Raw genomic sequence first — 173707 nt, 5'->3', positions numbered from 1 at the left:
CTTTTTGCGGCTTCCTTTCCCCCTTCCCGCCCCGGTTTTTCCCGGCCGTGCGGGCGCGCGATCGCGCACACCCCACGCGCTTGTTGGCCCCCGCCCGGCGGCACCGGCGGTCAGGCAGGGCGTCTCCATCGACGGCTGAGTGATCGCGCGATCGCGCGGCCAGACGGCCCGTCTCTGCCGGAGGCTCGACGGCTCAGGCGTCCCGCAGGCTCAGGCGTCCGGTGTGCTCAGGCGTCCGGCGGCACGGTCTCCGTCTCCCGGGACCAGACTCCGGGTGTCCAGGCGCAGGCGCCAGGCGTTACGCCGGTGCACGGCCGCCAGTTCTGACTCCAGCGGGGACGGCGGGATCGCGAGCACCGGGCAGGTGGCGTGCGCCAGGCAGTAACGGCTGATCGAGCGTGAGCACGCCCGGTGCCACTGACTGCGCTGTCCCGCGCCGACGACCAGCACGTCGTTCGCGCCGTCGGCGGTCTCCACCAGGGCGGGCCCGGGGGTGCCGCGCGCGACCAGGGCGCGCATCCCGACGCCGGGCCCGGCGTCGCCGAACACGTCGTCCAGGATGGCGAGCAGCCGCTCCCGGGCCAGGAACTGCCACTGGTCGGCCGTCTCGCTCGGCACCGGGTGCCGCAGCGCGGAGAGTTCCCCGCCGGGCGGCTCCCAGGCCAGCACCGGCCAGAGCTCGGCGTCGCGCCGCCGCGCCTCCTCGACGGCCCGGCGCAGGGCGGTGAGGCTTCCGGGCGAACCGCTCACCCCCACCACGACCCGGGCGGCCGTGGGGCCCTCGAACGCGGTGGGGCCCTCGGAACCAGACATGACTTCACCGTTCTTCGCAGGCGCCCGCGGTGCACTGCCGCGGGCATCCTCGGGGTCGGACGCTTCCATCTCACCCCCGATCCGAGGGTCGCGGCCAGTCCGTCCGGCGCTTCTTGGCGCACTTCTGACGGCCGTCGCGGGGCCCGTCCGCCGCTCGCGTCAGCAACCCGTCAGCGTCGGCCCGCTCGCCGTCAGCATCGCGTCATGAGCCGCCCGCACCCAGGGTGACCCGGGCATAGCGTCGACGACGAGCCCCGGTCCGCCTCCCCGCGTCGGGGCCGAACCACCTGAGTCACCTGAACCACCTCGGATCCTCCAGGAGGCATCCCATGGCAGACATCCAGTGCGACGACGACCCGGAACCTTCCGAACGGTTCCCGGCCGGACCACTGTTCGTTCCGGTCCGGCCGGGACCAGAAGGCTGCGCGACCAGGCTGTTCCGCACCCCCCTCGGTGACCGTACGGCGGTCGGCTTCACCTCCGTGCGCAGGCTGACCGCGACCCTCGGCCCCGGGCAGCCGTGGATCCGGCTCTCCGGTTCCGCCCTGCGGGCGCTGACGGCGCCGCTGGGCGTCACCGCCATCACGGTGGATCCCCCGTTCTCGGCGCCGTCCCCCGCCCCCCGTCCCGGTCGCGTCCGTCGCCCCGGTCTTCGCCCCGCGGATCGGTTGAAGGAGTACGCACGATGACGACCGTCGAAGAACCCGCTGTCTCCGCCGCGGAGGCCCTGTCCGTGTGGCCCGCCTCCACGACCGAGCGCCGCCCCGGCGCCCTCGCGGTCGGCGGAGTACTCCTCGCCGAGATCGCCGAACGCTTCGGCACCCCCGTCTACGTCCTCGACGAGGGCGAGGTGCGTGAGCGCTGCCGCACCTACCGCGACGCGTTCCCCGACGCCGAAGTGCTTTACGCGGCCAAGGCGTTCCTGTGCCGTGCCATGGTCAACTGGACCGCCGAGGAGGGACTCGGTCTCGACGTCTGCTCGGCCGGCGAGCTGGAACTCGCGGTCACCACCGGCTTCCCGCCGGAGCGGATCGTCCTGCACGGCAACGCCAAGAGCCCGCGCGACCTGGAGACCGCCCTGCGTCTCGGTGTCGGCCGCATCGTGATCGACAGCCCGTCGGAGATCGCGCGGCTGGCGGCGGCGGTCGGACCCGGCGGCCGGCAGAAGGTCATGGTCCGGGTGGTGCCCGGGATCAGCGCGGGCGGCCACGAGAAGATCCGCACCGGTACCGACGACCAGAAGTTCGGACTGTCCATCTCCGACGGATACGCCCAGCACGCCATCGCCCGCATCCTCGACCAGCCGCAGCTCGAACTGACCGGCCTGCACTGCCACCTGGGCTCGCAGATCACCAGCGTCAAGCCCTACCTCGCCGCCGTGCGCCGCATGGTCGGCCTGATGGCCCGGCTGCGCGAGCAGCACGGCATCGTCCTGCCCGAACTCGACCTGGGCGGCGGTCACGGCATCGCCTACCTTCCCGGCGAACAGGCACTGGACATCACCGCGCTGGCCCGCAAGGTCCGCGGCGAACTGGCCGGAGCGTGCGCGTCGGCCGGGCTGCCCGTCCCGCGCCTGATCATCGAGCCGGGCCGCGCCATCGCGGGTCCGGCGGGCGTCGCGATCTACCACGTCCTGTCCGTCAAGCGCACCGGTGAGCACACCTTCGTGGCCGTGGACGGCGGCATGAGCGACAACCCGCGCCCCGCGCTGTACGGCGTGCGGTACGCCCCTCGTCTCATCGGCCGCCACAGCACCGAGGCGCCGGCCCCGGTGACGGTCGTGGGCCGGCACTGCGAGGCGGGCGACGTCCTGGCCGCGGACGTCGAACTCCCCGGTGACCTACGCCCCGGAGACCTGCTGGCCGTGCCCGTGGCCGGCGCGTATCACCTGTCCATGGCCTCCGGCTACAACATGGTCGGCCGTCCGCCGGTGGCCGCCGTGCACGCCGGACACGCGCGGCTCCTCGTACGCCGCGAGTCCCTGGACGACCTCCGCAGCCGCGACGTGGGCCTGTAGCCCACGCCTTCGCCGGGGCGGCGGGAGGCTTCGCCCGCCTTCCGCCGCCCCCCTGCGGTCCGCTCCGTAATGTTCGTCCGTACAGCCGAAAGTTTCGCTCGGTCGCCCCGAAAGAACGTGCCTGCCTGGCGACTTGGGGGACCGGTACCCGATGATCTCCGGTGCTGGTCCGACGCCACCCCGACTCCACCCCGACCCGTGAACCCGCCGGGTCGGGGTGGACTGCTGTCCGGCGCGTCCCGGCGCCGCGAGCCTCCCCGGTGGCCCGGGGTGCGCCCTGGAAAGCCAACCGTCGCGAATTCCGGTGGAGTTGGCGACGGATTCGCCACGTACAAGGGGTTGCCACCCGTCGGAGGCTGTCTCTAGGGTGCGGCAGCAGCGAAGGTTTCCGAGTTGGCGTCGAAACTTTCGGACCCGGACGGTCAGGGCGTGCCGTCCCGTACCCAAGGAGCGCATCATGGGCGACCCGGCACTGTCCCGCCGCGGCTTCCTGGCGGTCTCCGCCGCTGCCGGTCTGGGCATGACGGCACTGAGCGGCTGCGGCGGAGACTCGGACAAGGGGTCGTCGGGGACGACCACGATCGAGTGGTGGAACATCTCCACCACCCAGCCCACCAAGGGCGTCTGGGCGGCCCTCGCCAAGCAGTTCGAGGCGCAGAACCCCAAGGTGAAGGTGAAGATCGTCCAGCTGGAGAACGACGCCTACAAGTCGAAGATGACGGCGCTGACCGCCTCCGGGAAGCTGCCGGACATCTTCCACACCTGGGGCGGGGGTGTCCTCAAGCAGCAGGTCGACGCCGGACTCGTCGAGGACGTCACCGACAGCACCAAGGCGTGGGCCGACGGGCTGCTGCCCGTGGCCAAGCAGCCGTACCTGCTCGACGACAGGACGTACGGCATCCCGTTCGACATCGGCATGATCGGCTTCTGGTACAACAAGGCACTGTTCCAGCAGGCAGGCCTCACCGCGCCGCCGACCACCTGGAGCGGCTTCCTCGACGCCGTGCGCAAGCTGAAGTCCGCCGGCATCACCCCCCTCGCCCTCGCGGGCAAGGAGAAGTGGCCCGGCATGTACTACTGGGCCTACCTGGCGATGCGCACCGCCGGGATCGACGCCCTGCGAAAGGCCGACGAGGACAAGGACTTCACCGGGGCCGGATTCGTCACGGCCGGCGGCCACCTGAAGGAACTCGTCGACCTCCAGCCGTTCCAGAAGGGCTTCCTCGGCGCCGCCTACTCCACCCCCACCGGCCAGGCCGCCACGGTCGGCAACGGCAAGGCGGCGATGGAGCTCATGGGCCAGTGGGCTCCGGTCGTCGAGGCCGACGCGGGCAAGGGCCTCGGCGCGGACCTCGGCTTCTTCCCGTTCCCGGCGGTCGAGGGCGGCCGGGGCACGATCACCGAGGTGTTCGGCGGAGGGGGCGGCCACGCTCTGCGCAAGGGCGCCCCGCAGGCGGCCGTCGACTTCCTGAAGTTCTTCGCCTCCCGGGCGACGGACCAGGAACTGGTCAAGAAGACCGGGGTGCTGCCGGTGGTGCCGGCCGCCGAGAGCGTCCTCACCGACCCCAACCTCAAGGCCGTACAGGCGCAGTTGAAGAGTGCCACCGGCTTCCAGCTCTATCTCGACCAGGCGTACGCGCCCGCCGTCGGCCAGGAGGTCAACGACAGCGTGGCCGCGCTCATCGCCGGTTCCAAGTCCCCCGAGCAGGTCGCGCAGGCGATCACGAAGACCGCGAAGGAAGAGCAGTAGTCCGCGATGACCTCCACCTTCCTCCCGGACAAGCGGTCGGGACCGGACCTCGTCCCCCCGCCCCCGACCGCCGCCTCGGCCCGGGGGCGGGCCCGGCGGCGGCTGGTGAACTGGCTCACCGCGGTCGGCTTCCAGGTGCCCGCGCTGGTCCTGTTCATCGGTCTCGTCCTGCTGCCGATGCTGTTCGCGCTGTACGCCGCCTTCTTCCGCTGGGGCGGCTTCGGCATGCCGTCCGACTACACCGGCGCGGACAACTTCACCCGGCTCTTCGAGGACCCGGTGTTCCTGGGGGACCTCTGGCGCTGCCTGGTCCTGGTCGGCCTCTCGGTCGCCCTGCAACTGCCGTTCGCGCTCGCCATGGCGGTGCTGCTCAACCAGCGGCTGCGCGGCCGGGCCGTCTACCGGATGCTGTTCTTCGCACCGTACGTCCTGTCCGAGGCCATCACCGGCGTGCTGTTCAGCATGATCTTCGCCCCGGACGACGGACTCGCCGACCACGTGCTGGGCGCCGTCGGCCTCGACCGGCTGGGCGGTGAGTGGTTCGCCGACCCCTCCTGGGTCATGGCGACCCTCTTCCTCGTCATGACGTGGAAGTACTTCGGCTTCCACATGATGCTCTACCTGGCCGGACTCCAGTCCATCCCGGCCGAGTTGACGGAAGCGGCGCTGATCGACGGCGCCGGACCCTGGCAGCGCTTCCGCAACGTCACCCTGCCTCTGCTCGCGCCCACCCTGCGCATCAGCGTCTTCCTGTCCGTCATCGGCGCCATCCAGCTGTTCGACCTGGTGTGGGTGGTCACCCAGGGCGGCCCCGACCACCACTCCGAGACGATGGCCGTCACCATGTTCCAGTTCGGCTTCAAGCGCTACCAGGTGGGCTACGCCAGCGCGATCAGCGTGGTCATGTTCGGCATCTGCCTCGTCTTCGCCCTCACCTACCAGCGGTTCGTGCTCCGCCGCGACCTCGAAGGGGCCACCACGACGATGAGGGGGGACGGCAAGTGACCCGCAAGACCCTGCGCACCCTGCCCCTGCACCTGACCCTGGTCGCCGTCGGCGCGGTGATGGTCGTCCCCCTGCTGTACGCGGTCCTGTCCGGCTTCAAGTCCACCGACGAGCTCTCCCGCAACCCGTTCGGACTGCCCGACCGGTGGCTGACCGGGAACTACACCGACATCCTGCGCGCGGGCGACTTCTGGCGGCTGCTCGGCAACAGCACGCTGATCGCGGTGCTGACGACCGTGCTGGTGGTCGCCGTGTCCGCGCTCGCGGCCTTCTCCTTCGCCCGGTTCGCCTTCCGGGGGCGCGAGGCGCTGTTCACCCTGTTCACGATGGGGCTGATGTTCCCCTTCGCGGTGGCGGCGCTGCCGCTGTTCCTGCTGCTGCGCTCGCTGGACCTGCTGGACAACCCGCTGGGCGTGATCCTCCCGCAGGCCGCCTACGGGCTGCCGATGACGATCATCATCCTGCGCGGATTCTTCCGGCAGATACCCGGCGAGCTGGAGGAGGCGGCGACCCTCGACGGGTGCAGCCCGTTCGGCTTCTTCTGGCGGGTGCTGCTGCCCATGGCGCGGCCCGCGCTCGGCACCGTCTCGGTGCTCGCCGTGGTCACCAGCTGGAACAACTTCTTCCTGCCGCTGCTGGTGTTCACCGACAGCACCTGGTGGACCCTGCCCATCGGTGTGCAGCAGTTCCAGGGCCAGTACTCCGCGGAGTACGCCCGCGTCTTCGCCTATCTCGTCCTGGCCATGGTCCCGGCCCTGGCCTTCTACTCCGTCGCCGAGCGTCAGCTCGTCGGCGGCCTCACCGCGGGGGCGACGAAGGGCTGACCCGCGCCCACGGACGTACGACCGCTCGCCCACAGCCCCGACCGTGGGGGCCCTCCTGTCACAGCACGTCCGGAGGGCTACGGTGTGTGATCGCCGCCGGACATGCGTCGGGGCCGGTTCGCAGGGAGTCTGCGGTCCGGCCCCTCATGTCGTCGGGCGGCGCGCCGTGCCGCCCGATGGCGGCCCCGGAGGGCCTCGGGAACTGTTCTAGGCGGCCGTCACGACCCTGGCGCTCTCCAGCGGGCGGTGCGGAGCGATGATCTGGCCGTCCGGCAGGAGCTCACCGGTGTCCTCGAAGAGCAGGACGCCGTTGCACAGCAGGCTCCAGCCCTGCTCCGGGTGGTGCGCCGTGAGGCGGGCGGATTCCCGGTCGGCGGAGTCGGCTGTCGGGCACGCTGGCTGGTGCTGGCACATGGGTGGGATCTCAGTCTCTGTTGTGGTCATGTCCGTCCCCCGTGGCGATAAGTCGGTCGGAACCCAGTGTTGCCCCACGGGCGTCAATCCGCAGGGATTTCCGTGCACCGCTTCTTACAGGTTGATGACGCATCACTCCGGCGGACGGTTCATTCCAACTGCACGGTCCCTTCGGGTGGTTCGAAGTGGCCGTACAGGGCTAGTCCCTGTGGGTCGAAGGGCGATTTCCGGCTCGTACGAGCGCATTGCGGCTCTTAGGAGCGCAAGGTTCCGGTCCGCCCTGCCCAGAGTAGTCAAGGGCGCCCGCGCCGCGGCCTATTGACACCGGAAACACACTTGTACCCCGCCGGTCCCGAATTCCGGGGGCCGACGGGGTACGGAAGCGGAGGCGGACCCGGTGGTCAGGCCGGCTGGCTCAGCAGCGGCGCCGATGTGGCCCGATGGGTCAGCACCGGGAGCAGTTCGGCGACCCGGTGCGGCCGGTGGGCCGCGATGCCGGGCGGGGCCGGCGCCAGCGGGACCAGCAGGTCCGTGGCGGCGGGATGTCCTTCGGCGCCGTCCGCGGCGCAGTCGCCGTGCAGCCACAGCGTGAGCATGTACAGGCCCGGCACGGACAGCAGGCGCGCCTGGTAGGGCTGCTGCACCGTCTCGGCCTGGCGCAGCGCCCGCTCGGTGGAGGCGATGTACGGCCCCTCGAAGAAGTGCGAGAAGGCCCAGCCGTCGGGGGTGAGCCTGGTCTCGGCCGCGGCCACCGCGCGGTCGCCGCAGCGGATCAGGAACCGCCAGCCCGCCAGCCGGGTGGCGGACACGCCTTCGGGGGTGATCCGGTCCAGTACGTGGACGGGGAGCGGGAGTTCGGGCGTCGCGGGTCCCTGGGCGGTGCGCAGGGAGGGGGTTCGGGCTTCGCGGACCGCGGTGGGGGAACCGAGTGCCGTGAGGACGGAGCGGAGGGCTGGCGCGGGAGCCGGGGGAACTTGCAGCGGCATGGTGGGTCGCCTCTCATTCGACAGGCACGGTGGCGCGACGGCGGGGCTGTGCGGCGTGGGGCGGCGCGGACGGCGTTGTCAGCTCGCGGGTCGGAGAGGCAGGGGCCGGGGTCTGTGAAACCAGGGGTGCGGGTGTGCCTGCCGTTCGTCACCTCGACGACAGATTCCTTCGACCGTGGGCGCCAACCTTCTCCGCCTTGTTTCGCGGAGTTTATACGACGAGCGTTCACCCTGTGTTTCGTCTAGCCGTTTCCCGCGGTTTCGGCAAGGGTTCATTCGGCCGACAATACGCGGGAATCATCCCGATTCCCGGCCCGCTGCGCGGCGGTGACCTCGGCTTATGCGTGTGCAGCGGTCGGCCAATTCTCGTCGGCGTTTTTCACGAGGGGAACGGGGTACTCGGCGATCCGCACTGTTTCATGCCTCGTGAATGTGCCGCCGGTCACTTCCGACCAATGTAGCGGCTGCCCGGCCCGGAGGAGGCGTTATCGATCGCTTCCGCTGGGCATCATTCCCACCGGACCCAGGACACCGGCGGTCGGATTCACCGGGCCGCCCCGCCTAGGAGGGACGCTTCCATGGGGGAAAAGGTCGCGGCAGGTCGGTTCGACCTGTCCGATCGCCAGCAGTACCGCGACAAGCTCCGGCGGTGCCTGGCGGGGCTGGAGCGGCTTCTGGAGGAGAAGCGGTTCGATCGCCCGAAGAACCTCATGGGGCTGGAGATCGAACTGAATCTTCTCGGAGCCGACGGCATGCCAAGAATGCTCAATGCGCAGGTGCTCGAACGGATCGCGAGCCGCGATTTCCAAACAGAACTCGCCATGTTCAATCTGGAAGTGAACATAGCTCCCCATCGGCTGGGCGGGCGGGTATTCGACCGGCTCGCCGAGGAACTCCGTACGTCCCTGGCATATGCCGACCGTAAAGCGGGCGAACTCGACGCCGGAATCGTGATGATCGGCATTCTGCCGACGCTCGACCGGGACGACCTGGTGTCCTCGAACCTCTCCGACGTCGACCGCTACACCCTGCTCAACGACCAGATCGTGGCCGCCCGCGGGGAGGACTTCGCGCTCGACATCGACGGCGTCGAGCACCTCACCTGCACGTCCAAGTCCATCGCCCCCGAGGCCGCCTGCACCTCCGTCCAACTGCATCTCCAGGTCACCCCGGGCCGTTTCGCCGACGTGTGGAACGCCGCGCAGGCCGTCGCCGCCGCACAGATCGCCGTCGGCGCCAACTCGCCCTTCCTGTTCGGCCGCGAACTGTGGCGCGAGTCCAGGCCCCCGCTGTTCCAGCAGTCCACCGACACCCGCCCGCCCGAACTCCAGACCCAGGGCGTGCGACCGCGGACCTGGTTCGGCGAGCGGTGGATCTCCTCGGCGTTCGACCTTTTCGAGGAGAACCTGCGCTACTACCCGGCCCTGCTGCCCATCTGCGACGACGAGGACCCGCTCGACGTCCTGGACGCGGGCGGTATCCCGAACCTGGGCGAACTGGTCCTGCACAACGGCACGGTGTACCGCTGGAACCGCCCCGTCTACGGCATCGCCGACGGACTGCCGCACCTGCGGGTGGAGAATCGGGTCCTGCCCGCCGGACCCACCGTCACCGACGTCCTGGCCAACGCCGCCTTCTACTACGGCGTGGTGCGCGCCCTGGCCGAGGAGCCGCGGCCGGTGTGGACCCGGCTGCCGTTCGAGGCGGCCGCCGCCAACTTCGACGCCGCGTGCCGCTATGGCATCGACGCCCGCCTCGAGTGGCCCCGGCGCGGCAGGCTGGGCGGCACGACCGAGGTCGACGCCGTCGGTCTCGTACGCGACGAACTGCTGCCGCTCGCCGAGGCGGGACTCGACGCCTGGGGTGTCGAACCCGCCGACCGCGACCTGTATCTGGGCGTGATCGAAGAGCGCTGCCGGCGGCGGACCAACGGCGCGTCCTGGCAGGCGGCCACCTTCCACCGGGCCCTGGAGAAGGGCCTGTCCCGGGAGGCCGCGCTCGCCGCCACCACCCGGCGGTACCGCGAGCTGACGCTGCTCGGGGAGCCCGTGCACACCTGGCCGGTGGGACTGCCGGAGCCGGTGCCGCTGGGCTGAGAGCGGCGACGGCCCGGCCCGCCTCGGCCTCGTCGCGGGCCCCGGTGCGCGCCGCGGGCGGGACTCCGGGTTCCGCCGGCGCGCGCCGCCCGCGACCGGGCGGGCCGCGAGGGCCGTCCCCCGGCGGTGAGCGCGGGGACGGGGGGCGGCCGCGTCCGCTCCGCGACGATCGGGCAAGCTGTGACCTCCCATGACAGTGGTGCCGCTGCCTGGAGAGCCTCGTGCCGGACGACGGCGCACGGCGGACGAAGGGCAGGCACGCCCCGTACGGAGTCCGTCCCCCGACGGCCTGTCGCGCACGATCCTCGCGACCTCTTTGGAGACCCTGGCGATGACGGGCGGGGAGCGGGATCACCCAACGGAGGCAGGTGTGCAGGTGGAGACGGGCTCGGTGGCCGATTCCTTTCCGCAGGAGCGGCCCACGCGGCGCATTCTCCGGGACGAGACGCTGCTCGTACTGGCGCTCTCGCTCGGTGCGAGTGGTGTGTCCGCCTTGATCAGTTTTGTCGGATCGGTCACCAAGCCAGGGGGGCTCAAGGACCAGGCGGCCACGCTCAACGCCTCGGCCGCACCCGGCCGTCCCTGGCTGGATCTCGCCTGGCAGCTCTTCGGCATCGCCTCGGCGCTGGTGCCGGTCGCGCTCGTCGCCCACTTCCTGCTGCGCGAGGGCCAGGGCCTGCGCACCCTCGGCTTCGACCGCACCCGGCCCTGGCCCGACCTGGGCCGCGGGGCGGGCGTCGCGGCCGTGATCGGCAGCACCGGGATCGCGTTCTACCTCGCCGCCCGCGGCCTGGGCTTCAACCTCACGGTGGTGCCGGAGGCGCTGCCCGACGTGTGGTGGAAGTACCCGGTGCTGATCCTCTCGGCGATGCAGAACGCGATCCTCGAGGAAGTCATCGTCGTCGGCTATCTGCTCCGCCGGCTGGGCCAGTTGGGCTGGACCCCGGGTACCGCGCTGGTCGCCAGTTCCGTACTGCGCGGCTCCTACCACCTCTACCAGGGCATCGGCGGCTTCGTCGGCAACATGGTGATGGGCGTCGTGTTCGTCTACCTCTACCGGCGCTGGGGCCGGGTGGGGCCCCTGGTGGTGGCGCACTCGCTGCTCGACATCGGGGCGTTCGTCGGGTACGCGCTTCTCGCGGGCAAGGTGGGCTGGCTGCCGACGGCGTGAGCCGCCGAGCGGGGGCCCGCGCCAGGGTCGGTCAGGCGAACAGTTCGCCGTCGATGACGGTGACCGCGCGGCCGCTCAGCAGCGTGCGGTCACCCCGCAGCTCGGTGCGGACGCGGCCGGACCGGGGCGAGGCCTGGAGACCGGTGAGGTCGGCGCGGCCGAGGCGTTCGGACCAGAAGGGGGCCAGGGCGGTGTGGGCGCTGCCGGTCACCGGGTCCTCGTCGATGCCGACGTTCGGGAAGAAGCACCGGGAGACGAAGTCGTAGCCCCGGGCGGGGTCCTCGGCGCGGGCGGTGGCGATGACACCGCGCGACGAGTAGGCGGCGAGGGCACGGTGGTCGGGCTTCAGGGCGTGAATGGTCTTCTCGTCCGGGAGTTCGAGGAGCAGGTCGCCGACGTTCGGGCCGGTGTCGAAGGCCGCGAGCGGCGTGGCGCCGAGGGCCTCGGCGACCCCGTCCGGGAGTTCGACGGGCGTCACCGGGGAGGTGGGGAAGTCCAGCGTGATCGAGCCGTCCTCGCAGGGCGTGGCGATCAGGACGCCACTGCGCGTGGCGAACCGGACGGGGCTGCGGTGGCCGCCCGCGGTGTGCAGTACATGGGCGGTGGCGAGCGTGGCGTGGCCGCACATCGCGACCTCGGTGGCGGGCGTGAACCAGCGCAGCGCCCAGTCGGCCTCGCCGCCCGGGGGCAGCGGGTGGGCGAACGCCGTCTCGGCGTGGTTGACCTCCAGGGCCACCTTCTGGAGCCACTCGTCGTCCGGGAAGGCGTCCAGGAGCAGCACTCCGGCCGGGTTGCCGGCGAAGGGGCGGTCGGTGAAGGCGTCGACGATGAGGATGCGCATACCTCGACGCTAGGGCCCCGGCCCCCGGCGGACCAAGGCCAATCGCCCGCGACTGGATCGTGTTCGACACCGGGACCGGGACGGGCCGGGCGACCGGCCGGTCGACGGGTGGGCTGACAGGGTCCGGGGTTCGGGGTGCGTCGGGCGGGTGACGGGTTCGCGTCGGGATGGCCGAGGCGCTTGCTCCGGGGCGGCGACGGGTTCGCGTGGGGCCGGGGTGGGTCGGTTGACGGTTCGTCCCGGGTGGGTCGACGGTTCGCCCTCGGGTCCGGGGTGGCTCGGCTGCTGGGTTAACCCCGGGGCGGTCGACGGTTCGCGTCGGGATGGCCGACGGGCTTGCTCCGGGGCGGCGACGGGTTCGCCTCGGGTGGGCTGACGAGTTCGCGGCGGGTCGGCTGACGAGTTCGCTCCGGGACGGTTGGCTGTTCGTGTCGGGCGGCCGACGGGCTTGCTCCAGGACGGTTGAGTGGTCGCGTCGGGACGGTCGACGGGCTCGCTCCGGGCCGGCCGACGGGTTGGGGCCGGGGCGGGATGGACACCCGGCTCGCGCAGGGTCGGCGCTCGGCGGACAGCGGCCCGGCGCGCGACGGGCAGCACGGTCTCCTGCCCGACCGGCAGCGGGTCAGCGCTCGACGGGCAGCACGGCCCGGTGCCCGCTGGACAGAACCGCTCGGCGGCCGACGGCAGCGGCTCAGCACCCGACGGGCGTAAGCGGTGGGCCGCGCCCGACCGGCGACGGGCGGGCGGCGCCCCGCCGGCTTCCACCCCAGGCTCCGATCGACCCGACGCGGCCGACGACCGGACCCGGTCATACGGCGCTGAACTCGGCTCCCGGGCAACATGGTTGATCACGCGGAGCCGTACAGCCGCGCCGCCGTGACCGGCGACGAGGGCGATCGAGCGGCGCGGACGTCGAACGATGCCGGAAACCGCTCCGACGCCACGCGAACGGCAGGGACCGGCGGTGGTGCCCACGCGCGTGCCGCCGGTCGCCCCGAGGCAGGCCCGGGACACCGACAGGGCCCACGCGTCGCGGTGCCGTCAGGGCCCCGCGTCAGGACCGGGCGAGGACGCAGAACTCATGCCCCTCCGGGTCGGTCAGGCACGTCCACGGGACGTCGCCCTGGCCGACGTCGAGGTCGGTGGCGCCGAGGGCCCGCAGCCGGGTCACCTCCGCCTCCTTGTCGTCACCGGGGCACGGCACCAGGTCGAGGTGAACGCGGTCCGGCACGGTCTTCACGCCAGGCGTGCGGAGGAATTCGAGATACGGGCCGACACCCGTGGCGGAACGCAACACCGCGTGATCGTCGGTCACCTGGTGCGTGTTCCAGTCCGTCGCCTCGCCCCAGAACCGGGCCATGGCCCGCGGATCGGCGCAGTCGACCACCACCGCGGCGATCGGCCCGGTGTCCCGGTAGACCTCCCGGGGTTCCAGCACGCAGAACTCGTTGCCCTCGGGGTCGGCGAGGACCGTCCACGGCACGTCGCCCTGGCCCACGTGGGCGGGCTTGGCGCCGAGAGCCTGGAGGCGTGCGACCAACTCCGCCTGATGGGCCGCCGAGGTGGTGGCGAGATCGAGGTGCACACGGTTCTTCGTCGTCGTCCTGGCTTCCGGGACGGCGATGACGTCGACGCAGACGGTGACCGGGTCCAGCCAGTCGAAGCCTGCGGGTTGAACGGCGGTCGCGCCCGGGCCCGAACTGGAGGCGCCCCAGCCGAGCGCCTCCGCCCAGAACCGGCCGACCGCCGGGTCATCAAGGGCCTTGATGTTCACCTGAACAGGTCGCAGTGCCATGCCCGCGATCGTATGCGCCCGCTCCGCGACGACCTCCGCAGCCGGCGTCGCCGAAATCCGGCCACCCGTTCGGAAGAGGCTTGTCGCGACGACTGTTCCGATATATCGTTGAAGCATCGCGACTGATCGACGACTGGATGGAGTGATGGCGATGCGTTCCCACGGATTCGAGCGTGGACATGGACACGACGGCCCCTCCCGGCGTGGCCGGGGTGGCTTCGAGGGGCGGCGTGCGGCTTTCGGGCCCTTCGGTCCCGGTGGTCCCGGGTTCGGTCCCGGCGGCCCCGGCTTCGGTCCCGGCGGCCCCGGGCCCTGGGGAGGCCGGGGGCGTGGCGGGGCCCGGGGGAGGGCGCGGCGAGGTGACGTGCGTGCCTCGATCCTGGCCCTGCTCAAGGACCGGCCCATGCACGGCTACGAGATGATCCAGGAGATCGCCGAGCGCAGCGGCGGGGCGTGGAAGCCCAGCCCCGGTTCGGTGTACCCGACCCTCCAACTGCTGGAGGACGAGGGCCTGATCGTCAGTGAGAGCGAGGGCGGCAAGAAGTTGTTCTCGCTCACCGAGGCGGGCCGCGCGGCCGCCGACGAAGGCGCCGACGCGCCGTGGGAGGAGGCCTCGCGCGGAGTCGACTGGGAGGCCCTCACCGAGATCCGCCAGGCCGGCTTCGGTCTGATGGAGGCCTTTGGCCAGGTCTGGAAGACCGGCAGCAAAGAGCAGCGCGAGAAGGCGCTGACGGTCATCAACGACGCCCGTAAGAAGCTGTACCTGATCCTCGCCGAAGAGGACTAGGGCAGGCCTTGAGGCCGACGGCCGAGCGGACGTCATGGACGTCATGCGGGACGACGACATGGGCGCCCGGTGGTATCGCTCCGCCGGGCGCCTCTCCGTGCGCCCTCAGGTCACCAGACCGACGAGCTTGCGCAGCGACTCGTCGAGTGCCGCTGTGGCCGAGTCCTTGAGCTTGCCCGCCATCAGGGAGACGGCGGCACCGGTGAACTCGCCGTCGATGCGGACCGTGGTGCCGTCGCCCTCGGGAGTGAGCGTGTAGCGGGTGGCCACGGTCACCGCCATCGGGCCCTTGCCGCGGATGGCGAGAACGCGGGCCGGCTCCACTTCCTCGACGGTCCACTCGACCTCCGCCGGGAAACCCATCAGCTTCATGTTCTCCTGGAACGTGGCGCCGACCTCGAGGGTCTCCGGGCCGCCCTTGGGGAAACTGGTGTGGGTCGCGTTCCACTCGCCGTAGGCGGACCAGTCCGTGAGCCGCGCCCACACCTCCTCGGCGGGGGCCTGGATGCGTGCCTCCGCGCTGACTTCGGCCATGCGACCACCTCTTCGTGTCGGGCTACGATGTCGCGGAACGTAGCCGTAGGGGCCCGAACATTCAATACTGATGAACAGTCAGGGTGTGGGTGACGGTGCCGGGGGATCCGGTCCGTCCGTCCGCCCGCCGGGGCGTACGCCCGGTGTACATGGTGCCTGCCGTCGACCGCGGGCGGTGCGACCGGCCGGCATCCGCTCTCCCTGTCGGCCGCTCGCGCGAGGGGTGTGGGGCAAGGCGGCGCGCGCCGCGCGGGGAGGAACGGCGTGATGTCATCCGTAGGGAGGAGATTTCGGCCCGCGGTGTCCACTCTGCGTGGGACGTGAAGATGCTTCGCGCCGGGGATGCCCGGATCCGCCGGGGCTGATGAGCTAGGAGATGTGCAACCCCGTATTCCCCGGCAGTCGATCAGTGAGCAGAGCGTCCGGCACGCCGACGGCGCGGCCGTGCTGAGCGCCGAGCTGGCGGCGGTGGTCGCAGGTGCCCGGCGCAGAGCGCAGCGGGACGGGGACCGCCAGATCGACACCGCCCATCTGCTGCACTCCCTGCTGGAGTCCGATCCCGAGGCGCGCGCCGTTTTCGACGAGGGACCGCAGATGGCCCGGCTGCTCGGCTATCTCGTCCAGCGCAGCATCGGCTACGGCCTGCGCTGGCAGGGTGCGGTCGAGGCGTCGGACGCGCTGCCGACGCCGCCCGCGCTGTCCCCGGTGACGGAGTCCGCGACCGAGGGGTTCTCGCCGCTGGCCGCCGGCGCCATGGGTCACGCCTGCGAGCGCGCGGCGCTGCGCGGCGGCGAACCGGCCCGCTGCGTCGACCTGCTCGCGGCGATCGTCCTCGACCCGCAGGCCCGCGCGGTGGAGGTGCTGGCCCGCGCCGGGGTCGACCCGCGTGAGGTGGCCGCCCGTATCGACAGCGGCCTGGGGGAGTACGCCGGAGGTGCCGAGACGGCGTGGTGAGCCCGGTCCCGCCGGGGTGTGTCCGCCCGCGGGGACTTGCCGCTGAGTCTGCTGAGGGGGCGTCGACAGGGGTTCTGGCGGCCGGTCCGCCGGGTTCGCGCCGTGTCCGGGTGGGCGTCGCGTGCGGGTCCAGCCGGTGAGACAGGTGTCATCCGAGGTGACGCTCCTGTCGTCGCCTGCCATCATGTGCCGGTGCATATGTCGGAGAGCGGCCCGAGCGGCCAGGGAAAGGGCGCGGGGCTGAGTCTCGCGCTCGCGTCGGCGCTGGCCTTCGGGGGATCCGGAGTCGCGGCCAAGCCGCTGATCGAAGCGGGCCTCGACCCGCTGCACGTGGTGTGGCTACGGGTCGCCGGCGCCGCCCTGCTGATGCTGCCCCTCGCCGTACGCCATCGCGCGCTGGTGCGCCGCCGGCCCGCGCTGCTCGCCGGGTTCGGCCTGCTCGCCGTGGCCGGTGTCCAGGCCTGCTACTTCGCCGCGATCTCACGGATACCCGTCGGGGTGGCGCTGCTCGTCGAGTACCTCGCGCCCGCCCTGGTCCTCGGGTGGGTGCGCTTCGTGCAGCACCGGCCCGTGACGCGTGCCGCCGCGCTCGGTGTGGCCCTGGCGGCCGGGGGGCTCGCCTGCGTCGTCGAGGTGTGGGCGGGCCTCGGCTTCGACGCGCTCGGACTGTTCCTCGCGCTGTGCGCCGCCTGCTGCCAGGTCGGCTACTTCGTCCTGGCCGACCAGGGCGGTGACTCCGGTGACGCCGCGCCCGACCCGCTGGGTGTCATCGCCTACGGCCTCCTCGTGGGCGCCGTGGTGCTGACCGCCGTGGCCCGCCCCTGGACCATGGACTGGTCCGTGCTGACGCGCACCGCGCAGATGGACGGCACCCCGGTGGCCGCCTGGCTGCTGCTGGTCTGGATCGTGCTCGTCGCCACGGTCGTCGCGTACGTCACCGGAGTGGTCTCCGTGCGGCGGCTCTCTCCGCAGGTCGCCGGGGTGGTGGCCTGTCTGGAGGCCGTCATCGCGACCGTGCTGGCCTGGGTATTGCTCGGCGAACACCTCTCCGCGCCGCAGATCGCGGGCGGTGCCGTGGTGCTGGTCGGCGCCTTCATCGCCCAGTCGGCCACGCCCGTGAAGGTGGCGGCCCAGCCGTTGACGGCCGAGCCGTTGGCGGCCGGCGGTCCCGAACGGCAGTTGTCCGCTCCGGAACCGGCGGCCTAGGGTGGGGTCATGCCTTCGGACGCACTCGTTCTTCCGCCTCCGGCCGCCTGAGGCGGGCCTCGCGGTGACCGGGCCCGGTGTACAGCCGGGCGGCACGGTGCTGCCCGCAGCCGAAGTCCGCGGACCTCGCTGAGCCGAGATCGCCTCGCCGAGCCGAGATCCTTGTCCCGAACTTCCGCGCACTGTCGTTGCGCGTCTGCGGAGAGAACGTATGTCCACCGCTGTTTCCGGCCTGCCCGTCGGGCGAGGCCTGCTGTATCTGATCATCGCCGGTTTCGCGTGGGGCACCGCGGGCGCGGCCGCCTCACTCGTCTACCGGACCAGTGACCTCGGTGCCGTCACCTTGTCCTTCTGGCGCTGCGCGGCCGGGCTGGTCCTGCTGCTCGCGGCCCGACTGCTGCGCCCACGCGCCCGGAGCGCCGCGGCACCACTGCCCCGGCGCGGCAAGGCACTGCGCGCGGGGGTCACGGGGGTGGGGCTCGCGGTGTTCCAGACGGCCTACTTCGCAGCCGTCGACGCCACCGGTCTGGCCGTGGCCACCGTCGTCACCCTCGGGGCCGGACCGGTCCTCATCGCGCTCGGCGCGCGCTTGACCATGGGGGAGCGGCTCGGCGGGAGCGGACTCGCCGCCGTCGCCGGGGCGCTCGCCGGGCTCGGCGTGCTCGTGGCGGGTGGCGGTGACGCGACCGTGAGCCCGTGGGGGGTGCTGCTCGCGCTGGTGTCGGCCGCGGGCTACAGCGCGATGACCCTGTTCACGCGGTGGTGGGGGCGTGACGGCGGGGCGGACGCGGCCGGCACGTCGATCGGCGCGTTCGCGGTCACCAGCCTGTGCCTGCTGCCGTTCGCGCTGGCCGAGGGCCTGCTGCCGCACACCGCCGACCTCGGCCGGACGCTGTGGCTGGTGGCGTACATCGCGGCCGTCCCGACGGCCCTCGCCTACGCCCTCTACTTCGCTGGAGCGGCCGTCGTGCGGTCGGCCACGGTGTCCGTGATCATGCTCCTGGAGCCGGTCGCCGCGGCGGTCCTCGCCGTCGCCCTGCTCGGCGAACGGCTCACCCCCGCCACCCTCACCGGCACCCTCCTGATGCTCGCCTCGGTCGGGGGCCTGGCTCTGTCGGAGACACGCGCACGACAGCCGAGGGCGGCCTGACCGCCCGATGTGGTGGTGTCCTACCGGAGTTGGTACGACCCTGCCGGATACGACGCCGGTGGGGCCGACTGCCCCGGGTATCACGGGCGCGCGCGGGTGCGTCGCGAGCTGGTGCCGCCCAGGTCAGGGTCTGCGCAGCAGATGTTCGCGTGCGGCCGTGTCGCCCGGGCCGCCGCGGGTCGTCAGGCCGGTCGCGATCCGTGCCCGGATCCCGTCCGGGTGCCTGCCCGCGTACTTGAACTTCGCCCGCACGCCCTTCACTTCGAGCCGCACTCCGCGGATGCCGGACAGTTGACGACCGTAGGGTGCCTCGCCGACCGCCACCGTCGCCGAGCCGCCCTCCGGCTGGAAGTGGCCCATCTGGCGGTTCAGCAGTTCGGCCTTGGCCGCCGGGTCGTCCACGACGTGGGCCGTGCAGCGCAGTTGGACCGCCGCGTAGAAGCTGGTCGGAGTGCCGTGCTCGGACGGGCCGTCCGGCGGCGCCTGCCAGGGGCCGGGCACGAAGACGTAGTCGTCGACGACGCTCAGCACCACCTCCGGATTCGCCTCCAGGGCGGGCCAGAGCGGGTTGGGACGGGCGAGGTGGGTGAGGACCTCACCTCGCCCGGGGTCGTAGGCGAAGTGCAGGGGCTGGACGTGCGGCGGCTCGCCGGGGGAGCCGTTGACCGCGAGCTGCCCGAAGTCGTGCGTCGCCAGCCAGCCCTGCCACTCGGCGTCGTCACGCGGCGCGTCCCAGGGGTGGATCAGCATCACAGGCCGGCCAGATAGCCGGGCAGTTCGGTGCCGGGGGTCAGGTCGGGGGCGGGGAGCGGGGTGTCGTAGCCCCTGCGCAGGGGGACGACGCCGGCCCAGTGGGGGAGGGCGAGGTCCTCGGGCTCGTCGCTCACGCCCCCCGTGCGCAGCTTCGCGGAGACCTCGTCCAGGTCGAGGCGGATCACGGAGGTGGCGGCCAGTTCCTTCTTGTTCGCGGGCCGGGAGTCGGCGGCGCGGCCCGGTACGACGTGGTCCACGAGGGCGTCCAGTGCCCGCCGCTTCTCCTCGGGGTCCGTCACGTCGTGGGCGACGCCGTGCACCACCACCGAGCGGTAGTTGATCGAGTGGTGGAAGGCCGAGCGTGCCAGGACCAGTCCGTCGACGTGGGTGACCGTCAGGCACACCGGCAGCCCCGGGTCGGCCTGACCCGTCATCCGCAGCGGACGCGAGCCCGTCGAGCCGTGCACGTAGAGCCGCTCGCCGACCCGGCCGTAGAGCGTGGGCAGCACCACCGGCACGCCGTCGCGCACGAAGCCGAGGTGGCAGACGTAACCCTCGTCGAGTATCGCGTGCACCAGTTCCTTGTCGTAGGAGGCCCGGTCCGCGGCACGGGTGGGGACCGTGCGGTCGGTCGGACGGTAGGCGGCCTGCGGCGTCTGGGCGGTCCCCTGCATCGCGCTCTCCATTGCACTAGTGCATAATTGACTTTGTGCTAGGAGAATATCCGATCCAGGGTCGGCGCGCAGCGGACATTTCGGCGAGCGTCGAGCGCGCGGTGGGCGACGGTGGGCTGCGCCCCGGCCAACTGTTGCCACCCATGCGGGAGTTGGCCGAGAGGCTCGGGGTGAACCCGAACACCGTCGCGGCCGCCTACCGCACCCTGCGCGAGCGCGGGGTCATCGAGACCTCCGGCCGGCGGGGCAGCCGGGTGCGGGCCAGGCCGGCCACGACAGGACGCGAACACTTCCGGGTGGAGGTGCCCGAGGGCGTACGGGACATGGCCGACGGCAACCCGGACCCGGCGCTGCTGCCGTCGCTCGGCCCCGCGTTCGCCTGGGCCGCCGAGCGGGCCGACCGGGAGCCGGTCCTGTACGGCGACGATCCGGTGGACCCCGAGCTGGCGCGCGTCGCGCGGGCCGACCTGGACGCCGACGGGGTGCCGGACGGCGCGCTGGCCGTCACCTCGGGGTCGCTGGACGCCGTGGAACGGGTCCTCACGGCGCACCTCAAGCCCGGGGACACGGTCGCCGTCGAGGATCCCGGCTGGGGCAGTCTGCTGGACCTGGTACCGGCGCTCGGGCTGCGTGTCGTGGCCGTCGGCGTCGACGACGACGGCCCGGTCCCGGACGCCGTGCGCCGGGCGCTGGACTCCGGGGCGCGCGCCCTGATCGTCACGGACCGGGCGCAGAATCCCACCGGCGCCGCGGTGAGCACCCCGCGCGCGCGGGCCCTGCGGGCGGTGCTCCGCGCCCACCCCGACACCCTCCTGATCGAGGACGACCACGGGCACCGGATCGTCGACCTCCCCCTGCATCCGCTCGCGGGCACCACCCGGAGCTGGGCCTTCATCCGCTCGGTCGCCAAGGCCTACGGCCCCGACCTGCGGCTCGCGGTGCTCACGGGGGACACCGTCACCCTCGACCGGGTCCGCGGCCGGCAGCGGCTCGGGCCCGGCTGGGTCAGCCGGATCACCCAGCGGGCGGTGCTGCGGCTGTGGACCGACGCGGCGGTGGACACGGCGGTGGTCGCGGCGGCGTACGGGCGGCGGCGGGACGCGCTGATCGGCGCGCTCGCCGACCGGGGGATCGAAGCCCGCGGGCGCAGCGGTATGAACGTCTGGATCCCGGTCCCCGACGAGACCGGCGCCGTCGCCCGACTGCTGCACGCCGGCTGGGCGGTCGCGCCCGGCGCGCGCTTCCGGATGAGCGCGCCCCCCGGCGTCCGGATCACCGTCTCGACCCTGACGGACGAGGAGACCGGACCCCTGGCGGACGCGGTGGCGGCCGCGATGGGCCCTGCCCCGGCCCGACGCTACGTCTGAGGGCCGTGCCCATTCCCCTAGGTCTGAGGGCCGTGCCGATTCCCCTAGGTCTGAGGGCCGTGCCGATTCCCCTAGGTCTGAGGGCCGTGCCCATTCCCCTAGGTCTGAGGGCCGTGCCCATTCCCCTCGTAGCATCCCCTGCATGTTGAACCTTGAGCGGCTGCGCACCCTCGACGCCCTCGCCCGGCACGGCTCCGTCAGCGCGGCGGCCGAGGGACTGCACGTCACCACGTCGGCCGTCTCGCAGCAACTGGCCAAGCTGGAGCGGGAGGTCGGGCAGCGACTCCTCGCCAGACACGGCCGGGGTGTACGGCTGACGGACGCGGGCCGGCTGCTCGCCGACCACGCGGCGCGCATCCTCTCGCAGGTACGGCTCGCCCAGTCCGATCTGGAGGCGCAGCGCGGACAGGTCGTGGGCGAGCTCAGGCTGTCGGCGTTCCCGACCGCCGCCCGCGGCCTGTTCCCCACCGCGCTGGCCGCACTGCGCGCCGAGCACCCGGCGCTGCGCGTGCGCTCCCGCGAGCTGGAACCCGAGGACGGGATCGCCGCCGTGGTGCGCGGCGACCTGGACCTCGCGGTGGTACTCGACTGGTACAACAAGCCGATCCCGCTGCCGGAGGGTCTGGCGAAGGCGCCGATCCTCGACGACCCCGCCGACGTGGCCCTGCCGGCGGACCATCCGCTCGCCGGGCGGGACGAGGTGGACCTCGGAGAGTTCGCCGAGGACGAGTGGATCACCTGGGGCGAGGGCGAGTTCTGCCACGAGTGGCTGATGTACACGCTGCGCTCGCGCGGCATCGAGCCGATCGTCGGCCACCGCGCCGGTGAGACGCACACCCAGCTGGGACTGGTCGCGGCCGGCCTGGGAGTGTGCGTCGCGCCCCTGCTGGGCCGCGACCCGATGCCGCCGGGGGTCGTCACCGTCCCGCTCCGGCAGCGGGTGCGACGGCACGTCTACGTCGTCTGGCGCGCCGACGCCGACCGCCGCCCGTCGATCCGCGCGGCGGTCGAGGCACTGCGGGCGGCGGCGCGGCGGGTGGGCTGAACGCCCCTACGCGGTACCGAGTTTGCGGAAGTCCCAGGACACGATCTTCTCGGGCGTCAGCCGCACCCACGCGTGCCGCCCGTCGTGCGGCATCTCCTCCAGGCGGAAGTTCTTGCGGGCGAACAGGGTCTCCGGGACGTCGAGTTCCGCGCGCAGTTCGCCGGTGCGCGGGCTCTCGCCCACGAAGTCCACGGTCCCGGACAGCTCGGCGCCCCGCAGTTCGTCGTACTCCTCGCCCGTGTCGACCACGATCGCCACCCGGGGATCGCGGCGCAGATCGGTCCAGCGCTTGCTGCGCACCACCGAGTACAGCCACATCGAGGTGCCGTCCCACGCGAACCACAACGTGCTGACGTGCGGCGCGCCGTCGACCGACACGGTGGCGACCCGGCAGGTGCGCTGGGTGGTGAGGAACTCGTCCAGTTCCCCGGCTGTCATCATGATCTTGCGGCCCCGGCGCTGCGTGACGGTCATGCTGCCCCCTCTTCTTTCCTCACGTCGTGTCAGAGGAGGCCGTCCCCGAGTGGGGCGGATCCCCTGAGATCCTCTGACGTCACGTCAGAAAAGAATGGTTCGTCTTCCGTCCCCGCGCAATGGTGGCTAGTCTCGCCCGCCCGACACCGTCGGCGACAAGGAAGAGCCATGCCGTCGTCAGAACAGCTGTCCCGCCTCCTCGAACCCGTGAGCACGGTGCTGCTGACCGTCGAATGCCAGCAAGGCGTCGTCGGTCCCGACAGCGCACTGCCCGAACTCGCCCGCGAGGCGAAGTCGTCGGGCGCCCTGGCCCATGTCGCCCGGCTGGTCGCCGCCGCGCACGAGAGCGGGATCCAGGTGATCCACGCCGTCGCCGAGCGCCGTCCGGACGGCCTGGGCGCCAGTCGCAACGCCCGTCTCTTCCGCGCCGCCGAGCGGCTGCCCGTCCAGCAGTTGGCCGGGACCACCGCGGTGCGCGTCGCGCCCCCGATCGAGGTCGCCGAGCGCGACTTCGTGGTACGGCGTCTGCACGGCCTGTCCCCCCTTCAGGGCACCGACGTCGACGCGCTGCTGCGCAACCTCGGCTGTCGCACACTGATCGTCACCGGCGTCTCCGCCAACGTGGCCATCCCCAACGCCGTCTTCGACGCGGTCAACCGCGGCTACACCGCCGTCGTGCCGACGGACGCCATCGCGGGGGTGCCCTCCGACTACACCTCGGCGATGATCCGTCACACGCTCGCCCTCGTGGCGACCCTCACGACCACCGGCGAACTGCTCGGCTGCCTGCGGCGGCCACGGCGGGCCGGGCCCGGCTGACCGCGCTCAGGCCAGCTTGATCTCCTCCCCGGACACGGTGATCTCGACGGCGGACAGCGGGCTCGTCGCCGGGAGGTGCTTCACGCTGCCGTCCTCGATGGAGAACTCGCTGTGGTGACAAGGACAGACGATCACGCCGTTCGCGATGCTCGTCACCGGGCAGCCCTTGTGCGTGCACTTCGAGGAGAACGCCTTGAACGTGCCCGCGGTCGGCTGCGTGACCACCACCGCCGGATCCGTGAAGATCTTGCCACCGCCCTCCGGAATCTCCGAGGTCTTCGCGAGCACGGTGCCGGCGGCCCCCTCGGAGCCGGCGGCGGCCTCCTTGTCCCCGTCCCCCGACCCGCACGCGGTCAGCGCGACGGCGATCCCGGCCGCCCCGACCGTCGCCACGACGGTACGGCGGCTGGGGCCGGTGACGGGCTGAAGCGATTCGCTGGTCATCCTGACGTTCCCTTTCCTCGACACCCTCGATCCCTGGTGATCTGCACACCAGTACGGCCTGCGCGGACCGGCCGTTCAGATGGGCGCGTATCCACCGCGCCATCGGGAGCGGCCGACGTCCGCCGACGGCGATCGCCCCAGTAACCTGGGGCGATGCTCAAGGAAGTCACCGCGACCCGCTACATCACGCCCCTGCGTGAGGGCGGCTCGCTGCCGGGGCTCGTCGAGGCCGACGACTTCGGGACGTACGTCACGAAGTTCACCGGCGCCGGACAGGGCCGCAAGACGCTCGTCGCCGAGGTCGTGTGCGGGGAACTCGCCCGCCGGCTGGGCTTTCGGGTGCCCGCTCTGGTGACGGTCGAGCTCGACCCGGTCCTCGGACTCGGCGAACCCGACCAGGAGGTGCAGGAGCTGCTCAAGTCCAGCGGCGGCACCAACCTCGGCATGGACTTCCTCTCCGGCGCCCTCGGCTTCGACCCGCTCGCCTTCCGGGTGAGCCCCGAGGAGGCCGGCCGGATCGTCTGGTTCGACGCGCTCGTCAACAACGTCGACCGCTCCTGGCGCAACCCCAACCTGCTGATGTGGCGGGGCGAGCTGTGGCTCATCGACCACGGCGCCACCATGATCTGGCACCACAATTGGCGCGGCGCCGAAGCCTCCGCGGCCCGCCCGTACGACATCTCCGACCACGCGCTCAGGCCGTTCGCGCCGGATGTCGCCGCGGCCGCCGCCGACCTCGCGCCGCTGGTCACCGAGGAACTCCTCACCGAGGTCACCGCCGGGATCCCGGACGTGTGGCTGACGGACGAGCCGGGCTTCGCCACACCGGACGACCTCCGGCAGGCCTACGCGCGTACGCTGCTCGCGCGCGCGGGTCACGTCCACGAGCGCATCGAGGGGGTCCGGTGAGCGGGCGCAACGTCTTCGAGTACGCGGTGCTGAGGGTGGTGCCCCGGGTCGAGCGCGGCGAGTGCATCAACGCCGGTGTGCTCGTCTACTGCCGGGCCGAGTCCTTCGTCGGCGTGCGCACGCACCTCGACGAGACCAGGCTGCTGGCCCTGGACCCGGACGTGGACCTGGCCGGGGTACAGGCCGCGCTGCGCGCGGTGGAGGGCGTGTGCGCCGGTGGCGAGGCGGCCGGGCAGGCCGCGGGCGACGACGCCGGCCGACGCTTCCGCTGGCTGATCGCACCGCGTTCCACGGTCGTCCAGCCGGGACCCGTGCACACCGGTCTGACCACCGACGCGGCGGCCGAGGCGGAGCGGTTGCTCGACCTGCTGGTCAGGTAATGGGCCACGCGCGCGCGGTGTGCCGTTGACACCGGGTGCCATCGCTTCTAGCGTCACGTCTGCTGAAGGTACTAAGCGGTCGCTCACCGGAGGGGCGTACCGTGGGAGCCGCATCTCAAGCGCGAGGAGAACCAGCAATGTCCACCACTGAGCAGCGGGTCGCCGTCGTCACCGGCGCAGCGCGCGGCATCGGCGCCGCCACCGCCGTACGACTGGCCGCCGAAGGCCGCGCGGTCGCCGTGATCGACCTCGACGAGGCCGCCTGCAAGGACACCGTCGAGAAGATCACCGCCGCCGGCGGCAAGGCCGTCGCCATCGGCGCGGACGTCTCGGACGAGGCCCAGGTCGAGGCGGCGGTCGCGCGCGTGGCCGAGGAGCTCGGCGCCCCGACCATCCTGGTCAACAACGCCGGTGTGCTCCGCGACAACCTGCTGTTCAAGATGACCGCCACGGACTGGGACACGGTCCTGAACGTGCACCTGCGCGGCTCGTTCCTGATGACCAAGGCCGTCCAGAAGCACATGGTGGAGGCGGGCTTCGGCCGGATCGTCAACCTCTCCTCGTCCTCCGCCCTCGGCAACCGCGGCCAGGCCAACTACTCCGCCGCCAAGGCCGGTCTCCAGGGCTTCACCAAGACCCTGGCCATCGAGCTCGGCAGGTTCGGCGTCACGGCCAACGCCGTCGCCCCCGGCTTCATCGCCACCGAGATGACCAAGGCCACCGCCGACCGGGTCAAGATGGGCTTCGAGGAGTTCAAGGCCGCGGCCGCCACCCAGATCCCCGTGCAGCGCGTCGGCGAGCCCGAGGACATCGCCAACGCCATCGCCTTCTTCACCGGTGAGGACGCCGGATTCGTCTCCGGCCAGGTGCTGTACGTCGCCGGCGGACCGCTCGACTAAGGATCACGGACATGACTGAACTCTCCGGCAAGGTCGCCCTAGTCACGGGTGCCAGCCGCGGCATCGGCTACGGCGTCGCCGAGGCGCTCGTCGCCCGCGGCGACCGGGTCTGCATCACCGGCCGCAACGAGGACGCCCTCAAGGAGGCCGTCGAGAAGCTCGGCGCCGACCGGGTGATCGGCGTCGCCGGCAAGGCCCACGACCTGGACCATCAGGCCGTCGTCGTCGAACGCACCATGGAGGCCTTCGGGCGCGTCGACTTCCTGGTTAACAACGCCGGTACGAACCCGGTGTTCGGGCCGATCGCCGACCTCGACCTGGATGTCGCGCGCAAGGTCTTCGAGACCAACGTGATCTCGGCGCTCGGCTTCGCCCAGCGCACCTGGCACGCCTGGCAGAAGGACAACGGCGGCGCGATCGTCAACATCGCCTCCGTCGCGGGTATCTCGGCCTCGCCCTTCATCGGCGCCTACGGCGTCAGCAAGGCCGCGATGATCAACCTGACGCAGCAACTGGCCCATGAGTACGCGCCGAAGGTCCGGGTCAACGCGATCGCCCCGGCCGTCGTGAAGACCAAGTTCGCGCAGGCCCTGTACGAGGGCCGGGAGGCCGAGGCGGCCGCGTCGTACCCGCTGGGCCGGCTCGGTGTGCCCTCGGACATCGGCGGCGCCGCCGCGTTCCTGACATCGACGCAGTCCGACTGGATCACCGGTCAGACCCTCGTCGTCGACGGTGGCATCTTCCTCAACGCCGGCGTCGGCTGAGCCGCGCGGCCCCGGTACGGGCGCCGTTTCCCCCTGACGGATCCTCACGGATCCCCACGAATTCCGGGGAGAACGGCGCCCGTTCGCGTCGTACCGGCGACGCCTGGACACATGACAACGTCGTCATCCGCGAGTCGATCTCGCACCCCGAGCGAAGCAGGTTGAACTCCCGTCACACTGCGGTATGGTCTGCCGACCCTTGGTATGGCAGATCGAGGAGCGTGCGCGTGTTCAACCGGAAGCGAAGCCTACGGAGAGCGGCGGCACTCGCGTCCATATCCCTGGTGGCTGGATGCGGCTACTTCACGGACGGCGACGCGGACAGTCAGGGACCGATCGTCGTGGGGACGACCAGCGCCCCGAGCACGCTGGACCCCGCCGCCTCGTGGGACGGTTCCTGGGAGCTGTTCCGCAACATCTACCAGACGCTGCTGGCCTATCCGAACGGCGCGACGACGCCGCAGCCCGACGCGGCCCAGAGCTGTGGGTTCACCGACGGCTCCAACCGCACGTACCGCTGCAAGCTGCGGGCGGGCATGAAATTCTCCGACGGTGACGCGCTCGACGCGAAGGCGGTCAAGCACTCGATCGACCGGATCAAGAAGATCAACGCGGCCACCGGTCCGGCCGGTCTGCTGGGCAGCCTGGACAAGGTGGAGACGGTCGGCGACCGCGAGATCGTGTTCCGTCTCAACCAGCCGGACGCGACCTTCCCGTTCGTTCTCGCCACCCCGGCCATGTCCATCGTCGACCCCGGCGAATACCCGGCCAACTCCCTCCGCAAGGACGGCAAGGTCTACGGATCCGGGCCCTACCGCCTCCGGTCGTACGACGAGGGCAAGCGGGCCGAACTCGTCTCGAACGGCAACTACAACGGCTTCGCCGAGCGCAGGAACGGCGCGGTGACGATCCGTTACTTCCAGGACTCGTCCGCCATGGTGAAGGCCCTGCGTGACAACCAGATCAACGTCACCTACCGCGGTCTCGCCGCCGGTGACATCGTCGCCCTCGAGAAGAACGGCACCGAGAAGGACCTCCAGCTGATCGAGGGCACGGGCACCGACATCAGCTACCTGGTGTTCAACCCGAAGGACCCCTGGGCGGGCAAGAGCGCCGTCCGCAAGGCCATCGCGCAGCTCATCGACCGGTCGGCGATCACCCACAAGATTTACAGGGACACCGTCGACCCGTTGTACTCGATGGTCCCCAAAGGCCTGACCGGACACACCACGGGCTTCTTCGACGACTTCGGCTCCCCGGACACCACCAAGGCCCGCGCGATGCTCACCGACGCGGGCATCACCGAGCCCGTCCCGCTCACCCTCTGGTACACCAGCGACCGCTACGGCTCCGAGACGGCCCTGCAGTTCAAGGAGATCGAGCGCCAGCTGGAGGCCTCGGGCCTGTTCACGGTCACCCTCAAGACCCGGCCCTGGAAGAGCTATGTCGACGGCTACCAGAAGGGCGAGTACCCGGTGTTCGGGCGCGGCTGGTTCCCCGACTTCCCGGACCCGGACAACTTCATCGCACCGTTCGTGGGTGAGCGCAACGCCCTCGGCACGCCCTACGAGGCGAAGAAGATCACCCAGGAACTGCTGCCCCGCTCCCGCCGGGAGAGCGACCGCGCCAACGTGGTGCGCGACTTCGAGGACGCCCAGCAGATCCTCGTCGACGACGCGCGGCTGCTCCCGCTGTGGCAGGGCAGGCAGTACGTGGCGGCCAACGTGGACATCTCGGGCGGAGAACGGGCGCTGGACCCGTCGACGATCATGATGATGTGGGAGCTGTCCCGCAAGACCAGCTGGTAGTTCCGTCCGCGGGGCCGGGTGTCAGTGGTCGCCTGTAGGTTCTGAGGCCTGGAAGCGACCGCACGACATAAGGACGTTGACGTGACCGACACCGCCATGCTGCCCGAGTCCTGGCGCGGGGTGCTGGGCGACGAACTTCAGCAGCCCTACTTCAAGGAGCTGACGGAGTTCGTCGAGGAGGAGCGAGCGAAGGGGCCCGTCTACCCTCCGCGCGAGGAGGTCTTCGCCGCCCTCGACGCCACGCCGTACGACCAGGTCAAGGTGCTGGTCCTCGGACAGGACCCCTACCACGGCGAGGGCCAGGGTCATGGTCTGTGCTTCTCCGTCCGCCCCGGTGTGAAGATCCCGCCGTCCCTGCGCAACATCTACAAGGAGATGCACGAGGAACTCGGCGCGCCGATCCCGGACAACGGCTACCTCATGCCGTGGGCCCGGCAGGGCGTGCTGCTGCTCAACGCGGTGCTCACCGTCCGCTCCGGCGAGGCGAACTCGCACAAGGGCCGGGGCTGGGAGAAGTTCACTGACGCGGTGATCCGCGCGGTCGCCGACCGGCCCGACCCGGCGGTCTTCGTCCTGTGGGGGAACTACGCGCAGAAGAAGCTCCCGCTGATCGACGAGACCCGGCACGTGGTGGTCAAGGGCGCGCACCCCTCGCCCCTGTCGGCCAAGAAGTTCTTCGGGTCCCGTCCGTTCACGCAGATCGACGAGGCGGTGGCACGCCAGGGCCACGAGCCGATCGACTGGACCGTCCCGAACCTGGGCTGACCGGCCGAGCGCCTGGGCCGGCCGCCGCCGGGCCGGTCCCTTCACCGGCCGGCCCGGTGCCGCCTGCCCCGGATCGCCGGTGCCTGCCGTTAGCGTCGGTCGGGACGGACCGGCGAGGACGGCCGACGAGCACGCGGAGGACGCGGTGGCGGAGCGACAGGAACAGACGGCGTCCGAGGCCGTACTGACGCGGATCGGACAGGTCGTGATGCTGCATCACGGGGGAGACCGCGAGGAGGCCCGCCGTCGCCTCCTGGACCTGTGGACGGAGATCGGTGCGCACGGCGACCCGCTGCACCGCTGCACCCTGGCCCACTACCTCGCCGACACCCAGGACGAACCCGACGACGAACTCGCCTGGGATCTCAGGGCGTTGACGGCCGCCGAGGAACTCACGGAGGAGCGGTTCACCGGGCGCCGGGACGACGCCGACGGGGAGGGAGCGGTCGCCGTACGGGCGCTGTATCCGTCGCTGCACCTGAACCTCGCGGCGGACTACGTGAAGCTCGGCCGCCGTGACGCCGCCCGCAGCCATGTCCGCCGGGCCCGGGGGGCCGCGGGTGTCCTGGGCGACGACACCTATGGGGACGGGGTCCGGGCGGAGATCAGCCGGATGGAACTGCGGCTGGGCGAAGGGGACGACACCGACGAGGGGAACTGGGCGCCCCCACGGCAGCGGCCCTGAGAGGCCGGAGCGTGTGGGCCGGCGCGGTGACGGCCCTGGAGGCGTCCGGGCAGGTCAGTGCGGAGGCCCGGCGCTGAGGAGTCCGCGAGGGCGCCGGGCCGGCGCCCTCGCGGGACCCGGTGCCGTCCCGTCACGGCTCAACGTCCGTAGGCCTGCTCGCAGATCGTGGTCTCGGGGCTGTCCCCCCGCCAGCCGCCGTACTTCCTGCCGAGCGCACACACGTCGGTGTTCCCGCGCACCGCCTCGGACACGTCCGGGATCGCGGCGCGCGGCCGGGCGGAGCGCCGGGCCTCCGGACGGGGCGACCCGGGGTGGTCGTGCGGTGCCGTGCGCGGGGCCGGCGCCTGCGCGGCCGGTGCCGCGTGCCGCCGCGCCGGGGCCGTCGTCCCGGCGGGCCGGGACGGCCCCACGAGTTCCAGTGCCTCCCGTGCCGGGGCCTGCACCACCTGCGGCTCGGCCTCGCCGTCCGGCCGGGGCACCGGCACCGGCGCGGGCGCCGTCGGAGCGGACGTGGGCCGGGCCGCGGGCGGGCGCTGGACCGTCACACAGCCGGTGAGGGCCGAGACGGCCACGGAGACCAGGAGCGTTGCGGTGGTCGTCGTTCGATGCACCCGCGCCACTTTGGTGGCTCGGACCCCGCAGGGCACGGTCGACGAGCGAAGGTTGCCTCATACGGGTGATCTCGCACCCCGTAAGGGGGGTTCGCCCTTGCCGAGGTTGACGTCAGTCGCCCGTGACACCGTCGATGCGTTCGCGGATCAGGTCGGCGTGGCCGTTGTGGCGCGCGTACTCCTCGATCATGTGCGTGTAGATCCAGCGGAGGCTGAACGGCTCCTCGGTGGACCTGCTCCGCCCCTTGGAGAGGTCGTCGAGGCCGAAGCCGGACGCGTTGCGCCGGGCGACCGCGATCTCCGCCTGCCAGCTGTCGTACGCCTCCTGCCAGGTGTCCGCCGTGGTGAGGTGGAACTCGCCGTCCCGGTCCTCGTCGCTGTAGTACAGCGGGCTGAGGTCGTCGCCCGTCAACACCTTGCGGAACCAGCCACGTTCCACCTCGGCCATGTGCCGTACGAGACCCATCAAGGACAGCTCCGACGGCTGCACGGACGCGGTCCTGAGCTGTTCGTCGGTCAGGCCCTGGCACTTGTGGGCGAGCGTCTGCCGGTGGTAGTCCAGCCAGCCTTCGAGCATGGTGCGTTCATCGGCGTTCTGGGCGGGTTCGCTGCGCTCGGTCGTCATGCTCGCATCCTGGCCCACCGCGGCCTGTCCCACCAGGGTATTTCCGTCGCCGGCCGGTCCCTGGCACGGCTCACCCCGGCGGCGGGACCTCGCGCGAGGCTCCGGTGGCACCGCCGACCGGCGGCCGCCGCGGCGCCCGTATGCTGCCGTGGAGGCAGGCGTGGACAAGCAGTGAGGGAGCACCCGTGAAGGTCGGCTGCATCGGACTCGGCGACATCGCGCAGAAGGCGTATCTGCCGGTGCTCGGGGTCCAGCCGGGGGTCGAACCGCACCTGCACACCCGGACCCCCGCCACCCTCGACCGGGTCGCCGACACCCTGCGTCTGCCCGACGCGCAGCGCCACGGGGACCTCGACTCCCTGCTGGCCCAGGGCCTCGACGCCGCGTTCGTGCACGCGCCCACCGGCGTGCACCCCGAGATCGTCACCCGGCTGCTGGAGGCCGGCGTACCGACCTACGTCGACAAGCCGCTCGCCTACGAACTCGCCGACTCCGAACGGCTCGTGGCGCTCGCCGAGGAGCGTGGCGTGTCACTCGCCGTCGGCTTCAACCGGCGCTACGCACCCGGCTACGCGCAGTGCCTGGAGCACCCGCGCGAACTCATCCTGATGCAGAAGAACCGCATCGGGCTGCCGGAGGAGCCGCGCACGATGATCCTCGACGACTTCATCCACGTCGTGGACACCCTGCGCTTCCTGGTGCCGGGCGCGGTGGACGACGTGAGCGTGCGCGCCCGGGTCCGCGACGGCCTGCTGCACCACGTCGTGCTCCAGCTCGCCGGGGACGGTTTCACCGCGCTGGGCGTGATGAACCGGCTCAGCGGCTCCGCCGAGGAGATCCTGGAGGTGTCCGGCCAGGACACCAAGCGCCAGGTGATCAACCTCGCCGAGACGGTCGACCACAAGGGCCAGCCCACGGTACGCCGACGCGGCGACTGGGTTCCGGTGGCCCGGCAGCGCGGTATCGAGCAGGCCGTCCTCGCCTTCCTCGACGCCGTGCGCGCGGGCACGGTGCTCAGCGCCCGGGACGCACTGGCGACTCATGAGCTGTGCGAGCGCGTGGTACACGCGGTACGGGAGAGCTCCGGCGCAGCCTGACCGCCCGCGCGCCCTCGGTCAGACACAGCGCCGCGAGCACCAGCAGCGCCACGTGCGCCGGCCAGTCCCCGAACCGGACGTACGGGGTGACGCCCGTGGCCAGCGGCACGTCGTACACCCGCGAGGCGCTCGCGCCCGTCCCCAGCCACGGCCCGGTCCGTTCCCCGCTCGGGCCGTACACGGCGGAGACCCCGGTCAGCGTGGCGTGCACCATCGGGCGGCCGGTCTCCGCGGCCCGCAGCGCGGCCAGCGAGGCGTGCTGCTCCGGGGCCCAGCTCTGCTGGAACGACGACGTCGACGACTGGCCGACCAGCACGTCGGCGCCGTCCTCGGCGAGATGGCGGGTCATGTCGGGGAACGCGGTCTCGAAGCACACCATCGGGCCGACGCGCAGCCCGTGCCCGGCGTCCATCACCACCTGCCCGGTGCCGCGCCTGCGGTCCTCGCCCGCCGCCTCGCCGACCGAGGTCGCCCAGCCGAGCAGCGCGCGGGCCGGGACGTACTCACCGAAGGGGACCAGCCGCATCTTGTCGTAGCGGTCGCCGGTCGGGCCGTCCGGACCCAGCAGGATCGAGCTCTTGTAGATGCCGGGCCGGTCGGACCGGCGGGCGTCCACGTTGACCAGGATGTCGGCGCCCGTGTCCCGGGACAGCACGGCGATCCGCCGCGCCAGATCGGGCCGTTCGCCCAGATCGAGGCCGACGCTGCTCTCGCCCCAGACGATCAGGTCGACGTCCCGCCCGACGAGTGCGCGCGTCAGCCGCTCCTCCCGGGCGAAGCGGCGCTCGACGCTGTCCGTGCCCGCGACCACCCCGGGCTGGACGACGGCGATCCGCGCCCGGCCGTCGACATCGGGGCGCGGCGACCACACCCAGGCGGCCGAGGTGGCCGCGGCGGTCACGACGAGACCGGCCACCGCCGGCATCCGCGACTCCCGGACCGAGGCGAGCACGGCGAACGCGACGTTCACGGCCACCACCAGGAAGCTGAGCAGCCACACCCCGCCGACCGACGCGAGGCGCAGCGCCGCCTCCACCTGCCACTGGGTGGCGCCGAGCATGCCCCAGGGCCCGCCCAGGCCCTGCCAGGAGCGCACCAGTTCTATCGCCAGCCACCCTGAGGGCAGGACGGCGAGCGCGGCCACGACCCGGCTCCGGGACGGCACCCCGGCCAGGTAGCGGCGCACCAGCCAGGCCCACGGCGCCCACAGCGCACCCAGCAGCGCCGCTATCACGAGCGTGAACACATGCAGGTTCGGCAGCAGCCAGTGGTGCATGCCCAGCATGAACCCGAAGCCGCCCGCCCAGCCGTCGTAGGCCGCGCGCCGTCCGCTCGGCGCGGAGCGCGCCAGCAGGATCCACGGCACCAGGGCGGCGTACGCGAACCACCACAGGGAGGGCGCGGGGAACGCCGGCACGGGCAGGGCACCCGCCAGTGCCGCGAGCGTCGTACGACGCCACGGGGAGGCGAGCCAGTGTTCGAGCGTCCTCATACCGAGCCTCCCTACCCCGGCCGGGTGCTCCCAGTCTGCGCGCCGGGTGAGGAGGTACGACAGAGGGCCTCGGCTCAGTCGGCCACCGGGTCGGCCACGGGACCGGTGACGGCGTCAGCCCCGAGGTCGGGCAGACGGTGGGGCAGGCGGCGCCACTTCTCCTCGACCACCACCTCGCGCAGCCGCCAGCCGTCGCGCGTGCGCAGCAGGGCGAAGGCGTAACGGCCGCCGCACACGAAGTCCGGTGCCGTGTCCTCCGGTTCACCGTCGGTGACCGCGAAGCGCATGGGATTGAGGTAGTCGGCCTGGATACGGGCCGTGTCCCCGGTGTCCTGGTCCAGGACCCCGAAACGCACCCGGCGGTTGACGATCAGATGCTGTCGCATGGAGAACAGCCGCATGCTGTCCGCGAGCCAGGCGGTGACCTGCCCGACGTCCCCCTCGATGCCGCCGGCCGAGCGGTAGTCCGCGCGCCCGTCCGGGGTGAACAGTCCCCGGTACGCCGCCCAGTCACCGTCGTCCACCGCGACCGCGTAGTCGGTGACCAGTCCGTCCACGGCCAGCCGGTCCATCACCGTCGCGAGCTCCACACGCTGCGTCATCGGCTCAGTGTTGGGCATGGGACGGGCCGCGCCAAGGGGCGTGCGGTGATATTCGCTGTTCCTGACGGGCTGTTCATGGTTCGGTGACCTCGAACGGCCGCGTTCCGGACGCCCGGCCGGTGACGCGGAGCGGGACTGAGGTGGGCGCGAGATGACGGCGGCCGAGGGGGAAGCCCCGCTCGCGGCCGGTTCGGGTCGGGTGGGGGAGCGTCTGTACGGCTACCGGATACGTGGCCGCGGGCGTTCCGGAGCCGTCCTGTGGATCGCCGGCCGCGACGACGAACCCGACCGGGTGCTCGCCCTGACGGCCGGGGACGGCCGTCGGCGCGTTCCCTTGTTCGCGACGGCCCGGCAGATCCGGGCGTACGCGCGCCGGCACGGGCGCACGCTCGCCGACGTGGAGGTCGACACGCTCGAACTGGTGCGTGTCCAGCGCTGGCTGGACGACCCGGTCCACCGGAAGGTCCCGCCGGGCGCCGTGCTGGATGCGTGGAACTTCTTCGAGGACCTGGCCCGGGGCGTGGACGACGCCGACCGACTGCCCCGGCAGGGACCGGTGCACCACAGCGCCTACGAAAAGATCTTCGGTGGCGAGACCGCCATCTGGACGTCCGACGAGCGACGCGCGGTGGTGGAACTGCTCACGGCGGGGGTGGAGTTGTGGGATTCGTGCCCGGTGACGGCCAACCCAAGGTGACGGTCAACCCGGGGTGACGACTCACCCGAGGTGACGGTACGCACCTGGGTCGCCGGGTCGCCGGGTCGCCGGGTCGCCGGGTCGCCGAGTGTCGGCCGGTGGTCCCCGGTGGTCCGTCGTGGCCTTCGTACGTTCGCTACGTCCCTTTCGGGCGCTTGGAGCGGCGGTGGGGGACGTGTGCCCGTGCGGTGCGCCAACGGGAGCGGGTCTGTTCGACCACGGAGTCCCACTGACGGCGCACCTCGTTGTCCGAGGGGCGGTGACCGTGCCGGATCCGGGTGAGTTCCTCGCGTACCTCCCGGCCCAGCGCCGCCGACGCGACGATGACCAACATCGCGCCGAAGAGGGCCGAGATCATCGCGAAGACGGCGCCGACCGCTCCGTAGCGTTCGGCGTAGGTGTTGAAGAGGCGCGGCAGATAGACGGTGGCGCCGACCGAGTAGGCCGCCGTCAGGACGGCCGCGGTGACCCCGAAGGGCAACAGATCCGCCCAGCCGATCCGCTGCGCGGACAGGAGCCGGCCGCTCCAGACGAGGAAGGCGCCGGTCAGCGGTAGGTCGAACACCCCGGCCGCCGGGGCCAGCGGGCCCGCGCCCAGGATCGCGTGGATCCACCCGGTGACCGTCGAGTAGACGGCCAGGGCGACGATCCACCACAGGCCGTTGCGGGTGTTGCGCACACTGAGCGGCTTCAGCTGCCAGGTCTGTTCGAACAGCCGCTGCGCGGCGCGCGCGAAGCTCAGCACGGAGATCGTCAGGAACAGGAACCCGAAGACACCGACGCCCGCGCTGTTCTCCTCGGCGGAGGAGAACAGCGCGGTGACCGCGTCGGCGCCCGCGCCGGTGAGACCGTAGCGGCTGATGATGCGCTCGCCGGGGTCGTAGGCCGTGACGTTGTGCAGTACGGCACTGGTGAGGATCGCGAGCGGGATGAGCGCGGTGAGCGCGGTGGAGGCCAGGGCCATCGAACGGTCGAAGCCCACGATCTTCTGGAACCGGTTGATGACACGCAAGGCGAAGGAGGGACGCAGCCAGAACGTCAGGGTCCTGACGGCGCGCTCGCGATTGATCTCCGCTGTCCTGCCCTCCGGGAAGATCGGGACCTTTATGGCGATGCGACCCTAACGGACGGCCGCGCGGGCGATGCGGGACGACACGACACGGGCTGCCGGGGAGGGACTCGACCCGGAGCGGGGCGGGCAGGAGCGGCACGGGGAGGACGGGGACGGGCAGGACGGGGTCGGGCGGGAGGGGACGGGAGGGGATCCGCCGTCACCCCCACGACGGACGGACCGTGATCAGTCGGACGGCTGCCGGGGAGGGTCGCCCGCGTGCGCCCGGGGGTGGCCGTCGAGGTGGACGCCCAGGTGCGGCCGGTGGAGGTGGCGGGCGGCGGTCCGCTCGATCACCAGGATGACCGCGTCGTCGGCGGGGCTGCTTCCGACGTGGTCGAGCAGGTCGCGGTGGATGTGCCGCAGCAGCGCCTCGGGACCGGCCGCGGGCAGGAAGGTCGCGACCCGTTCGACGAGCGGATAGAAGGCCCCGGCCGGTGAGCGGGCTTCGACTACGCCGTCGGTGTAGAGCACCAGCATGTCGCCGGCCTCGACGGTGAAGGAGTCGGCCGGGCGGCCCCGGTCCGGTGCGGGCAGTTCGCCCAGGCCCAGCGGCGGTGCCGGGTGCCGGGCGGGCAGCGCGACGACCTCGTGGCCGCGCACCAGCAGGGGCGGGGGATGGCCGCAGTTGATCATCTCGGCCTGTGGTTCGTGGTCGGGGATGTCGAGCAGGAGCGCGGTGATGAAGTGCTCGCCGAGGTCGTGGTCGCTGTCCACCACGTCCGCCAGATTCCGGTGCACGCTCTCCTCCACGGCCCCGACCAGCTCGGGCAGGGTGGCGTACCGGTGCGCGCCCTCACGGAACGCGCCCAGCACGAGGGAGGCCTCGGCGATGGCCGCCAGGCCCTTGCCCCGGACGTCGCCGATGACCACGCGGGTGGCGGAACAGCCGGAGCGCGCGACCGCGAACAGATCGCCCCCGATCTGGGTCTCGTCCTCGGCGGACAGGTACAGCCAGGCCACGCGCAACGGTCCGACCCGGCGTGGCGGGGGCCGCAGCAGTACGTGCTGTGCCGTCTCGGCCACGGACCGGGCCAGGCTCAGCGCGCGTTCGCGCCGCTCCTGGATATGGCGCAGGAAGACCGTCAGGGCGGAGAGCAGGATCAGCGCGGCGATCTGCGCCATGTGGTTGGCCGTGTTCAGTCCGCCGTGGAACACGGCGATGAGCACCTGGGCCGCCACCGCCAGGAACCCCGCCACGGCGGTCGTGCGCGTCCCGGCCAGGGAGGCGGCGAGAGCGGGCGCGATGACCAGCAGGGGGCCCAGATGGACGTTGGTCGGGACCTGGAGGTCGACCACGCTGATCGCCACGATCAGCACGAAGGGGACCGCCACCAGTCCGCGGCTCAGGGGCTGCTCCAGGAGGCGGTCGACCGATACGCGCCGTACACCCATATGTTCATATTGCGCCATGGGCGGGGGACCCGCCGATCTTGATGCCGGACGCCGCGCCGCTGGTACGGCCGTCCTCGGGTCGGCCCGGTCGAGGCGTCGGGTCGCCTCGGCTTGGTAGGACGGCGCCTCAGGCCGCTCTGGCGACGCGGCTGCGGATCGCCGCGGCCCACTCGACCACCAGCAACTCGTACTCCGCGCGCTCCTGGGCCGACAGGGAGCCGCCCGCGCGCAGCCAGAGCGCCCGGATCTGCTCGTTCACCTCGGCAGCGGACCGCACGGAACCAGGGGTCATGGATTGCGGGGACATGGAGGCAAGCCTAGGGGCAAGCACTGACACTGCGCTACCGGGCCGCTACTCAGACCGTATGTGGTTGGTCACGGTTCCATGATCGTCCGATCACGGAGGGTGGCCCGGCCCGGGAGGGGGCCCACCGTGCGTCCGCGCGGCGGGCGTTGGGGAGAGGCCGGCCCGACCGCCCTGCCCGAGCGGTCGGTTCGCCTCTCCCGGCAGGTCAGCCCGCGGACTCCGCCGCGTGCGGGCTCAGCGCACCCGTCGCCACCAGGACGATGATGACGATGCCCAGCGCGACGCGGTAGTAGACGAACGGCATGAAGCTCTTCGTGGAGATGAACTTCATGAACCAGGCGATGACGGCGTAGCCGGACGCGAACGCGATCACCGTCGCGAACATCGTCGGGCCCCAGGCCACGTGGTCGTTCTCCAGCGCGTCCTTGGTCTCGAAGATCCCGGACGCGAGGACCGCGGGGATGGCGAGGAGGAAGGAGTACCGGGCCGCCGACTCGCGCTTGTAGCCCATGAACAGGCCGCCGCTGATGGTGGCGCCGGAACGGGAGACGCCGGGGATGAGGGCGCAGGCCTGGCAGAGGCCGTAGATCAGGCCGTCCCGGACGCTGAGGTTCTCGAGCGCCTTGCGCTGCTTGGGCGCCCGGTGCCGGCCGCCCTTCTCGTCGCGGGCCGCGAGCCGGTCGGCGATGCCGATGACGACGCCGACGACGACCAGCATGGTCGCCGTGACCCGCAGATCGCGGAACGGTCCCTCGATCTGGTCCTTGAGCGTCAGGCCGAGCACGCCGATCGGGATCGAGCCGACGATCACGAGCCAGCCCATCTTGGCGTCGTGGTCACCGCGCATCGCCTTGTCGAACAGCGAGCGGAACCACGCGGAGATGATCCGCCCGATGTCCTTGCGGAAGTAGATCAGTACGGCGGTCTCCGTGCCGATCTGCGTGATGGCCGTGAACGCGGCCCCCGGGTCCTTCCAGCCCGAGAAGGCCGCCGTCAGCCGCAGGTGCGCGCTGGACGACACGGGAAGGAACTCGGTCAGCCCCTGGACGAGTCCGAGGATGAGTGATTCAAACCAAGACATGAAGTGAGGGAGTCCAAGTGCCGATGGGGAAGGGGCGAGGGGCCGCCGGGTCCGCCGTGCGGTGACACGGACACGCGTTCCGTCGCGCGCGTTGATCACGTGCGCCGTGAGGCAGCGTAGCGTCCCCCGATGACAGGTCCGCCACAGGGGTTTCGAACGCGGTCGGCGCGCGGAGGTCCCGGGGTGTTGACCGGCCGCGGTGGCGCCGCATACGTTGCCCTGCGGGGAAAGCGCTTGCTGCGCACTGTGGCCGTTGTGTTCGCCGTATACGTCGTGTCCGCCGGGCAGGTGGTGGCCGCCGGGTACGCCGTGCTCGCCGTCCTGTTCGCCGCTCCGGAGGAGTGCTGATCACGTCCATGTCCACACCCGCCGCCCGCACCGGGACTTCCCTGCCCCGCTCCGCTCCGCTCACCGGCCGCCGCGTCCGCGCCGCCGTCATCGGCACCGGAGCCATCGCGCGCGGCTCCCATCTGCCCGCGCTGGCCCGCCTCGCCGAGGAGGGGGAGACGGAGGTGGTCGCCGCGGTCGACATCGACGCGGGTGCCGTGCGGGAGTTCTGCGCGGCCGGCGGGATCCCGCACGCCTATGCCGACCTGGACCTGATGCTGCGGGAGCAGCGGCCCGACCTGGTCACCGTCTGCACCCCGCCCGCCCTGCACCGGGAGCACACGGTGGCGGCGCTGCGGGCCGGGGCCTGGGTGTGGTGCGAGAAGCCACCGGTGCCGACGCTCGCCGACTTCGACGCCGTGACGGCTCAGGAGGGCGCCGAGGGCGGCCCGTTCGCCGCCATCGTCTTCCAGCACCGCTTCGGCTCCGGCTCCCGCCATGTCCGTGCGCTGCTCGCCGGGCGGGCCATGGGCCGGCCGCTCGTGGCGCACTGTCAGACCACCTGGTACCGCGACCGCGCCTACTACGCCGTGCCCTGGCGGGGCCGCTGGCTGACCGAGGGCGGCGGCCCCGCGATGGGGCACGGGATCCACCAGATGGATCTGCTGCTCGATCTGCTCGGCCCCTGGGCCGAGGTGCGGGCCATGGCCGGTCGCCTGGTGCACGACGTGGAGACGGAGGACGTCTCGACCGCCCTGGTCCGGTTCGAGAACGGGGCCATGGCGACGATCGTCAACAGCGTCCTCAGCCCGGACGAGGTGAGCCGCGTCCGCATCGACTGCGAGCGCGCCACCGTCGAACTGACCCACCTCTACGGACACCGCAACGCCGACTGGCGCGTCACCCCGGCCCCGCACGTGCCGGCCGAAGAGGCGGCGGTCTGGCGGGACTTCGGCGCGGACGTGCCCAGTTCGCACCTGGAGCAGCTGCGCGAACTGGTGGCGAGCATGCGCGCCGGGCGACGGCCGCGCGGCAGCGGTGCGGAGGGGCGCGCGGCCCTGGAACTGATCAGCGCGCTGTACAAGTCGGCGTTCACGGATGTCACGGTGCGGCGCGGCGAGATCGGACCCGGCGACCCCTTCTACCCGGCCCTGCACGGCGGTGTGCCCGGCTGGGCACCCGGGACCGCCGCCACCGGACCCCACACGAACGAGGAGGTTCCCGCATGAACGAGGAGGTTCCCGCATGACGGACGGACTGCGCGTCGTCCACGCGCACGGCGACCGCGTCACCGTGACCGAACCCACCACCGGTGTCGAGCTGATGGCCTACGTCTACCGGCCGGAGGCGGCCTGGGAGGCGCCCAAACCGTACATCCACCCCCTGCGCACCCTGGCCGGCGACGTCGTCACCGACTACCGGCCCAACGACCACCGCTGGCACAAGGGCCTGTCGCTCACCGCCTCCCATCTGTCCGGGGCGAACCTGTGGGGCGGGAACACCTACGTGCACGGCCAGGGATACCTCCGACTCCCCGAGCGTGTCGGCTCGATGGCCCATGTCGCCTTCGACGAGGTCACCTCCGACGGCGACCGCGTCGTGATCGCGGAGCGGCTCACCTGGCACCCGTACAGCGGAGAGCTGTGGGCCGAGGAACGACGTCGGGTCGAGATCCACGACGTCGACCCGGCCGCCGGTTCCTGGGCGCTGACCTGGACGACCGCCGTGACCAACCGGCGCGACGAGCCGCTGCGGTTCGGCAGTCCGACCACCGCCGGGCGCGAACTGGCCGGCTACACAGGTCTGTTCTGGCGCGGCCCGCGCTCCTTCCGCGGCGGCCACGTCGTCGGACCCGACGGCGAGGGCCAGGAACTCATGGGCACCCAGGCGCCCTGGCTCGCGCTCCGCGGCGAACACGACGGCGCGGACGGCCATGCCACGGTCGTCTTCGCGCACGCCCCGGAGAACGACCACGCCGGCTCGCGCGGCACCCACCCCGCGCACTGGTTCGTGCGCAACGAGCCCTTCGCCGCCGTCGCCCCATCCTGGTCCTTCCACGACGAGCTCGAACTCGCCCCCGGCGACACGCTCACCCGCCGCTACCGCGTCGTGGTCGCCGACGGGGTGTGGGCGCGGAAGGAGATCGCCAACTACCTGGAGACGCACCCGTGGTGAGCCCGGCGCGGTTCGCCGGGCTGCCGGGCGGGATCGGACTGTCGCGGCTGTCGGTGTACGACTGGCCGGCGGCCGACGGCCACTGTGGGGGAACTCCCCATATGCACCTGGCCTGTTCGGAGGCGTACGTCGTCACCGGTGGGAGCGGCGCCGTGCAGACACTCACCGCGTCCGGCTACGCGGTCACGCCGCTGACGCCGGGCACGGTCGCCTGGTTCACGCCCGGCACGATCCACCGGCTGGTCAACGAGGGCGGCCTGCGCATCACCGTCCTGATGCAGAACGGCGGGCTGCCGGAGGCGGGCGACGCGGTGCTCACGCTGCCGCCGTCGCACCTCACCGACCGGCGGACGTACGCCGCCGCGACGACGATCCCGGCCGACGCGCCCGAGGCCGAACGGGAGCGGATCGCCCGGGCCCGGCGCGACCTCGCGCTGGAGGGCTACCGGGCGCTGCGCGCCGCCGAGGGCCCCGAGGCGCTGGCCGCCTTCCACCGGGCCGCCGGCGCGCTGGTGCGTCCCCGGATCGCCGAGTGGCGTGAGCGCTGGCGGCGCGGTGCCGAGGCGGCCGCGGCGGCGACCGGGGAGCAGCTCGACCGCCTCGAACGGGGCGACCTCTCCCACCTCGGCGGGGCCGTCGTACGATCCGAACAGGCCTCGGAACGGGGGAGGTTCGGGATGTGCGGACGGCTCGACGTGTACGAGAGCGGGCAGGGGGACGTGTGAACGGTCCGACGGCCGGTGCGGTGCGCGACCGGACGGACGGCGACCTGGCCCCGTGCGTGCGGATCCTGGCCGAGGTCCATCGGCGGGACGGCTATCCCGTGGACTGGCCCGAGCGGCCCGAGGCGTGGCTGTCCCCGTCGGCTTCCCTCGGGGCCTGGGTGGCCGAACTCGACGGCCGTATCGCCGGCCATGTCGGCCTGGCGCGTGGCGGCATGGGCGATCTCGCCCCCGGACTGTGGGGCGAACGCGCCGGTGCGGACTCGGAGTCGGCCGCCGTCGTCGGGCGGCTGTTCGTCGCGCCGTGGGCGCGGGGGTGCGGCATCGGCGCGCTGCTGATCGACCGTGCCGTAGGGGAGGCCCGCGGACACGGCCTGCACCCGGTGCTGGACGTCGTGGCCTCCGACACCGCCGCGGCCGCGCTCTACGAGCGGCTGGGCTGGGAGCGCATGGCGACGGTGGCGCAACTGTGGGGCCCGACCCGCACGGTGACCGTCCACTGCTACGCGGGCCCCTGAGCACACCTTGAGCGCCGTGCTCCGGCGTGGTCGGGCCCCTGAGCACACCTTGAGCGCCGTGCTCCGGCGTGGTCGGAACCCCTGAACACCGCCCGAGCGCCGCGCGTCGGCCTCCCGGCTTTAGATCCGGTCCGCCTGCCCTGCGGGTCCTGGACGTCGGCCGGGCGGCTCCGGCGTGGTCCGTCTGTCACACCGGGTCTTGCGCGCCGACCGTCTGGCGCGGTCGGTGCGCCCGTTACGCCGGGCCCTGGGCGCGGGGCGCCCGGTTTCGGTGTAGTGCGTCGCCGTACGCGCCCCCGGCAGCCGGGGCGGCTCGGTGCGGTCGGCTCGCCGGTGGGAGCATGCCGCGCCCGTGGTGGAGGGCTCAGGTCGCTGTCGGTCCCGGGACCGTCCGGCCCGGTCCTCGGCGCCCTGGATGGCGCAGGTCACGAGCGCGACGAGAGTTCGCCGCCTCAGTTGTGCTCGATCACTAAGGGGTGATCGTCGTTCGCGCCATGAGGGCCGGGCCTTCCGGCCCCCTTCCGGGTCCGGCGCGCGTGGGCCGGTACTCGCGGCGCCGTGGCTGTTCGCCGTAGGCCCGCTTCGTCTGGGTTCCCGCGCGTCGCGCGGGGCGTCGGCGTCGCGTACCGGCTGGTCAGAGCGGTCGCCGGCCAGGAGCAACACCTCCCGCAGGGTGAGCAGGGAGGTCTCAGCCGGAGGGGAGGGGTTTGATTTTCAAAGCTACGGAGTTATGGTGGGTTCGGATTTCCTACTCACCAGTAATCGCCCTGGTGGCGCCCGGCGGCCAAGGAGGCCCGCACCATGCGTGACGCAGTCATCGTCGAAGCAGTACGCACCCCGATCGGCAAGGGCAAGCCGAACGGCTCCCTCGCGCAGATCCACCCCGTCGAGCTTCTCGCTCACACGCTGCGCACCCTCGTCGAGCGCTCCGGAGTCGACCCGGCGCTCATCGACGACGTCATCGGCGGCACCGTCGACCAGGTCGGCGAACAGGCCATGAACACCACCCGCTACGCGGTCCTGTCGGCCGGCTTCCCGGAGACGGTCCCGGCGACCACCGTCGACCGGCAGTGCGGCTCGTCCCAGCAGGCCGTGCACTTCGCGGCGCAGGGAGTGATGTCGGGCGCGTACGACCTCGTCGTCGCCTGCGGCGTGGAGTCGATGAGCCGGGTGCCGATGTGGTCGAACGTGCCGCCCGGCAAGGACCCCTTCGGCCCCGGCGTCGCCGAGCGCTACCCCGAGGGACTCGTCCCGCAGGGCGTCAGCGCCGAACTCATCGCCGCCAAGTGGTCCCTCACCCGCGACCGTATGGACGACTTCGCCGTCTCCTCGCACCACAAGGCGGCCGCCGCCTGGGACGCGGGCCTCTTCGACGCCGAGGTCGCGCCCCTGCACGGCGTCTCGCGCGACGAGTGCGTACGCCCCGGCAGCACGCCCGAGGTCCTCGCCGGCCTCAAGTCCGCCTACTACGACCCGGGTTTCGCCGAACGCTTCCCGCAGATCGAGTGGAACGTCACCGCGGGCAACGCCAGCCCCGTCAACGACGGCGCCTCGGCCGTGCTCATCACCTCCAGCGAGACCGCGGCCCGCCTGGGTCTGCGCCCGCTGGCCCGGCTGCACAGCTTCGCCGTCACCGGCTCCGACCCGCTGCTGATGCTCACCGGCGTCATCCCGGCGACCGAGAAGGTGCTGCGCAAGGCGTCCCTCACCGTCGACGACATCGACCTGTTCGAGGTCAACGAGGCGTTCTCCAGCGTGGTCCTGGCCTGGCGGCAGGAGACCGGCGCCGACCTCGCCAAGGTCAACGTGCACGGCGGCGCGATCGCGCTCGGCCATCCGCTCGGCGCGAGCGGCACGCGCCTGACCACAACCCTGGTCCACGCGATGCGCGAGCGCGGAGCCCGCTACGCGCTCCAGACCATGTGCGAGGCGGGCGGACTCGCCAACGCCATGATCCTGGAATCGGTGTGACGCTCCGTCAACTCGGACGCAACGTCAGTTCGGGCGCAGGTGGTGGCGCTTGCGCCATGCCACCACCGCGCCCGCCAGCGCCGGTACGGCGATGGCGGCCATCGCGATGAGGAACGCCGGCGAGGTCGGCGACGAGGCTCGCGCACCCGCCACGACGTAGGCGGCGGTGTTCGGGACCGACCCGAGCGCCGTCGCGAGCAGGAACGGCAGCCAGCCCATGCGGGAGACGGCGGCACAGTAGTTCGCCGCCCAGAACGGCACCCCAGGGAACAGCCGGGCCGCCATCATCGAGCGGAAGCCGTGCCGGCTGAGCTGCCCGTCCGCCGCCCTCAGCCAGCGGCCCCGCAGCAGCGGCCGCAGCGCGTCCTGCCCGAGCAGACGGCCCATACCGAAGGCCAGCGCGGCGCCGAGCACGGTACCCGCCAGCGCCGAAGCGGTCCCGAGCCCCGAGCCGAACAGCGCGCCCGCCGCCAGGTTCAGCAGCGGCCGCGGTACGAACGCCACCGTGCACAGGCCGTACGCCACGACGAACACGACGGTCGCCGTGGCGCCGCCCGCCCGCGGCGGCCAGCCGTGCGCGAGCAGCTTCTGCGGTTCGAACAGCAGCACGCAGCAGGCCGCCGCCGCGAGCAGGGCGACGAGCAGCGCGAACCGGGACCAGGGCGAGAGCAGCGCTCTCGTGCAGCGCGCGGCGAAACCGACGGGCGGGGGCGGGGGCACGGCTGCGGCGAGCTCCGTGGCGGCGGCCAGGGGACAGGCCGTTGCGGTGCCCCCAGAGCGGGTGGTGGCATCGAGCATGCCCGTGACAGTAACCGACTTGGGTGTCTGATCGCCGTATGGTTCGTCCCATGACCGTCACAGGTGAGGGCCCGGCGCACGTGCCGGACAGCGTGCTCGCCGACCGCGTGCTCGAACGGCTGACCGTCGTCTACCCGGCCGCCGCGGACGCGGAGCGGGCCGCCGTCATGCGCGCGTACATGAAGGACGTCGCCCCCTTCCTCGGCCTGCCCTCGCCCGAGCGGCGCGTGCTGTCCCGCGCGGTCCTGGAGGGCATGCCCCGTCCCGACGAGGACGACTGCGCGGCGATCGCGCTGCGCTGCTGGCGACTGCCGGAGCGCGAATACCAGTACTTCGCAGTCGACTACCTGCGCCGCCACGCCGGTCGCTGCTCGGCCGGCTTCCTGCCGGTGGCCCGCCACCTGATCACCACGGTCCCCTGGTGGGACACCGTCGACGCGCTCGCCGCGCACGTGGTCGGCGCCCTGGTCGAGGCCGACCCCCGGCTCACGGCGGACATGGACGCCTGGATCACGGACGACGACCTGTGGGTCGCCCGTACCGCCCTCCTGCACCAACTGCGCTACAAGGAGCGCACCGACACCGACCGCCTCTTCGCCTACTGCCTGCGCCAGTCCGGACACCCGGACTTCTTCATCCGCAAGGCCATCGGCTGGTGCCTGCGCGAGTACGCCAAGACCGATCCCGAGGCCGTCCGCGGCTTCCTCGCCCGCGAACGCGGCCGGTTCGCGCCGCTCTCGGTCCGCGAGGCACTGAAGAACATCGCGGCCTGAGGGGCTGCCCGGGCCCGGACCCGGCGGCCGGGAAAACCATTCGACGGCACGTCACGCGTCGGCGATGATCGGCCTCATGTTCCGGTACGCCTTCCTCCTCGCAGCATCCGCGGTCGCGGATGTGCCGAAGGCTGCCGTGCCCGTGGTCCTCGCGACAGCCGACGGCGCCCGAAGCTGACCCTCTCCGGAAATTCCGGCGGACCCCGCAGGGGGAGGGTCGGCCAGTTCCTCGGGGTCCCCGTCCCGCCGCGCTCCGAGCGCCGGGACCGTCACTCGGCTCACTGAGAGACTTCGAGGTTCCGCCATGTCCAAAACGGCGTACGTACGCACCAAACCGCATCTGAACATCGGCACCATGGGGCACGTCGACCACGGCAAGACCACCCTGACCGCCGCCATCACCAAGGTCCTCGCCGACCGCGGGGCGGACGGCTCCACCCGGTACGTACCGTTCGAGCGCATCGACCGGGCGCCGGAGGAGGCCGCGCGCGGCATCACCATCAACATCGCGCACGTCGAGTACGAGACCGACACCCGGCACTACGCCCACGTGGACATGCCGGGCCATGCCGACTACGTCAAGAACATGGTCACCGGGGCCGCGCAGCTCGACGGGGCGATCCTCGTCGTCTCCGCGCTCGACGGGATCATGCCGCAGACCGCCGAGCACGTGCTGCTCGCCCGCCAGGTGGGCGTCGACCACGTGGTCGTCGCGCTGAACAAGGCCGACGTGGCCGACGAGGAACTCGCGGACCTCGTCGAACTGGAGGTCCGCGAACTGCTCACCACGCACGGCTACGGCGGCGAGGCCGCCCCCGTCGTACGCGTCTCCGGGCTGAGGGCGCTGGCCGGCGACCCGCGCTGGACGGCGTCGATCGACGCGCTGCTCGACGCGGTGGACACCTATGTGCCCATGCCGGAGCGGTACGTGGACGCGCCGTTCCTGCTGCCGGTGGAGAACGTGCTCACCATCACCGGCCGGGGCACCGTCGTCACGGGTGCCGTCGAGCGCGGCACGGTCCGCGTCGGCGACCGCGTCGAGGTGCTCGGCGCCGGGGTCGACACCGTCGTCACCGGCGTGGAGACCTTCGGCAGGCCCATGGCGGAGGCCCAGGCCGGCGACAACGTCGCGCTGCTGCTGCGCGGGGTGGCCCGGGACGCGGTCCGCCGGGGGCACGTCGTCGCGGCGCCCGGCAGTGTGGCGCCCCGACGGCGCTTCACGGCGCGGGTGTACGTCCTGTCGGGACGCGAGGGCGGGCGCACCACCCCGGTGTCGACCGGCTACCGCCCGCAGTTCTACATCCGCACCGCGGACGTGGTCGGCGACGTCGACCTCGGCGACACGGCCCTCGCCCGGCCCGGCGACACCGTCACCATGACGGTCGAACTGGGCCGCGAGGTACCGCTGGAGCCGGGGCTCGGCTTCGCGATCCGGGAGGGCGGCCGGACCGTAGGCGCGGGGACGGTGACCGCCGTCGAGTGAGGCGGCGCGCCATCCGGGCGTGGGGACCGCGGGAACGGCTACGGTCGCTCTCGTGGCCCCCGCGCTCCCCGCGCTCCGTCCGGGCACCGCACGCAGGCACAATGGGACGGTGAACGAGCCCATACCCGTCAGCCGAGTCGTCGATCACGGGTTCGCCAAGCTGATGCCCGACGTCGACCGGGAGCGGGCCTGGCTGCTGACCGTCGACGGCGCCCCGCAGTCGTACGTCGACCTGGACGAGCCGACGCACCTGGAGTTCGAGTACGCCCGCAGGCTCGGACACGTCCTGGACACCGTCGCCGAGCCGGGACGCGCGCTGGACGCGCTGCACCTCGGCGGGGGCGCGTTCACCCTGCCCCGGTACCTGGCCGCGACCCGGCCCGGCTCCCGGCAGGACGTCGTCGAGGCCGACCAGGGCCTGCTGAAACTGGTCGTGGAGCAGCTGCCGCTCCCGGCCGACGCCGACATCGCACTGCACGCGGCCGACGCCCGCGGCTGGCTGGAGGGCGCTCCCGACGACTCGGCGGACGTCCTCGTCGCCGACGTCTTCGGCGGCTCGCGCGTCCCCGCGCACCTGACGTCGGTCGGCTACGCGCGCGAGACCGGGCGGGTCCTGCGCGAGGACGGCGTGTATCTGGCCAACCTCGCCGACGCCGCGCCCTTCGCTTTTCTCCGTTCCCAACTGGCCACCTTCGCCACGGTGTTCCCGCAGCTCGCGCTGATCGCCGAACCGGGCGTGCTGCGCGGCCGCCGGTTCGGCAACGCGGTCCTGGTCGCCGCCCGCCGCCCGCTGGACACCGCCGCGCTGACCCGCCTCGTGGCTGCGGACGCCTTCCCGGCGCGGGTCGAACACGGCGCCGCGCTGCGGGACTTCACGGGCGACGCGCGCCCGGTGCGGGACGAGGACGCCGTACCGTCACCCGAGCCCCCCGACGGGGCGTTCGGCATCGGCTGAGCCGTTCTCGGTCTGCGGCTCGCCCGCCGACACCCGCAGGGTCCGCCGCCGCAGATTACGGACGTCCGGTACGAACAGCACCGCTGTGGTGACCACCAGGACCAGCACGGAACAGCCCCACAGCGAGGCGGTCCGCCCGAACGTCTCCTCCGTCGGTCCCGCCAGCGCCGTCGCGAGCGGCAGCAGGGCGACCGAGCCGAACCAGTCGTAGGCCGAGACCCGCGACAGCTTGTGCTCCGGGATCTCCTGGTGGAGCGCGGTCATCCAGGAGACGCCGAACACCTCCAGTGTCACGCCGGTCACGAGCATCACGGCGCACAGGGCCCAGACCGGCACCGGCACGGCCAGCGCGGCGGACGGCAGGGCCAGCGGGAACACGCACAGGGTGCCCGCCAGCAGCAGACGGTGCGGCTTCCAGCGGGTCATGAGCAGCGCGCCCACGACCGTGCCCGCGCCGAAGAAGCCCAGGGCCAGGCCCCAGGGGCCCGGGCCGCCCAGATGGTCCCGGGCGACGAGGGGGCCGTAGACCGCGTCGGCGGCGCCGACGACCGCGTTGGCGATGGAGAACTGCACGACGACGCCCCAGAGCCACGGCCGGCCGATGAACTCCCGCCAGCCCTCGCGGAGATCGGCCAGCAGCCCGCCGCCGGGAGCGCGCGGCGGGATGTGGCTGACGTCGAGGAAGGCACGCATCGCTCCGGCGACCGCGAAGGCGGCCGCGTCGGCGGCGAGCACCCAGCCCGGTCCGGCCACGGCGACCAGCGCGCCGCCCAGGGCGGCGCCGCCCAGCGCCGCGCCCTGCATCGCCATGCGGAACATCGCGAACGCGCGGCCCGCCTGCTCGCCCTCGACGGAGGACAGCAGCATGCCCTCGGCGGCCGGGCTGAAGAACGCCTGGCCGGTGCCGCCGAGCGCGGTCAGCAGCATCATCTGCCACAGCTTCGGCTCGCCGGCCAGGACGAGGACGGCGAAGGCCGCCTGCGAGCAGCAGTTGAGGGCGTTGGCCGCCACCATCACCCGGTGCCGGGGGAGCCGGTCCGCCACCGCGCCGCCGACCAGCAGGAACAGCACCAGCGGCAGGGTGCGGGCGGCGGCCACCAGACCCACGTCGCCGCCGTCGCCGCCGGCTTCCAGCACGGCGAACGCGGCGGCGATCAGCGCGCCCTGGCTGCCGAGGCTCGTGACGAACGCGGAGGCGGTCAGCAGGCTGTAGTTGCGGTCCGCCCAGGCGGGTCTGCGCGGGCGGCGGCGGGAAGCGGCGGTGGGAGTCACCGACCGACTATCCCCGTAGCTACCCCGGGCCGCCAAACCGAGGCCCGTTATCCTCGCTTTCGGACCGGTTCAGGCGTGATGCGGCGTTCGCCCCCCTGTCGCCCGCCCCCCGTCGCCCGCACCCGTCGTCCGCCCCCAGTCGCCCATCACCCGCTGCCCGGCCCGATCAGCCCGCCGTCGGCTCACCCTGCAGCCGTACCGTGCTGAGGATCTTCATGACGGTCGCCTTCGGGACCTCCTTGTCGACGCCCTTGGCGCCGTAGAGGTTCCAGGAGACGAAGTCGTCGGCGGAGTTCTTGAAGCCGAACGTGATCGCCTTTCCGTCGCTCGCGCACTTACCCTTGCGGGGCGTTTTCGTGGACTGCGCCCAGGCGTAACTGCCCTGGATGCCCGAGGCAGTCGTGTAGGGCGTGGCCTTCTTGTCGAAGGTGATCGACTTCTTGTCCGGCTGGGTGTAGCCGCCGTAGACCCACCAGGCGGGGGTGTTCACCGCGACCTCGTCGGAGCTCTTGGCGCCGCCGGCGCCCTTGGTGCCCACCACGGCCAGCGGGGTGTCGTCGGTCCGGCCGTCCTTGTCGTCGTCGGACGTGCACCACTTCGACTGGTACTCGGCCGCGCCGGACATCGTGATGATCGGCTTGCCGTCGTCAGACTTGGTCTCCTCGAAACCGAGGCTCAGGCCGGGGGACTGGACCTCCCAGTCCGCCGGTACGTCGAAGGCGATGCCCCACTTGGGGTTCACGACGACCTTCCAGCCGGCGACCGTCGGCTTCTGGGTCTCGTTGCCGCGCGGGTCGTCGTCCGTGCCGGACGGGCTGGCGGCCGTGTCGCTCGGCTGCGCGGACGCGGACCGGCTCGGCTTCTTGTCCTTGCCGTACACCTCGACGTCGTCCTTGTCCTTGCCCAGGACCAGGTATCCGGTGACGCCCGCCGCCACCACCACGGCCATCGCGGCCAGGATGGCGACCAGCTTGGTCCGGTTGCCACCGCCGCCACCGCCGGGCTGCGGACCGGGGGCCCCGACGGGTGCGGGCGTGCCCCACTGCGGCTGCTGGGCATAGGGGTTGGGCTGCTGGTAGCCGGGATCCTGATACGGATTCGGCTGCTGGTATCCCGGTTGCTGGTACGGGTTGTTCTGCCCCTGCGGGTTCTGCTCGCCCCCGGGCGGCTGCTGTTGTCCTGGCCACATGCCGAGCAACCCTAGTGCCGCCAGGGACACGAATGGGTCACCGCTGTTTGTCAGGGACGTACCGAAGACCGAAGACCGGGCGCGGGATCTGGTCAGCGAAGACTACTCGTGGGTAACATGCTGGACATGAGCGCAGACCAGATGTCGATCGGCGAACTGCTCGCCGCCACGGTGCCCATGGTGCGAACCCTGAACCTGGAGTACCTGGAGACCACCCCGGAGAAGGCCGTCCTGGCCCTCCCGGACCAGAGCGAGTACCGCAACCACGTGGGCGGTCCGCACGCCGGAGCGATGTTCACCCTCGGTGAGTCCGCCAGCGGTGCGATCGTCCTGGCCGCCTTCGGCGACCAGCTCTCCCGCGCCGTGCCGCTGCCGGTCACCGCCGAGATCGCGTTCAAGAAGATCGCGCTCGGCCCGGTGACGGCCACCGCCACGCTCGGCCGCCCGATCGCCGAGGTCGTCGCCGAACTCGACGCGGGCCGGCGCCCGGAGTTCCCCGTCTCGGTCGCCATCCGGCGCGAGGACGGCGCCGTGACCACGGAGATGACGGTCGTCTGGACCCTGCGTCCCAACAACTGAACGGAACGGCCGACGGTACGGAAGAGGGTCCCGCGCGCGGTGTCGTCCGCGCCGGGACCCTCGTCGTGCCGGGAGGGTGGCCGCGGTCGAGGTCGGCGGCCGCACATGAACCCGGATCACCCGGGCGGCCCGAACCTCACGAGGCCGTCGCTCGCGCCGCGGACCGGATGACCGGGTACGGCCTCGCAGGGCTTCGCAAGGCTCTGCGAGGCGAACGTCGGTGCGATCGGCGCCACGCCGACACGTCCGGGTGACCCGGTACGCTTCCTGGCGTGCGCCCTGTGCGGCGCGCGCCGGGAACACAGGGGCTCAGAACGGGAGGAAGCCGCGGTGCACGTCCAGGAATGGCTCGACACGGTGCCCGCGGGTGCCGTCTACGCCGTGGTGGCTCTGGTCATCGGACTGGAGAGCCTGGGCATTCCGCTGCCGGGGGAGATCGTCCTGGTGTCGGCGGCCCTGCTGTCCTCGCAGCACACGGGGGTCAACCCCGTCGTGCTCGGCGCGTGCGCCAGCGCCGGAGCCGTGATCGGCGACTCCATCGGCTACGCCATCGGCCGCAAGGGTGGCCGGCCCCTGCTGGCGTGGCTCGGCAGGAAGTTCCCCAGGCACTTCGGTGAGGGGCACATCGCCACCGCCGAGCGCTCCTTCGAGAAGTGGGGCATGTGGGCCGTGTTCTTCGGCCGCTTCGTCGCCCTGCTGCGTATCTTCGCCGGCCCGCTCGCGGGTGTACTGCGGATGCCGTACTGGAAGTTCCTCATCGCCAACGTGCTCGGCGGCATCGCCTGGGCGGGCGGCACGACCGCGGTCATCTACTACGTCGGTCTGGTCGCCGAGGACTGGCTGAAGCGGTTCTCGTACCTGGGGCTGGTGCTGGCCGCGCTCATCGGGGTCACCTCGATGCTGGTGCTCAAGCGCAGGGCGAAGAAGGCGATGGCGGAGAAGGAGGCGGCCGAACGGGAAACCGTCCCGGCCACCGACTAGGGCCAAGGCAGGCCAGGGCCAGGGCCGAGGGCAGGACCCGTCCGGCCGAGCGATGCGCGGGAACATCGACGCGCGGGAACATCCGATGTGCGGGAACATCGATGCGCGGGAACGCCGCGCCGGCTGGCCGCGCACGCAGACTTCGCGGGAAAGCGCGGTGGCCGACCGCCCGGTCCCCACATAGCGCCCGGCCCTCGCGCACCGGACCGGCCCCGGGCAACCGGTCCGGTCCCGGTGCCGCCGGGGCTCAGCCCTCCCGGATCTCGTCCGCCCGCGTCTCGTCCTCGTGCACCCCGCGGTGCGCCTTGGCCAGTTCCGCGTACATCGTGCCGTTCAGGGTGACGCCCTGGCGTTCCTCCTCGGTCAGCTCCCGCCGGATCTTCGCGGGTACGCCCGCGACCAGGGAACCCGGCGGTACCCGCATGCCCTGCGGCACCAGGGCCTGGGCGGCGACCAGGGAACCCGCGCCGATCACCGCCCCGTTGAGCACCGTGGCGCCCATGCCGACCAGGCAGTCGTCGCCGACCGTCGCCCCGTGCACGACGGCGTTGTGCCCGATGGACACGCGCTCGCCCACGGTCACGGGGAAGCCGGGGTCGGCGTGCAGGGTGCAGTTGTCCTGGACGTTGCTGCTCGCTCCCACCGAGATCCGCTCGACGTCACCGCGCAGCACCGCCCCGTACCAGACGCTCGCCCCCGCCCCCAGCGTCACCTCGCCGATCACCGTCGCGGTGGGAGCCACGAAGGCCTCCGGGTCCACCTTCGGTTCTCTGCCGCCGATGCCCGTGATCAGCGCGCTGTGCGTCATCACCGTCTCCTCGTGTCCGGGGTACACCGGCACCGTACGTCACCCGGTGGGGTGAAGATCACAGGGCTCCGGTCGTATGGGCGGACCATGTGCCGACTACGGTGAGCGGGTGCCGAAGCGCAAGAACACGTTCTCATCCTGGCGCCGCCGTCTCGCGCAGCAGGCCGTCCACGCGGGCTGGGCGTGGGCGCAGCGCACGGGTTCCGTCAGCGCGGAGCACCCCGGGCGTTTCCGCTTCGGCTCGATCGGGCCGGCGACCAGACTCGCCTTCCCGCTCGGCACCGTATTCGGCGAGGCCTGGATCCATCTCGGCTCGCACTGCATCGTCGGCGAGCAGGTCACGCTCACCGCGGGCCTGATGCCCGACCTCGACCTGGGCCCGGACCCGATCCTGCGTATCGGTGACGGGGTCGTGCTCGGCCGCGGCAGCCATGTCATCGCGGACACGACGGTCACCATCGGCAGCGACTGCTACTTCGGTCCGTACGTCTACGTCACCTCCACCAACCACTCCTACGACGACCCGCACGAGCCCATCGGCAAGCAGTGGCCGCGGATGGAGCCGGTGGAGATCGGTTCCGGCTGCTGGATCGGCACCGGGGCGGTGATCCTGCCGGGCGCCCGGATCGGCCGGAACGTCGTGGTGGCCGCGGGCGCGGTCGTGCGGGGTGTCGTGCCCGACCACGCCGTGGTGGCCGGGGCGCCCGCCCGGGTCGTACGGCGCTGGACGCCCGCCGAGGGCTGGCAGCCGCCCCTGCGCACCCCGGCGCCGGTGCCGATCCCGGACGGCGTCACCTCCGAGCAGTTGGTCGCGCTGTCGGGCCTCGACGAGGAGACGGTGGCACAGCTGGCCCGGCTGGAGCAGTGAGGCCGGCCGCGCCGGACCGGGGTCAGCCGGTCGCCAGCAGCAGGGTGCCGACCAGGGCCAGACCGGCGCCCGCCGCCTGGATCGTCCGCAGCCGTTCGCTGAGGAACCCGCGCGCGGCCAACGCGGTCACCACGGGGTAGAGCGAGGCGAGCACGGCGGCCACCGTGACCGGGCCGTGCTGGGCGGCGACCGAGTACGTGCCGTTGGCCGCCACATCGGCGAGGCCCACGAAGGCGAGCGCCGGGAGCGAGGACCAGGGCAGGCCGCCCGTCGGCAGGGCGGGGGAGCCCCGGCGCACGGCGGCGTACAGCGCGGCGCCGCCCACCGTCACGTTCGTCAGGCGCTGCACGAAGAGGGCCAGGAAGAGCCCGGTGACCGTGGTCGACGCCTCGGCGATCAGCGTGACGACCGTGCCGAAGCCGAGCGCGGCGACCAGCGCGAGCAGGAGCGCCCGACGCTGCACGACCGCGCCCCGCACCCGTGGGCCGCAGGCGAGCACGACCCCCGTGACGGCGACCGCGATGCCCGCGACCTGGACCAGCCCGGGGCGTTCGCCGAGGAAGAGGCCCACGCCGACGGGGACGGCGACGCTCAGGGTGGCCAGTGGGGAGACGACCCCCATCGGGCCCAGGGCGAGCGCCTGGTAGAAGGAGAACAGCGCGAGCGGGCCAACGAGTCCGGCGGCGCACGCGAACCACAGCCGCGGTCCGGCCTCGCTCCAGCCGCCGGTGGCGACCACGATCGCGCCGAGCACGACCGCGGCGATGCCCTGGGAGACCACGACCACCGTCAGCGCCGGGACGCGCCGCGTCAGCACCCCGCCGCCGAAGTCGGCCAGGCCCCACAGCAGGCTGGTGGCCAGGGCGAAGAATGCGGTCACGGGGACGCCTCGCAGTACAGTTCGATGAACACTCCGGTGCACCCCACGGTAGTTCAACGTAATGCACTCTGTCATCTAGAATATTGAACTCCGGATGTTTCAGGCATCCGGACATCCCGGATATTGGACGGAAAGTGTCGGACCTCGACCTGCTGACCCAGTCCCTGGCGCGCAACGTCAAGCGCTGGCGCACCGAGCGTGGCTTCACCCTGGACGCGCTCGCCGCCCGCGCCGGCGTCAGCCGCGGCATGCTCATCCAGATCGAGCAGGCCCGAACCAACCCCAGCATCGGCACGATCGTGAAGATCGGCGACGCCCTCGGCATCAGCATCACCACCCTGCTCGACTACGAACAGGGCCCGACGGTCCGTATCGTCCCCGCCGAGCAGGCCGTTCGGCTGTGGCACACGGACGCGGGCAGCTACAACCGTCTCCTCGCGGGCACCGAGGCCCCCGGCCCGCTGGAGATCTGGGACTGGCTGCTGATGCCCGGCGACGACAGCGCCTCCGACCCGCATCCCACCGGCACCGTCGAACTCGTCCACGTCACGGCGGGCGAACTGACCCTCACCGTGGACGGCGTGGAGTACCGCGTCCCGGCGGGCGCGAGCGCGTCCTTCGAGGCCAACACCGCGCACATGTACGGCAACCAGGGCGAGGTCCCGATGGAGATGGTGATGGCGGTCTCCGTGCCGCCCATGCGCTGAGACGCCCCGGGGGCGGCCGCCGCACTGCTGTTACCGTGCGGCCATGCGCGCACCCATCGGAGACTTCGACCACGCCACCCCCGTCCCGGACTGCCTCGACGAGCTCACGCGCCCGGTCGCCGACGCCCTGCGCCAGTGGACCGGCGGCGTCCCCGCCAGGGAGATCCTCTACGTCGAGACCGACCCGCGCTGGGCCGACACCGCCGTCTTCGTGGAGCACTACGGCCGGGACCTGCTGGAGCGGTCCGCGAACTGCGTGGTCGTGGCCGGCAAGCGCGGCGGCGAGTCCACCCTGGCCGCCTGCGTGGCCCTGTCCACCACCCGCGTCGACGTCAACGGCGCCGTACGCCGTCAACTCGGCTCTCGCAAGGCCTCGTTCGCGCCGATGGACCTGGCGACGGGGGAGACCGGCATGGAGTACGGCGGGATCACCCCCATCGGGCTGCCCCACGCCTGGCCGGTGCTGGTGGACTCGGCCGTGGTCGACCTGCCGTACGTCCTGGTCGGCAGCGGACGGCGGCGCGGCAAACTGCTGCTGCCCGGGAAGGCGTTCGCGCAACTGCCGGGCGCCGTCGTGCTGGAGGGACTGGGCGTGGCCTGAGGTCACCCGGGCGTATGGTGGGCCAGCGCCAGGTGCGGGTCGGCCTCGCCCGCGACCACCGCCGGATCCGCGTGCACGAGGGCCGCGGTGAGCCGTGGGACGGCGTGCAGCAGGGCGTGTTCGGCGTCGACGGCGATCGCGTGGGCCTGCCGTACCGTCGCCTCGCCGTTCACCACGACCGCCACCTCGGCGCGCAGCCGGTGCCCGATCCAGCGCAGTCGCAGCTCGCCGACCTCGCGCACCCCCTCGACGTCCGCCAATGCCCGTTCCGCGCGGTCCACCAGCTCCGGGTCCACCGCGTCCAGCACCCGCCGGAACACCTCGCGCGCCGCGTCCCGCAGGACCAGCGCGATCGCCGCGGTGATCGCCAACCCGACGACCGGGTCCGCCAGTTGCCAGCCGAGGGCCGAGCCGCCGGCGCCCACGAGCACCGCCAGCGAGGTGAATCCGTCGGTGCGGGCGTGGAGTCCGTCCGCGACCAGCGCGGCCGAGCCGATCGACCGGCCGACGCGGATCCGGTGGCGGGCCACCCACTCGTTGCCGGCGAAGCCGGCGAGAGCGGCCACCGCGACGGCCGGGACGTGATCGACGGGCCGAGGGGACAGCAGCCGCTCGATGGCCGTCCACCCGGCGAAGGCCGCGGACGCGGCGATCGTCAGCACGATCACGAGTCCGGCCAGATCCTCGGCGCGGCCGTAGCCGTAGGTGAAGCGCCGCGTCGCCGCGCGCCGGCCGAGCACGAAGGCGATGCCCAGCGGTACGGCGGTCAGCGCGTCCGCCGCGTTGTGCACCGTGTCGCCGAGCAACGCCACCGACCCGGACACGGCCACGACGGCCGCCTGCCCCAGCGCCGTCGCCCCGAGCACCGCCAGCGAGACCCACAGTGCGCGCATGCCGCGGGCCGAGGACTCCAGTGCCGCATCGACCTTGGCGGCGCTCTCGTGGGAGTGCGGGGTGAGGAGATGGCCGAGGCGGTGGCGGAGGCCCGGAGCGGGACGGGGGTGCGGGTGTCCGGGCTCATGGCTGTGGTGGTGCCCGTGTCCGTGCCCTGACTCGCGTCCGTGATCGTGTACGCGGCCCTGCTCGTGGCGGTGGCGGTGGCCGTGGTCGGGTGTGTGCCCGTGATCGTGCTCGGGCTCGCGGTCCTGCTCGTGTCCGTGATCGTGACGGTGCCGGTGGCTCACGGGGATCCCCTTCCGGTGCGCGGGAGCGGAGGCGCGTCGGTGCGCAGGCGCGGGAGTGGTCGCGCGGGAGTGGACGCGCACCGCCCACAGCGCCATTATGTGCGTATGAGCGCACGCATGCACCTATCACCTGCGCATCATGCGCACCCGCGCACCCCGGGCGAGGAGCAGTTCGCGCTCGCCGCCGAACTGCTCGCCCTGCTCGGCGACCGCACCCGCCTCACGCTGCTGCACGCACTGTCGGCGGGAGAGGCCGACGTCTCCACCCTCACGGAGGCGTGCGGGGCGGCCCGGCCGGCCGTGAGCCAGCATCTGGCGCGGCTGCGCCTGGCCGGCCTGGTGAGCACCCGCAAGGAGGGCCGCCGGGTGATCTACGCACTGCGCGACGGCCATCTGCGCCGCCTGGTGGACGAAGCGCTGAGCGTGGCCGACCACCGGCTCGGCGACCGGCCCGTGCACGACTGACCGGCGCCCGGCCACCGATCAGCCGACTGTCACCCGGGCCAGGTCCGAGTACACCTAGTGCCGCAACAGGCAACGTTCGCCCCGTCGCGACGCCCTGCACGCACTCCCGCCGCACCGGCCGAAAGCCCGAGTACGCCCAGTACGAGGACTTCCGGCCGGCACGCCGGGAGCACGCACCGGACGCCGCTCCTTCACGGGCAAACGTTGCCTGCCGCGGCACTAGCGCAGCGCCGGGATCTCGATCGCCGGGCAGCGGTCCATCACCATGTCCAGGCCCGCCGCGCGGGCGCGGTCGTACGCCTCCTCGTCGACGACGCCGAGCTGGAACCAGACCGCCCGCGCGCCCTTGGCCACCGCGTCGTCGACGACGGCCCCGGCGAGGTCGCTGTTGACGAAGACATCGACGACGTCCACCGCGAAAGGGATGTCCGCGAGGGACGCGTAGCCCCGCTCGCCGTGCACGGTCTCCGCCTTGGGGTGGACCGGGACGACCCGCTTGCCGAAGCGCTGGAGCACCTCGGCGACGCCGTACGCGGCGCGGCTCCGGTTCGACGACAGGCCGACCACGGCCCAGGTGTCACCGAGCTCGGTGAGGATCTTGCGGATCGTTGCCTCGTCGCCGTACACCGATGGCCTCCACGGAAGAGAGCGGGGAAGAACTGTCGTGCGGGACAACAGCGCGGGGCGCGGCGGGATTCCGGGCCGGCCCGCCCTACTCCCGTTCCCGGCGCCGTGTCCTGATTCCACGCGGCCTGCCTGCGCTTCGGCGTCCGCGCGCCTACGCTCAGCCCGTGCTCCGCATCATCGACGCCCGTACCGGCGAATCCGTCGACGCCGCTCCCGCCCGCCGAGGCCTGACCCGTGTCGAGGCGCACGTGCCGGGGTTCGACCCCACGGCCCTGCGCGTGCTGCTCGTCACCGACCTGCTCGTGCGCGCCCTGGAACTCGGCGGTACGCCGGTCTGGGCGCTGCTGAGCACGCCGCGCGACCTGTCCGAACTGCGCGCGAGCGCCGCCGTCCTCGGCGTCCGGCCCTTCGAGGACGGGCAGGACACCGGGCCGGGACTGGGTGAGGCCCAGGTCCTGCACGTGACCGGCGAGGGCGGCGCCGTGCCCGACGGGGTCCGGGTCGAGGTCGCGGCCGTCCACCACGCGCAGCCGGTGCTGCCGGAGGGCAGGGACCCCGCCGTTCTGCGGCTGGCCCTCCTCGGCCCGCCGCGGAGCGCGCCCGTGGACCTCGGCCCGGCCGTCCTGGCGGACGCCGAGCGCACCCTCGGGCGCTGGCGCCGCGCGGTCGCCACCTGGGCCCACCGGCCGTCCCGTCCGGTCCCGGACGAGGTGCGCGCACGGCTCCGCGGCGCCTGGGAGGACGACCTGGACGTGCCCGAGGTGCTGCGCGTGCTGCACGAGGTGGAGGAGGCCGGACCGGACCTGCCGGACGGCGCCCGCTTCGAGACGTACGCCTACGCCGACCGCCTCCTCGGCCTCGAACTCACCCGCGACCTGGGAGCCCTCGCGTGAACGGTGTGATTCCGCGGGCCGGAGGGGGACCACTGCGCCGCCTCATCGTGCTGCGGCACGCCAAGTCCGCCTGGCCGGAGGGCGTTCCCGACCACCGGCGGCCTCTCGCGCCACGTGGCCGCCGGGACGCCCCGGCGGCGGGCCGCGCGCTCGCCGAGGCCGACTCCCTGCCCGACCTCGCCCTGTGCTCGCCCGCGCTGCGCGCCCGCCAGACCTGGGACCTGGCCGCCGCCGAGTGGGGCACGCCGCCGCCGGTGCGCTACGAGCCGCGGCTGTACGAGGCCGACGCGGCGGAGTTGCTGGACGTGGTGCGCGAGACGCCTCCCGAGGTGGAGACGCTGCTGCTGGTCGGTCACAACCCCGGCCTGGAGGACCTGGTCCTCGAACTGGCCGACGACGGCCTCGACGGCGCGCTGGACGAGGTCCGGGTGAAGTTCCCGACCGCGGCGATCGCGGTCCTCGCCTGGCACGGCCACACCTGGCACGCGCTCGCCCCGGCCACGGCCCTGCTGACCTCCATGACCGTGCCGCGGGGGAGCAAGGGGGAGCAGGGCGGAGGAACGGGGTGGGGGGAGGCGTGAGGAGGGGGCAGGTGTGAGGAAGAGGGGAGGAGCGAGTCAGCCCACGTGGATGTACGGCCGCCGCTCCGGGTCCGGTTCCGCGCGGCGCAGCACCTCCTCGGTGACCGGTGCCACCTCACCGTGGCCGAAGACCAGGAAGCGGATCAGATTGCTCACCGGGTTGCCCTCCGTCCAGTTGAAGTAGGCGTGCGGGATCCGGCCGGTCCGGTCGCGCAGGGCCAGCAGCACCGCGGCGACGGTGTTGGGCACCGTCGGCCCCTGCGCCCGCAGCCGCCGCACGCCGAGCGTGTCGTCGCCGTGCACGCTGACGTCGGTGCTGAAGTCCGAGGAGTCCCGTACGAGCACCTCCAGGAACAGCACCGGGCCGCCTCTCGGGATGGGGGTGTGCCCGCGCTGATCGTGCTCCTTGACCCGGTACTCCCGTCGGGTGCGCTCCTTGGGGTCGTTCGCGATCAGCCGCAGCGGTCCGCCGCGGGCCGCCTCGTCGACGATCCGGGCCGCCCTCGCGTCGAGGACGACCTCGCCGGCGCGCAGTTCGAAGGCCCGGTGCACCCGGGAACCGAACGACGTGATCAGGATGGCGACGATGAAGATCCCGGCAATCTTGATGCCGTCCGGCCGCTCGATGACGTTCGCCACCAGGGTGTAGGCGAAGACGGCGGTGATCGTGCCGAAGCCGAACGCGGCCCGGCGATGGCCGCGCCGGTGCACGGCGACCGTGGAGGCGAACGCCGCGGACAGCATCAGGACCAGCACACCGGTCGCGTACGCGCCGCTCTGCCGGTCGACGTTCGCGTCGAACCACAGCGTGATCAGGACCGCGGCCGCCAGGAAGACCAGGACCAGCGGACGCACCGCCCGCGTCCACTCGGGGGCCATGCCGTAGCGGGGCAGGTAGCGCGGGACGAGGTTGAGCAGGCCGGCGAGCGCGGAGGCGCCCGCGAACCAGAGGATCGCGATCGTGGACAGGTCGTAGACCGTGCCGAACACCTGGCCGAGGTGCTCGTGCGCGAGATAGGCGAGCGCCCGGCCGTTGGCCTGGCCGCCGCTCTTGAACTCCGCCTGCGGGATGAGGATCGTCGTGGCCAGGCTGGACAGCAGCAGGAAGCAGCTCATGGTCAACGCGGCCGTGGTGAGCAGCTTGCGGGTGCCGCGGATGCGGCCCGCCGGGTTCGCGTACGTGTCCGTGGGGGCACCCCTGACCTGCGGCATCACGGCCACGCCGGTCTCGAAGCCGGACATGCCGAGGGCCAGCTTGGGGAAGACCAGCAGCGCCACGCCGATCATCATCAAAGGTGAGGAGTGTTCGGCGCTCAGCGCGTCGGTCCAGTTCCCGATCCGCACCGGGCCGGTGAACACCTCCCAGGCGGCATCGGCGAGCACGACCAGATTGAGGGTCAGATACGTCACCACCAGCACCACCGCGATACCGATGGCCTCCCGGAAGCCCTTCAGGAAGACGCCGCCCAGCAGCCCCAGCAGCACGAGGGTGATCCACAGGTTCTCGCCGTCCAGCCAGTGCGGGGCGAACGGGTTCTCCACCACGTGCGCGGCGGCGTCCGCGGCCGACAGGGTGATGGTGATGATGAAGTCCGTCGCCGCGAAGCCGAGCAGCACCAGCACCAGGATCTTCCCCGACCACCAGGACAGCAGCCGCTCCAGCATGGCGATCGACCCCTCGCCGTGCGGGCTCTCGTGGGCGACGCGCCGGTAGACCGGCAGCGCGCCGAACAGGGTCAGCGCGATCAGCACCAGGGTCGCGAGCGGGGACAGCAGACCGGCGGCGAGCGCGGCGATGCCCGGCTGGTACCCGAGCGTGGAGAAGTAGTCGACACCGGTGAGGCACATCACCCGCCACCACCGGTGGCCCTGGTGATCGGCGGGGGGAGCCGCGTGCGGTCCGGGGTGCCGGGCCGTCTGCTCGCTGAGCCCGTCCAGCAGCCAGGCCCGCCAGCGGGACGGGCGCGCGGCGTGCTCCGAACGGGCGGGACCGGAGCCGCCGGTGCTCCCCACGTGCGTACGGGTCATGCCCGTGTCTCCCTGTCTCCCTGCGGTCGGCGGGTCCGGCCGGCTCCGGACCGACGACGGGCACGTCCCCACCACATCGTCGCCCGCCCCCGCCCGGCGGGCGACCGCACGGGCTGCGCATAGGCTGGCCGGATGCAGGACGAGTACCGCACCGTCGCCCACCCGGGCGTGCACGAGACCGAGGTCAACCGCTCGCGCTTCCTGTGCGCGCTCGCCCCGGCCGCCACCGAGCGGGAGGCGCAGGACTTCCTCGCCGCCGTCCGCAAGGAGCACGCCGACGCCACGCACAACTGCTGGGCCTACGTCATCGGAGCCGACGCCTCGGTCCAGAAGGCCGGCGACGACGGCGAACCCGGCGGCACGGCGGGGGTGCCCATGCTCCAGATGCTGCTGCGCCGCGACATGCGGTACGTCGTCGCCGTCGTCACCCGCTACTACGGCGGCGTCAAGCTCGGCGCGGGCGGACTCATCCGGGCGTACGGCGGCGCGGTCGGCGAGGCGCTGGACACCCTCGGCACCCTCACCCGGCGGCGCTTCCGGCTGGCCACGGTGACCGTCGACCACCAGCGGGCGGGCAAGGTGCAGAACGACCTGCGCGCCACCGGGCGCGAGGTCCGTGACGTGCGCTACGGCGAGGCGGTCACCATCGAGATCGGTCTGCCGGACGCCGAGGTGGAGTCCTTCCGCGGCTGGCTCGCGGACGTCACGGCCGGGACGGCGGGCTTCGAACTGGGCGGCGAGGCTTACGGGGATGCCTAGCGCCTGATGAAACGCCTCGTGAAGTGCCTCATGAAACGCCTGATGCAGCACCCGATAAATGGGGCATTGTGGCCATAGTGGCTGTAACGACCGTGTGGGCGACCGGTCGTGGCGGCCTGAAACGGGGGTAACCGCCCGTGATGTCAGATCCGGCCGTTAACCTCGGGGATCATGCGACTGCTGCACACCTCCGACTGGCATCTCGGCCGGGCGTTCCACCGGGTCAACATGTTGGAGGCCCAGGCCGAGTTCATCGGTCACCTCGTCACGACCGTGCGTGAGCACGCCGTGGACGCCGTGCTCGTCTCGGGGGACGTGTACGACCGGGCGGTGCCGCCGCTCGCGGCGGTCGAGCTGTTCGACGACGCACTGCACCGCCTCGCCGACCTCGGCGTGCCGACCGTGATGATCTCCGGCAACCACGACTCCGCCCGCCGGCTGGGCGTGGGCGCCGGGCTGATCGACCGCGCAGGCATCCACCTGCGGACCGAGCCGTCGGCCTGCGGGACCCCCGTGGTGCTCTCCGACGCGCACGCGGACGTGGCCTTCTACGGTCTGCCCTATCTCGAACCCGCCCTGGTCAAGGACGAGTTCGGGGTGCCGAAGCCGGGCCACGAGGCCGTGCTCGCCGCCGCCATGGACCGCGTCCGCGCCGACCTCGCCACCCGCGCGCCCGGCACCCGGTCCGTGGTCCTGGCGCACGCCTTCGTCACCGGCGGCCAGGCCAGCGACAGCGAGCGGGACATCACGATCGGCGGGGTGGCCGCCGTGCCCGCGGGCGTCTTCGAGGGCGTCGACTACACGGCACTGGGCCACCTGCACGGCTGCCAGACCATCACCGAGCGCGTGCGCTACTCCGGCTCCCCGTTGCCGTACTCCTTCTCGGAGGCCGGTCACCGCAAGAGCATGTGGCTCGTCGACCTCGGCGCCGACGGCACGGTCACCGCCGAACGGATCGACTGCCCGGTGCCCCGCGCCCTGGCCCGCATCAGAGGCCCGCTGGAGGACCTGCTCGCGGACCCGGGGCTCGCCCGGCACGCGCAGGCGTGGGTCGAGGCGACCCTCACCGACGCCGTCCGCCCGGCCGACCCCATGGCCCGGCTGACCGCGCGCTTCCCGCACACGCTCTCCCTCGTCTTCGACCCCGAACGGGACCCGGACGACCCCGCCGTCTCCTACGCGGCGCGCCTCGCCGACCGCAGCGACCAGCAGATCGCGGAGGACTTCGTGGCGCATGTGCGCGGTGCCGGCCCCGACGAACGGGAGCGGACCGTGCTGCGCGACGCCTTCGACGCGGTGCGCGCGGACGCCACCGTGCGGGAGGTGGCCCGGTGAGGCTGCACCGCCTGGACATCACCGCCTTCGGACCCTTCGGCGGGGCGCAGAGCGTCGACTTCGACGACCTGTCCGGCGCCGGACTCTTCCTCCTGCACGGCCCGACCGGCGCGGGCAAGACCTCCGTCCTCGACGCGGTCTGCTACGCGCTGTACGGCTCGGTCCCGGGCGCCCGGCAGAGCGCGCAGGGCCTGACGCTGCGCAGCGACCATGCCGAGGCGGCCACCCGCACCGAGGTCCGCCTCGAACTGACCGCCGCCGGGCGAAGGCTGGAGATCACCCGGCAGCCGCCCTGGCAGCGGCCCAAACGACGCGGCTCCGGTACGACGCTCGACAAGGCCCAGACCTGGCTGCGCGAGTACGACGCGGTCGCCGGTGCCTGGAAGGACCTCAGCCGCTCGCACCAGGAGATCGGCGAGGAGATCACCCAGCTGCTCGGGATGAGCCGCGAGCAGTTCTGCCAGGTCGTGCTGCTGCCGCAGGGCGACTTCGCGCGGTTCCTGCGCGCCGACGCCGAGGCCCGCGGCAAACTGCTCGGCCGGCTGTTCGACACGCATCGCTTCGCCGAGGTCGAGAAGCGCCTCGCCGAACGCCGCAAGGCCACCGAGACGCAGGTGCGCGAGGGCGATGCCGCACTGCTGGCGGACGCCCACCGCATGCAGCAGGAGGCGGGCGGCGCCATGGAGCTGCCCGAACTGGCCGCCGGCGAACCGGGCCTGGCCGACGCCGTGCTCGGTGCCGCCGCCGTCGCCCGCAGCACCGCCCGCGAAGAGCTCGCCGTCGCTCGCTGCGGCCTCGCCGCCGCCGAGTCCGCGCAGGCCGCCGCCGAGCACGACCTGTCCGACGTACGTGAAGTGTCACGGTTGCAGCAGCGGTTCGCGCAGGCACGGCAGCGGGCCGCAGTGCTCGCGGAGCGGGCCGAGGAGCACCGGGCGGCCCTGGCGCGGATGGAACGGTCGCGCAAGGCGGAGGCGGTCGCGCCGGCCCTGGAGCTGCGGGACGAGGCCGACGCCGAGCACCGCCGGTCCGCCCACGCCGAGACGCACGCGCGGGCGCAGCTGCCGGACACCTTCGCGGAAGCCGGAGCGGCCGGACTCGCGGTGGCCGCGCGCCGGGCCGCCGAGGAGCTGGGCGGACTGGAGTCGGCCCGGCGGGCCGAACACCGCCTCACCGAACTCACCGCCGAGCGTGCCGGCCTGGAACGCCAGGAACGCGCCGACGACGACGTACTGGCGGAGGTGGAGAGCTGGCTCGGCGCGTGGGAGACGACCCGGGCGGGGCTCCAGTCCCGGATCGACTCCGCGCAGTCCGCCGCCACCCGGGCCGAACAGCTCGCCGTGCTGCGCGAACCCGCGCAGCGGCGGCTCACGGCCGCCCGCACCCGCGACCGGCTCGCCGAGGACACCGAACAGACCCGGCAGCGGGCGCTCGACGCTCAGGAGCGGGCGACGCGGGCCCGCGCCGACTGGCTGGACCTGAAGGAACAGCGGCTGAACGGCATCGCCGCCGAACTCGCCGCGAACCTCCTGGACGGCGAGGCCTGCGCCGTCTGCGGCGCCACCGAACACCCCGCCCCCGCCCGCAAGGTCGCCGGACACGTCGACCGCGAGGCGGAGGAACGCGCCCTGGCGCACTACCAGAGCGCGCAGGAACAGGCCGCGCGGGACGAGCGACGCCTGAGCGCCGTACGGGAGGAGCTCGCCGCCGCCACCGCCGAGGCGAGCGACACCCCCACCGAGCAACTGGCCCGCCAAGCGACTGAGTTGGAACAGCAGTACAGCGAGTCGCGCCGGGAGGCCTCCGGACTGCACGCCGCGAACGAGGAGTCGCGGCACGCCGAGCAGGAGCGCGAACGGCGCATCGCGGTACGTCAGGAGGCAGCAGTGCGAGCCGCCGCCCGGGTCGGCCACCGGGAGCGGCTGGACCGCGAGAAGGCAACCCTGGAAGGGGAGTTGGCACAGGCCAGGGGCGGCGCCGACAGTGTCGCCGCACGGGCCGCCCAGCTGGAGCGGCGGGTCGCCCGCCTCACCGACGCGGCCGACGCCGCCCGCGCCGCCGAGGACAGCGCGCAGCGGCTCAAGGACGCCGACGCGCGCCTCGCCGACGCCGCCTTCCGCGCCGGGTTCGACACCCCGCAGGACGCGGCCGACGCGCTCCTCGACGACGCGGCCCACCGTGAGCTCCAACGGCGCCTGGACGTATGGCAGAACGAGGACAGCGCCGTACGCGCCGTCCTCGCCGAGGCCGACACCGCGGCCGCCGCCGATCAGCCGCCCGCCGACGTCACGACCGCCGAGCGGACCGCCGCCGAGGAGGGCCGGCGGCTGCGCGACGCGGCCTCCGCACGCGACGCGGCCGCCCGGCGCTGCGCCGAACTCGACCGGCTCTCGGCCCGCGCGGCCACCGGGGTACGACGACTCGCACCGCTGCGCGAGGAGTACGACCGGGTCGCCCGCATGGCCGGCCTCGCCGCCGGGACCTCGGCCGACAACGAACGCCGCATGCGCCTGGAGTCGTACGTGCTGGCGGCCCGCCTGGAACAGGTCGCGGCCGCCGCGACCGCACGGTTGCAGCGCATGTCGTCCGGCCGCTACACCCTCGTCCACTCCGACGACCGGGCCGGCCGCGGCCGCAGCGGGCTCGGGCTGCATGTCGTCGACGCCTGGACCGGGCGCGAGCGGGACACGGCGACGCTGTCCGGCGGCGAGACGTTCTTCGCCTCGCTCGCGCTGGCGCTCGGCCTCGCCGACGTCGTCACCGACGAGGCCGGCGGGGTCCGGCTGGACACGCTCTTCATCGACGAGGGCTTCGGCAGCCTCGACGACCAGACCCTCGACGAGGTCCTCGACGTGCTCGACTCCCTGCGCGAACGCGACCGCAGCGTCGGCATCGTCAGCCACGTGGCCGACCTGCGGCGCCGCGTCCACGCCCAACTGGAGGTCGTGAAGGGCCGGTCGGGGTCGGCGCTACGGCAACGGGGCGTGCGCTGAGCTCACCCCTGCCCCTGCCCGGGCGCCCACCGGCCCGGCGCTCACCGGCCCACTGGGCGCCGGGGCAGGGGTGACGAGTAGACGACGCTGGTGGTGACCGAGCCCAGCCCGCCGATCCGGCCCGAGACCTCCTCCAGATGACGCATCGAGCGGGCCGCGACCTTGATGACGAAACAGTCGTCCCCGGTCACAGGGTGCGCTTCGAGGATCTCGGGCGTCACGGCGACGAGGTCGTGGAATGGTTTGTAGTTGCCGTTCGGGTAGCGCAGGCGGACGAACGCGAGGATCGACAGGCCGAGCCGCTCGGGTTCGACGACCGCCGCGTAGCCCTTGATGACGCCCGCCTCCTCCAGCCGCCGTACCCGTTCGGTGACGGCGCTCGGGGACATCGACACGGCACGGGCCAGCTCGGCGAAGCTGGCACGGCCGTCGCGCTGGAGGACGTCGAGGATGCGCCAGTCGGTGGCGTCCGGGGAATACACGGTCATGACGTACAGATAGCAGGGAAATCCCCGGCCGGACAACGGCCGGCCCGTGGATCGCCACTTCAGCGAGCCGATCACCGGCCGTAGATTTCTGGCCAGGAAGAGCCGCCGCACCGCCGACGCGGCGGCCCGAGGGAAGGGCCAGGCCATGACCGCCACCACGACCGACACCGTCCACCCCGTGAACCCCGTGCTGCGCGTCGCCCCGGCGGCCCCTGCCGAGGCCGCCGCGCACTTCCGCGCGAGCCTGGCCTTCCACGCCGACGTCTCCGACGTCGCCGCCGCGCTCGCGGCAGGCGGCGACCCCGGCTTCGTCGTGGTGGACTCCCGCTCCACCGAGTCCTGGGACCAGGGCCACCTCCCCGGCGCGCTCCACCTGCCGACCGCGCTCGTCCCCGAGCAGGCCGGACGACTCCTCGACAGGTCCGTCCCGGTCGTCACCTACTGCTGGGGCCCCGGCTGCAACGGCGCCACCCGCGCGGCCCTCGCCCTCGCCGAACTCGGTTACCAGGTCAAGGAGATGCTCGGCGGCTTCGAGTACTGGGCACGCGAGGGCTTCCCGTACGAGACCTGGGAGGGGCCCGCCCGACGCACCGCCGACCCGCTGACGGCGCCGGTGGACGCGGCGGACTGCGGCTGCTGACGCGACACCGGGCACGCACCGGCGGCACGGGTGCGTGCCCGGTTCCCCTCCGGCGGCCGGCGGCTCAGTTCCCTACCACCTCCGGCGCCGGACGCGGGAAGCGGCGGTCCGCCGCCGCGAACTGGCCCACCGTGTCCGGCCGCTCGGCGAAGGCCGGCGCCACGTCGCGTGCGCCGCCCGTCGCGTCCCGGCTGCCGGTGCGTACCTCAACGTCCAGGAGGAAGGGCCGGTACTCCAGGGCGAAGGTCACGAAATGCCATGGGGGACAGTGGATTTGCCGGAAGCCGGAGCGTGTAGGTTCTGCGGCATGGTGCGATACGCGGATCCGGACGCGGTGGACTGGGTGGAGTCGGGCGGCGGGCCCCTCATAGCGGTGCCCGAGACGGTGTTGCCGTTCTGGGCCGGGGCCGACGGGGACGAGACGGCCTCGGACTACGACCGGGCCTGTGACATCGACGCGGCCGTCGGCCTGCTGCCCGTGGGCGACAGCACGGCCCTGGTCCTCGGCGACGAGCCCGCCGCCACCGCCTACCTCCCCGAACACGGCACGTTCGTACGCTGGTACGCGGCGGACTCGGCTCGCGAACTCCTCGCGGCGCTGCCCACGGCGATCGAGACGGCGGCCTGGGAGACCGAGCTGCGCTGGGACGTACCCGGCACGGTCCTGCTGTTCGACGCGGCCTGGCCCGGCAACGACTGCGGTCGCACCGACCACGTGAAGCTGTCGCTGCACCCCGGCCGGTACGTTGTGCGCGCGGCCCAGGTACAGCCAGGCCCCGAGACCTGGCTGGGACTCGTACAGCTGCGACGGCTCCCGGACTGACGCGCCGACGGGGGCGGCCCGCGGCGGCCCCGCGAGGCCGACACGCGCGTGCGCCGGGACGGCAGTGCGCCGACGTACTCGTGCCGAGAGACCGTACGCCGAAACGCACGTGCGGAGATCCGGCACGGTCGCCATCATGGTCGTCCATGTCCCGACTCCAGCACCCCGCCCCCGAGGATCTGCTCCGTGACCCCCTGCCGCTGCGCGGCCGGACCGCCCTGGTCACCGGGGCGAGCCGACGCGACGGCATCGGGCACGCGGTGGCCCGGCGGCTCGCCGCGTACGGCGCGAGCGTCTGCCTGCACCACCACGTCCCGCACGACGCCGCCATGCCCTGGGGCGCCGACCGGCCCGAGGAGGTGGCCGCCTCCGTGCGCGCCGCGCTCGGCGACCCAGCGGCCCGGGTGGTCGCGCGGCCGGGCGACCTCACGGACCCGGCCGCGCCCGCCGAACTGATCACCGCCGCCGCCTCGGCGCTCGGCGGCCGACTCGACATCCTCGTCGCCAACCACGCCCTCAGCGGCTCCGACGGCACGCTCGACGCGATCGACGCCGCGATGCTCGACGCGCACTGGGCGGTCGACGCCCGCTCCGTGCTGCTCCTGGTCCAGGCGTACGCCCGGCTGCGCGCCGCACTGCCGACGCGCACCCCGGGCGGACGCGTCGTGATGATGACGTCCGGCCAGGACCTCGGGGACGGCATGCCCGGCGAGCTCGCCTACGCCCTCCAGAAGGGCGCGCTCGCCTCCGTCACCCGTTCCCTGTCGACCACGCTCGCCGAGCACGCCGTCACGGTCAACACCGTCAACCCGGGCCCCGTGGACACCGGTTACCTGAGCGGCGACGATCACGCGGCCGTCGCCGCGCGCTTCCCGGCCGGCCGGTGGGGTAGGCCCGACGACCCGGCCCGCCTCATCGCGTGGCTCGCCACGGACGAGGCGGAGTGGGTCACGGGTCAGGTCGTCGACTCGGAGGGCGGCTTCCGACGGTGAGCCGCCCGGGCGGTGGCGTCGGGCCGCCGGCCCGGCACCACCGCCGGGGCCGTCACAGGCGCGACAGCTCCTCCACCAGGTCGTCCAGGCCCAGGGACCCCTGGGACAGGGCCGCCATGTGCCAGGCCTTGAGGTCGAAGGCGTCCCCGTGCCGCTCCCGGGCGTTCTCGCGGCCCAGCAGCCAGGCCCGCTCACCGAGCTTGTAGCCGATCGCCTGACCGGGCATGGTCAGATAGCGGGTCAGCTCGCTCTCCACGAAGTCCGCCGGACGGCTGCTGTGCGCGCCGAAGAACTCCTGGGCCAGGTCAGGAGTCCAGCGCTCACCCGGGTGGAACGGGGAGTCCGCCGGGATCTCCAGCTCGAGGTGCATGCCGATGTCGACGATGACACGGGCGGCCCGCATCATCTGCGCGTCCAGGTAGCCGAGCCGCTGCTCGGCGTCGGTGAGGAAGCCCAGCTCGTCCATCAGGCGCTCCGCGTACAGCGCCCAGCCCTCGGCGTTGGCGCTCACCCCGCCGACGGTCGCCTGGTAGCGGGAGAGGTCCGCGGCGACGTGCGTCCACTGCGCGAGCTGGAGGTGATGGCCGGGGACGCCCTCGTGGTACCAGGTGGAGACCAGGTCGTAGACCGGGAAACGGGTCTGGCCCATGGTCGGCAGCCAGGTGCGGCCCGGACGCGAGAAGTCCTCCGACGGAGGCGTGTAGTACGGCGCCGCCGCACCGCCCGGAGGCGCGATGCGGGACTCCACCTTCCGCACCCGCTCGGCGAGTTCGAAGTGGGTGCCGTCCAGGGCGTCGATCGCCTGGTCCATCAGGCCCTGGAGCCAGTCGCGGACCTCGTCGACACCCTCGATGTGCTTGCCGTGCTCGTCGAGGTGCGCGAGGGCCACCCACGGCGTCGCCGCACCGGGCAGGACCTTCTCGGCCTCCTGCCGCATCTCGCCGAGCAGCCGGTGGTACTCGGCCCAGCCGTACGCGTACGCCTCGTCCAGGTCGAGGTCCGTGCCGTTGAAGTAGCGCGACCAGCGCGCGTAGCGCTCCCGGCCCACGGTGTTCGGCGCGCCCTCGATCGTCGGCGCGTACACGTCCCGCATCCAGTCCCGCAGCTCCACCACGGCCGCGGTCGCCCCGCGCGCGGCCTCGTCCAGCTCCGCGCGCAGCGCCTGCGGGCCCGCCGCCGCGAAGTCCTCGAACCAGCCTCGGCCGCTGCCGTCGGTGTCCGACCACTCGGTCAGCTGCCCGATGAACGTCGCCGTCGGACGCGGCGCCGCGTACAGCTTGCGGTCCAGGCCGAGGGCGAGCGACGCGCGGTAGCCCGCCAGCGCCGCCGGAACCGCGCGCAGCCGCTCGGCGATCGCGGCCCAGTCCTCCTCGGTCTGCGCAGGCGTGACGGTGAAGATCTCGCGCACCGAGTGCGCCACCGTGTGCAGGTTGCCCACCGAACGCAGGTGCTCGTCGGCCTCGTGCATGGCGAGCTCCGCGGTGAGCCGCTCGCGCAGCAGGCGCCCGCAGCGGCGCTCGATGTCACGGTCCGCGCCCGGCAGACGCTCGGCCTCGTCGAGCCGGGCGAGCGTCGTACGGGCCAGCTCGGCGAGCGCGTCCTGTCCCGCCGGTGAGGTGTCGGGCAGGCGGCTCGAACTCTCCTTCACTCCCAGGTAGGTTCCGGTGATCGGGTCGAGGGCGATCAGCTCGTCGACGTAGGCGTCGGCGACCTCGCGGGGCAGCTGGCTCTTGGTCTCTGACATGCGGACATCCTCATACGAACAACGGTGCCGCGTCAGCCCGGTTTGCCGCCGGATGTGCCGCGTCAGGCCGATTTCTCTGTGGGCGTGCCCGCCGGGCCGGGCGGGAGCAGGGGGCCGCAGTCCCACTGCTGGAAGATCAACCGCGTCTCCACGCGGGCCACTTCCCGCTGGGACGTGAACTCGTCCAGCACCAGCCGCTGCAGATCGGTCATGTCCGCGACCGCGACATGGACCAGATAGTCGTCGGGCCCGGTGAGGTGGAACACGGTCAGCGCCTCGGGCAACGCCCTGATCCGCTCCACGAACGGCCCCACCAGCTCCCGTCGATGCGGCCTGACCTGCACCGACAGCAGCGCCTGCAAGCCGCGCCCCAGCTTCGCCGGATCCACCCGCAGCTGATGGCCGAGGATCACGCCCGCCCGGCGCAGCCGCGTCACGCGGTCCAGACAGGTCGACGGCGCGACCCCGACCTGCGCGGCGAGATCGCGGAACGTCGTCCGGGCGTCGTTCTGCAACAGCCGCAGCAGATGAAGGTCGACCGGATCCAGTACGACAGATTCAGCCATCGGCCGAACGTAGCACGGTGTTCGAATCCGATGCACCGGTCGGTGTTCACCCTTCCGTCCATGGACTCAGGGAGCACGTTCGCGCCGAACGACGACGTACGCATTCCGCCGAGGGCACTGGCCACCGAGGCCGTGCACGCCGGACGGGACGATCTCGCCCGCCAGGGCCTGCACGCCCCGCCGATCGACCTGTCCACCACCTACCCCTCCTACGACAGCCGAGGGGAGGCCGCCCGGATCGACGCCTTCGCCACGACGGGCGCCGAACCGGACGGCCCACCGGTCTACGCCCGCCTCGGCAACCCCACCGTCGCCCGCTTCGAGACGGCCCTGGCCCGGCTGGAGGGCACCGAGAGCGCCGTCGCGTTCGCCAGCGGCATGGCCGCGCTGAGCGCCGTGCTCCTGGTACGGGGCTCGATGGGCCTGCGCCATGTGGTGGCCGTGCGTCCCTTGTACGGCTGTAGCGACCACCTGCTGACCGCCGGCCTGCTCGGCTCGGAGGTCACCTGGACCGACCCGGCCGGCATCGCGGACGCCCTGCGCCCCGACACCGGACTGGTGCTGGTGGAGACCCCGGCGAACCCCACCCTCGCCGAGGTGGACCTGCGGGCCGTCGCCCATTCCTGCGGCTCCGTGCCGCTGCTCGCGGACAACACCTTCGCCACGCCCGTCCTCCAGCGTCCCGCCGAGCAGGGCGCCCGGCTGGTGCTGCACAGCGCCACCAAGTACCTCGGCGGGCACGGTGACGTGATGGCGGGCGTCGTCGCCTGCGACGAGGAGTTCGCCGGACGGTTGCGCCAGGTCCGGTTCGCCACCGGCGGGGTGCTGCATCCCCTGGCGGGCTATCTGCTGCTGCGCGGACTGTCGACCCTTCCGGTCCGGGTGCGGGCCGCCTCCGAGAACGCCGCCGAACTCGTCCGCCGCCTCGCCGCCGACCCGCGCGTCGCCCGCGTCCACTATCCGCGCATCGGCGGCGCGATGATCTCCTTCGAGGTGCACGGCGACCCGCACGAGGTGATCGCCGGCGTGCGTCTGATCACCCCGGCCGTGAGCCTGGGCAGTGTCGACACGCTCATCCAGCACCCCGCGTCCATCAGTCACCGCATCGTGGACCCGACGGACCGGCACGCGGCGGGCGTGGGCGACCGGCTGCTCAGGCTCTCGGTGGGTCTGGAGGACGTCGAGGACCTGTGGGCCGACCTGGAGCGGGCGTTGGACGGGGCGACGACGGCGGACCGGGCCGGCGTGGCGGAACCGGGGACGGCCTCGGTCTCCTGACCCGCTTCGGGGGCACCGGCCGCCCGGTCGTTCCGGTCGCCTTGGTCGTCCTGGCCGGCTTGGTTGCTCTGGGGCACGAGGGTGTCCTGGCCGCCACTGTCGCCCTGGCCGGTGGACCTGGCTCTTCCGGTCGCTCCGGCCGGTGGTCCCGGTCTCGTTCGTTCCGCCGGTCGGTCGGTCGGCCGGCCGTTCCGGTCGGTCGTCCCGGCCGTCCGCACGACGAACGGCCCGGCGGAGTCCGTGTCCGCCGGGCCGTTCGGTCGCGTCGGCGCGGGTGCCCACGAGGTGTGTACGCGGGTGCCCGCAGGGCGCCGGTGACGCGTCTCGCGATCCGTCGCGGCAGGCCCGCGGTACGCCTGGTACCTGGTCGAGCGCGGATCCGCCGGCCGGGTACGGATCCCTAGTCGCGCACGATCCGCTCGCCGTAGAGCTCCTGCCGCTGTTCCCGCTGCCGCTCGTGGGACGGCCGTGCCCCGGCGTGCGCCGCGTTCACCCGGGCCGTGATCACCAGGGTGCCCTCCTCGATCTGGTAGTCGAGGGGCAGTCCGAGGCCGCGCATCGCGGCGACCATGCCGGTGTTGGACGCCTGCGTCACCGCGTACACGCTCTCGCAGCGTGCCTCGGCGGCCATCGCGACCAGGCGGCCGAGGAGCTCGGCGCCGATACCCCGTCGCTGCCACTCGTCCTCGACGAGCAACGCGACCTCGGTCTCGTCGCCGTCCCACAGCAGATGGCCGAGTCCGACGATGCGCCCCGACGCGGTCTGCACCGCGAGGGTCCGGCCGAAACGGGGGCTGAGCAGGTGGTTCAGATAGCGGTCCGCGTCGCCGACGGGCCCGTGATAGCGCATCGAGAGGGTGCGCGGCGAGCATCGCTCGTGCATGTCCTTCGCCGCCGCCACATCACCGACGTCGGCCCTGCGTACGGTGATGTCGTTGCCCTCGGGCAGGGTCAGCACGTCCTCGCTGAGCGGAACGCGCGGTCCGAGCCGGGCGTCCAGCTCCACCAGCGCCCGCGCCCGCGCGAACTCGGTCGGCGTGAACGGCAGATACGGCCGCTCCACGGTGATCACTCCGCCTTCCGGCGCCCGCAGCCGCATCACGGTGTCCTCAAGGACGCCCTCCACCGGTACGGACTCCGCCCCACGCGCCTTGCCCGGTCCCGTGGCGGGCAGTGACCGGATGGTGCACCGGCCCAGCAACTGGCGCAGCGCGAGCGGGAGTTCCGCCGCGTCCAGCGCGGTGCGGGTGGCGAGGCCGAGCACCCGGGTCGGCGCGTCCACCAGGTCGTGCGCGTCGGCGCGCTCGATCCAGGTGTCGGTGCCGCCCGCCTGGGCCACCACGCGGGAGATCTCGGCGGCGGCCAGTGCGCCGGGGGCCCGCAGCAGGAACTCGTCCACGGTGCCGTCGCCCAGCGGATGCGTCTGGAGGCTCAGTATGTCCACCCGCTGACCGGCCAGCACCGTGCACAGCGCCGCCAGCGAACCCGGTTCGTCCTTCACCGTCGTCCGCATCCGCCACAGGGAGCTCTCGCCGCCCGCGTTCGGGACGGCGACGGGCGACGGCCCGGCCTGCCGCTCACCGGAGCGCGGCCGGGCGCCGGTATCGGTCTCGGGAGGCGCGTGACCGTGGCGGCGTGCCCACCATGTGTGGAATCCCGCCGTCGCCGCGAGCGCTCCCGCCGAGATCACCAGCAGGGCCGGACCGTCGGGGCCGTGACCGATCAGGTTCGCCACGGCGTCGGCCACCGCCACGGCAGTGAAGAGAGCGGCGAGTTCGACCAGATCCCTCCGCCAGTGGTGCACGGGTCGACCATGTTTCGCGCGCGTCACATCAGACAGGTCTCGATTCATGTAGCCACTGTGAAGGATCCGTGTTGCGTGATCACGAACGGTTTGTGACTGAGCGGTAAAGACTGGATCTGCACCTTTTGCAGCTATTTTGATCGTTCCGGTGCGGCGCATGACAGCCCACCTGCCGTTCGAGGTCAGCGATGGTGTCCGGGCGCGGCAGGCGCCACGCCCGACCACGTCAGGCGGCCACCCCCTCGGCCAGCGCACTGCGCAGCCGCCGGGCCTGCGTCACCAGACGGGAGGAGCCGCGCCGCTCCGCCGCCTGCGCCAGATGAGGCAGATCGCCCCGCGCCCCGGACCGCTCGGCACACTCCGCGGCCACCGTCAGCAGCTCTCCGAACCCCCGGGCCGGCCCGGTCGCACTGTCGACGGTCAGATCGGCGAGCAGGGGCGGCAGCGCGTGGCCGAGCAGTCCCCAGACGGTGGCGTCGGCACCCGTGGCCGCGGCCGTCCGCAGGGAGTCGGCCAGCCGCTGCGGCTTCACGGCTCCGCACCGTGTCAGCTCGCCGAGGTCCGCGCCCAGCCGGGCCCCGTCCAGCTCGCCGCGCGCCGCCAGCACCAGCAGGGCGTCCACGGCGGCGAGCCGGTCCTGCGCGTGCCGTGCGCCGAGTCCGTACGCCAGGCACAGATGCACGGCGTCCCCCGCCTCCCCGCCCGACTCCGCGAGCAGCGGCAGGACGTCGGCGCCCCGGGCGTCGTCCACCGCGACCTCGGACATGTCCCGCAGGATCCGCACCGCCACCAGCTCGCGCCGTTCCGGGAGCACGGCCAGCCAGTGCCGGCGCAGTTCGTCGTTCCAGTGCGCGCAGTAGCGGTGGCCGTCGAACACACCCACCGGGCGGCCCAGATGCGCGAAATCCGGAGGGAACCCCGCCTGAAGCTCCAGCAGTTCGGCGGTCTCCACCAGGACGCGGCGGCCCGAGGTGCGCCGGCGTCGCGACGGCGTCGAGGGTGCCTCGGAGGTGAGCCACGCGGCGAGGCGCGTCCCTTCAGGCGTGCCGAGTGCCGCCGCACGTATGGCGGCCGCCGTGGCCGCCGTACGGTCCGTGCGGCGTACCCGCAGCAGCGCCTGCGCGAAGTCGGCGGCCCCGACCTCGGCACCCAGACGCCGGTAGGAGTCGAGGCGCTCCACCAGCGCGTCCGGCTCCAGCAGCCCGGTGCTCCAGGTCGGCGTCGACAGCAGGAACGGCAGCGGGTCCGTGCCGATCCGGTACGCCACCTCCCACAGGCGGGCTTCGAAGGCGCGGGCGAGCGCGCCGTGCGCACAGGACCGGGCCGTCGAGCCGCGCGAGTCGCCCGGGCGGAGCCTGGCGGCCGGCCCCTCACCGGCCAGCGTCGCCAGGACGAGATCCAGGCCGTCCTCGGAGTCGTGGAACCCCTCGAAGGACGCGCCGTAGTGCGTGTCGGCCCGGTACGCGTACTCGACGTCGGTCCCGGCACGGTGCCACCAGCGCCGCGCCGTCACCGGGACGAGCGCCTCCATCAGGCCCTCGCGGTCGCTGTACGCGAGCCGGACCAGGCCGTCGAGCGCGCGCTCGAAAGAGGCCACGTCCCCGTCGGACGCCAGCACCGCGCCCAGCTCCGCCGCGAGTTCGGTCGCCGAATCGGGCGCGGGCGCCAGCCGCTGCGGCTCCGGCACGGGCGGCAGCACCTCCACGTGCGCCACCGGTGCCTCGGGCCGGGGCGCGGCGCCCAGCGTCCGCACCGCCCGGGTGTGCAGGACCGGGATCAACTGCTCTGCCGCCAAGGCCAGTCCGGCCCGCACCGGCGCGGAATCGACCTTCGCGAGATGTCGCTCCACGAGTTTCAACGCTCGCTCCTGCATCTCCGGATCGTCGTGCCCGAAGGCCTGCGCGACGACCGGGAGCAGCTCCCCGGCCGCGGACGGGTCACGCGGCAGCACCTTCCCCAGCAGTACGAGCTGCGCCCTGATGAGCTTCTTCTCGCTGCGGAACAGCACGGCCGCCGACATCTCGCCGAGCCGGCGCGGTGCCAGCTCGCCGTCCAGGGCCAGGCTGCCCAGCACCGACTGGGCGTGCGAGGCCACCACGGAGACCGAGTCCGAGGCCAGCGCCAGCCAGTCCGCGGTGCGCTCCCGCTCCTCGTCCCGGGTGAGCGCCAAGGCCTTGAGCAGCCGCAGGAACATCCGGTGGTCCGCGGCGGTGCCGCCGCGCAGCAGCCGGGCCACGCACGCGTCGACCATCGCCGTCCGGTCGAGGGCGCCTTCGGCGGTGAGCCGGGTGAGCGCGTCGGCCCAGTTGTTCGCTCTCTCGGCGGAGCCCCACTCCAGCGGACCGCCGATGTCGTCCGTCTCGAAGAGCGCTGCCGTGAGCCTGGCCAGGTGCGGATCCTTGCGCAACTGGTCGAGCACGGTGGCCCCGTGATGCCAGGTGGCCGAGATGTGCTCCACCCAGCCCCGTACATAGGCGTCCGTGGTCGGCACGGGACGGCCGGACAGCCGGACCAGTCCCGCCAACAGTGCGTAGGGCACCCCCGACGACACCGGGCGCTCCGCCAGCCGGCGGGTCACGTCGGCGAGCCAGGCGGAGTCGCGGTCGCCCAGCACGTGCAGCAGCAGCGCCAGCCGCGACGACGACCAGCTCACATCGGTGCTCGCGATCCAGCTCGTCACGCCCGCCGCGCCGGTCTGGCAGGCGGCCCCGGCCAGATGCAGGGCGGGGTGGGCGTGCATCGCCTCCCGCTCCCAGCGCACCGGCCTGAGCTCCTTGCGCAGTGCCTGCAACTCCGGGAAGACCGCGCGCCGTTCGGCGTCCGTCATCCCGTCGAGCAGTCTCACCACGTCGGCCGTCCGGCCCGCCCGCACCGCGTCCATCAGCGAACTCATCGCACACCACCGTCGACTCGCGTCCCGATCTCCCGCGCGACGGCACCCCGTCGCACCATCCGTACCGCCAGCGCGTGCTTGCACGGCCCGCGTCCGCCCCGGTACCGGGCCCACCACAGACAGGTGCAGGTGAGCACCCCGGCCTCGTCCCGCACCCGGTGCGCGTGCCCGTCCTCGGCCGTCACCGTCCCGATGGCGCCGTCCAGGACCACCGCACCGGCGGACACCAGGGCCCGGGCCGAACGCAGCCGCGGGTTGTGGCGCTCCACGCGCCCGGCGTCGTAGGGAAGTTCGCGATGGAAGTAGGCCGCCTCCGCCGTGTCGTAACCGACCCGGCCCGAGGTGCCCAGGCGGACCAGCGCCGCCCGGACCCGCTCCGCCGTGAGCCCCGAGGCGGCCGCGAGGTCGACGACGTCGACACGGGGCTCCCAGGCCAGGAGCACCGAGAGGAGTTCGGCGTCCTCGGCCGCCTCGTCGGTGGCCAGGGCGTCCAGGACTCCGCCCTCGCCGGAGAACCCGCGCGAGGCGTCCGGCGACAGCGTCAGGGTGAGCCGCATGCCGGGCAGGACGGCCTCCCAGGCGCTCGCCGTCGCCGTCGCGGCCGTCGTACCGGCCGCGCCGAGCACGGGGCCGTAGACCCGCAGGGCCGTCGCGTGCCGCAGCACCCGCTGCAACGCGGCCAGCCGCTCCGGCCCTGGCAGGCACACCGCGCCGGGCACCGCCCGGGTGGTCGGCCGCAGTCCGCGGCCCGCGGGCACCACCCAGCGCGAGGTCCCCGAACCGCTCCTGCCCGTGCCGCGCGGCAGCGTGCGCAGGAAGCGCACCGCCTCGGCGGCGGGCAGTTCGGCCCGCAGATCGAATCCGGCCGCGACGACCTGGGCCTCGGCGAAGCCGCGCAGCCACCGGTCGGGAAGCGGCACCTTCTTCTCCACGACCGGGCCATCCAGCGTGGTCACGGCCATTTCCTCGGGTCCGACGCGCAGATGCAGCGGATCGTCCCCGCCGATCCGGGCCAGGGCCTCCCGCAGGGGGCTGTTGACGTCGACGTTCGTCGTGCCGTGTCCTATCTCGCCGCCGTCGAGGCCGGCGTCCAGCACGTCCAGTCGCGCGTACACCCCGCCGCAGCCGGAGAAGGACTCGAAGCGCAACCGGTCGCCGTTGCCTGTGACCACCGGGTCCAGCGAGGCGGGCAGCTGCCGCTGGTAGTAGCGTGTCGCCGCCACGTCGGCCACCGCCAGCAGCCCGGCCGCAGCCACCTGAGGAGACGTCAGGAAGCCCGTGAAGAAGCGCGGATGGGCCTCGGCGCCGGCGGGCGTCACACCCGCCGACGTCTCCAGTCCCAGCCGTCGTCCGCCCGCGGCGGATTCCAGCACGGAGGGTTGGCGATAGGCCACGGCCTGCAAGGATCGCGTCATGGAAAAACCGTAGGGGCGACCACTGACAATGGCTCTGACCTGTGAAAACGCCGACGCGACGGCCGAATTGGCGGCCGCCGCGATGTGACGCGCACCGGGGGATGACGCCGGTGCGCGTCCTGCGTCCGAGGGTACGGGACCGCCGAACTACTGCCCGACGCGTCCCGGCTGGAGGACCTTGGTGAACAGCACGCTGCCGTCCTGCTCGCGCAGCCGTACCGTCAGCTCCCCGCTGCCGCCGTCGATGTCGACCTCGCCGAAGAACTGGTAGCCGCCGGCCGGTGAGACGTTCGACGCGGTCGGCGCCTTCACGAACACCCGCTCGGGGCCGAAGGTGCCGTCCAGCGCGCTGGACGGGAAGGCACCGGCGTTGAGCGGGCCCGAGACGAACTCCCAGAACGGCTCGAAGTCGGCGAACGCCGCCCGGGCCGGCTGGTAGTGCTGGGCCGACGTGTGGTGCACGTCCGCCGTCAGCCACACGGTGCCGGTGATCCGCCGGTGCTTGATGTACCGCAGCAGTTCGGCGATCTGCAGCTCACGGCCCAGCGGGGCGCCCGGGTCGCCCTGCGCCACCGCTTCGATGTTCGGCCTGCCCTCGGTGGTGTCGGGCACGACCAGGCCCAGGGGCATGTCGGCGGCGATGACCTTCCACACCGCGCGGGAGCGCGACAGCTCGCGCTTGAGCCATTCGAGCTGTTCACGGCCGAGGATGCCCTGCGGGTCCGTGGTCTGGTCGTCGGGGGAGTTGGCGTTGCGGTACGTCCGCATGTCCAGCACGAACACGTCGAGCAGGGGGCCGTGCCGCACGACCCGGTGGACGCGGCCCTCCCGCGCGCCCGGCCGCAGCGTCGAGATGGGGAAGTACTCGCTGAACGCCCGCCGGGCGCGCACCGCCAGCGCGTCCACGCTCTTCTCGGTGTACCGGGTGTCCGTGTCCGCGATCACCTCGCCCGGGTACCAGTTGTTGCGCACCTCGTGGTCGTCCCACTGGATGACCGACGGCACCTGGGCGTTGAACCGCCGCAGGTTCTCGTCGAGCAGGTTGTAGCGGAAGTTGCCGCGGAACTCGGCCAGGGTCTCGGCGACCTTGGCCTTCTCCTCGGTGGTGATGTTGCGCCAGGTGCCGCCGTCGGGCAGCGCCTGGGTCGCCGAGAGGGGACCATCGGCGTAGATGTTGTCGCCGCTGCACAGGAAGAAGTCCGGATCGAGCTCGGCCATCGCGTCGTAGATGCGGTAGCCGCCGATGTCGGGGTTGATGCCCCAGCCCTGTCCCGCCAGGTCACCGGACCACAGGAAGCGCACTCCGTGCCGTCGGCCGGCCGGCACCGTGCGGAAGGTGCCGGTCACCGGCTCGCCGGTGCGGCGCGGGTCGTCGGGGTCGGCGAGCAGGACGCGGTAGTGGATCTGCTCGCCCGTCGGCAGCCCATGCAGGCGGGTGGTGCCGGTGAAGTCGGTGTGCGCGCCCAGCAGCGGCCCGTGCCAGGTGTGAGGGTTGCGGAACGACTCGGTCGCGGACGTCTGGACGATCATCCGGGCCGGACGGTCGGAACGGACCCACACCAGCCCGGAGTCGGACGTCACGTCTCCCGTCTGCACGCCCCAGCCCGCCCGAGGGCGTCCCGACAGGGCGAACGCCGGCGCGGCGCCGAGTCCGGCGGGCACGGTCAGGGCGGCCGACGCGGCCAGCGAGCCGCGCAGCACGCTGCGGCGGCCGGGGAACGATCGGTATGACATGACAGTGCCTCCAGGGACGGGAACCGGCTGGTGTGCGATGCCACACCTACTGGTGCGCCGCAGCGCACACGGAAACCACAAGTGAACAACTGGACGCGCGGCCAAGGGATTTGGAGAGGGCAGCGCTCGCTGTCGAGGGCGTGCCGCAGTCGAGGGCACCCTGTTGTCGAGGGCGTGCGGACGTCGGGGCCGTGCCGTCGTCGGGAGGCGTGCCGCGGCCCGACGCCGACGGGCCGCCCCGGACCATGGACCGGCCGAGCGTCGCGCAGGGGGTCAGGCTGTGGACGCCTCAGCCAACTGCCGTATCCCGCCTCGTATCCGCGCGGGTGGGAGGTGCGCGTACCCCAGGGCCAGCCGCACACCCCGGCGGGCCTCACCCTCGTGGGCTCCGGCACGCGCGTGCGCGCAGTCCGTCAGCGGGCGTACGGAGACACCGGCCGGGGCCACGCGCGCGAGGAGCCGCTCCTGGGGTCCGTACCGGTCAGCGACAGGTCCGGGGTGCCGGGCACGAAGTCGGCACCGGTGCCGTGGGCAGTGCGCTGGTCGGCGTCGGAGTCGCGGTGGGTTCGGGCGCGTGGCGCTTTGGCGGGCGTGGGCCGGCGGATCCCGTCCGCGGGTCAGCGGCTCCCGTCGAGGATGACGCGCGCGACCAGTGCCGGGTCGTCGTTCATCGGGCAGTGTCCGCAGCCGGGCAGCCGCACCAGCCGGGCCCGGGGGATGATCTGCTTGGCGCGCACACCCTGCCGGCGCACGAGCAGTCGGTCCCTGGTACCCCAGGCCACGGTGACGGGGACCCCGGGGACATCGTCGGTGAACCGCACGTCGATCCCGGACCGGAGGGTGGCGTCGAAGCCCGGGGCGTTCACCAGCGCGAGCGTCTCGGCCACCACGGCCTCGGGTGAACGGCGGCCCGGGCGGGCGTAGATCGTGCTCGTCAGGGCCGTGCGGCCGGCGGCCGTGCCGGCCAGCCGCTCGACCAGCGGCAGCGGCAGCCGCCGCGCGATCTGCCGCATGGCGAGCAGGACACCGAAGGCGTAGCGCCGCTCGGTCTGCGACCAGAATCCGGCGGGGGAGAGGGCCGTGACGGACCGTACGAGCTTCTCGCGTCCCAGGTCGAGGGCGAGCAGGCCCCCCAGGGAATTGCCCGCGACATGCGGGCGGTTCAGCTCCAGCGCCGCACAGAAGGCACCGAACACCCTGCTCGTCGTGGCGAGGTCGTAGGAGAGGCCGTCCGGCAGCGCCGGGGACGCGCCGAAGCCGGGCAGGTCCACGGCGATCACGTCCCGTTCGGTGGCGAGGATGTCCACCACGGGGTCCCAGGCCTGCCGGTGGTGACCTATGCCGTGCAGCAGGAGCAGCGGTTCGCCGCTGCCCACGCGCGCGTAGGACACGGTCACGCGCTGCGGGCCCCGAGGGGAGGGGACCTCGAAGGAGACGGTGGCGGGCATGGGGGTGCTCCTCGTCTGGGACTCGCCGAAAGACGTCGTAGACAGCTTGTCAGCACTTGCTACCGACGGGTAGCCCCCGGTCGTCGCTCAGGTCGTCGCTCAGGTCGTCGCTCAGGTCGTCGCTCAGGTCGTCGCTGAGGCCGGGCTCTCGGCTCCCGTCGTGCCGTGGAGCTTTGCCGGGATGTCACGAATGTGGCCCCGCGCGAACGCTCCGTGAACGCTCTGCGGCAACGCGCCCGGACGCGCCTGTGAGGCGCCCACAGGTACGAGGATTGGTATTGACCAAGGGTGGGGGCCGCCTTATGGTCGCAGAGAAGTGCAACAACCTTTAATAAACAAGGGCGCTAAAACGCCGCCGGAACACGGCGATTGCGGAGGACAGGGTGGGGACCACGCAGTTGGAACCGGTGTCGGAACCGAAGTATTGGCACCTCAGGACCGTGCTCAGTGAGGCACTGGACTCAGAGTTCTCCGTGGGCGAGATCCTGCCCAACGAGCGCGACCTCGCGGCCCGCTTCGGAGTCGCCCGCGCCACGCTCCGGCAGGCCCTGGAACAGCTCGAACTGGAAGGCCGTCTGCAACGCCGCCGGGGCGTGGGGACGACCGTCGCCCCGCCGCGCGTGGGCGTGGCCGTCGGTGCCCGGCAGCACGCCTGGCCCGGCGCGGCTGACGACGCCTGGCAGCCCGTGGACTCCGCCCTGCTGATCCCGCCCGCGGCCGTGGCCGACGCCTTGGAGACCGGCCGGGACGAGGCCGTGCACACGGTGCGCCGCTCCCGCATGAGCCACGGCCAGCCCGTCGGCGCCGAACTGCTCTACATCCCGCGGTCCTCGGTGCCCGACCTGTCCGCCATCGACGCCCCGTCCGGCACCGCCAGCGCGCGTGCCGTACTGCGGGAACTCCAGCGCCGGGAACTGGACGGCCAGGACAACGCGGTGGAGCTGGGCTCGGCTCGCGCCGAGGACGCCAAGGAGCTCGACCGGCTGCCCGGGGCTCCCGTCCTCGTCGTCACCACCCGCTTCCTCAGCGAGGGCACCACCGCCGCGCTCTCGGTGGCCACCTACCGTGCCGACACCTGCCGGCTCACCTTCGGCGCCTCGGGCGGCGTAGAGATACACCACGGACCGGAGCGGCAGGCCTCCTGACCGACCCGCCGTTCGCGCCCCGGAACTCCACCGGGGCGCGAGTCGTTCCACCGGCAGCACCGAAGACCGCGCCCGCACTCCGGTGACGGCCCGTCAACGGCGCGCGGTCACCGTGCCGTCCACCGCGAACAGCTGCTCCTCCACATGGTCGAGGGCCAGCCGCAGCGCACCCGTCGCCACGGCCGCCTCGCCGAGGAGGGACAGCGTCACCTTCGGCGGCCGCAGACAGTAGCGCGCCAGCTCGCGGCGCAGCGGCTCCAGCACCCCGTCCAGTCCGGCCGCCCAGCCGCCGATGACCACCAGTTCCGGATCGAGCGCCAGCGCGAGCGCCGCGACATCGTGCAGGAGCCGCTGGAGGAAGCGGTCGACGGCCGCCAACGCCCGCTGATCGCCCTCGCGTGCCTGCGCGAAGACCTTGGCGACCGCCCGCTCGTCCAGCGGGTGCAGCGGCTCGTCCGTGGTCGACAACAACGTCTCAGGGGTGACCTCCCGGCCCAGCAGGTGCAGCGCGCCGATCTCACCGGCCGCCCCGCCGTACCCCCGGTGCAGCCGGCCGCCGATCAGCGCACCGGCCCCCGGGCTGAGCCCGGCCAGCACGAACACGACGTCGTCCGACCCGGTGGCGGCACCCTTCCAGTGCTCGGCGACGGCCGCGGCGTTCGCGTCGTTCTCGACCAGCACCGGGCACTTGAAGGAACGGCTCAGCCGTTCGCCGAGGCGCAGCCCGGTCCACTCGGGCAGCGCGGTGCCCAGCCGCACGGTGCCGTCCGCCTCGACGATCCCGGGCGTCGCGACCCCCACCGCGCGCAGCGAATGGCGTGGCACCCCGGCCCGCCGCAGCAGCTCGGCCACCGCCGTGCGCAGCCGCTCCAGGCGCTCGTCCGCGGGGGCCGTCTCCTCGACGTCCTTCGCCTGGGCGCCGATCACCCGGCCGTCGAGACCGGAGAGCAGCGCGGCGACCCGGTGCGAGCCGATCTCCAGGCCCAGCAGATGACCGGCCTCCGCACGGAACCGGAACCGGCGCGCGGGCCGTCCCTGACGCCGCGTCGCACCCTCCTCGGCGGCCTTCTCGACGACCAGACCGGCGTCGATGAGATCCTCGACGACACCCTCGACCGTCGGCCGGGACAGCCCGGTCACCCGGGTGATCTCCGTCAGCGTCGCGCAGTCCGTGGCACGCAGCGCGTGCAGCACCACCGCGGAATTGATCCTTCGCAGCAGCGAGGGATCCCCGCCGGTCAGCCGCCCCAACGTCCGTCCTCCCAGCTCGTGCGCGTGTTGGCCGGATCGTACTCGGCGCCGGGGACCCCGGCGAGCTCCGGGCACCCCGGATCTGTGCGTTCAGCTCGGCGCCACGCGTCCCGACCCGTACGCGACGATCACCGCCCGCGTCCGGTCCCGCGCCCCCGGCTCGGCCAGAACACCACTGACGTGCGACTTCACCGTCTCGACGCCGACCGTCCGGCGGGCGATGCCGGGCCGCGCCTCCGGTACGGCCCGCGGCCCCGCGCGTGCGGGAGTTCGTCGAGGAGGAGAACGGTGACCGCCATCCGCCCAGGGTAGATCAACGCGGCGACACCTTTACATGCACCTGCCAGTCACCCCCGGCCTGGCCGAGGTTGTCGCCTACCTGCCGTCACGGCCTGACACACCGCCAATTGTCAGTGGTCGCGGCTTTACTGGAGTCATGGACATCGCACGATTCCTCGCCACGATCGACCTGCTGTGCGTCCGGGACTTCCCCGCGGCCCACGGCAGGACGGACGTCGGCACGGGCGGACCCGGCTATCTGACAGCCGAGTTGCAGACCAGCGACGACTTCTGGGAGGACGACGGCACGCGGCGCGAGGAGACGGGCACCCAGTACGAGTACGACCGGGACGGCCTCACCGAACGGCTCACCGCCCGGTGGGGAGCACCGGACCTCGTCAGCCTGGCGAGCATCCTCGTCCGGGCCGTGGACGACGAGGACATACCCGAGCCGTGGGCCACCCTCAGCGGCCATGTGCCGGACCTGCACCTGTGGCGGCCGCCGGGGGTGGAACGCTGGGTGGCCCTCGGCGTCTCGCAGTGGGACAAGGAGCTCGCGTTCCAACTCCTCGCCGTGGTCACGGAGGTGGACCCGCCATGACCTGGTGACGCCGACGCGGAGGTGCCCGGTCAGCCCCGCGCCGCCTCCCGCAGCCGGGCGAACTCGTCCGCCATGGTCGCCGCCGTCCAGTGGGCGTTGAGCCCGCTCGGATTGGGCAGCACCCACACGCGCGTGTCCCCGATCGTCCGCTCCTGCGGGCCGACCCCGGCCTTGCGGTCGTCGAACGCGGCCCGGTAGGCGGTGACGCCCACCACCGCCAGCGTGCGCGGCCGCAGCCGCGTCACCTTCGCGGCCAGCAGCCGGCCGCCCTCGCGGTACTCCTCGGCGCTCAGCTCGTCGGCCCGCGCCGTCGCCCGCGCCACCACGTTCGTGATGCCGAGCCCGTACGACGGCAGCTCGTCCTGCTCGCTCGGCAGCAGCAGCCTCGGCGTGAACCCGGACAGGTGAAGCACCGGCCAGAAGCGGTTGCCGGGACGGGCGAAGTGGTGGCCCGTCGCCGCGGTCATCAGCCCGGGGTTGATCCCGCAGAACAGCACCTGGAGGCCGTCCGCGACCACGTCGGGTACGAGGCGGTCGCGAGCGGCCTCCAGTTCCGCCCGGGTGAAGCGGGTCAGAGGATCGCTCCGGGGGTGTACCCCGCGGCCTCCGGACGCTGCTTCACGATCTCCTCGACACGGGCCACGACGGTGCTCACCTGGGCGGCCGCCGCGCCGGTGAAGGACAGCTTGTCCGCCATCAGCGCGTCGAGCCGCGCGCGGTCGAGCGGGATGCGCTCGTCGGCGGCGAGCTTGTCGAGGAGTTCGTTGCGCTCGGCGCCCCGCTCCCGCATCGCCAGCGCCGAGGCCACCGCGTTCTCCTTGATGGCCTCGTGCGCGACCTCCCGGCCGACACCGGCGCGCACGGCGCCCATCAGCACCTTGGTGGTGGCGAGGAACGGCAGGTAGCGGTCCAGTTCACGCGCGACGACCGCCGGGAACGCGCCGAACTCGTCGAGCACCGTCAGGAACGTCTCCAGCAGGCCGTCCAGCGCGAAGAACGCGTCCGGCAGCGCGACCCGGCGCACCACCGAGCAGGACACGTCGCCCTCGTTCCACTGGTCGCCCGCCAGCTCGCCGGTCATCGACGCGTAGCCGCGCAGGATCACCATCAGGCCGTTGACGCGCTCGCAGGAGCGGGTGTTCATCTTGTGCGGCATCGCGGACGAGCCGACCTGGCCCGGCTTGAAGCCCTCGGTCACCAGCTCGTGCCCGGCCATCAGCCGGATCGTCTTCGCCAGCGACGACGGCGCCGCCGCCAGCTGCACCAGCGCGGTGACGACCTCGTAGTCCAGCGAGCGCGGGTAGACCTGGCCGACCGAGGTGAAGGCCTGCGCGAAGCCGAGGTGCCCGGCGATCCGGTCCTCCAGCTCGGCGAGCTTCGCCGAGTCGCCGCCGAGCAGGTCCAGCATGTCCTGGGCGGTGCCGACCGGACCCTTGATGCCGCGCAGCGGATAGCGGCCGAGCAGCTCCTCGACCCGGCCGTACGCGACGAGGAGCTCGTCGGCGGCCGTCGCGAAGCGCTTGCCGAGGGTGGTGGCCTGGGCGGCCACGTTGTGCGAGCGACCGGCCATGACCAGCTCGCCGTACTCGCCCGCCAGCTTGCCCAGCCGGGCCAGGACGGCCACCGTGCGGTCGCGCACCAGCTCCAGCGAGAGCCGGATCTGGAGCTGCTCCACGTTCTCCGTGAGGTCGCGGGACGTCATGCCCTTGTGCACGTGCTCGTGCCCGGCGAGGTCGTTGAACTCCTCGATCCGGGCCTTCACGTCGTGCCGCGTGACCTTCTCACGCTCGGCGACGGAGGCCAGGTCGACGGTGTCGAGCACACGCTCGTAGTCGGCGATCGCCTCGTCCGGCACCTCGATCCCGAGGTCCTTCTGCGCCCGCAGCACGGCGAGCCAGAGCTGACGCTCCAGCTTCACCTTCTGCTCGGGCGACCAGAGCGTGGCGAGCTCGGCGGAGGCGTAGCGTCCGGCGAGGACGTTCGGGATGCGGGGCTTGGCGGGCGCTGAAGTCACGTGGACGAATTGTACTGGCGATTCATGCAGGCCAGCGCCACAGGGGTATTCGTCGGAAGCTACGAGAGCGCGTCGGCGAGCTCGGCGAGCACGTCCGCGTGGCAGGGCTGCGGAGCGCACCAGCAGGCCAGTGTCCTGCCGTGCAGCTCCACCACGCGGTCCAGCAGCTCGGGGCGTTCCAGCAGATACGCCCGGTACATCGTCATCACCTCGGTCCGCGATCCGTCCCGCTTCCTCGTCGCGGTGTCGTACGCGAACGGATTGCACAGCGGGTGCCGGGGCAGGTTCCAGCCGCCCAGCGTCCACCGGCGGCCGACGTAGACGACGTCCCCGGGGGCGTCCTCCAGCCGTGGGCCGAAGTCGTGGATACGCCCCCTGAGGTTGATCACCCGGGTGCTCACGGCGTTCTACGCCACCGGGTTCTCGTACGGCAGCAGCTCGGGGCGCTTGGCCGGGAGGCCGTCGCCGGAGGAGCGGCCCGTCAGACGGCGGCCTATCCACGGCAGCAGGTACTGCCGGGTGAACCGCGCGTCCGCCACCCGCCGGTCCACCCACCCGGGAGGGGCGGTGGCCGGGATCGGGGTCCGCCACTCGGCGTCCTCGGCCTCGTGGCCCAGCTGCTGCCACACCGCCTCCGCGACCCGGCGGTGCCCCTCGGCCGTGAGGTGCAGCCGGTCCACGTCCCACAGTCGCGGGTCGCCGAGCGAGGGCGCCCCGTACAGGTCGACCACGACCGCGCCGTGCCGCGCGGCGAGCTCGTCGACACAGTCGAACAGTTCTTCCATACGCGGCCGGAACCGCGCCAGGACCGGACCCTCCCGGCCGGGGCTGCGCATCAGCACGAGCTGCTTGCACGCCGGGGCGAGCTGTTCGACCGCCTCGGTCAGCAGGCCCCGGACCCGCCCCATGTCGCACTTGGGGCGCAGGGTGTCGTTGAGGCCGCCGACCAGGGTGATGACATCGGCGCCCATCGCGGCGGCGACGGGCACCTGCTCGTCCACGATCTGGCCGATCAGCTTGCCGCGCACCGCGAGGTTGGCGTACCGGAATCCGGGGGTCCGGGCGGCCATCCGGGCCGCGAGGAGGTCGGCCCAGCCTCGGTACGAGCCGTCGGACAGCCGGTCCGACATGCCCTCGGTGAAGGAGTCGCCGACCGCGACCAGGCTGGTGTACATGGGTGTGGAATTCGTCTGCATGGCGTCAGAGATGGTATCCCGCACCCATACCCGTCGGTCGGTCGGCCTCTCCTCGATCTCGGCTCCGCCCCTTCGGCGGCCCCTGCGCGGCGCCCCCGCGCCCCCGCGGGCCGCTCCGTGAGCGTCCGCTCAGGTCCGCTGTCCGAACAGCTCCCGCAGCACGTCCTCCATGGTCACCAGGCCCGACAGCCGGCCGTCGTCACCGGTCACGGCGGCCAGATGTGTACGGCTGCCGCGCATCGCGGTGAGGACGTCGTCCAGCGGTGTGTTCTCCCGCACACGCGCGATGGGCCGTATGTCCCGCAGCTGGAACGGCATGTCCCGCGGCGAGGTGTCCAGGGCGTCCTTCACATGCAGGTAGCCGACGATCCGGCGGCCCTCGTCGACGACGGGGAAGCGGGAGAACCCCGACTCGGCCGCCAGTCCCTCCAGCTCCTCCGGAGTGACGCCCACGCGCGCGTAGACGACGCCCTCCAGCGGCAGGACGACGTCACGTACGGGCCGGCGGCCCAGCTCCAGGGCGTCGTTCAGGCGCTCCCGCGCGCGGTCGTCGATGAGGCCCGCCGCACCGGCGTCCCTGACGATCTGCGCGAGTTCGGCGTCCGAGAACGACGCCGCCACCTCGTCCTTGGTCTCGATCCGCAACAACTTCAGCAGGACGTTCGCGAAGGCGTTGATCGTGAAGATCACCGGGCGCAGCGCCCGGGACAGCGTGACCAGCGGCGGACCGAGCAGCAGGGCGCTGCGCACCGGCTCCGCCAGCGCGATGTTCTTGGGCACCATCTCGCCCAGGAGCATGTGCAGGTACGTCGCCAGGGTCAGGGCGATCACGAAGGACACCGCGTGTCCCGCGCCCGTCGGCACGCCCAGCGCGTGGAACACCGGCTCCAGCAGATGCGCGATCGCGGGCTCGGCGACCACACCGAGCACCAGGGTGCACAGGGTGATGCCGAGCTGCGCGGCCGCCATCAGCGCGGACACGTGTTCCAGGCCCCACAGCACACTCTTCGCCCGCCGGTCGCCCTGCTCGGCGTACGGCTCGATCTGGCTGCGGCGTACGGAGATCAGCGCGAACTCGGCCCCGACGAAGAAGGCGTTGACGATCAGGGTCGCGAAACCGATCAGCAGCTGCAACGCGGTCATCGGTCCGCCTCCTTCTCGTCCTTCGTATCCCTCTTCGTATCCCTCGCGCCCTTCGCGCCCTTTTCGTGTTTCCCGCCGTCGTCGGCGTCGCGCGGCGCGTGCAGCAGCACGCGCGCGGCCCGCCGCCCGGACGCGTCCACCACGTCCAGGCGCCAGCCGGCCACCTCGACGCCGTCACCCACCTCCGGTATGCGGCCGAGTTCGGCCGCGACGAGACCGGCCAGCGTCTCGTACGGCCCCTCGGGCACCCGCAGGCCCACGCGCGCGAGCTGGTCGGTGCGGGCGGCGCCGTCCGCCGAGTAGACGGCGCGGCCGTCCGCGTCGGTGCCGGCCGGGGCCAGGTCGGGGGTCTCGTGCGGATCGTGTTCGTCGCGGACCTCGCCGACGACCTCCTCGACGATGTCCTCCAGGGTCACGACACCCGCGGTGCCGCCGTACTCGTCGATCACGACGGCCATGGTGCGCTTGCCGCCCAGCCGGTCGAGGAGCCGGTCGACGGTCAGCGACTCCGGTACGAGCAGCGGCTCGCGCATGATCTCGGAGACGGGCACCCGGGGCCGGCGCTCCGCCGGCACGGTGAGCGCGTCCTTGATGTGCGCGATGCCGACCACCGCGTCCAGGCTGGTCCGGTACACCGGGAACCGGGACAGGCCGGTCGCCCGGGTGGCGTTCGCGATGTCCTCGCAGGTCGCCTGGACGTTGAGGGCGATGACCTGGACGCGGGGCGTCATCACGTTCTCCGCGCTCAGGTCGGCGAGGTTCAGGGTGCGGACGAACAGCTCGGCGGTGTCCGCCTCCAGGGCGCCCTGCCGGGCGGAGTGCCGGGCGAGGGCCGCGAGCTCCTGGGGGCCGCGCGCGGAGGCCAGCTCCTCGGCGGGCTCGATGCCGAAGCGGCGCACGATGCGGTTCGCCGTGTTGTTGAGGTGGGTGATGAAGGGCCGGAAGGCGGCGCTGAACCAGCGCTGCGCGTTGCCCACGTGTCTGGCGACGGCCAGCGGGGAGGAGATCGCCCAGTTCTTGGGGACCAGCTCGCCGACGACCATCAGGACCACCGTGGACATGGCCGTGCCCAGGACCAGCGCGACCGAGCTCGCCGCCGCGGCCGAGACGCCGAGGGACTTCAGCGGGCCCGCGAGCAGTTTGGCGACCGACGGCTCGGCGAGCATGCCGACGACCAGGTTGGTGACCGTGATGCCGAGCTGCGCCCCGGAGAGCTCGAACGTCAGGTTCCGTACCGCCTTCAGGGCACCTGCCGCGCCGCGCTCGCCGCGCTCCACGGCGCGTTCCAGTTCGCTGCGCTCGACCGTGGTGAGCGAGAACTCGGCGGCGACGAAGGCACCACAGGCGACGGCGAGCAGGATCGCCAGCAGCAGGAGGAGCACTTCGGTCATCAGGTCACCTCCGTCCCATGATCCGGCAGGGCAGGGAGGATCGCGCGATGTCGCGTACTGGGAGGCTCGCCCATGGGCGGACGCTCACACCTTTCATCGATGTCGTCGGACGACCGGTTCATCGCAGAACCGGAGTGTTCCCCAATGGTAAAGGACGGGCAAAGAAACCTCTGGGGCCGGGGAGGCGTTCAGTCGGTGAGCGGCTTCACCCAGCGCCGCCATTGTTCCTGGGGCGTGTACCCCGCCGCCCGCCAGGCATGGTGCGCGGTCTCGTTCCCGGTCAGCACCATCGCGTCGGCACGGCGTCCGCCGAGTCGCGCGAACCGCTCGTCGGCGGCGGCCAGCAGTGCCGCGCCGATGCCCTGCCGCCGTCGCCGCGGATGCACCGCGAGCCGGTACAGATGGCAGCGCCAGCCGTCGAAGCCCGCGATCACCGTGCCGACCAGCTCGCCGTTTTGCTCGGCGAGGATCAGCGCCTCGGGGTCGCGGGTCACCAGCCGTTCCACGCCGTCCCGGTCGTCGCTGATGCTCGTGCCCTCGGCGGCCGTCGCCCAGAAGCCCAGCACGGCGTCGACGTCGTCGGGCGCCGCGGCCCGTATCCGCAGGTCGGTCATACGCTGATCGCATCACGGGGGACGGTACGGGGCGCGAGATTCCACCATCCGGACACCTGGACGAGTGCCTCAGAACCGGCCCGCGCCGGCCGGCCACCTCCGGAGGGGGCCCGTCCGGACCGGTGCCGCTGAATCCGGATCGGGTCCGCGGTCGGGGACGGCGGGCTCGGTTCGGACGGGCTCGGTCCGCTACGCGGGGCAGGGGGGCCTCGTAAAGGGGCCTGGTCCGGGGATGCCGGCCGATCCCGGGACCCCGGCCTGGCGATCCCCCGTGCCCGGCGATTCCCGGACCCGGCCCCGGGATCGCCAGGCGCACCGCCCGTCCGTCCGTCTCACTCGTGGGCGATGGCCGTCAGCACGTTCATCCGGGAGGCGCGCAGGGCCGGCAGCAGTGCCGCCACCACGCCGACCACCGCTGAGCCGATCATGACCCCGACGATGGTGCCCCACGGGATCGTGAGCACCTTCATGCCCTGCAACGCCAGCACCTGCTGGGTACACACACCCCACACCAGCCCCAGCGCGAGGCCCAGCACCGCGCCGAACACCGCGATCACCACCGACTCCAGCCGGATCATCCGGCGCAGCTGCCGCCGGCCCAGGCCGATGGCGCGCAGCAGCCCGATCTCGCGGGTGCGCTCGACCACCGACAGGGCGAGGGTGTTGACCACGCCGAGGACCGCGATCACGATCGCGAGCCCGAGGAGCGCGTACACGAGGTAGAGGAGTACGGAGATCTGGTCGTGGACCAGCTTCTTGTAGTCGGCCTGGTCGCGGACCTGCACCTGCGGATACGGGTCGAGCGCCTTCTCCAGCACGGGGCGCAGCCGGTCGGCGTCGGTGCCGGACGCCGCGTTCACGTACAGCGAGGAGTCCTGGCCGCCGGGGACGTACTTCTCGACCGTGCCGATGCCGAGGAACAGCCCGCCCTGGGTGCCGAACCCGCCGGCCGACTCCTGGTCGGTGAGGGCGGCGACCTTCAGTTCGGTCGTACGGCCGCCCGGGAACTCCACCGGGAGCACGCTGCCGACCCGTACGCCGTGATCCTTGGCGAAGCCCGCTTCCATGCCGACGCTGCCGTCCGCGAGCGCGGCCGCCGAGTCGCCCTCGGTGTACGTCACATGGGCGACGTCGTCCACCCGGGCGTCGTAGCCCGCCGCGGTCGTCTCGACCCGCTTGCCGTCCGGCAGCCGTAGCGCGAGCGGCGCGAACCGCTGCCGTACGACGAGCCCGACGCCCTCGGTGCCGCGGACCTTGTCCGTGACCTCCTGCGAGAACGGCACGAAGTTGCTGTTCTGGATCACGAAGTCGGCGCCCAGCGTCCTGTCGATCTGCTGGTCGAAGGAGCTGGACATGGAGGCACTGGCCACCGACATCCCGCCGACCAGCGCGAGGCCCACCATCAGCGCGGACGCCGTGGCGCCCGTACGGCGGGGATTGCGCAGTGCGTTGCGCTGGCTCATCCGGCCGATGGACCCGAACAAAGCGGGGAAGGCGCCGCCGAGCACCCGGATCACCGGACGCACCAGCAGCGGGCCCGCGATCACGGTCGCGAGGAGGGTGAGTACGACGCCGAGGCCCAGCAGGGAGGCCGCCGAGGCCGTCTTGCCGGCCGTCGCGCAGCCCACCAGCGCGGCCACGCCGGCCGCTCCGACGATGGAGCCCACCACCGCGCGCACCTTCAGCGGCCGGCCCACCCCGGCGATGTCGGCGTCCGCGAGGGCCGCCATCGGCGACACCCGCGCCGCGCGCCGGGCGGGGAGGTAGGCGGCCACGAAGGTGACGCCGACGCCGACGACGTACGCCGCCACGGGGGTGGCCCAGCCGACCACCATCTCCGTCGTCTTCAGGTTCATGCCGAACGCGCTCATGAGCTTGATCAGGCCGGCCGCGAGCCCGATCCCGGCCGCCAGCCCCAGCGTCGAGCCCACCAGCCCGAGCAGTACCGCCTCGGTCAGCACGGACCGGCGCACCTGGCGCCGGTCGGCACCGAGCGCGCGCAGCAGGCCCAGCTCGCGGGTGCGCTGGGCGATCAGCATCGAGAAGGTGTTGACGATCAGGAAGACCCCGACCAGCACGGCGATCCCGGCGAAGCCGAGCATGACGTACTTGATGACGTCCAGGAACCCGCCGAGGTCGGCGGCGGCCGACTTGGCCTGCTCGTCGGCGGTGCGCACCTCGTAGGCGCCGGTGCCGACCGCGGAACCGATCCGGCGCTTGAGCTCGGCGTCGCTCACGCCCGGCGCCGCGTCCACCGAGATGCCCGTCGCACGGTCCGCGGAGCCCAGCAGCTGGTCGGCTGCGGTCTCCGGGTCGAGGAAGACCAGCGCCGCGCCCGGGTTGGTGGTGGTGAAGGTGGCGATGCCGACGATCTCGACCTTGAAGCTGCCGGGCTGCGCCATCACGGTCAGCGTGTCGCCGATCTTCACGTGCTTCTTGGCGGCGGTGTCCGCGTCCAGGAGGGCCTCGGCCGCGCCGTGCGGGGCGTGGCCCGAGGTGAGCTTCACCGGACTGCGGTCGGTGAGGTACCAGTCGCTCGCGATGGTGGGCGCGCCCGTGGTCGGTCCCACCGACTTGTTGCCGCTGTCGACGACCGTGATGTTCTCGACGCCCACGTCCGAGTGGGCCGACGCGACGCCGTCGACCCCGGCCACCTGGTCCGCCAGGGACGCGGGCAGCGTCTGGACCGCGCCCGTCGGCACGGCCGACTTGAGGTCCTGCTTCGGCTCGATCGTCACGTCGGCCGAGGTGGACGCGAACAGCCGGTCGAACGTACGGGTGACCGTGTCGGAGAAGATCAGGCTGCCCGCGACGAACGCGACGGACAGCACGATCGCCAGCGCGGACAGCAGCAGCCGCCCCTTGTGCGCGAGGAAGCTGCGCAGTGTCGCCTTGAGCACCGGTCAGTTCTCCTTGCCGGGGTTCTGGGGGACCGCTCCGGTGAACAGGCGCATGCGTTCGAGCACGGCCTCCGCCGACGGCCGTTCCATCTCGTCCACGATCCTGCCGTCCGCGAGGAACAGGACCAGATCGGAGTGGGCGGCGGCGCCGGGGTCGTGGGTGACCATGACGACCGTCTGGCCGAGGTTGTCGACGGCCTCGCGCAGGAAGCCGAGCACTTCGAGCCCCGCGCGGGAGTCGAGGTTGCCGGTCGGCTCGTCGGCGAAGATCAGTTCGGGGCGGGAGGCCAGCGCGCGGGCACAGGCGACACGCTGCTGCTGGCCGCCGGAGAGCTGGGACGGCCGGTGCCCGAGCCGGTCGCGCAGGCCGAGGGTGTCGATGACCTGGTCCAGCCACTTCTGGTCGGGCTTCTGGCCCGCGATGTCCATGGGCAGGGTGATGTTCTCGGCCGCGCTCAGCGTCGGGATGAGGTTGAACGACTGGAACATGAAGCCGATCCGGTCCCGGCGCAGCCGGGTCAGCTCGCGGTCCCTCAACCCCGTTATCTCGGTGTCGCCGAGCCACACTTGTCCGGCCGAGACGGTGTCGAGCCCGGCGAGGCAGTGCATCATCGTGGACTTCCCGGAGCCCGAGGGCCCCATGACCGCGGTGAAACGGCCGCGCGCGATGTCGACGTCGACCGAGTCCAGGGCGAGCACCGCCGTCTCGCCCGAGCCGTACGCCTTGGTCAGACCGCGGGCGCGGGCCGCGATCCCGTCGGCCGATGCCCGGCCGGGGGCGTGCTCCGCAGCAGGTGTGGACAAGGCTCCTCCTCGCTCGCATGGACGTACCGACTCGTCGTCCCGGCCGAGACTAGTGTGACCGGCCGCACACCCGGTATCCCCCCTGGGGTCGAGGCCCTCTCCGCCCCAGGTCGGGCCCCCGATACCGGTGTAAGGGGCACTCTCCACCCGGTGGAGGAGACGGAAACGTTCCTGCGGTGGCCCTTGCCGCTACTAGCGTTCCGGCGCTAGCGTCGAGGTATGGCGAAGACCCAGCTGAACGTACGCGTCGACGAGGGCACCGCCCGCGCGGCCCGTGAACGCGCCCTGGCCCGTGGCATGAGCGTCAACCGCTACATCGAGGAACTCGTCCGGCAGGACGCCGGGGAGGCGGGCCACACCTTCGTGGAGGCCGCCGCCGACTTCATGAAGCAGTACGAGACCGTGTTCGCCGAGGAGTTCGGTGTGGACGGCGGGAAGCCCCGCGAAGGCCGCGGCTGATCCGTTGAACAACGTCCGGATCGACCTGGCCTGGCTCCTCATGCTCGCCGAACAGAAGACACCGGGCGATCCCCAGGTCACCGACTGGGGAGCCCTCGTCGCCGCCGTCGCCCGCCACCAGGCCGACATATTCGACGTCCCCGTGTACGACACCCCGTACGCGCGGGGCGCGGCGCTGCTCCAAGTCCTCATCCACGTGCCGGCGCTGGAGCGCTCCAACGCCCTGTTCGCCTCGGCGGTCGCCTACGGCTACCTCATCGCCAGCGGCCTCAAGGTCGTCACCTCGCCCGAGCAGGTCCGCGACCTGGCCCGGCTGGTGAAGAGCGGCGAGGCCTCGGTCGACGACATCGCGCGCGAACTGCGGCAATGGAGCCTATGAAGCGCCCGGTCCGGCGGCCGCGGCGGGGCGCCACGCGGTGCCCAGCACACAGGACGAGGTGGGCAGCCGGGGCCCCTTCTCCGGCAGCGACAGGCGCCGGTGGGGGCCGAGTTCGAACCCGGCGGCACGCACCGCGGCGACCGGGTCCCGGGACAGGTGGCAGCCGCCGTTCAAGGTCGGCCACACCGTGCGGTCCAGCGCCTGCTGGACGGTGGCCATCGCCCGGTCACCGGCCCGGCCGTGCTCGAAGTACCGCAGTTGGCCACCGGGCCGCAGCACCCGCCGGGCCTCGGCGAGGGCGCGCGGCACCTCGCGCACGCTGCACAGCACCAGACAGAGCACGACCGCGTCGAACGCCTCGCTCTTGACGGGCAGCGCCTCCGCCGCGCCCGGGACGACGTCCACGGGGACCTCGCAGCGCAGGGCCGCCTCCACCGCCGCCCGCCGCAGCAGACGTTCGGGCTCGATCGCGACGACCTCGGCGACCGTACGCGGGTAGCGGGCGAAGTTCAGGCCGTTGCCCGCGCCGATCTCGATCACGCGCCCCGACAACCCGGCCAGCAGTCGGTCGCGTACGCCGCCCACGCCGAACCTGGTCTCGGCGACGACGCTCAACCGGGCGTAGCGGCGGGCGAACAGCGGATGGTGGACGGCATCCCGAGCCACCTTGTCGGAGCGGACGACGGACCGTGCGGGCATGGCGACCTCCCGGACCGGACGGGACCTTACGGTGAGTGTCCCCCGCGAGGCCGCGCCGCACCCGCATCGGCGCCCGGGGCCGCCACCCGCTCGGCCCTACCGGCCCCGGCCCCGGACGGCCTACGCGACGAAGTCCCGCACCAGCGAACCGGCTCCCAGCACCGGGCCCGAACCCGAGCGCGAGCCCGAACTCGGCGCCGGACCCGAACCCGAGCCCGGCGCCGGACCCGGACAAGATCGCGGCCGCAAGCCGTCGTCCCCCCGGGCGGCTACAGCGCCTCCCGCTCCCCGAACGCCGCCGCGTCCCACGTCCCGTCCAGGAGTGGCGCCAGCCAACTCGGCGCGGCGGCGCGGAAGTCGGCCGGTGTGAACGCGCCCGCGCCGGCGGGGAGCGCCCCGAGAAGCGGCGCTCCGGCGACGACCGGCAGATCCGCCACATTGCAACGTGACGCGAGGTCGGGGGAGTTCGGCCAGCTGCCGATCACCACACCCAGCATCTCGATCTCCCGGGCGCGCAGTTCACGTGCCGTGAGCTCGGTGGTGTTGAGCGTGCCCAGGCCCGCCGACGCCACCACCAGCACCGGCGCCCGCAGCAGGCGGGCCGCGTCCGCCAGCGTCCCGCCGTCCGCGTCGAACCGCACGAGCAGTCCGCCCGCGCCCTCGACCAGCACCAGGTCGTGTTCCGTGGCCAGTTTTTGCGCCGCGTCGGCCACGTCGTGCGGACGCACCGGCGTCCGCCCGGCCCGCCGCGCCGCCGTCCCCGGCGCCAACGGCTCCGGATAGCGGGCGAGTTCGGTCGCCGTCACCGCGCCGGCCAGCCGCGCCACCTCGTCGGCGTCGCCCGGCTCGTCCGGCCGTACCCCCGTCTGCGCGGCCTTCAGCACGGCCACCGAGCGGCCGGCCGCGACCGCGGCGGCGGCGACCGCCGCCGTCGTCACGGTCTTGCCGACCTCCGTGCCCGTGCCCGTGATCACCAGTACCGGCATGTCATCCCTCCCGCGCCGCGGCGCACACCGCGCGTGCGATCCGGGCCACGTCCGCGTCTCCCGTGACGTACGGCGGCATCGTGTACACCAGGTCGCGGAACGGCCGCAGCCACACGCCCTCGCGCACCGCGGCCCGGGTGGCCGCCGCCATGTCCACCGGATGGTCGAGCTGGACGACCCCGATGGCACCGAGGACCCGCACGTCCTTCACCCCCGGCAGCGTGGAGACCGGCTCCAGGCCCTCCCGCAGCCCCGTCTCGATCCGCTTGACCTCGGCCCGCCAGTCCTGGCCGAGCAGCAGGTCGATCGAGGCGCAGGCCACGGCCGCCGCCAGCGGGTTGCCCATGAACGTGGGACCGTGCGCGAGCACCGGCACCTCGCCGCGCGAGATGCCCTCGGCCACCCGCGCGGTGCACAGCGTCGCCGCCATGGTCAGATAGCCGCCGGTGAGCGCCTTGCCCACGCACATCACGTCCGGGGACACCGCCGCGTGCTCCGCAGCGAACAGGGCTCCCGTACGGCCGAACCCGGTCGCGATCTCGTCGAACACCAGCAGCACGTCGTGCGCGTCGCACGCCTCGCGCAGCACCCGCAGATACGCGGGGGAGTGGAAGCGCATCCCGCCGGCGCCCTGCACCACCGGCTCGACGACCACCGCGGCCAGTTCTCCCGCGTGGGCCTCGATCGCCGCGCGCAACCGGTCGGCGTACGACTCGTCGTACTCGGCCGGCGGGGCGTCCGTGAACACCTGGCGCGGCAGCACCCCGGTCCACAGCTCGTGCATCCCGCCCTCCGGGTCGCACACGGACATCGGCTGCCAGGTGTCGCCGTGGTAACCGCCGCGCCAGGTCAGCAGCCGGTGTTTCTCGGGACGGCCCAGCGAACGCCAGTACTGGAGGCACATCTTGACCGCGACCTCGACCGACACCGACCCGGAGTCGGCGAGGAACACATGCTCCAGACCGGCCGGGGTGATGTCGACCAGGAGCTTCGCCAGCCGCACGGCGGGCTCGTGGGTGAGCCCGCCGAACATCACATGGCTCATGCGTGACAGCTGCTCGTGCGCGGCCGCGTTGAGCACCGGGTGGTTGTAGCCGTGGATGGCGGACCACCAGGACGCCATGCCGTCGACCAGTTCGCCCGAGCCGTCCGCCAGGGTCAGCCGCACCCCGTTCGCCGAGGCCACGACGAGCGGCTCCGTACGGCCCGGCATCGGGCCGTACGGATGCCACACGTGGCGCCGGTCGAGGTCGAGCAGTTCGGGCACGCTCAGGCCGGGCATGGACAGGGCGGGCTTCGCCAGGCCGGCCATCGGCAGGTCAGGCATTGGGCGCGAGGTCCGTACCGGTGCCCCGGCGGCGTACCGCGACGAGGTCCGGACGCGGCTCGTTGACCGGCGCGGGGACGGTGGCACCGCCACCGCCGTCGGCCTGTCCGGAGCCGGTGGCACCGCAGCCGCCCTCGGCCCGTCCGGAGCCGCAGGCGCCCTCGCCCGGTGCCGAGCCGGCGGAGCCGCAGACGCCGGCTCCCTCGTGCTCGTGGCAGCCGCCCGCCCGGTGCTCGGGCAGCGTCACCTGGTCGGCGCCCTCCACCTCGAAGCCGGCGTCCGCGATCATGTCCAGGTCGGCCTTGCCCGCCTGGCCCTCACTGGTGAGGTAGTCCCCGAGGAAGATCGAGTTGGCCAGGTGCAGGGCGAGCGGCTGCATCGAACGGAGATGGACCTCGCGGCCGCCCGCGATGCGCACCTCGACGTCCGGGCAGACGAACCGCACCATCGCCAGGATCCGCAGACAGCGCTGCGGGGTGAGGTTCCACTCCTTGGCCAGCGGTGTGCCCTCGAACGGGATCAGGAAGTTCACCGGAACGGAGTCGGGGTCGAGCTCGCGGAGCGAGAAGACCACGTCGACCAGGTCCTCGTCGCTCTCGCCCATACCGGCGATCAGCCCCGAGCAGGCCGACAGCCCCGCCGCGTGCGCCTTGTGCACGGTGTCGACCCGGTCGGCGTACGTGTGCGTCGTCGTGATGTCCGCGTACGTGCCCTCGGACGTGTTGAGATTGTGGTTGTACGCGTCCGCGCCGGCCGCGCGCAGCCGCTCCGCCTGACCGTCGGAGAGCAGGCCGAGGCAGGCGCACACCTCGACGCCCTCGTTCTGGTCCTTGATCGCCTTGATGGTGTCGGTGACGCGGTCCACGTCCCGGTCGGTCGGGCCGCGGCCGCTGGCCACCAGGCAGACCCGCTTGGCGCCCCCGGCCAGACCGGCCGCCGCGGCCTGGGACGCCTCGTCCGGCTTGATCCAGGTGTACTTGAGGATCTCGGCCTTGGAGCCGAGCCGCTGGGAGCAGTAGGAACAGTCCTCGGGGCACAGTCCGGACTTCAGGTTGACGAGATAGTTGAGCTTCACCCGTCGGCCGAACCACTGCCGGCGCACCTTGCCGGCCGCGGCCACCACATCGAGCAGATCGTCGTCGGCGGTGGCGAGTACGGCGAGTGCTTCCTCGCGGCTCGGCAGCTCGCGCCGAAGCCCCTTGTCCACCAGCGTGTTCAGCAGGTCCATGAGAGCCGATCCTGTCGTAAGGACGTGCTTCGGGCCAAGGAGAGTTCGTACAACAGAGGCACTTCGTGGTGTGTGGATTGCCACATCCTGGCCCGCTGATCATCCCGCTAGTGTCTGTCCACTGCCTACAAAATCCCCGGAGGACCCATGGCGTTCGGCTGGATCGACGAGCAGGCGGAACTCCGCCGTCGCGCCGGGCTCGTACGGACCCTGCGCCCGCGCCCCGCCGACACGACGCTCCTCGACCTCGCGAGCAACGACTACCTGGGCCTGGCCCACCATCCCGAGGTCGCCGAGGGTGCCGCGCGCGCGGCCCGGACCTGGGGCGGCGGCGCCACCGGGTCCCGGCTCGTCACCGGCACCACCGAACTGCACACCGAGCTCGAACGGGAACTCGCCGCGTTCTGCGGCTTCGAGGCGGCGCTCGTCTTCTCCTCCGGCTACGCGGCCAACCTCGCGGCGGTCACCGCGCTGGCTCCGCACGGTTCACTGATCGTCTCCGACGCGGGCAACCACGCCTCGCTGATCGACGGCTGCCGGCTGGCCCGCGGCACCGCGCAGGTCGTCGCGCACGCCGAACCGGACGCCGTGCGCAAGGCGCTCCAGTCGCACGACGGGCCCGCCGTCGTCGTCTCCGACACGGTCTTCTCGGTCGACGGCGACGCCGCCCCGCTGGCCGCGCTCGCCCTGGCCTGCCGTGCCCACGGCGCCGGGCTGGTCGTCGACGACGCGCACGGGCTCGGGGTGCTGGGCGACGGCGGCCGCGGAGCGCCGTACGCGGGGGGACTCGCGGGCGCGGACGACGTCGTCGCGACGGTCACCCTGTCCAAGTCGCTGGGCAGCCAGGGCGGCGCCGTGCTCGGGCCCGCGCGGGTGATCGACCATCTGGTCAACTCGGCCAGGACGTTCATCTTCGACACGGGCCTGGCCCCCGCGGCGACGGGCGCCGCCCTGGCGGCCCTGCGGCTGCTGCGCCGCGAACCGGAGCGGGCGGCCCGCGCCCGCGCGGTGGCCGGCGAGCTGCACGCCCGCCTGACCGCCATGGGTCTGGAGGCGGTACGGCCGGACGCCGCGGTCGTCTCCGTACGGGCGCCGTCCCCGGAAGCGGCCCTGCGCTGGGCGGCCGACTGCCGGACGGCGGGTGTCGTGGTGGGGTGCTTCCGGCCGCCGTCCGTGCCCGACGGCATCTCGCGGCTGCGGGTGACCGCCCGCGCGGACCTCACCGAGGACCGGATCGCCCACGCGGTACGGGTGATCGGCGAGACACGACCATGAGTCGGCGTGACACGGCCGTGTGTCGCACGATGCGTCACCTCTCCGCCGCCGACCGTCCGGCGAGGGAAGCTGATTGGCGCTGATCAGAGCGGATCAGAATCGATCAGAGTGGACCGGAACTGGGCGGAGTGGACCGGAATCGACGGGCAGGAACCGGAGCCGACGGGCAGGAACCGGTACCGGCGGACGGGGCCGGCGTCAGCGGACAGGGCCGGGCCGGTATCAGTGGAACGCGGCCGTGAATTCCGCCCAGCTCTCGGGGGAGAAGAGCAGCGCGGGTCCGGCCGGATCCTTGGAGTCGCGCACGGCGAGCAGCCCGGCCCACGGCCCTGAGGCCGGCCGGGCCGTCTCGACGCAGTTGTTCGCTCCTGTGCTGTAGCTGCTGCGCAGCCACCGCACGTCGTGCGGATGAGTAGCGGAAGGTACGTTCCGAGGCAGTGCAGTCATGGTGCCTCCTTACGCGCCGTCACCTATCCCGGCGATGAAATCCAACGAGTCCTCGGGTGAAAGGGCGTGCATCTGAAGGGTGTTGAAGGCCTCCGAGTAAGCCTGGAGGTCTTCTTTCCGTTCGAGGTAGAGGCTACTCGTCATGTGGTCGAGAACAACCACATCCAGATCAGAAGTGCTCGGAAATGACAAGATAACGAAAGGCCCGGTGATACCGATGTGTGCGCCCGCGCGGAACGGCAGTACCTGCAGCCGCACTTGGGGCAGGCGCCCCGCCTCCACCAGCCGGCGCAGCTGCCGCGTCATCACGTCCGGGCCACCCACCTCCCGGCGCAGCACCGCCTCGTCCAGGACCGCGGTCAGCTTCAGCGGCGGATCCGCGCGCAGCACGTCCTGCCTGGCCAGCCGCACCTCCACGAGCGCGTCGAGCCGTTCCTCCTCCAGCCCCTCCACGGCCGCCCGTGTCACCGCGTGGGCGTACTCGGGCGTCTGCAGCAGCCCCGGGACCACGGACGTCTCTAGCGTGCGCATCGCGCTCGCCTGTGACTCCAGACTGATGAAATCCCGGTAGGTGGGCGGCAGCACGCCACGGTACGCGTGCCACCAGTGGTCGCGGCTGCCGTCGTGGGAACCCGCCAGTACCAGCAGCAACTCCCGTAGTCCGGCCTCGGCGACACCGTAGGCGTCCAGAAGTAACCGCACGTCGGCCGGTTTCACCCCGCTGGCGCCGGTCTCGATCCGGCTCACCTTCGACTGGTGCCAGCCCACCAGCCGGGCCGCCTCACCACTGGTGAGACCCGTGCGGGCGCGCAGCGCGCGCAGTTCGGCGCCCAGTTTCCGGCGGCGCACCGCGGGACCGTACTGCATGGGAAACTCCTTACTCCTTCCGTGCCGCCCAAATACGGTCTGCCGTCGCAGAGTTCACCGCTTCGAGCGACAGATATATGCATATCTTGGTGGATCGCCACCGTGACCGGCTCGCTGATGGCAGTCTGGCGAAGAAGCACCAGTCCGGGACCGTACTCGAATCCGCTCCTTGTCGGACTGCGGTCCCGTGGGAAAGGGACGACGTCGCCATGGCAGACCATCTGGAAGCATCCATCACTCTGCCGAGCGATCCCGCCTCGGTCTCCACCGCCCGTACCTTCGTGGCGAGCGCGCTCGGGGAGTGGGGCCTGCCGGCGGACGTGGAGATGGCCGACACCATCCGGCTGATCGTCTCCGAACTCGCCACCAACGCCGTCCAGCACACTTTCGGGCAGTCGCCCACCTTCACGGTGGACCTCATCCTCGCCCGCGACGAGCGGTTGCGCATCGGTGTCACCGACAGCCATCCGCGCTTCCCCCAACGACTCCCGGCCGCCGTCCAGCAGGACAACGGCCGGGGCATGGTGATCATCCGCTGGCTCACCGCTGAGTGCGGCGGCAGGCTGCGCGTCCGTCCCACCCGTGAGGGGGGCAAGACGGTTCTCATCGAGCTCCCGTGGACCGTCGCGGCCGAGCCGGTGCCCGCGGTGGGGCAGCAGGAGCCTTGAGGACCCGGCCGCGCCCCCGGCCGGGAACCCGGTGCGGCGGCGGCGCGTCAGGACGCCGCCACCGCACCGGGTGGATCAGCTGACCCTGCCGTACCAGACGCTCTTCGTCCAGATCTTCTGCAACCGCACCACATCGCCCGTCTTCGGGGCGTGCCAGAGCTTTCCCTTCCCGGCGTAGATGCCGACGTGGTAGACGCTGGAGCCGGAGTGGAAGAACACGAGGTCCCCGGCCTTGCGGTTCTTGGCCGCGACGTGGTGGGTCTTGTTGTACTGCTGGGCCGCCGTACGGGGCAGCTTCTTGCCCGCCTTCTTGAACGAGTAGAGCGTGAGCCCGGAGCAGTCGAACCTGCGCGGTCCGGTGGCGCCGTACTTGTACGGGGCGCCCTTCTTCGATGCCGCGATCTGGAGAGCCTTCGTCGCGGGTGTGGCGGCCGCCGCCTCGGAGGCGAGGCCCGGAGCCACGATCGAGCCGCCCATGGCGGCGATGGTGAGCGCCGAGGCCGTACCGGCCCGGGCCATCAGCGACGGGACACGATTGAGCGCAGTCATGCGCAACCCTTCGTCAGCCGCCTGTGAAGGATGACCTGTCGGATTCGGGCTGGCGAAGTTGCCCGGCCGCGTTGCCGCGGCTTCACCCCAAGGGCCGCTCGGTTCGGTCATGGCTTGACCGTGCCGGCGAACCCGTCGTGCCTGGGTCCTCCATTCCTGCCGATGCACTCCTGTCGACCGGTCATCCGGGTGGCGGCAGGACTCGGCGTCCGCCCGGACCGCCCCGCCGTGGTGGCGGGGGCTTGTCGTCAGACAGGGATCTTCACTCACAGGTGTCCGAAAATCCCAACGGAACCGGGGATTTGTGTTGTTACTCACCACTCACCCGTTCGGGTGGACACCCCTTTGTTCGATGCGCCGTCCAGGCGACCGACGAGCCCCCGACCAGCGGCGGAGCGTTTCATCCCGCCCTGGAGCTACGCGCGTTGCGCAACTGCGGGGGCCCCGAAATTGGACGTACAGATACGCCGACAGTGGGTACACCATTTGGTTCGTTTGAGCCCTGTCGCGGACACCCCGGGCACGAGACGGAATGCCCGGACCGACAGTGAATGCGTCAACTGTCGGAGCTCGACGGCACCGTGACGCGCGCCGTGCGCCGCTCCCCGTCCAGGACGCGCAGCGCCCGCGCGAGCGTGGGCGCGTGCAGCTCGGCCTCGCCCCGCTGATGCATCAGGGCCAACGCATCACGCAGCGCGGTCGCCTTCGCCACCAGCGCCTGGGCGGCGCGCAGTCCGCGATAGGTGTCCCCGTGGTGTGCCGGGTTGATGCGGCCGAGCAGCTCGGCCACCTCCAGGTAACGGTCGATCAACTCGCCCTCCGCCCGGGTCAGGGCCGGCAGCGGTGGCAGTTCCTGTGGCGGCATCCGTGGCCCACCTCCCGCCGGGCGTGGTCCGCGCTACGCCACGGCCGTCGACGACGCGGTCCACCAAGCCGTACTCCAGCGCGCCCGGCCCATCCAGGGGCCGGTCACGCTCGATGTCCTCAGCCGCCTGGCACGGACCGACGCGGACCCCGCCCCGTGGACGAGCGAGCGGATCCGCCCGCAGGGCCATGAGGGGCCGGCGTGGGGCGTACCAGGTCCGCCGTCCGGACATCGAGATCGGTCACCTGTCCCTCGGCGGGCGCGGGCAGGCCCGACGGGCGGAGCGCCACGCGCGTGCCCCGGGGCGGGAGCGCGGCGCAGGCTCCGGCCCGGCCCACGCGGAACGTCTCCACGTCACAGCTGCCGCGCCGCGCCGTGGCCGACCTGGATCGCCGACCTGATCGACCAGGTGGTGTACGGCGGTGAGCGCGTCGCCATGGCCCGTCACGGCCGGCCCCTCGTCGCCCGCGTCCCCTTCGCGGGCCTGGAGCGACTCGACGCGCTCGGCCGGCTCGTCGACCGGCGCGCGGAGGAGGAGACTCAGCCCGGTCTCCGCGCTCCGCGAGGGGGCGTCCGCTCCCCGCGGACGTCAGCGCTTCGGGATCGCCGTGGAGCACCGAGGGCAAGGCTCGCCCGACGGGCCGACGGGCCGACGGGCCGGCGGGCGGCCGGTCGGACGGCGAGGGCGAGGTCCCGCCCCGCGACGGGCTCGCCGCTCGTCGCGCGGGCCCTGAGCGGGCCGTCGACGAGCACCTCGGCCTCGGCCCAGCGCCGCCCGCCGGGTCGACGTGAGGGCGGGGCCCGCCGCCGCGACGCCGTCGCAGCAGGACACCGAGCGCGGCAGCGTCGCCCCCCTCGTCCGGCGGCAGCCACCGGTCGATCGTGCCGACCGGCTTCGGCGTGATCCGTGGCGCCGAGGCGGCACCGGAGAACGGGTTGCCGAGCAGGATCTTCACGCGCGCCGCGATGCCGACACCCGCGATGCCGAGGAGAGCGGCGAGCCCCGCGACGGCGCCGCTGACGGCTAGGACGGCCAGGCCCAGGGGTGCGCCCTCCGTCCACCGGTCGTCGGTCAGGACCCCGGGTCGGCTGCGCGCGGTCCAGGTCGCCGCACTACCCACCGGGGCGGCTCCGCCAACCGGGGCCCCGACGGCCCGGACACCATGCAGGCCGAGCAGGTTCACCGCCCCTCCGGCCGCTGTCCTGCCCGGCACCAGGGGCAGCACGGCCGCGCCGCGCGGGTCGCTCGCGGGGGTGGGTACGACGTCCACCGTCCTCGGCGGGGCGCCGCCGGCGGACGGCTGCCGGGCCGCCGCCTGCTGGAGCAGTTGGGCGACCAGTCGGACTCGCCGCCGACGCCGTCAGCGGTTCGGGGCCGTCGGCGGTGACCACGACCGCGCCGTGGACCGACCGGTCCGCCACGGCCCGCCGCGCGGCTGCCTCGTGGACGAGCGTGCGGGCCGCGGGCCCGGAAGCCTGACGGTTCGCCGCTCCTGACCACCGCCCGGTACGCGGCTCCGGACCACCGCCCGGTTCGCCGCTGCGGGCCACGGTCCGGTTCGCGGCTCCTGACCACCGACCGGTGCGCCGCTCCTGACCACCGACCGGTGCGCGGCTGCGGACGACCGTCCGGTTCACCGCTCCTGACCACCGTCCCGTTCGTCGTTCCGGATCCCGCTCGGTCTCCCGGTCCGGTGTGGCCCGGATCGGCGTTCTGGTCACAGCTCGGTTAACTTGCTCGAAACTCGCTCCAACTAGCCTGCCGATCCACGCCACCAGGGATTTTTGCCCAGGGGCAGCGGCAACCGGACCCCGCACGGTCCGGAGCGAGGACTGTGAGGTGGGACGTGCAACTGACCCCGCACGAGCAAGAGAGGCTGCTGATCCATGTGGCGGCCGACGTCGCCGAGAAGCGCCGGGCCCGCGGCCTCAAGCTGAACCACCCCGAGGCCGTCGCCCTCATCACGTCGCACCTCCTCGAAGGCGCGCGTGACGGCCGTACCGTCGCCGAACTCATGTCCTCCGGACGTAAGTTGCTCACCCGCGACGACGTCATGGAGGGCATCCCCGAGATGATCCACGACGTCCAGGTCGAGGCGACCTTCCCGGACGGCACCAAGCTCGTCACCGTCCACGATCCGATCGTCTGACGGGGGAGGCCGCCTTGATTCCCGGAGAGTTCCTGTTCTCGGACGACCCGATCGTCTACAACGAGGGCCGCGAGGTCACCCGGCTGACCGTCCTCAACGCCGCGGACCGGCCCGTCCAGGTCGGCTCCCACTACCACTTCGCCGAGGCCAACCCCGGACTGGACTTCGATCGCGGTGCCGCCCGCGGCAAGCGGCTGAACGTCGCCGCGGGTACCGCCGTGCGCTTCGAACCCGGGATCCCCGTCGAGGTCGAACTCGTCCCGCTCGCCGGCGCCCGCGTCGTGCCCGGTCTGCGCGGGGAGACCGGAGGTGCCCTCGATGCCTGAGATCTCACGCGCCGCGTACGCCGACCTGTTCGGCCCCACGACGGGTGACCGCATCCGGCTCGCCGACACCGACCTGCTGATCGAGATCGAGGAGGACCGCTGCGGCGGCCCCGGACTGGCCGGTGACGAAGCCGTGTTCGGCGGCGGCAAGGTCATCCGCGAATCCATGGGCCAGGCACGCGCCACGCGCGCGGACGGCACCCCGGACACCGTCGTCACGGGTGCGGTGATCGTCGACCACTGGGGGATCGTCAAGGCCGACGTCGGCATCCGGGACGGGCGGATCACCGGTATCGGCAAGGCGGGCAACCCGGACACCATGGACGGTGTGCACCCGGATCTCGTCATCGGTCCGGAGACCGAGGTGATCGCGGGCAACGGGCGGATCCTCACCGCGGGCGCCGTCGACGCGCACGTCCACTTCATCTGTCCGCAGATCGCCGACGAGGCGCTGTCCGCGGGCATCACCACCCTGGTCGGCGGCGGCACCGGACCGGCCGAGGGCTCCAAGGCGACCACCGTGACGCCCGGGCCCTGGCACCTGGCACGGATGCTGGAGGCGATGGAGGGCTACCCGCTCAACATCGGCTTCCTCGGCAAGGGCAACACCGTCTCCCACGAGGCGATGCTGTCCCAGATCCGCGGCGGAGCACTCGGACTGAAGCTGCACGAGGACTGGGGATCCACCCCGGCCGTCATCGACGCCTCGCTGACCGTCGCCGAACGCACCGGCATCCAGGTCGCGATCCACACGGACACCCTGAACGAGGCGGGATTCGTGGGCGACACACTCGCCGCGATCGCCGGACGCGGGATCCACGCGTACCACACCGAGGGGGCGGGCGGCGGGCACGCTCCGGACATCATGACCGTGGTCTCCGAGCCGCACGTGCTGCCGAGCTCGACGAACCCGACCCGGCCGTTCACCGTCAACACCGCCGAGGAACACCTCGACATGCTGATGGTGTGTCACCACCTCAACCCGGCGGTGCCGGAGGACCTGGCGTTCGCCGAGTCCCGGATCCGGCCGTCGACGATCGGCGCGGAGGACATCCTCCACGACCTCGGCGCGATCTCGATCATCTCCTCCGACTCCCAGGCCATGGGACGCGTCGGCGAGGTCGTGCTGCGGACCTGGCAGACGGCCCATGTCATGAAACGGCGGCGGGGCGCGCTCCCCGGGGACGGGCGGGCGGACAACCGCCGGGTACGCCGCTATGTCGCCAAGTACACGATCAACCCGGCGCTCGCCCAGGGGCTCGCCCGCGAGATCGGTTCCGTGGAGAGCGGCAAGCTCGCCGACCTGGTGCTGTGGGAACCGGCGTTCTTCGGCGTCAAGCCGCACCTCGTCATCAAGGGCGGCCAGATCGCGTACGCGCAGATGGGCGACGCGAACGCCTCGATCCCGACCCCGCAGCCGATCCTGCCGCGCCCGATGTACGGGGCGATCGGGCGGGCACCCGCCGCCAACTCGGTCAACTTCGTGGCACCGCTCGCCGTCGAGGACGGGCTGCCGGAGCGGCTCCAGCTGGGGAAGCGGTTCGTGGCGATCGAGTCCACGCGGGGGGTGACCAAGGCCGACATGCGTGAGAACGACGCCCGGCCGCGGGTCCGGGTCGATCCCGACAGCTTCGCCGTGTACATCGACGGCGAACTGGTCGAGGCCACCCCGGCCGCCGAACTGCCCATGGCCCAGCGGTATTTCCTCTTCTGATGGCCACGGGAGCACTGCTCGTCCTGGCCGACGGCCGCTTCCCCGCCGGAGGGCACGCGCATTCCGGCGGGGCCGAGGCGGCCGTCAGGGCCGGGCGGATCACGGGAGCGGCGAGTCTCGAGGACTTCGCCCGGGGACGGCTGCACACCGCAGGACTGGTGGCGGCGGGCCTCGCCGCCGCGGCCGCGCTCGGGGTGGACCCGGTCGAGCTGGACGCGGCGGCGGACGCCCGTACGCCGTCCCCCGCGCTGCGGGTCGCGGCGCGGAAGCTGGGGCGGCAGCTGACACGGGCCGCCCGGGCGACCTGGCCGTCCGCCGAACTCGACGCTCTGGCACGGGAGTTCCCCAAGGGGGCGCATCAGCCGGTGGTACTGGGACTCGTGGCCCGGGCGGCCGGGCTCGCGGCCGTGGACGCCGCCTACTGCGCGGCGTACGAGAGCGTCGGCGGTCCGGCCACGGCGACGGTGCGGCTGCTCGGTCTGGACCCGTTCGACGCCACCGCGGTGCTGGCCCGGCTGGCGCCGGAGCTGGACCGGGTGGCCGACCGGGCCGTCGAGGCGGCCCGGCGGGTGCCCGACGACGGGGTCGAGGCGCTGCCCGCGGCCTCGGCGCCCCTGCTGGAGATCAGCGCCGAGGCGCACGCCGCCTGGCCGGTCCGGCTGTTCGCGTCGTAGGAGGAACCCCGCGCGGGCGTCGTACGAGCCCGCGCGGGGCGTCGTACGAGAAGGTATGTCGGAACGAGGATGAGGAGCGCTCCATGCATCTCGACCACCCCCATGACGGCCCGTCCGCCGTCAGCGCCGACGCGCGTCGTCCGGACGGGCGGCGCCGGGCCCTGCGGATCGGTCTCGGCGGTCCGGTCGGGTCGGGCAAGACCGCCACCGTCGCGGCTCTCTGCCGTGTTTTGCGCGAGGAGCTGTCGCTCGCGGTCGTCACCAACGACATCTACACCCGCGAGGACGCCGAGTTCCTGCTGCGCGAGGCGGTGCTGCCGCCCGAACGGATCACCGCCGTGGAGACGGGGGCGTGCCCGCACACGGCGATCCGTGACGACATCTCCGCGAACCTGGAAGCGGTGGAGGACCTGGAGGACGAGGTGGGGCCGCTGGACCTGATCCTGGTCGAGTCCGGCGGGGACAACCTCACCGCCACCTTCTCCCGGGGGCTCGTCGACGCCCAGATCTTCGTGATCGACGTCGCCGGCGGCGACGACATCCCGCGCAAGGGCGGCCCGGGCGTGACCACCGCCGACCTGCTGGTCGTCAACAAGACCGACCTCGCGCCGTACGTGGGTTCCGATCTCGCGCGGATGGCCGCCGACGCCAAGGCGCAGCGAGGCGAACTGCCGGTCGTGTTCCAGTCGTTGCGCGGCGCGGACGGGGTACGGGACGTCGCCGGCTGGGTGCGGGCGCGGCTCGCCGCGTGGGCGGCGTGACCGGGAGCGGGGTCCGGGCCACCGCCAGGATCGTCGCGCGCGACGACGGCCGCGGCGGCACCTCCCTGCCCGTGCTCGACAGCGACGGACCGCTCGCGCTGCGGCGCACCCGGGGGAGCGGCGGCGAGGCGCGCGTCCTGCTCGTCGGCGCGATGAGCGGGCCGCTGGGAGGCGACCGTCTCGCCGTCCACGCCGAGGTGGAGAGCGGGGCCCGGCTGCGCGTCGGGTCGGCCGCCGCCACCATCGCGCTGCCGGGTCAGGCCAAAGGGCACGCCCGCTACGACGTACGGCTCGACGTGGCCGACGGAGGCGAACTCCACTGGATGCCGGAGCAGTTGATCTCGGCGGGCGGCAGTGAGCTGTATGTCACCACCCGGGTCGGTCTGGCCGGTTCCGCCCGGCTCGTACTGCGTGAGGAGCAGGTGCTCGGACGCGTGGGTGAGGAACCCGGGACGCTCACCAGCCGTCTGACCGTGCGGGTCGACGGGCGGCCCCTGCTCGACCAGGAACTCGCCTGCGGGCCGGGCGCGCCGGGCGGCTGGGACGGTCCCGCCGTGCTGGCCGGGCATCGCGCCGTGGGACAACTGGTCGTCGTGCGTCCGGAGTTCACGAACGAGCCGGTCGCGGCCCGGATGCTGGGCGAAGGGGCGGCCGTGGTCCCGCTCGCCGGGCCGGGCGCGTTGGTGACCGCGGTCGCCGCGGACGCGCTGCGGCTGCGCCGGATCCTGGACGAGGCACTCGCGACCTTTGGCCGATAACCGGTCAGCGGGACACACTTCTCCGGTTATCGGATTGGCAAAGAAGGTCAACAAACCCTGTTCTCAGGGTCCTCACAGCCGCGAGGATCCCCCTACCTTTCGACACCAGGTACGGGGAGGGGCCCACTTGAGGGACAACAGAGCGAGGAAGCGGACCGCCGCGCTCGGATCGGCCGGGGCGCTCGTCGCCGCGACCCTGATAGCCGGCGCCGTCGCGGCGCCCACGGCGAGCGCCGACAACCGCCACCCGCAGAACCGCGAGGCCCGTGGCGCCGCGATCGCCGCGGCCAGGGCCGCGAAGGCGGGCATCGACTGGCAGGACTGCCCCGCGGACTGGGGCCTGGAGAAGCCGATCCAGTGCGGTTACGTGACGGTTCCGCTCGACTACGCCAGGCCCGACGGCAAGAAGATCAAGCTCGCCGTCGACCGCATCGGCAACACCGGCACGAAGAGCGAGCGTCAGGGCGCGCTCATCTACAACCCGGGCGGACCCGGTGGCTCCGGCCTCAGGTTCCCGCGCCGCGTCACCACCAAGAGCGCCCTGTGGGTCAACACGTCCAAGGCGTACGACTTCGTGGGCTTCGACCCGCGTGGCGTCGGGCACTCCACGCCCATCTCCTGTGTCGACCCCCAGGAGTTCGTCAAGGCGCCCAAGGCCGACCCGGTGCCGGACACCGAGGCGGACAAGCGGGCGCAGCGCAAACTCGCCGCCGAGTACGCGGACGGCTGCCACGAGCGCAGCGGCGCGATGCTGCCGCACATGACCACGCCGAACACCGCCCGCGACCTGGACGTCATCCGCGCCGCGCTCGGCGAGCGGAAGCTCAACTTCCTGGGCGTCTCCTACGGCACGTACCTCGGCGCCGTCTACGGCACGCTGTTCCCGGGCCACGTCCGGCGCATGATCGTCGACAGCGTCGTCAACCCGGAGCGCGAGAACATCTGGTACCAGGCCAACCTGGAGCAGGACATCGCCTTCGAGGGCCGCTGGAAGGACTGGCAGGACTGGGTCGCCGCCAACGACTCCACCTTCCACCTCGGCACCACCCGCGCGGCGGTCCAGGCGAAGTGGCTGGCCCTGCGCGCCACCGCGAAGAAGAGCCCCCTCGGCGGGGTCGTGGGCCCGGCCGAGCTGATCTCCTTCTTCCAGAGCGCCCCGTACTACGACTCCTCGTGGGTGCCGGTCGCCACCGTGTTCAGCCAGTACGTCGCCGGTGACACCCAGGCGCTCGTCGACGCGGCCGCCCCCGACCTGTCCGACACCGCGGGCAACATCGCGTCGGAGAACGGCAACGCCGTCTACACGGCCGTCGAGTGCGCCGACGCGCAGTGGCCGACCAGCTGGAAGAAGTGGGACCGCGACAACACGCGGCTGCACAAGGACTACCCGTTCATGACGTGGGCCAACGCGTGGATGAACCTGCCCTGCGCCACCTGGCCCGCCAAGCAGCAGACCCCGCTGAACGTCAAGACCGGCAACGGTCTGCCGCCGGTGCTGATCGTGCAGTCCCAGCGGGACGCGGCCACGCCGTACGTGGGCGCCGTCGAACTGCACAAGCGGTTCAAGGGCTCGCGTCTGATCACCGAGAAGGCCGCCGGATCGCACGGTGTGACCGGCCTGGTCAACCCCTGCGTCAACAGCAGGGTCGACACCTACCTGCTCACCGGCAAGGTGGACACCGCGGACGTGACCTGCGCGCCGCACGCCACACCGAAGCCGTAGGCGAGGGTCGTACGTAGGCGAGGGTCGTACGTAGGCGAGGGGCGGCGGGGACGACACCCGCCGCCCCTCGCCCGTTCGCACCGCCGGCCGGCCCGGTCGGCCCGCGGACCGGGTCAGCTCAGTGGCATCCGCGGGAACCTGCGCTCCCGTTCGACCAGTTCGGCCTTGACCACGGCCGCGTACCGGTCGACGTACTCCTGCTCGGACAGCGCCAGGATCTGGTACATCAGCTCGTCGGTGACGGCGCGCAGGACGGCCTTCTCGTTCTCCATGCCGGCATAGCGGGAGAAGTCGAGCGGCTCGCCGAAGCGGATCGCCACCGGGTGGATGCGCGGCACGACCCGGCCCGGCGGCTGCGCCTCGAAAGTGCCGATCATCGCGCAGGGGATGATCGGCACTCCGGCCTTGAGGGCCATCACCGCGACGCCGACCTTGCCCTTGTAGAGCCGCCCGTCGTGCGAGCGGGTGCCCTCCGGATAGATGCCCAGCAGCTCGCCCTTGCGCAGCACGCCGAGCCCCTCGCGGATCGCGGCCTGCCCCGCGTCCTTGCCCGACCGGTCGACCGGGATCTGCCCGGCGCTGCGGAAGAACGCCGCGATCAACCGGCCCTTGATGCCCGGCCCGGTGAAGTACTCGGCCTTCGCGAGGAAGGTGATGCGCCGCTTGATGATCGCGGGCATCAGGAAGTGGTCCGCGAACGACAGATGGTTGCCCGCGACGATGGCGGCGCCCGACGCCGGTACGTGCTCCAGTCCCTCGATCCGGGGCCGGAAGAGCACTCTCAGCAGCGGTCCCAGCACCACGTACTTGAGCAGGTAGTAGAACAAGGGAGCGCTCCTCCATCCGGCGGATCGTGACGACCGCCGCGTTCCAGCAGGTCAACCGGGACGTCGTGGGGTGCAGTGTAGGTGCAGGCGCCGTCGCGGGGAACCGCTCGCGGCCCGCTCGGCGCGGCCCGCTGACGCCCTGTCACCGGAACGTCGCGGTCCCGCCGTCACTGCCGCCTGCCGTCCCGTCGTCCTGCGTCCCGGGGCCACGCGGTCACAGGCGCACGACGACCAGCGCGGTGTCGTCGGTCGCGCCCCCGGGCGGCAGCAGCTCCAGCAGGACGGAGTCCGCCAGGCGCTCCGGGGCCTGGGCGCGGTGGCGGCGCAGGGACTCCGCCAGACGGGCCAGGCCGACGTCGATGTCCTCGCCTCGACGCTCGACCAGGCCGTCGGTGTACAGGACGAGCGTGGCGCCCTCGGTGTACGTGGTGCCGGCCTGTGGCCGGGGGAGCGGCTGCGGAGCGGCGTCGAGCGGCGGATCGGTCGCCCGGTCCAGGAACTCCGTCCGCCCGTCCGGGTGCGCCAGCACGGGCGGGGGATGTCCGGCGCTGCTGTAGGTGATCGTGCGGTGCTCGAAGTCGATGAACGTCGAGACGGCCGTGGCCGACTCCGCGCCGTCGACGACGTGGGCGTAACGCCCCAGGACGTTCAGCGCCTGGGCGGGCCCCTCGGCGGCCCGGGAGGCCGCGCTCAGCGCGCTGCGCAGCTGGCCCATGACCCCGGCGGCCGCCAGCCCGTGGCCCACCACGTCACCGACCGAGACACCGATGCGGTTGCCGCCCACCAGATCGACCAGGTCGTACCAGTCGCCGCACACGTTCAGCGCGCCGACCGCGGGCCGGTAGCGCACGGCGGCCCGGTGGTCGCCGACCTGTCTGCGGGCCGGCAGCATCGCCTCCTGGAGCGCGATCGCCACCTCGCGCTCCCGCGCGTGGGCCCGGCGCAGCCGCTCGTTGAGGTCCTGGAGTTCACGGGCCCGCGTGTACAGCTCTGCCTCCAGCACCCGGGTCCGGGTGCCACCGGGGCCGCCGCGCGCCCGGATCAGTTCGGTGACCTCCTCCACGCGGTGCACCAGCAGCACGACCTTCCCGTCCGCGTCGAACACGGGCGCGTTGACCGGGCTCCAGTAGCGCTCCTGCCACTGGCCGGGCCGGTCGGGGTCGGCCACGTCGTACCGTTGCAGGGCCATGGCGTCCCGCTCGCCGGTGGCGAGCACCCGGCACAGCGAGGCCCCCAGATTGCGCACGCCCGTCGCGGCGGGGTCGTTCGGGTTGTCGGGGAAGACCTCGAAGAGGTGCCGGCCGACGACCTGTTCGCGGCTGCGCCCGGCCACCCGCAGGAACTCCTCGTTGGCGTCCGCGTACACCAGGTCGGGCGTCAGCAGCGCGACCATGCCGGGCAGGGACTGGAACACGCTCGCGTACTCGATCGCCGTGTCGTTCATGGCGTACGACCCATCTGACGGTATGTGCGCCAGTTTCGCACGAGGTGGGACGCGTGGGGCGCTGTTCGCCGAACAGATGGTCACACCGAGGGGACCGTCAGTGACTGCTCGGCCCAGATGATCTTCCCGTCCGGGACGAAGCGCGTTCCCCACCGCTGGGCGACCTGGGAGACCAGCAGCAGCCCGCGGCCGCCCTCGTCCGTGGTGCGGGGATGGCGCAGATGCGGGGCCGTGGCACCGCCGTCGAAGACCTCGCAGACCAGGGCGCGTTCCCGGATCAGCCGCAGCCGGATCGGCCCGGTCGCGTACCGGATGGCGTTGGTGACCAGTTCGCTGACGACCAGTTCCGTGGTGAACGTCAGTGCGTCGAGCCCCCACCGCGACAGTTGCCCGTTCACCTCCCGGCGGGCGTCGCAGACCACCGCCGGGTCGGCGGGCAGCTCCCAGTCCGCGACCTGATCGGCGTCCAGCCGCCGGGTACGGGCCATGAGCAGGGCGACGTCGTCGTGCGGGCGGCTCGGGGCGAGCGCCTCCACCACGGTGCGGCAGAAGACGTCCAGCGAGTCCGCCGAGGACTCCAGGGCCGCGCGCAGCCGGTCCTGCACCGCGTCCACGGCCCACTCCGGCTCACCGCCCGCCAGCAGACCGTCGGTGTGCAGCGCGAGCGTGCTGCCCTCGGCCAGCTTCAGTTCGACCGACTCGAACGGCGGACCGCCCACGCCCAGCGGCGGCCCCTGGGGAAGGTCCACGAACGTGACGGTCCCGTCCGGCCGGATCACGGCGGGCGCGGGCTGGCCCGCGCCCGCCATCACACACCGGCCGTCGACCGGGTCGTAGACGACGTACAGACAGCCGGCGCCCAGGGTCCGGCCGCGGCCCTCCTCGGCGGCCTCCTCGAAGGGCTCCTCGCGGTCCGTCAGCGCGGCCAGGTCGTCCAGATGCGCGAGCACCTCGTCGGGCGGCAGATCCAGCGCGGCCAGGGTCCGTACGGCGGTCCGCAGCCGGCCCATGGCCGCGGCCGCGTGGATCCCGTGCCCCGGCACCTCGCCCACCACGAGGGCCACGCGCGCGCCGGACAGCGTGATGAGGTCGTACCAGTCGCCGCCGAGCCCCGTCAGCTCGTCGGCGGGCCGGTAACAGGCGGACGCTTCCACCGCGTCCTGCTCGGGCAGGCGGTGCGGCAGCAGATCGCGCTGGAGGACCAGCGCGGCTCCGCGTTCCCGGGTGTAGAGGCGGGCGTTGTCGACGCACACGGCCGCCCGGGAGACGATGTCCTCGGCCAGTACCAGGTCGTCCTGGTCGAAGGGCTCCTGGGGGTGGCGCCGGAAGAACGTGGTCACGCCCAGGGTGACGCCCCGCGCGCGCAGCGGCACGATCAGCACGCTGTGCAGCCCCGGCTCCAGGAAGGTGGCGTCCCGGCCGCCCGGTGTGTTCGCCGCCCACTGCCCGGCCTGCGGGTCGGGGCGCTCCTCGCGCCACGACGTGCCCGTGGACAGACAGCGCACCAGCGGCGAGCCGGGTACGTAGGAGGCCGTCTGCCCGACGGCGACGACGGCCTCGGACGCCTCGTCGAGCACCGACTGCCGGGCGGCCCGGCGCAGCTGGAGCGGATCCACGTCGTTCAGCGGCCCGGGGGTGAGCTCGGCGCCGCGCAGGACCGGCTCCAGCAGGTCGACGGTGACATGGTCGGCGAACCCCGGCACCACCACGTCGGCCAGTTCCTGCGCGGTGCGCATGATGTCCAGGCTGCGGCCGATGCGCTCGCCGGCCCGGTCGAGCAGCGCCAGGCGACGGCGCGCGCGGTGCCGGTCGGTGATGTCCACGACCGTGTAGTACACGCCCACCGGGTGGCCGTGCTCGTCGTCGAGCCGGGTGAACGACAGCATCTGCGCGGTCTCCCGGTGCGGCGAGGACCGCACGTGGCCCACGTGCTCGTAGCCCGTCACCGACTCGCCGGTCGCGAGCACGTGCCGCATCCGGGCCTCCACCGGCCCGGCGTCCAGGCCCGGCTGGACGTCCGCCAGCCTGAGCCCCAGCCGCTGCTGCGGCGACCCGCCGCCGAAGCGCGCCAGGGCCTCGTTCGACCACACGAAGCGCAGATCCCGGTCCACGATCGCGATGCCGATCGGGGACCGCTCGACCAGCTGCTCCAGCGTGGCGCGGCTCATGTCCCAGCCGGGGGAACCGGAGAGGTCCGACAGCAGCACCAGCAGCCGGTCCGGGCCCGCGCTCCCCTCGACCGGGGTGATCCCCGCGCTCCCCTCGACCGGGGTGATCCCCGCGCTCTCCTCGACCGGGGTGATCCGGGCCATGACCCGCACCGGTCGCCCGTCCCGGCGCCGGGCCGTCAGCAGCCCCGCCCAGCCGCCGGCCAGGGACCGCTCGACCAGCTCCGGCACCCGCACCGCGTCCCGAGGCGCCAGCAGGTCCGTCAGGCGCCGGCCCACCGCCTCGGCGGCCGGGTACTCCAGCAGCCGCCGGGCGTCTTCGGTCCAGCTCGTCACCACGCCGCGGCCGTCGAGCAGCAGGGGTGCGGCGTCGGCGACGTCGAAGCGCCGGCGAGCGACGTCGTGGTCCTCGTATGCGCCCACGGCCGACCTCTCTGTCGTTGGCGGTGCTCCACCACCTCGTGACTCAGTCTTCACCCTTCACCCCCGGGGCGGCGCCCGCACCACCTCGGGGTGCGGACGGCGCACCGCCCGCCCGGGCCGCGGCGGACCGAACGGGCGGTGCGCCGTGGGAGGGCGGGCGGTGCGCCGTGGGAGGACCGGCGTCAGGCCGCGCGGGTGAGCACCTGGCCCAGGCTCGCGAGCGCCCCCTCCAGTTCCTCCCTGGTGATCGTCAGCGGGGGCGCCAGCCGGATCGTGGAGCTGTGGGTGTCCTTGACCAGGACGCCCTCACGCATCAGGCGCTCGCTGATCTCGCGGCCGGTGCCGATGGCGGGGTCCACGTCGACGCCCGCCCACAGCCCGCGGGCGCGGAAGCCGACCACACCGCGGCCGACCAGCCCGGTCAGACCGTCCCGCAGGACCGTGCCCAGCTCGGCGGCCCGGCGCTGGAACTCGCCCGACTCCAGCAGCTCGACGACGGCCGTGCCGACCGCCGCGGCGAGCGGGTTGCCGCCGAACGTCGAACCGTGCTCGCCCGGCCGCAGCACGCCCAGCACCTCCCGGTCGGCCACCACCGCCGACACCGGCACGATGCCGCCGCCCAGCGCCTTGCCCAGCAGCAGGACGTCAGGGAGGACCCCCTCGTGCTCGACGGCGAGGGTGCGGCCGGTGCGGCCCAGGCCCGACTGGATCTCGTCCGCGACGAACAGACAGTTCCGGCGCCGGGTCAGCGCGCGGACCCCGGCCAGATAGCCGTCGTCCGGGACGACCACGCCCGCCTCGCCCTGGATCGGCTCGATCAGCACGGCGGCCGTCGTCTCGTCGACCGCCGCCTCCAGCGCCGCGAGGTCGTTGTAGGGCACCACCCGGAAGCCGGGGGTGAAGGGGCCGAAGCCGGCCCGGGCGCTCTCGTCCGTCGAGAAGCCGACGACGGTCGTCGTACGGCCGTGGAAGTTGTCCGCCGCGACCACGATCGTGGCCTGGTCGGCGGGTACGCCCTTCACCTCGTAGGCCCACTTGCGGGCCACCTTGATGCCGCTCTCGACCGCCTCCGCGCCCGTGTTCATGGGCAGCACCATGTCCAGGCCGGTCAGCGCCGCGAGCCGCTCGGCGAACTCGGCGAGCCGGTCGTTGTGGAACGCGCGCGAGGTGAGGGTGAGCCGGTCGAGCTGACGGTGGGCCGCCTCGACCAGCGCCGGGTGGCGATGGCCGAAGTTGAGCGCCGAGTAGCCGGCCAGCATGTCGAGATAGCGGCGCCCCTCGACGTCCTCGACCCAGGTGCCCTCGGCGCGGGCCACGACCACGGGCAGCGGGTGGTAGTTGTGCGCGAGGACGGGCTCCTCCGCGCGGATCAGTTCGGCGGAGGTGCGGCTCTCCCGGAGCGTGCGGGCGGGTGCGGTCATCAGCGGATCTCCTGGGTGCAGCACTTGATGCCACCGCCGGCCTTGTGGAACTCGGACAGGTCGACGGGGACGGGGACGTAGCCGTGGGCGTCGAGCCGGGCGGCCAGCGCCTCGGCCTGCGGCGCGATGAAGACGTGACGGCCGTCGGACACCGAGTTCAGACCCCAGGCCAGCGCGTCCTCGCGGGTCGCCAGGACCGCGTCCGGGAACAGGCGCGCGAGCACCTCACGGCTGCCGGGGGAGAACGCCTCCGGGTAGTAGACGATGTTGTCGGCGTCGCCGGAGCCGCCCTCGGCGTCGCCGGAGGAGGCGCCGAGGACGAACAGCGCCGTGTCCAGGTGGTAGAAGTACGGGTCCACCAGCGTCAGGCTGACCACCGGGTGCCCGAAGAACTCCTGCACCTCGCGGTGTGCCTCCCGGGTCGTACGGAATCCGGTGCCGGCCAGCACGTACCGGCCCGTCCAGACCAGGTCGCCCTCGCCCTCGCAGACGGACTCGGGCCGGTGGACGTCGAAGCCCGCCGTCTTGAACCACGTGTCGTAGTGGAGGGACTCGGGGCGCCGCTCGGGCGCGTGGAAGAGGGAGCCGAACACACGGCCGCCGACGACGACCGCCGAGTTCGCGGCGAAGACCATGTCCGGCAGGCCGGCCACCGGCTCCACCGAGTCGACGGTGTGGCCATGGGCACGGTAGGCGCTGATCAGCGCCTGCCACTGCTCCTGGGCCAGGTCGACGTCGACACGGGTGTCGGGATGCATCCAGGGATTGATGGCGTACTGCACGGCGAAGTGTCTGGGTTCGCAGACGAGGAAGCGCCGGGAGCGCGGCACACGGCTGTCGGGCACAGAGGGTTTCCTCCGCTTCCTAACGGTGTGGAGTCAGGGTTGACACCAAGGTAGGAAGTGACCGAACCGTACGACAAGCAATGAAACCTGCGTGTTCGCGCAATATCGCTGCGTCTTTCGGCCGGTCAGCGCACATCTGCTGCGTTCAGCTCGGTCTCCGGCGGCGCCGGCTGGTTCGCACCCGCCTCCGGGCTCTCCGGCAGCAGGTGGGACAGCACCATCACACTGATCGTCTTCCGGATGAACGGCTCCGTGCGGATCCGCTCCAGCACCTCCTCGAAGTGGTCCACATCCCTGGCCCGCACGTGCAGCAGCGCGTCCGCGCCGCCCGTCACCGTCATCGCCGCGGTGATCTCCGGATGGTTGCGCACGACCTCCGCGAGCCGCCGGGGCGGGGCCGCGCCCTCGCAGTACACCTCGACGTACGCCTCCGTGGCCCAGCCCAGCGCCGACGGCTTCACGGTGGCCGTGAACCCGGTGATCACGCCCGTCTCCCGGAGCCGGTCCACCCGGCGCTTGACCGCCGTCGCGGACAGGCCGACCATCGCGCCGATCTCGGCGAAACTGGTACGGGCGTTGGCCATGAGCGCGGTGAGAATCTTCCGGTCGAGCTCGTCGAACGGCGTGGGCCTGCTGTTCATGGCGGCACCTTATCCAGCGCGAACGCGCACGCCGGGCACATGTCCAGACGTACGGATTGCTCCTACACTCCACCTTCATGCTGCGCGCCCTCGCCGTCGACGACGAACGCCCCTCGCTCGAGGAACTGCTGTACCTGCTGACCGCCGACCCCAGGATCGGCAGCGTGGAGGGCGCCGGGGACGCGACCGAGGCGCTGCGCCGCCTCAACCGCGCGCTGGAGTCCGGCCCGCACGGGCCCGAGGCGATCGACGTGGTCTTCCTCGACATCCACATGCCCGGTCTCGACGGTCTCGACCTGGCCCGGCTGCTGACCGGATTCGCCCGCCCCCCGCTGGTCGTGTTCGTCACCGCCCACGAGGACTTCGCCGTCCAGGCCTTCGACCTCAAGGCCGTCGACTACGTGCTCAAACCCGTCCGCAAGGAACGCCTCGGCGAGGCGGTCCGCCGCGCCGCCGAACTGCGCGGGACCCCGGCCCGGATCCCCGTGCGCGAACCCGACCCCGACCAGCTGCCCGTCGAACTCGGCGGCGTGACCCGCTTCGTCGCCGTCGACGACATCACCCATGTCGAGGCCCACGGCGACTACGCCCGGCTGCACACGTCCCGCGGCAGCCACCTCGTGCGCATCCCGCTGTCCACCCTGGAGGAACGCTGGCGCTCGCGCGGCTTCGTCCGCATCCACCGCCGCCACCTCGTCGCGCTGCGCCACATCGGCGAACTCCGCCTGGACGCAGGTACGGTGAGCGTCCGGGTCGGCGCCGAGGAACTCCAGGTCAGCCGGCGCCACGCCCGTGAGCTGCGCGACCTGCTGATGCGCCGGACGACGAGCTAGGAAGGACCGCATGCCCCAGGAACCCGCCGAGCGCCGGGTCGTCGTCACCGGCCCGCCGCGCCGCACCGGCCCCCACACCCGGCACCGCTCGCGCGGGTGGTACCCCCAGCCCTCCGGCTCCTACCGGCCCCGCACCGAGATCGACGAGCAGACCACCCTCGGCCACACCTACGTACGCTCCCTCATGCGCACCCAACTACGGGCCGCGCTGGGCGTGTTCGCGGTCCTCATCCTGTTCGTCGGCCCACTGCCGCTGCTCTTCGCGGCCATGCCGGACGCCCGCCGCCTCGAATGGGCGGTCCTCGGCTTCTGCCTGTACGCGCCGCTCATCCTGCTCGCCCGCTGGTACGTACGCCGGGCCGAACGCAACGAGCGGGACTTCGTGCTCCTCGTCGAGGACCGCTGACCGCCGTGAACTCCAGCTACGCCGTGCCCGCGGTCGCCCTCGTCGTCGTCGCCACCGTCCTGGTCGGCGCCTTCGGCCTGCGGATATCCCGCACCACCTCCGACTTCTACGTCGCCTCCCGCACCGTCGGCCCCCGCCTCAACGCGGCCGCCATCAGCGGCGAGTACCTCTCCGCCGCCTCCTTCCTCGGCATCGCGGGCCTGGTCCTGGTCCAGGGCCCGGACATGCTCTGGTACCCCGTCGGCTACACCGCCGGCTACCTGGTCCTCCTGCTCTTCGTCGCCGCCCCGCTGCGCCGCTCCGGCGCCTACACCCTGCCCGACTTCGCCGAGGCCCGGCTCGCCTCCCAGGCCGTCCGGCGACTCGCGGGCGCCTTCGTCGTGGGGGTCGGCTGGCTGTACCTGCTGCCTCAACTCCAGGGCGCGGGACTGACGTTGACGGTGCTGACCGGAGCGCCCGGAATGCTCGGCGGAGTCATCGTGGCGGTCGTCGTGGTCGCGACCGTCGCCGCCGGCGGCATGCGCAGCATCACCTTCGTCCAGGCCTTCCAGTACTGGCTGAAGCTCACCGCCCTCCTCGTGCCCGCCCTCTTCCTGGTCCTCGCCTGGCAGGGCGACGGAGCACCCGCGCACGCCTTCGAGGAACCCGCCGCCTTCCGCGCGCAGCGGTCGGTGCGGGTCGACGCCACCCTCGACCTGAAGCTGGACCGGCCGCTGACCGTGACCGTCACCGGCACGGTCGACGGCCGCCCGCACGAGGGCACCCCGCTCACCCTCCCGGCCGGCACCCACCGCGTCCAGGAGGGAACCCGGCTGACCTTCGCCGCGGGCGCCAGGGTCCCCGCGGCCGACCGCGGCGGCAACAGCGCCATGTCGACCTCACTGGCCGCGAGCCGGGACGAACGGCCGCTCTACGCCACCTACGGACTGATCCTCGCCACCTTTCTCGGCACCATGGGCCTGCCGCACGTCGTCGTCCGCTTCTACACCAGCCCGCACGGCGTCGCCGCCCGCCGCACCACCGTGGCGGTCCTCGCCCTGATCGGCGTCTTCTACCTGCTGCCCCCGGTCTACGGCGCGCTGGGCCGCCTCTACGCCCCCGAACTCACCCTCACCTCGGACGCGGACGCCGCCGTCCTGCTGCTGCCCGGACGGATGATCGGCGGCCTCGGCGGCGACCTGCTCGGGGCGCTGGTCGCCGGGGGAGCGTTCGCCGCGTTCCTGTCCACGGCGTCGGGCCTGACCATGGCCGTGGCCGGCGTCCTCACCCAGGACGTCCTCCCGGCCCGGGGCGTACGGCACTTCCGGCTCGGTACGGTGCTCGCCATGGCCGTACCCCTCGCGGCGAGCGTCCTGGTCGGCGGCCTGCCCGTGGCCGACGCGGTCGGGCTCGCCTTCGCCGTGTCCGCGTCGTCGTTCTGCCCGCTGCTCGTCCTCGGCATCTGGTGGCGGCGGCTGACCCCGCCCGGCGCGGCGGCCGGGATGCTGGTCGGCGGCGGTTCGGCGTTCGCGGCGGTCGCCGCGACCATGGCGGGCTTCCCGGGCACCGGCGCCCTGCACGCCCTGCTCGCCTGGCCGGCCCTGTGGTCCGTACCGCTGGGCTTCCTCACCATGGTGCTGGTGTCGCTCGCCACCCCGGGCCGGGTGCCGGCCGGGACGGCGGCGATCCTGGCGCGGTTCCATCTGCCGGAGGAGCTGCGCGCGGAGGAACTGCGGGCGGAGGCGAAGGCGTGAGCGGATTCCTGGCGGGCCTGTGCGTGGCCGTCCTGCCCCTGCTGGCGGCGGGCTTCTGGCTGGGGCGGCGCACCGCCCGACCGGAGAGCCAGGGCGGGCTCGGCACCCCCGTCGAGCACGCCACCTTCCAGACCCTGCACACCGCCGCCCTCGCCGCGCCGCCGCTGCGGGAGGGCCTCACCGAGGAGACGGCCCGCCGCTCGGCGCGCACCCTGCGCTCGCTGCTCGGCACGGACGCGCTGTGCCTCACCGACGACCAGGACGTCCTCGTCTGGGACGGGGCCGGCTCCCATCACCGCGCCGAGGTCAGCGAACGGCTCGCCGGTCCGCTGGAGACCGGCCGCGGTGAGGCGTTCCGGCTGGACTGCGAGGCGCCCGACTGCCCGGTGCGCTGGGCCGTCGTCGCCCCGCTCACCGTCGACGACCGGGTGCGCGGCGCGCTCGTCGCCTGCGCGCCGCGTGAGTCGGCGGTCCTGGCCCGGGCGGCCGGCGAGGTCGCCCGCTGGGTCTCCGTACAGCTGGAACTCGCCGACCTCGACCAGTCCCGGACCCGGCTGATCGAGGCCGAGATCAAGGCACTGCGCGCGCAGATCTCCCCGCACTTCATCTTCAACTCGCTCGCGGTGATCGCCTCGTTCGTGCGCACCGACCCCGAGCGCGCCCGCGAGCTGCTGCTGGAGTTCGCCGACTTCACCCGCTACTCGTTCCGCCGGCACGGCGACTTCACCACCCTCGCCGACGAACTCCACGCCATCGACCACTACCTGGCGCTGGTCCGGGCCCGCTTCGGCGACCGTCTCTCCGTCACCCTCCAGATAGCCCCCGAGGTGCTGCCGGTGGCCCTGCCCTTCCTCTGCCTCCAGCCCCTCGTCGAGAACGCCGTCAAGCACGGCCTGGAGGGCAAGGCCGACAAGTGCCGCATCCAGATCACCGCACAGGACGCGGGCGCCGAGGCCCTGGTGGTCATCGAGGACGACGGCGCGGGCATGGACCCCGCCCTGCTGCGCCGCATCCTCGCCGGCGAGGTCAGCCCGTCCGGCGGCATCGGGCTGTCGAACGTCGACGACCGGCTCCGGCAGGTGTACGGCGACGACCACGGCCTGGTCATCGAGACCGCCGTCGGGGCGGGCATGAAGATCACCGCCCGGCTGCCGAAATACCAGCCGGGCGTGCACTCGGCGGGGCGGCTCACCGAGGTGTGGCCGGTGTGACCGACCGGGCCGCGGAGCACGGCGGGCGGGCCGCCGGGCCGTGCGCCTCAGCTGCCGCGGGTGACGATCATGCCGAGGGTGATCAGACCCAGCACGACCCAGCCGAACCACAGCCAGCCGTTGCTGCCGAGCGCCACCGTGTAGGCCGTCACCACGACGAGTCCGCCGATGGTGAGCACCCCCATCGTTCTCGTGGAAGCATCCGTGGAACCGGGCATCGCGACACCCTCCTCAGGACACCCTGCTCAGGGTTCGTCCTCCTCCATGGTGCCCCGGACCGCCGCCGCACCGCGCCAGGAAGGAATGGATTTTCGATTTCCATTCCCGGCACGCTCGCCGTGCGGCCCGGAGCGGGCCTCGGCCGCCGCGGCGCCCCCGGGACCGCGCGACGGCGCCGTGCGGGGCCGGATCCGGGCCGCTCAGCGCCCGCGCGCGTCCAGTGAGGCCAGATACGCGTTGTAGGCCGCGAGTTCCTTGTCCCCGTCGCGGTCCGCGGCCCGGTCGGAGCGCTTGGCCTGCCGCTGCTCGGAGCCGTACCACTGGAACAGCAGCGCGATCAGCACCAGCACCGAGGGGATCTCGCTGAACGCCCAGGCGATGCCGCCCGCCGCGTTCTGGTCGGTGAGCGCGTCGATGCCGAGCGAGGCGGGCGGGTTCCGGAAGCTCTCGACCATCGGCGTCGACGCCATCATCAGCGCGATCCCGAAGAACGCGTGGAACGGCATGCCCGCGAACAGTTCCAGCATCCGCATCAGGTGGCCGGGCCGGTTCGGCCCCGGGTCCACGCCGATGATCGGCCAGAAGAACACCACGCCCACCGCGAGGAAGTGCACCATCATCGCCAGGTGCCCGGCCCTGGAGCCCATCAGGAAGTCGAACAGCGGCGAGAAGTACAGGGCGTACAGGCTCGCGATGAACAGCGGGATGGTGAACGCGGGGTGCGTGACGATCCGCATGTACCGGCTGTGCAGCAAGGCCAGCAGCAGCTCACGCGGGCCCTTGCGGCCCCGGCCCGCGACCGGCAGGGCGCGCAGCGCCAGGGTGGCCGGGGCGCCCAGCAGGATCAGGATCGGCGACAGCATGCTGATCACCATGTGCTGCACCATGTGCACGCTGAACATGACCATGCCGTAGTCGTTGAGCGCGGTGCACATCACCGCCATGACCGTCAGCACCCCGACGACGTACGAGACGGTCCGGCCGACCGGCCACGCGTCACCGCGCCGCCGCAGCCGGACGACCCCCCAGCCGTACAGGGCCAGGGCCAGCAGGCAGGCCACGAGGAAGAAGGGGTCCGCGGACCACTGAAGACCTCGTCCCAGCGTGAACGGCGGCAGATCCATGGTCATGCCGTGCCCGCTGTGATCCATCCGCCGGCTCCTGGTTCGTGGGGGTTGAGCGCTGTCTGTCCACAGCTGTCTGTCCGCACCCAGATTAGAACCGCCCCCGGCCGCCGCTGCGACCGGGGGCGGCCGGAGCCCGCGGGTGCCCTACAGCACGCACTCCGCCTCGGCGTAGCGCTCCTCGGGCACGGTCTTGAGCGTCTCCACCGCCTCCGCGAGCGGCACCGTCACGATGTCGGTGCCGCGCAGCGCGGTCATCCTGCCGAACTCGCCGCGGTGCACCGCCTCCACCGCGTGCCAGCCGAACCGGGTGGCCAGCACCCGGTCGTACGCGGTCGGCGTGCCACCGCGCTGGACGTGCCCGAGGATGACCGGCCGGGCCTCCTTGCCGAGGCGCCCCTCCAGCTCGACGGAGAGCTGGCGGGCGATGCCGGCGAAGCGCTCGTGGCCGTAGATGTCCTTGCCGCCCTCGTCGAAGTCCATGGAACCGGCCTTCGGCTTGGCACCCTCCGCGGCCACGACGATCGCGAACCGCTTGCCCGCCTCGAAGCGCTCCCCGACCCGACGCGCCAACTCCTCGATGTCGAAGGGGCGTTCCGGTACGACGATGGCGTGGGCGCCGGCCGCCATGCCGGAGTGCAGCGCGATCCAGCCGGTGTGGCGGCCCATGACCTCCACGATCAGCACGCGCTGGTGGGACTCGGCGGTGGTCTTCAGCCGGTCCAGGGCCTCGGTCGCGACGCCGACGGCCGTGTCGAAGCCGAAGGTGACGTCGGTGACCGCGATGTCGTTGTCGATGGTCTTCGGCACGCCGACGATGGGCAGGCCGTTGTCCGACAGCAGCCGGGCCGCCTTCAGGGTGCCCTCACCGCCGATCGGGATGATCGCGTCCAGACCGAGTTCCTCGACATGGCCCCTGGCCCGCTCCACGCCGTCGCGCAGATGCTCGGGCCGGACCCGGGAGGAGCCGAGGATGGTGCCGCCGCGGGCCAGGATGCCGCCCACCGCGTCGAGGTCGAGCTTGAGGTAGTCGCACTCCAGGAGGCCCTTCCAGCCGTCCCGGAAGCCGATGACCTCGTCGCCGTGGTCGACGACGGCGCGGTGCACGACGGACCGGATGACGGCGTTCAGGCCGGGGCAGTCGCCGCCGGACGTGAGGACACCAATGCGCATAGCCCGAACAACCTTCTCCACGTGGGCCGGGGACCGGACCACGCTGTCCGGCTCGAACCCCGCCACCCTAGCGTCAGGAGGGGGCGGGGCCGAACCGTGCGTCCGCCTGCTGGACGGCCCCGCTCACCTGTGCGGACAGGCCGTCAGACGGGCTCGCGCGCGGACGCTCACGGGGGCTGTCACGCAGGCTTCACGCGGGCTGCTGGGCCGACGCGATCCGCTCGTTGCGCAGCGCCTCGTACCAGCGGTCGTCGATCGGCGGCAGCGCGTTCACGTCCAGGGCCAGCTTCAGCAGCAGGTCCGCGATCAGCGGGTTGCGGGCGAGCACGGGCCCGTGCATGTACGTGCCGAAGACCGTGTCGTTGTACGCGCCCTCCGTGCCGTCCCCCGTGCCGTTGCCCCTGCCGAGCTTCACCTGGGCGAACGGGCGGGCGGTCGGGCCGAGCTGGGTGACGCCCTGGTGGTTCTCGAAACCGGTCAGCGGGGGCAGGCCCAGCCGCGGGTCGATGTCCCCGAGCACGTCACCGACGCACCGCTCGCCGGTGCCGCGCACCGTGGTCACGTCCAGCAGTCCCAGACCCGGCTCGCGCTGGCCGAGGTCGTTGACGAACTCCTGGCCGAGGATCTGGTAGCCGGCGCACACCGAGAACACGATCGCGCCGTTCTCCACGGCGCGGTACAGCTGCCCGTCCCGGCGCAGCCGCTCGGCCGCGAGCCGCTGCGGCCGGTCCTCGCCGCCGCCGATGAGGTAGATGTCGCCGGAGGTCGGGATCGGCTGGTCGCTGCGCACGTCGAGGCGGGCCACGTCGAGGCCGCGCTGCCGGGCCCGGCGCTCCAGGACGAGGACGTTGCCCTGGTCGCCGTAGGTGCTGAGGAGGTCCGGGTAGATCCAGACGATCCGCAGTTGGTTGTCGCTCATGAAATGACCGTCCTTGGTGGTCAGTTGCCGACGCGGCGGCGCAGGTCCTGGAACGCGGTGTAGTTCGCGATGACCTCGATCCGGCCCGGCGGGGCCGCCTGGACGGCCTGGTCGAGGTTCTCGCACACCTGGAAGTGCTGGTTGGCGACCTCCAGGCGCACCGCGAGGTCCAGCTTGCGGTCGCCGATCACGAAGATCGGGTGGCCGGTCAGCCGCGTGTAGTCGACGTCCCAGAGCCACGAGGTGTCGGTGCCGTCGGCGCCGCGCGCGTTCACCGACAGGATCACCGGGGTCGGCGGCGGGTCGATCAGGGAGAACGTCTCCAGCCAGCCGGCCGGGTTCTTGGCGAGCAGCAGGCGCAGGTCACGCTGCATGAACTGCACGACGTCGTAGCGGCCGGCGACGGCCTGCACCTGGTACATCCGCTCCAGCGCCACCTGCGGGGGCACCCCGAAGACGGCGGCGACCGCGGCGGAGGAGGCGGCGTTGGCCTTGTTGGCGCGGCCGGGCAGCTGGAGGTGGATCGGCCAGGCCGAGCCGTGCGGGTCGAGCACGTGGTCGCCGGAGAGCGCCCAGCTCGGTGTCGGTCTGCGGAAGCCGCACTCACGGCAGAACCAGTCGTCGCCCGGACGCTGCATCACGCCGCCGCAGGACGGGCAGGACCAGGCGTCGTCCTTCCACATCTGCCCGGCTGCGACCCAGATCACATTGGCGGACGAGGACGCGGCCCACACGATCAACGGGTCGTCGGCGTTGGCGATGATCACGGCCTTGGAACCGGCCAGGCCCTCGCGCCAGTTCTCGGCGAGCATCCGCGTCTCGGCCGCGCGGTCGAGCTGGTCGCGGGAGAGGTTGAGCAGCGCGATGCATTTGGGGTCGGTGTCCCGGGCCACGCCCGCGAGGTACTTCTCGTCGACCTCGATCACGGCGTACCGGGCCTCGGAACCGCCCGCGAGCGCCGAGGTGATGCCGGCCGGCATGTTGGCGCCGAGCGCGTTCGAGACGACCGGGCCCGCGGCGCGCAGCGCCTCGGCGATCAGCCGGGTGGTGGTGGTCTTGCCGTTGGTCGCCGAGACCAGGACGACGTCCAGGTGCTGGGCGAGCCGGGCGAGAAGGTCGGGGTCGAGTTTGAGTGCCACCCGGCCGCCGATCACCGAACCGCTGCCGCGCCCAGCGGCGCGCGAAGCCGCCGCGACCGCCTTGCCCGCGGTCACGGCGATCTTGGCCCGCGGCGTGAGCGGGTCCGAGTTGCCTGCCATCAGTTCTCGATCCTCCTTGCGTACGCGCCGCGCCTGAAGCCGTTCGGCAACGTGGTGTGGACCTCAGCCTATCGAGATCCATTCGCACTCCCGAACCATGCCACCGCCTCGGCACCCACGCGACATCCGCGTGGCTGTCAGGACCGTACCCTTGCCGCCATGCGACAAGGCTCGATCCCGGGCGCCCACGGGCGCGTCCGGCCCCTCACCCTGCTCGGCGACCCGGTGCTGCACGCGCCCTGCGCGGAGGTCACCGACTTCGGCCCCGAACTGGCGCGGCTCGTGGAGGACTTGTTCGCCACGATGTACGCGGCTCAGGGAGTGGGCCTCGCCGCGAACCAGGTCGGCGAGGCGCTGCGCGTGTTCGTTTTCGACTGCCCGGACGACGACGAAGTCCGGCATCTGGGACATGTGGTGAATCCGCGGCTGGTCGCCGCGGACGGACTGGAGCTGCGCGGGCCGGAGGGCTGTCTGTCCCTGCCGGGTCTGGAGGCCGGGACGGAGCGCTACGACCACGCCGTGGTCGAGGGGTTCACGGTGACCGGGGAGCCGGTGACGGTGCACGGGACGGGGTTCTTCGCCCGCTGCCTCCAGCACGAGTGCGACCATCTGGACGGCACGGTGTACGCGGACCGCGTCACGGGCTGGCGCAAGCACCGCCTGACGCGACAGGTGCGGCGGGCCTCCTGGCGCGGGTGACGGGTGACGGGTCCCGGCGCGGCGGGGCGTCGCGGGGGTCGGCCGTGGGCGTCGGCCGGGGGAGTGCGCGTCAGAAACCCGGACCGCCGACCTTGTCGCCCGCCGCGGCCAGCCGGCCCCACAGCAGGTCGGCGAGACTGCGCACCAGTTCCGCCCGGGTGCAGGGCCGCTCGCCCAGCCACCAGTCGCCCGCCGCGTGCATCATGCCGACGATGCCGTGCCCCCAGACCCGGGCCAGCTGCTGGCTGCCGGGGCCGAGATCGACCCGCTCCTCGATGACCTGGGCGAGCTCCTCGCCCATCCGGCGCAGCAGCGGCGCGCTGTGCTTGCCGACGTCGAAGCCCGGCTCGCCCGCCTGAGCGCCGTCCCCCGGATGCATCAGGAAGCGGTAGACCTGGGGGCGTGCCTCGATCGCCGCGAGGTAGGTGTCCAAGGTGGACTCGACCCGCTCGCGCCGCTCGGCGGGCGCGTCCAGCGCGGCCCGCAGGGAGGCGAGCAGGGCGTCCGTGTGCCGCTTGGCGAGGGCGGCGTAGAGTCCGCCCTTGTCGCCGAAGTGCCGGTACAGGATCGGTTTGGTGATGCCGGCCTCCGCGGCGATGGCGTTCATCGAGGCCTGCGGGCCGTCGCGGAGCACCACCCGGTCCGCGGCCTCCAGCAGCTCGCGCCGTCGGCGGTCGGCGGTCCGCTGTTGATCGGTCCGCTGTGTGGTGTCCATGATCTCTCCCCACCCGTGCTGGTTCGGTGACGCCTGCGCAAACTAACACTCAATACCCGCCTGACATCGAACGGGTTGCCGACCGGGCATCAGGAGTTGACATTGCCTACCCGTCGGTAACAGACTCGGGTTACCGTAAGTAACATGCACGTGCACGCCGCTGGAGGGGACATGGCCGAGTTCACCATGGAGCTCAACGACGAACAGAAGGAGGTCCGGGACTGGCTGCACGGCTTCGCCGCCGATGTGATCCGCCCCGCGGCCGCCGAATGGGACGAGCGTGAGGAGACCCCCTGGCCGGTCATCCAGGAGGCCGCCAAGGTCGGCATCTACTCCCTCGACTTCTACGCCCAGCAGTACTTCGACCCCACCGGCCTCGGCATCCCGATGGCCATGGAGGAGCTGTTCTGGGGCGACGCGGGCATCGCCCTGTCGATCGTGGGCACGGGCCTCGCCGCCGTGGGCGTCCTCGCCAACGGCACCGAGGAGCAGATCGGCACCTGGATCCCGCAGATGTACGGCGACGCGAACGACGTCAAGGTCGCCGCGTTCTGCTCCTCCGAGCCCGACGCCGGCTCCGACGTGGCCTCCCTGCGCACGCGTGCCGTCTACGACGAGGCCAAGGACGAGTGGGTGATCAACGGCACGAAGACCTGGGCGACCAACGGCGGTATCGCCAACGTCCACGTGGTCGTCGCCGCGGTCGATCCGGAGCTGGGCTCCAAGGGCCACGCGTCCTTCATCGTCCCGCCGGGCACGCCGGGTCTGTCCCAGGGCCAGAAGTTCAAGAAGCACGGCATCCGCGCCTCGCACACCGCCGAGGTGGTCCTGGAGGACGTGCGCGTCCCCGGCTCGTGCCTGCTCGGCGGCAAGGAGAAGCTGGACGAGCGTCTCGCCCGGGCCCGCGAGCGTGCCAGGACGGGCGGCGAGCGGGTCAAGAACGCCGCGATGGCCACGTTCGAGGCGTCCCGCCCGGCCGTGGGCGCGATGGCGGTGGGCACCGCCCGCGCCGCCTACGAGGTCGCCCTCGACTACGCGAAGACCCGTGAGCAGTTCGGCCGGCCGGTCATCGACAACCAGGGTGTGGCCTTCCAGCTCGCCGACATGCGGACGTCCATCGACGCGGCGCGGCTGCTGGTGTGGCGGGCCTCCTGGATGGCGGTCAACGGCAAGCCGTTCACGGCCGCCGAGGGCTCCATGTCGAAGCTGTTCGCCAGCGAGACGGCGAAGAAGGTCACCGGACAGGCGATCCAGATCCTGGGCGGCAACGGCTACACCCGCGAGTACCCGGTGGAGCGGATGCACCGGGACGCGGCCATTTACACCATCTTCGAGGGCACGAGCGAGATCCAGCGGCTGGTGATCGCCCGGACGCTGTCCGGGATGCCGATCCGGTAGCGCGCCTCAGGTCCCGGGCCCCGGAGGACCTGTCCCAGGTCTCGCACCTCGGGTCACAGGCCCGGGGTCGCGGGCTCGAGGGCACAGGCCCGAGGTCACAGGCCCCGGGATCCCGGGCTTCGGGATCCCTGGCCTGAGGCCTCGGACGGCCGGCCGGGGGACGGCCGGCCGTGCGGTTCCCCGCGCCCCCGGGGAACCGCACTCACCTGTGCTTGAGCGGGGTGAGCTGCTCGATGTCGTACCGCTTGCGCAGCTCCGCGATCGCCTCGAGGTCCGGCGGGCCTCCGTTGCCCAGGATCTCCAGGAGCTCGTCGAAGTAGTGCTCGTGGTCCGGCGGCGGAGACGCCTGGAAGAACATCTTCGCGGCCGTCTCCGTCGGATTCGCGAACGCGTGCGGGCACCCGGGCGGTACGACGATGACCGTGCCCGGCGTCGCCCGCACCACCCGGCCGCCCGAACTCGACTCCCACTTCTGCCAGTTGTCGGGAGTCCGGATGCGGGGCTCGAAGGCGAGCACGTCCAGCTCGCCTTCGAGGACGTAGAACAGCTCCTCGCTGCGCGTGTGCACATGGGCGCCGACGTCGAAACCCGGTGGCACGACCACCTCGAAGGTGGAGGCCGCGCGCGAGTGCGTGCCGGTCACCTTGAACGTCACATGCTGGGCGGGGGTCTGGACCACCCGGCCGTGGCCGGGTGGTACCAGCAGGCCCTCGGTCGCCGTCATCAGGGGCTCACCATGTGACGGGCAGGGCCTCGGGCCCGCGGATCAGGGCGCCCTTGCGGAAGGGCACCTTCTGCGCCGGCACGGCCAGCTTCAGCCCCGGCAGCCGATCCAGCAGGACGTCGACGAGCAGCTCCGACTCCAGGCGCGCCAGCATCCCGCCGGGGCAGTAGTGCGGGCCGAAGCCGAACGCGACGTGCTGGTTCGGACTGCGGGAGAAGTCGATCGTCTCCGGGTACGCGAACACCTCCGGGTCGCGGTTGGCGGCCAGATAGGACACGTACACCGCGTCACCGGCGCGGATGCGCACGCCCCGGATCGCCACGTCCTGCGTCGCGATGCGGGACAGGCCGACCGCGTTGCGGTGCGGGATGTACCGCAGGAGTTCGTCGATGGCCCGCGGGCGCAGCGCCGGTTCGGCACGCAGTTGCTCGGCCAGGTTCGGCCGGGTCAGCAGGATGTAGAACATCTGCCCGCTGTTGTTGGTGACCGCCTCGCCGCCGATCTGGAGCAGGACCGCCAGTCCCACGGCCTCGTCGAGCGCCACCTCGCCGCTGCCCACGGCAGCGCCGAGCAGCGAGGTCACGTCCTCGCCCGTGCTGCCCTCCCGCAGACCGATGAGATCGGCGAAGTAGGAGCCCATCTCGTCCTTGGCCCGCTCGCTGACCTTCGCGCCCTGCGAGGAGGACAGGATCAGCTGCGTCCAGCTGTGCACGCGGTGCCGGTCGGCCGTGGGTACGCCCATCAGCTCGCTGATCACCGCGATGGGGAAGGGGCTGAGCACCGTCTCGGTGAGATCCGCGGGCGGACCGTCCTGGACGAGCTCGTCGACCAGTTCGTCGAGCACGCGGCGGGACTTCTCCCGGACCCTCTCGACGCCCTTCGCCGTGAAGGCGGCGGCCACCGAGCGGCGCAGCCGGGTGTGGTCCGGCGGGTCCAGGAAGCCGACCGCGCCACGGGTCGGGATGAAGTGCGGGGCGAGCCTGGTGACCGGATGCTCCATCACCGCCTCGCGGCTGAACCGGGGGTCGTTGGCCACCGCGCGTACATCGTCGTACCGGGTGACCAGCCACGCCCAGCCCTCGCCGTTGGGGAGCTGGATGCGGGTGATGGGGCTCTCCGTCATCAGCTCGGTCAGGACCGGGTCGAAGTCGACGCCGCTCAGTTCGAGCGCCGGCCAGTGCCTGATCGGTGGCAGGGTCTCTGTGATCGTCTCTTCTGTCATGACGTCGCTTCGCCGCCGCGGGTCCAGCGGCCGAGGGACATCTCGGCGGTGATGCCGGGGCCGAACCCGGCGAGCAGCCCGCGTGCCTGGTTCTCGGCGCCGCCCTCGTCGAACATCCGGCGCAGCGCGTCCAGGACGACGGCGCTGGCGATGTTGCCGTACTCGGTGAGGGTGGCCCGGCTGAACCGGAAGGCGTGCGGGTCGACCTTGAGGAACTTGCTGAGGTCGTCCAGGATGCGCGGACCGCCGGCGTGGACGATGTAGAAGTCCAGGTCGGAGGCGTTCCAGCCGTGCACGCTCGCGAGGTCCTGCAACGCGGGGGCGAGCGGCTCCATGGTGGCCGGCACCCGCTTGTCCAGCAGGAAGTGGAAGCCGGTCGCCCGGACGTCGTACGCGATCCAGTCCTCGGTCTTGGGGATCAGGTACGAACCGTTGCGCTCCAGCTCGACGCCGGTGCCGCCCTTGCCGCGGACCACCGCGGCGGCGATGCCGTCGCCGAACAGACCGTTGGACAGCAGCGAGCCGATGCCCAGGTCGGTGGGCTGGTAGCAGAGCGAGCAGAACTCGCAGGCCACGATCAGCGCGTTGGCGTTCGGGTACGCCGTGCAGAAGTCGTGGGCCCGGTTGATCGCGGCGCCGCCCGCGGCGCAGCCCAGCTGCGCGATCGGGAGCTGCCGGGTGGTGCTGTCGAACGCCATCTCGTTGATCAGCCACGCGGTGAGCGAGGGCATCATGAAGCCGGTGCACGAGACGTAGATGATCACGTCGATGTCGGAGGTGAGCAGCTCCGCCTCGTCGAGGGCCTGTTGGATGACCGCGGGGACCCGGGCCTTCGCCTCGGCCTGGTACAGCTTGTTGCGGTCCTCGAATCCCGGGTGCTTCAGGGTCTCCTCGATCGGCTGCACGATGCGCCGGGTGCGCACACCCGTGTTCTCGATCAGTCGGAGGGCCAGGGGCAGCTGAGGATGGTCCTCGTGGTGGGAGCGCGCCAGTTCGAGCGTCTCCTCCATCGTGATCACGTACTCCGGAACCGATACCGAGGGTTTGCACAAAGTCGCCATGACCGTGCCTGCTTTCGCCGTCCGGAGGGCCACTGCCGGCCCAGCCGGTCAGAAGGTGGTTCACCCCAGGGGGTGGTCCACCCACGATCACCCGACAGGGCGACGATCTCGCGTCGGACTACTCCAAATCGGGGACACCCGGCGAGAGAAGGATGAGCTGTGCCGTACCCGAACAAAGCGGGCAGGCGTGGCCTGTTCGGCCGGAAAACCGCTGGAGGCGAGGGGTTCGCGGCTCGCCCGGGCCCCCCGGGCGCGCCGGCTCGTGGCGTGGATCGCTCCGGGCGAGCCGGGCCGGGGCACGCGCGCTGTGCTCACCCGAAGCGACGGTGGGCGAGCGCCGCGGACCGCCGTGCCTTCGTACATCTGGCGCAACGTCACTCGGCCGAGCGGGAGCCGGCGGGGCGCCGGCCGGGGGCTGCCGGGCCGCCTTCGGGGACGACGCAGCGTGACCGGAACCGCGCGGGCCGCCGGCGCCATGGCCGCGCCGGCCGCCGCGACCGGACCGGCGCGGGGCCGCCGGAACCGTGGCGACCGCAGGCCGTCGGAGCCGCCGACACCGGGCCAGGCCGCCGCGACCGTGCCGACCGTCGGCGGCCCGTCGGTCAGCCGCTCTGCCCGCTGCTGTGGGCGATGCAGGCCACGTCGATCCGGTCGGCCAGCTTGGCGAGTTCGATGGTCAGTGCCGCGACGGTGTCCTCGTCCAGGCCCTCCTGGCCGGACTCCACCAGATGCAGCCACCGGCCGCCCACGGTGCGCAGCAGCTTGCTGACATCGGCGGCCGAGACCTGCAACGTGCCGCGGTCGTCGACGATCAGAGGCAGGGTCACTTCGCGGTTCACAAAGGGGATCGTAGCCGCGGAAGGCTCACGCTCCGTGCCATACGGTGGTGATGTTGCAGAACTCGCGGATTCCGTGGCCGGAGAGCTCACGCCCGTACCCGGACCGCTTCACCCCGCCGAACGGGAACGCCGGATGGGAGGCCGTCATCCCGTTCACGAACACGCCGCCCGCCTGCAGATCCTGGGCGAACCGGTCGGCCTCGGCCTCGTCCCGCGTCCATACGTTCGAACTCAGTCCGAACGGCGAGTCGTTGGCGATCAGCAGCGCTTCCTCCAGGTCACCCGCGCGGTACAGGGTGGCGACCGGTCCGAAGGCCTCCTCGCGGTGGACGCGCATCTCGCGGCCGATGTCGGCCAGGACGGTCGGCGGGTAGTACCAGCCCGGTCCGTCGGGCCGCCGGCCGCCGCACAGCACGGTGGCCCCGCTGCGCCGGGCGTCGTCGACCAGTTCCTCCAGGTCGGCGCGCCCCTGCTCGGTGGCGAGCGGCCCGACCTCGGTGTCCTCGTCCAGCGGGTCACCGACCTTCAGGGCCCGCATGCCCTCGGTGAAGCGCCGGGCGAAGTCGTCGTAGACGTCCGTGTGCACGATGAACCGTTTGGCGGCGATGCACGACTGCCCGTTGTTCTGCACCCGCGCGGTCACCGCGACCCGCGCGGCCCGTTCGAGGTCGGCGGACGGCATCACGACGAACGGGTCGCTGCCGCCCAGCTCCAGCACCGTCTTCTTGATCATTTCCCCGGCGGTGGCCGCGACCGCCCGCCCGGCCGGCTCGCTGCCGGTGAGGGTGGCCGCCTTGACGCGCTCGTCGCGCAGGATCTCGTCGACGGCGCCCGAGCCGATCAGCAGGGTCTGGAAACAGCCCTCGGTGAAGCCCGCGCGGTGGAAGAGGTCCTCCAGGTAGAGGGCGGTCTGCGGCACGTTCGAGGCGTGCTTGAGCAGGCCCACGTTGCCCGCCATCAGGGCCGGCGCCGCGAAGCGGATCACCTGCCACAGCGGGAAGTTCCACGGCATCACCGCGAGCACCGGGCCCAGCGGCCGGTAGCGGACCAGGACCCGCGAGGCGCCGGAGTCCGCCACGTCGTCGGCGGCCGGCAGCTCGTCGGCGAGCAGCCCCTCGGCGTGCCGGGCGTACCAGCGCATCGCCGTGGCGCACTTGGCGGCCTCGGCGCGGGCCTGCTTGACCGGCTTGCCCATCTCCAGGGTCATCACCCGGCCGATGTCCCGCTGGTCCTCGTCCAGGAGGTCCGCGGCGCGGTTCAGCAGCCGGGCGCGCTCGGGGAACGGCATCGTCCGGTACGTGCGGAACGTGGCCTCGGCGAGCTGGAGCCGGCGTTCGAGCTCCTCCTCGCCCATCGCCTCGTACGTCTTGAGCGTCTCGCCGTCCGCCGGATTCACCGTTGCGATGGGCATGACTGACCTCCCTGTGAGCGGGCTGTGCCTCGACCTTCCCGCGCGCCGCGGCCGACCGCAACGCGTACGGGTCCGTCAGGTCGAGTGCTCCGCCAGGCGGTCGAGAAACGCGGCCTGCGCCCGGACGATCAGGTCCCCGGCCCGGTCGAGCCCGAACCACGCCACCCGGTCCAGCTCGGGGAACTCCTGGAGCCGCCCCGACCTCGGCGGCCACTCCATCCGGAAGGTGCCCGGTTCGACCGTCGCGGGATCGAGGTCGGCCTCGATCGCCCACACCGTGACGACCTTGCCGCCCGCCTGCCGGACCTCGCCGAGCGGGACGGCCTCGCCGTCGGGCGGCGGCAGTCCGAGCTCCTCCCGGAACTCGCGCCGGGCGGCCTCCCAGGCGGGCTCGTCGGGCTCGTACTCGCCCTTGGGGACGGTCCAGGCCCCCGCCTCTTTCCTGGCGAAGAACGGGCCGCCCATATGGCCCAGCAACACCTCCGGGCCGTGGTCGGTGCGCCGGAACAGCAGCAGGCCCGCGCTGCGTCTGCCCGCGGCTCTCACGGGACGACCTCCGGGTGGGCGGCGAGCAGCGTCTCCACCGTGTCGGCGTCCCGCGGGCGCTTGTCCTCCCGGTAGCGGACCACGCGGGCGAAGCGCAGGGTGACACCGGCCGGGTAGCGGGTGGACTTCTGGAGGCCGTCGTAGGCGATCTCGACGACGAGTTCGGGGCGTACGGTCACCACCCACCCGTCGTCCTCGACGGCCAGCTCCGTCAGCCGTTCGGTCTGCCAGGTGAGCATCGCGTCGGTCATGCCCTTGAAGGTCTTGCCGAGCATGACGAAGCCGCCGTCCGCCGTACGGGCGCCCAGGTGCAGGTTGGACAGCTTGCCGGTGCGGCGGCCGTGGCCCCGCTCGACGGCCAGCACCACCAGGTCGAGGGTGTGCACGGGTTTGACCTTCAGCCAGGACGCGCCGCGCCGGCCCGCGCTGTACGGGGCGTCCAGCGCCTTGACCACGACGCCCTCGTGGCCGCGCCGCAGGGTCTCGGCGAGGAAGTCCTCCGCCTCCTGGACGTCCTGCGGCCGTCCGGACGCCAGTGTCCGCCGCACCCGCATCGGCTCGGGTACCAGCCGGGCCAGTTCCGCGTGACGTTCGGCGAACGGCAGGTCGAGCAGGTCCCGGCCGTCGACGGACAGCGCGTCGAAGAAGACGGGGGAGACGGGCACCGCCTCGGCGGCGGTGACCACGTCCACCCGCGAGCCGACCCGCCCGGCGGTCTCCTGGAAGGACCTCGGCCGTCCGTCCGCGTCGAACGCGATCACCTCGCCGTCCAGGATGAACCGCTCGCCCGCCAGCTCCAGGGCGGCCGCCGTCACCTCGGGCAGCCGGTCAGTGATGTCGTCGAGCGTGCGGGTGTGGACCCGGACCGCGTCGCCGTCCCGGTGCACCTGGACACGGATGCCGTCCAGCTTCTCCTCCACCGCGCAGGCGCCCAGCTTGCCGACCGCCTCGGCCACCGAGGTGGCGCTGTGCGCGAGCATCGGCAGGACCGGGCGCCCGACGGTGAGCCGGAACCGTTCCAGGGCCGCTGGGCCGTCGGCGAGCAGCGCCCGCGCCACCGACTGGAGCGAACCGGCCAGCATCACCGCCCGCCGCACGTCCGCCGACGGTGCCCCGGTCGCCTCGGCCAGGCCCTCGACCGCGACCGCGTCCAGAGCGCCCTGCCGTACCTCGCCGGAGAGCAGACCGCGCAGGAACCGCTGTTCCTCCTCGGTGGCCGCGCCCATCAACTCGCCGACCAGCCGGGACCGTTCGGCCTGGGAGCCGGGGCCGGACAGCGCGCCGAGCGCCGTGAGCCGGGTGTCCACCTCGCGCACGGTCAGGGCCGGTTCGGCGGCCGGCGGGACCGGTACGCCCAGCACCTTCCAGCCGATCCCGAGCCGGCCCTGCGGCAGCCGCCCGGCCAGGTACGGGATGGCGACCGGTACGTCGTCCGCGTCGGCGTCCCGGAAGAGTCCGGCGAGCAGCGTGATCTTCCGGGACCGCGCCGAGGTGGCGGCGACCTCGCGGGACACCTGGGCGAGCCGGGTGAGCAGCATGCAGCCATGGTGCACCGCGGGCGCCGGGACTACACCCGGGCGGCCGCGTCGAGGTCGGCGAGGAGCAGCTCGCCGTTGATCGCCGCCCCGGCCCGGTAGCCGCGGCTCGCCGCGTTCACGACCTGCTCCGCGAACCCGGAGACGTTGCCCGCGGCCCACAGACCCGGGACGGTCGTCAGGCCCCGCTCGTCGATCACCGGATACGAGCCGAAGGGGGTCTCGGTCAGCTCGGCGCCCAGCCGCTCCAGCAGCCCGTTCCCCGGGACGGGGCGCGGTGCCACGAACAGCACCTCACGGTCGTACGCCGTCCCGTCCGCGAGCGCGACCCCGGTGAGCCGGTCGTCGGTGACGACCAGTTCCGCCACCTCGCCCTGCACCACCGCGACCCCGGCCGCCGCCAGCCTGCGCCGGTCCTCGCCGGTCAGGTCGTGGGCGGCGACCGTGTGCAGGAAGAGGGTCACGTCCTTGGACCACTGGGACACCATCAGCGCCTGGTGCACGCTCATCGGGGTGGTGGCGAGCACCCCGAACGCCCGGTCGCGCACCTCCCAGCCGTGGCAGTACGGGCAGTGCAGCACATCGCGTCCGTAGCGCTCGGCGACGCCCGCGACCGGCGGGAGCTCGTCCTTGAGACCGGTGGCGACGGCCAGCTGCCGGGCGTGGACCGTGCGTCCGCCCGCGAGCGTCACGTCGAACTCGCCCGCCGCGTCCCGGGTGGCGTCCACCGCCCGGTCCCGGACGAGCGCGACGCCGTAGCGGGCGATCTCCTCGCGTCCGACGGCCAGGAACTCCGCGGGCGCCATGCCGTCCCGGGACAGATAGCCGTGCAGGTGCGCGGCCGGCGCGTTGCGCGGCTCGCCCGCGTCGACGACCAGGGTGCGGCGCCGGGCCCGGCCCAGCACGAGCGCGGCGGACAGTCCGGCCGCGCCGCCCCCGACGACGACCACCTCGTACTTCTCGGTCATGGTGACCACCTCCGTGGAGACAGTGGCCCGTACCGCACGGGATTGACAAACGGCTTTGCCGATTCTGCAATGTGGAGATGAGTACCGACGACGTTCTCGCGGATGTGGGACCCCGGCTGCGGCGGATCAGGAAGGAACGCGAGGTCACCCTCGCCGCGCTGTCCGAGTCCACCGGCATCTCGGTCAGCACCCTCTCCCGGCTGGAGTCCGGGCTGCGCAAGCCCAGCCTCGAACTGCTGCTGCCGATCGCGCAGGCCCACCAGGTGCCGCTGGACGAGCTGGTCGGGGCGCCGCCGGTGGTGGATCCCCGGGTGCGCGCCAAGCCCCTCGTGCGGCACGGGCGCACCTTCTGGCCGCTGACCCGGCAGCCGGGCGGGCTCCAGGCCTTCAAGGTGCTGGTGCCGCAGGCCGACGAGGAGCCCGAGCCGCGCACCCACGAGGGCTACGAGTGGCTGTTCGTGCTGTCCGGACGGCTGCGGTGCGTGCTCGGCGAGCACGACGTGGTGCTGGCGGCGGGGGAGGCGGCCGAGTTCGACACCCGCACGCCGCACTGGTTCGGGTCGACGGGGGAGGGGCCGGTGGAGTTCCTCAGCCTCTTCGGCCCGCAGGGCGAGCGGATGCATGTGCGGGCGCGCCCGACGCGGGCCTGACGCGCCCGGCTGTTCCCTGATCGGCAAGCGACCGCTTAGTATGCGATCGACCCCGGTCAGACGACGCAGTCCCGTGGAGGCTCCGCATGCAGGCATGGCAGGTGCACGAGATCGGCGAGCCGAGTGAGGCGATGCGGCTGGAGGAGGTCGAGACGCCCACGCCGGGCGACGGCCAGATCCTGCTGAAGGTGCGGGCCGCCAACATCAACTTCCCGGACGCGCTGATGTGCCGCGGCCAGTACCAGGTCCGGCCGCCGCTGCCCTTCACGCCGGGCGTGGAGATCTGCGGCGAGACCGAGGACGGGCGCCGGGTGATCGCCAACCCGGCGCTGCCGTACGGCGGTTTCGCCGAGTACGCGGTCGCCGACGCGGCAGCCGTCCTGACCGCCCCCGAGGCGCTGGACGACGCCGAGGCCGCCGCGCTGCACATCGGCTACCAGACGGGCTGGTTCGGTCTGCACCGGCGGGCCCGGCTGGAGGCCGGCGAGACGCTGCTCGTGCACGCCGCCGCGGGCGGGGTCGGCAGCGCGGCCGTACAGCTCGGGAAGGCCGCGGGCGCCACGGTCATCGGTGTCGTCGGCGGGGCCGACAAGGCCGCCGTCGCCCGCGAGCTGGGCTGTGACGTGGTCGTCGACCGGCACGCCGAGGACGTCGTCGGCGCCGTCAAGGAGGCCACCGGCGGCCGGGGCGCCGACGTGATCTACGACCCGGTGGGCGGCGCGGCGTACACCCAGTCCACCAAGGTCGTCGCCTTCGAGGGCCGGATCGTCGTCGTCGGCTTCGCGAGCGGCACGATCCCCAGCCCCGCGCTGAACCACGCCCTGGTGAAGAACTACGCGATCCTCGGCCTGCACTGGGGCCTGTACAACACCAAGAACCCGAAGCTGGTGCAGCACTGCCACGAGCAGCTCACCGAGCTGGCCGCCCGGGGCGCGATCAGGCCGCTGATCAGCGAGCGGGTGCCGCTGAGCGGGGCCGCGGCCGCCGTCCAGCGGGTCGCCGACGGGGTCACGACCGGCCGGGTCGCCGTGCTGCCCGCGCTGGAGAACGGAGCAGACGCATGACCGACGCAGCCGAACTGCGCCGCCGGACCCAGGAGTTGCTGGCCGCACAGCCCCCGGCCACGACCGGCCGCCAGGACTTCCTGAAGGCCCGCTTCGACGCGGGCCTCGCGTGGGTGCACTACCCGGTGGGTCTCGGCGGCCTCGACGCGCCGCGCTCCCTCCAGGCCGTCGTGGACGCCGAGTTGGAGGCCGCGGGCGCCCCCGACAACGACCCGCGGCGCATCGGCATCGGCCTCGGGATGGCCGCGCCGACGATCCTGCGCTACGGGACCGACGAGCAGAAGCGGCGCTTCCTGCGGCCGCTGTGGGTGGGCGAGGAGGTCTGGTGCCAGCTCTTCAGCGAGCCCGGCGCCGGGTCCGACCTGGCCGCGCTCGGCACCCGGGCCGTCCGCGAGAGCGGCGGAGGCTGGCTGGTCAACGGGCAGAAGGTGTGGACGTCCAGCGCCCACCTCGCCCGCTGGGCCATCCTGATCGCCCGCACCGACCCGGACGTGCCCAAGCACCAGGGCATCACCTACTTCCTGTGCGACATGACCGACCCCGGCGTCGAGGTCCGGCCGCTGCGGCAGATCACCGGCGAGGCCGAGTTCAACGAGGTCTTCCTGACCGACGTCCGCATCCCCGACGACCGCCGCCTCGGCGAGGTCGGCGACGGCTGGCGGGTCGCGCAGACCACGCTGAACAACGAGCGCGTCGCCATCGGCGGGATGCGGCTGCCCCGCGAGGGCGGCATGATCGGCCCGATCGCGAAGACCTGGCGCGAGCGCCCCGAACTGCGCACCCACGACCTGCACCAGCGGCTGCTGAAGCTGTGGGTCGAGGCCGAGGTCGCCCGGCTCACCGGCGAACGCCTGCGCCAGCAGCTCACCGTCGGCCAGCCCGGCCCCGAGGGCGCGGGCATGAAGCTCGCCTTCGCCCGCCTCAACCAGGAGATCAGCGGCCTGGAGGTGGAACTCCGCGGCGCGGAGGGGCTGTTGTACGACGACTGGACCATGCGCCGCCCGGAACTGGTGGACTTCACCGGCCGCGACGCCGGTTACCGCTACCTGCGCTCCAAGGGCAACAGCATCGAGGGCGGGACCAGCGAGGTCCTGCTGAACATCGTCGCCGAGCGCGTCCTGGGCCTGCCGGCCGAGCCGCGCACCGACAAGGACGTCGCCTGGAAGGACCTGGCCCGATGACCGACCTGCTGTACTCGGAGGAGGAAGAGGCGCTGCGGTCGGCGGTACGGGACCTGCTGACCGACCGCTGCGCCCCGGCCGCGGTGATCGCCCGCACCGAGTCGGACGCCCCGCACGACACCGCGCTGTGGAAGGCGCTCACCGACGGCATGGGCCTGGCCGGTCTGCTGGTTCCACAGGAACTGGACGGCCAGGGCGCCACGCACCGCGAGGCCGCCGTCGTCCTGGAGGAACTCGGCCGGGCGGTCGCGCCCGTGCCGTATCTGACCAGCGCCGTCGTCGCCACAGAGGCGCTGCTGGAGTGCGGTGCCGACGACCTGCTCACGCGGCTGGCGTCCGCCACGTCGATCGGCGCGCTGGCCGTCGGACTGCACACCGCCCCGGGCGCCGCGTTCGCGACCGTACGAGTCGAGAACGGCACCCTGCACGGCGAGTTGACCGGCATCGCCGACGCCGCCGCGGCCGACCTGCTGCTCGTGCCCGCGGACGACGGCGGGCTGTACGCCGTCGACCGTGCCGTCGTGGCCCTCACCCCGCAGGTCGCGCTCGACCTGACCCGCCCGCTCGCCACCGTCACCCTCGCCGGTGCCCCCGGCCGACGGCTCGGTGACGCCGAACCGGCCGTCCGCCGCGCCCTGCGCGCCGGGGCCGGACTGCTCGCCTCCGAACAACTCGGCCTCGCCGACTGGACGTTGACCGAGACCGTGCGCTACCTGAAGGAGCGCAAACAGTTCAACCGGCCCGTCGGCGGGTTCCAGGCGCTCAAGCACCGGCTCGCCCAGCTGTGGCTGGAGATCGTGAACCTCCGCGCCGCCGCTCGGAGCGCGGCGGACGCGCTGGCCACCGGCGAGGACGTCGACATCCGCGTTGCCGTGGCCCAGGCCCATGCGGCGGGCGTCGCCGTGCACGCCGCCGAGGAGGCCCTCCAACTGCACGCCGGTATCGGCATGACCTGGGAGCACCCGGTCCACCTGTACCTCAAGCGGGCCAAGGCCGACTCGATCGCGTACGGCACGGCGGGCGCCCATCGGTCCGCCCTGGCCGAACTCGTCGACCTGCGCGCCCCCTGACCGGCACCCGGTGCAGCCCGCCCCGCCCGGGGCGGGCTGTTCCAGGTGTCCGACGGGAGGGAGTGAACGGGCGACGGCGGTCCGGCCAACTCCTGACATGTACAGGCCCTTCGGGGTGTGCGTGGCCGCATACTCCCTGTGGTTCGCACCCGCCCCACAGGGAGGAACGACATGGCCCTCATCACCCGCCGCGGAGCCCTCACCGCCTTCGGCGCCACCTTCGCCGCGGTGCTCGCCCCGCCGGCCGGCAGCGCGTTCGCCGACGGTCGACGGCACCGTCCGCACCCGCTGTGGCGCGCCCACGCGCACAACGACTACGAGCACCCCCGCCCCCTCCTCGACGCCCTCGACCACCGCTTCGGCAGCGTGGAGGCCGACATCTTCCTCGTCGACGGCGAACTCCTCGTCGCCCACTCGGCGGACGAACTCGACCCCGCCCGCACCCTGGAGTCCCTCTACCTGGCCCCGCTCGCCGCCCGCGTCAAGGCCAACCACGGCTCCGTCCACCGGGGTTACCGGCAGCCGTTGCAACTCCTCATCGACATCAAGACCGAGGGCTCCGCCACCTACCTCGCCCTCGACGAGCAACTCCGGCGCCACCGCCGCCTCTTCACCACCTACGCCCACGGCCGGATCCACCCCGGCCCGGTCACCGCCGTGATCTCCGGCGACCGCGCGGCCCGTACGCCGATGCAGGCGCAGACCGTCCGCCGGGCCTTCTACGACGGACGCCTCACCGACCTCGGCACCAGCGAGGCGTCCTTCGCCTCACTGATCTCCGACAACTGGACGCTCAACTTCAGCTGGCTCGGCGTCGGCGCCTTCCCCGACGCCGAGCGGGCGAAACTGCGCGCCATCGTCGACGCGGCCCACGCGCGCCGGCAGCAGGTGCGCTTCTGGGCCACCCCCGACCTCGCCGGTGCCGACCGCGACGCCCTGTGGTCCGAACTGCTCGCCGCCGGCGTCGACTACCTCAACACCGACGACCTCGCCGGCCTGGAGGTTTTCCTCGACTCCCACCGTCCGGCGTAAGACCACTCGTTCGGAGGACAGGTCAGTCGCCCGGACGGGCCCTCCGCTGCGCCACACTTGCGGCCGAACGCCGCGAAGTGGACGCGGCGGAGGAGGTTGATCATGGCCGTTTCCATCTCTGCGGTGCTGCTGCTCCTGATCCTGGCGGTGATCTTTCTGCGCAACGGCGGGCTCAAGCTCTCCCACGCGTTGGTCTGCGCGTTGCTGGGCTTCCTGATCGCGGGTTCGAGCATCGCCCCGACCATCAGCAGCGGAATCACGGCGACCGCGGACATCGTGGGCAGTCTGCGGCCGTGATCCCGGGCGGGGTCACCCGAGGGCGAAGACGCCGATGCCGTTCGCCACGGGGCGTTCCGTACCGTCCGAGGGGTGATTGCGAACGGAGACCTTCCGCGCGCCGGGCGCCCGGGCCACCAGGGTCGACGAGCCGCCGCCGTCCAGGCTGAAGCCGTCGACCGCGCCCAGTCTGCGCAGGGTGTCCGCGACTTCGGCGATCGTCAGCCCACCGCGGTAGGCGGCCGCGCCGTCCAGCGCCAGCAGGATCACGCGCCGCCCGCCGGCCGAGATGCCCGCGGCGGTGCGCACGGCCGAGGTCCGGTTGTCGAGGCCGGCCCGCGGCACTCCTCCGCGCAGCACCGGATAGCCACCGAGGGCGAAGCGGTACGGGATCCGGCTCGCGGAGGCCACCAGCCGGTGGCGTACGGTCACCGCCTCGCCCCTGACGAAACCGCGCAGTCGCCGCGCGCCCGCTTCCCGCCCGACGAGGACGGTGGTCCCGGAGGCGATGGGACCGCGGCCGGGAGTGCCGGCGAGCGAGACGACCCTGCCGTTCCTGACGGCCACCTCGTAGGTGTCCGTGCTGCACGGCGCCGCCCGGTCGGTGTCCGTCCCGCAGGTGGCCCGCACCCGCGACACACTGCCCCAGTCGGAGGTGTACGCGCCGATGGAACCCACCGGCAGCGCGTACTGGTTGAGCCCGCCGAGCGGAAGCGCCCCGGTGCGCGTGCGCACCGAACCGTCGAGGGTCAGCCGGTCCAGCCGGGCCCGCCAGTCGGAGCCGACGCCGATCACCTCCCGGGTGTTCGTCCCCGGCGGCAGCGCGGGGCCGAACCGCTGTTTGACCGGTACCGCCCCCTTGAGCACCCGGCCGGACGCGATCGCCGGACCCACGCTCGCGCCGGTCGCCTGGACCCCCGGGTGCTGGGTCTCGGTGATGTTGAAGAAGTCCCCGTTGACGCCCGCGACGGCACCCCGGGCGTTCGCCAGTCCCGAGACCGTGCCCCGCGCGGCCACCTTCCCCGGGTACAGCAGGCCCAGGCGTACGCGCCTGCGCAGGTCGATGCTCAGCACATGGGCGCGCGTCACCCCCCTGGCCCCGCGCACGTCGAACTGCCGGTACACCACGCCCGGCGCGACCGTGACGTCCTGCGCGGCGTCGGCCGGTGCCGCGCCCACCACGGCCGCGCCGGTCAGCGCGCTGAACGCCGTGAACAGCGTCAGCGCGGATCTGCTCGCCGCGAACCACGCCTGATGCCCTGCCACCTGACCTCCTGATGTCCCGTCAACTGTCGTCGTGCGCAGGGGAAGTCCACCAGAGCCGCAGTCCCGTCGGGGTGGCGTGAGCCCGACTGCACGAGAACGAGTGAGGGAACGCCTGCCTTCGGGTGATTCCGGCGCGGATCCGGACTATTCCGAGGGCGGGTCCGTACTCCGGGTCCCGGGATCCGGCGCGGGGGAGCGGCATGGACGTACTCGGGGGTGCACGGGTCGGGCGGCGATCCCGCGACGCCCCACGGTGGCGGTCGCGTGACGCACCGTGCGCCCCTTGCCTGGCCAGGGCGAGGGGCGCACGCTGGTCCTATGGGTGCGCAGGAAGGCCCCACGCTCATCACGTCCGTCCAGCGGGCGTTCCGCCTGCTGGAGGCCGTGAGCGCGCACGAGAACGGCGCGCCGGCCAAGCAGCTGGCACGGGAGACCGACCTGCCCCTGGCCACCGCCTACCACCTGCTGCGGACGCTGGTGCACGACGGCTACCTGAGGAAGCTGGACGACGGCGGGTTCGTCATGGGCGACAAGGTGCAGGCGCTGCGGACCACGAGCCGCGGGCAGGCGCTGCTGAGCCGGGTCCGCCCCACCCTGGCGGCCCTGCGGGACGAGTTCGCGACCGCCGCCTACCTCACCTTCTACGAGGAGGGCGAGATCCGGGTCGCCGAGATCGTGGACGGCCCCCGGGCGCCCAGGGTGGACCTCTGGGTGGGGTTCGAGGACGCCGGGCACGCCACCGCGCTGGGCAAGTGCGTGCTGCGCGAACTGGACGACGACTCGCGCAAGGACTACCTCTCCCGGCACTCCCTCGCCGACCTCACCCCCCGCACCATCACCAGTTCTCCCGAACTGCTCCGCCGCCTGGACTCCTCGCCGGTGGCCCCGGCCGTGACGGACCTGGAGGAGTACGCCCTCGGCACCGTCTGCGTCGCCGTCCCCGTCTACAGCGGCGACACGCTCGGCTCGCTCGGCGTCTCGCTGCCCGCGGACCGGGTCGCCCGGCTGGAGGAGATCCTGACGCGGCTGATCCCGACCGCGGGCCGCGTGACCAGGAGCCTGTCGCTCACTATCTGAAATCCCGCTCCTTGTGACCTCCGCCTTATCGCACATTTACTGGATGAAACGGACATACCGGGAGTGCACCGGCGTACAGGTGAGGACTGCGGACGGAATATGAGTCAGGCCCGAGACCGCCATGTCGCCCACCGCCCGACGGGGCGGGCCAGGAACCGAGGGGAGGAGCGCGGAGCGTACGGCCGCGGCCGTACGGGCCGTCGTGCCCGCTGTGGTGCCGCCGTACGGTTGGCGGCCGGTACGCAGGTTCTGCCCGTCGTGCTCGTCTCCGCCGTCGTCCTGGGCGACCTGCTCGGCGCGGCCGGAATGATCTGGCTGCCGCTGCTCGCGGCCGGGCCCGCGCTGGCCGCCACCACCAACGGGCCGCGCGGCGTCCTGTGCGTCGGCCTCCTGGCCGTGGTGCTGGGCGCGACGCTCGGCACCCGGGAGGGTGTGCCGCGCGGCGAGCTGGCGGCCGTCCTGGCCGCACTGGTGGCCGTGACCCTGGCGAGCGGTCTGGCCAGCGCGTCACGCGGGCGCCGGGAACGGGTCCTCGCCGCCGTGCGCTCGGTCGCGGAGGCCGCGCAGCACGCGCTGCTCAAGCCCGTACCGGAGACCGTCGGCCCGTTCCGGGTGGCGGTCCGCTACAGCGCCGCGGCGGCGGAGGCGCGGATCGGCGGGGATCTGTACGCGCTGATCCCCACCCCGTACGGGGTCAGGCTGATCGTCGGCGACGTGCGGGGCAAGGGCTTGCAGGCCGTGAGCACCGCCGCCCTCGTGCTCGGCGTGTTCCGTGAGGCCGCCTACGACGAACCCGACCTCCTCGCCGTCGTCGGCAGGATCGAGCGGAGCCTGGCGCGCAACCTCGGCAGCGACGACTTCGTCACCGCCGTGGTGGCCGGATACCCGAGGGCCGGGCAGCTCGAGGTGGTCAACTGCGGACACGCGCCGCCGCTGCTGGTGCGCGCGTCCGGGGACATCGCCGCGGTGGAGCCCGCGTGCCCCGCCCCGCCCCTGGGTCTGCGCACCCTCTCGGGCGAGGCGCCCGGCCTCCAGGTGCTGTCCTTCTCCGACGGGGACCAGCTGCTGCTGTACACCGACGGGGTCACCGAGGCCCGCGACCACGGCCGTGAGTTCTACCCGCTCGCCGAAGGGCTGGCGCGCCACGTCTGCGACGAGCCGGCCCGCACCCTCACCTCGCTCCACGACGAGCTGCTGGCGCACGTGGGCGGCCGGCTGCACGACGACGCGGCGCTGCTCCTGCTCCAGAAGCCGGTCGCCTCCGGGCGGAATGCCGGGCGTACCGGTTCCGGACACGGCACGGCCGGGCCGGTCGATTCCGGCCCGGTCGGGTTCGAACGGGTGTTTTCTGAGTCCCGCTCCCGGTCCGCTGTCGCGTCGGAGCGCTGAATGTGCCGCCGGTCGGTGTCGATCGGCGGCGAGAGGTAAGCGGCAAGACGGAGCGGTCAGTGCTGGTCGGTGCCGGTCAGGGTTGATCCGAACGCCGGGCCGAGCCCTTGGGGGACGACGGTGGGCTGGTGCGGCTTCTTCTTCGGCGCCGCGACGAGTTCCGCCCAGCGCGTCACGCCACCGCAGTGCACCCGCATGCCGTGCCGGGTCGCCAGCGCGTGGACGATCTGCTCGCCCCGGCCGTGCTCGTCCGGGTCGATCCCGTCGCGCGCCTCCCCCGCCTCGAAGGCGGGCCCCGAGTCGGTGACCTCCACCCGCAGGGTGCCGAGCCCGTCGCGCCACACCCACGACAGACGCAGCTCCGCAGGCGGCAGGGCGTGCACGACCGCGTTCGTGAGCAGCTCCGACACCACCAGGAGCGTGTCCTCGAGAATCTCCGGGGATACGTTCCAGGCGGCGAGGACCGCGCCCGCGCGTCGTCGTACGGCCGAGACGGCTCCGGCGACGGGCGGCAGCGGGCAGACGTGCTCGACGGGCTGTCGAAGCATCGTGTTCAGGTCTACCGTCATCTGCACTCCTCCGGGGTGAACGCTGTCGGCCTGAAGGGGACGCAGCGCGCGTTGCCGGGCCTCAGAGCACGGTATGGAGCGATATGGGGGCGGTCAATGAACGGCGGTCGGCATTACCGAACGCAGCGGTCCATCCAGGGCCGAAGCGTCCACCTGCATATAAAGCGGACCTTCCGCGGCGGTAATAGGCTCGGCTCATGGCCGGCCCAGTCCAGTCGATCGAGAGGGCGGCGGCGATCCTGCGACTGCTCGCGGGTGGGCCCCGCCGCCTGGGGCTCGGCGAGGTGGCGGCCTCGCTCGGGCTCGCGAAGGGCACCGCCCACGGCATTCTGCGCACGCTCCAGCACGTGGATTTCGTGGAGCAGGACGCGGCGACCGGAAAGTACCAGCTCGGAGCCGCGCTGCTGCACCTCGGCACCAGTTACCTCGACGTCAACGAACTGCGCTCGCGCTCCATCAACTGGGCCGACGCGCTGGCCGCGCGCAGCGGGGAGTCGGTCCGTCTGGGCACGTTCCTGGAGGGCACGGTCCTCGTCGTCCACCATGTGTTCCGGCCCGACGACACGCTCCAGACCCTGGACGTGGGCGCGCTGCTGCCGCTGCACGCCTCCTCCCTCGGCAAGGTCCTGCTGGCCTTCGGGGCCGCGCCCCTCGACGCGGCCCTGGGATCCGGGCTGGAGGCGTACACCCGGCACACCCTGGTCACCCGGGAGCAGCTCACCCGCGCGCTCGCCGACATCCGGGAGGCCGGCTGGGGCGCCGAGGTCCAGGAGATGAGCATGGGCGAGGCCGGCGTCGCCGCGCCGATCCGGGGGCACGGCGGGCTCGTGGTCGGCGCCATCTGCCTGTCCGGCGCGGTCGAGCGGGTCTGCGACAGCCAGGGCCGTCCCCGGACGGGCCTGATCACCCTGCTCCGCGACGCCGCCCGGGCGATCTCCAGAGACCTGGGGGCGGCTCGCTGGTGATCACCTGCGCTCCTCGAAGCCTCCTAGGACCATCGGAAGGCAGACCCGATCATGGTTGAACGCTATGTGATGTCCATCGATCAGGGCACGAACTCCACCCGATGCATCCTGTTCGACCACCACGGACGCCTGGTGTCGGTCGCCCAGCGCGAGCACCAGCAGCACTTCCCCAAGCCCGGCTGGGTCGAGCACGACGCCGTCGAGATCTGGCGCAACCTGCTGCGCATCGTGCCCGAGGCCCTGTCCGAAGCCGGTGTCGGGGCCGGCGAGGTCGCCGCCATCGGCATCGCCAACCAGCGGGAGACGACGGTGCTCTGGGACCGGCGGACCGGCGTTCCGGTGGGCCGGGCCATCGTCTGGCAGGACACCCGCACCGCGCCGCTCGTCGAGGAGTTCAGCCGCAGCCCGGGCGACGAGTTCTTCCTCGACCGCTGCGGTCTGCCGCCCTCGACCTACTTCTCCGCGCTGCGGATCCGCTGGCTGTTCGACCATGTCAACGGGCTGGAGCAGCGCGCCATGGACGGCGAGGTGCTGTTCGGCACGATGGAGAGCTGGCTGATCTGGAACCTCACCGGGGGCGCGGACGGCGGCCTGCACATCACCGACGCCACCAACGCCAGCCGCACCATGCTGATGAACATCCGCTCGCTCACCTGGGACGAGGAACTGCTGGCGTTCTTCGGGGTGCCCCGTCCCATGCTGCCGGAGATCCGCCCCTCGGCCCAGAGCTACGGCGACGCGGGAGCGATTCTGCCGGGGGTGCGCATCACGGCCGCCCTCGGCGACCAGCAGGCCGCCCTGTTCGGCCAGACCTGCTTCTCCCCGGGCGAGGCGAAGTGCACCTACGGCACCGGCAGCTTCCTGCTGCTCAACACCGGTACCGACCTCGTCCGGTCCCGGCACGGACTCCTCACGACCGTCGCGTACAAGATCGAGGACCGGCCCACGGTCTACGCCCTGGAAGGCTCGATCGCGGTCACCGGCTCGCTGGTGCAGTGGTTTCGGGACCGGCTGGGACTGATCAGCAGCGCCCCGGAGATCGAGACCCTCGCGCGGACGGTCGAGGACAACGGCGGCTGCTACATCGTCCCCGCGTTCTCCGGCCTGTTCGCACCCCGCTGGCGCAGCGACGCGCGCGGGGTCGTCGTAGGCCTCACCTCGTACATCACCAAGGGGCACCTGGCCCGGGCCGTCCTGGAGGCCACCGGATGGCAGACCCGGGAGGTCGTCGACGCCATGAACGCCGACTCCTCGGTCGCCCTGAGGGAGCTCAAGGTGGACGGGGGCATGACGGCGGACAACCTGCTCATGCAGTTCGTGGCCGACGTGCTCGACGTGCCCGTGGTGCGCCCCATGGTCGCCGAGACGGTCTCCCTCGGCGCCGCGTACGCCGCCGGGCTCGCCGCCGGCTACTGGCCGGACCTGGAGATCCTGCGCCGCAACTGGCACCGGGCCGCCCAGTGGATGCCGGACATGGACCCCGGGCGACGTGAGTCGGAGTACGACAACTGGCAGCGGGCGGTGGAACGGTCGCTGGGGTGGATCAAGCCGCCGGGGTCCTCTCACCAGGTCGGCACGTAGCCCCCGTCGATACGGATGTCGCTGCCCAGGATGTTCGCGGCCCGGTCGCCGGCCAGGAACACCACGAGGTCGGCGACCTCCGAAGCGCGTGAGAAGCGGCCGCTGACCGCGGCCGCGGCGGTCTGCGCCATGACGTCCTCGGGGGTCAGCCCCGCCGCGGCCGAGACGGTGTCGGCCACGCCGCCCCCGCCCAGCCACAGGTCCGTCTCGACGGGGCCGGGGCTGACGCTGTTGACCCGCACCCCGCGGGGGCCGAACTCCTTCGACAGCGCCTTGGAGAAGTTGGCCATCGCCGCCTTGGCCGCGCTGTAGTCGACCACCATGGGGTCCGGCAGTTCCGCGTTGATCGAGCCGATGTTCACGATGGAGCCCCCGCCCGCCTCCAGCATGCGCGGCAGGACCGCCCGGGTGACGGCGACCGTGGTGAGCAGGTTGACGTCGAGGGTCCGCCGCCACTCGGCGTCGGTCACGCTCAGGAACCCGCCGGGGCGGGCGGGGGCCGCGCCCACGTTGTTGACGAGCACGTCCACCCGGGGGCCGGCCGCGGACGCCAGCTGCTCGGCGCTGTCCGGTTCGGTCAGGTCGAGGGCGATCCAGCGGACGCCTCCGTCCTTCACCAGTGCGTCCAGTGCGGGGGACGAGGTGCGGGCCGCCGCCACCACCCGGGCTCCCGCGGACGCCAGTGCCGTCGTCACCGCCAGTCCGATGCCCTTGCTCGCACCGGTGACCACGGCGGTCCTGTCCTGGAGTTCCCCTGCCATCGCCTGCTCCTTATGACGCCGTGGCCCGACCGGGGCCGAATGCCGACGCCGATGTTGATGCCCATGCCGATGTCGGACAGTCGTCGATCAAGTTCTTTTTGTTTGCGACCGGATCACTTCAATATTGAGCTGAATTCCTATCATCCGCTTCTTTGCCGTCCGGATTTCTGACGGCCCGCCGATCGGTGGCAAGTCATGGAGTAACGTCGCCTGCCCTGGCGTGCGGGGGTCATGGGCGCGGGGCGCCATCGGACAGGCCGCCGGGAAAGAGCGCGGCGGGAATGAGCGCGGCGGGAATGAGCGGGGGAAACGCTGTGAACGGTACGCGGCCGGATACCAGGCCCATCCTCGTCCTGACCGCCGGGTCCGTGGAGTACCTGGCGGTGCGCGACCGCCTGGCCGCCGTACGAAGAGGCCCGAGCCGATCGGGCACGCTGTTCGAGTCGGGCTGGCTCGACGGCACGCCGTGGCGGGTCGTACTGGCGGAACTGGGCGCGGTCGGCAACGCGGAGACGGCGGCGCTCACGACCGCCGCCGTCCAGGCGTTCGCGCCCCGGGCCCTGTTCTTCGTCGGAGTCGCGGGCAGCCTCAAGTCCAAGGTCGACCTGGGAGACGTCGTCGCGGCGACCAAGGTGTACCCCTACCACGGCGGCAAGGAGACCGGCGAGGGATTCGGGGTCCGGCCCGTCGTCTGGCCGGCCACGCACGAACTGGTGCAGTTGGCCAGGAGGGTCGGCCGCTCCGACCCGTGGTCGCGGACCCCGGCCCGCCTCGGCGGGCACGGCCGGTCGACCGTTCACATCGGCCCCATCGCGGCCGGTGAGGTCTCGCTCGACGCGCCGGGGTCGGCGCTGCGGCACCTGCTGACACGGAGCTACGAGGACGCCGTCGCCATCGAGACGGAGGGCGCGGGTGTGGCGGCGGCGGCGCACTACGGAGGCGGCCTGCCCGCGCTGATCGTGCGGGGCATCAGCAACCGGGCCGACGGCAGCAGGGAGTCGAGCGCCGCCGCCGGCTGGGAGTCCGTCGCGGCCCGTAACGCGGCGGACTTCACGTTCTGCGTCATCCGCGAACTCGACGCCGTGGAAGAGGAAGAGGACGTAGGCGCGGAAGGGGGAGCGGACGTGCCCGGCGCGTTCGACGGGTATCGCGCGGCGGCAGGTCTCGCCCCGGCCACCCTGGGCCTGCGCGCGCCCGCTCTGCCCGCGCCCGCCCCGGCCCTGACCGCCCCTGCCCGCCTCGCCCACCGCACCGAGTCCGCGTCGCCCGGCGGGTCCGCCCTACCGGCGCAGCCCCCGCCCTGGCAGGGCGGGCAGGTGTTCAGCACTCCGGCCTGCCGGTACCTGCTGCACAGCGAGTACCTGGAGGAGCGGCCCTCCCCGGACCACTCCCTGGTCGAGTACGCGGCGCCGGCCCGGCGGTTGGACCCCGCCGAGGGCGCGGCCTCGCCGTACGTCTGGCTGCGGCAGTGCGGAGTGCTCCACCCCACCCCCGACGCCTTGGACGCGCTGGCCGCCCTCGACCGGGAGCACGTCCTTCTCGCCCGGCTCCCGGCACGCTCGCGCGGACTCCCCGGCCGAGGGCGGTACGAGCGGATCGGCAACCGCAGGGCCGTCCTCGCCCTGCCCTGGCCGGTCTCGCGGGCCGGCCGCCTCTGCGGGACACTGCACTCCGCGTGGGACACGGGCCGCCGCCATGCCCTCTCCAAGGGGCAGTTGGCCCGTCTGCTCGCCGGCCTCGCGGGCCTGTGCGACACCCTGGCCCTGCTGCACCGGGCCGGCGCCACCCACCGACATCTGACCTCCACCGGTGTCATCGAACTCGACGACGGACGACTGACGCTGCGCGACCTCGGCCTCGCGGGCCGCGAGCCGCGCCCCGGCGAAGGGCCCGCCCACCACCAGGCGCCCGAACAGGGCTGGGGAGGACACCGGCCCGGGCTCATCGGGCCGCCCACCGACGTGTACCAACTCGCCGCCCTCACCTACCGCCTGGCCTGCGGCCACCCACCGGACCCCGCGGGACCGCTGCCGTTGCGTTCCCATCGCGGGGACGTGCCCGACAGCCTGGACCGCGCGTTGCGTACGGCGCTGGCACAGCGCCCCGGCGAGCGCCCCGGCGCCCGGGCCCTGGGGAGCGCGCTGCGCCGCGCCCGTCACGACCTGCTCGGAGACGCCTGAATGCTCCTGCGACCCGTGGACGTGCCGGGCGACCTCGTCCTCGTCCCCAGCCCCTCGCTGGACGGCGCGTTACGCCGACGGCGCGCCGACCACCCTCACCTGCCCGACGACGTCCACCAGCTCGCGGCCGACCTCAACAGCCGGTCGGCCGGGGTGCCCGCGATCGTCGACGCACCCCGTCGGACCGGCGGGGACCCCAGCCTGCTGCTGCACGACAGCGCCTACGTCGCCCGGTTGTTCCGGGACAGGAGCAAGCCGGGCGTCTACCGGGTGGCCGCGGTGCTCCCGCTCGGCTTCCGGCACCACCGCGACCTCGAACGGGGCTGCCTCCTGGTGCGGCCCGGCCGCTGGCTGGTCCGCCACGCCGACAGCGGGACACCTCACGACGGTGACGCCCACTGGGACCGGCTGACGGACGCGTGGCAGCGGCTCACCGACGAGTTGGCCGCACACGACGGCGCGCGCAGGCTCCCGGCGCGGCACACCCGCTTCCTCGACACCGTCGAGCGGGTGATCGACACCGTCGAGCACCTCACGCTGACCGCGGCGAGCGACGCCGACGACTTCCCGTACCGCGCCGTCGCCGCCACCGGCGAACGGCGCCACGGCACCCGAGGCGTCTACACGTTCGACCTGGTGGCCGACCGCGGGCCCGACGAGGGCGCCTTCGTGCGGATCCGGGGGGAACAGGCGCTCCAGGGGCGGGTCGTCCGCGCCGCCTCGGGCGGTACGTCGGTCACCGTGTCGTTCGACCGGCCCGTCGGCTGGGACGTCCTGCCGCGCCAGGGCGCCCTCCAGATCGTCCCCGGACAGGCCGTCCACGAACGCCGGCGCGCCGCGGTCCGCGCCCTGCGCGAACGCCGCTCGCGCAACCCGTACCTGCTGGACGTGCTGGCCGACCAGCGGGTCCGCCCGCCACGGCCCGTCCCGGAGGCACTCGCCGAACCCGACGAGGAGCTCGACCCCGCCCAGACGGAGGCCTTCCGCAAGGCTCTCGCGGTCGAGGACCTGATGCTGGTCCTCGGGCCGCCCGGCACCGGCAAGACCCGCGTGATCAGCCAGATCGTCCGGGCGGTCGCGGCCCAGGAGACGCGGCGGCGGATCCTGGTCGCCTCCCACACCAACCGCGCGGTCGACAACGTGCTCGGCCGGCTCCCCAAGGACCTGGTCGTCGTCCGGGTCGGCAACGAGGCCGCGGTCACCGCGGAGGGCCGCCCGTACCTCCTGGAGGAGCAGGCGGCCGGGCTGCGCCGGGAGGTCCTCGGCCGACTGGAGACCCGGCTCGCCGCGCCTCTCGACACCGAGGACGCCGAGAAGTGGTGCCACGCCCTGGGCGCGGTCCTCGACCGGCTGCGCATCCTGGTCTCCGAGGAGCGGGTCAGGCACTCCGCGCTCACCGAGGCCAGGAGGGCGCACGGCGGCCCGGCCCGGCTGCGGGTGGACCGGCTCGCCGCCGAGGGCGAGCGGCTGGACCGGGCGAGTGAGCGCGCCGCCCACCGGACCGCACGCCTGACCCGGGCCCGCGACACCGCCCTGCGCCGCACCGGCCGGCGGCTGCTCGGCTCGCTCTTCCGCCTGTTCGTCCGGCGCTGTGAACGCCGTCTCGCCGTGACCGCCACGGACGCGGTCACGCTCGCCGGGAGACAGGCACGCCACCGCACCGACCTGGAGGCCGCCGAGCGCGCCCTCGACGAAGCCACCCGTGACGTACCGGCCGTGCTGGCGGCACGGGCGGCGCTCGACGAGGCCCTCGGCCGCAGCGGGACCTGCCGCGACGAGGCGGCCGGGACCGCGGAGCGCTGCCGGGCCGCCGTGGCGGCCGTCGAGGAGGCTCCCGCGGTCCCCGACCCGGCGACGGCACACCCCCGCACGGTCGACCGGGAACTGGCCCGCCTGCACGACTGGCTGGGGCGGCGGCTGCCGCTGCTCGCGGCCCGGCGCGCGCTGCTCGTCGACTGGCACGCCGAGGTGTCCGCGGCGACCGGACAGCTGCACACCGAACTCGTCCGCTACGCGCACGTGGTGGCCGCCACCTGCATCGGGGTGGCGTCCCGTCCCGAGCTGACCGACCTCGACCTCGACCTCGCCGTCATCGACGAGGCGGGTCAGATCGGCGTCCCGGACCTGCTCGTCCCGCTCGTCCGGGCCCGCCGCGCGGTGCTCGTCGGGGACCAGCGGCAACTGCCTCCCTACCTGGACTCCGAGGTCGGCGACTGGGCGCGGCGCTGCGGCGACCCGGCCGTCGCGGCGCTGCTGACCGGCAGCGCGCTCGAACTGCTGCGGCCGGACCTGCCGGAGTCCGCCGTCGTACCGCTGACGAACCAGCGGCGCATGCCGTCGGCCGTCGCCGACTTCGTCTCCGCCGCCTTCTACGAGGGCCGGCTGCGCACGCCCGGGCCCGATCTGCCCCACGACTCCCGGCTGTTCCGCACCCCGATGGCGTTCGTCGACACCTCGCGGCTGCCGGCCGGCCGGCGCCACGAACAGGACGCCGACGGCACCCGCAAGGGGTTCGTCAACCCCGCCGAGGCCGACCTGCTCACCCGGCTCGCCGCGCACTACGACGCCCGGGGCGAGGAGTGGGCGGTCATCGTGCCCTACGCCGCCCAGGCCGCGCTGATCACCACCGCCCTGGCCCGGCGGACCGGCCGACCCGCCCGCGTCGCGCTCGACGTGGGCACGGTCGACTCCTTCCAGGGCGGCGAACGAGACGTGATCCTCTACGGCTTCACCCGCAGCAACCCCGGCGGCCGGGTGGGCTTCCTCGACGAACTGCGCCGGGCCAACGTGGCGTTCACCAGGGTCAGACGCCAACTCGTCCTGGTGGGCGACCTCTCCACGCTCACCCGGGCCGGTGACTCCGGCTTCCGCGACCTCGCCCGCGCACTGCGCGACCACGTGGCGGGACGCGGCGAGATCCGTTCGTACGACGAGGTGGCGGCGCTGCTCCAGGAGACGGAGGACGACGGCGCATGAACGGGGGGACCAGGCTGCTGCCGTACGCGGAGAAGCGCGTTCTGGAGAACGCCGCCTTCACCCTCGGCCTGCGGCCCACCGGCATCCACGTGGTGCTGCTGCCCGTGTGGTGCGTGGAGGTCAGTGCCACGGTCACCGAGGAACAGCCCTACGAACTCATCGACCGCTTCGTCGGGCGCGGTATCGCCGAGGGCGCGCTCGGCACCGCCGGGGAACTGGCCGCCTTCCTGGCCCTCGACCCCGCCCTGGTGCGTCAGGCGCTGGCGTTCCTGACCGCGATCGACCATGTCACCGAGACGGACGGCCGCCTCGGACTCACCGACCTCGGCCGCCGGTCGGTACGGGACGGCACGCGTTACACGGTGACCCACGACGACCGGCGCAGGCTGTACTTCGACGGCTTCCAGTCCCACCCGCTGACGACCGCCCACTACCGCGGCGACACCGTCGCCCGCATCCCTTACGACGACGCGGCGGCCGCGAGGCACCGAGGGACCCGTCCGCCCCGGCTGATGGCGCGCCCGTTCCGTCCCGAGGCCGTGGGGGAACTGGCGCGTCACCCCCAGCGGGCCCGTTTCAACCTGCCGCCGGGCGTGGAGGACCCGCGAAGCGTCGGTGCCCCGGAGTGCCTGCACCTGCCCGCGTACGCCCTGCGGGCGGTCGAGGACGACGGCGCCGTGCGGCACCTGATCTACACCCGGGCCCACGACGGTGCGCCCGACGCCGATCTCTCCGCCGCGTGCGAGCGGACACCGGAGTTCGTGCACACCCTCGCGAGCGAGGAGAGCGGTGCCGTCCGGGGTGCGGCGGAGCGGATCGAGCGGTGGCTCAGCAGCCGCGGCCTCGCGCGGTACCCGCCGACGCGGGACCGGCACGGCGCCTGGCGCGTCACGCTGCCCCCGGGCCGCTTCCACGGAGACGGCCCGGTCGGGATGACCGACGTCGGCTCGTACGTGGTGCTCGGCGGTGTGTTCTTCCAGCTCTGGTGCGAGGACCACGACACCCGTTCCTGGGCTCTCGTCGAACGCCTCGACGACCACCTCGGCGCCCGCCTGCGCGTCGACCCCGACGCCGTCCGCACCCGGGTCGGCTCCCTCTGCCGGCAGTTGGAACTCGCGCCCATCGGCCTCGACACCCTGCGCCGAGCCGCGGACAGCGCCGGCAAGGCGGGACTCGCGGAGCGGCTGCGCGCGGCACAGACGGCGGGACCGAACCGTTCGGTCAGAAAAAGACAAGCGTGAACAAAGAATGGTGCTGAATGCGCGCGAAGAGTTTGAAGTGATATTCCGATGAGCCTTTAGTGCGGGTGATCTCTTTGTCGGTTGGGAAAAGAGGGAATTCCGGCCATGACTGAGGTCGAGTAAGACTAATCTTCTCGGTGCAGGGCGCCGCCGAAGGGGTGTCATTCCGGCAACAGCCGGCGTGCGGGGAAATTTCGGGGGGCTTCGGAGCCATGGGGAGCCAAGCGTGACGTATTCAACGGGGGCATTCGAGCGCGGGTGCGGACGGCCCTTGACACCGGGAAAGCCGACCGGCGGAAGGACAGGGAAACTCTCCGCCGTCCGTCCGTTCCTGGGGGCGCGCGCAGGGGCGCGCTCGCCGGTGCGCACGAGGACGCGCCGACTCGCCGCGGTGGTGCTCGCCGCCGCGACACTGCCCGGAGCGGCCTTTCCCGCCTTCGGCGCGCAGGCCTCCGGGCAGTCCCGGCCCGTCGACGCGGCACCGGCCGCCGCGGAAGCCTCCGACACCCCGGTCGACTACGCCGTCGCCGTGGACGAGTCGGCGAGCCTCGGGCCCGGGGAACTCGCCCGGGAGAAGGACGCCGTCACGGCGATCGCCGGCAGCGACCCCTCCCCGCGGTCGCGGATGGTGGTGTACGGCTTCGCCGATGCCAGGACCGAGACCCAGTCACCCGTCGACGAGGTCTGCCCCATGCGGGAACTGGACGCCGTGGGCCGGGAACAGATCGGCGAGTGCGCCGGCGACCTCAGCGAGCGCACCGCGCAGGAGGGCTCGGGCACCGACTTCATCTCCGCCGTCCGGCAGGGCGTCACCCGCCTCAAGGAAGCCCGGGACACCGGGCGGCCCCGGGTGCTGTTCCTGCTCACCGACGGCTACCTCGACGTGAAGGACAGCTACCGCTACCGCGGGCTCGACGACAGGACCCGCGACGAGCAGGCGGCGGCGGACCTCGCCGACGCGCTGCGCGAGGCGGCCGACGCCAAGGTGCAGATCTGGCCGCTCGGATTCGGCGGGGACGTCGACCGCGAGAGCCTCGACGCGATGGCGGCCGGCGGCTACCGCGACGGCTGCCGCGACCTCCCGCAGACCACGCCGAAGGCACAGGTCGTCAGCGCCGAAGGCGTCGGCCCGGCACTGGAGTCCGCGTTCGCCGCCGCCCGCTGCCTCTACCGGGAGCCGGGGTCACGGAGCCGGCCCCCCGGCGACCTCACCGTGCGCGTCTCCCCGCTCGCCACCGAGGGCACCATCGTCGTCTCCAAGGGCGACCCGCAGGTGACGGCCACCTACTACGATCCCGAGGGCCACCAGGTCGCCGCGTCCGGCGACGGAGACGGCGAGTCGTCCTTCGAACTCACCGGACGGGGCAAGGCGGTCGAGTCCCTGCGCATCACCCGGCCCCTCGCCGGCCAGTGGCGGGTGCACCTCGACGCACCCGAGGGACACCGCAGCCGCACCGCCACCCTCAGCGTCCTCTGGCACGGCGCGGTGCGCTCCGACATCCGGCTGGAGAAGCCGTCGCCGAACGCCGGGCAGCGCACCCGCGTGGAGGTCGAGGTGCTGACCCGGGCCGGCGTCAAACTCGGCGAGCGGGACCTGCGCGGGATCTCCGTCTCCGGACGACTGACCGGCGAGGGCTTCACGCAGAAGGTGCCCATCACCCTGGCCGACGACGGCGAGGGTGCGGACGACAAGGGCTCCGACGGCGTGTTCTCCGGATCCGTCACCGTGCCCCGCGGCGCCACCGGCGGACTGCTCTTCTCCAGCACCGTCGAATCGGTGGGCCTCCTGCCGGACGCCCGTTCCTATCCGACCAGCACCGCGCCCCTGAACGCCAAGTTCGCCGCCGCACTCGACATCCCCGCGGCCACCGTCCACCCCGGCGGCCGGGTGACCGGCACACTGAAGGTGAGCAACCGGGACACGGCACCGCACACCGTCAGGCTCGCCGTCGCGGACGCCCAGGACACCGGTCTGAGCATCGGCCCCGCCGAGGTGGCCGTCGAACCGGGCGCGACCCGCACCGTCGACGTCACCGTGCGGGTGGCCGCGGAAGGCGACCTCGGCGCGCCCCTCGACGACGACGGCACCGCGCTCGGCGGCAAGGTCACCGTGACCGAAGGCGCCCGCGTCCTCGACGACGCGCCGCTCAGCATCACCGTCACCGCCGTACCGGGCGCCCTCGAACGCCTCTGGGACGCCTGGTGGAAGGTCATCATCCCGGCGGCCTTCCTGCTCGTGGCCGTCGTCGCGGCGCTCTTCTCCCGCCGCCGCGTCAAGCGGCTGCGGATCGCCCCCGGCGGACTCGTCCTCGAACTGCGCGACGCCGGCGCCACCCTGGTCGGCAGCCGCAAGGCCAAGACCGGCCGCGGCAACTGGTACGAGTTCGACATCGTCGACACCGCCACCGACACCCCCCGCATCGAACGCCGCAACAAAGGCACGTACGCCGTCCGCCGCGACCTCAACGGGGGAGTGGTGCTGCGGGCGAACGGCCGGGGCGAGCGGACCCTGCGCCTCGGCGAACTACTGGCGCTCACCGACACACTGTCCCTCCAGGTCGCCGAGAGCCAGGGACGGCGGGCCGGGACGCCCCGTCGCTCCGGCCTCTCCCCACGGGGCCGTTCGCCCGAGCGCGGCCGCGGCGCGGCCGGGACCACCACCGCTTCGTCGACCGACCCGTACGACAACGGGAGCTACGCGGCGAGCGTCCCGGACCCCGCGGACCACCCCGATCTGTGACCGACCGACCGGCACCGCCGAGGACGCCATCCGGCACCGACGGAGACGCCGCCCGACGCCGGCGCGGCACCGTCCGCCACCGGGACACCGCCCGGACACCGTACGGCTCCGGGCGGTGACCGGAGCCGCCGTCTCTCCCGGACCGCGCACCGGTGACCGCGGTCCCTTCCCACCCGTACTCGACCACCAGCGACCGGGACGCCCCGCGTTCCGGCGGAGGACCACCACATGAAGATCTTCCAGCCGATGCTCTTCGTCGGGCTGGGCGGCACCGGCGGACTGGTCGGAGCCGAGCTGGAGCGGCGCCTGCGGGCCGGACTGTGCGGACCCGACGGAACGGCGCTCAACCGTCTCGGCATCCCGCTGCGCTACCAGCTCCCCGAGTTCCTCCAGTTCGTCTACGCGGACTTCAGCGAGTCCGAACTCGCCCGACTGCCCCACCTCAGCGCCGACAACTCGCTGCGCGCCGCCTACAGCCGGACCTCGCGCGCCACCCACGACCTGCTGCCCGACCACGACAGCTCCCCCGAGGTCACCCGGGAGCTGCGCGCCGTGATGCGGGACGAGATCAGCGGCTGGCTGCCCCCGCGCACGGGCGAACCCAAGGTCACCCCGCTGCGCAACGGAGCCGGCCAACTGCCCACGGTCGGCCGCGCGGCCCTGTTCGGCACCCTGCGCAACGGACTGGACCCGGTGATGGGCCCGTTGCTCCAGGCCATCGACGCGATCAGCCGCTCCGGAGGCGAACTCAGCCAGCTCGACGGCGGACCGATGTCCGGCTGCGACGTGTTCGTGGCCTACTCGGTGGCCGGCGGCACCGGCGCCGGCATCTTCCTCGACTACCTCCACCTGATCGGTGAGGCGTTCCGGGCGAAGAACTTCACCGGCGCGCGGATCTACCCCCTGGTGGTCATGCCCTCCGCCTTCCCGGCCTCCTCGGGCGGCGGCCGCGAGGCGGAACTCAACGCCGCCCGGGCCGTGGTGGACCTCTTCCGGCTGGTCGACGAGCAGAACGTGCCCACCGCCGAGTCCGACCTCGGCGACACGGACCTGGACTCCGTGATGCACATCCGCTACCCGGGTGTGCACCCCGTCCGGCTGCGTACCGGTATGGTGCCGACCGCCTTCCTGTTCAGCCGGACCGCCGGAATCCGCCCCGACGACCTGCGCCGCTCCATCGTCTCGCTGGTGATGTCCCTGGTCGGCACCGAGCTGGGCGACGGAACCGGACCGCGCACCCGCGCCGACGACGACTACCAGACGTTCGCCGCCAGCTTCATCAACCGCGGCCTGCACCGCGCCGTCCGCGCGGCCTCCGGCATCGGCCACCGGGGCGTGTCCACCAGCCTGGTGGCCTCGATGACCGCGCCGCTCGACGAACTCGCCGAACTCGTCTCCGCCCGCATGCTGGCCACGTCGGTCCGCCGGCTGACCGAGCCCACCGCCCGGCCCAGCCACGACTTCACCGGCACCGTCCGCAGGATGTTCGCCGACTCCGGCCTGGACGAGCTGTGGACCCGCGAGGCACTGCCCGTGCCCGAACCCGACCCGCTGCCCCGCGGCGGGATCGCCATCGAGCAGGCGCTGCGCGACCGGATCAGCGACATGCAGGGCCTGCTCGACGACCTGCGCCGCAAGGTGGACCGGCGGACGCCCGCGCTCGCCGAGCAGTTCGCGCCCCGCGCCGCCCTGGAACGGGTGCTGCGGTCCGCCGACCTCTTCCACGCCGAACGGATCGTCAAGGGAGTTCCGGGCGACCCCGATCCCGTGACCGTGCTCGGCTTCCTCGGCATGCTGGAGAACCGCAGCCGCCAGCCAGGACGCCCGGCGGGCATGGACGCACAGCCCCCCGCGGTGCCTCGCATCAGGGGCCGCATCGGCGGCCTGTCCAAGGCCCGCTGGGGCGACGCCGACGTGGCGGCCGCCGTCGAGGCACAGGACCGCTGGTACCAGTGGCGCACCCGGGTCGTCTGGCACGAGGGATGGCGGCGCCAGGAACAGCGCTGGCGCCCGGCCGCCGCGGCACTCAGCGCCGAACTGACGCTGCTGGTCGAGGCGTTCCGCAAACAGATGGAGGAAGAACCCCGGGCCTTCCAGCAGCAGGTGCAGGAGCTCTACGACGACCGCACCGGTGTGTCCTACCTGCTGCCGCCGCAGAGCAACCTGCGCGACTTCTACGACGACCTGAGGGAACGCCTGATCAAACGGGTCAACCTGCGGGACAACGACGACGACTCGGCCCTGCTGCTGAAACTCGTCGACGGCGAGCGCTGGCAGGCCGCGCACGCCGCGGGGCGACGCAATCCCGCGGCGGCCGTCGCGATCGTCAAGTCAGCGGTCGAACAACGGATCAAGACGCTGTTCGCGGAGAGCGGCGTACAGGCCGACGAGCGCCCGCTGCTGCCGTCCATGGCGATGTTGCTGAGCGCGGCGGCCGGGGTCGGGGAAGCCGCCGAGGAGGTCGGCAAGAGCGCGCTCGAACAGTTCCGGTTCAAGATCGCCGGTCTGCTTCCGCACGGATTCGTCCCCGAGGGCGGCGGCCCGCTGAAGATCCTCATCGTCTATCCCCGGATCCAGAACAAGGCCGCGGTCGAGGAGTACCTGAGCAAGTCCCTGCTGCTGCCCAGGGACGGCAAGCGGTCCATCGAGTTCCGCGGGGTGGAGACGGACTCCATCACGGTGGTGCTCTTCCGCAGCGAGATGAGCCTCACCGAGGTGCCGGAGGCCCGTAACGTGCTGCGCCGGTGGGCCATGGCCCGCGACGTCGAGCAGAGCGAGGACGTGCTGAGCTGGCGTCAGCGGCTCGGCTACCGCGACGACTGGCTGGCCAGCACGGAGGAGGACCGGCAGCACATCCTGCACCGCCTGCTGTGCGCGATGTGGAACGGTCAACTCACCGTCGTCGAGGGTGACATCGACTCGCCGCGCCGGGTCCGCGTCCGGCTGCACGAGGACGACGGCCCCGACATCCCCGGCATGACGCTGCGACTCGACGACTACCAGGGCGACATCTCCGGCTGGGCCGGACTGCTGCGCTCCTACGAGCGGTGGGCGCTGTTGGACGAGGGCCGCATCGTGGAGGACTACTGCAGCGTGCTCATGAGGATCCAGCCGAAGGGCCTGTCCCTCTCGGGCAGCACCCCCGACCCGCTGTTCGTCCACTTCGTCAACGACATCGCCAGGCACCAACTGGAGGTGCTGGAGAAGCTGGAGCACCAGTCCGGTCACTGGTCCGCCGAATGGATCAGGCCGCTGCACCAGTTCTGGGCCGAGACCCTGCCGGGCGCCCTGGACGTGCAGTTCACGGAGAAGCGGGCCCTCCAGCCGACGCTGCGCACCCTGGAGCGGGCGATGCGGGACGAGCGTCTCGCCCCGGCACCGGCGGACCCGGCCACCCGGCCGACGGCCCCGAGGCACCGGCGCCGCGAGGAGGACGACTGGGGGACGGTCCCCCTGCGCAAGGAGCGCACGGGACCGGCCGCGGATCCGTACGCGGCGCCGCGCGGGGACCGGCCGGACCCGGCCGCCGAGCCGCGTCCCGCGCCGCGTAGGGACCGTACGGAACCAGCCGCGGATCCGTACCCGCCGTCCCACGCGGAGTCGGCCGCCGACCCGTACCCGCCGTCCCACGAGGACCGAACGCCGTCCCACGAAGGGCGAACCTCGCCCTATGAGGACCGCACACCGACCTACGAGAGCCGCACACCGACCTACGAGGATCACGCGGCGTCCTACCAGGACCGCACGGCGTCTCCCGCGGACCGCGCGGGTACCCGATCCGCCGCCGAGCCCGCCGGAACGGTGGAGGAGCCGCTCGCCACGGGGCGGTACGACCTTCCCGGCTGGCCCGAACAGCCGCGCTGGCCCGAGCGGTTGTCGACCCGGCCGGCCTCGGACCGTGAGCGACCGGGTTCCGGACCCGCCTCCGCCTCCGGTGAGGACGTCCGCCGGGGCGCGGACGCCGACCGGGCTCCCTACACGGCGCGCACGGGTCCGGACGTACGGGACCTCTCCGGCCGGGCCGACGACCCGGCCGACGACGACTTCCCCTGGCAGACCGACGGTCCTGACACGCCCGACCCGTCCGCCGGCGCCCCGCGCGGCGCCGGCGACCCGCCCGGCCGGGACGCCGGACCGGACTTCACGGCGGGCTCCCACCGGAGCCCCGCGGAGCCGGCCGCCGACCCGCCGCCGATGTACCCGCCGTTCCCCGCCGCCGACGGCGACGGCTGGCCCGAGCGCGGGGAGCAGGACTTCCCCTGGATCACGTCGAGCGAGTCCGCCGACCCCACCGGGCCGGAGCGGACGTCCGGCCCCGCGAACGGCCCCGGCGCGGCGCGGGACCCCTGGGAGAGTGACCCCGAGTGAACCAGGCCAGGGAGGCGGCACAGGCCGTCATCGTGCTGGACCTGCGCTCCGGCGCGCACCGGCTGGCGGCACCCGGCGCGCTGCGCAAGGCGGTCCAGCAGCAACTGCGGCACGAGGGACTGCCCGAACCGGGCGACGGGCACTACAGGTTCCTCCTGCTGGACACCCCGCGCGGGCTGATGGACCACCACAGCCTGTACGAGAAGATCCTCGGCTACGGCGCCAAGGCCTGGATGCTGGGCCTGGTCATCGGTGATCTGCCGGGCGCCGACGGCCCCGACGCGCTCACCGGCCCCCAGGACGGGGACCGGCCGGCCCCGTCCGGCATCGAAGCCGAGCCCGCCGACGGCCACCGCCGTCGCCTGCTGCGGCCGGCCGCGCTGCACGGACCGGACTCCGGCCTGCTCTGGGCGGGCGACCTGCGGGCCGCCCGTACGGCGGGCGATCCCGTCGGCGCCGACGACCCGGAAGCGCTGGCCGTCCTCGTGGACCTGCTGCGGGCACTGTTCGACGAGACCCTGGAGACACTCGCCCGCTTCCCGGACGCCGTCGCGGTGCCCGGAGTACGGGTGCTGGAGCACGACCTCTCGGGCGCCGCCCGGGCACGCGCGTGGCGCGAGGCACTCAACCGGTTCGCCGGCGAGCGCTCCTCCGGCACCCCGCTGCCCGCCGACGGCACCGAGGCGACCCGGATCGAACTGCCCAAACCGGTCGACGAACTCGCGGCCGGCCGGCCCGCGGGAGCGGTGCCGGGCCACCGGATCCCGGGCGGCGCGGCCGACCGGGCGTTCGTGGGCTGCGCCGGCGCCCTCGACGAGGCCCACCTGGGGTGGGCACAGCTCAGCGGCCTCGGCGGCCTGCTCGCCGGAGCCGGCGGGCGGGTCACCGAGGCGGCGCTGGACGCCGCCTCGCACGCTCTGAGCGGCTACCGCGCGCTGGTCGTCAGAGCCCTCCAGGACGGCGCCGCGGGAGCCTCCCCCGCGACGCCCGAATCCGCCCTGCTCCTGTCCGAACTCGGAGTCCGGGTCCCGCCGTACGCGGGCGACCGGGAGGCCGTGGGGGAGGGCCTGCACCGGCTCGCCGAACGGATGCTCGGCGAGCGGCTGGCCCTGCGCAGCGTCGCCGAACGCTTCGCCGCCCTCTCCGAGCAGGTGGCGCCCGCGCCGAGCGCGGGCCTGCTCGCCGAGGCAGACCGGCGCTGTCCGCCCGAACTGCCCCAGCGGGTCTCGGCCGACCAGTACGTCGCCGTCCCCGCCACCACCCCCGGCCGGCTCGCGGGCGCGTTCGCCGCGTGCGGGCTCGCCGCCCTGTGGCCCTGGCCCTGGCCGGGAGTGTGCGGCGCGCTCGGCGTCCTGCTGGTCCTCCTCGGCGGCACACTGCTCGCCCGGTCGAGGCAGCCCGGCCACCCCGCCCCGGGATCGGGCGCGGCCGCCCTGGCGGCTCAGGCGGCGGCGGGTACGGCGGGCGCGGTCGGCGGGTTCTTCCTCGGCGGCGCGGCCGGCGTGCCGTCCTGGGCCGGTCTGCTGGGTGTCCTGTGCGGAGCGGCCCTCGCGGTCGCCCTGGTCGTCCTGCGCTGGCGCCGGACCGTCGACGAGTGGTGGGAACTCACCGGCGCGGACGACGCCCGGCGGGCCCTGGACCTCCTCGACTCGCTCCTCGCCGAGGCGGTGTTCCGGCAGCGCTGGGCCGCCGACGAACGCCTGTACTGCGCCAACGCCGCCCGCATGGTGGCCGGCGCGCTGCGCGGCGCGGCGGCGGCCGTCGAGGAGCTCGACGGCCACCGCCGGGCAGCCGACCCCATGCCGGCTCCGGCGGCCGACGGCTGGGAGGACGAGCTCCGCCAGGACACGGGTCGCGCTCCGGCGGCGGACGCCGACGAGGGTTCCGACCGGCCCGACTGGATGCCGGAGCCGGATCCGTACCACCGCACGACCACGCCCGGTGGAACGCGCGACGGGCTCGGATCCGCCGCGAAGACCGCCGAAGGCAGCGGCAGAGGCGCACCGGCGACGCACCGGCTGTCCGGCGACGGCCCGCGCTGGCTGGACCGGGAGGCGGGCGAGGGCGGACCCCGGCTGGTGGACACGCTCGTGGGCGACCTCACCGACACCCTCGTCAACGCGCTCGACCCCTACTGGGGCGCCGTGGCGCGTGGCCAGGCCGGCGGACCCGCCCTGACCCGTGTCGAACAACGCATGCGCCACATGCTGGAGGTGACCCGCCGGCACCTGTTCACCCAGGGGGTGGTCTCGCCGCCGCCCTTCGCCCGGTCCGCGGACCGCCGCGGCAACGCCGAGGGGCTGCTCGGCATCGGTCACCAGCGGGTGGCCGACGCCATAGAGCCGGACCCGCAGGGCCGCCGCATCGTCGACCTGGCCTCCCCGGACCAGACACCACTGCTCAGCAGGGACCCCACCAGCGTGGAGTGGATCAGGTTCGCGCCCCAGGCCGTATGGAACGGAGCGGAGGGCCACAACGGGACGGCCGGCGGCGCCGCACAGGACGGCGACACCCCCGCGTCGGCACCGGCCGGCGTGCGCAGCCGCTCGGTGTGGACCGCCACCGGGCGCTACGCCGGACTGCTGAAGCTGGTTCCCCTGCGCGGCGGGGTGGTGCGCCCGGTCCGGCTGCGCGAGTGGGCGGACGACCGGTCACCGGCACAGGACTTCCCGTGGGACGAGGGGGACCGGTGAACGAGCGGATGACGGAGACCACGGGGCGCGCCGCGGGCTGGGGCTTCGACGCGGCGGGCGACGGCACCGAGATGCCCCCCGATCTGTCCTTCACCACGCCGAGCGGGGCGCGCCACACGGTGCCCGCCCGGTTCGGCCCCGACCTCAGGCGGGTCGTCCGGCCGCCCCTGCTGGCGCGGGAGCTGCTCCTCGGCGACGCCTGGAAGGGCGTCCAGGTACGGCTGTCCGCCGCCGACGCCGCCGGTGGCCACGAGTACCACGCGCTGGAGACCGAGGTGGGCGCGGCCCTGATGATCCACCGCGCGTTCTCCGGCAGCCCGTTCCAGGGGCTGTTCCCCGTCCCGGTCGGCTACGACATGGACGCGGCCGAGCCGTTCCTGATCTACTCCGAGCCCCGGGGAGCGCCCGCCACCAGCCTCGCCCACGGCATCTCCACCACCGATCAGCGGATCATCGAGCGTGATCTGGTGCTCGCGGTACGGCTGTTGGAGAGCCTGGGACTGGCGCACCGGGGCATCGTGCCCGCCGCCGTCCGCTGGGACGGGGAGCGCGCGCAGCTGTGGGACCTGGGCGCCATGGCACGGATCGGCTCCCCCCGCACCCCGTGGGGCACCCCGCCGTACGCGCCGCCCGAACAGCGCGCCGGTGTCGGCGAGGTCGACGCCCGGGACGCGCTGTGGAGCACCGCGCAGCTGATGTACCAGCTCGTGGCGGGCAGGCAGGGCAGGCCCGACGGCCCGCCCGCGGACCTCGACGCCTACCGCTCCCTGGCCCAGACACTCGGTACGGCCTTCGCGCCGAGGGCCCAGGACCGTCCGACGCCCGCCCATCTGCTCGGCCTGCTGATGCCGGACCCGGACCCGGCCGCCATGGTCGCGGCCCGCCCCGACCCGCTGGAGCCGCACCGCAGGGAGTTCGACGCGGCGCTCGCGCGCAAGCGCGCCGCCGTCGGCCTCGACCGCTTCGACCACCCGGACGCCCCGCCCGGCCGGGACACCACCACGGCCCCCGACGGGGACGGCCCGCCCCGCGACGGACGCCCGCGCGCGGCGCAGGGCACGCCGGACGACGGGGGCCGCAGACGCGGCTGGCTGGGCGGGACGTCCGATCGCGAGCGCGGCAGAAGCGGAAGGGGACGCCGGTGAGCGGCACGCCGACCCACCTCGAACCCGGGCAGGTGATCTGCCCGTACTGCCTGGAGATCGTCGTCTACGACGAACGGGCCCTGCACGTGCGCAACGAGAAGTCGCAGTACGAACGGCTCGACATCACCCGGCTCACCAATCCGCTGCGGCGCGCGGACGTCCTGCGCGGGGCCTTCCAGCTGTGCGGGAACACCGAAGGGCTCGCCCACCACTACATCCCGGTGCCCTACCTGACCCATGGCCGTCCGCTGACCATCGCCATGGTCGGGACGTCGGGCACCGGCAAGAGCCATCTGCTGACCCAGATGGTCGCCGAGGTCACCGATGGCTGCCTGGAGCCGTACGGCGTGCGATGGCAGTCGGTCAACCCGGCCGACCACTCGGTGTTCATCCGGGAACGGGTGGCGCAACTGCGCGCCGGAGCGCAACTGGAGGCCACCGGACAGACGCCGTTCGCCGAGTTCGTCGAGGCCCTGCTGCTCACCGGCGCCGACGGCCAGGTGCGGCCGGTGGCCTTCTTCGACCTGGGCGGCGAGGACCTGGTCCGCACGGACGCGCTGCTGCGCTTCCTGCTGGGCGTCGACGCCCTGGTCTTCGTCGCCGATCCCCTGCTGGCCTGCGGGCTGCCGCAGCTCGACGAGACGCGCGAGCGCTACGGCCTGCACGTGAGCCGGAGCGACCCCGCCTTCGAGACGGTCCTCGACCGGCTGCCCCGGCGGGGCGCTTATCTCGACGTGGCCATGGCGCTGGTGGTCGGCAAGGCCGACCTGCTGCGCTTCGAGCCGCCCGTAGACCGCTGGCTCAGCCGGCCGTCCACGGCCCCGCTCGATCCCCGGCAACTGCGCGAGGAGAGCCGCGACGTGTACGCCTTCCTGCGCCACCATGCCGCTCCCGCCTGGTTGCGGCCGTTCGACAGCGCCCTGCGCTGCACCCTGCACTTCGCCTCCGCGACGGGAGGCCAGCCGACGAACGGCCGCTTCCCGCACGGAGTGCGCTCGCGACGGGTGCTGGGTCCGCTGGTGTCGATCCTCGCCATGTGCGGGCTGCTGTCCGAGGACCCGGCGCACCGGCCGTCCACCGTGGGG

The 173707-nt window shown here is 72.9% G+C and carries 159 protein-coding genes and 1 pseudogene (1 of these 160 running past the window's edge); 84 read left to right on the top strand and 76 right to left on the bottom strand.

Annotation, left to right across the window (positions count from 1 at the left end; translation table 11 throughout):
* Positions 1 to 210: 210 nt before the first annotated feature.
* Positions 211 to 813: a universal stress protein gene (locus tag ACWCQK_RS24430; protein WP_451158217.1), complete on the bottom strand. Its 603-nt coding sequence runs from the start codon at positions 811 to 813 to the stop codon at positions 211 to 213.
* Positions 814 to 1142: 329 nt separating this feature from the next.
* Between ACWCQK_RS24430 and ACWCQK_RS24425 the strand changes: the two genes are divergently transcribed.
* The 5 genes from ACWCQK_RS24425 (at position 1143) to ACWCQK_RS24405 (ending at position 6409) form a co-directional block, all read left to right on the top strand.
* Positions 1143 to 1502 (top strand): SAV_915 family protein, encoded by a 360-nt coding sequence (locus ACWCQK_RS24425; RefSeq protein WP_451158215.1) that lies wholly within the window; start codon positions 1143 to 1145, stop codon positions 1500 to 1502.
* Positions 1499 to 2830, top strand: a complete 1332-nt coding sequence (gene lysA, locus ACWCQK_RS24420; protein WP_451158213.1) for a diaminopimelate decarboxylase — start codon at positions 1499 to 1501, stop codon at positions 2828 to 2830. Before ACWCQK_RS24425 ends, lysA begins: the two co-directional genes overlap by 4 nt.
* A 457-nt stretch (positions 2831 to 3287) precedes the next feature.
* Entirely contained in the window at positions 3288 to 4580 is a 1293-nt protein-coding gene (locus ACWCQK_RS24415) for an extracellular solute-binding protein (protein WP_451158211.1), read from the top strand.
* 6 nt (positions 4581 to 4586) lie between these two features.
* Positions 4587 to 5585 (top strand): carbohydrate ABC transporter permease, encoded by a 999-nt coding sequence (locus ACWCQK_RS24410; protein ID WP_451158209.1) that lies wholly within the window; start codon positions 4587 to 4589, stop codon positions 5583 to 5585.
* 59 nt (positions 5586 to 5644) lie between these two features.
* A complete protein-coding gene (locus ACWCQK_RS24405) occupies positions 5645 to 6409 on the top strand; it encodes a carbohydrate ABC transporter permease (RefSeq protein ID WP_451158235.1) in 765 nt (254 codons plus the stop codon).
* Between the two features lie 207 nt (positions 6410 to 6616).
* On the opposite strand, the gene ACWCQK_RS24400 is transcribed toward ACWCQK_RS24405, so the two are convergent.
* On the bottom strand, positions 6617 to 6823 hold the full coding sequence (locus tag ACWCQK_RS24400) for a DUF5999 family protein (protein WP_451158207.1): 207 nt from the start codon (positions 6821 to 6823) through the stop codon (positions 6617 to 6619).
* A gap of 401 nt (positions 6824 to 7224) precedes the next feature.
* Entirely contained in the window at positions 7225 to 7809 is a 585-nt protein-coding gene (locus ACWCQK_RS24395) for a hypothetical protein (RefSeq protein ID WP_451158205.1), read from the bottom strand.
* A 578-nt stretch (positions 7810 to 8387) separates the two neighbouring features.
* On the opposite strand from ACWCQK_RS24395, the gene ACWCQK_RS24390 reads away from it, so the two are divergent.
* Together ACWCQK_RS24390 and ACWCQK_RS24385 are read left to right on the top strand one after the other, a co-directional pair.
* On the top strand, positions 8388 to 9905 hold the full coding sequence (locus ACWCQK_RS24390) for a glutamate-cysteine ligase family protein (RefSeq protein WP_451158203.1): 1518 nt from the start codon (positions 8388 to 8390) through the stop codon (positions 9903 to 9905).
* A 370-nt stretch (positions 9906 to 10275) separates the two neighbouring features.
* Positions 10276 to 11076: a CPBP family intramembrane glutamic endopeptidase gene (locus tag ACWCQK_RS24385; protein ID WP_451158201.1), complete on the top strand. Its 801-nt coding sequence runs from the start codon at positions 10276 to 10278 to the stop codon at positions 11074 to 11076.
* Between the two features lie 31 nt (positions 11077 to 11107).
* Here the strand turns inward: ACWCQK_RS24385 and ACWCQK_RS24380 are convergent, their stop codons facing one another.
* Together ACWCQK_RS24380 and ACWCQK_RS24375 are read right to left on the bottom strand one after the other, a co-directional pair.
* Complete coding sequence (locus ACWCQK_RS24380) at positions 11108 to 11917, bottom strand: PhzF family phenazine biosynthesis protein (RefSeq protein ID WP_451158199.1); 810 nt, start codon at positions 11915 to 11917, stop codon at positions 11108 to 11110.
* A gap of 1054 nt (positions 11918 to 12971) precedes the next feature.
* Positions 12972 to 13712, bottom strand: coding sequence for a VOC family protein (locus ACWCQK_RS24375; protein WP_451158197.1), 741 nt, complete (start codon positions 13710 to 13712; stop codon positions 12972 to 12974).
* Between the two features lie 151 nt (positions 13713 to 13863).
* On the opposite strand from ACWCQK_RS24375, the gene ACWCQK_RS24370 reads away from it, so the two are divergent.
* Entirely contained in the window at positions 13864 to 14499 is a 636-nt protein-coding gene (locus ACWCQK_RS24370; protein ID WP_451158195.1) for a PadR family transcriptional regulator, read from the top strand.
* Positions 14500 to 14604: 105 nt separating this feature from the next.
* On the opposite strand, the gene ACWCQK_RS24365 is transcribed toward ACWCQK_RS24370, so the two are convergent.
* The gene (locus ACWCQK_RS24365; protein WP_451158193.1) at positions 14605 to 15033 is read right to left on the bottom strand and encodes a type II toxin-antitoxin system Rv0910 family toxin; all 429 of its coding nucleotides are present in this window, start codon (positions 15031 to 15033) and stop codon (positions 14605 to 14607) included.
* Between the two features lie 378 nt (positions 15034 to 15411).
* Here ACWCQK_RS24365 and ACWCQK_RS24360 point away from each other — a divergent pair, with 378 nt between their 5' ends.
* From ACWCQK_RS24360 to ACWCQK_RS24350, 3 genes are all read left to right on the top strand, one after another.
* Positions 15412 to 15987 carry a Clp protease N-terminal domain-containing protein gene (locus ACWCQK_RS24360; protein WP_451158191.1) on the top strand — a complete coding sequence of 192 codons (576 nt, stop codon included), beginning with the start codon at positions 15412 to 15414 and terminating at the stop codon, positions 15985 to 15987.
* 186 nt (positions 15988 to 16173) lie between these two features.
* Positions 16174 to 17193, top strand: a complete 1020-nt coding sequence (locus ACWCQK_RS24355; protein WP_451158189.1) for an EamA family transporter — start codon at positions 16174 to 16176, stop codon at positions 17191 to 17193.
* A 211-nt stretch (positions 17194 to 17404) separates the two neighbouring features.
* On the top strand, positions 17405 to 18343 hold the full coding sequence (locus ACWCQK_RS24350; RefSeq protein ID WP_451158187.1) for a DMT family transporter: 939 nt from the start codon (positions 17405 to 17407) through the stop codon (positions 18341 to 18343).
* A gap of 123 nt (positions 18344 to 18466) precedes the next feature.
* Here ACWCQK_RS24350 and ACWCQK_RS24345 read toward each other — a convergent pair whose 3' ends face one another.
* Positions 18467 to 19093 carry an FMN-binding negative transcriptional regulator gene (locus tag ACWCQK_RS24345; protein WP_451158185.1) on the bottom strand — a complete coding sequence of 209 codons (627 nt, stop codon included), beginning with the start codon at positions 19091 to 19093 and terminating at the stop codon, positions 18467 to 18469.
* Positions 19093 to 19770 (bottom strand): pyridoxamine 5'-phosphate oxidase family protein, encoded by a 678-nt coding sequence (locus ACWCQK_RS24340; protein ID WP_451158183.1) that lies wholly within the window; start codon positions 19768 to 19770, stop codon positions 19093 to 19095. Before ACWCQK_RS24340 ends, ACWCQK_RS24345 begins: the two co-directional genes overlap by 1 nt.
* Positions 19771 to 19805: 35 nt before the next feature.
* On the opposite strand from ACWCQK_RS24340, the gene ACWCQK_RS24335 reads away from it, so the two are divergent.
* Both ACWCQK_RS24335 and ACWCQK_RS24330 read left to right on the top strand, forming a co-directional pair.
* Positions 19806 to 21137: an aminotransferase class I/II-fold pyridoxal phosphate-dependent enzyme gene (locus tag ACWCQK_RS24335; protein WP_451158181.1), complete on the top strand. Its 1332-nt coding sequence runs from the start codon at positions 19806 to 19808 to the stop codon at positions 21135 to 21137.
* A 142-nt stretch (positions 21138 to 21279) separates the two neighbouring features.
* Complete coding sequence (locus ACWCQK_RS24330) at positions 21280 to 22182, top strand: LysR family transcriptional regulator (protein WP_451158179.1); 903 nt, start codon at positions 21280 to 21282, stop codon at positions 22180 to 22182.
* A gap of 6 nt (positions 22183 to 22188) precedes the next feature.
* Here the strand turns inward: ACWCQK_RS24330 and ACWCQK_RS24325 are convergent, their stop codons facing one another.
* On the bottom strand, positions 22189 to 22656 hold the full coding sequence (locus ACWCQK_RS24325) for a pyridoxamine 5'-phosphate oxidase family protein (RefSeq protein WP_451158177.1): 468 nt from the start codon (positions 22654 to 22656) through the stop codon (positions 22189 to 22191).
* Positions 22657 to 22824: 168 nt separating this feature from the next.
* Between ACWCQK_RS24325 and ACWCQK_RS24320 the strand changes: the two genes are divergently transcribed.
* Positions 22825 to 23475, top strand: coding sequence for a cysteine hydrolase (locus ACWCQK_RS24320; RefSeq protein WP_451158175.1), 651 nt, complete (start codon positions 22825 to 22827; stop codon positions 23473 to 23475).
* Between the two features lie 6 nt (positions 23476 to 23481).
* Here the strand turns inward: ACWCQK_RS24320 and ACWCQK_RS24315 are convergent, their stop codons facing one another.
* Positions 23482 to 23919, bottom strand: coding sequence for a Rieske (2Fe-2S) protein (locus tag ACWCQK_RS24315; RefSeq protein ID WP_451158173.1), 438 nt, complete (start codon positions 23917 to 23919; stop codon positions 23482 to 23484).
* 153 nt (positions 23920 to 24072) lie between these two features.
* Here ACWCQK_RS24315 and ACWCQK_RS24310 point away from each other — a divergent pair, with 153 nt between their 5' ends.
* The 7 genes from ACWCQK_RS24310 to ACWCQK_RS24280 all read left to right on the top strand — a co-directional run bounded on the left by ACWCQK_RS24310 (position 24073) and on the right by ACWCQK_RS24280 (position 30129).
* On the top strand, positions 24073 to 24828 hold the full coding sequence (locus ACWCQK_RS24310; protein WP_451158171.1) for a HipA family kinase: 756 nt from the start codon (positions 24073 to 24075) through the stop codon (positions 24826 to 24828).
* Positions 24825 to 25208: a DUF3037 domain-containing protein gene (locus ACWCQK_RS24305; RefSeq protein WP_451158169.1), complete on the top strand. Its 384-nt coding sequence runs from the start codon at positions 24825 to 24827 to the stop codon at positions 25206 to 25208. The genes ACWCQK_RS24310 and ACWCQK_RS24305 overlap by 4 nt, the downstream gene beginning before the upstream one ends.
* A 137-nt stretch (positions 25209 to 25345) precedes the next feature.
* Positions 25346 to 26107: a 3-oxoacyl-ACP reductase FabG gene (gene fabG / locus ACWCQK_RS24300; protein ID WP_451158167.1), complete on the top strand. Its 762-nt coding sequence runs from the start codon at positions 25346 to 25348 to the stop codon at positions 26105 to 26107.
* 11 nt (positions 26108 to 26118) lie between these two features.
* Positions 26119 to 26871, top strand: a complete 753-nt coding sequence (locus ACWCQK_RS24295; RefSeq protein WP_451158165.1) for an SDR family oxidoreductase — start codon at positions 26119 to 26121, stop codon at positions 26869 to 26871.
* A 227-nt stretch (positions 26872 to 27098) separates the two neighbouring features.
* Positions 27099 to 28679, top strand: coding sequence for an ABC transporter substrate-binding protein (locus ACWCQK_RS24290; RefSeq protein WP_451158163.1), 1581 nt, complete (start codon positions 27099 to 27101; stop codon positions 28677 to 28679).
* A gap of 81 nt (positions 28680 to 28760) precedes the next feature.
* Positions 28761 to 29444, top strand: coding sequence for a uracil-DNA glycosylase (ung, locus tag ACWCQK_RS24285; RefSeq protein WP_451158161.1), 684 nt, complete (start codon positions 28761 to 28763; stop codon positions 29442 to 29444).
* Positions 29445 to 29589: 145 nt separating this feature from the next.
* Positions 29590 to 30129: a hypothetical protein gene (locus ACWCQK_RS24280; protein ID WP_451158159.1), complete on the top strand. Its 540-nt coding sequence runs from the start codon at positions 29590 to 29592 to the stop codon at positions 30127 to 30129.
* A 137-nt stretch (positions 30130 to 30266) separates the two neighbouring features.
* On the opposite strand, the gene ACWCQK_RS24275 is transcribed toward ACWCQK_RS24280, so the two are convergent.
* Complete coding sequence (locus ACWCQK_RS24275; RefSeq protein ID WP_451158157.1) at positions 30267 to 30740, bottom strand: hypothetical protein; 474 nt, start codon at positions 30738 to 30740, stop codon at positions 30267 to 30269.
* Between the two features lie 112 nt (positions 30741 to 30852).
* Positions 30853 to 31365 (bottom strand): DinB family protein, encoded by a 513-nt coding sequence (locus tag ACWCQK_RS24270; RefSeq protein ID WP_451158155.1) that lies wholly within the window; start codon positions 31363 to 31365, stop codon positions 30853 to 30855.
* Positions 31366 to 31550: 185 nt separating this feature from the next.
* Between ACWCQK_RS24270 and ACWCQK_RS24265 the strand changes: the two genes are divergently transcribed.
* A complete protein-coding gene (locus ACWCQK_RS24265) occupies positions 31551 to 32462 on the top strand; it encodes a Gfo/Idh/MocA family protein (protein ID WP_451158153.1) in 912 nt (303 codons plus the stop codon).
* On the opposite strand, the gene lnt is transcribed toward ACWCQK_RS24265, so the two are convergent.
* A complete protein-coding gene (gene lnt / locus ACWCQK_RS24260; protein WP_451158151.1) occupies positions 32380 to 33954 on the bottom strand; it encodes an apolipoprotein N-acyltransferase in 1575 nt (524 codons plus the stop codon). The genes ACWCQK_RS24265 and lnt overlap by 83 nt on opposite strands.
* A gap of 74 nt (positions 33955 to 34028) precedes the next feature.
* Positions 34029 to 34556, bottom strand: coding sequence for a nuclear transport factor 2 family protein (locus tag ACWCQK_RS24255; protein WP_451158149.1), 528 nt, complete (start codon positions 34554 to 34556; stop codon positions 34029 to 34031).
* Positions 34557 to 34707: 151 nt separating this feature from the next.
* Between ACWCQK_RS24255 and ACWCQK_RS24250 the strand changes: the two genes are divergently transcribed.
* Positions 34708 to 35253: a hypothetical protein gene (locus ACWCQK_RS24250; protein WP_451158147.1), complete on the top strand. Its 546-nt coding sequence runs from the start codon at positions 34708 to 34710 to the stop codon at positions 35251 to 35253.
* Positions 35254 to 35389: 136 nt separating this feature from the next.
* Here the strand turns inward: ACWCQK_RS24250 and ACWCQK_RS24245 are convergent, their stop codons facing one another.
* The 4 genes from ACWCQK_RS24245 to ACWCQK_RS24230 all read right to left on the bottom strand — a co-directional run bounded on the left by ACWCQK_RS24245 (position 35390) and on the right by ACWCQK_RS24230 (position 39147).
* A complete protein-coding gene (locus tag ACWCQK_RS24245; RefSeq protein ID WP_451158145.1) occupies positions 35390 to 36265 on the bottom strand; it encodes a hypothetical protein in 876 nt (291 codons plus the stop codon).
* Between the two features lie 285 nt (positions 36266 to 36550).
* The gene (locus ACWCQK_RS24240) at positions 36551 to 37759 is read right to left on the bottom strand and encodes a PP2C family protein-serine/threonine phosphatase (protein WP_451158143.1); all 1209 of its coding nucleotides are present in this window, start codon (positions 37757 to 37759) and stop codon (positions 36551 to 36553) included.
* Between the two features lie 127 nt (positions 37760 to 37886).
* A complete protein-coding gene (locus ACWCQK_RS24235) occupies positions 37887 to 38066 on the bottom strand; it encodes a hypothetical protein (protein WP_451158141.1) in 180 nt (59 codons plus the stop codon).
* A gap of 205 nt (positions 38067 to 38271) precedes the next feature.
* A complete protein-coding gene (locus tag ACWCQK_RS24230; RefSeq protein ID WP_451158139.1) occupies positions 38272 to 39147 on the bottom strand; it encodes an undecaprenyl-diphosphate phosphatase in 876 nt (291 codons plus the stop codon).
* A 356-nt stretch (positions 39148 to 39503) separates the two neighbouring features.
* Here ACWCQK_RS24230 and ACWCQK_RS24225 point away from each other — a divergent pair, with 356 nt between their 5' ends.
* The 5 genes from ACWCQK_RS24225 to ACWCQK_RS24205 all read left to right on the top strand — a co-directional run bounded on the left by ACWCQK_RS24225 (position 39504) and on the right by ACWCQK_RS24205 (position 44860).
* Positions 39504 to 40703, top strand: a complete 1200-nt coding sequence (locus ACWCQK_RS24225; protein WP_451158137.1) for a Gfo/Idh/MocA family protein — start codon at positions 39504 to 39506, stop codon at positions 40701 to 40703.
* 16 nt (positions 40704 to 40719) lie between these two features.
* The gene (locus ACWCQK_RS24220) at positions 40720 to 41649 is read left to right on the top strand and encodes a DUF6807 domain-containing protein (protein WP_451158135.1); all 930 of its coding nucleotides are present in this window, start codon (positions 40720 to 40722) and stop codon (positions 41647 to 41649) included.
* Entirely contained in the window at positions 41643 to 42374 is a 732-nt protein-coding gene (locus tag ACWCQK_RS24215; RefSeq protein WP_451158133.1) for a cupin domain-containing protein, read from the top strand. The genes ACWCQK_RS24220 and ACWCQK_RS24215 overlap by 7 nt, the downstream gene beginning before the upstream one ends.
* The gene (locus ACWCQK_RS24210) at positions 42371 to 42889 is read left to right on the top strand and encodes a GNAT family N-acetyltransferase (RefSeq protein WP_451158131.1); all 519 of its coding nucleotides are present in this window, start codon (positions 42371 to 42373) and stop codon (positions 42887 to 42889) included. Before ACWCQK_RS24215 ends, ACWCQK_RS24210 begins: the two co-directional genes overlap by 4 nt.
* A gap of 801 nt (positions 42890 to 43690) precedes the next feature.
* Positions 43691 to 44860 (top strand): thiolase family protein, encoded by a 1170-nt coding sequence (locus ACWCQK_RS24205; RefSeq protein ID WP_451158129.1) that lies wholly within the window; start codon positions 43691 to 43693, stop codon positions 44858 to 44860.
* A 24-nt stretch (positions 44861 to 44884) separates the two neighbouring features.
* On the opposite strand, the gene ACWCQK_RS24200 is transcribed toward ACWCQK_RS24205, so the two are convergent.
* Positions 44885 to 45658: a TVP38/TMEM64 family protein gene (locus ACWCQK_RS24200; RefSeq protein ID WP_451158127.1), complete on the bottom strand. Its 774-nt coding sequence runs from the start codon at positions 45656 to 45658 to the stop codon at positions 44885 to 44887.
* Between the two features lie 50 nt (positions 45659 to 45708).
* Here ACWCQK_RS24200 and ACWCQK_RS24195 point away from each other — a divergent pair, with 50 nt between their 5' ends.
* From ACWCQK_RS24195 to ACWCQK_RS24185, 3 genes are all read left to right on the top strand, one after another.
* Positions 45709 to 46431, top strand: coding sequence for a DNA alkylation repair protein (locus ACWCQK_RS24195; RefSeq protein ID WP_451158125.1), 723 nt, complete (start codon positions 45709 to 45711; stop codon positions 46429 to 46431).
* A gap of 304 nt (positions 46432 to 46735) precedes the next feature.
* Positions 46736 to 47914 (top strand): elongation factor Tu, encoded by a 1179-nt coding sequence (gene tuf / locus ACWCQK_RS24190; protein ID WP_451158123.1) that lies wholly within the window; start codon positions 46736 to 46738, stop codon positions 47912 to 47914.
* A 109-nt stretch (positions 47915 to 48023) separates the two neighbouring features.
* Positions 48024 to 48869, top strand: a complete 846-nt coding sequence (locus ACWCQK_RS24185; protein ID WP_451158122.1) for a spermidine synthase — start codon at positions 48024 to 48026, stop codon at positions 48867 to 48869.
* Here ACWCQK_RS24185 and ACWCQK_RS24180 read toward each other — a convergent pair.
* Complete coding sequence (locus ACWCQK_RS24180; RefSeq protein ID WP_451158120.1) at positions 48831 to 50141, bottom strand: MFS transporter; 1311 nt, start codon at positions 50139 to 50141, stop codon at positions 48831 to 48833. The two genes, ACWCQK_RS24185 and ACWCQK_RS24180, sit on opposite strands and share 39 nt — an antisense overlap.
* 166 nt (positions 50142 to 50307) lie before the next feature.
* A complete protein-coding gene (locus ACWCQK_RS24175; RefSeq protein ID WP_451158118.1) occupies positions 50308 to 51330 on the bottom strand; it encodes a hypothetical protein in 1023 nt (340 codons plus the stop codon).
* Positions 51331 to 51471: 141 nt separating this feature from the next.
* On the opposite strand from ACWCQK_RS24175, the gene ACWCQK_RS24170 reads away from it, so the two are divergent.
* Both ACWCQK_RS24170 and ACWCQK_RS24165 read left to right on the top strand, forming a co-directional pair.
* Positions 51472 to 51909, top strand: coding sequence for a DUF4442 domain-containing protein (locus tag ACWCQK_RS24170; protein ID WP_451158233.1), 438 nt, complete (start codon positions 51472 to 51474; stop codon positions 51907 to 51909).
* 330 nt (positions 51910 to 52239) lie between these two features.
* Complete coding sequence (locus tag ACWCQK_RS24165) at positions 52240 to 52890, top strand: DedA family protein (RefSeq protein ID WP_451158116.1); 651 nt, start codon at positions 52240 to 52242, stop codon at positions 52888 to 52890.
* Between the two features lie 247 nt (positions 52891 to 53137).
* On the opposite strand, the gene ACWCQK_RS24160 is transcribed toward ACWCQK_RS24165, so the two are convergent.
* Entirely contained in the window at positions 53138 to 53698 is a 561-nt protein-coding gene (locus ACWCQK_RS24160) for a gamma carbonic anhydrase family protein (protein ID WP_451158114.1), read from the bottom strand.
* Between the two features lie 109 nt (positions 53699 to 53807).
* On the opposite strand from ACWCQK_RS24160, the gene ACWCQK_RS24155 reads away from it, so the two are divergent.
* The gene (locus tag ACWCQK_RS24155) at positions 53808 to 54566 is read left to right on the top strand and encodes an acyltransferase (protein WP_451158112.1); all 759 of its coding nucleotides are present in this window, start codon (positions 53808 to 53810) and stop codon (positions 54564 to 54566) included.
* Between the two features lie 22 nt (positions 54567 to 54588).
* On the opposite strand, the gene ACWCQK_RS24150 is transcribed toward ACWCQK_RS24155, so the two are convergent.
* Positions 54589 to 55446, bottom strand: a complete 858-nt coding sequence (locus tag ACWCQK_RS24150) for an EamA family transporter (RefSeq protein ID WP_451158110.1) — start codon at positions 55444 to 55446, stop codon at positions 54589 to 54591.
* Positions 55447 to 55580: 134 nt separating this feature from the next.
* Here ACWCQK_RS24150 and ACWCQK_RS24145 point away from each other — a divergent pair, with 134 nt between their 5' ends.
* Positions 55581 to 56153 (top strand): helix-turn-helix domain-containing protein, encoded by a 573-nt coding sequence (locus tag ACWCQK_RS24145; protein ID WP_451158108.1) that lies wholly within the window; start codon positions 55581 to 55583, stop codon positions 56151 to 56153.
* A gap of 43 nt (positions 56154 to 56196) precedes the next feature.
* Complete coding sequence (locus ACWCQK_RS24140) at positions 56197 to 56754, top strand: YbaK/EbsC family protein (RefSeq protein ID WP_451158106.1); 558 nt, start codon at positions 56197 to 56199, stop codon at positions 56752 to 56754.
* 2 nt (positions 56755 to 56756) lie between these two features.
* Here ACWCQK_RS24140 and ACWCQK_RS24135 read toward each other — a convergent pair whose 3' ends face one another.
* Positions 56757 to 58061, bottom strand: coding sequence for a cation diffusion facilitator family transporter (locus ACWCQK_RS24135; RefSeq protein ID WP_451158104.1), 1305 nt, complete (start codon positions 58059 to 58061; stop codon positions 56757 to 56759).
* Here ACWCQK_RS24135 and ACWCQK_RS24130 point away from each other — a divergent pair.
* Complete coding sequence (locus tag ACWCQK_RS24130) at positions 58044 to 58403, top strand: ArsR/SmtB family transcription factor (RefSeq protein WP_385773277.1); 360 nt, start codon at positions 58044 to 58046, stop codon at positions 58401 to 58403. The genes ACWCQK_RS24135 and ACWCQK_RS24130 overlap by 18 nt on opposite strands.
* A gap of 219 nt (positions 58404 to 58622) precedes the next feature.
* Here ACWCQK_RS24130 and ACWCQK_RS24125 read toward each other — a convergent pair whose 3' ends face one another.
* Positions 58623 to 59030, bottom strand: a complete 408-nt coding sequence (locus ACWCQK_RS24125) for a CoA-binding protein (protein ID WP_451158101.1) — start codon at positions 59028 to 59030, stop codon at positions 58623 to 58625.
* 164 nt (positions 59031 to 59194) lie between these two features.
* Here ACWCQK_RS24125 and ACWCQK_RS24120 point away from each other — a divergent pair, with 164 nt between their 5' ends.
* Together ACWCQK_RS24120 and ACWCQK_RS24115 are read left to right on the top strand one after the other, a co-directional pair.
* Complete coding sequence (locus tag ACWCQK_RS24120) at positions 59195 to 59923, top strand: hypothetical protein (RefSeq protein WP_451158099.1); 729 nt, start codon at positions 59195 to 59197, stop codon at positions 59921 to 59923.
* Positions 59924 to 59928: 5 nt separating this feature from the next.
* Positions 59929 to 60504, top strand: coding sequence for a SixA phosphatase family protein (locus ACWCQK_RS24115; protein WP_451158231.1), 576 nt, complete (start codon positions 59929 to 59931; stop codon positions 60502 to 60504).
* 36 nt (positions 60505 to 60540) lie between these two features.
* On the opposite strand, the gene ACWCQK_RS24110 is transcribed toward ACWCQK_RS24115, so the two are convergent.
* Positions 60541 to 62532 (bottom strand): amino acid transporter, encoded by a 1992-nt coding sequence (locus tag ACWCQK_RS24110; protein ID WP_451158097.1) that lies wholly within the window; start codon positions 62530 to 62532, stop codon positions 60541 to 60543.
* Between the two features lie 132 nt (positions 62533 to 62664).
* Here ACWCQK_RS24110 and ACWCQK_RS24105 point away from each other — a divergent pair, with 132 nt between their 5' ends.
* From ACWCQK_RS24105 to ACWCQK_RS24095, 3 genes are all read left to right on the top strand, one after another.
* A complete protein-coding gene (locus tag ACWCQK_RS24105) occupies positions 62665 to 63291 on the top strand; it encodes a YigZ family protein (RefSeq protein ID WP_451158095.1) in 627 nt (208 codons plus the stop codon).
* A gap of 171 nt (positions 63292 to 63462) precedes the next feature.
* A complete protein-coding gene (locus ACWCQK_RS24100) occupies positions 63463 to 64626 on the top strand; it encodes an exonuclease SbcCD subunit D (RefSeq protein ID WP_451158093.1) in 1164 nt (387 codons plus the stop codon).
* Entirely contained in the window at positions 64623 to 67616 is a 2994-nt protein-coding gene (locus tag ACWCQK_RS24095; protein WP_451158091.1) for an AAA family ATPase, read from the top strand. Before ACWCQK_RS24100 ends, ACWCQK_RS24095 begins: the two co-directional genes overlap by 4 nt.
* A 41-nt stretch (positions 67617 to 67657) precedes the next feature.
* Here ACWCQK_RS24095 and ACWCQK_RS24090 read toward each other — a convergent pair whose 3' ends face one another.
* Entirely contained in the window at positions 67658 to 68104 is a 447-nt protein-coding gene (locus tag ACWCQK_RS24090) for an Lrp/AsnC family transcriptional regulator (protein ID WP_451158229.1), read from the bottom strand.
* 145 nt (positions 68105 to 68249) lie between these two features.
* Between ACWCQK_RS24090 and ACWCQK_RS24085 the strand changes: the two genes are divergently transcribed.
* Positions 68250 to 68744 carry a rhodanese-like domain-containing protein gene (locus ACWCQK_RS24085; protein ID WP_451158089.1) on the top strand — a complete coding sequence of 165 codons (495 nt, stop codon included), beginning with the start codon at positions 68250 to 68252 and terminating at the stop codon, positions 68742 to 68744.
* Between the two features lie 64 nt (positions 68745 to 68808).
* Here the strand turns inward: ACWCQK_RS24085 and ACWCQK_RS24080 are convergent, their stop codons facing one another.
* Positions 68809 to 68994: a hypothetical protein gene (locus tag ACWCQK_RS24080; RefSeq protein WP_451158087.1), complete on the bottom strand. Its 186-nt coding sequence runs from the start codon at positions 68992 to 68994 to the stop codon at positions 68809 to 68811.
* Between the two features lie 57 nt (positions 68995 to 69051).
* Between ACWCQK_RS24080 and ACWCQK_RS24075 the strand changes: the two genes are divergently transcribed.
* Together ACWCQK_RS24075 and ACWCQK_RS24070 are read left to right on the top strand one after the other, a co-directional pair.
* Positions 69052 to 69567 carry an immunity 21 family protein gene (locus ACWCQK_RS24075; protein WP_451158085.1) on the top strand — a complete coding sequence of 172 codons (516 nt, stop codon included), beginning with the start codon at positions 69052 to 69054 and terminating at the stop codon, positions 69565 to 69567.
* 146 nt (positions 69568 to 69713) lie between these two features.
* Positions 69714 to 70559 (top strand): SDR family oxidoreductase, encoded by an 846-nt coding sequence (locus tag ACWCQK_RS24070; RefSeq protein WP_451158083.1) that lies wholly within the window; start codon positions 69714 to 69716, stop codon positions 70557 to 70559.
* 52 nt (positions 70560 to 70611) lie between these two features.
* Here ACWCQK_RS24070 and ACWCQK_RS24065 read toward each other — a convergent pair whose 3' ends face one another.
* Positions 70612 to 72303, bottom strand: a complete 1692-nt coding sequence (locus ACWCQK_RS24065) for a DUF885 domain-containing protein (protein WP_451158081.1) — start codon at positions 72301 to 72303, stop codon at positions 70612 to 70614.
* Between the two features lie 62 nt (positions 72304 to 72365).
* Positions 72366 to 72869 carry an Lrp/AsnC family transcriptional regulator gene (locus tag ACWCQK_RS24060; protein WP_451158080.1) on the bottom strand — a complete coding sequence of 168 codons (504 nt, stop codon included), beginning with the start codon at positions 72867 to 72869 and terminating at the stop codon, positions 72366 to 72368.
* Positions 72870 to 72929: 60 nt separating this feature from the next.
* Between ACWCQK_RS24060 and ACWCQK_RS24055 the strand changes: the two genes are divergently transcribed.
* Complete coding sequence (locus tag ACWCQK_RS24055; protein ID WP_451158078.1) at positions 72930 to 74147, top strand: trans-sulfuration enzyme family protein; 1218 nt, start codon at positions 72930 to 72932, stop codon at positions 74145 to 74147.
* Between the two features lie 400 nt (positions 74148 to 74547).
* Here ACWCQK_RS24055 and ACWCQK_RS24050 read toward each other — a convergent pair whose 3' ends face one another.
* From ACWCQK_RS24050 to ACWCQK_RS24030, 5 genes are all read right to left on the bottom strand, one after another.
* Positions 74548 to 75951: a GNAT family N-acetyltransferase gene (locus tag ACWCQK_RS24050; protein ID WP_451158076.1), complete on the bottom strand. Its 1404-nt coding sequence runs from the start codon at positions 75949 to 75951 to the stop codon at positions 74548 to 74550.
* A 226-nt stretch (positions 75952 to 76177) separates the two neighbouring features.
* Positions 76178 to 78844 (bottom strand): DUF7824 domain-containing protein, encoded by a 2667-nt coding sequence (locus tag ACWCQK_RS24045; protein WP_451158074.1) that lies wholly within the window; start codon positions 78842 to 78844, stop codon positions 76178 to 76180.
* Positions 78841 to 80259 (bottom strand): SWIM zinc finger family protein, encoded by a 1419-nt coding sequence (locus ACWCQK_RS24040; RefSeq protein ID WP_451158072.1) that lies wholly within the window; start codon positions 80257 to 80259, stop codon positions 78841 to 78843. The genes ACWCQK_RS24045 and ACWCQK_RS24040 overlap by 4 nt, the downstream gene beginning before the upstream one ends.
* A gap of 147 nt (positions 80260 to 80406) precedes the next feature.
* Positions 80407 to 81993 (bottom strand): alkaline phosphatase D family protein, encoded by a 1587-nt coding sequence (locus ACWCQK_RS24035; protein ID WP_451158070.1) that lies wholly within the window; start codon positions 81991 to 81993, stop codon positions 80407 to 80409.
* Positions 81994 to 82610: 617 nt separating this feature from the next.
* The gene (locus ACWCQK_RS24030) at positions 82611 to 83441 is read right to left on the bottom strand and encodes an alpha/beta fold hydrolase (protein WP_451158068.1); all 831 of its coding nucleotides are present in this window, start codon (positions 83439 to 83441) and stop codon (positions 82611 to 82613) included.
* A gap of 383 nt (positions 83442 to 83824) precedes the next feature.
* On the opposite strand from ACWCQK_RS24030, the gene ACWCQK_RS24025 reads away from it, so the two are divergent.
* Positions 83825 to 84586 (top strand): GntR family transcriptional regulator, encoded by a 762-nt coding sequence (locus tag ACWCQK_RS24025; RefSeq protein WP_451158066.1) that lies wholly within the window; start codon positions 83825 to 83827, stop codon positions 84584 to 84586.
* A 93-nt stretch (positions 84587 to 84679) separates the two neighbouring features.
* Here ACWCQK_RS24025 and ACWCQK_RS24020 read toward each other — a convergent pair whose 3' ends face one another.
* Positions 84680 to 85837, bottom strand: a complete 1158-nt coding sequence (locus ACWCQK_RS24020; protein ID WP_451158064.1) for an ROK family transcriptional regulator — start codon at positions 85835 to 85837, stop codon at positions 84680 to 84682.
* 436 nt (positions 85838 to 86273) lie between these two features.
* Here ACWCQK_RS24020 and ACWCQK_RS24015 point away from each other — a divergent pair, with 436 nt between their 5' ends.
* Entirely contained in the window at positions 86274 to 86717 is a 444-nt protein-coding gene (locus ACWCQK_RS24015) for a hypothetical protein (RefSeq protein ID WP_451158062.1), read from the top strand.
* Positions 86718 to 86746: 29 nt separating this feature from the next.
* Here ACWCQK_RS24015 and mug read toward each other — a convergent pair whose 3' ends face one another.
* From mug to ACWCQK_RS23970, 9 genes are all read right to left on the bottom strand, one after another.
* Complete coding sequence (gene mug / locus ACWCQK_RS24010) at positions 86747 to 87292, bottom strand: G/U mismatch-specific DNA glycosylase (protein ID WP_451158227.1); 546 nt, start codon at positions 87290 to 87292, stop codon at positions 86747 to 86749.
* Positions 87289 to 88731, bottom strand: a complete 1443-nt coding sequence (gene purB, locus ACWCQK_RS24005; protein WP_451158060.1) for an adenylosuccinate lyase — start codon at positions 88729 to 88731, stop codon at positions 87289 to 87291. The genes mug and purB overlap by 4 nt, the downstream gene beginning before the upstream one ends.
* Positions 88732 to 88790: 59 nt before the next feature.
* On the bottom strand, positions 88791 to 89132 hold the full coding sequence (locus ACWCQK_RS24000) for a DUF4326 domain-containing protein (RefSeq protein WP_451158058.1): 342 nt from the start codon (positions 89130 to 89132) through the stop codon (positions 88791 to 88793).
* A 6-nt stretch (positions 89133 to 89138) separates the two neighbouring features.
* Complete coding sequence (locus ACWCQK_RS23995; protein WP_451158056.1) at positions 89139 to 89927, bottom strand: SGNH/GDSL hydrolase family protein; 789 nt, start codon at positions 89925 to 89927, stop codon at positions 89139 to 89141.
* Positions 89928 to 90056: 129 nt separating this feature from the next.
* Entirely contained in the window at positions 90057 to 91070 is a 1014-nt protein-coding gene (locus ACWCQK_RS23990; RefSeq protein ID WP_451158054.1) for a hemolysin family protein, read from the bottom strand.
* Positions 91067 to 92461: a hemolysin family protein gene (locus ACWCQK_RS23985; protein WP_451158052.1), complete on the bottom strand. Its 1395-nt coding sequence runs from the start codon at positions 92459 to 92461 to the stop codon at positions 91067 to 91069. Before ACWCQK_RS23985 ends, ACWCQK_RS23990 begins: the two co-directional genes overlap by 4 nt.
* Positions 92462 to 92649: 188 nt before the next feature.
* On the bottom strand, positions 92650 to 93075 hold the full coding sequence (locus ACWCQK_RS23980; protein ID WP_451158050.1) for a GNAT family N-acetyltransferase: 426 nt from the start codon (positions 93073 to 93075) through the stop codon (positions 92650 to 92652).
* A gap of 332 nt (positions 93076 to 93407) precedes the next feature.
* Positions 93408 to 95975: an ABC transporter permease gene (locus ACWCQK_RS23975; RefSeq protein ID WP_451158048.1), complete on the bottom strand. Its 2568-nt coding sequence runs from the start codon at positions 95973 to 95975 to the stop codon at positions 93408 to 93410.
* A 3-nt stretch (positions 95976 to 95978) separates the two neighbouring features.
* Positions 95979 to 96779, bottom strand: a complete 801-nt coding sequence (locus ACWCQK_RS23970) for an ABC transporter ATP-binding protein (RefSeq protein ID WP_451158046.1) — start codon at positions 96777 to 96779, stop codon at positions 95979 to 95981.
* Between the two features lie 219 nt (positions 96780 to 96998).
* Here ACWCQK_RS23970 and ACWCQK_RS23965 point away from each other — a divergent pair, with 219 nt between their 5' ends.
* Positions 96999 to 97238 carry a toxin-antitoxin system HicB family antitoxin gene (locus ACWCQK_RS23965; protein ID WP_451158044.1) on the top strand — a complete coding sequence of 80 codons (240 nt, stop codon included), beginning with the start codon at positions 96999 to 97001 and terminating at the stop codon, positions 97236 to 97238.
* Between the two features lie 4 nt (positions 97239 to 97242).
* Positions 97243 to 97617 carry a fic family toxin-antitoxin system, toxin component gene (locus ACWCQK_RS23960; protein WP_451158042.1) on the top strand — a complete coding sequence of 125 codons (375 nt, stop codon included), beginning with the start codon at positions 97243 to 97245 and terminating at the stop codon, positions 97615 to 97617.
* Here the strand turns inward: ACWCQK_RS23960 and ACWCQK_RS23955 are convergent.
* From ACWCQK_RS23955 to bioB, 4 genes are all read right to left on the bottom strand, one after another.
* On the bottom strand, positions 97612 to 98316 hold the full coding sequence (locus tag ACWCQK_RS23955) for a class I SAM-dependent methyltransferase (RefSeq protein ID WP_451158040.1): 705 nt from the start codon (positions 98314 to 98316) through the stop codon (positions 97612 to 97614). The two genes, ACWCQK_RS23960 and ACWCQK_RS23955, sit on opposite strands and share 6 nt — an antisense overlap.
* 269 nt (positions 98317 to 98585) lie before the next feature.
* Positions 98586 to 99302: a dethiobiotin synthase gene (bioD, locus tag ACWCQK_RS23950; RefSeq protein WP_451158038.1), complete on the bottom strand. Its 717-nt coding sequence runs from the start codon at positions 99300 to 99302 to the stop codon at positions 98586 to 98588.
* Position 99303: 1 nt separating this feature from the next.
* Positions 99304 to 100584 (bottom strand): adenosylmethionine--8-amino-7-oxononanoate transaminase, encoded by a 1281-nt coding sequence (locus tag ACWCQK_RS23945; protein ID WP_451158225.1) that lies wholly within the window; start codon positions 100582 to 100584, stop codon positions 99304 to 99306.
* Positions 100585 to 100621: 37 nt separating this feature from the next.
* On the bottom strand, positions 100622 to 101857 hold the full coding sequence (gene bioB / locus ACWCQK_RS23940) for a biotin synthase BioB (RefSeq protein WP_451158036.1): 1236 nt from the start codon (positions 101855 to 101857) through the stop codon (positions 100622 to 100624).
* Positions 101858 to 102004: 147 nt separating this feature from the next.
* On the opposite strand from bioB, the gene ACWCQK_RS23935 reads away from it, so the two are divergent.
* Positions 102005 to 103132 carry an 8-amino-7-oxononanoate synthase gene (locus tag ACWCQK_RS23935; RefSeq protein ID WP_451158034.1) on the top strand — a complete coding sequence of 376 codons (1128 nt, stop codon included), beginning with the start codon at positions 102005 to 102007 and terminating at the stop codon, positions 103130 to 103132.
* Positions 103133 to 103354: 222 nt separating this feature from the next.
* On the opposite strand, the gene ACWCQK_RS23930 is transcribed toward ACWCQK_RS23935, so the two are convergent.
* Complete coding sequence (locus ACWCQK_RS23930) at positions 103355 to 103579, bottom strand: DUF397 domain-containing protein (RefSeq protein WP_451158032.1); 225 nt, start codon at positions 103577 to 103579, stop codon at positions 103355 to 103357.
* A gap of 9 nt (positions 103580 to 103588) precedes the next feature.
* The gene (locus ACWCQK_RS23925; protein WP_451158030.1) at positions 103589 to 104446 is read right to left on the bottom strand and encodes a helix-turn-helix domain-containing protein; all 858 of its coding nucleotides are present in this window, start codon (positions 104444 to 104446) and stop codon (positions 103589 to 103591) included.
* 209 nt (positions 104447 to 104655) lie between these two features.
* On the opposite strand from ACWCQK_RS23925, the gene ACWCQK_RS23920 reads away from it, so the two are divergent.
* Positions 104656 to 105114 (top strand): ATP-binding protein, encoded by a 459-nt coding sequence (locus ACWCQK_RS23920; RefSeq protein WP_451158028.1) that lies wholly within the window; start codon positions 104656 to 104658, stop codon positions 105112 to 105114.
* A 75-nt stretch (positions 105115 to 105189) separates the two neighbouring features.
* Here ACWCQK_RS23920 and ACWCQK_RS23915 read toward each other — a convergent pair whose 3' ends face one another.
* Positions 105190 to 105663: a C40 family peptidase gene (locus ACWCQK_RS23915; RefSeq protein WP_451158026.1), complete on the bottom strand. Its 474-nt coding sequence runs from the start codon at positions 105661 to 105663 to the stop codon at positions 105190 to 105192.
* A 556-nt stretch (positions 105664 to 106219) separates the two neighbouring features.
* A complete protein-coding gene (locus ACWCQK_RS23910) occupies positions 106220 to 106528 on the bottom strand; it encodes a hypothetical protein (protein ID WP_451158024.1) in 309 nt (102 codons plus the stop codon).
* Between the two features lie 388 nt (positions 106529 to 106916).
* Between ACWCQK_RS23910 and ACWCQK_RS23905 the strand changes: the two are divergent.
* The 8 genes and pseudogenes from ACWCQK_RS23905 to ACWCQK_RS23870 all read left to right on the top strand — a co-directional run.
* A pseudogene (locus tag ACWCQK_RS23905) lies at positions 106917 to 107157 on the top strand (prevent-host-death protein); the annotation flags it as partial.
* A 1218-nt stretch (positions 107158 to 108375) separates the two neighbouring features.
* Positions 108376 to 108678 (top strand): urease subunit gamma, encoded by a 303-nt coding sequence (locus ACWCQK_RS23900; protein WP_354729446.1) that lies wholly within the window; start codon positions 108376 to 108378, stop codon positions 108676 to 108678.
* Positions 108679 to 108692: 14 nt separating this feature from the next.
* Positions 108693 to 109004 carry an urease subunit beta gene (locus ACWCQK_RS23895; protein ID WP_451158022.1) on the top strand — a complete coding sequence of 104 codons (312 nt, stop codon included), beginning with the start codon at positions 108693 to 108695 and terminating at the stop codon, positions 109002 to 109004.
* A complete protein-coding gene (locus tag ACWCQK_RS23890; RefSeq protein ID WP_451158020.1) occupies positions 108997 to 110718 on the top strand; it encodes an urease subunit alpha in 1722 nt (573 codons plus the stop codon). The genes ACWCQK_RS23895 and ACWCQK_RS23890 overlap by 8 nt, the downstream gene beginning before the upstream one ends.
* The gene (locus ACWCQK_RS23885; protein ID WP_451158018.1) at positions 110718 to 111392 is read left to right on the top strand and encodes an urease accessory protein UreF; all 675 of its coding nucleotides are present in this window, start codon (positions 110718 to 110720) and stop codon (positions 111390 to 111392) included. Before ACWCQK_RS23890 ends, ACWCQK_RS23885 begins: the two co-directional genes overlap by 1 nt.
* A gap of 83 nt (positions 111393 to 111475) precedes the next feature.
* Positions 111476 to 112153, top strand: coding sequence for an urease accessory protein UreG (ureG, locus tag ACWCQK_RS23880; RefSeq protein ID WP_451158016.1), 678 nt, complete (start codon positions 111476 to 111478; stop codon positions 112151 to 112153).
* On the top strand, positions 112141 to 112911 hold the full coding sequence (locus ACWCQK_RS23875) for an urease accessory protein UreD (RefSeq protein WP_451158014.1): 771 nt from the start codon (positions 112141 to 112143) through the stop codon (positions 112909 to 112911). Before ureG ends, ACWCQK_RS23875 begins: the two co-directional genes overlap by 13 nt.
* A gap of 127 nt (positions 112912 to 113038) precedes the next feature.
* Positions 113039 to 114634, top strand: coding sequence for an alpha/beta hydrolase (locus ACWCQK_RS23870; RefSeq protein ID WP_451158012.1), 1596 nt, complete (start codon positions 113039 to 113041; stop codon positions 114632 to 114634).
* 113 nt (positions 114635 to 114747) lie between these two features.
* On the opposite strand, the gene ACWCQK_RS23865 is transcribed toward ACWCQK_RS23870, so the two are convergent.
* The 6 genes from ACWCQK_RS23865 to ACWCQK_RS23840 form a co-directional block, all read right to left on the bottom strand.
* Positions 114748 to 115461, bottom strand: a complete 714-nt coding sequence (locus ACWCQK_RS23865; RefSeq protein WP_451158010.1) for a lysophospholipid acyltransferase family protein — start codon at positions 115459 to 115461, stop codon at positions 114748 to 114750.
* A 214-nt stretch (positions 115462 to 115675) separates the two neighbouring features.
* Entirely contained in the window at positions 115676 to 116905 is a 1230-nt protein-coding gene (locus tag ACWCQK_RS23860) for a PP2C family protein-serine/threonine phosphatase (protein WP_451158008.1), read from the bottom strand.
* 80 nt (positions 116906 to 116985) lie between these two features.
* The gene (locus tag ACWCQK_RS23855) at positions 116986 to 119496 is read right to left on the bottom strand and encodes a SpoIIE family protein phosphatase (protein ID WP_451158006.1); all 2511 of its coding nucleotides are present in this window, start codon (positions 119494 to 119496) and stop codon (positions 116986 to 116988) included.
* Positions 119497 to 119678: 182 nt separating this feature from the next.
* A complete protein-coding gene (gene rocD, locus ACWCQK_RS23850; protein ID WP_451158004.1) occupies positions 119679 to 120917 on the bottom strand; it encodes an ornithine--oxo-acid transaminase in 1239 nt (412 codons plus the stop codon).
* Positions 120917 to 121762 carry a dimethylargininase gene (ddaH, locus tag ACWCQK_RS23845; RefSeq protein WP_451158002.1) on the bottom strand — a complete coding sequence of 282 codons (846 nt, stop codon included), beginning with the start codon at positions 121760 to 121762 and terminating at the stop codon, positions 120917 to 120919. Before ddaH ends, rocD begins: the two co-directional genes overlap by 1 nt.
* A 125-nt stretch (positions 121763 to 121887) precedes the next feature.
* Entirely contained in the window at positions 121888 to 122403 is a 516-nt protein-coding gene (locus ACWCQK_RS23840) for an Lrp/AsnC family transcriptional regulator (RefSeq protein WP_451158000.1), read from the bottom strand.
* A gap of 77 nt (positions 122404 to 122480) precedes the next feature.
* Between ACWCQK_RS23840 and ACWCQK_RS23835 the strand changes: the two genes are divergently transcribed.
* Genes ACWCQK_RS23835 through ACWCQK_RS23820 form a run of 4 tightly spaced genes read left to right on the top strand, consistent with a single transcriptional unit; the run spans position 122481 to position 126586 of the window.
* Positions 122481 to 123236, top strand: a complete 756-nt coding sequence (locus ACWCQK_RS23835) for a LytR/AlgR family response regulator transcription factor (protein WP_451157998.1) — start codon at positions 122481 to 122483, stop codon at positions 123234 to 123236.
* A 10-nt stretch (positions 123237 to 123246) separates the two neighbouring features.
* Entirely contained in the window at positions 123247 to 123642 is a 396-nt protein-coding gene (locus ACWCQK_RS23830) for a hypothetical protein (protein ID WP_451157996.1), read from the top strand.
* Between the two features lie 5 nt (positions 123643 to 123647).
* Positions 123648 to 125375, top strand: coding sequence for a sodium/solute symporter (locus ACWCQK_RS23825; protein WP_451157994.1), 1728 nt, complete (start codon positions 123648 to 123650; stop codon positions 125373 to 125375).
* Positions 125372 to 126586, top strand: coding sequence for a sensor histidine kinase (locus tag ACWCQK_RS23820; protein WP_451157992.1), 1215 nt, complete (start codon positions 125372 to 125374; stop codon positions 126584 to 126586). Before ACWCQK_RS23825 ends, ACWCQK_RS23820 begins: the two co-directional genes overlap by 4 nt.
* Before the next feature lie 47 nt (positions 126587 to 126633).
* On the opposite strand, the gene ACWCQK_RS23815 is transcribed toward ACWCQK_RS23820, so the two are convergent.
* From ACWCQK_RS23815 to ACWCQK_RS23795, 5 genes are all read right to left on the bottom strand, one after another.
* Positions 126634 to 126804 carry a hypothetical protein gene (locus tag ACWCQK_RS23815; protein ID WP_451157990.1) on the bottom strand — a complete coding sequence of 57 codons (171 nt, stop codon included), beginning with the start codon at positions 126802 to 126804 and terminating at the stop codon, positions 126634 to 126636.
* Between the two features lie 201 nt (positions 126805 to 127005).
* Entirely contained in the window at positions 127006 to 127956 is a 951-nt protein-coding gene (locus tag ACWCQK_RS23810; RefSeq protein ID WP_451157988.1) for a cytochrome c oxidase assembly protein, read from the bottom strand.
* A gap of 120 nt (positions 127957 to 128076) precedes the next feature.
* The gene (locus ACWCQK_RS23805; protein ID WP_451157986.1) at positions 128077 to 129102 is read right to left on the bottom strand and encodes a 6-phosphofructokinase; all 1026 of its coding nucleotides are present in this window, start codon (positions 129100 to 129102) and stop codon (positions 128077 to 128079) included.
* A 190-nt stretch (positions 129103 to 129292) separates the two neighbouring features.
* Positions 129293 to 130021 (bottom strand): type 1 glutamine amidotransferase, encoded by a 729-nt coding sequence (locus tag ACWCQK_RS23800; protein WP_451157984.1) that lies wholly within the window; start codon positions 130019 to 130021, stop codon positions 129293 to 129295.
* Between the two features lie 20 nt (positions 130022 to 130041).
* Complete coding sequence (locus ACWCQK_RS23795) at positions 130042 to 131280, bottom strand: MurT ligase domain-containing protein (RefSeq protein ID WP_451157982.1); 1239 nt, start codon at positions 131278 to 131280, stop codon at positions 130042 to 130044.
* A 159-nt stretch (positions 131281 to 131439) separates the two neighbouring features.
* Here ACWCQK_RS23795 and def point away from each other — a divergent pair, with 159 nt between their 5' ends.
* A complete protein-coding gene (gene def, locus ACWCQK_RS23790; RefSeq protein WP_451157980.1) occupies positions 131440 to 131979 on the top strand; it encodes a peptide deformylase in 540 nt (179 codons plus the stop codon).
* Positions 131980 to 132049: 70 nt separating this feature from the next.
* Here the strand turns inward: def and ACWCQK_RS23785 are convergent, their stop codons facing one another.
* The gene (locus ACWCQK_RS23785) at positions 132050 to 132694 is read right to left on the bottom strand and encodes a TetR family transcriptional regulator (protein ID WP_451157978.1); all 645 of its coding nucleotides are present in this window, start codon (positions 132692 to 132694) and stop codon (positions 132050 to 132052) included.
* A gap of 171 nt (positions 132695 to 132865) precedes the next feature.
* On the opposite strand from ACWCQK_RS23785, the gene ACWCQK_RS23780 reads away from it, so the two are divergent.
* A complete protein-coding gene (locus tag ACWCQK_RS23780) occupies positions 132866 to 134092 on the top strand; it encodes an acyl-CoA dehydrogenase family protein (RefSeq protein WP_451158223.1) in 1227 nt (408 codons plus the stop codon).
* 202 nt (positions 134093 to 134294) lie between these two features.
* Here ACWCQK_RS23780 and ACWCQK_RS23775 read toward each other — a convergent pair whose 3' ends face one another.
* From ACWCQK_RS23775 to ACWCQK_RS23740, 8 genes are all read right to left on the bottom strand, one after another.
* Complete coding sequence (locus ACWCQK_RS23775) at positions 134295 to 134816, bottom strand: cupin domain-containing protein (RefSeq protein ID WP_451157976.1); 522 nt, start codon at positions 134814 to 134816, stop codon at positions 134295 to 134297.
* A 7-nt stretch (positions 134817 to 134823) separates the two neighbouring features.
* Positions 134824 to 136038, bottom strand: a complete 1215-nt coding sequence (locus tag ACWCQK_RS23770; RefSeq protein ID WP_451157974.1) for a cytochrome P450 — start codon at positions 136036 to 136038, stop codon at positions 134824 to 134826.
* Positions 136035 to 137099, bottom strand: a complete 1065-nt coding sequence (locus ACWCQK_RS23765; protein WP_451157972.1) for a type III polyketide synthase — start codon at positions 137097 to 137099, stop codon at positions 136035 to 136037. The genes ACWCQK_RS23770 and ACWCQK_RS23765 overlap by 4 nt, the downstream gene beginning before the upstream one ends.
* Before the next feature lie 602 nt (positions 137100 to 137701).
* Positions 137702 to 137938 (bottom strand): DUF6213 family protein, encoded by a 237-nt coding sequence (locus ACWCQK_RS23760; RefSeq protein WP_451157970.1) that lies wholly within the window; start codon positions 137936 to 137938, stop codon positions 137702 to 137704.
* A gap of 25 nt (positions 137939 to 137963) precedes the next feature.
* Positions 137964 to 139349 (bottom strand): NADP-dependent succinic semialdehyde dehydrogenase, encoded by a 1386-nt coding sequence (locus tag ACWCQK_RS23755; RefSeq protein ID WP_451157968.1) that lies wholly within the window; start codon positions 139347 to 139349, stop codon positions 137964 to 137966.
* A 75-nt stretch (positions 139350 to 139424) separates the two neighbouring features.
* Entirely contained in the window at positions 139425 to 139895 is a 471-nt protein-coding gene (locus ACWCQK_RS23750) for an NUDIX domain-containing protein (RefSeq protein ID WP_451157966.1), read from the bottom strand.
* Positions 139892 to 141433, bottom strand: a complete 1542-nt coding sequence (locus ACWCQK_RS23745; RefSeq protein ID WP_451157964.1) for an ATP-dependent DNA ligase — start codon at positions 141431 to 141433, stop codon at positions 139892 to 139894. Before ACWCQK_RS23745 ends, ACWCQK_RS23750 begins: the two co-directional genes overlap by 4 nt.
* A 29-nt stretch (positions 141434 to 141462) precedes the next feature.
* Positions 141463 to 142398, bottom strand: coding sequence for an NAD(P)/FAD-dependent oxidoreductase (locus ACWCQK_RS23740; RefSeq protein WP_451157962.1), 936 nt, complete (start codon positions 142396 to 142398; stop codon positions 141463 to 141465).
* 77 nt (positions 142399 to 142475) lie between these two features.
* On the opposite strand from ACWCQK_RS23740, the gene ACWCQK_RS23735 reads away from it, so the two are divergent.
* The 6 genes from ACWCQK_RS23735 (at position 142476) to ACWCQK_RS23710 (ending at position 147692) form a co-directional block, all read left to right on the top strand.
* The gene (locus tag ACWCQK_RS23735; protein WP_451157960.1) at positions 142476 to 143048 is read left to right on the top strand and encodes a helix-turn-helix domain-containing protein; all 573 of its coding nucleotides are present in this window, start codon (positions 142476 to 142478) and stop codon (positions 143046 to 143048) included.
* Positions 143049 to 143134: 86 nt separating this feature from the next.
* On the top strand, positions 143135 to 144112 hold the full coding sequence (locus ACWCQK_RS23730; RefSeq protein WP_451157958.1) for an NADPH:quinone oxidoreductase family protein: 978 nt from the start codon (positions 143135 to 143137) through the stop codon (positions 144110 to 144112).
* Positions 144109 to 145293, top strand: coding sequence for an acyl-CoA dehydrogenase family protein (locus tag ACWCQK_RS23725; protein WP_451157956.1), 1185 nt, complete (start codon positions 144109 to 144111; stop codon positions 145291 to 145293). The genes ACWCQK_RS23730 and ACWCQK_RS23725 overlap by 4 nt, the downstream gene beginning before the upstream one ends.
* Positions 145290 to 146363, top strand: a complete 1074-nt coding sequence (locus tag ACWCQK_RS23720) for an acyl-CoA dehydrogenase family protein (RefSeq protein WP_451157954.1) — start codon at positions 145290 to 145292, stop codon at positions 146361 to 146363. Before ACWCQK_RS23725 ends, ACWCQK_RS23720 begins: the two co-directional genes overlap by 4 nt.
* Positions 146364 to 146534: 171 nt before the next feature.
* Positions 146535 to 147395, top strand: coding sequence for a phosphatidylinositol-specific phospholipase C/glycerophosphodiester phosphodiesterase family protein (locus ACWCQK_RS23715; protein WP_451157952.1), 861 nt, complete (start codon positions 146535 to 146537; stop codon positions 147393 to 147395).
* A gap of 102 nt (positions 147396 to 147497) precedes the next feature.
* The gene (locus ACWCQK_RS23710) at positions 147498 to 147692 is read left to right on the top strand and encodes a hypothetical protein (RefSeq protein ID WP_451157950.1); all 195 of its coding nucleotides are present in this window, start codon (positions 147498 to 147500) and stop codon (positions 147690 to 147692) included.
* 12 nt (positions 147693 to 147704) lie between these two features.
* Here ACWCQK_RS23710 and ACWCQK_RS23705 read toward each other — a convergent pair whose 3' ends face one another.
* On the bottom strand, positions 147705 to 148937 hold the full coding sequence (locus tag ACWCQK_RS23705; protein ID WP_451157947.1) for a phosphodiester glycosidase family protein: 1233 nt from the start codon (positions 148935 to 148937) through the stop codon (positions 147705 to 147707).
* Positions 148938 to 149255: 318 nt separating this feature from the next.
* On the opposite strand from ACWCQK_RS23705, the gene ACWCQK_RS23700 reads away from it, so the two are divergent.
* Positions 149256 to 150014 carry an IclR family transcriptional regulator gene (locus ACWCQK_RS23700; protein ID WP_451157943.1) on the top strand — a complete coding sequence of 253 codons (759 nt, stop codon included), beginning with the start codon at positions 149256 to 149258 and terminating at the stop codon, positions 150012 to 150014.
* Between the two features lie 99 nt (positions 150015 to 150113).
* Positions 150114 to 151403: a PP2C family protein-serine/threonine phosphatase gene (locus tag ACWCQK_RS23695; RefSeq protein ID WP_451157941.1), complete on the top strand. Its 1290-nt coding sequence runs from the start codon at positions 150114 to 150116 to the stop codon at positions 151401 to 151403.
* Between the two features lie 56 nt (positions 151404 to 151459).
* Here the strand turns inward: ACWCQK_RS23695 and ACWCQK_RS23690 are convergent, their stop codons facing one another.
* Positions 151460 to 151972: an ATP-binding protein gene (locus tag ACWCQK_RS23690; protein ID WP_451157939.1), complete on the bottom strand. Its 513-nt coding sequence runs from the start codon at positions 151970 to 151972 to the stop codon at positions 151460 to 151462.
* Between the two features lie 197 nt (positions 151973 to 152169).
* Here ACWCQK_RS23690 and ACWCQK_RS23685 point away from each other — a divergent pair, with 197 nt between their 5' ends.
* Positions 152170 to 152937, top strand: coding sequence for an IclR family transcriptional regulator (locus tag ACWCQK_RS23685; RefSeq protein ID WP_451157937.1), 768 nt, complete (start codon positions 152170 to 152172; stop codon positions 152935 to 152937).
* A 51-nt stretch (positions 152938 to 152988) separates the two neighbouring features.
* Positions 152989 to 154518: a glycerol kinase GlpK gene (gene glpK, locus ACWCQK_RS23680; RefSeq protein ID WP_451157935.1), complete on the top strand. Its 1530-nt coding sequence runs from the start codon at positions 152989 to 152991 to the stop codon at positions 154516 to 154518.
* Here the strand turns inward: glpK and ACWCQK_RS23675 are convergent.
* On the bottom strand, positions 154500 to 155279 hold the full coding sequence (locus tag ACWCQK_RS23675; protein WP_451157933.1) for an SDR family NAD(P)-dependent oxidoreductase: 780 nt from the start codon (positions 155277 to 155279) through the stop codon (positions 154500 to 154502). The genes glpK and ACWCQK_RS23675 overlap by 19 nt on opposite strands.
* 314 nt (positions 155280 to 155593) lie before the next feature.
* On the opposite strand from ACWCQK_RS23675, the gene ACWCQK_RS23670 reads away from it, so the two are divergent.
* From ACWCQK_RS23670 to ACWCQK_RS23635, 8 genes are all read left to right on the top strand, one after another.
* Positions 155594 to 157459, top strand: coding sequence for a phosphorylase family protein (locus ACWCQK_RS23670; protein WP_451157931.1), 1866 nt, complete (start codon positions 155594 to 155596; stop codon positions 157457 to 157459).
* Complete coding sequence (locus ACWCQK_RS23665; protein WP_451157929.1) at positions 157460 to 160435, top strand: DEAD/DEAH box helicase; 2976 nt, start codon at positions 157460 to 157462, stop codon at positions 160433 to 160435.
* Positions 160432 to 161676: a hypothetical protein gene (locus ACWCQK_RS23660; protein ID WP_451157927.1), complete on the top strand. Its 1245-nt coding sequence runs from the start codon at positions 160432 to 160434 to the stop codon at positions 161674 to 161676. The genes ACWCQK_RS23665 and ACWCQK_RS23660 overlap by 4 nt, the downstream gene beginning before the upstream one ends.
* A gap of 361 nt (positions 161677 to 162037) precedes the next feature.
* Positions 162038 to 164416 carry a VWA domain-containing protein gene (locus ACWCQK_RS23655; protein WP_451157925.1) on the top strand — a complete coding sequence of 793 codons (2379 nt, stop codon included), beginning with the start codon at positions 162038 to 162040 and terminating at the stop codon, positions 164414 to 164416.
* Positions 164417 to 164644: 228 nt separating this feature from the next.
* On the top strand, positions 164645 to 168784 hold the full coding sequence (locus tag ACWCQK_RS23650; protein WP_451157923.1) for a tubulin-like doman-containing protein: 4140 nt from the start codon (positions 164645 to 164647) through the stop codon (positions 168782 to 168784).
* Entirely contained in the window at positions 168781 to 171477 is a 2697-nt protein-coding gene (locus ACWCQK_RS23645) for a hypothetical protein (protein ID WP_451157922.1), read from the top strand. Before ACWCQK_RS23650 ends, ACWCQK_RS23645 begins: the two co-directional genes overlap by 4 nt.
* 8 nt (positions 171478 to 171485) lie before the next feature.
* Positions 171486 to 172622: a hypothetical protein gene (locus tag ACWCQK_RS23640; RefSeq protein ID WP_451157920.1), complete on the top strand. Its 1137-nt coding sequence runs from the start codon at positions 171486 to 171488 to the stop codon at positions 172620 to 172622.
* Positions 172619 to 173707, top strand: partial view of a hypothetical protein gene (locus tag ACWCQK_RS23635; RefSeq protein WP_451157918.1) — the 5' portion only. 6 nt of this gene lie beyond the right edge of the window; the window shows 1089 of its 1095 coding nt (coding positions 1–1089); its start codon is at positions 172619 to 172621; its stop codon lies beyond the right edge, outside the window. The genes ACWCQK_RS23640 and ACWCQK_RS23635 overlap by 4 nt, the downstream gene beginning before the upstream one ends.

This window comes from Streptomyces sp. NPDC002306 (genome assembly GCF_053593435.1).
The sequence above is the reverse complement of the archived record's forward strand: the minus strand, read 5'-3'. Positions and strand labels throughout refer to the sequence as shown.

Coding starts and splice junctions, on each gene's coding strand:
- ACWCQK_RS24430 (WP_451158217.1), bottom strand. CDS start 813: ATGTCTGGTTCCGAGGGCCCCACCGCGTTCGAGGGCCCCACGGCCGCC.
- ACWCQK_RS24425 (WP_451158215.1), top strand. CDS start 1,143: ATGGCAGACATCCAGTGCGACGACGACCCGGAACCTTCCGAACGGTTC.
- lysA (WP_451158213.1), top strand. CDS start 1,499: ATGACGACCGTCGAAGAACCCGCTGTCTCCGCCGCGGAGGCCCTGTCC.
- ACWCQK_RS24415 (WP_451158211.1), top strand. CDS start 3,288: ATGGGCGACCCGGCACTGTCCCGCCGCGGCTTCCTGGCGGTCTCCGCC.
- ACWCQK_RS24410 (WP_451158209.1), top strand. CDS start 4,587: ATGACCTCCACCTTCCTCCCGGACAAGCGGTCGGGACCGGACCTCGTC.
- ACWCQK_RS24405 (WP_451158235.1), top strand. CDS start 5,645: ATGGTCGTCCCCCTGCTGTACGCGGTCCTGTCCGGCTTCAAGTCCACC.
- ACWCQK_RS24400 (WP_451158207.1), bottom strand. CDS start 6,823: ATGTGCCAGCACCAGCCAGCGTGCCCGACAGCCGACTCCGCCGACCGG.
- ACWCQK_RS24395 (WP_451158205.1), bottom strand. CDS start 7,809: ATGCCGCTGCAAGTTCCCCCGGCTCCCGCGCCAGCCCTCCGCTCCGTC.
- ACWCQK_RS24390 (WP_451158203.1), top strand. CDS start 8,388: ATGGGGGAAAAGGTCGCGGCAGGTCGGTTCGACCTGTCCGATCGCCAG.
- ACWCQK_RS24380 (WP_451158199.1), bottom strand. CDS start 11,917: ATGCGCATCCTCATCGTCGACGCCTTCACCGACCGCCCCTTCGCCGGC.
- ACWCQK_RS24375 (WP_451158197.1), bottom strand. CDS start 13,712: ATGGCACTGCGACCTGTTCAGGTGAACATCAAGGCCCTTGATGACCCG.
- ACWCQK_RS24370 (WP_451158195.1), top strand. CDS start 13,864: ATGCGTTCCCACGGATTCGAGCGTGGACATGGACACGACGGCCCCTCC.
- ACWCQK_RS24365 (WP_451158193.1), bottom strand. CDS start 15,033: ATGGCCGAAGTCAGCGCGGAGGCACGCATCCAGGCCCCCGCCGAGGAG.
- ACWCQK_RS24350 (WP_451158187.1), top strand. CDS start 17,405: ATGTCCACCGCTGTTTCCGGCCTGCCCGTCGGGCGAGGCCTGCTGTAT.
- ACWCQK_RS24345 (WP_451158185.1), bottom strand. CDS start 19,093: ATGCTGATCCACCCCTGGGACGCGCCGCGTGACGACGCCGAGTGGCAG.
- ACWCQK_RS24340 (WP_451158183.1), bottom strand. CDS start 19,770: ATGCAGGGGACCGCCCAGACGCCGCAGGCCGCCTACCGTCCGACCGAC.
- ACWCQK_RS24330 (WP_451158179.1), top strand. CDS start 21,280: ATGTTGAACCTTGAGCGGCTGCGCACCCTCGACGCCCTCGCCCGGCAC.
- ACWCQK_RS24325 (WP_451158177.1), bottom strand. CDS start 22,656: ATGACCGTCACGCAGCGCCGGGGCCGCAAGATCATGATGACAGCCGGG.
- ACWCQK_RS24320 (WP_451158175.1), top strand. CDS start 22,825: ATGCCGTCGTCAGAACAGCTGTCCCGCCTCCTCGAACCCGTGAGCACG.
- ACWCQK_RS24315 (WP_451158173.1), bottom strand. CDS start 23,919: ATGACCAGCGAATCGCTTCAGCCCGTCACCGGCCCCAGCCGCCGTACC.
- ACWCQK_RS24310 (WP_451158171.1), top strand. CDS start 24,073: ATGCTCAAGGAAGTCACCGCGACCCGCTACATCACGCCCCTGCGTGAG.
- fabG (WP_451158167.1), top strand. CDS start 25,346: ATGTCCACCACTGAGCAGCGGGTCGCCGTCGTCACCGGCGCAGCGCGC.
- ACWCQK_RS24295 (WP_451158165.1), top strand. CDS start 26,119: ATGACTGAACTCTCCGGCAAGGTCGCCCTAGTCACGGGTGCCAGCCGC.
- ACWCQK_RS24270 (WP_451158155.1), bottom strand. CDS start 31,365: ATGACGACCGAGCGCAGCGAACCCGCCCAGAACGCCGATGAACGCACC.
- lnt (WP_451158151.1), bottom strand. CDS start 33,954: ATGAGGACGCTCGAACACTGGCTCGCCTCCCCGTGGCGTCGTACGACG.
- ACWCQK_RS24255 (WP_451158149.1), bottom strand. CDS start 34,556: ATGACGCAGCGTGTGGAGCTCGCGACGGTGATGGACCGGCTGGCCGTG.
- ACWCQK_RS24250 (WP_451158147.1), top strand. CDS start 34,708: ATGACGGCGGCCGAGGGGGAAGCCCCGCTCGCGGCCGGTTCGGGTCGG.
- ACWCQK_RS24240 (WP_451158143.1), bottom strand. CDS start 37,759: ATGGGTGTACGGCGCGTATCGGTCGACCGCCTCCTGGAGCAGCCCCTG.
- ACWCQK_RS24235 (WP_451158141.1), bottom strand. CDS start 38,066: ATGTCCCCGCAATCCATGACCCCTGGTTCCGTGCGGTCCGCTGCCGAG.
- ACWCQK_RS24230 (WP_451158139.1), bottom strand. CDS start 39,147: ATGTCTTGGTTTGAATCACTCATCCTCGGACTCGTCCAGGGGCTGACC.
- ACWCQK_RS24225 (WP_451158137.1), top strand. CDS start 39,504: ATGTCCACACCCGCCGCCCGCACCGGGACTTCCCTGCCCCGCTCCGCT.
- ACWCQK_RS24220 (WP_451158135.1), top strand. CDS start 40,720: ATGACGGACGGACTGCGCGTCGTCCACGCGCACGGCGACCGCGTCACC.
- ACWCQK_RS24205 (WP_451158129.1), top strand. CDS start 43,691: ATGCGTGACGCAGTCATCGTCGAAGCAGTACGCACCCCGATCGGCAAG.
- ACWCQK_RS24200 (WP_451158127.1), bottom strand. CDS start 45,658: ATGCTCGATGCCACCACCCGCTCTGGGGGCACCGCAACGGCCTGTCCC.
- ACWCQK_RS24195 (WP_451158125.1), top strand. CDS start 45,709: ATGACCGTCACAGGTGAGGGCCCGGCGCACGTGCCGGACAGCGTGCTC.
- tuf (WP_451158123.1), top strand. CDS start 46,736: ATGTCCAAAACGGCGTACGTACGCACCAAACCGCATCTGAACATCGGC.
- ACWCQK_RS24175 (WP_451158118.1), bottom strand. CDS start 51,330: ATGTGGCCAGGACAACAGCAGCCGCCCGGGGGCGAGCAGAACCCGCAG.
- ACWCQK_RS24170 (WP_451158233.1), top strand. CDS start 51,472: ATGTCGATCGGCGAACTGCTCGCCGCCACGGTGCCCATGGTGCGAACC.
- ACWCQK_RS24160 (WP_451158114.1), bottom strand. CDS start 53,698: ATGACGCACAGCGCGCTGATCACGGGCATCGGCGGCAGAGAACCGAAG.
- ACWCQK_RS24140 (WP_451158106.1), top strand. CDS start 56,197: ATGCGCGCACCCATCGGAGACTTCGACCACGCCACCCCCGTCCCGGAC.
- ACWCQK_RS24130 (WP_385773277.1), top strand. CDS start 58,044: ATGAGCGCACGCATGCACCTATCACCTGCGCATCATGCGCACCCGCGC.
- ACWCQK_RS24110 (WP_451158097.1), bottom strand. CDS start 62,532: ATGACCCGTACGCACGTGGGGAGCACCGGCGGCTCCGGTCCCGCCCGT.
- ACWCQK_RS24105 (WP_451158095.1), top strand. CDS start 62,665: ATGCAGGACGAGTACCGCACCGTCGCCCACCCGGGCGTGCACGAGACC.
- ACWCQK_RS24100 (WP_451158093.1), top strand. CDS start 63,463: ATGCGACTGCTGCACACCTCCGACTGGCATCTCGGCCGGGCGTTCCAC.
- ACWCQK_RS24090 (WP_451158229.1), bottom strand. CDS start 68,104: ATGACCGTGTATTCCCCGGACGCCACCGACTGGCGCATCCTCGACGTC.
- ACWCQK_RS24085 (WP_451158089.1), top strand. CDS start 68,250: ATGACCGCCACCACGACCGACACCGTCCACCCCGTGAACCCCGTGCTG.
- ACWCQK_RS24075 (WP_451158085.1), top strand. CDS start 69,052: ATGGTGCGATACGCGGATCCGGACGCGGTGGACTGGGTGGAGTCGGGC.
- ACWCQK_RS24070 (WP_451158083.1), top strand. CDS start 69,714: ATGTCCCGACTCCAGCACCCCGCCCCCGAGGATCTGCTCCGTGACCCC.
- ACWCQK_RS24065 (WP_451158081.1), bottom strand. CDS start 72,303: ATGTCAGAGACCAAGAGCCAGCTGCCCCGCGAGGTCGCCGACGCCTAC.
- ACWCQK_RS24060 (WP_451158080.1), bottom strand. CDS start 72,869: ATGGCTGAATCTGTCGTACTGGATCCGGTCGACCTTCATCTGCTGCGG.
- ACWCQK_RS24055 (WP_451158078.1), top strand. CDS start 72,930: ATGGACTCAGGGAGCACGTTCGCGCCGAACGACGACGTACGCATTCCG.
- ACWCQK_RS24045 (WP_451158074.1), bottom strand. CDS start 78,844: ATGAGTTCGCTGATGGACGCGGTGCGGGCGGGCCGGACGGCCGACGTG.
- ACWCQK_RS24040 (WP_451158072.1), bottom strand. CDS start 80,259: ATGACGCGATCCTTGCAGGCCGTGGCCTATCGCCAACCCTCCGTGCTG.
- ACWCQK_RS24035 (WP_451158070.1), bottom strand. CDS start 81,993: ATGTCATACCGATCGTTCCCCGGCCGCCGCAGCGTGCTGCGCGGCTCG.
- ACWCQK_RS24030 (WP_451158068.1), bottom strand. CDS start 83,441: ATGCCCGCCACCGTCTCCTTCGAGGTCCCCTCCCCTCGGGGCCCGCAG.
- ACWCQK_RS24015 (WP_451158062.1), top strand. CDS start 86,274: ATGGACATCGCACGATTCCTCGCCACGATCGACCTGCTGTGCGTCCGG.
- ACWCQK_RS23995 (WP_451158056.1), bottom strand. CDS start 89,927: ATGCAGACGAATTCCACACCCATGTACACCAGCCTGGTCGCGGTCGGC.
- ACWCQK_RS23990 (WP_451158054.1), bottom strand. CDS start 91,070: ATGACCGCGTTGCAGCTGCTGATCGGTTTCGCGACCCTGATCGTCAAC.
- ACWCQK_RS23985 (WP_451158052.1), bottom strand. CDS start 92,461: ATGACCGAAGTGCTCCTCCTGCTGCTGGCGATCCTGCTCGCCGTCGCC.
- ACWCQK_RS23980 (WP_451158050.1), bottom strand. CDS start 93,075: ATGACCGACCTGCGGATACGGGCCGCGGCGCCCGACGACGTCGACGCC.
- ACWCQK_RS23965 (WP_451158044.1), top strand. CDS start 96,999: ATGGCGAAGACCCAGCTGAACGTACGCGTCGACGAGGGCACCGCCCGC.
- ACWCQK_RS23955 (WP_451158040.1), bottom strand. CDS start 98,316: ATGCCCGCACGGTCCGTCGTCCGCTCCGACAAGGTGGCTCGGGATGCC.
- bioD (WP_451158038.1), bottom strand. CDS start 99,302: ATGCCGGTACTGGTGATCACGGGCACGGGCACGGAGGTCGGCAAGACC.
- ACWCQK_RS23945 (WP_451158225.1), bottom strand. CDS start 100,584: ATGCCCGGCCTGAGCGTGCCCGAACTGCTCGACCTCGACCGGCGCCAC.
- bioB (WP_451158036.1), bottom strand. CDS start 101,857: ATGGACCTGCTGAACACGCTGGTGGACAAGGGGCTTCGGCGCGAGCTG.
- ACWCQK_RS23935 (WP_451158034.1), top strand. CDS start 102,005: ATGGCGTTCGGCTGGATCGACGAGCAGGCGGAACTCCGCCGTCGCGCC.
- ACWCQK_RS23930 (WP_451158032.1), bottom strand. CDS start 103,579: ATGACTGCACTGCCTCGGAACGTACCTTCCGCTACTCATCCGCACGAC.
- ACWCQK_RS23925 (WP_451158030.1), bottom strand. CDS start 104,446: ATGCAGTACGGTCCCGCGGTGCGCCGCCGGAAACTGGGCGCCGAACTG.
- ACWCQK_RS23920 (WP_451158028.1), top strand. CDS start 104,656: ATGGCAGACCATCTGGAAGCATCCATCACTCTGCCGAGCGATCCCGCC.
- ACWCQK_RS23915 (WP_451158026.1), bottom strand. CDS start 105,663: ATGACTGCGCTCAATCGTGTCCCGTCGCTGATGGCCCGGGCCGGTACG.
- ACWCQK_RS23910 (WP_451158024.1), bottom strand. CDS start 106,528: ATGCCGCCACAGGAACTGCCACCGCTGCCGGCCCTGACCCGGGCGGAG.
- ACWCQK_RS23890 (WP_451158020.1), top strand. CDS start 108,997: ATGCCTGAGATCTCACGCGCCGCGTACGCCGACCTGTTCGGCCCCACG.
- ACWCQK_RS23885 (WP_451158018.1), top strand. CDS start 110,718: ATGGCCACGGGAGCACTGCTCGTCCTGGCCGACGGCCGCTTCCCCGCC.
- ureG (WP_451158016.1), top strand. CDS start 111,476: ATGCATCTCGACCACCCCCATGACGGCCCGTCCGCCGTCAGCGCCGAC.
- ACWCQK_RS23860 (WP_451158008.1), bottom strand. CDS start 116,905: ATGAACGACACGGCGATCGAGTACGCGAGCGTGTTCCAGTCCCTGCCC.
- rocD (WP_451158004.1), bottom strand. CDS start 120,917: ATGACCGCACCCGCCCGCACGCTCCGGGAGAGCCGCACCTCCGCCGAA.
- ACWCQK_RS23840 (WP_451158000.1), bottom strand. CDS start 122,403: ATGAACAGCAGGCCCACGCCGTTCGACGAGCTCGACCGGAAGATTCTC.
- ACWCQK_RS23835 (WP_451157998.1), top strand. CDS start 122,481: ATGCTGCGCGCCCTCGCCGTCGACGACGAACGCCCCTCGCTCGAGGAA.
- ACWCQK_RS23830 (WP_451157996.1), top strand. CDS start 123,247: ATGCCCCAGGAACCCGCCGAGCGCCGGGTCGTCGTCACCGGCCCGCCG.
- ACWCQK_RS23815 (WP_451157990.1), bottom strand. CDS start 126,804: ATGCCCGGTTCCACGGATGCTTCCACGAGAACGATGGGGGTGCTCACC.
- ACWCQK_RS23810 (WP_451157988.1), bottom strand. CDS start 127,956: ATGGATCACAGCGGGCACGGCATGACCATGGATCTGCCGCCGTTCACG.
- ACWCQK_RS23805 (WP_451157986.1), bottom strand. CDS start 129,102: ATGCGCATTGGTGTCCTCACGTCCGGCGGCGACTGCCCCGGCCTGAAC.
- ACWCQK_RS23800 (WP_451157984.1), bottom strand. CDS start 130,021: ATGAGCGACAACCAACTGCGGATCGTCTGGATCTACCCGGACCTCCTC.
- ACWCQK_RS23795 (WP_451157982.1), bottom strand. CDS start 131,280: ATGGCAGGCAACTCGGACCCGCTCACGCCGCGGGCCAAGATCGCCGTG.
- def (WP_451157980.1), top strand. CDS start 131,440: ATGCGACAAGGCTCGATCCCGGGCGCCCACGGGCGCGTCCGGCCCCTC.
- ACWCQK_RS23785 (WP_451157978.1), bottom strand. CDS start 132,694: ATGGACACCACACAGCGGACCGATCAACAGCGGACCGCCGACCGCCGA.
- ACWCQK_RS23780 (WP_451158223.1), top strand. CDS start 132,866: ATGGCCGAGTTCACCATGGAGCTCAACGACGAACAGAAGGAGGTCCGG.
- ACWCQK_RS23775 (WP_451157976.1), bottom strand. CDS start 134,816: ATGACGGCGACCGAGGGCCTGCTGGTACCACCCGGCCACGGCCGGGTG.
- ACWCQK_RS23770 (WP_451157974.1), bottom strand. CDS start 136,038: ATGACAGAAGAGACGATCACAGAGACCCTGCCACCGATCAGGCACTGG.
- ACWCQK_RS23765 (WP_451157972.1), bottom strand. CDS start 137,099: ATGGCGACTTTGTGCAAACCCTCGGTATCGGTTCCGGAGTACGTGATC.
- ACWCQK_RS23755 (WP_451157968.1), bottom strand. CDS start 139,349: ATGCCCATCGCAACGGTGAATCCGGCGGACGGCGAGACGCTCAAGACG.
- ACWCQK_RS23745 (WP_451157964.1), bottom strand. CDS start 141,433: ATGCTGCTCACCCGGCTCGCCCAGGTGTCCCGCGAGGTCGCCGCCACC.
- ACWCQK_RS23740 (WP_451157962.1), bottom strand. CDS start 142,398: ATGACCGAGAAGTACGAGGTGGTCGTCGTCGGGGGCGGCGCGGCCGGA.
- ACWCQK_RS23735 (WP_451157960.1), top strand. CDS start 142,476: ATGAGTACCGACGACGTTCTCGCGGATGTGGGACCCCGGCTGCGGCGG.
- ACWCQK_RS23730 (WP_451157958.1), top strand. CDS start 143,135: ATGCAGGCATGGCAGGTGCACGAGATCGGCGAGCCGAGTGAGGCGATG.
- ACWCQK_RS23725 (WP_451157956.1), top strand. CDS start 144,109: ATGACCGACGCAGCCGAACTGCGCCGCCGGACCCAGGAGTTGCTGGCC.
- ACWCQK_RS23720 (WP_451157954.1), top strand. CDS start 145,290: ATGACCGACCTGCTGTACTCGGAGGAGGAAGAGGCGCTGCGGTCGGCG.
- ACWCQK_RS23715 (WP_451157952.1), top strand. CDS start 146,535: ATGGCCCTCATCACCCGCCGCGGAGCCCTCACCGCCTTCGGCGCCACC.
- ACWCQK_RS23710 (WP_451157950.1), top strand. CDS start 147,498: ATGGCCGTTTCCATCTCTGCGGTGCTGCTGCTCCTGATCCTGGCGGTG.
- ACWCQK_RS23700 (WP_451157943.1), top strand. CDS start 149,256: ATGGGTGCGCAGGAAGGCCCCACGCTCATCACGTCCGTCCAGCGGGCG.
- ACWCQK_RS23695 (WP_451157941.1), top strand. CDS start 150,114: ATGAGTCAGGCCCGAGACCGCCATGTCGCCCACCGCCCGACGGGGCGG.
- ACWCQK_RS23690 (WP_451157939.1), bottom strand. CDS start 151,972: ATGACGGTAGACCTGAACACGATGCTTCGACAGCCCGTCGAGCACGTC.
- ACWCQK_RS23685 (WP_451157937.1), top strand. CDS start 152,170: ATGGCCGGCCCAGTCCAGTCGATCGAGAGGGCGGCGGCGATCCTGCGA.
- glpK (WP_451157935.1), top strand. CDS start 152,989: ATGGTTGAACGCTATGTGATGTCCATCGATCAGGGCACGAACTCCACC.
- ACWCQK_RS23675 (WP_451157933.1), bottom strand. CDS start 155,279: ATGGCAGGGGAACTCCAGGACAGGACCGCCGTGGTCACCGGTGCGAGC.
- ACWCQK_RS23665 (WP_451157929.1), top strand. CDS start 157,460: ATGCTCCTGCGACCCGTGGACGTGCCGGGCGACCTCGTCCTCGTCCCC.
- ACWCQK_RS23660 (WP_451157927.1), top strand. CDS start 160,432: ATGAACGGGGGGACCAGGCTGCTGCCGTACGCGGAGAAGCGCGTTCTG.
- ACWCQK_RS23650 (WP_451157923.1), top strand. CDS start 164,645: ATGAAGATCTTCCAGCCGATGCTCTTCGTCGGGCTGGGCGGCACCGGC.
- ACWCQK_RS23640 (WP_451157920.1), top strand. CDS start 171,486: ATGACGGAGACCACGGGGCGCGCCGCGGGCTGGGGCTTCGACGCGGCG.